The sequence below is a fragment of the uncultured Pseudoteredinibacter sp. genome, from assembly GCF_947502065.1.
GTDB lineage: Bacteria > Pseudomonadota > Gammaproteobacteria > Pseudomonadales > Cellvibrionaceae > Pseudoteredinibacter.
This window is the reverse complement of sequence record NZ_CANMYE010000002.1, coordinates 172,501-403,186: the sequence shown is the minus strand read 5'-3', so window position 1 is coordinate 403,186 and position 230,686 is coordinate 172,501. Positions and strand designations below refer to the sequence as shown.

Sequence of the window (230,686 nt, the reverse complement as noted above, 5' to 3'; positions counted from 1 at the left end):
CTGTGGTTACCTTTGGTGTATTGACCGTTGATTCCATTGAGCAGGCAATTGAGCGCTCTGGTACCAAGGCCGGCAACAAAGGTGAAGAAGCTGCGACCACAGCTCTAGAGATGGTTTCTCTACTGAACAATTTGTAATATGAATAAGCGTGACTGCCAGCTGGTCACGCGCTCTTTTAGATAGGTAATACGATGTCTGTAACTCCCGCAACTCGTCGCAAGGCGAGGCACTATGCAATGCAAGCTTTGTATCAATGGCAAATGGCCGGTGCAAGCTTAAATGTGATCGAAGCTGAATTTCACGCTGACAATGACATGACCCATGTTGATGTTGAGTACTTCCGTGAAATATTGCACAGCGTCCCTCAGCAATATAGTGGTTTAAGAGAAAGCTTTGAACCTCATTTGCAAGATCGCAGCCTAGAAGAGTTGGATCCAATCACCAATGCATTATTGTTGATGGCCTGCTTTGAGCTAAAACATCGTATCGATGTGCCTTATAAAGTAGTTATCAACGAGGCTGTGTCGCTGGCGAAAAAATTTGGCGCCACTGATAGCCACAAATTTATTAATGCGGTGCTGGATAAAATGGCCGAACAAGATCGTGCCGTTGAAGTGAAGGCGAGCGGTAAGCGCAAATAACGAAAATACTTATGAACGAGTTCGATTTAATCAAACGCTATTTCCAAAACGGTGGTTTAACGCCTCCGGTAGCGGATGGTATCGAGCTCGGAATAGGTGATGACTGTGCTTTGCTTTACCCATCAGCTGATCGCCTATTAGCGGTGTCCATGGACACCTTGGTGGCTGATGTGCATTTCCCTGCACAAGCTGATCCCGCCTTAATCGGTGAGCGCGCTCTGCGAGTAAATTTAAGTGATTTAGCAGCTTGTGGGGCAAAGCCTCGCTGGTTTACTCTGGCATTAACCCTGCCTGATATGGACAAGGGTTGGCTCGCTGGGTTTTCACAAGGTCTTTTGCGTGTTGCCCGTGAATATGATGTTCATTTGGTTGGTGGTGATACCACTAAAGGGCCTTTGAGTATCACGGTTCAAGTTCATGGTGAAGTGGAGCCTAAATTGGCTTTACGTCGCGATAGAGCTTCTGCAGCGGAGCTCATTTATGTGAGTGGCACTTTAGGTGATGCCGCTGCGGCTGTGAAAAGCTTTAGCGGTGAGCTCAATACCGATGAGCAGTCCTTGCAGCATTTTTTGAATCGCTACTATCACCCAGTACCTAGGGTTCAAGAGGCTCAAACGTTTGCTCCAATGTTATCTGCCGCGGTCGATATTTCCGATGGTCTGCTGGCTGACCTTGGGCATATTTGTGAGCGCAGTAATATTGGCGCTTTGGTCGATCTGGATAGACTGCCTTTGTCTTCGGCATTGATAAAAAGCTTCGATGAAAAAAGCGCCGTGCAACTGGCCGCCAGCGGTGGCGATGACTATGAGTTATGCATGCTGGTGCCGCAAACCGTACAGCAGCAATTTGAAGATGCTGCGGCAGCTTTAGGCTTGCAAGTTAGTTTGGTCGGCCATACCACTAATCAACATCAAGGCGTAAAGGCACTGTTTCGTGGCGCACCAGCAGAGCTTGAATCAATAGGCTATCAACATTTCTAATGAACACTGTAAATCTGAGTTTTAAAGATCTAGTTCGTGATCCCCGTTTATTACTCGCTTTCGGCTTTGGCTCTGGCTTGTCACCCAAGGCTCCGGGCACTTTTGGCACTATTGCGGCCTTGCCTTTTGTGTTCTTATTACAAGCAAGCCCAATCTATATTTACCTTGCTGTTTTAGTGATTGGTTTTGCGATTGGTGTTTATCTTTGTGAGCACGCTTCCAAGGTTATGGGGGTGCATGATCACGGTGGTATTGTTTGGGACGAATTTATTGGCATGTGGTTAGCTATGCTGGCCGTGCCTCTTGGTTGGCAGTGGTTGCTGGCTGGTTTTATATTATTTCGAATTTTCGATATTGCCAAACCTTGGCCTATTGGCTGGCTGGATAAGAAAGTCAGCGGCGGCTTTGGCATTATGATTGATGATGTTTTAGCAGGCCTCTACGCTCTGCTGATTCTGCAGTTGGCGGCATTTTATTTGCGCTAATTGCCAGGGCTATTGCTGCCCGCTTTAATGAGGAATTGTTGTGACTATCCGCTATATTGAGTCTTGCAAATTACCAACCCCTTGGGGCATTTTCTCCATGCATGGTTTTGAAGACACGGCTAATGATAAAGAGCATGTTGTCTTGAGCATGGGTGATATTGAAGGTGATGAGCCAGTATTGGCTCGAATACACTCTGAATGTCTGACTGGCGATGGGCTTTTTAGTTTGCGCTGCGACTGTGGTGCACAGCTACAAGCCGCAATGCATCGAGTAGCCCAAGAAGGCCGTGGTGTGATTTTCTATTTGCGCCAAGAAGGCCGTGGCATTGGTTTGCTGAATAAAATCAAAGCCTATAATTTGCAAGACAAAGGCGCCGATACTGTCGAGGCCAATGAAGCCTTAGGCTTTGGTGCCGATATGCGCGATTACTCTATTTTGCGCGAAATGCTCGATCATCTAAATATTCACGCTCTAAAACTGATGACCAATAACCCTCGTAAAGTGAAAGCGCTTAATGAGCTAGGGGTAAATGTGGTAGAGCGTATCCCTCACGAAACCGGTCGTAATCCCCATAATGCGAAGTACCTTGAGACTAAGAAGGGTAAGCTGGGGCACTTGCTTGAGGGTGAGGATGAGGCCTAAGTTGCCGCGATAGTTGAGAATAATAGTGGAAGTGATTTATTGAGGATTGCTTTTGAGAAGAATCTTAACTTTTATAAAGTTGGCCAAGGATAAGATTTTGGGCTTTGTATTCTTTACTGTCGTTTTTTCAATTCTGATTGTGGCAATGCTTAATCCGGCTACTTCTCAATACGGCTGCAACTCGAACGGCTGTGCCTCTTTAATGGGAGGGGTAGCCATTTTTCCGCTAACTATGATGGTGATTAGCTTTCTTGCCTTGGTAGAAGATTGGAAGCTGTCCCGGCTGTCTACAGCTTATTATCGTAAAAGGTAACTGCGTAGAGAGAATTTAGATCGTTTGTTTTCTGATATGCTTTATCTCGGTTCGGAGTTTGAGCTAGGACCAGATGGCCCTAGCTCAATCGCCGCTAGCTAGATTTATTTCTTAGGTATCGGAAAACCTCTCAAACGCATTAGCGCTTCAAAATTGGCTTCACGTCCGCGGAACTTCACATAGGCTTCGGCCGGTGGCACAGCATCACGTACGCTGAATAGATGGTCTACTAACTTCTTGGCCATGCCTTTATCATAAAAACCACCGGGTGCATTAGCAAACGCTTCGGCGGCATCGGCGGTAAGTACCTCGGCCCACAAATAGCCATAGTAGCTAGCGGCGTATCCTTCGCTGCTAAAGATGTGGCTAAAGTGTGGGGTGCGGTGACGCATTACGATGGCGCTAGGCATGTTCATCGCTGCCAAGGTTTCACGCTCGAACTTATCCGGATCAATATTGCTTGGATCGGTACTGTGCAGCTTCATATCAATAAGTGCCGATGCCAAGTATTCAGTAGTCGCAAAGCCTTCGTTGAAAGAGGCCGCTTTTTTGATCTTGGCGATTAACTCTGCAGGCATTGGTTTGCCGGTTTTGTGGTGGCGCAGATAGTTATCGATAACTTCGTCTGTGCTCAGCCAGTGTTCCAATAATTGTGATTGGAATTCAGTGTAGTCTCGCACGCCTCGATTTTGAGAGGGGTAGGCAACATTGGAAGACAAAAAGTGTAGCGCATGGCCAAACTCATGGAAGTAAGTTTCGGCATCATCCCAAGAGATCAGTACAGCTTTGCCTGGTTCACCTTTTACGAAGTTTGAGTTATTTGAGGACAGTACATTGGTCTTACCTTCAAAAGTCGTGTGGCTGCGATAGCTAGTGGCCCAAGCACCAGAGCGTTTGCCTTTGCGAGCGAAAGGATCTAGATACCACAGACCAATATGATTGCCAGTAGTTTTGTCGGTCACTTCCCAAACTTTTACATCCGGATGAAATACCGGCACGCTGCCTTCTGCAACTGGGGTGAACTTATAGTTAAACAGTCTTTCGGCAACATAGAACATTGCTTCGCGCAACTTCCCAAGCTGGAGGTATTGTTTAACTTCATCAGAATTTAAATCGTATTTAGCTTTACGTACTTTTTCGGCGTAATAGCGATAATCCCAGGGTTCTATCTTTTCAACACCATCGGCTTTGGCAATTTCTAGCATGTCGGCAATTTCTTGGTCGACACGGGCAATAGCGGCAGGCCAAACGGATTCCATTAGCTTCATGGCGTTTTCAGGCTTTGCGGCCATGCGGGATTCAAGTTGCCAGCTGGCGTAGTTTTTATAGCCTAGAAGGCCCACTCGCTCATGACGTAGCTGAAGAATTTCGGCAATGATGGCATTGTTATCGTGCTCGCCGCCATTGTCGCCACGGCTGTAGTAATTGGTCCACACTTGCTTGCGTAGCTCGCGATCGTCGGCATAAGTTAAAAATGGCGACATAGAAGAGCGAGTATTACTGACTGCGTACTGTCCTTCCTTGCCTTTAGACTTGGCTGCGGCTGCAGCAGCGCCAAGATAAGATTCTGGCAGGCCTGCGCTTTGTGTTTTGCTGAAAAAGGTCACATAGCCTTCTTCATCGGCCAATACATTATTGGAAAACTGGTTTTGTAGTTGTGATAAGCGTTGGTTGATCTCGGCGTAGCGTTTAGCTTCTTTGCCGTTTAACTCTGCACCTGAGCGCTTAAAACCTAAGTAAGTCTTTTCCAATAGGCGCTGCTGATCCGGACGCAAAGTCTTCATTTCTTTGCCTTCATAAACCGCTTTGATGCGGGCAAAGAGCTTTTTGTTCTGGGTGATCTTGCTGTAAAAAGCCGACAGCTTGGGGCTCATTTCAGAGCGGATTTCGCGAAACTCAGGGCTAGACATATTCGCACTCCAGATGCCCCAATAGGCGTAGACTCGATCTAAGTCCTTACCGGCTGCCTCGTAAGCCTCAAGAGTATTGGCAAAGGTAGGCGGCTCTGGATTGTTGGCGATAGCATTGATCTCCGCCAAATTGTTGGCCATGCCTTGTTCTAACGCAGGTTTAAGCTCTTCTAGCTTCACTTTGTCAAAGGCTGGTACACCTTCGTATGGGCCGGTCCACTTAGCGAAAACCTGATTGTTACTCAGAGTGTTGTCTTGTTTGGCATGTACCGCTGGCATTAAGCCTAATGCCACACTGGATATGACTAAAGGGAGTACTTTTAAGCCTTTCATAATCGCTCTCATTTGCTTTGTTTATAGAGGGCCAGGTATGACTGAAGCTAACAGTCTTAGCAAGGTATATACATAACGAAAAAGTCCCTCTATGGCTCAATTCTCAAGCGGGCGGTACAGGGCTATCTAACGTATAATTCACCCAGATTAACTCTAAGGGGCTCTTAGTGCAGGCTTTACTATGGATGCTGGCGTCACTGGCATCATTTTGTCTTTTGGCGCTTGGTGCGCGTGAATTAAGCGGTGAGGTGCCGGTCTTTCAGACCCTGTTCTTTAGAAGTTTAATCGGCGCCATTTTGCTGTTTGCTCTGTTGGCATTTAAAAGGCAGCTTGCTGCCTTAAAGACCGAGCGGATTGCCTTGCATGGTGTTCGCAGTATTTTTCACTTTGCGGCCCAGTATGGTTGGTTTGTTGGTATAGCCTTGTTACCGTTGGCTGAGGTATTTGCTTTAGAATTTACTGCGCCACTTTGGACGGCTTTGTTGGCCGCATTGTTTTTAGGTGAAAAGTTAACGCTGCAACGTATTCTGGCCTTGTTGGCGGGTTTGCTTGGCGTGTTTATTATCGTGAGACCGGGCTCAGAGATTTATAATCCAGCAGCTCTAGTAGTGTTGGCGGCGGCAATTGGCTTTGCGGTATCCTTTGTGAGCACAAAGGCCTTAACCAAAACCGATTCGCCACTGCTCATCTTGTTTTATATGTGCCTAATGCAAATGCCATTGGGCTTGCTGCTTGCTTGGCCACAATGGCAGCCGATTAGTTTAGAACAGGGGCTGATTATATTTCTAATCAGTATTGCTGCTCTTAGTGCTCATTACTGTTTGAATCAAGCACTAAAGCTGGCCGATGTCACCTTGATCGTTACTTTGGATTTTCTAAGATTGCCCTTGATTGCGTTAGCGGGCGTGTATTTTTACCAAGAACCGGTTACTTTGGCGCTCTTGCTTGGTGCTTTATGTATGTTGGTTGGAAATGTTATCAATGTATATCGTTTTAAAAAATAAGTGGTTTTGAGCTCTTCAGCGGCTACGTATTAAGGATATAAATTTATGCCTTATTTGATTACTCTAATCATCTTTTTAGCCTTTTTCTTTTTTATGCTGAGGGGCATACAACGGGCTGAATCTTCCTTTGGTGCAAATACTGCAGAGCTTGATGAGCAGTTGCTTGCACAGACGCGAAGTTATCGCGATGCTTTGGGCGATGTCCCAGAAGCGGCGGTCCATTGTTTGGTTTTTCTAGATGGGACTAAAGGCCTGAATATCGATAACATTGCCCGGCAGATGTCCTTGCAGGATGAGATGTTTCATAACTACCGAGTGGCAAGTGAGGGAGAGCTTAAAAAGCAGATTGTCATCCATGGGGCAAGTCTTTCGCCTCGCATCAAATTAGAGATTGTGAAAAATCCAGCATTTCAAAATGCAGAACCGGCTAGCCAGTTAGCTAGCTCTAATTACTACTGGCCTCAGGCCAGTGAAGACTTAGCTAATAGTAGGTTGGCGATTTTGTGCTACTGCGAGGAAGCCGGTAGGACTTTAGATCAATCTATCTTTCTGTCTTTTTTACTGCAGACAGTTTTCTCCATGAAAATAAATGCCTCTGGTGCCATATGGAATAGTAGGCAAGCGATATCGGCTCAAACTATGGCAGATGAGTTTAAGGTAGTATCAAAAAGCTTGCCCAGCCACTTTTGGGTGGCTGTTGATACTTATGTCGATGAAGATGACCAAGTTTGCGGCTTTACCGAAGGCTTGGAGGATTATGGTAAAACAGAATTTGAGGCGGTAGCGGCACCAGAAAATCCACTAGAGCTGCGCAGGCGTTTAGAAGGCTATACATCGTATGCTCTAGATGGCTGCGCTGAACTTATGAATGGCGATACGATTGGTGGTGATCGGCAAGAAAAAATAAAACTTCAAAAAACACCCTCTAAACTAGGGTTGCCAGGCTGGGTTTTTCGAATGGATTACCTGAAAGAGTCTGATGATCAGCCTTGAAAGGAATAGTTTGGGTAAGCAAGTGCAGGCATTCTAGGCTTGTATCTAGACCCTAAAGAATACCGCCAGCTTATTGCCGTCTAAATCTCTAAAATAAGCCCCAAAGAAGGCTCCAGGATCGCGCTCGCCCGGTTGACCTTCACAACTGGCGCCCGCGTTTATGGCAAGTTGGTATACCTTGTTTACCGTCCCTACACTATCCGCCTGTAATGCCAGCATGGTGCCATTACCATAATTTGCTGGTTCGCCGTTATAAGGTTTGCTGATTGCTAATTTAGCACCACCGCCGCTAAACTCCCAAAAAATAACTTGTTCAGATTGATAGATCTTCCGGGCGTTCAGCTCAGGTAGCCAACTGCTATAAAATGCATCGGCTTTGGATAGGTTGTTAGCCCCAAGGGTAGTGTGAGAAATCATAGCTTGCGCTTCTAAATGGTGTTTTTACAGATGAGCTACGCATTTTATTTCCAGTTGCAGATCGGGCAGTACTAGCTCTGTCACTCCAATTAGTGTTTGGCAAACCGCAGGCTCGCCACCATAGGCTTTAGCTCGCTCGGCAAAAACGGCTTTTGCTTGAGTCATGGTGTTGTTCATGTCGGTAACATACATGGTTTCGTCAACAATATTGTCCATACTGGCTCCAAATTCGGAGAGCACGGCGGCAATATTTTCATAGGCTAATCGAGTTTGTTCTACAATGTCAGCGCCGGCTTTGCCTTGCTGGTCGACACCTACTTGCCCTGAAAGATACAAGATGTTGTCGACTTTAATGGCTTGGGCATAAATGTTTTTGTAGGGGCCTGAGCGCAGTTGTTGCTTTTCTATAGTCAAAATAATGCCTTTTAATTTATTGTGATTATTTAGTTGTCTATTTATCTATTTATTTATGGTCGATGCTTTTTTTGGAAATTAGCCGGTGATTCTCCCGTCCAACGAATAAAGGCGCGACGAAAATTGGAGATATCGTTGAAGCCTACCAAGCTGGCAATGGTATCAATCGAGAAGTTTGAATTTCTCAAATAGTCTTCGGCGAGCTGGCGCTTAACTTCATCGGATATTTTTTGGAATGAGCTGCCTTCTTCTTGTAAGCGTCGTCGGAAGGTTCGTGGGCTCATATGAAACTTTTCGGCCATGGCCTCTAGTTTAGGAAATCCACTGTTTTCAGCGACTAGCATGCGCCTGACGCTGCTGCTTAAATCGGCATTATCATCCAACCTTGCTAGCAATTTATCGCACTGCTGTTGATAAATTTTAAGCATAGATGGGTTGGCGAATTCGGGTTTTTCCTGCAGCAAGCTATTAGGTAGCTTGATGGCATTGCGGTTCTGATCAAAGTTAATTGAGCAGTTAAATATCTTGCGGTATTCGTCACCATGCGCCGGCTCTGGATAAGCAAAATACAACTCCATGGGCAAGCTGTCGCGGTGCAGTAACTGTTTTACTGCGGTAACAATACCTGCTGAAAAAATCTCTTCATCAAAATTGGGGTTCATTAGATCTGGCCCCAGGTTTTTGTGCTCAATCACGATGTGATCGTCGACTTCTTCTAAGGTCAGCATGGCGGAGCTCATTAGCAAGCGGTAGTACTTCATCAGCAGATCAAGTGCCGAGATTAGATCGTTGCAGCTCATCAGGGCGTAGCCTAAAACGCCATGCGACGTCAGGGTTAGCCGTCGACCGAAGTTTAAACCCAGTGCTGGGTCGTCACTCAGTCTTGAGGCTAGTTGCAGTAATTGGCGCAGTTGTTGATCACTAATGCTGGCGTCGGGTTGGTCAAGGTATTCGCTACTTAAGCCTACAGTGGCCAATACCGAGTCGGCCGGCTGCCCGTAGTCCTTGAGCATCTCGCTCAATATCGCAACATAACTGGCTGGAAATCGTGGGTTTGCCATATGGCCTAGGTCCTTATTGATTTTCGGTTGGCCTCTTATGACCAAAAATATGGCATAAGATCACCTTGAGAAGCAAGTGTTTCAGTACGAGACTATAAAAAGAACAGAATAAAAATCAAAAGGAGCCCGTGATGGCGGTGGAATTTACAGAAGATACCCCGAATGAAGTGCGATTTTTCGAAGCGGCCAAGGATCTGCCTGGTGCTTGCGACGATATCGATCTCACACCTGAATCAGTGGATGATATTGCTGAGATATTTCAGACGCCATTAACTGGGGCCTATAACTGGGATTACAAAATCCAGGAAAATCGTATTCGTCAGTTGTATGAGTTGGGCAAAAAGCTTAACTGGAATGCTGAAACCGACATTGACTGGACAAAACCCATGGTGGGCATGGATGACGAGTTGCGTGCCATGCAAAATGGCTTTGCTGGCTGGGGACCTTTTGAGGCGCTAAGTGAGCGACAGAAGCTAGAGTTTTATGACCACAGTGACGCCTGGACCCTCTCGCAGTTTTTACACGGTGAGCAGGGCGCGCTATTGGTTGCATCGCAGCTGGTATCTTGTGCGCCAACCTATGCCGCCAAGCTCTATGCTGGCTCCCAGACCTTCGATGAAGCCCGTCATGTAGAAGTGTTTAATAAGTACATCCAGAAGAAATTCGGCCTGATGTATCCGGTAAACAGCTCACTGAAAAGCATCTTGGATAAAATTCTTACTGACCACCGCTGGGATTTGAAATTTATCGGTATGCAGGTTGTGATTGAGGGCTTGGCTTTGTCGGCCTTTAACACCATGCATGAGCTGGCCACCGAAGACAGTTTGATCAAAGATATTCTGGGTTACGTAATCCGTGACGAAGCTCGCCATGTGGCCTTTGGTATTCACTACCTTGAAGAGTTTGTGAAGTCTTTGAGTGAAGAAGAACGTGAAGAGCGTGCGGAGTTTGCCTATCAAGCTTGCGTGGTTAGCCGCGAGCGCCTAGTGCCTACCGATGTGTTTGAGTTTTATGGCTGGGATGTAGAAGAGGCCCGACAGATCTTCTTAGAATCTTCGGGGACAGCCAAATTCCGTAATCATTTATTTTCACGAGTTGTTCCAAATCTTCGCCGAATCGGCTTGCTGACCGATAAGATTCGCCCGAAGTTTGAAGCTCTCGGTGTATTGGAGTATGAAAACCTAGTGGATGATGGTGAGATTGATTGGGCGGAAATGAGTAAGCCTTTGAAGGCTGGCTAGATTTTAATAATGGGTCAGAACCTATCGGTTCTGACCCTGCTTGTAGCTGATATCCAGAAGTTCTTCCGAAATTATTTTTTTGCTTTCAACATTGGCTTTAAGTAGCGGCCAGTGTGAGAAGCCTTCACCTTGCTAACCTCTTCAGGTGTGCCGGTTGCTATAATTTGTCCGCCACCGCTACCACCTTCAGGCCCTAAATCGATAAGCCAATCCGCTGTTTTGATAACATCTAGGTTGTGCTCAATCACAACGACAGTATTTCCGTGATCACGTAGGCGGTGCAATACGGTTAGTAGTTGCTGGATATCGTGAAAGTGCAAACCTGTGGTTGGTTCATCTAGAATATACAGCGTTCTGCCGGTGTCGCGTTTTGAAAGCTCTCGCGATAATTTTACCCGCTGGGCTTCACCACCAGATAGGGTGGTGGCGGCTTGCCCTAAGCAAATATAGGTAAGGCCAACATCCATTAAAGTTTGTAGTTTCTTTGCTACCGCGGGAATCGCGTCGAAAAACTCACGTGCATCTTCAACGGTCATTTCCAATACTTCGTGGATGTTTTTCCCTTTGTATTTAACCTCTAAGGTTTCACGGTTGTAGCGTTTGCCTTTACAGCTATCGCAAGGCACATAAACATCCGGCAGGAAGTGCATTTCCACCTTTACAACGCCATCGCCCTGACAAGCTTCACAGCGACCGCCTTTTACATTAAAGCTAAATCGGCCGGGTTTGTAACCGCGCGATCGAGCTTCTTGGGTGCCGGCAAACAATTCACGAATGGGGGTGAAGATACCTGTGTAAGTCGCAGGGTTAGAGCGTGGTGTACGGCCGATGGGGCTTTGGTCTATGTCGACGCACTTATCGAAAAGGTCCAAGCCTTCAACGCGATCATGAGAAGCTGCTTTTAATGTTGTTGCTCCATTAAGCTCTGTTGCGGCTAGTGGATAAAGTGTGGCGTTGATCAGAGTGGATTTTCCTGAACCTGAAACACCGGTTACACAGGTCATCAAGCCAAAGGGAATTTCTAAGTCAACATCTTGTAGGTTATTGCTATTGGCGCCAAACAGCTTAAGCCATTTATCGTCTTGAGTGGGCGTGCGCTCAGTAGGTATGGCAATCGATTTTTTACCGGATAAATACTGCCCGGTTAAAGAGGCCTTGCTGCGCATGATTTTTTTCATGTCGCCTTGGGCAATTACTTCACCACCGTGCACGCCGGCGCCAGGGCCAATATCGATAACATGATCGGCTTGGCGAATAGCATCCTCATCATGCTCTACAACAATAACGGTGTTACCGATATCGCGCAGGTGAGTAAGGGTGGCCAAGAGGCGATCATTGTCCCGTTGGTGCAAGCCAATAGAGGGCTCGTCAAGAATATACATAACACCAACGAGGCCGGCACCAATTTGGCTGGCTAGGCGAATGCGTTGTGCCTCGCCACCCGATAAGGTTTCCGCACTACGGTTAAGGCTTAAATAGTTTAACCCTACATCAACCAGAAAGCGGAAGCGATCCTGCAGCTCTTTTAATATCTTCTCTGCGATCTCAGCTTTAGACCCTTTAAATTTTAACTGATTGAAATAGTCAAAGGCTTCACCGACAGGAAGGGTTGTGAGTTCTGGTAGGGTTTTGTTATCCACAAATACATGGCGAGCATCACGGCGTAAACGGGTGCCGTCACATTCGGGGCAATGCTGGGTGGATAAGTATTTTGCTAGCTCTTCGCGCACCGAATTCGATTCGGTATCGCGATAGCGGCGTTCCATATTGGGTAATACGCCCTCGAAAGCATGGCGGCGCTGGTGAAGGTCGCCGCGATCGTTTACGTAGCTAAAGTCAATTTCCGTTCGGCCAGAGCCGTTAAGAATAACTTGGCGGTCTTTCTTGCGGAGCTTTTTCCAGGGAGTGTCAACATCAAATCCATAATGCTCAGCCAATGAGTTAAGCATGTGGAAGTAGTAGACATTACGTTTGTCCCAGCCTCGAATGGCACCGGTTGATAAAGAGGCGTCATCAAACTGAACGACTTTTTCTTCATCAAAATACTGTTTAACTCCCAAACCGTCGCAGCTAGGGCAAGCGCCGGCAGGGTTGTTAAAAGAAAATAGGCGCGGCTCTAATTCGGTTAAGGAGTAATCACACACTGGGCAAGCATGTTTCGCGGAGAATGTACGATCCTCTTTGTCACCGTCCATATAATTTAATAGCAATAAACCTTCACTTAGATTTAGTGCCGTTTCAATAGACTCCGAAATACGTAGCTGTAAATCATCACGCACTTTAAAACGATCGACAACCACTTCAATAGTGTGCTTCTTTTTCTTGTCGAGCTTTGGGGTATCATCAAGATCGACGACTAAGCCATCGATACGTGCTCGTACATAACCCTCGCGGCGCAGTTGCTCGAATGTGTGTAGGTGCTCACCCTTGCGGTCTCTTACCACTGGCGCAAGCAGCATCAGTTTTGTGCCTTCTTTATGGTCTAGCACCTGGTCAACCATCTCGCTGATGGTTTGAGCGGCCAGAGGCTCATCGTGAATTGGGCAGCGAGGCTCGCCAACGCGAGCGTATAGCAGTCTTAGGTAATCGTAGATCTCGGTAATGGTGCCCACAGTTGATCGTGGGTTGTGAGAGGTCGATTTCTGCTCGATCGAGATGGCGGGGCTGAGCCCTTCGACATGATCGACATCGGGCTTTTCCATCATCGATAGGAACTGGCGGGCGTAAGTAGAGAGTGACTCTACATAGCGCCGCTGCCCTTCGGCATAGAGGGTGTCAAAGGCCAGTGAAGATTTGCCTGAACCGGATAAACCGGTAATAACAATAAGTTTATCGCGAGGAATATCTAAATCGATATTCTTCAGGTTGTGGGTGCGTGCGCCCCTAACATGTATGGTATCCAATGCCTTTTACCAGTTCTTAGCTGAGAAAATAGCCGGTAAGTATAATGCGAAAAAGCTGGATAAATAAACAGGTATTTTGAATTGTATAGAGAATGGCATGGTTTGCTGCTGAGGGGGCTCCATGCCGCCCTCGTAAGCAAACACCTAGGAGGAGTTGTATTAGTTCTCTGGGATGTGTACTCGTGCCCAGTTACAGGCTTCCAGGCGGTTCTTAACGCCGATTTTTTTGTACACATTATAGAGATGGCTTTTAACCGTATGCTCACTGACGAACAACATATTGGCAATGTTGGCGTTGGTGGCACCTTCGCGGATCAGAGTGAGAATCTGGCGCTCACGCTTGGTTAGCTTTTCCGCAATAGGGTTGAAAACCGGAGGCCTGCGGCTCTGCAAGAAGTGATGCAGTAGGCGGCGTGGCAGCCAGTATTCACCGCTTAAAAGCTGATTGAGGCCCTGCAGCAGTAACTCTTGGCTGCTAGTGGTATGGAATAGACCATGTACACATGGCCAAGCGAGTAGATCTTCATGTTCGCTATGTGGGGTCACGTTGAATAGCGCAATTATGGGCGCGTCGTCACAATCTTGGCAATCATGCAGCCACTTGGCGAGATCCTCTCGGCGGTGATGTTGGCAATCAACCAGAGCAAAAGTCGTATTGAGTTGGGCAAAAGTGGAAAGCTCCACGATTGGGCACTCTATATTGAGTTCGTGACTGATTAAATGGGCCAGCAGAGACGTTTGCAAGCTGCTTTGATGGGAAACCAAAGCCACTGATGGCTGACTGGTTTCAACGGGGGTATTAGCCTTTGGCTGCATAATGCATTCCTGTGCGATAGATCAAAAGTAACTGTTTACATGAGGTTACGGTTCGCTTTTTATAGATTATGATCTGCCCCTCAAATCCTAAATAGGAGCATTAGGGCTATTCTTGTTATATATCGGGTTCAGTTAGGTCTTTAGAATTGGAAGTAACTAGATATAACAGAAAGTTATCTAATGCTTCGTTTACTACTTCCTAGAGCTTAATACTCTGATCTAAGTCACATTACTGAGATCCGATGGGTCAAGAATAAGTGGCCCTAATGATAGCTGCAATAAAAAGAACCCATGCTTTCCCAAAATTCAGTAATAAGTATGGTTCTGCTTTTGAGAATTCGCCAGAAACCTGGTTTAGTTGATTGGTTTTTTTGATCAGGGCATGTAATTTCGCATGAGTTGGCTTGTGGCGCCTAAAATTTCTTTCATACTTGGCAATCCCGTTGACTATTTCTTCTGTCTGAATGTTATTAGATTCGGCTTAATCCAATAGCTGTAAGGTCAACAATATATTTCATTAGCCGCTGCTGTTAAAATTGGCAATTTGCTCTGGAATTCGCATTTATGGCTGCTGCGACAGAAATGTCTGCGTTTGAACGCCGATCCGTTATATTTCTAACGCTTTTGTATACCTTCCGGATGTTAGGCTTGTTTATGGTGCTGCCTTTGTTGGCGGTAGCAGGCGAGCAGTACTCTGGAGCGACCCCCATGTTAATTGGCTTGGCTTTGGGGGTTTATGGGCTCACTCAGGCCTTGTTTCAAATCCCCTTTGGAATAGGTTCGGACAAGTGGGGTAGAAAACCACTGATTGCCTTTGGGCTCGTGCTTTTTGCTGCTGGTAGTATTCTGGCGGCTTTCAGTGGCTCCATTTGGGGCTTGATTGCAGGGCGAGCACTACAGGGATCGGGTGCTATAGCTGCTGTGATTATGGCTTTGGTGGGCGACGTTACTGCCGAGCGAAATCGCAGTAAGGCTATGGCTTCCATTGGCGCAGCTATTGGAGTGGCTTTTGCAGTCTCGTTGGTATTGGGGCCTGTTTTGGCGGCTATGGGGGGGCTGCAGCTGTTGTTCTTGGTGACCGCCTTATTAGCCCTTATTGGTTTGCTGGTTCTATATTTTGGCATTCCTCAGCCGCCTCGTATGAAAAGCTCTCCTGCGGTGCCTTTGCTTCAATTGCTAAAGAATCCTGCCTTGCTGCGCCTCAGTGCTGCCATCTTCGTACTTCATTTTGCCTTAATGGCTTTATTTGTCATCGTTCCAGGCTTATTGCTGGCTCAGTTAGATCTAGCCGTTATAGATCATTGGAAGGTGTACCTACCCATAATGCTGCTGGCCTTTGTCGCGATGGTGCCAGCGATCATTTGGGCAGAAAGATCCAAAGCGCACTCGAGGGTACTGCGCTTGGCCGCCGGCGCCCTATTATTGGCTGGAGCTTTGTTTCTTGTGGCAGACTCCGGCGTTCTGGCTTTAGGGCTATTGGCTGGTTTACTGTTATTTTTTATCGGTTTTAATGTGTTTGAAGCGAGCTTGCCCTCGCTGCTTACACGTTTATTGAGCATGGAGCAGCGTGGCGCCGCTTCAGGTGTCTATTCCAGCGCTCAGTTTATTGGCACCTTCTTGGGCGGGTTGATGGGCGGGGCTTTGTTGCAATACTTCGGCAGTTCGGCTGTTATCGCATTGCTGCTACTTTTGGCGCTGTTGATAGGGGCTGTTGTATGGCGTTTGCCACCGCTGCCGGAGTTTGAGACCTTATTTGTTGATGTTCACCCTCAGAGGGTAGGCGAGGCGCATAGCCTATTGGTGCAACTGTCTGGTGTTATCGAGGTGGCCTTGAGTGAGGCGGGTGTTGCCAGTATACGCATCGATGATAAGGACTTTGATGAGCAGCAGTTAATTGCCCTTAAATTGGATGCCCCAAATCAAGCTTAAATGGGATAGAATAGTAGTTTGGCCAAGCAAAATGATTAATTGGCCCGTGACGAGAATTTAGGAGAGAAAAATGGCCCGAGGCATAAACAAAGTCATCTATTGTCATATCTAATTTTCTCTATTAAAAACTATACCTTATTTATGAATTGTTCATATCTTAATTACTCTATGGAAACTTAAGCTTGAAAGCCGTGTTTGCTTATGTCCATTCCTCTCTGTGATTTACCCTCAATATTGAATTCGTTCTATGTTGATCAGGATTCAATAGCGTCCATAGTCGAAAAATATTCTTATCTTAAGGGAAGTAATCTGCATAAATCATTTCCCTTGTATAAGCATGATGGCCTGATTTGTGAGCATTGTGGTGATGGCCTTAGTTCCCGGTTTGCTAGGAAGACTGCTGTAGAGACTGGTTGTGACTCGCTGTGCTTTGATCTTAATAGTAGCGTGCTAGAAGAGCTTGGCCCAAAAGATAATGGTGTGATTAATCAGTATGGTTGGCGTAGATCTAACGCTATTTCTCAAGATGTAGTACTTAAAACAAGTGAAGGGTATTTAGTAGAGGAGCCGTATTGCGTATCTTGTCAGCATCGGCCTCAAAAGACATGTTCATGTGATGGCTGTCGGAAGATTAAAGCCAAGAATCATTCGCTAGTATTAGAAGGGCTACTACGTCCAAAGGCTTGTGCTCAAGTTGAAGTCGAGGCGTTGAACTGTCGTGAAGTTTTTTGGGCGTTAATGGCAATCACTTATGCCAATAAAGAAGGGGGGCTCTCAGTAGATGACAGTGGGAGAAGGTTTTTAGTTGATAGTGGGGTTTATAAAGTCGTTGCAAGCTCTTACAGCCAGGCCATAGTTTTCACATCAATTAATGAGTATCGGGTTCGAGAAAATATATTTGAGTATCAATACGATCCTAGCGTCTTAGGTGGCAAAGATGAGGCGGCTTCTCGATTAAAGGCGAGGGCATTTAGGATGGTGCAGCTTGAAGAGTCTCGTTTTGAGGTGCTTGGATTGTGGATGGACCTGGCTCTTTATGAGGCATTGAGGGTAATGGAGTATTACTGTAACGAGTATTCGATTCCTTATGGGGCGGGTGAAAAAACGATATCTTCCGTTCGAAAATCCTTGAGAGTATATGGATTGGCGCAAACTGCCAGATATATATGTAACGCTGTCAGATTCGCAAATCGTTGCCGTATAGAAAAGCACCTCAATGGTCGACAAGCCTTTAATCGTATTTATTCGAGTTTGAATTTCTGGATAGATGATGATCGAGCGAGGGGGTATAACGCGCCGCCTTTTGTCAGAAGGGATGGCGTGCTTTCAGAACCGAAGAGCGTTATTGTGTTTTCGAGCTCCTTTCTAGAGCTGAATGATATAGATTATTTTAAAACCCCTATAACAATGCGTGAGTTGTAACTCAAGTAAGGGTAATTCCAGCCTACTAGGGGCCCTATTTTCCAATATTGCATCTCGAATCATACAATGCATGAGGTGACAGGTGTAGCTCTCTAAATGTCAGCCCGGCCTCTATATTAGCCTTGGTAGTTTGATGGCGTGGACCGCCTACTTATTCGTTCAAATACAGCTCAGCCATACCATCCAGTCGGTGTTTAACTTCTTGCCAGTTCGACATCACGCTAGTCAGCAAGCGCCAGAATTTTTCGCTGTGATTGTGTTCTGCTATATGGCAAAGCTCATGAAGGATCACATAGTCGATACACTCTTTGGGGGCTTTGATTAAATGTGGGTTAAGCATAAGGCTGCCTTTGATCGAGCAGCTGCCCCACTGTTTGGTCATGGCTAGCACCCGGAATTCTGGTTGCTTTTCAACCCATGTGGTTTGGGGTAAAAGCTCGCGTAATCGCTCCTGAAAAACTATTTCGGCGCGAACTTCGTACCATCTTCGCACCATCGTCCGCACTTGTTCAGTCTTGTCTTCCCTGCAGTGGTTTAGTGTAACGAGCAGTTTTCCGCGCGTCAGTTTGACTGTTGGGCGAGTGTCGGCATCTTCGACGATTTTTAAGACATATCGTCGTCCAAGATAGAACAGCATTTCACCGCTAGTGTATTCCTTGGGATGAACGAACTTTAAGTGCTCTCGAAACTCGCTTAGCGCATTATAAATCCATGATGCTCGTTTCATAACAGCTTCATGTATGTCGCAAGGCCGTGCATCCTGAGGTGCGCTAATAACAACATCGCAGTTAGGGTGAGCCTTGATCGTGATTCGGCGTTTCTCCCCTTCTGAGAGAGGTTTCCTGATCACTTCATAAGGGATAGCTTCATCACCATAGACAAAGCAGTATTCTTCCTTGTATCCCTCGGCTGCACACACAGAGGTCATTAATTGAGACCTGCTACGCCAGTTGCGACACCTAGACGCGTAATCTTAATAACGTCTGTAATCATGGTCTGCGTTTTATCCATACCTATGGCTTTAAAAAGAACAGGCATCAGCTGGCGGCGTATTTGGTTTTCAATTTCCTGTGGGTTGATCGAAAACTCAGCCACAGCTGCCGTCACCACTTCATCAATGTGCAGTGCATAGTTAAAGCAATCGTCCTCACTTGGGCTGTCTTCGCTTAGGTGGTGAGGGAATAGGCCGTAGTAGGCTTGAACATGACGTTTGATTTTAGGGTCAAGGCAGGAGAAGCGATCAATCGGTAGCCCTTCGACTTTGCGCTCTTTCACCTGCTCTTCAAAGTCGGCAAACATCAGGTATTGTTTGACTGGTGCATCAAACATCTCTTTGGCGTCTTGTATTGCTTGTTTCAACAGCTTAGAGAAATACTCCTGCGCGTAAGGATCATCGGCCAAATCCTGCTCTATCATTTTGGTCACTCGGCCGGTGATCTTATCTTTTTGGTTGCGGGCTTCATCATCTGTCATTTCAGTGGTCTTGATGTCTTTACCCATATTGCCAACTAGGTACGCGCCTTCAGGTTCTTTGATCTCTACGCCGGCGATGTGCTTGTTCAGCATGGTGCGAATGCTTTCAGCGTATTCATCATAATCAATGGTCTCTTCAGCATCTTCACGCACCTGCTTACGCAGCTCAGACATAGATTTTAAGGTCTGTTTATACAGATCCCGCCGGTTTAAACCAGTTTTGGGGTCAACCGCATCAAAGCTCTTGTCTTCAAAGTAAGTCGCTGATTGCAGAGCCACTTTCAGGCAGTTGGCGAAGGCGGTCAGGCGAGAATAAAAGTCTTCACGTTGCTTCAAGTTGGTATCTGTAAGTTGGCTATCAATAGTGTCAATTTTTGGAGCAAGCACTTGACGCAAAGCTGGTCCATCCTGCTTATTGGCAACTTTATCAAAGATCGCCCAGAGGTCACTGTATAAGCCCGGCAGCTTTTTATATTCGGTTTCCATGCGGTTATAGAGACCCTTGAGATCATCAATATCAAAGCCGCCCTGGGTGCGTTCAGCGAGGTCTTGATAGTCTGCGATTGTGGCGTCCAGCTCTTTCAGAATGCCTCGGTAGTCAATCAAATAGCCAAAGTCTTTCTTCTGGTGTAGACGGTTTACTCGTGCGATGGCCTGTATCAGGTTGTGCTGCTTGAGCGGTTTGTCGATATACAGTACGGTGTTCTTGGGCTCATCGAAACCGGTGAGTAGCTTGTCCACCACAATCATGATATCCGGCCCGCCATCCTTACCAAACTGTTTAATGATGTGCTTGGTATAGGCTTTCTCATCTTGACCAAATTCAGAGCTGAGAACATTCTCTTTCCACCAGTTCTGAACAATATCAGTGCTTTCGCCATCGACGGTATCGTGCCCCTCGCGGGTGTCAGGTGGCGACATGGCTACAACCGAGGTGACCTTGCCAATTCGATCCAGAAGCTTCTTATATTGGATAGCAGAGGCCTTTGAGTCGCAAGCCAGCTGGCCTTTCAAGCCCTCACGTTTAAAGTTTTGAAAGTGATCGGAAATATCGTGGGCAATCAGCTCTAAGCGGCCCTCGGTTTGGTAAACCTGCCCCTTCTGGGCGAATTTCTTCTTTAGATCGGTGCGCTGCTTGTCTGATAGCGTATCAGTGATTCGGTCAAACCATGCATCCAAGGCTCGGTCATTGGTACTCAGCTCAGGCACTCGTTCTTCATACAGCAGCGGCGTTACGGTTTTGTCCTCTACTGCCTGCTGCATGGTGTAAGAGTGAATAATTTTGCCGAACTTGTTTTCTGTTTTGTCATCTTGCAGCAGAGGAGTGCCGGTAAAGCCGATATAAGCTGCCTTAGGCAATGCTTGTTGCATGCGAATGCTGTTCTCACCGTTTTGGCTGCGGTGCCCTTCATCCACCAGCACGATAATATCTGGGCTGTCGTTGTAGCACTCTGGCAGCTCAATAGCGGTGCCAAATTTATTGATGATTGAGAAAATAATTCGCTCTTTGCCCTGGCCAATTTGCTCGGCAAGACGACGGCCCGTCGTGGCCATGGCCATCTTTCGGTCTTTTTCAGACAGTGCACCACCTGAGGCAAAGGTGCTTGCTAGCTGGTCTTCCAAATCCACCCGATCCGTCACCACAACAACGCGGCACTTAGCCAACTCTTTAATCCAAATTAGCGCTTTGGATAAAAATACCATGGTAAATGATTTACCTGAGCCTGTGGTATGCCAGATGACACCACCGTTGCGGGCACCTTTTCTGGCTCCGGGTAGGGAATTATCAAAAGAGGTCACCCGGTTAATTAGTGCCTTAATTCCAAACACCTGCTGGTAGCGAGCAACGATCTTCCCTGCCTGCTTATCAAACAGGGTAAATAGTTGGGTTATCTCCAGTAGGCGATCATGGCGTAGCAGTGACATCAGCAAACGATCTTGATCGGTAACAACCAAGTCCCCGCCTTCAATAAGAGATTGGTATTCGTCACGTACCTTTTGCGAGCGGTGCCCAAACAGCCTGTTCAGCTGTGCCTCTGTCAAAGGGGTGTTCTTCAGCTGGGAAAAGGTTGTATCGGATATCTCTTCCTCTTTCCATTTTGCCCAGAACTTAGAGGGGGTGCCGCAGGTTCCATAGAGCCCTTCGTGGCCATTGATGGACAGCAGTAGCTGACTGTAGGCAAACAGGTGGGGTGTTTCGTCCACCTTCTGATTGCGAATATTTTGCGAGATGCCCTCAGCCACTGTAGGTTTGCCTTCATGGGAGGAGTCAGGTCGCTTAGCCTCAATTACGACCCAGGGTAGGCCGTTCACAAAACAGACGATGTCGGGAATGCGCTTGCCTGTACCTTGTGCATTTTCCACTTCCAACTCTTCAGTAAAGTGGAACTGATTGTTGTTCGGTGTTTCCCAGTCAATTATATGGATGGTGAGGCTGGCTTTTTTACCGTCCACAAATTCAGTGACTCCAATGCCGTAAGTGAGAGCGTTATAGATCTTCTCGTTAGCCACCTTCAGCCCCTCATTAATTGCCGGGTTGGCTAGCTCATGCACAACTTTGTCTATTGCTGCATCAGAGAGAAGGCGTTCCTTGCCTAGGAATACATAGGTTTTCTGACTCAGCACCTCGCGCAATACATTAGGAAGAATCACCGTGGAAAGGTTGCCGCGCTGGGTAATACACTCAGCAGGTGGTATAAACTCATACCCTAGGGTGGTGAGTAGAGTTAGAGCTGGTATCTTGGCACTGAATTCTTCGCTAAAGTTGGCAATAGTTTGGCTCATTAGCAGTACCCCTTGTTCTTGGCGAATTCAAAAATCAGTTCCAACAGTGCGCTATAATTAAAAATAGCAATCACTAGTGCAACACAGATGGTTGCCCAGAGTGTTAAAGGCACTTGGTCTCTAAAAAACTTAAAGGGGCGGTACACCTGAATCCAGTTGGTTTGTTGCTCCCAAAAGAATTTATAGTGTGCAAACCAAGTAGCGAACATGATGTGGTCGGAAGCACAGCTATTGCTGTACCTTGATTCAATATCTTTAAGCTTATCTTTAATGTCTTCGTCATTGCCGCTTGGAGCTTCAGCCTCAGACATTAGGTGTTTCAATTCATTGAATAAGTTGGTTAGTTGGATACCTTTGGATTCATAATCGGACTTATTCCCATTTCTCATGGTGATATATAAGCCGGTTAAGCCCAGTATAAGTAAAGTACATGACATAAACTTGGTTGAGAGTTGAGAAAACGCTAGTGCGTAGATGCCAAACGCCATTGATATAAAGCTAATAATACCTGGAAGCTTCTCGATTATTTCAAATGTCGAAAAATGGAGCTTTGCGGAATAACCTACGTTATAGGCTGTCTCGGCAATGTGCTTCTTCAAATTAGTGTTGTCCATTTCAGATCCTATTGAATGGGGACTAGAATTTTGTCACGTGCTACAACTACATTGTTCTGAATGGCATAGCACTCAACAATATGCTCACCATTGAAGTTGGTTGTTTCATCTTTTTTCTCATGGCCAGAGTCAGGAACTATCTGGCCACGAATGCAGTCACGGCTTTCGGCAACAGGTCCGCGATTTAGTACTTTCCACTTGAGTTCATAGCCTTCAGGGACATTGATATTGGAGATATAGAATTTCAGTTTTTTCTTAGCCTGTAACCTCATGCGTTTAGCTAAAAGGGTACCTAGGAGCGCTTCCCTGAAGCCATTCTGGGATACTTCGCATTCCAGAGATAAATTGTACTTAATATCAATGGGGTGAAGGTCTTCAATAAACTCTTCTGTGTCACGAAATGCATGAGCTGACGATTTGGATTTTTGTGTGGCTGCTGCTGGAAATGATCGTCCAAACACTTTCTTCCACTTCTTGTGGGCGGATGAAGAATCCCCGGCGTCAATGGCCTCGACACAGTTGTTGTAAGCTTTTTTGGCTTTTCGTTGAAATTTACTTTTTACATTAACTCTTTGGTTACTGCCCAAAGCCAAGTAATAGTCTTTGTTGGGTTCGTTTGAAAGATATTCAAAGAAATCTCTACACATATAGCCATAATATGCGACTGATCGGTTGTCATAGTCGGTGCTCGACTTCAAAAAGTTGTATGCCAGAGTGTCGATTAAAAGTCCGCCAATACCAACGCCACAACGGTTCTTCCATGCTCTAGCCATTTTGCTGAGTTTTCGAAGGTTTTTGTTCTTCTGATCTACAAACTCCTTCATGGCTGTGATTTCTTCGCGGGGTTTGGTAACTTTCCAGCTGCCGCCGTCGTAGGTGTCTGGGTACTTAAAGCTCCCGTCTTCTAGTTCGAATACAGGTTGAACCTCAACCATGAAGTCACTGTATATGGCTTGAACAACCAGCCGGTCTTTTTTTACGGTTGTAGTTGGGTATCGAGATTTTATCGCGTCTTTGGTGTCGTCAAGCAGCTGAGACTGCCTGCCGTCCTTGTAGTCATCCCATTTTGAGCTAGGCATGATGTAGAGCATGTCGAGGTCAGAAATGCCATTAATACCTGTCCAGCGCCCATAAGACCCAACTTGCAAACTATTGGCTGTTTTTGAGTCTGTATCTCTGAACTGCCTATTGAGAGCTGAAGTTATTGCTTCGTATTTCGATGTAATAGAAGCACCGTTGGCTATCGCCAAGTTACTTAAAAATTCAGTAAACATTTCAGAGGTGGTCATTTATAATCCTTTATAGTGTAATTCGGCGTTTTCCAGTTAGTAGCTGTTGCATTAGTGCTTTCTTCTCTTTCTGGAGATATGAAATCTTGGCTTCTAGCACTTTAATTTCTTTGTCCGTAGCCGTTAATATTGAGGCGATTTTTTGTTGTTCGGGTTTTTGCGGAAGCCTCCAGTGGATCTTCTTGAAGTGATTAAACTTTAGGTTCCATGTGTCAGAAACCAGCCCTTGTGAATGCCTATAAAACATGTGCACTAATTGAGGGAGCTTGAAAAGGTAACTTGCGAAAATAGGGCAGACGGCGTCGCTTGGTGTAACAATAGTGTATGCAGGACTTACAATTCCCTCTTTATCAGAAAGGCTTGATCGGCCTTGCCACATTCTCATTGTGTTGTATCCAATATCGTTAATGCATATCCTTCTGTATTTAGATTTATCCTCATTTGAGGTGTTCTTTCTTCCTGTGCTCTCTTGATGAACAACTCCGTCATTTGATGTTATTGAAAGAAGTGGAAGGTCTTCCCGTCCAGTTTCTACACGTTCTTTAAAAATATTGCCAAATGCCGAAGATTGCCAATTCCTCTCGAAAGCTTTTCCTGTTTCGGGGTTTGTCAGCCTCTTCTTGCTCGTCAAAAGCTGCTGCATCAGGGCTTTTTTCTGTTGCTTGCTGGTTTTAATCAGATTTTCTGTGGTGGTGATTGCCTGGTCCCATGTTGAGAGGATTTTGGCGATTTTTTGTTGTTCTTGGAGTGGGGGGATTGGTACGTGTATATTCTTGATAATACCCGCGCTCAGATTTTGCTGGCCTCCACTGTTGGATAGATCTCGTATGTTTTCATACTGACTTGCCAGAAATTGGTAGTAATAATCAACATCGTACCCTGTATAGAGCTGAAGTGCAGCGCATGCTTGGTTTGTCGAAGCTTCGATAGCAAGCTTTGCTACTTGTCCTCTGGTTTTTCCTTGACCATACATCGCTATCAAGATAGTGCCTTTAGGGAATATCTTGGCAGATGAGTGTTTTAAACCTTTAGAAGTTATTTTTTGCTCAGTATCAGAAATTATTCCGAATCTAACTTCAGATGTTGTTACCCAAGGGATGTCTCCACCCCAATAAAGATCATTACCCCTACTAGGGGTGCCGCCAGATGCCACTTTAGCAATGTCCTCAATAGTGCCCTTCTTCCAATTATTGGGCAGCATAGCCAAGCTCCTTTAGATATTCTTCCATTTCGGTTTCCAGAACGGCTAACTGCTTTTGCAGGGCTAAACGCTCGGTGCGAACTGCAGCTAGATCGATTTCCTCTTCTTCTTCAAAGGTATCCACATAGCGGGGGATATTGAGATTGTAATCGTTGTCACTAATCTCTTTGAGGGTGGCTAGGTAGGAGTATTTATCCGTCGTTTCGCGAGTTTTATAGGTGTCGACAACCTTCTGGATGTTCTCTGGGGTGAGCTGATTCTGGTTTTTGCCAGATTGAAACTCACGCGAGGCATCAATAAACAAGACGTTCTTGTCGGTTTTCTGCTTCTTAAAAATCAGAATGGCGGCAGGAATTCCTGTGCCGAAAAACAGTTTTTCAGGCAGACCAATCACTGTATCCAGAAGGTTTTCCTCGATTAATTTGGTGCGAATTTTCCCTTCGGTAGAGGCACGGAAAAGAACGCCGTGAGGTACCACTACACCCATGCGGCCAGTGCGAGGGTTCATGGTCTCGATCATGTGTGAGATAAAGGCGTAATCGCCCTTGGTTTTTGGTGGAATGCCTCGTCCGAAGCGGCCAAACTGATCATGTGCTGCATCTTCGTGGCCCCATTTGTCGAGTGAGAATGGCGGGTTGGCGGTTACTACATCAAAGTGCAGAAGACCACCGCTATTATCTTGAAGCTTGGGGTTGCGGATGGTGTCGCCCCACTCGATGCGGTGGTTATCTTCGCCGTGCAGGAACATATTCATCTTGGCCAGTGACCAAGTGGAACCAATGGCCTCCTGGCCAAATAGCTCATACTGCTTAGAGCCGTCAAAGTTTTTCTGTATCTGCTTACCGCACTTCATTAATAGCGAGCCTGAGCCACAAGCGGGATCGCAAATACTATCACCCTGTTGTGGCTCAAGAATGATGGATAGCAGATCAGAGACCTCGGGAGGGGTATAGAATTCGCCCGCTGATTTCCCGCTGCTTGCAGCGAAATGTTTGATTAGATATTCGTAAGCATTGCCAATCACATCAAGCGAGCCGACTTGGCTTGGGCGTAGGTTTAAGGTTTCTTTGCCGAAGTCTTCCAATAAGTGACGGAGAATGTCGTTCTTTTGTTTTTCATCTCCCAGCTTGTCTGTGTTGAAGCTGATGTCTTGAAAGACATTTTTCAGCTTGTTGCCGTTGGCTTCTTCAATGGCGTGGAGGGCTTGGTCGATGCGCGTGCCGTTGCCTGCTTCATGGCGGGATTCGTATAAGTCCCAGAATGTTGCGTTGGTAGGGATTATGAAAGACTGGCTTCCCATCATGGCGGCAATCAGCTCTGGTTCATCGCTATACTCGGCGCTTAACTCATCTAGCTTGTCTTGGTGTACATCGGAGATGTACTTTAAAAACAGCATTGTCAGGATAAAGTCTTTGTAGATGGATGGGTCTACGGTGCCTCGAAATGTATCACAGGCGGCCCAAACGGCTTTGTTGATTTCGTCTTGATTGATTTGGTTGTCTGGCATGACCTTTCCTTTCTTAATGTCAAAATTCGTCTTATGCGACCAAGCCGTTGCATTATGTTTGTTCGGATGTTTTTAAAGTACCGGCTAGCAGTTCTCTGGCAATAGCTTGCATTTGCTGCGCTCGATTATTTATTAGTGCGTTTAATACCCGCTTTTCCTGTTTGGCTTTACGGTCTAAGGCAACAATGGCCTGCTGTTCCTGGATGGTGGGTATGAATAGCGGAGTACTCTCAAGTACAGTTCTTCTGATACTGACTTGAGAGCTCCCTTCGGCCGACTGCGCAAAGTATCGCTTAGCTTTTTCTTGATTCAGTTGCCAAGCCAAAAATTGAGGCAGTATGGTTGATGGCTGCTGTACCTGAATTAGGAAGTAATGCGCTGCGCATATTGTTGGAGTATCGACCTTGTCTATACAAGCGGCAATGTTACGTTGCCCTCTGGCGGCAAAGAGCACATCACCTGTCTTTAGCCAATCTGGGCATTTCCTTCCGGTTATCATTGTTTGGATCAGTTGGTCCCAGAGAATAAAGCCATCGTTATCAATATCCCTGATCTGCACTACATGGGCATTGCCCTCCGTATGCTTCGGTATTGTCCCTCTAAATGGGTGGCCAGCTTTAACAATGGCTATATCTGAGAGAATTGCTTGCATTTTATTGCACCATTTGAAAGATGCGTGGATTTTGGTTGACTTGGGGCGAGAAGTCAATCAGAATGCAGCTTAAATTGCACCATTTAAATGGTGCTTTAAATCTCGATCGGCACAGAGTGCATGTGTTTGCTCTGGGATCGATGATCGCAGCTAGAAACGGGAGAAACCGATTAGTTGTTAATGCTGTTGATGTGGCAGTTTAACTTTGGGATTTGCTTGGATGCCGATATTAAAAAAAACTACAGCTGCTAATTTTCATGGTGTGCCAGTATCCGGTTTTCCGTTGATTCTAGATGACGATTTTAGTGTTGATTGGTTATCTCTCAATTGGTTCTTGGAGATTTATGCCGAGGGCGCTGCACTTACCACTCTGGGCACCTATGCTCAACATTTGACAGATTTCTTATCGCAGCTATCTGTTGACGGCATGTCGTTTCAAGATGTCCATGATGCTTGGATTGCTGTCTATCGAAATTGCCTCATTGAGCGAGGCAATACACAGAGCTACGCATCTCAAGTATTGCGAACTGTTTTGTCGTATCTCTATTGGCTTGAAACTGAGGGTTATGTTTACAACCTGGTTGGGCAAGGTCGTGCATTTAGGGTGCGGGTAAAGCTGAGTGATGCTGGGGTAATGAGTCATCCCGCAATGAAAGTCTCCTCCAGTGTTAAGGCTAATAGGCCCACGCCTCGTATAGAATGGATCGATAAGATAAAACTTTTTGGCCCTAAGAGTGAGCATCTGGCCGCTAGGTTTGAATTGATGGTCGATTGGGGGAGTGCTATGGGATTACGAGCCCACGAGATTACCAACCTCAAGATCAATAGTCTCCCATCCCTTGATACAGCCCTAAATGCCATTGATGGATCGTATGATCTAGCCATCACGTTAAAGGTTACTAAGGGTTCTAAACCGAGGACAATTCCAGTGTCTCCCTTGCTCATTAAGAATACCTGGGAGTTTATATTCACTGAGAGAGAGCAGGTTGTTTCTAAATGGAAGAGGAGGGCCGTAAAGAAGCGTGAAGTTTATAAGGATAGTGGCTTTGTCTTTTTGTCAGATACGACAGGCGAGAGCTTGTGTCCACGCTCGCTTTCTAATCAGGTGAGGTCAGCTTGGAAAGAGGCGGTTGCTGCAGAGATGCTTACGAGCGATGAGCCTGTTTGGACGCACGGCTTACGTCATTGTTCTCTTAAAACTACGCACGACCACCTATTTTTAGCGGGTGTTGAGCGTGCAGAGTCGGTTGTGCGTCAAGTTGCAGGCCATAGCTCCGAGGGCGCGATAGATACATATATCGGGGTTGATGTTTATAGTCGGGGTTGGGATGGCTAAGCGGATTACTAGGAAGCCACTTGAGGTTGCCCCTTCAGCTGAGGTCCATCACGTTTCGCCATCTCGCGAGTATCTTTTAGATATGAGTGAGGGCGAGCCAATTGAGGTTAGTTACCTTCGCAATCTGGATGATGATGAGTTTATTGTGCGTGAGCTCAGGCTCCATTTGAGGGGTCAAGCGGCTAGCCGCTCCGTAGCCAATACGATATTACCTTACCTTAGGTATGTTGTTTCTGTGCAAGGTGCTATCAGTTCACAATCTCTCCGTGACTATCGTGTTGAGCTTGATAGGGATGCTTCGATTGTTCTAAACACTAAAGCGCAAAAATTTGGAGCTGCCCTTAGTTTTGTTCGTCATTTAATGGCTGCTGGAATTATACCAAGTCAGACGTTACCTAAGAATTTCTCCATGGAGGATGTGGTTCATAAAAAGACGTTTATAGATCATTGCCGCTATCGTCTCGATGAGGTGACCGAGTCAATTTCCAGTGATGTCTCATACTGGATGAGTGAGTTGAATCTTAAGCCTGCTGAAGCGCAGTCCTTAGCGTTTGGGATGGGCTGTATGGATGCTCTCAAACGATTCGCAAAAGACGAAATCGAGCTGTACCAGCAAGACTGTAGCTTTGTTGATGAGATTATTGGTTCTCTCACTGAGGGGGAGATTCAAGAGTATGCGGCGCTGCACCCAAAGCAGGTCATAAAATCACCACAGCATGTTGTTAAATGGCTCTACGCTAATTATGGCCGTGCTATACCAGCTTCAGACTCTGTGAGGCAGGTTATGGAATCTTGGCGTAAGAAGCCTGATGGCTGGTCACTCACAAGAGTCAGAGGAGCGTTCTTTCCGACCACAATTAGCTTACAGCCGTACTTTCTGCTTGGGCTTGCTGACGAGAGGTTGTGCCCAAATGTCGATGGGCTAAGGTCATATATGTATTTAGACTGCTGTGCCCCGGCTCTGGAAAAAGGCTATGTTGATGTGTTTGTTGGGAAGAGGCGTGGTGGAGCCAAACCGGTCGCCCTACCTAAGTCTGACTTTACTGTTAGAGCATTTTCTAGTTTAGCTAATCGCATTGGTGAGCTCCTGCCTCTTGTCCCAGGTGGCAAGGAGCATCTTAAGAAAGAGTGTCCTGAACTCTTTGTGTCATACACCCCGGCATCAGGACCGGCTTGTATTGTTCGTAAATTTGACCCCTCTACTTCAGCGCGTCTAGTTCGTCGTGCTATCAAGAAAGCTGCGGAGCGTTACGCAATATTGAACCCTCTTGTGGAGCTTGTGACAGGAGAAAATTTTCGCCCTACTCACGCATATTTGAAGAAGTTGTCGGGCAAGAGTATCTACCAGATACAGCACGACCTGCATCATAAAAACAGTTCAACAACGCGAGGTTATGTAGAGGGTGTTGAGACGCAGGCTGTACAGTTGCGACGACAGCAAGAGTTTCAGCGTTTCCTGCTTGATGAGCGATCAGACGGTGAGATGAAGCGGACAGGGAGTGGTTATTTCTGCGCCAGTGAGAATGAAGCTCAGCGTGACTGCTCCAGCTTGCTCAGTTGCATTGACTGTGATGCCAAACGAGTCATATTTAGCTCACCAGATTTAGTTGCTGAGTGGTTAGCTTGGGAGCGTTATTTGATTCAAGAAAGGCCGAGGTTGATATACGAAAATAACGAGCGCTGGCAATCATATTGGGAGCCGAAACTAATGGAGTTTCAGGCGTTGATATCACAAACCAAATCGCGGCTTTTACATGTTGCATCTAAAAAAATAGATGAGGTGGTGCTGCCATGGATAAGCTAGTAATAAAACAGTCACTACAAAATACTGAAGGGCCCAACGAAAAGACTTGGTATCAGGGGCTGGCTCAGCCGAAATGGCTGTTAAGTGCGCTTGAGGATGATGTGTGGCGTCTGGAGCCGCAAGTAGAAGGAATTTCTCTTTCGCAGTACACGGTGAATTGGTCGCATAGCGCTGCTGACAGTGACCTGCTGGGGCGTCACTTATATTGGATAGATAAGGCTAAGCAGATTTCATATCACTACATGGAATCGGACGCCACGGAATGCTCTCGTACAACATCGCTAGGAGTCGCTGCTCGTGAGATATTGAGTTTATTCATGTGGTTCGCATATGAACGTAATTGTTGCACGTTGGAGTCGGTCACTCTCGCTGATGTTCGTGCCTATGAAGAGTATCTATTAACACTTAACCTCTCCCAGAGTAGCGTTAGCACTAAGCTGATTGTGCTGCGTTTACCTTGGGTTTTGGCAAGTGAGATATCGGGAGGCTTTTCTTTTGATCCATATATGAAATCAGGGTCTATGGGTAAAGCTGTTAAGCGCATAGGAGGGACAGGAGGGCACACTCCAACGATTAAACCTCGTGATCTTTTTGTACTAGTGGATGAAGCATTGAGGGCCACTGGCGATACGGCTGCTTTTTTCTCAAAGCTTGATATCTACTTAGATCTTTTGAAAACACATAACCGATATGTAGCAAGAGCCTATAAAAAGGAGGTTGGGGAATCTTCAAAGCAGTTATTTGAAGAAGCTAGATATATTTATGGGGCTTCAATCTTCCTTATTCTACTTCTGTTAGGGGAGCGAAAACATGAGCTGGCCGCTACCAGGTTGGATGATGTGGACGCCTTATTGTCATCTGGTGAGGGTGAGCTTGTTGGCAGGGTTAGGAAAACTGCACGCACAGTAGCGGGAAAGGAGACGAGAAGGTCGGTTGTGCCGGAGCTAGTAACGGCTCTTAGGGTGGTTAAGCGGTTAACTGCGTTTAAGCGTCAGTCGTATGATGGTGAGCTGTTCTTTATTCGACATCCATTCCAGCATTCCGCAGGAGGTGTACCGGCTCTGGAGCTGCCAACAGTTGTTATATATGGTCTGCTTGATACGTTTGTGCAGAGATCAAATACTGAAGTTGATAGGCTTAGGCCGCACATGCTGCGTCGAGCTTTTAGCATGATGTGGGCTTGGCGGTTTGAGGTTGGAGATCTGCATCACTTATCAAAGATGCTATATCACAATAACGAAACCTTCACGAAGGCCTACACGGAGGATGAGAATGTTTTTTCTTTCCTGACAGAAGAAATGAAAAGGTATATGTATGAAGCGATGGAGGAAACCCTGGTAGGCACGAAAGTCATGGGTGGGGGCTTTGGTCGCGCAATGAGGCGTTATAAACGCGTGCTACAGTCGGTGGCGAATGTAATTACCCCTGATTCAGCGCATGCTTTTGTGAAGGGGCTTATCGAGCGTCATAACTATCGAATAATCCCGCAGATTGACGGTGTTTGCGTTATGTCGGATACGCGAGGGAAGTACGCAAAGTGCTCGACAGATGGTATGAACCCAGACTATGTGAATCGTGACGATTCTCACTGTGTGGTGTGTACAAACTTCGGTGTGCCCAGCAATAGGCGTGAGGTGTGGGAAAGACGTCTGAAAATGCACAGGGTAGTTTCAGAATCTACAGATATCCCCGCATTGCAGCAGGCATCTCAGGATTCGATAGATAGGGCAGAGACTGTCCTGAAATGGGTTGGTAGAGGTTCAGATGAATAAGCGGCAAGCGAATAAGAAGCGAATCAATGATGCTGTTATGGGGGCGCTAGAAGCTCTCGTGAGATCGGGTGAAAAAATTACAGCTGCGGCTGTGATAGCCAATGCTACGTTCGATAATGGAGCAAAGCTTGGTGCGAATACGATTTACGCCAAAAATGCCAGAACCAAAGAGTTCATACATAAAGACCTTCTGGATGCGATAGATCTCGCTAAGGAAGGGCAAAAAAGGGGAAGTGGGAAGTCTACTAAGGCTGAAACTCTAGTGGGGTACAGGAGAAGGATTAAAGAGTTGAAAGAACAAAATGCGCGGCTTATAGATGAGGTGGTGACGCAGCAAGAGAAAATGAGAGTAATAACACAGTCGGATAGAGGGGACTTGAATCAATTACAGCGCCTTGAAGATCAGTTATTTGTGCTGAGTCGTGTGCTGGATGAGGAGACAAAAGGAGCAATTCCAGGGCTGAAGAAACAGGTGGCTAAATTCATGGATTTACATGCAGGATCTGAGCGCCTGCAGCTAGCATCTCAAGGGGTAAATCTGTATCGTGCAGCTATAAAAGACTCTACCATTGCGATGGGGTCTGTGCACAAATTTCGAGCAAATGACGATTGAATTGCAACAATAGAGTGTTAAATGCACTTTATTGTCATAACTTACTGAATTTTAAAGATAAAGGTGGAAATATGAGTAACAGAGGGGTGAACAAAGTCATCATTGTAGGTAATTGTGGTCAAGACCCTGAAACCAAATACCTGCCATCGGGTAGTGCGGTAACTAACATCAGCGTAGCGACAAGTGACTCTTGGACAGATAAGCAGAGCGGCCAGAAGCAAGAGCGCACAGAATGGCACCGCATTGTGTTTTTCAACCGTTTGGCAGAAATTGCTGGCGAGTACCTGCGTAAGGGCTCTCAGGTTTATGTTGAAGGCCGCTTACAAACCCGTAAGTGGCAGGACCAGTCCGGTCAAGATCGCTACACCACCGAGATCGTTGCTAATGAAATGCAAATGCTAGGTGGCCGCCAAGGCGGTATGGATCAAGGTTACGCGCCACAAGGCGGTGGTATGCCTCAGCAGCAACCACAGCAAGCTTATCAACAGCAAGGTGGCTATCAGCAGCAAGCGCCACAAGCAGCCGCCCCTCAACAGCAGGCGCCAATGTCAGCACCTCCTGCACAGCAGCAACAGGCTGCCCCAGCACCACAGCCGGCGCCTCAGCCTCAAGGTTTTGATAATAGCTTTGATGATGATATTCCATTTTGATGACCACATAAATAGAAAGTGTTGACTAAAACTTATAAAGGCCTGTTTTTACAGGCCTTTTTTGTTTTTATTGAAAAGTAGAGTTGATAAAAAGGCCTCTAGGTTCTATACATTTATAAAATGTAGATTAAGGGGCGTTAAATGTCGCAAATAAAAAATCTGATTTTTAGTAATGGTGAGCGCTACCCAATCATGTTGGGAGTAGATGGGTTACCTAACTATTGGGTCACGCTATACGTCACAGAAAGGTTGAGGTCATCACATACGCAATCAGCAATAACAAACTCACTTGGTCATTTGGTTCATTTGCAGGCCACTATATCTAGTTAAAGTAAATTTCGTCGAGGTTCCAATAATTGATTATTAGCTAAAGATGGGCAGCGCGCAGGCTTGAAGAATCAGCAATTCTAATTTTGTAAGCCTTTGATGTGGGTGCCGCCGTGTTTAAAGTTCTATTTAAACTCTATACATTTCATTCCTTGGTCAAAAAAATACTTAGCTTTCATGGCGCAAATCATGCACAAAACTATTGCAACGATAGAGGCAGCCCAGAACCCTATGTTCCATATGATGATTTCAATGCCTCGAGTATTGTTTTGCCACCAAATGTCCATAGTACCAGCTACAAAAAAGTTTTGAATTATCTCCAGGCGAGGAAGAACAAACTGATTGATTGCATGTGCGCAAGCGCATGAAACTCCAATGAATGCTAGGTAGGCAATCGTGTTTAGTAGTAGGTTTTTAAAGTTGTCAGTTGAAATTTGCATTTTTGTAAGCTCCGATAGTAATTTTTAATCGGATTTAGCTTATAAGGGCTTGCGATTGCTTTCAATAAAGAAATTCTGTAGATCCTAACAGGTGGCAATGTGAGAGCTAGTATGCATTTGTGGAGTGATACAGTGATAATAATTGAAAAAATCTAATAAAAATCTATTTTTTGCGTGCTGTCTTCGATGTGCAGCGCTGCATGCTAGCACGTTAGTGCCATTTGCAATTAAATTATCGCAACTAGAATAAATACATGGTTTATTAGTTTGATTCTATTTTAGTGTAACAACTATGTGAGGCTTGAATGGTTTTTTAATGTAATTGTGTAAAAGTGAAGCATTTTCTAATGCGCGGATCAATTTGGCTCGTAGTATGGAGGCGTTACAGGTGGTGGGTGAATGAAAGTGTCGAAGATGCGAATTTAGGTGCCTATATATAAGTTAGATTAAAACCCTGTTGACTATGCAGGTATATCCCTGTAATTTTAAAAAAGTAATACAGATATGGAGATCTAGCACATGCGAAAACTGTTTCTAACCCCGCTTTTAATTCTAGCTTTTTTTTCTTTCGAAGCTCATTCAGAGATAATTTTAACCACTGAAATAAACGAAAAGCCAGTAACACCTTTGATTACGAAAAAGGAAGGAAAGTATACGATAGACTTTAAGAATAATATGGTCGTCACAGTTTATACTAACGTTGTTGATGGCAAGCAGATGTATTATTTCAAGGCGACAGGAATGCCAATGATGGATGTGGAAAATAAACCAGGTGGTCCTGGAACCTATATCTTTGACACAAAAGAAATGGATATGTATAAAATAACAGCTCAGGTTAAATAAATTTAATTATAAACTAATACCGAAATGGATTTAGGTTCTGAAAATGGATTTTCAACCAGCCAAGAAATTCTCTGAAGTTAAAAAAATTCAAGTGATCATAAAGCTTGCGTCGAATTGTAATTTGAGGTGCAAGTACTGTTATTGGTTCTTCAAGGGTGATGGGACTTGGAAGAATACGTTTAAAGTTATATCAGAAGCCTCAAGCACTTCAAGGGGCTAATTTTTCATGTTTTAGCACTAAGCTTATGCATATAAATCTCTGCAATTCTGCTGCCATATATATTAAAGTGGGGAGTGGATAACTCGGTCACTAGTGTGGAGGCTGCAGTTTATGTGGCAATTTCATTCGCAGTGTTTTCGTTTTTAGGTAGCGCTTCTAGCGTTATACGGTCGAGATTGGCATCATCCCTTTCAAATAGCATTAATATCGAGTATGGAAGTCGTGTAGTGTCACATTTGCTTTCTCTTCCTGTAAAGTTCTTTAAGGCGCGTAGCGATGGTGTCATAACGTCTAGATTGGACTCGGTTGATGGCATTCGCAACCTTATCACCAATGATTTATTGGCAATATTTGTTGATTCTGCTTTCATTTTCACCTCTCTTATAATGATGTGTTTGTTTAGTTGGAAGCTAACAATAGTGGCGACGATTTCAAGCATGGCTATGTTGCTTCTCTACAGGTCAATGCTGGCTGACTATGCAAATAAGAAGTCTAGTCACTTAATTGCGGAAGCGAAACGATCCGCTTCTATATTGGAAACGCTAGGTTCAATCGAGCAGATTAAATCCACCAATACCAGTGCTGCGCACCTCAACCACTGGGTGGGACTAACAAAAAATGCCGGGTCCATAGAGGTTGACTTGATAGGGACTGTTGAGTTCGCGAAATTCGTTCGAGGATTAATTCTGTCCGCTGAAGTGTTTCTAGTCTTGTATTTCTCAATGAAGATGGTTGGTAGCGGAGTAATGACAAATGGCGATATGGTAGGCTTCATCATGCTGCGACTCTCCTTTTTTGGAAAGCTAGAACAAATACTAGAACAGTTCAAATCTATCAGCACCCTCAAAGTACATTTTCAGCGCTTAGATGATATAATGAACGAGGTTCCTGAACCTGAAAGTCAAGTGAGGCCTGATGGTTTTGACATTGAGTTTAGGGATGTTAGCTTTTCATACGAGAATAACAACATACTAGAGGGTGTAAGCCTTAAAGTTTCTGCCGGCAGTAATATCGCAATCAGTGGGAAGTCAGGTTGTGGTAAAACTACAATTCTAAAGTTGATACAAGGCATTGAATTACCCACATCTGGCGAAGTGCTGATAGGGGGAGTATCTACTAAGGATATTGGATCAAACACGTTGAGGCAGTCGATATCGGTTTGTATGCAAGGCGATCAATGCTTATTTGAAGGTAAATTTTCAGATAACATAAGTATGTTTGATCCAATTACCTCAATAGAACGGCTTCATACTGTAGTTTTTCAATCTTGTTTGGAATCATATGTAGATTCACTGTCGAATCACTTTGAATCGTTTATGGCTGGCGGGGAAACGCTTTCTGGAGGGCAGATGCAAAGAATTGTTTTGGCTCGGGCCCTTTATAGGGGAACTCCTGTCCTCTTGCTAGATGAAGCTACCAGCCATCTTGATAGCGCCACAGAAGCTGAGTTAATGTCTCGCATCAAAAATTCTGCATCGATTATAATATCGGTTGCTCATAGAGAAGAAACATTGAAGTTGTCAGATACACTTCTGACCCTTGAAGGAAAAAAGGTAGTACAGCGTGGATGAAACAATCGAAGATACAAGTGGCAAAAAGGCTACCGTCTATCGGGTTGGCGCAGCCCTCACGGCTTTAATTTCCCTCCTATACATTCTGATTATAAACGAAGATAGTGTCGTTGAATTCGAGAGTTTAGATGTCGAAGAAAAAAGGGTTGTTATTCGCAGTAGTGGAAAGCTAATTCCTGCCACTTATCTCGATATCTATTCTCAGTCATCAGGTGTAATTATTAAGAACATGGTTCAACCAGGGGACGAAGTAATAACCGGTCAGCCTGTGATTCTCATTAAAAATAAAGATCTAGAGAGTAGGCTAGCGAAGGAAAGAGAGTCTTTCAATAAGTTAGAGTTTGAAAATTTTCAGTCGCATGTAGAGTTGGAGCAGGCTCTTTCAAACTTAGAGGTTCAGGCTACTAAATCAAAACTAACTTTTGATCGTATTTCTGAAGAAGTTCGCCTTACGAAACCTCTCTACGAGAAAGGAGTAATTGCTAAGTTCGCCTATAGCAAAACTAAGTCGGAGATGATAATCGCTGAAAATGAAGCTCTTAGATATGAAAACTCTCTCAAGACACAGCGTATCCGAATAGCAAAGCATAGTGAAGCGTCAAGGCGTATTTTAAATGATAGAAAGCTGTCAATTAGTAGGTTGGAAGGTGAACTTAAAAACCTCACAGTCACATCAGAACTGACTGGAACGCTTGAAACACTTAGTGATAACTCAAAAGTCGGTAACTCAGTGAAGACGGGGGATCTAATAGGGCGAGTTTCTAGCTATTCTTCTTGGATTGTAGAAATGGAAGTCCCTGTATCTGAAGCAAGAAAAATTAGCATTGGGAATCAAGCTGGATTCGATATTTTTGGGACTATTTATAAGGGGGCAGTTACGAAAATATCTTCGGAATCAAGGAATCAGATGGTGGAGTTGACGGTGGAACTTGGAAACCTACCAAGTACAGTTAAGTCCAATCAGCTTGTCGAAGGCACAATTGTTACTGACACTGTTGAAATTCGGCACTACATAAAAATCCCTTCTGCAATATCTAGCGTTGAGAAAGTAGAAATTTATAGTCAGTCCGATGTTGTGGTGCTAAAAAGGTCTGGCTATAACCTAGCTGATAATGGGAGGCTTTATATTTCTTCGCCTGGAGATGATTTTACTAAGATATCTGTATTCCATTAGTGTCATCAGGGACAAAAATGCTGGCTAAAAATCTAACCAAATAAATGCCAATCAACGGAAATGAATAAGTAGGTACCTTATGTCTGATTTAATTTCTCTTGTAGACGTTAGTAAATCATTCACTTTCAAGAATACAAAGACTACGGCATTAAAAAATATTAATTTCTCGATAAAGCCTGGAGATTATATTTCTATAGTGGGGCCCTCGGGCTCTGGGAAGTCAACTTTACTAAATGTTCTTTCACTACTCGCTAAGCCTACGTCTGGATGTGTACTCTTCAATGGTAAAGACTCGTCGAAATTTAGCAATAGAGAACTTTCGGAAGTTAGGGCCAGTGACATCGGTTTCGTCTTTCAAGAATTTAATCTCTTGGGAGATTTGACTATCTTTGAGAACGTAATGTTGCCGACTAAATATGGAGGCATGGGGGCCATTGAGGGTAAGGAGAGAGTATTAACCCTTCTTAATCAGCTAGAAATTGATCATCGTATTAATCATTATCCCCATCAACTTTCCGGTGGCCAGCAGCAACGAGTGGCAATTGCTCGAGCCTTGGTAAATCGTCCGGCTATATTATTTGCAGATGAGCCAACTGGGAACTTAGATGACAAATCATCTAAGGAAGTTGTAAAGCTTTTAGATAAGATAAACGATGAAGGGGCCGCTGTTTGTGTTGTAACACACGATACTGATGTGGCCAATATTGCGAACATAAAAGTATCGCTGCATAGCGGGGATATCAGTCATGTTAAGTAGGCAGGCTTTGCATGATAGGGTCTTAGCCTCGACTATAGCCCTTCTTCTAGTCCCGTTTTTGACCGTTAGCACTATAGCATTCGCTGTATTAGCGGGTAGTCAATCGTATACACCCGCCGGTATTGCTGGGAATTTTAACACCGTGGTTAACGCTTCCGGCACAGAGTTTCGTCGAATTAGTCTCCAAGACATTAAGAGATTTTCAGAGCAAAATGAGCTAGCGGTTGCTTCAGCCTCCATTGTAGAAGATAACTCAATAGGAAACATTGGACTAACCTCCGACAATTTTTTTTCCTTTCTTGGCGTATTCGATGAAAATGGATCAACTCCGAGGCTCACTGGGCCGCGATCAATAGTTATTAACGGAAAGCAGAATCGTTTAAGAGAAAAACCGTTAGCCGTTGGTGACTCTGTGCGATTACAGAACAATATGGATTACACGGTTTCATCGATCGTTAGTGCAGAATTTAATGGATTATCTTTTGAGGGGGAGTTTGGTTGGGTTTCTGCAGAAGGTAATCATTCGTTGTTCACCATGTATGAAAGTGTTCCTTCGTACCAGCGAGAAAAGTTCTTTCGTTTGGCCCCAGTTTATATTGGGATAATTGAATCGAGAAATCACCCTGTTGACTTTGTTGGGCATACTCCTTTAAATCTTTATGATATAAGTTCTACCAAGTCCATAAAGTTCAATTTGGAGGGTTTTAGAGCGACCCCCCTTAAAGGCTTGTCTTATGACTTTAAGTCATTGAAAACTCTGTCTAAACTAGCGCTCTGGAGTGCTATGTTTGTATTGCTGCTCTTTGTTTTCCTACTGGTGGCCATTTCAGTTCTAGTGAAAATGCTCACTAACAAAAACGCATCAAAGTTATCTCTACATGAAAAGCTCGGTGCTCCAATTACTACAGTTTTTTTGATGTTGGGAAAGCTCACGATACTGCCTGTACTGATTGCTGTTTTCGTTTCGGGAATATTGTTGTGGGTGTTGCTGAGTTCATCAGCAACACCATTGCAGCCAATTATTCAATTGATGGAATTGGATGGCTTGATCGTAGTTTTTTCTGTAATAGCATTTCTTTATGTTGCAGTTGTTTCGTTGGTTTCATATGTCAGCTTTTCATATTCAAAGGAAGAATCACTTGGTTTGAGGCACACGGAGAGCAAATCCAGTCTTAGGGTTCGAAGCGTACTTTTATATGTTCAGGTTTTCATTGTTTCCGTCTCTATTTGTTTGATCCCTTACTTCAGTGAAGTGGTAGAAAACTACACAAGAGAAGAGTTTGGGTTCGCGTCTGGCGGTTATAGCTATCTGTCTGTTGATAGAAGATCGAATTCAGCACCTGTGAATACGTTTAGCCACTTGAAGAATTCGATAGATAGTCATAGCTCTACAGCCAAGATTTACTCGTTAGTTGGCGCGCTAGGTTTCGGGCAGCCTTGGGAGACACACCTGTCAACCTTAGGAGGGAAAGCGAAACCTAGAGCTAATATTCATTTTCTATCACCTGACTTTTTTAAAACAGCGCAATTTGGGTTGATGTTTGGCAGTACATTCACTTCAAGTGTAGATAGGGGGGTGGTTCTTAACAGCGTTGCTGCTGAACGATTGAGCTCTCAGCCATCTTCCTTAGTAGGAAGAACAGTATATTTAGACACATATGGTGTTAGACTTCCTAAAGCTGTACTTGGAATAATTGATGATGGAAAAACCAACAGTGCAACTGTGTACTACAATATGGAGGATGATGAGAATATTAAGGTTAGCAGCGATGAATTTTTGTTCTATGGGGCAAGTTCAAAAAAACTTGTGCAAGAATTGAATCAAACGCTCTCCCCTCTTGGCTATTATGTATCAGAGTTTGTCGATTTAGATACAAAGTTGATATCTTTTCGAAAGGAATTTACTTTTATAAAAAACGGCTTCTCTGTTTTTCTAGTGTGTGTAGTTACGCTCTTTATTTTTACAATGATTGTTAATATTTCATATACTGTCGCTAGAAGAAGGAGGGAGCTGAAGTTAAAAATGATTCTAGGCGCAAAAATTACCTCTCTCCTTGTAGAGGCCGCCAAATCATATTTATACACTTACATGCTAATCTTTGCACTTTCTACTTTTATCTTTCTGGGTTGTGCGCAGTTCTTTGGAATTCAAATCTTAGGTCATACGCTTTCCTCGCATATTTCGGCTGCTATTTATGCTTTTTGGGTCAATGCGCTATTTTCCGTTTTTACATTAGGGTATATCTATTTCGAGCTATCAAAATTGGTTTTACAAGAAGGCGCGTTAAATGACCCTTAGTGTAGTTCGAGTTCCTCTTTCGATTCCACTTTGACCACCTTTTCGTTTGTGTCTAGAGACTGTGGTGAAAAGCCCCTTTTACTACTAACAGCAACCGTTGCTGTGCAATTTTCGCCAGCAGCCCACACTCTATTTCCTGTGGGTGTAGACCATTGAACGATGCTCTTTTCGAGAAATGACCAGCGGCTGTTCAAAAAAGCATCGTTTTTGTATAAGGTCTCTTTGATTTCCTTGTCGACTTTGTATGACAGGGTAGGAAATAACCTTCCTGGTAGTAGCCTCATCAGATCTCCTTATCAGCTAGTGTGCTTTCGGTGGGGATTACCAGTTCACTAAAATTCAAATTAGGGTATAAAATATTTCGCAAGTTTTCTAATTTCTATCGGATTGTTTAAATCCGATGCGGTTGTATAAAGGTCATTCTGAATATAAATAAGAGAAGCTCTTGGTTAACCATGTAGTGGTGCCAAAACAAGATCTTTTACTGCAGTAATAAACTCAGGTTTAACCCTTTGCTAGTTGTAGCTCTATTGGCAGCGCAGCTTTTGCTGCTGTGTATTGATTATGGGCGCGTGAACTATCTTATACATGGTGGCGTAGTCTATCACTTTGATTTATAACGATAATTTATGTCAAGTCTCTTGATGAAGTCGTTAAGTGAGGCTAGGATGTACTTCAATAGCAGACCTTTATATTGTTGTAAGTGAGCTCTCGTCCAGTCTAGCTGGGCGACACAGTTAATCTATGCCAGATCCTAAAATGTTGATTATAGCCCCTATTTAAGCTTTTTAAGGGGTTTGATCTACATTTTTTGATTGGGATGTAGAGTTAGCTTGTGTTGTTGGTTTTATGTGTTTGTTTTTAAACAAAAAATTCCAATACTCACTCACCCATGTTCATTTTATGTGTGCATTACCATTTTAGTTTGTACTTAATGAACGCTAAAAATGAAGGCTCGCAATGCGGGCCTTTTTTATTTCTGATATTTTCTTATGGAATTTAGTTTTCGCCTGCCATTACGAGTTCGGCTAATTAGTGTTCCTGCACTGAGCTTGCTATGATCCATTACGTTGTGAGTATGTTTGTGTAGGTAGTTATCCCCGTGGCCCAAAAAATTATCCTTAGTTGCGATCAGTCGATATTCGCTCAGCACTTAATTGAAGCGCTTCAGCTTGAGCCTTTCTCTTTGAAATGCCTGCCGCAAGATGTTCTTGCTGCTGAGGACTCAGAGCAAAAGCTGCTAGAGTTCTTGCGCGAGGAGGGGGCTGATTTACTTATCAATACGCTGGCCTATTCTGTTGGGGACGATCCTGAGCGCAGGGCTTTGCTGATAAGCGCCAGTGAAGATATGGCTTCGGCCGCCAAGAGCCTGAACATTCCTATTGTTCAGCTATCGACCCATGAAGTCTTTGGTGGAGAAAATTTAACCGTATATCGTGAAGATGATCACCCGTCTCCTTTAACAGCTTTGGGGCAGGCTCTTTGGGATGCCGAGCGCAAGGTCGAGTTGCAGTGTGAGCAGTACATTGTTTATCGTTTAAGTTGGCTGATATGCCACCATGGCGATAGTGTCTTTACCCGTTTGTTGGATCTAATACTGGATAAAGATAAGGTTGCCGTTAGCGCAGAGCGTCGAGCCTCGCCGACATTTATTGATGATGCCTGCCGTGTTTTGGTAGCTATGATCAAACAAATATTCTCTGGTGCGCAAAACTGGGGAATTTATCACTATGCCAGTTCAGATCCTTGCGATGAAAAGGAGTTTGCTGAGTACCTAAGTGACATCGTAAGCTCTTTAGGGCATCAAACTGGGCAGCTCGCCGATGATTCAAGTGATGTGCAGTATCCTAGCGCCGTATTGGGCTGCATAAGTACTCGTGATGATTTTGGTGTTCAGCAGCGATCTTGGCGTTTACGCCTTGAATCAAGAGTAAAAGCTTATATCGACAGTCGCGAAATCAGTTGATGTGGGCCGCTAATGTCGCTTGATATATCACGTCTAGCGATTTGGCGAATTGTGCACTTGCCTTAAATACCCAGCCCTTATTATGCTTGGGGCACTCTAAGAATAAGCAACAATAATTCAAGGTGCACTATGCTCACATTTTCAAACACTTTGCAGCGTGTGGTTCAGCAGCGCGCGGAAAAAATTGCCACCATCGACGGTGATCGTCGCCATAGCTGGAAAGAATTTCACCAGCGTGTCAGCCAGTTTGCAGGCGCTCTTCAAAAATTAGGTGTAAAGCAAGGTTCGCGCGTAGCCATCTTATCGCTCAATAGTGATCGCTATTTAGAAGCGATGTTTGCCATTCCTTGGGCTGGTGCAGCCTACGTCCCAATTAATACCCGCTTAGCAGCGCCAGAAGTTGAATACTGGATGCAAAACAGTGAGAGTGAAGTGCTGTTGGTCGATCGCAACTTCTTACCAATGCTTGATCACTTGCAAGCAACTTTGCCGAAGCTGAAACACATTATCTTTATGGATAATGGCGAGCCTGCAGAAGGCTTACCGCATTATGAAGATTTGCTGGCGGATGCCGAAGCGATCGATGCGGCTTCTGTGCAGCCGAATGATCTTGTTGCTTTGTATTATACCGGTGGTACTACCGGTCGTTCGAAAGGGGTTATGCTTAGTCACCACAATATGCTGTTTAACGCTATGCAGGGTATGGTGGTGCAATCTTATAGTGGCGATGAAATTTATCTTCACGCGGCACCAATGTTCCATGCTGCCGATGCCTACAATGCCATTTGTTTTTGTTTATTAGGTGGCACCCACGTCTTTACGCCTGGTTTTGATCCTAAACGGGTTTTGGAGTTGATTGGGGAAGAAAAAGTTACTCGAATTCTGCTGGTGCCCACGATGGTGGGCATGGTGATGAGTTACCCTGCCCTGGATGATTATGACATATCTTCCTTGAAATCTATTTTTTATGGCGCTTCGCCCATGCCTGAGGCCGTGTTAAAAGCAGCGATGGAAAAATACCCTGCGATGGAGTTTATGCAGGCCTATGGGCAGACCGAAGCGGCCCCAGTGCTGACCATTTTAATGCCGGAAGATCATGTGCCAGAAGGCGAACGTTCACGTTTGTTAAAGTCTGCCGGTAAAGCTGCGCCAGGTGTTACTTTGGCAATTCTCGATGATAATGACATAGAGTTACCGCGCGGAGAAATCGGGCAGGTTTGCGCAAAGGGTGACAATGTTATGTTGGGCTATCTTGGCATGGAAGAGACCACAGCAGAGACTTTAAAAAACGGTTGGCTGCACACCGGTGATGGCGCTTACATGGATGACGAAGGATATATTTTTATCGTCGATCGTGTGAAAGACATGATCATCAGTGGTGGCGAGAATGTATATTCGGTTGAGGTGGAAAATGCCTTGTACCGTCATCCAGCTGTCGAGTCTTGCGCTGTGATCGGAATTCCAAGTGAGCAATGGGGCGAGCAGGTGCATGCGGTTATTCAAACCAAAGCGGGCGCAGAAAGTTCCGAGCAAGAAATCATTGCACACTGTAAAGAGCTGATTGCGGGTTTTAAATGTCCACGCAGTGTCACCCTGCAGGCTGAGCCTTTGCCATTGAGTGGTGCGGGTAAGATCTTAAAGACGGAATTGAGAAAGCCGTTTTGGGGTGATAAGGCTAAGGCGGTGAATTAATTATCGAGTCATAATAATGGGGTCAGATCCCTAAACCAAAAAACGCAGCCACTGGCTGCGTTTTTTGGTTTAGGGATCTGACCCCGTATGGCCCGTTGGGGCTGCCCCGTCTACGTTAGCAATTAGCCTTCGTACTTTTCCATCACCAAGCAGGCATTGGTGCCGCCAAAGCCAAAGCTGTTTGAGAGTGCGCGTTTAATTTCAACACCTTCTTTTGCTTCGGTTACGACTGGCATGCCGTCGGCGGCTTCATCAAGATCTTCGACATTGGCCGAGGCCGCGATGAAATTATTATTCATCATAATCAATGAGTAGATGGCTTCTTGAACACCAGCAGCGCCTAAGGAGTGACCAGATAGCGATTTGGTTGAAGCTAGCGGTGGAATGTTATCGCCGAATACTTCACGGATAGCTTTAAGTTCGGCAACATCGCCAACTGGCGTGCTGGTGCCGTGGGTATTGATGTAATCAATATCGCCATCCACTGTAGACATAGCTAACTGCATGCATCGCACCGCGCCTTCACCTGAAGGTGCAACCATATCGTGGCCATCAGAAGTCGCGCCATAGCCAACAACTTCAGCATAAATTTTTGCGCCGCGAGCCTTAGCGTGCTCAAGCTCTTCCAATACTAAACAGCCGCCGCCACCAGCGATAACAAATCCGTCGCGGTTAGCATCGTAGGTACGAGATGCTTTTTCTGGGGTGTCATTGTACTTGGTTGATAGTGCGCCCATGGCGTCAAATAGAGCCGTTAAGGTCCAGTGCTCTTCTTCACCACCGCCAGCAAAAACAACGTCTTGCTTACCAAGCTGAATTTGCTCCATGGCTACACCAATACAGTGTGCGCTAGTGGAGCATGCAGAAGAAATGGAGTAGTTCACGCCTTTAATCTTGAAAGGTGTGGCCAAACAAGCCGATGTTGTGCTGCCCATGGTTTGGGTGACGCGGTAAGGACCTACACGCTTGAGGCCTCGCTCACGCAAGGTGTCAGCAGCTTGCACTAGGTTTTCAGATGATGCGCCACCAGAGCCCATGATCAAACCGGTGCGAATATTAGAAACTTGTTCTTCGCTCAAGCCCGCATCGTCAATGGCTTGCTGCATGGAAATATAAGAGTAACCGGCAGCGTTGCCCATAAAGCGCAATGTTTTACGATCGATGTGCTCTTTAAGGTCAATATCTACCTGGCCGGCAATGTGGCTGCGAAAGCCCATTTCTTCGTATTCCGGCTGGCGACTGATGCCAGAGCGACCAGCGCGTAGGGATTCGGTTACCGCTGAAATATTGTTTCCTAGGCAGGACACAATACCCATACCGGTGACAACCACACGTTTCATTGTATTTTCCTCATCGGGCCATTAGCCATGTTGGCCGCTTATTATTGCACAAATAAAACGGGGGTGCCTTACTTGGCACCCCCGTGTATTTTCGACTTTACTCTGTTTAGAAAGAGTCGGTATTTTGGAATAGGCCGACTTTTAGGTCTTTGGCAAAGTAAATCTCTTTGCCATCTACAGAAACTTTACCGTCCGCAAGGCCCATGATCAGTTTACGCTCGATAACGCGCTTAAGGTCAATCTCATAGGTAACCTTTTTGGCGGTTGGCAGGATCTGACCGGTGAACTTCACTTCGCCAGAGCCCAAGGCGCGGCCTTTACCGCTATTGCCTTTCCACGCTAGGAAAAAGCCAACCAATTGCCACATGGCATCTAGGCCTAGGCAGCCAGGCATTACAGGGTCGCCAGGGAAGTGGCAATCGAAAAACCAGAGGTCAGGAGTAATATCGAGTTCTGCGACAATTTTACCTTTACCGTATTCGCCACCATCTAGGTTGATCTCAGTAATGCGATCCAGCATTAGCATGTTAGGTACAGGTAGCTGAGCATTGCCTGGGCCAAATAGGTTTCCGTGGCCGCACTCAAGCAGTTCATCGCGGTTGTAAGCGTTTTTAGGCTGGAATTCCATAATTTACTCTGGTTGATTAATCTTTGTGCAGCTTGTCTGCTGCAAGCCCAATGGCCTGTCTGTTGCAGCCTGATTGGGAGCGCACATTCTACCTTCTAGCCAAGCTATGTCTAGGGCTCAGGGGGACAGGCTATGTCACACTTAAGACGTATGGCTGTGGTATATTGGCCGCTTCGGTACGAGACACTTACTAATACAGACAAAATAAAGGAGTTTTAGGGTGAGCACATTAACGTGTTTTAAGGCCTATGATATTCGTGGTCGGGTTCCAGATCAGTTGAATGAGGCTATCGCCTACCGCATAGGATGTGCATTTGTGGAGTTTCTAGGGGCAAAATCTGTGGTGGTTGGCCACGATGTGCGTTTAACCAGCACATCCCTTAGCGATGCTCTTATTGACGGCATCACTGATATGGGGGCAGAGGTTATTCATATAGGGCAGTGTGGCACTGAAGAGGTGTATTTTGCGGCTTTTGATCAGCCTGTCGATGGTGGCATCTGTGTAACCGCGAGCCACAACCCTATGGACTACAACGGTATGAAGTTTGTGCGTGAAGGCGCAAAGCCTATCAGCGGCGATACTGGTTTGAAGCAGATTCAAGCATTGGCTGAGGCGGATAACTTCACTAAAGCTGCGCAAAAAGGTGCGGTGAAAAAACTAGATTCACGCCCAGCTTATATTGAGCATCTGCTCTCCTATGTTGATGTTGCTGCGCTGAAACCGTTGAAGATTGTGGTCAATGCCGGTAATGGTGGCGCTGGTGAGGTGATTGATGCTTTGGAGTCACACTTGCCGTTCGAATTTATCAAGGTGCATCACAATCCAGATGGCAACTTCCCAAATGGAATTCCCAACCCTCTTTTAGTGGAAAATCGTGCGCCTACCGCCGAAGCTGTTATCGCCCATAATGCTGATTTGGGTATTGCTTGGGATGGTGATTTCGACCGCTGCTTTTTCTTCGATGCGAAGGGGCATTTTATTGAAGGCTATTACGTAGTGGGTTTATTGGCCGATGCATTTTTGGCAAAAAATGCCGGCGCCAAAGTTGTCCATGATCCTCGTTTGATCTGGAACACTCAGGCGATTTGTGAGGCTGCTGCCGGTCTGGCCGTTCAAAGTAAAACCGGTCACGCTTTTATTAAAGAGCGCATGCGCAAAGAAGATGCGGTTTATGGTGGCGAGATGAGCGCCCATCATTATTTTAAAGATTTTGCTTACTGTGATAGCGGCATGATCCCTTGGCTATTGGTCAGCGAATTAATGAGTCGTAAGCAACAATCTTTGGAATCCATGGTAGTGGAGCGCATGCAGGCGTTTCCTTGTAGTGGAGAAATTAACAGCAAGGTAAAAGACACGGATGCCTTATTGAGTGCTATCGCAGAACGTTATTCAGCTGATGCTATCCAGTTGGATGAAACCGATGGATTATCTTTTGATATGGGCCAATGGCGATTTAATTTACGTCGTTCAAATACAGAGCCTGTCGTGCGTCTCAATGTAGAAACCAAAGCCGATATTGCTTTAATGGAAAGTAAGTGCGATGAATTGTTAGAGCTGATTCAACAGTTTTAATAATCTTTGAGCAATAAAAAAAACCGGCTTTCAGCCGGTTTTTTTATGCCTTTTTTTACGCATGGAATTATCGTGCGTGTTTAGGCCATGATGCTTCTGCGGCGCCATGCGATTAGCATAAGACCGCTTAGCATTAGTGCAATGCCCCAAGGTCCAAGCGTTGGTACATTTTTTGGTGGGCTCCAAATGCGATTGTTGACATCAATGGTGCCGCAAATGTTGCTGTTGTTGCTTGCGTCGGGATCGGTTCCCGCCGTTGTCGCAGCAGCACAGTTTTGCATTTGAGCGCTACTAAATGCCATGACTTTAACCGGTACAGTAACAGTAGCGGTTTGGCTGTTCGCTAAGGTGCCTAGCTCACAGCGCAGGTCTTGGCCGGTAATGGTACAGTCGCCGCTGGCGCCGCCGTTGATAGACCAGCGTGCGTTGCCATCAAGTTCCATATCGGCTGGCAGTGTATCGCTAACAACTGTGTCGTCGCTGTCTAGCGGGCCATCATTGCGCAGATTGATAATCCAGCGGAACGGCTGTTCAAGATCGGCTTCGCTGATATCGGCTTGCTTTTCCACAACAACAAGATCGGTATGGGCGCGTAAACTGGTCGGCTCATCTTCCGAGTTGTTACTGACTGCGGTTTCCGCTTCATTGGCGTTGATGCGGGCTTCATGTCGATGGGTGTCACCACCGCTATCGGGTTTGCTCAGATAGCGGAAAGTTAAGTAGCGGTGCCCACCAACGGCTGCATCAACATCCATTTCGTCAGTTTTTCCGGCAACGGTGTTGGCCAAGCAGCGTAAGGTTAATGTCGCAGGCCCAATAATTGGATTACTACCAGATTGCACGGTGCAAGTATCAGCGGTGCTGCCGCAGCTGTCTCCAGCATTGGCCTCATCGCACATAAACTGTACGCTTTTGCCATCTTTTGGAGTGATGTCATATTCATAGTAAACACCGGTAGCGTAAGAAGGCCCACGGTTTTTATAGTTCACATCGTACACAACATCATTGTTGGTATTGTCGCCGTTATTGCTGGCGTCCCAGAAAAAACCATCCTTGTTATCGACAACGTCGATTAATAAATCAACTTGATCTTTAGTGATGGTGAGATCGACTGGGCCAAAGCTGTTATTACTTTGATTACTGGCGTCTTCAAAGGTGTCGGTGCTTACGCTGGCGCTGTTTTGAAAAATGCGACTGCCACTTTGTCCTGCTAAAAAGTTTGGACGAATCGTCAGGGTGATGGCGCGTGTTGCCCCGGCACCCATACTGCCTAAGTTACAAAGCAATGACGGGTTGTCGGCTGCGGTGTAACTATTGCCTGCCGTTAAGCCGGTACAGCTTGCCCCTGTACTTGCAATAAAAGTAAAGCCTGGGTCGCCAGCAGGAAGAACAAAAGTATCGGTGAGTTCAACATTATTGGCGGTAGAGGCGCCGCGATTGCGAACAGATATTGTGTAAACTGCGTTTGCGCCAGCGGGGGTAGATGTTGGACTAACAACTTTATTGCTGAGCTCAATGTCGACGGCTGCCGCTACATTTAAACTGCTACTACCACTGTTGTCGCTGCGATCGCTATCGCCAAAATTAGCTGAGAAAGCATCGGCTGTGTTAGTAAAGTTGCCATCGCGGATTGGGCGATCCATTTTAATCACAATGGTATCTACCGCACCCTGGCTAAGACTGCCAGAGTTTTGCGTACAGCGAACTAAGCTTCCGGTAGTGCAGTTGTAGTTAGCGGGTGCACTGTGAATGCTAACGCCACTGGTATAGCCACCGATTGAATAAAAGGCCGGAACATAATCTGTCATCACAATGCCGGTCGCCGCTGTGGTTGAGCTATTGCGAATTTCGATACGGTAATAAACACTTTCTTCATTCTGATCCAGCGTGTTATCGCCACCGCTTGGACTGCCAGTCGATGTGGACTTAACAACATTTAGATTAACCGACGAATTAGTGGCCGTTACACTTGCCGAAGAGCTGTTATTGCTGCTGTTAAAATCACCCGGTACTCCCGAGTAATTTACTGTCGCGGTATTGCTGAGTGTTCCAGCTGCGTCGGCGCGAGTTCGAATGATTAAGGTAGTGCTATTGTTCTGTGCGCTTAGGCTGTTGTTGTAAGTACACACAACAGGGCTGCCCGCCGCACAAGACCAATTAGTACCGGTGAAGCCGACGTAGCTTTCATTGGCGGCCAGCTGATCGCTAACGGTTATGGTGCCGCTGTTGGCTGTTCGCGGGCCATCATTACGTACGGAAATAAAACTGTACATCAGCTCGCCAACAGCAACAGGGTTATTGCTTGCCCCATTGCTTGCCACACTTTTGGTTTTCGTAAGGGATAAATCTAAGCCATCCGGGGTAACGCTGATATTGGTTTGATGGCTGTTATTGGCGAGTCGCTCTGTCGCTTCGGCACTTGTTGTACTGATGCTAGTGCGGTGCTCGTAGCTGCTTAAGGTGCTAGGTGAGGCTGCGATCACGGGCACGGTAATATTGTCAGTCGCGCCGACAATATAAGTACTGCGCGTACAGCTCGCTGTTGTCGGGCTGTTGATGGCGCAGCTCCAGCCTGAACCCGTTGGGGTGCTGGCAATGCTAAAACCACTATCTACTTCGTAAGTGACTTCAACGTTGTTCGCATCTAATGGCCCTAAATTGCGCGGGCGCAAAGTAAAGTTGAGAGCTTCACCGCCCACGGCGCTAGCTTGTGGGCGCACGATGGTAACAGCAACGTCGGTGCCTGCTGTCACTGTGGTATCAGCGTTGCTGTTATTGTTGCTTAGCTCTGGGTCGCCTGTGTCGGATTCAACGCGACCAAGGCTGATTAGGTTGCCCAGTTGGGAGCCAGTAACTTGGGTCCTGAATCCTAAGTTGCTACTGGCGCCATTACTTAAGCTGCCGCTGTAGTTACAGCTGAGCTGTTGCCCACTCAAGCCGCAGTTCCAGCCGCTGCCGGATACTGAGCCCGCAACAAATGTGACATCGACAGATAGATCGAATATGGCGCGAATACCATTTGATGTATTTGGGCCTAAGTTTTCGATGGTGGCTGAGTACTGGATGTCCCCACCGGCGATAACGCTGCCAGGGTTGGCATTCAAACTTAAGGCCAAGTCGGCACCGTCATTAATCGTGGTGTTCTGATTTACGCTATTGTTGCTGTTGTTGCTGTCACTGCTGCTGGTGGCAATATTGGCGCTGATGGCAATGGTGCTGCCAGTGCTAGCGCTAGTGCGAATTACGATATTGACATCTTGCTGGCTGTTTGCCGCCAATGTGCCAAGCGCGCAGTTAACTTCGCCGGGTGTGGCTCCATTATGTAGGCAGCTGGGGTTGTTGGCGTTTACAAACTCGGTGGTGGCCGGCAGCGGGAAATTTAACACGACATCATCGGCTGCATCACCGGCGGCATTCTGCGCGGTAATGGAGTAGGTGATGTTGCCTCCTCGGCTAGCTGGGTCTGGGGTGTCGATGATTTGCGGAATTAACACGTCCGCAGCAAAAAGCTGTGCGGATATCAGTGATGCGGGTAAAGCAATTAGTGCAGGTGACCAGCGCTTCTTCTGGGCGCGACGGACACTCTTTTCAAACTGTGGCATGCAACCTCCTTACTACTTAAATACATACCGTTGAAAAACTGAACTTAATAGCTAATCAGGATCCTCTCCAATTAAGTAAAAAGTACCAATAAAGATTTAGGCGCCGGAAGTGTAGGCTAAAAAACTGAAGGCACAATGAATATTTTTAAATTGGTAGAAAATGTAGGTGTAAATCAAAAAAATGAACAATATCAATATCTTGTGGTTATTTTAGATATTACTTATGAGAATTTAAGTGACAAAGTTGGGGTGCTAAAAAGCCTGTTGGGGCTAGAGTTGCGGCTGGGTTTACATGAGGTGGAGAGGGGAAGCTAGGCACCGCGAAAGGTGCCTGGGTAGGCCGATGATTAGTGGTCGCGACCTACCGCGAAATCTGCCAGTTGTTCCATGGCGGTTTTAAATTTTGACGGTGGAAGATCTGCTAACGTCGCTTTGGCTTGCTCGGCGTGGTCGATGGCAGCTTGCTTGGTATCTTCTAAGGCGCCTGTTTTACGAACAATTTCGACAATGTTATTGAGTTGCTCTACGGCGCCTTCGCGGATGGCATTGGCGATTAGCTCGCGATCCATTGCATCTCCCTTAGCCATTGCGCGAATTAACGGCAAGGTTGGCTTGCCCTCGGCTAGGTCATCGCCGACATTTTTGCCAAGTGCTTCGGCGTCACCTTCATAGTCGAGGGCGTCATCAATAAGCTGGAATGCGAGCCCTAGGTGGTAACCGTAAGCTTTTAAACTCTCTCTTGTGGTTTCAGGCGCCTGGAACAGTACCGCGGCTGTTTCACAAGCGGCTTCAAACAAGGCGCCGGTTTTCTTGTGAATCACCGTATAGTAATTAGCTTCATCAACCTCTGGGTCTTTGGCATTTACCAGTTGTTGCACCTCGCCTTCAGAGATGGTGTTGGTGGTATCAGACATGATTGCCATGATATCCATGCTGCCGATTGCCACTAACATTTGGAAAGCGCGGGAATAAAGGAAGTCACCAACCAGAACACTAGGGGCGTTGCCCCACTGAGCATTGGCAGTTGGGCGGCCTCTGCGCAGTTCGCTAACATCAACAACATCATCGTGCAGCAGTGTTGCGGTGTGAATAAACTCGATGATGGCTGCCAGATCGATGTGCTGCCTGTGTTGGTAGCCTAAAGCGTTTGCGCACAGCAAAACCAGCAGTGGGCGCAAGCGCTTACCACCGGCATCGACTATATAATGCCCAATATTCTCTACCAGCCCGACATCGGAATGCAGTTGATCAATGATTAGCTGGTTGACGGCGGCAAAGTCGTCTTCGACCGCTTGGTGGAAGGGCAGCATAGTGTGGGCCTTAACAGGGTTGATACATCAAAGGCGCGATCCTAGCAGTCAGCTTGGGCAAGCTCAATAGTTGTGGGGGTTTTCGCTGTATTTCAGCTGTGGGTATTTTGAGCAATTTGTCTGCTCAAAGGCTTGTTGTAAGGGCTCTGATGAAGTAGAATGCCCGCCCTTTATACGACGCAAGCCCTGTGAAGCATGGGAGTCAACCGGTGCTTTTAAAAGCAAAAGTTGTTAAATATTAATAGCTTAGCTGCTTCGTGTCGTCCAAAAGCAATCGGGCCAAAAGCCTGAGCGCAACAACTGGAGCATACAATGTACGCTGTAATTAAGAGCGGTGGTAAGCAGCACCGTGTAGTGGAAGGCGAAACCCTGAAGCTGGAAAAAATTGAAGTAGCCACTGGCGAAACTATCGACTTCGACGAAGTATTGATGGTTGCCAATGGTGACGACATCAAGATTGGTGAGCCAACTGTTGCTGGCGCCAAGGTAACTGCTGAAGTAGTTAGCCACGGCCGCGGCGAAAAGGTAACGATCATCAAGTTCCGTCGTCGTAAGCATCACATGAAGCGCCAAGGTCACCGTCAGTGGTACACCGAGGTTAAAATTACCGGTATTAAAGGCTAATCGCTTTTAATAGTATTCGATCAATTCGCTTTGCTTTAGGCCCCGTGAGCACTGGGCATATAAATCTAAAGTGAGGCCCAACAGAGGAAGATTATCATGGCTCACAAAAAAGCTGGTGGTAGTACTCGTAACGGTCGCGATTCGGAAAGTAAACGCCTTGGTGTTAAGCGTTTCGGTGGCCAACAAGTTTTAGCTGGTAACATTTTGGTTCGTCAGCGTGGCACTAAGTTCCACGCTGGTGAGAACGTAGGTATGGGTAAAGACCACACCTTGTTCGCCAAAGCGACTGGCGAAGTTAAGTTTGAAGTTAAAGGTCCTAAGAACCGCAAGTACATCAGCATCGTTGCTGCCTAATTGCGAGACCTGTCGCTAAGCGACACTTCAGCTTTGCATAAAAGCTTAAAGAGAGCCCCGTTCAGTTTCTGGATGGGGCTTCTTTTTACCTACTGGCACATTCAAAACTCCTGTTTTGAATGTGCCGTCGCCAAAGCTAGACTGGCGCCGTTTGTGAAACGGCTTGTCTAGCTTTGGCTCGCACAAGTGTGAACGCTTAGGCGTTCTCACTTGTGCCACACTCCTGTGTGGGTGTTTTTAATTGCTGGCGCACTCAAAACTCCTGTTTTGAGTGCGCCGTCGCCAGCTCTAGACTGGCGCCGTTTGTGAAACGGCTTGTCTAGAGCTGGCTCGCACTAATGTGAACGCTTAGGCGTTCTCACTAGTGCCACACTCCTGTGTGGGTGTTTTTAATTACTGCCATGTTCAATCCTTCTGAATTGAACATGGCGTCGCCACGCTAGGGCTGGCGTAGCTTGTGAAGCTGCTTGCCCTAACGTGGCTCGCACTAGTGTGAACGCTTAGGCGTTCTCACTTGTGGCCACACTCCTGTGTGGCGGGGAGGCTTCGATTTAGTTTGGGTAGTGGTATTGCCTTTATCTTTTAAGTCGGCTGGCTTCTTGGCTGTCTTGGAAGAGAGCTTTCTTTTTCTAATTGTCTTTCTCGGGTTACACTGTTTTTAAGTCAATCAAAAGCCTTCGGGCGTGGAGTGATTGTGAAGTTTGTAGATGAAGCGCCGATTTTTGTCGCCGCTGGTAATGGCGGCAATGGCTGCCTGAGTTTCTGGCGTGAAAAGTTTGTTGCCAAAGGTGGCCCTGATGGGGGTGACGGTGGCGATGGCGGTAGCGTGTACCTGGAAGCTGATGACAACCTCAACACTCTGGTTGATTACCGTTACCAACCTAAATATCGTGCCGAGCATGGTGCCTCTGGTCGTGGCGGTAACTGTACGGGTGCTAAAGGCGCCGATATGGTTTTGAAGGTGCCAGTAGGTACTACTGCGATCGATATGGATACCGAAGAGGTGCTTGGTGATCTGCGTAAAGCAGGCGATCGTTTATTGGTCGCTAAAGGCGGCTGGCATGGTTTAGGGAATACCCGTTTTAAGTCCAGTGTAAACCGCGCGCCGCGCCAAACTTCTCCGGGTAAGCCCGGTGAGCAGCGCAATTTAAAGCTTGAGCTGAAAGTGTTGGCCGATGTTGGTTTATTGGGTTTGCCAAACGCTGGTAAATCGACCTTGATTCGCGCCGTATCTTCAGCAAAACCCAAAGTAGCTAACTACCCTTTTACTACCCTGGTGCCAAACTTGGGTGTTGTGAAAGTACATGATCACCGCAGCTTTGTAGTGGCGGATATTCCAGGTTTAATCGAGGGCGCCAGTGAAGGTGCCGGTCTAGGTATTCGCTTCCTAAAGCACTTAACACGCTGTCGTGTATTGCTGCACCTAGTAGATATGTGCCCATACGATGGCACGACGCCGGCTGAAAATGCCCTGGCGATTGTGAACGAGTTAGAGCAATTTAGTCCGACTTTGGCGCAGCGTGAGCGCTGGCTGGTTTTAAACAAGCTGGATATGTTGCCAGAAGATGAAGCTGAAGCTGCTTGCCAAGAGGTAATTGATAAACTGAATTGGCAGGGCCCTGTTTTTAAAGTGGCCGCAATTAATAAAACCGGCACCAATGAAATGTGTAACGAGATTTTAGAATATCTCGAAGAAACTTGGGAAGCCGAAAAAGCCAACTCTGAGTTGGTTGAGCAAGAGTTGGAAACTCAGCAGCAAATGCAAGACGAGGCCCGCGAGAGAATCGAAAGCTTGCGTGATCAGCATCGTGCTGAGCGCAAAGCCGCAAAAGAACAATCAAGTAGTGACGACGATTGGGATGATGATGACTACGACGTTGAAGTGGAGTATGTGCCCTAAGGTCGGCCAATAGTTATCTAATTCTGCGACGCACACCATAGCAAACAAAAGCATAGCAAAAACAATGAGTCGCAAAAGTTTACAAACAAGCCGCCGCTGGGTGGTGAAAATTGGCAGTGCCTTGCTGACCAATGATGGCCAAGGTTTGGATGAGGCCGCTATTGATGCCTGGGTCTCCGAATTGGCGCATTTGCGCCAAGCGGGCTTGGAAATTATCTTGGTTTCCTCTGGTGCCGTAGCTGCCGGAATGACCCAGCTGGGCTGGAGCAAACGACCGAAAAGCTTGCATGAATTGCAGGCGGCCGCTGCTGTTGGTCAGGCTGGTTTAGTGCAGACTTACCAGCAAAAATTCCAACGCTTTGGGTTGCAAACAGCTCAAGTGTTATTAGATCATGACGACTTTTCCAGTCGTCAGCGATACCTTAATGCCCGCTCTACCTTAAACACCTTGCTTGATCTTGGTGTTATCCCGATTGTTAATGAAAACGATACGGTGGTTACCGATGAAATTCGCTTCGGGGACAATGATACTCTGGCGGCTTTGGTGGCCAATCTGCTAGATGCTGAGCAGCTCGTTATTCTGACGGATCAGCAGGGTATGTTTGATGCTGATCCACGCAGCAATCCCGATGCAAAACTTATTAGTGAGGCCAGCGCTCGCGATAGCAGCTTAGAGGAAAAAGCCGGCGGTGGCGGTAAATTGGGACGCGGTGGTATGCGAACCAAAGTAAGGGCGGCAAGAGTGGCTGCTCGTTCTGGTGCCCATACAGTAATCGTCGGTGGTCGTATCGAGAATGTACTGAGTCGCCTACGCAAAGCTGAAGACTTGGGTACTTTATTGTTGGCCGATCGCCAGCCTGAAGCAGCTCGAAAGCAGTGGCTGGCGGGTCATCTACAGGCCAAGGGTAAGCTTATCCTTGATGCTGGTGCTACCAGGGTGCTGAGCGGTCAGGGCAAGAGTTTACTGCCTGTTGGGGTTACCCAAGTTGTTGGTGATTTTACTCGTGGCGAGTTGGTTTTATGTTGCAATGAGCAGGGTCTAGAAATTGCTCGAGGCCTAGTAAATTACAACAGTGATGAAGCGCGCCGTATTATCGGATTATCCAGTGAAAAAATTAGCACCGCTTTAGGCTATGGCGGCGATGATGAATTGATACATCGAGATAACCTTGTGCTGAGTGAATAATAAACGGTTTTAGCAAGCGCTTGCTGGAGAAAGAAAGTGGGAATATTTAAAGATCATATTGAGGCAATGGCTGCATACGCTCCGCCACTAGAAGGGCGCAATCCAGATGATTTTACGCTACTGGATTTTAATGAGCGCACTATTCCAGTGAGTGATGCCATTAAGCAGGCCTTGGTGGATTATGTTCAAGGTAATCGCCTGCAGCAGTACCCACACTATGGCGATATATGTGAGCGCCTAGCGGATTATTGTGCGGTTGAGGCTGGTCAGGTCATGGTGACTAATGGCTCTGATCAGGGAATCGATTTGATCATTCGGGCTTGTTGTCGCGGGGGTGACGAGATCATAATTCCTGCACCGAGCTTTGCGATGTATGAGCAGGTGGCAAAGGTAGAGAATTTAAACATCATTAAGCCACTTTATCAGCGCGACAGTGGATATCCTTTGGCGCAAGTGAAGGCCGCAATAACGTCGAAGACTAAGTTGATCGTTATATCTAACCCTAACAATCCATGCGGTACGATTGTTGAGCCGGCGGCGATTATTGAACTGGCAAAATCGGCAAAAGACGTCGCGATATTAGTGGACGAGTGTTATTTCGAATATAGCCAGTGCACTGTGGCGGCGGCGATCAAGGAATGCCCTAATTTGCTGATTACGCGCACCTTCTCAAAAACATGGGGAATCCCTTCTTTACGCTTTGGCTATGTATTGGCCGCTGAGCAGAACATTCAAGCCTTGTTAAATGTCCGTGGACCTTACGATATCAATCAGTTGGCGATTGTTGCTGCGACAGCGGCATTGGAAAACCCAGAGTATACCGAGCGCTATGTGGCCGAGGTGATGCAGCAGGCTAAGCCTCGGCTGGAAGAGTTCTGTGATGCAAGAGGCTTGTTGTACTGGCCATCTGCGGCTAATTATTTATGGATCTTCCCTGATGATCCTGAGGCTCTTAATAAAAAGCTGCAAGAGGCCGCTATATTAGTTCGTCCTAAAGCAGATGCGGAAGGTCGTACCGGCTTGCGTATAACCATTGGTACGCTTGAACAAACTGAATTTTTGATCAAGGTTTTGGATCAGAACCTGTAGTTGTATTCGAGTTGGGGTCAGACCCTTATGGGGTCTGACCCCGGTGCTTCCGGGTCTACCGCAACTGATAAGCAACCCTTCTTTCTACCTAAAGCCAAGCCGACTGAGCCCGTCTATACTTCAATAAATGCTTGGCTTCTGGCCTAGGCTGTTCGGCCACTCTTCAGCATTGCCGCCGTTGTTTAACGAGAATTTCACTCGTTTTAACTTACGTTGCAACCTTTTATTTCTGAGTCTCGTCTAATGCTACAACTAAGGCTCCTATAGTGGAGTTTTAACCCGCATTTAGCCTATCAAGAAAATGATAAGGAAGGCCAAAATAATGAAACGCCTGTTTAAGTTCCTAGCCCCCGTTGCTGTTATTGCCGCTGGTGTCGCCGTTTGGGTTGTACTCGATGCAACTAAGCCAGAGCCAGAGAAAAAGGATGAGGTGAGTCAAGCGCCTTCGCTATTCGCGGAGCCGGTTTCTCGCGAAGAGATTACCTTGAAAATTCGCACCCAAGCTGAAGTTAAAGCTAACACCGAGGTGAATGTTATTAGCCAGGTGAGCGGTATGGTGGAGTGGGTGTCTCCTGAGTATATCGAAGGTGGTCAGTTTAAAGCGGGCGAAGCCATTTTAAGAATTGATGACGCTGATTATAAATTGGCCTTAAAGCGTGCCGAGGCGCGTGTCGCCGAAGCAAAAACTCGAGTAGAGCAAGTGGAGGCGGATGCCGAAGTTGCGCGTCGTCAGTTGCGCGGTGTGAAAAATCCATCAGCACTGGCTCTTAAGAAACCACAGCTGGCTGAAGCCAAGGCGAACCTGAAGGCGGCCGATGCGGATCTTGCTCAAGCGCAGCTTAATTTGAAGCGCACCAAAATTTCTCTCCCCTTTGATGGTCGTCTAAAGTCAATCGCCGCAAACATTGGCCAATATATTTCTCAAGGCAGCAACGTTGGGCGCGCCTTTGCAACGGACAAGGTTAAGCTTCGTTTGCCCCTAACCGATCGTCAACTGGCTTCTTTGAATTTGCCGATTGGTTTTGTTGCTACAGAAGAGCGTACTCCACTTGTTAAACTCAAAACTCGTTTTGCAGGTAAAGAGCTAGAGTGGGATGCGCAGCTAACTCGTGTTGATGCGGCCTTTGATCAGAGTACTCGTTTGGTTTATGCCATAGCTGAGGTAAAAAACCCTTATCAGCAAACCAATCCTCTCGCGGTGGGTATGTATGTTCGCGCTGAAGTTTATGGTGATACGATTAATCAGGCTTTAGTTGTTCCTCGTGCGGCTTTGCGAGCCAATGACCGCATTTATGTAGTAGATAAAGAAAACCGCCTGGATGTGCGTGAAGTACATGTTATCGATAAAAGCCCGGAGCGAGTGCTGATTGAAGGCGCTGTGCAAGAGGGCGAGATGGTTATTGTTTCTCCGCTACGTAACCCAACTCAGGGTATGGCCATCAACATTATGGAGCGCAATGAACAAAGTGAAGTGCAGACCGCGACTGTAGCTGAGGGTTCTGCAAATGGATAAGTTGATTGCATGGTTTGCCAAAAACTCTGTGGCGGCAAACCTGTTAATGTTTGGCTTGTTGGTGGCGGGCGTTATCGGCTATCTCAATGTTGAGCGTGAAGTATTCCCTATTTTTGAAGCGAACCAGGTTGAGATTAATGTTCCTTGGCCGGGCGCTGCTCCCCAAGAAGTAGAAGAGCAGGTCGTTATTCGCATCGAGGAAGCCTTAAAAGATCTTGATAATATCGATCGAGTAAACTCATTTGCGGCGGAAGGCTTTGGTCGTATTGTGGTTCGAGCGCTTGGCCAAGTTGATATGGCGGAGTTTGTGAATGACGTAAAGCTTCGCGTTGATAGTGTTAACTCTTTGCCGAGGGATATTGAACCGCCAGTCGTGCGCCAGTCGGTATTTCGCAACGAAATGATGCGTTTGGCTGTGCATGGTAATGTCGGCGAAAAGCGCCTTACCGATATGGCGGAGAATATTCGCGATGAAGTGGCCGCTTTGCCGAATATTTCTATTGTGGAGCTGTTTGGTGCCCGCTCGGAAGAAGTTGCCATTGAACTTTCTGAAGAGGCGATGCGCCGCTATGGTTTGAGCTTTGATCAGGTTTCGGCGGTTATTCGTGCTAATTCTTTAAATTTATCATCGGGCAGTGTTCGCACGGCCACGGGTGATGTGCAGTTGCGTGCACGCAATATGGCCAACAATCAGCAGGATTTTGACAGCATTATTCTTCGTCAGAGCGAAGATGGTGGTGTTGTTTTGCTAGGTGATGTGGCCAAAGTAATCGATGGTTACGAAGAAAATGAGATTCTAGCGACATTGAATGGTGAGCCTGCGGTATTGGTGCAGGTGATGACAACTGATTCGATGGATATTGTTGCAGCCAGTCATTCCATGAATGAGTGGTTGGCTAAGCGCCAAGAGAGTATGCCCGAGGGGATGAGTCTAACCCTGTGGTGGGATTCAGCGGATGTTTATAACAATCGCATGGATACCATTGTTTCTGCAGCGCTATCGGGTTTGTTATTAGTATTTTTAGTTTTGATTCTAACTCTGCGTCCACAAGTTGCGCTGTGGGTGACAGTGGGAATCGGTGTGGCTTTCGTGGGCACCTTGGCCTTCTTGCCAGCCTATGATGTTTCCATGAATGTAATGTCGACCTTCGCGTTCTTGCTGGTGCTCGGGATCGTGGTGGATGATGCCATTGTGGTGGGTGAAAGTATCCACCACCATGGTGCGGATCACGGTGGCGGTGTGGAATCCGCTGTTGAGGGCACTAAGGCGGTAGCAAAGCCCGTTATCTTTGCGGTATTAACAACCATCGTTGCTTTTATGCCGTGGATGTTCCTCAGTGGTGAAAGTGTGCAAATTACTCGTATGTTGTCGATTGTTATCACAGCAGCGCTGGTAATCTCTCTAATCGAAGCATTTTTAATTCTTCCTGCGCATTTGAGAAAGCTGCGTCCACGTAAAGACTTGCACGGTTTGGCTCGCACTCAACAAAAGATTGCGCATTCTTTGGTGAGATTTGCTGATACGACTTATCGCGGTTGGTTGGAAAAGGCGATTAAGTATCGTGGTTTGACCATTTCGATTTTTATCTCTTTCTTTATCATTAGTTTGGGTGTTTTCAGTACCGGCTGGGTGCGTTTTTCCTTCAACCCAGAAATCGAAAGTGATCAGGTTATTATCAACGTAGAGATGCCCTCTGGCTCACCTTATAGTCGAGCTTTAGAGGTTCTTGATCAGCTACAAACGGCCGAAAAGCAGTTGGAAGCTGAGGTGAATCAAAATGCTGAAGGCGGTAGCGGCGAGCTAATTGAGAATTGGTATACCCGCTCACGTCGTGACAGCGTGATTGCCATTGTAAAACTTGCCCCACCTGAAGTGCGTGAGCTTTCAGCGAAAGAAACCGCTAAACGATTAAGTGAGTTGGTGGGTGAAGTGCCTGACGCCGAAAGTGTTTCGGTAGAGTACACCATGAACGATGGTGGTCAGCGCATTAATTACTCCTTGCAGCATAAAGATCTGGATACCTTGCGCGAGGCCGTGGCAGAACTAGAGATGCAATTGCAATCTTATGATTCCATTTTCTTTGTTCGCAATAATATGCAGGGCAGCGCCGATGAACTGCGCTTAAGCTTGCTGCCAGGTGCTGAGAAGCTAGGTGTTGATTTGGCTTCGGTTTCTCGCCAGGTACGTCAAGCCTACTACGGTGAGGAAGTACAACGCTTACCTCGTGCTAATGGTGATGTGCGTGTGATGTTGCGCTACCCGAAATCCGCGCGACACAGCTTGGATAGTCTGGATGATTTTCGAATCCGCACGGCGGACGGTCGCGAAGTGCCGTTGTTCTCAGTGGCTGAGGTGGAATATGCACCTGGTATCAAGAGCATTAATCGTCGCAACGGTAATCGCAGCGCCTATATTGATGCCGAGCTAAGCGGCGATGTGCGCAAAGACATTATGGATGATATGGAGAAAAACTTCCTAGAAGACTGGAAAGCGCGCTACCCTGGTTTGTCGGTGAACAAAGCCGGCCAGGCGGAAGGTGAAGCGCAATTTATGAAAGAAATCGCTTCGCTATATTTCCTAGCTCTATTTGGAATGTATGCCTTACTTGCGGTTGCCTTTAAGTCTTACTTTAAGCCAATCATTATTATGACCGCGATCCCCTTCGGCTTTATGGGGGCGGTTTATGGCCACTTGATTTTTGATACATCAATGGCGCTGTTCTCTTACTTTGGTATCGGTGCAGCCGCGGGTGTTGTGGTAAACGATAACTTGGTATTGATGGATTATATTGGTAAGCAGCGTCAAAAGGGCATGTCCGTACGCGATGCGGTAATTGCTGGCGGTGTGAATCGTTTCCGTCCGATTTTGCTGACTTCAATTACTACCTTTATTGGCTTGATGCCGATGTTGGCCGAGCGCTCGGCGCAGGCGCAGTTCTTACATCCGGCGGTAATTGCTTTGGCCTTTGGTGTTTTGTTTGCACTGTTTGTTTCGCTACTGTTGGTGCCAGCTTTGTACTCGCTAGGCGCTAGTATTAAATCTGGCGTACTGTCTTGGTTTGGCATTCATTACAGTATTAATGGTGAAGAAGATAAGCCGGCTGATGAAAGTGAGCAAGCGTTGATTAATAATTGATTTCTTAGCAATGGGGTTAGAGTTAAGATTGTTGGCTCTAACCCCATGTTTGTATTTTCAGTCTTTTGTTTCTATGCAGTCCGTTGTCTATAGTGATGGGCTGTCCTCCTATAGTGTTCAGCTTAATCGATTTGGCTGATTTTCAAGTGTTATCAATTCAATAATATTTACCTCGCCGGTGCGCGTTGAGGTGTTTCGGAATGTTTGTTAATTAATTTTAGTAGCCATTTCAAAGATGCGTGTGCGGTTGTAATTTATTCTAGAGTTAATGGTGGGCTCACGCTTGATCAAGGAACAGCCCTTATTGGTGGCTTGGTCTTAGTTGCGTCGGTAGTAGCAGCTCCTGCTGCTGTAGCCTTTGGCGTTGGTGTGTTGGCTGCCATTGCTATTGGGCGGGCATTTTCTAGTCATTAACTAGAAAGCAAGTGGCCCTTGGGGGCGCTTGCCTTGATGAACATCTTTAGGTTGCAAGGATGGGTGATGAGTAACAATTTGACTATACGTATATTCAACCTTGTCTGGCTTGTAGGAGTCATTTGCTTAGCTTGTTACGTTTACCTGAGTTGGCCAATTGGCTCTGAAGTATACAAAGGCCATGAAATTCCGGTGCAATTTTTTATATATTTTTTGTTTATTTCGGGATTGGGAGTGGCGTTTAGGAACTATCACAAGTACAAGACTAAAAGTCTTTTTAGTCTGACGATATTGGGTGGTCTTTACATCGCCGTTATGCTTGCTGTGAAGCTTGGCTTGATAGGGCTGGATGTGCAATATACGGCGACTTGGATTTACCCCCTGTTAGCAGTTGCTGTATTGTTTGACAAATAGCTAGGGCAACACTGGGTGGCATCGGTCAAGCAAAGAGCGTCTGGTAACTGTTATACTGCGCCTACTCCAAATGCTGTCTCCTACCGTTCGAGGTTTTCTTATTTTCCACATAGCCCAACATTTCATAGTGCCGCTTGCTGTAGCGGTTTTGTTTTTCCCAAAACAGTGGCGTAAAGCCTATCTGATCATGATGCTAACGATGCTGGTGGATGTGGATCATCTATTGGCAGATCCTATTTATGATCCAAATCGCTGCAGTATTGGATTTCACCCGCTGCACCGCTTGCCGATGATTATTGGCTATTTAGTTCTTTGTATTTTCAGTAAAACCCGATGGATTGGCTTGGGTTTGGTGATTCATATGGCGCTGGACAGTATCGATTGCCAAGTAAATACTGGCAGTTGGATAAACTAAAGGAGAATATATTTCTATTCTCCTTTAGTTTGGCCGAGCAGGGTTGGGACTGGCTTAAAGGCTGGCCAGTTGGGTAGAAAGCAATTCAGGGTTGCGCAGCATAGGGTCGTTTTGCAGGAGCTTTTTCCAGCTTGGAAGTAAACTGTGGCTGCGCTTATCTTCACTCAGTTTAGGAATCCAGAGCCCTTCACGATTAAAGCGGTAGATGCTTTGCAAATCGCTGCGTTGGGAAAGTGGGCTTAAGCTATCGCTAAGGCTGTCTAGGACGAGCTGACGCCCGTTTTCTAAGCGAACTGACAATACCATATGCCCTGCTTTAATAGGGCGAGAATAGACATAGTGCAGGTGTAGCTGCTGTTCTTTGAAGCCTAGAGCTAATAGGGTGGTGAATTTGGCAATGCTGAGATCTTCGCAATCCCCTTGGCGATTACGAATGGTGTCGAAGCTGCTGGACCAGTGATCGTCTGACTGCCAGCGTTGGCGGTCGCTGCGCCATGAAAAGCGGTTGAAGTACTGGTTGACCGCCTGTAGCTGCTGCTCCTGGCTAAAGCCTTGGTGGCGTAGGTTGCTTACGGTTGAGGCCCAGTTCTGCAGTGCGGCAACTCCTTGAATGGTTACTTCTTGTGCATATAAAAGCGGAGTGTGCAGCAATGCAAAGCATAATAGGCAGATCCGTATGGCTATTGGGGCAGTCTTTGTTGGCATGATTAGTCACTCAAGTGAGAACGGTTTCTCTTTTGTTTTGTGAACTATGTCACGCTACTTGCGTGTGGTCGCTACCGGTCGGTGAAAATGAGAAGATCTGACTATGGATTAATTTTTAAAATTAGTTCTTTTATTTGAGGTGTTTGCTTGAGTGGTACTGGAATTTGCCACTTGGGGATGAGGGGCCTTTTTTGGCTTGATTTCAGGCTTGTTGTCGCCTGCGCTGATAGCTGAGGGGTGTAAATTTCAGATACAAAAAAACCGGCTAAAGCCGGCTTTTTTGATAGTTGAGGCAGCGGTGCAATTAAGCAGCCAAAGCCTTAACTTGCGCGTTCAGACGGCTCTTATGGCGAGCAGCTTTATTCTTGTGAATAATGCCTTTGTCTGCAATGCGGTCAATAACAGGTACTGCAGCGGCGTAAGCGGCTTTAGCAGCGTCTGCATCGCCAGCGTCGATCGCGGCGTTAACTTTTTTAATGTAAGTACGCACCATGGAGCGTAGGCTGGCGTTGTGCTGGCGAGCCTTTTCGTTCTGGCGGGCACGTTTTTTAGCTTGAGGTGAATTTGCCACCGTAATGCTCCTATAACGTTTGGTCTAAATTAAGGACGCGGTATTATGCCGTTTTGGTTTTTTAAGTCAAGACCCTTTCAGTGATAATCTGCCTATTTTGTTGAAAGAGGCGGCTCATCGGGCCTGCGCCTATTTGGCAGTTCTAAACTAAACACCACTCCACCTAAATCTGCCCGGTTCTGGGCCTTTACATTTGCGTGGTGGAACTCGGCGATTAGCTGCACGATGCGAAGCCCTAGGCCTAAGTGCGGGCGTTCGCTGTCGCTCTTATCTCTAACCGAGACAAGGGAGTCGAATAGCTGTTCACTGACGAGGTCAGGCAGTAGTGGGCCGTCATTATCGACCGATAAAGTAAGCCCTCTGTCGTGTGCGGCCAGAGATAGGGTGATTGTGCCGGCTTGGGGGCAGAAATCTACGGCATTCTCAACCAGTTTATCCAGGGCCTGAGCCAACAATTCTGGTGCTCCCCAGTAGCTAATTTGACCTTCGATACTTAAATCTAGCTTTATGTGGCACTGCTTAGCAAAGGTGTCGCCATAAGCGAGGCTGAGATCTTTGAGCAGTTGATCTAAGGCGAAGTGCTCTTTTTCGGCGCTGGCAATAGCCGCTTCCACCTGGCTGGCCGCTCCCATGGCGTTCAATATCGCCGACAATCTCTCGCTGCCCTGTAAGGCGCGCTGGCTGTAACTTTGTTGTTCTTGATTGAGTTCACATTGCTGCAGGTTATCCAGGGAGGTTTTAACCACCGCTAGAGGGGTTCTGAGTTCATGGGACAGCTTACTTGAAAGGCTGCCCAAATAGTCGCTGTAGGCTCGTAGGCGACGCAATAGTTGATGGTAGTTGCGGCTCAAGTCACCAAGCTCATCTTTGGCATCGCTGGCCGGCAGTAGCCCCTGTTCAGGCTTGGGGCGACCATACTCGTCGAGTGCCTGCTCGGCCGCCTGGCTAAGCTTTTTGATGCGCCAGCCCAGCCAGCTGGCATAGGCGAGTAGTGCGGCCCCAAGTAGGAGGCTGCCCAGGCTGGAGTAGAGCAGCAAGTTAAGCAGTGCAGAATTTAATAAGGCCGCCTGGGTGTCATTGCTTTGTTCTGCAATCACTGCGCCTAAAACCTGCCCGTTTGGGCTTCGGATCGGTGCGCTGGCACGAACTTTAAGTTGCCCAGAGCCTTGGTACCAGCGTTCACTCGCACTCCCTGCCAGCGCTTGGCTTAGCTCATCGCCAAAATACCAACCAATATTCTGCCATTCTTCGATCACTTCTAGTTGCTGACTTTGCAACAAGCGTTGATAGATCCAGGCTTTAAATGGGTGTAATTTATTGGCCTCTGGAAAATAGCGAGCGCTGTTAGCCACGTCACTGTGCAAATCAGCCAGTAATTCACCCTGTGTACCGCTGAGGCTTAGGCGTAAACCCTCTTGCTGAAAATGGCTTAGCTCTTCATCTAAACCTTCTAACTGCTGCACTAATCTTGGTGCTTGGGAGTCGCTAGGCCAGAGATTCAAAGTTTCGCCAGTATCAGAGACCACCGATAGATTAAAGCGGCCGGACAAAAACGACAGTGGCATTTGCAGCTCAACTTGGTAGCCGTTGCTGTTCTCACGCCACCAACCTTGAATGCGATGCTCAGTGCTGATCTTTTCGCCGTTTTGAAAACGTGCGATGACTTTGCCGGGTGAGCTGGTGCTTAAGGCAAAACTTGTGGATGCGCTTTGCAGGATTAAATGATCGCCATTAGCTAAGCCATTCTTACCTGGGTGGTAATAGCCGAGCTCGGGCTTTTGTACTTCTACAAAGACAAAAATACGATTGTGGGGGCTGCGTAAGCGTTTACGGTTGGCGAAGGTTTCTTGCTCTGCACGTTGCAGCATGAGTCGCCAGCGGGCGCGAAAGGGCGCCTCTCCAACTTGGTATACAGGCCCAGATCGCCAACTGGGCCAATCACCACCGTAACCATCTAAGACCGTTTGTCCCTTTTGCAGGGGGGCAAAGAAGCCGGCTTCGCCACTTAGCGCATTGTGTGCTGGAAAAAGCTCCAGGTTTTTGTCCTTACCCAATACTGTGGCTACAGCCTTGGCCTGGGCTAGCAGGGCTCGGCTTTGCCCGTCGCGCAAAAGTTGATCCATTTCCTGGAGGTGTTGATAGCCTGCCCAAGGAATTACCAAGGTTAGTAAACTTAGCAGAAATAGTTGCCGGCTAAGCTTCATTCAGAGTTTTCCTGCCAGCGATAACCCATGCCATAGGCTGTGGCTATGCAGCGAAATTCAGGGTCAATTTGCTGGAACTTTTTACGAATGCGTTTGATGTGGGAAGTAATGGTGTTGTCGTCCAATACAACATTGGCGGCATCCATCAACTGTTGGCGGTTTTTCACATGGCCTGGGTGTTTGGCCAAGGCGTGCACAATCCATAGCTCAGTTACTGTCAATTCAAGCAGTTGTTCTTGCCAGCGGGCATGCATTCGATCTAGGTTAATATCGAGGTCACCCCTTTGTAAGCAGTTCTCTTGTTCTTCTTGCTCTGGGCCTTGGAGGGCATCCATGCGGCGAAACAGGGCGACTATTCGAGCGAGCATATGGGCCTGGCTGATATCTTTGGTGAGATAGTCGTCAGCTCCAAGCCGCAGGCCGCTGATCATGTCCAGCTCACTATCGCGAGCGGTAAGAAAGATTATCGGCAGTAAAGGGGCTTGGGCGCGAAGCTGACGACAAAGGTCAAAGCCGCCTTCAATTTCTTCCCCAAGCCCAACGTCGATGATTGCTAAGTCTGGTAAGGCACTGGCGAAGGCCTGTAAGGCGCTAGGGCGATCGATGTAGTGGCTCACTTGAAAGCCCTGGCGTTGCAGAGCTTCTTGGTAATTGGCGGCGATGGCTATTTCATCTTCAACAATGGCAATGTGCCTGGGCATATCAAATCCTTGTGCTGGCCTTAGCTTATGGCCTGTTATGTAGGGGTATAGTTTATCGCCAAAGCGCAGAAAATAAATCCCTGCCACAATTGATCATAATTGAGCCTCAACTTGCCACCATTTGGGCACTGGCCTGCCATAGAGCCTTGTTTAAATACCCCTAAACGGATTAACAGGGTATGCCGCATGAAACTAACCACACCTTTACCAATGCCGGCTATGTGCCGTCAGCGCAGTCGACGCAAAATCCCCAAGCACTTATTGCTAGAGAGCGAGGGCAAAAAACGCAGCTGGCCGAAGTATGTAATGCTGCTGCTAAGTTTGCCATTGCTGTTACTGTTGTTCGCTCTGGCTGATCTCGCTAACGCAGAAGAAGATTATCGCTGGCAAAATGACTTTAATGAGCGTGGTGGCGAACTATTTTTCAAAGATGCAGCGGGTCGTAAAGCCGCCGCTTTGCATTTAGGCAGCGATTTTAATGTGCTAGTCAATGGCATGGTTGCTGAAATTACCTTGCAACAGCGTTTCAAAAATCAAGGTAATGAATGGCTAGAAGCTGTTTATGTTTTTCCTTTAGATGAGCAGGCTGCGATAAGTGCCATGCAAATGCGAATTGGCGAGCGTCTTATCAAGGGCAAGATCGCTGAGAAGCAGGCTGCTAGAAAACAATATCAGCTTGCTAAAAAGCAGGGTAAGAAAGCCGCTTTAAGTGAACAGCAGCGTGCCAATTTATTTACCCAGCGTGTCGCTAATATTGCGCCGGGTGAGACGATTGAAATTGAGCTCAAAGTTGTTCAAGCGGTCAATCTTAAGGATAAAGCTGAGTTTGGCGGTTTGCAATTTAGCCTGCGTATCCCTACTACGCTAACGCCGCGCTTTATTCCTGGTTCGCAAGTACAAGATCATCCGCAAGAGCAGCAAGTTAAACTGGATAATCACGGTTGGGCACAAGCAACGGCTCAGGTTGCTGATGCTGGTGAAATTACTCCGCCTATGATAACAGACGCTGGCGATAACGATATTGTTAATCCGATGAGCTTAGAGCTCACCCTAGATGCTGGTTTGCCATTGGCTAGTGTGAGCAGTCCAAGTCATCGTTTATCAGTTAACAAATCAGCCGAGCAACATCACATTACCTTGGCCGATGGTGTGGCGGCCATGAATCGTGATTTTATTTTAGAGTGGTCACCTAACCCTTCTGTACAGCCTCGTGCAGCCTTGTTTCGTCAAAGCAAAGAGCAAAGCGATTACGCCATGTTAATGCTGTTGCCGCCGCAGACTTTAAGCGCCACGTTGCCAAGAGAGGTTATTTATATCATTGATACATCAGGCTCTATGGATGGTGAATCTATCGTTCAGGCGAAGGCTGCATTAAAAACTGCGATTCAGCAAATGAGCGATGGTGAACGATTTAATATTATTGAATTCAACTCTAACTATAGTTTGTTTGCCAGTCAGCCTTTGCAGATGAATATGCATAATAGAATGCAGGCCTTAGATTTTGTGGCGGGCTTACAATCAGGTGGTGGCACGCAGATGTTGCCGGCGCTTAGAGAAGCTCTGCAAGCTGAGGCCCAAGAGGGGTTTTTAAAACAAGTGGTCTTTATTACCGATGGCAGTGTAGGCAACGAAACGGAATTGTTTCGCGAGATTCACAAACTGCTTGGAGATAGTCGCCTGTTTACCGTAGGAATAGGCTCTGCTCCTAACGGTTTTTTTATGCGCAAAGCAGCAGAGTTTGGTCGTGGTAGCCATCGATATATTTCTCGCTTAAATCAAGTGGAAGAGGAGATGGCCTTACTGTTCAAACAATTGTCCGCACCCGTACTACGTGATATCGAAGTGCAGTGGCCAGAGCATTTAACAGTGAGTGCATTGCCAGAGCGAATTGCTGACCTCTACATGGGAGAGGCGTTACAGTTGCATGCCAAGTTAACAGAAATGAATGCAGCAGCTGTAATGGATGGCAATGTGGTCATTAAAGGTCAGTTAGCCACAGGTCCCTGGCAGCAGAGTATTCCCCTTGCGGCTTTAGCGGATAAGGAGCATAGCGGCCTATCTAATCTATGGGGGCGTAAAAAGATTGCCGCTTTGGAAGACGAAAAAACCTTAGGACGCGATCCCAAGCTGGTTAGAGCCGAAGTTCTTAAAATCGCGCTAGCTGAGCAACTGCTATCACCCTATACCAGCTTTATTGCCGTCGAAGAAAAAATATCGCGACCAATCAACGCCGCCTCAGATAGCGTTGCGGTACCTAATCAAATGCCCAATCAAAAACCAAGGGGCAGTGCCAAGCCTGTTGCTGCTGTAAAGCAACAGCTTGCCATGGCCTACCCAAAGACGGCCTCGGGGTGGCAGGCTAAGCTTTCTCAAAGTATATCGATGCTATTGATGTTATTAGTTGCCTTCAGTCTCTATCGAGTAGTGCTAGGAGGTGCTACTCGCCCAGATCACGCGAATGTGGCGGCTTAACGATGACAGTTGCAGTAGTCAGTGTGAGCCGCCCAGTGCCAAAAAGCCTTATCAAAAAAGGCGCCAAGGTTACTTTTATCTTGGCCCTTGTTTTTGCCTTACTTCCCGCAGCCGATGGCTTATGGATGTATGGTAAAGCGCAGCTTGCTCAACAACTGCTGCAAAACGCCTGGCAGAAAACCTTGATTAATACCGGTGAAGAAAGCAAAAAAGTACGCCCTTGGCCCTGGGCTGATCACTGGCCAGTGGCGAGATTACGATGGCAGGCCGGCGATCAGGATTTACTGGTCTTGCATGGCGCCCACGGTGCTAGTCTCGCCTTCGCTCCAGGAATGACAGTGGCAGCGAATGGCGGTCGCCTAATATCCGCCCACCGAGATACTCACTTTCAATTTCTAAAAGATTTAAAAATCGGTGATCAGATTCAAATACAAAACAACAATGGGCAATGGCAAAGCTGGCAAGCCCAAGTTATTGAAATTCACAATATCAATGAACATCAACTCTGGGTTGCTGAAGAAGAACTGGTACTTATTAGCTGCTATCCCTTCGATCAAATCGAAGCGGGCGGGCCTTTAAGATATGTATTGCGGCTGAGGAAGGTAACCTAAGTTCATTCTCTCTGCCGCAAGTTATTTATCTAGTTAGCTTGTAGCTCAAACACAGCCTACAACCAATCCCCCATCGCTAAAATCGGACTGGGGTCTCTGCCTTTACTTAGCCAAAGTGCTATCGCCTGTTTACTGGAATTAAATTTGCTGGTATCTGGTAGATCCAGGTCAGCGGTGCCGTCGGACGCTAAGCGCGCTTTTTTATAGCCTAAAACGACAAAGTCATGTTGCAAGGTTTTACGGCGGTTTTCGCCGGCTTTGATTTTGTGTTTTAGATCAAAGCCTAAAATAGCGACGTTGACGGTATAGGGTTTTTGCTCGTCGGCGGTTTTAGCTTGGAAGTTCACGCTAAGTTCGTCACCGTTAATATTCGCAGACAGGGTGCCAGGTGAAACGAGCTCACTCTTTGGAATCGAACGGCGATAAAACCAACCGTTCCACTGTTCACCATTCGTCATAAAACCGGGTGTCGCAACATTGCGACTGTGGCCAAGCTTTTTGTAGAGACGCTGGCGCTGACTGAATTGCGATTGTGCAAATGGGTCTTTCCAGCCTAGGTAATCCCAGTAATCTACATGAAAGTTAATTGGGATTAATTTTGTCCAAAGATCAGCTGATTCCTTTAGCGAAGTAAACCACCGTTCAGCCGGTGGGCAGCTGCTGCAACCCTGTGAGGTATAGAGCTCTAATAACATAGGGGGTTGAGCTTGCGATTGCAGAGTTTTTGTCGACGCCTTAGTGTTAGCGCTTACCGCGAATACGGAAACCAGTGCAAAGGCGAAGAGCAGTTTACGAGCAAAAGGGTAATTGGGAGCTATATTCATAATGGCGTTCTCGAGTAAAACACGGTGATAGCGAATGCTTAAGATTGTTACTCTAAGCAGGGCGAGAAGCCTCACAAAACTCTAACAGCCAAATATTAATACTCTATTAGCGACGTAAACCCAGCTTATCCAATTCAAAGCAAACAGAATCCACCCTGTCATGGCCGAAATACGGTTCGCCGTTCAGGCTGAAGGTTGGTACTCCCCAGTGACCACAAATCTCTAAGTTGGTTTGATTCATTTCTACTTCATTGGCGTAGCTTTTGGGGTTTGCGGAAATTGCGCTAACCATAGCGGTCAGATCTATGCCTGCACGCTCGGCTGCGCGGGCTAGATGATCCCCTTGATCCCAGTTTTCAGTGCCACCAAAAATAAGGCGAGAAACTTCAGCCGCATATTCGATGCCACGACCTTGGCGATTTGCCTCAACACCCAGGTGAGTTAATCGATAGATATAAGGCTGTTCTTCGGTGGCCTGAAAGGTTTCCATGTCAGTAACGATAGGGTCTGGTCTAGGCCAAGCATGTGGCATGCCCATCATCTCGGCGCGGCGGGGCCAGTCTCTCAATATATAAGCGCCGCGCTTTAAGTTTTCGGGGCTAAAAAAGTCAGGTTGTCGAACCGCAAGGGGCAATACAGGGCGCAGTTGTATCTCAGCGAAATACTGTTCTTTAATTTTTAGCGCGCCTGGAGTACTAAGATAGGAGTACGGGCTTCTAAATGAAAAGAATAAATCAATAACAACGCTCATAAGCAGTCCCTGTTTGTAGTTTTTTAAAGTACTACTGGCTTAACGCTATATGAGCAATTGGGATATTGCAAGATGGTTGTATTCAATGGTTCAAATGGTTGGTGTATAAATTGTTAGCCACCGTCTATTTTCTACCTAGAAACGCGCTAATCAATTCTGCATTGGCTTGAATTCGTAAATCTAGGTTTTGCATCCCGGGAGTTTCACTGCAGCAGGCCAACGTGATTCCGCTAGAAACCAAAAACGATTCAAACGATGAATCGAATTGATTGAAGATTATTCCGTCATTTACCCTGCAGCCATCAACTTCTCCATCCGCTACTATTGGAAAATGACAGGCTAGTGTATCTCTCAAAGCCTTACTGAAGGTGCCTGGTTCGTGCTGGTTTTCATAGGTGTACACATAACCGTTAGCGCTACATACATCCTCGTGGCAGGTTAAGAATCCATCTTTGCTCGCTGCCTTCAATAAGTCTAAATTCTCTAATAAGACAAGGCCTTCAAGCGAAGCTTGTTCGGCTGTACTTTCTATCATGCTTGGATGAGGGAAGCCTCGATTAGGGTTTTCTCCCCAGTTGTTTAAACGACGGCCTTTGGCAAAACCTGTGGGGTTGACCAAAGGTAGTATGTTTAAATTAATGTGCGTTAGGTTGGTGGGCTCTAGGCAAGATAGAAAATGCAAAATCCCCCAAGGTCCAGCCGGCTCTTCACCATGGAAGCCTGCGCTTATTAGTCGCTGTTTTTCCTTTGTTGCTGAGTTTTTAGACTTAATAAAATACAAAGGATAGCCGCCGATCGTTGTTAACACCTTTGAGTCAAGGTTTAGGCGACGAATTTCTGCTGACAATAGTTCATAATATCGATCGATATCATTACTGTAGCAGGCAAATACATTGCTATACCAAATGTAAGCTTCTAAATTGTCGGAACACATATGAGCTCTATAAAAACCTTAAAAATTTTGAGGGTTCGAGTAAATTAAAAATCGATTCCTGATTTATTTTTGGTTATAATTCGTTTAATACACACTTTGTGCCCCCAAGCATGAAGCACACTTTTTATGCCGCATATTTATGCGGCTTTTTTTATTCTATTTCAAGTGTGATGCTATTAGTATGCAGCTTTTGTAGTGGCATAAAAAAGCCGCTCAATGTGCAAGCGGCTAGATTGCTCTTCCTAAGCGAGGCCTTCCGGGCCTCTTCTCCTCGATACGCACAGTATAACTTTTTATAAAAAAGCTACGCAGCTACTACTCCGGATCTCTTATAAATCTTGACGCTACCTTGATTTCCTGAGCGAATGCAGCTCATCAAGTAATCTAATACCGGGGAGTTACTTTTCGGGCTGTCAAGAAACTCAGGAAAGAATTTTGGTGAATTAATTAGCTGTCGATCAACCATCTCATTGATGATGGGCAGGTAGGCAAAACCGGTCTTTCCTACGTAAAGATTTTTAATATCTTGTGTTTTTATTGTCTCTAGTGCCAAGCCAACACCATTAAGATATAAATAATCTTTGGTAAAACCGCCCCCACGGTGCACTCTAACAGCCAGTTTAAAGGCTTCATTTTCTGAAAGCTTGTGCTCCTCGTGCAAAAAAGCATAGGTGTGTCTGAAATCACCATATTTCAGCATTTCTTTTACAGCCAGCACCCTCAGGGCAAGGCCTCGAAGGCGTTTAAGGTTCATGTTTCCAGATTGATACTCGTTAAGAATTGCCAATCCTTCTTGAGTCAGTGTATTGCCAGGCAAGCCCAAAGAGAAAACTTTCAATCGTTGTGAAGCTGCATTCAATGTCGTGGCCATATGCACTCCCAGCTCGTGGTGCAATAGGCTTTGGGCCTCGCTATTGTTTAACTCCAAGTTCTTAGCAATAAGCACAGCCTTGCGGCTATTCGATACCATTGCGGAAGCGACTAATTTTGCACTGCTTTCTACCTTACAGGCCATTCCCCATTGATTTGCTGCTTCTTTAAAGTGGCTAATAAGTTGCTCGGTTGTTACTCGCGCTTCATCTTCAGGGCCTATTCCATTTGCATGAAGTAAAAAGCGAGCATTCTGCTCATCACTAAGGCTTGGTTCTCCATAGTATTTGAGAGATTCATATAGGAAGTCAGCTTGGCCTGCTTTTACCAGTAAATCAATTTTTTCACTCAAACCATCTATCACATCACGATAAAGTGACTGAATGCTAGGGTCTCGAATAGTATCTACAGGCAATCGGTAAAGCTTCTCACGAAACAGGTACGGATCAATATTTAGTGGGCGATACTGAAAGTCAGGCTGGTATTTCCCCTTACCCTTAAAGAAACGTTTGCTTTCGGAGGGAATATTAATCGGGTTTATGTAATATAGTGTTTCTAGGCCTTTGGCTAAGCGGTATAGAGCTCGATCGACTTTTAGAATCGATGGATCCATTTTCTCGGTCAGCATGTCCGACTTTTTTACACGACGTTTCGAGGTAAATCGACGCGAGAAAAAAGCCGAAATATCCACTAGGCAGTTTTTAAACTGTTGGCTCAATGCCTGCATTACCAGAGGGTATAGCTCACCGCTCACCTCATCCATAAAGACCTTTTTTACCTCTAGAGGCAAGACAAGGCTATTTTGGAAACGACTATTGATATGTGCAATCAAATACCCTCGCCCATGAAATACCGCGTTTTCCTTTGAGCCTACAGGAAGATTTGGAATTTCTATCTTAGATAACTTGGACAGGCTTAGGTCAACTACACTCTGCCATCGTTCCTTGTCAATTTGTTCTGTACCAAGATTAAAAGTAGGGCTGTCTTCAGCTTGACGTAAATAATTGTAGGAGTGCACATCAAAGATTAACGCAGCTCCAAATCGTTGTTCGATAAAACTCACCAAGGCATCTAGCACTCGATAAAACGCCTGGTGTTTTTTGATGCTGGCATTTCGCTCTTTTAAAGATAGCTTTTTCGCCCAAACCTCTTTACCCCAGGCCGTCTTGTATAAGCAGTTAGCAATAGGGCGGTTTAAATCATACTCATAACGAGAATCTTGGGCGACCAGAGTAATCGGCATAGCTTGGATAAGTTGGTCGGTATAAGGGTCTTCTTCATACTGGCGCTCATCTTCATTAAGCAAACAAATACCTTCCAGCTTTGGCCGAAACTTATGCCCCGCATGTATTGCGGTGCAAATGGCAGGAGTATGGGATTCTATTTTGAGTAGAAAACCCCCATCGTTAATTTCACACTCAAACAGCTCGCCAGCCTTGATCCGTTCAATGATCTCCGCTTCAGATAACTTCAGCATCTTCAATAACCTTACGGAAGTTGTTTTTCCTTTCAATCACCATTTCACGTGTAGACACTACATTTTCAACGAAATCGATAATCGTCTTTTGCAGTTTCACACGGTTCAATTTATTGATTCTGGTGATACCGCCTGGGCTTAGCACATTCACCTCGATCAGCTTGCCATTGATAACGTCTAGGCCAACAAGATATAAACCATCGCGGACGAGTTGTGGTCCCAAAGCCTTGCAGAGCGCTTTTTCTTCTTTTGTGAGTACGTGCTTAACTTCTTTGCCTCCGGCATGGATATTTGAGCGAATATCTTTATCTGATGGCACGCGCTTCATGGCACCAATGGGTTCGCCGTTGAGCATTAATATACGTACATCACCCTCAGAAGCGCCTTCTACATACTCCTGCAAAATTACATAATTCCCCTGATCTCGGCCAACATAGAAATCTAAAAGGGAACGAAAGTTACGTGAGGCACTTTTTTCTACAACGATGACGCCCTGTCCACCATAACCGGCCAATGGCTTCATAATCATTTGATCAGCCGCTGACTCTTCAAGTACTTGCTCTAGGTACTCCTGACTCTTCGATACATGAGTTACAGGGATGAAGCGTGCAGCCTCGCCACTGAATGATGCAGGATATAGCTTGTTATTCGCGATGCGAAGACCATCGATATCATTCATGATAAAGACGTCGTTACGCACGGAATCGAGGAAGTTTAGTGCTGTAGTATCTAGCGGTGGATTGGCCCGCATAATGATGGCGTCAAAGCCAGCTAAGGGCAGCTTACAGCGCTTGAAATCGGTATTTTTATAAAAAGAAGGAATGCTAGTACTTACTTTGGTCGACTTCTTCAATACATTACAATATGCATAGGCCACGCTATCGCGAATAGTCAGGCTGTTGGGCGTTGTTATTGCAACGGTGATACGCCTCGAGGCAGCCTCATGTATTAACCTTAGTGTACTGTCGGTTTCGGGTTCTATTCGATCCCACGGATACATCAAAAAGCAAATCTTCACAGTAGTTCTCCCAAAAGCCCTTTATAGGTCTTCATCAAATACTGAATCTGAGTCACTTGCCTCAGGAACTGAAGGGTCTGCTTTGCTTGGCGAAGAGACCGTTGACTGACCTTGGGTTTTTTCGCAAAACCGTAACCAAGCCTTCTCATGAGAGCTATTAGCTTCCTTTTCACCCCGACAAACCAAGATAAAGTCCCTTTCTTCTTCTGTGCTGGCTTCTCGACTGCCATCCCACAAAGCTTGATATGCGTGGCCATGGTTTTCTAATAGAGAAACTTGTTCTCGGGTGAACTCTCCACTGCGACTTAAGCCGTAAGGAAAGTACTCCTGTGCATAAAATTTGCTATTACACGCAAAAGATGAAGTTTTCATATCAATAGACATCTTTAATAGAGGAATTCGACTAGGCGCGATTATTTACTTGTGTCTATAGACTGTAAAATGATAGATTTTTCTAGTTATCGATAAATTATTTTGATCGAGCTGGTGCATTGATGAATACAGACTTATTGCGGACATTTCTTGAGGTGGCCAAAACCCGTCATTTCGGGCATGCCGCTGAGAACCTATACCTTACTCAATCAGCAGTAAGTTCTCGTATCAAGCAGTTAGAAGACACCATGGGAGTTAAGGTATTTACTCGCCAGCGTAATAATATTCTGCTAACGCCGGCTGGCGAGAGGCTTATTTCCCATGCTGAAAACCTGTTGGCTATCTGGCAATTGGCCGTGCAAGAGGTGGGGGCCCCTAAGCAGCAAAACCTCCAGCTTTCTATTGGCGGTACGTCTAACCTTTGGGACACTTTTTTACAGTCGGTTTTGCCCAAACTAGCCTTCGAGTTTCCAAATCTCTATATGCGTACAGAGATCAATCAATCACAGCACCTTATCCGCTCATTACTTGGTGGCAGATTAGATATCGCTGTGGTATTTGACGCCCCCACTAATATAGACCTTGAGTCCAGAAAGATAGGCCACCTAGAATTGATAATGGTATGTAATGTTGCCAGCATTCAGCTTTCGGACGTTCCACGTATTGGTCATGTATTTGTAGACTGGGGTACGGCATTTAATCTACAGCAGGCACGCTTATTTACGGAGCCCGTCGCCCCCGTGCTCCATACTGCTCAGAGTCACATTGCCCTGGAGTTCGTTTTAAGCCATCAGGGTGCGGCCTACCTACCAAGAGCACTTGTGCAACCGCACCTAGAACAAGGACACCTGTATCAGGTTGAAGAAGCGTTCGAGATGCAGCAGGACGTTCATATGGTGTATGCCAAGGATGCCGATAAGACCATGCCATTAGGGCCCACCATACGGTTTATCGAGGAGCTAGATATCAAGCCGGAGCCGCCGCTTCCCTAAATTATGCTTGAATATAAATGGGAAGCATTTCTACTGCCGGCCTTGCAATTATTTTAAGGGTTAACTGGAAGGGTAGAAGTGCGGATCGAAGCTGCTTTTGGGGCAAAGTTAGATGCATTGAAAAAATGCCGCGATTTTAAGTCGCGGCAAAAGCGTACAGCGAGTACAAAGGAAAAAACTAAAAAAAGAAGGGGTATCAGCTTAAAACAAAAACAGCGCCTCAAACCCCATGGAGCAAATTAAAACTTAACGGCTAGCGGTCATTTCGGCTTTTGTATCAGCCTTAAACAATTCAATACTTACCCGGCGATCTTGAGCAAACTGCTTAGGGTCTTGCCCCTGCGCATATTTAGAGCCATGACTAAACTCCTCAATGCGCGAAGCCTCAACGCCCATCTTCTCTAGAGTCAGACGCACATTCTTCGCCCTATACATCGAAAGCACATTATTATATTCATCAGTACCACGAGGATCCGCATAACCATCTAAGCGCACCTTCAACTGCGGATTGAGTTGTAAGAACTCCGCCAATCTCGCCAAGCGGCGATGACCATTATCGCTTAACTCATCAGAACCTGTATGGAACAGCAGCTGGAACTCAAGATTATGCCAAGCCAACTGCTCAAGTTGCTCCATTTGTAGCTGACTGCTAGCTAATTGTTGGCGTAAATCATAAAGCTCGGCTTGCGCTTGACTGAGTGACATGGCCGTCTCCTGTGCAGTGTCTGCTTTCTCTATGGTTTCACCAATGAAAGCGCCGCTAATAGCGCCAATCATCATGCCAATAGGGCCGCCAGCAGCAGCTCCAGCAATAGTGGCCCCAACAAAACTCATGCCTTGCTTGGCCTCAGTGCTCACTTCAGCTTGGCTAAGTGGACTGGCTAAGGCGCCACTAATTGCAATGATGGTGGTGATTTTCTTAATAGGGTTGGAAGTATTCATCTTATCTCCTTAACCGATCCTGTCTGGGTGGCTATCTGTTTCGCTTGTTAAGTATTAAAACGAACTAATCTGGCCACTAGCGGGCGAGAAAAAGGCGGTTTGCGATAAAAAATGGCCAATTATGGCAACGTGACGGTGTAGCAATGGAAAACTAGTCGCTTAGGTGCAACATATGTGACAGGTGAAAAGGGTGACTTAGAGGTAAGCTCTTGTTAGTGAAAGAAAAAGCAAAAATAACAGGCGAAAACAATGATAAAAAAGAACATCAAAGCAAGCAAAGCGCTAAACGGTCTTTTGGGCACAATAGGTTTGGCTGCTGCACTTGGTAATGGCCAGGCGATGGCAGAAGAAAAGCAGGTTTATTGGGGAGATACCCATCTACACAGCAGCTATTCCTTCGATGCTTATTTGTTTCGCAATCACACTGCCGATCCTGACACGGCCTATCGCTATGCCAAAGGCTATCCAGTGGTACACCCCTTTCATCGTGGACGGGTGCAAATAGAAACGCCTTTAGATTTTTTAGTGGTCTCAGATCATGCCGAGATGATGGGGGTGGTGCGCGGTCTTGGGCGCGGAGAAAAAGTACTTGCTGATATTCCCATCGCGCAAAAATACATGGGCTGGATGAAAGAAGGGCGAGCTCGTGACGTGTTTTCTGAGTTGGTTGCTGGCGCTAACAGTGGTGAGCGACCTGAAGGAATTACAGCGTTAAGCGCCGATAATGTTCGTAAAACCATGTGGGGTGAAATTGTTGATGCCACAGAACGCCATAATGAGCCTGGGAAATTCACAACATTAGTCGGTTGGGAATGGTCAGCGATGAATAAAGGCGCCAACTTGCACCGTATCGTATTAACCTCCGCAGGCGCAGATAAGGCCAAGCAGTTTTTGCCATACAGCTCGATTGATAGTTGGAAAGCTGAGGATCTTTGGCAATGGATGGCCGATACTTCAAAAGATCTATCTATCGACATGATTTCTATTCCTCACAACCCAAATATTTCAAAAGGAGAGATGTTTAATAATGTCGATTCCGACGGCCGTCCGCTTACGGCTGAATACGCTCGTACAAGAATGCGATTCGAGCCGGTTATAGAAATGACCCAAATTAAAGGTGATTCGGAAACCCACCCGCTGTTATCGCCCAATGATGAGTTTGCTGACTACGAAACCTATCGTTTTTTGATTGATACTCGTCCTGATGTTGATAAAACAGCGCCAGTAAATGCGGGCTCCTATATGCGTTCAGCCTTGCAGCGTGGAATGAAGACTGAAAGTGAAATTGGCGTTAATCCTTATAAGTTTGGCGTGATTGGTTCCACCGATGCCCATACTGGTTTGGCTTCGGCCGAGGAGAATAACTTTCACGGCAAGATGGCTTTAGATGGTACGCCAAGTGGCAAGAATGCTATGCGAGTCGGAAAAAAAGGCGCCAGTGGCTGGGACATGGCGGCGCAAGGATTGGCCGCGGTGTGGGCTCCAGAAAATACTCGTGACGCCATCATGGCGGCTTTTCAGCGTCGCGAAGTTTATGCTACGACAGGCCCAAGAATAAAGTTGCAGCTCTTTGCCGGTTGGAACTTCAAAAAACGTGATGCCGAGAGTAAAGCTTTCGCCAAGATTGGTCAGCGCAAAGGCGTGCCAATGGGGGGTGATTTAAGTGCAGCACCTAAGCGCAAGGCGCCAAGCTTTATTGTTCGCGCCGTAAAAGACCCTAAAAGTGCGAATTTAGATCGTGTGCAAATGGTGAAATCCTATATAGATGCGAAGGGTAATAGCCAAGAAGAGATTTACAATATAGCCCTCAGCAATGGTCGGAATCTAAAAGATCCCAAAGCACTAACAAACACGGTGGATGCTAAAAGCGCTAGTTACCGCAATACAGTTGGCGAAAAAGAATTTGCCGTTTATTGGAAAGACCCTGATTTTGATCCCAAACAACGCGCTGTGTATTACGTACGAGTATTAGAGATCGCGACTCCGCGCCATACTACCTTTGATAAAGTCGCTCTGGGTGAAAAAATTGATGTGGCAAAAGCGAGTATTCAAGAACGAGCTTACAGTTCGCCGGTTTGGTATACCCCATGAGTGAGAAAATAATGACAAAGCAAAACAGGCAATTACTGACAACACTTATCGGCGCAGCTGTTAGCTCGATCGCTTGTGGCGTGGCTATGGCAGAAAGTACGCCCCAGTTATTGTGGGGGGATACCCATTTACACACCTCCTTTTCACCGGATGCTTATTTTCTTGGTAATCGCAGTGTTGATCCCCATGGCGCCTATCGTTATGCCAAGGGCTTGCCTATTGTGAATGCTGCGACGGGGGCTCGTGTGCAAATTGATCGGCCTCTCGATTTTTTATTGATTGCTGATCATGCTGAGATGATGGGGGTTCCCTATCGTCTCTTTCGTGGCGATCCAGAGCTGGCAGGCACCGAGACTGGCCAGCGCTTTATCAAAATGGTGAAGGAAGGTCGTGGTGCTGATGTCTTTGCAGAGTTTTTGGGCAATATAAACGCTAAGCGCGCCACTCCTGAATTTAATAGTGAAAAAATTAGACGCTCCATATGGCAGGAAACCACAGCCTTGGCTGATCAATATAATCAGCCAGGAAAATTTACCACCCTTGTAGGTTGGGAGTGGACATCAACACCCGGCGGCAAAAACTTACATCGCGTGGTGATGTCTTCCTCGACTGGAAAAAAGGCCAGCCAATACATTCCATTTAGTGCTTTAGATAATGAAACCCCAGAGGGCTTGTGGAACTGGTTAGGTGAAACCAGCAAGAAATATAAAACTGATTTTATCTCCATTCCCCATAACTCAAACATCAGTGGTGGCTTGATGTTTGATGTGGTCGATAGTGACGGCCGACCCATTACTGCTGATTATGCTCGCAGCCGTATGCGCTGGGAGCCAGTGGTCGAAGCGACTCAGATTAAAGGCGATTCTGAAACGCATCCATTGTTATCACCTTCTGATGAGTTTGCCGATTTTGAAAGCTATCGTCATTTGCTCAGCGTTAAAGATGACGGTAAGGCACCTGTTACCGAAGCGGATTATATTCGCTCTGCACTACTGCGTGGTTTAGGGTTTGACCAAGCTCTGGGGGTGAATCCCTATAAGTTTGCTTTAATCGGCTCCAGCGATGCCCATACCGGGCAGGGAGCAGCCGATGAGCACAACTTTGCTGGCAAAGTAAGTATCTACGGTAAGCCAGAAAGCTATGATCAAAGACCGAGTAGCAGCAACGCAACAAACGTTAGTGGCTGGGATTTCTCCGCTTCGGGTTTAGCCGCAGTGTGGGCAAAGGAAAATACTCGTGATGAAATCTTTGCCGCTTTTAAGCGCAAAGAGGTTTATGCAACCACGGGCACTCGCATTGCATTACGAGTATTTGCGGGTTGGGACTTTAAGCAGCACGATACTAAAAATCGAAATCTGGCTGCTGTTGGCTATCGTAAGGGTGTGCCTATGGGAGGTGATTTAAGTAGCGCTCCCAAAGGTAAAAATCCTGGTTTATTGATTCAAGCGGTGCGTGATGCCAAAGGCGCCAAATTAGATCGTTTACAAGTGGTGAAGGGCTACATTGATGAGGCGGGGCAGCCACAGGAGAAAATTTATAATGTGGCGGTTTCTTCTGAGCGCGAGCTGAAAGACGGTAAAACCACAGCTGTGCAAGATACTGTCGATACTCAAACGGCCAGCTACCAAAATACTATTGGTGCCGATGAGTTCGTAGTATTGTGGCAAGATCCTGACTTCAAGCCCAAGCAGCGAGCTTTTTACTATGTGCGCGTATTGGAAATTCCAACCCCTAGGCATACCTTATTAGATGCGGTTGCGATGAATAAAGCGCACCCCAAAACACAAGCTAGCAGTATCCAAGAAAGGGCATATAGCTCACCGATTTGGTACACTCCATAAGATTCAATACAGGGGCAATGTGTTTTGCCCCTATTCCAACCTATCAAGCAGACTATAAGAATTTCAATATGCGTTTATTTAAAGAGCCCCTGTTGTACTTTTTGTTGGCGGGCTTCGCGTTGTTTGTGCTGTATTACAGTATTAATCCCGAAGTAGAAGATCAGTCTATCGCTGTGGATGAGAATAGCATCCTCACCTTTATCCAGTATCGCAGTAAAGCATTCTCACCAGAGCTGGCCAAGCAGCGTTGGCAGGCCATGAACCAAGAAGAACGTAAGCAACTGCTGTTGGATTACTATGAAGAAGAGCTGCTATTCCGTGAGGCTGATGGCTTAGGTTTGATGGAAGATGATTACATCATTAAGCGGCGCTTAGTGCAGAAAATGGAATTTATTATTCAATCTGAAGCCGCTGAAGAAAAACGTCCTAGCGAAGCTGAACTATTAGCCTTTATGGAAGAGCACAAAGCTGATTATAAAGTACAGCCCTATATTAGTTTTACCCATATTTACTTTCCCGTTGGGGTAGCTGTGGATCAGGGCTTATTACAGACCCTGAATCAACAAGCTGTTGCTTTTGCCGATGCTGGTAAATTTGGTGAGCGTTTTTTGTATCATCGTAATTATATTGAACGCACTCGCGACTATGTGCTAGCCCACTTTGGTGAAGCCTTTGCCCAAAAGCTATTTGCATGGCCACAAGAAGAGCTAGACGCGAAGCAGTGGATTGGCCCTATTAGCTCAGAGCATGGGCAGCATTTTTTGCTAGTTACCCAACGTAAAGCGGCCTATCAACCTAAGTTAGCTGAGGTGTATAGCCGTGTGGAGCAAGATTATTTGCGACAACAGCAACGTTTGCAGCGCAAAGTTGCAGTAAAAAAACTCAGTGAGAAATACCCGGCAAGGGGAGATGAAGCTCTGATTAAGTTATTGCAGGAGTCTTAATATGCCTGCTGTAATGACTTTTAAAGCTATCTTGCTTTCTGGCCTGCTGGCACTTGTGGCCCTTATTAGCTGGCAAGTGCAGGCCCACGAAAGCCGCCCTTTTTATATCGATATCCGTGAGAGTGAGCCGGGGCAATTTGAGCTGCGTGCCCGAGTGCCTGCATCGGTGCCTAGCTTTAATCGCCCTCGTATTGAGCTGCCAAGCTTTTGTCAGTATCAGCAAGCAAAGACGGCTCTGCGAAAGCCTTTTAGTTGTAGTGAAGGGATTGAAGGGGCTGAACTCAACATTGTCTACCCTTTGGCAAACCCGTCGATTTCCAGCCTAATTCGCTTAGAGCGCAGTAACGGCCAAGTACATAATGCTCGGCTTGGGCCAAAACAAATATCCTGGCAGGTTCCGGCCTTAGAGGAGCGCTGGCTGCTAGCTAAGGATTACACCATACTGGGCATTGAGCATATCCTAATTGGATTGGATCATTTATTGTTTCTGGCTTGCCTTGTTTTTATTGCGGGTGGTTGGCGCCGTATTTTGATTACGGTAACCGGCTTTACAATTGCGCATTCAATCACCTTAGCAGCTGCGGCCTTGGGTATTGTGAGCTTGCCGGTGCCAGCTATTGAGGCGGTTATCGCCTTAAGCATCATCTTTTTAGCGAGAGAATTGGTGCTAAATCGCCGTGATACCTTAACTTGGCGCCAGCCAGTATTTGTTGCCAGTAGCTTCGGTTTATTGCATGGTTTTGGCTTTGCCGCAGTGCTAGCTGATATAGGCCTGCCGCAAACCGAGTTGCCAGTGGCGCTGTTGTTTTTTAATATCGGCGTCGAACTCGGGCAGCTCTTCTTTGTCTGTATTGCAGCTTTCGCCTTTGCACTATTGCGAAGGGTATTTACCGATATGGCCCTTTTGCACCAGAAGGGGCAGTATTTTAGCGCCTGTGCAGTCGGCGTATTGGCGAGTTTTTGGTTTTTTGAACGTATTGCAGGCTTTTGATTTTCGGGGTGATTAGGCCCTCGGGCCTGCCCCATAATCACTTTAAGCGAGGTTCCTGCAATGATGTTTTCCACGAGCTGTCGGGGCTTTTCTTGCTTGGCGCATGGGGTGTTAGCTCGCTTACTACTTCTCCTATCTTTTCGTCTGGTGTCTCGCCAGCTTTCCCCTTTTGTGCTTACTGTTTCTTTTGTACTGTCATTTAGCTCGAGCTTGCTCTTTGCGCAGGGGCCAGCACTGTCCATCGATTCCCATAGTGAATTACGGGCCAAGACTATGAATTTTGATGCCGATATCATTGTTGTTGGCGCTGGTGCTGCCGGCCTTGGTGCAGCCAGCGAGCTTCAATCACTGGGTTATAAGGTTGCTATGTTAGAAGCGCGTGAGCGTATCGGGGGGCGTGTTCATACGCTTTATGACGGTGAGCAAGCTATTGAGATAGGCGCCAATTGGCTGCATGGCCAAAGCGATAATCCCTTAGTCGCATTAGCGAAACAGCAAGGGCATCGTTTAAGCAAGCCTACGGACTGGGGAGATAGCCTTAGCTACGACGAATACGGTGAGGAGATTGAAGATACCGAAGACCTCTCGGATCGCTGGTATGAGGTGGTGGCGAAGTACATTGAGCAATACTTAGAGCGTGAACCAAATGCCAGCATGCAGATGCTGATGGACGACGCCCAAAAGTCGGGCGATCTGGGTTTTGTCAGTGATGATTTGCATAATCTGTTCATTAATTTTATGTATGAACAAGATTGGGCCGCCGATGCTGCAGAGTTATCTGTTCAGTCGGAGATGGATGGCGAGGACTATCGTGGCGGTGATCCTATTCCATTGGGCGGCTTTCAAGCCATTCTTGATCCATTGAGTAAAAATGTGGATGTGCAGTTAGCCCGACAGGTTAATGCTGTGCAGCAGCTGGAAGACTCTGTAGAGATTAGTTACAGCTATCAGGGCCAAACTCAACTCATGCGAGCTAAACGTGTTTTGATAACTGTGCCAGTATCTATTTTGCAGGCTGGCAAGATTCGTTTTAGTCCAGAGCTTAGCGCCCGCAAGCGCGACGCCATTACTCTTTTGGGGATGGGGCATCTCAATAAAGTATGGTTAAAGTTCCCAGAAGTTTTTTGGGATGATGAGCAAGCTTTTCTTCGGGTAAGCCCAGAAAAAGATCGTTTTAGCCTTTGGCTTAATGTCCATCACGTCAGCCAGCAGCCTTATCTTTTGGCTTTAAGTACGGCCACTCAGTTGGAAGCGGGCAGTGATGCGGAAATTGTCGAGGAAGCGATGTTGGCTTTGCGGGGGATGTATGGCGATGAGATTCCTGATCCTGTTAAAAGCTATATCAGCCGTTGGCAAAATGATCCTTTCTCTTTAGGAGCATACAGTTATCTTCGTCAAGGTGGGCGCCCAGAGCACCGTCAGATATTGGCGGAAAATGAAGGTTTAATTTATTTTGCTGGTGAGGCTAGCCACAGTGAGTTTCCATCGACTGTGCATGGTGCTTATTTATCGGGCTTACGTGAAGCGGCGAAAATTCATAAAAATTTAAACCCAGGCGTCAAGCCATTGCCTGCTAAGACTTTACCAGAGTTTAAAGAGCAAGGTGATTTAAGTGAGCCTTTCGCTGAGGATACCCCTAAAAAAATAAGCGATCATGAGGCGAAGATTAATCTAGAGCAGGGTGAAAAGACTCCAGTTCTAGAAGCAAAACAAGAACAAGAAAAACCTCCAAAAGCGGAAGACTTTGAAGCAATAGCGCTGGACAAAGAAGGCGAGCTTCAATAGCAGCGATCCCCAATAACAGCGACCATGAAAAAACGTACCCACCGGGGGAGGTGGGTACTAAAACAGCAACAAGTACTTGAATAGCACCCGAGGAGCCAAAAGGCCGCAGGGGAAAGCCGGGCGCTAGTTCAAGAGTTAAGCTTGTGCCGTTAGAGGTGTTACGTTGTCTTCCTGAGCCGGCTCTTCTAGCAGTACATCAGGTTTGCCCTTACAGGCTTTAGCAAGGGCATCGCGACGCTCGGCAAGCAGTAAGCCTATGGCCTCGCTGGTATTTTCATCTAGACCGTCGATATGGTTTTCTAGCAGCGTAGTAATGTTCGCTGCCAACTCCAACATTTTGTCGTGTTCTTCCGCATCTTTTTTGTTTTCAAACATCTTTCCGTCTCGGTCACACTTCCAAACAGCTACTACAGCCATGAGCCAATCTCCTGTATCAATTACTGGTTAAATATACAGTATATTTGGCTGGTTGCAAGTGTTGATGTTGGGACTTTGGTTTTTAGTTTGATTTGCAAGGTGGCTTCGAACGGCCTTGATGGTGGGAACCGTATCCAAAACTCGCCGTAAACCCATGGATTCGCACCATCCAGGTGCTCAGCCTTCGGCCAAGCCCAAATTCGCTCCAAGCGAATTGGTCATGGGGGCTCTCCAAAAACATCCTTGTTTTTGAAGGTTTTGACCTTGTATACCCCTACCAATACTTCGGAGGCTGTAGCTTGGAGTCTTGTATGCTCGGTAACTTTAAGTTTTTGGAGTTTAAGAATGCTTTTACACAAATGCTCTCGTCGGCTCGAGGTTACCATCAAAAATACTAAACGCTGTTTTGATGTTCTTTAACCAACGGATTCCCATAAAACCCCATGCCTAAAATAACCGCCGCCATCATAAAGTGCAGCATGTCACCCCGGCTCATTACGGTTAAGGCTTGCCCACCTTGGCTGGCGATATCGATGTACTCCAAATAGCGTAGTAACACACCGTAAAGCAGCAAAAAAATGTTTAAAGCACTTTCACCTAAGGCAAAGAGGGCTCGCATGGTGGGGCGTTTAAGTAAGAGGCTGGGTACTACAAAACAGGCCGCTAAGTACAAATAGTGCAGGCTAGGGCTGGCGCCGGGGATATTGATGCGAATATCTGAGCCCCACAGCGCGAAGCTGATAAGAAAAAGCGGGCTTAGCCAGTAGTAAATTTTAATCGTTGTTTGAGAATTCATATGGCTATTCTACGGATATCTGTCACGGCTTGCATGCCTCGCCGTCATTTGTCAGGATGATCAGCTCACACATCAAACCAAGAAAAAATAATGAACACAGCAATAGCCCGTATCTCACTGCCGCGCTTGATAGAACTAGGCGGTGATAGTCTAAATAAACTACCTGAAGTTTTGCGCAGTTTAGGTAGCCAGCGCCCCTATATGATTTGCGATAGATTAATGCGCGATATCGGCGTGCAGGCAAAAGTGCAGCAGGCCTGTACTAATGCCGGGGTGGAGCTTACTGATAGTGATGTGTTTAGCGATGTGATGCCTGAGCCGACCGAGGATTCTTTGCAGCCAGCCATAAGGGCAATGGCAGAGGGTAGCTATGATGGAGTTATTGCCTTAGGTGGCGGCAGTGCAATTGATAGTGCTAAAGCCATTGCCTATCTCGCGGCAAAAGGTGGGCGTATGAGCGATTACAAAGTGCCCGCCATTTGTGATCAGCCTGGTTTGCCTCTTGTGGCTATTCCAACGACGGCAGGTACGGGCTCTGAAGCCACTCAATTTACTATCATTACCGATGCCGATAGTGACGAGAAGATGCTTTGCAAAGGCTTGGCGTTTTTGCCCCAAGCGGCAATCGTCGATTACAAACTTAGCCTCACCGTACCGGCGCGAGTAACGGCGGATACCGGTATTGATGCCTTAACTCATGCTATTGAGGCTTATGTTTCAAAGCGCGCCAACGACTTTAGTGATCAACAAGCCTTGGCTGCAATGAAGCTAATAGCACCTAACTTGCGCAGCGCATTTCATGATGGCAATAATGAGAAAGCGCGTGAAGAATTAATGCTAGGCTCACATCTAGCGGGCATAGCTTTTTCCAATGCTTCGGTGGCTTTGGTGCACGGTATGAGTCGGCCAATAGGTGCCCACTTTCATGTGCCCCACGGTATGAGCAATGCCATGTTGTTACCGGCCGTGACTAAATATTCTATTCCAGCCGCCGTCGAGCGCTATGCCCATTGCGCAAAGGCAATGGCGATCGTTAGTGAAGAAACTGACGAACAAAGTGCTTGTGATGCATTGCTGTTGTGGTTAGAAGCTTTAAACAAAGAACTGTTAGTGCCAAGCCCTGCAGAATTTGGTATCAACAAAGACCAGTTTATGAATAAGCTGGATATCATGGCTGAGCAGGCTTTGGCTTCGGGCTCTCCGGGTAATAATCCTCGTGTTCCAAGCGAAGGCGAAATGAAAGAAATCTATTTAGAGCTTTGGTGAAGCCAATTGCTGCGATGCCTGATTATTGTTTTTTCGAACGTTGCTCAGGTATTTCAGTCATGGCTGGATGGCTTTGCTGTGACCAAAACTCCCCTTGTGTAATGACCGGGGTTAAGGTCTAAACTCCTCAAAACTCTCAATAACAAAATCCTTAAAAGCCTGAATTCGAGCAGCCGAGTTTTTCTGCTTTACGTAAATCAAGTAAAGCGGTGTGGCCACTAAACGCCAGTCTTGAAGTAAAGGGATAAGCTTGCCTTCTTTGACTTCCTTTTGGCAATACAGCTCAGGCACACGAATAATGCCATTGCCAGCAATGGCCGAAGTTAACATGACACGTCCGTTTTTGCATTGCAGTTGTCCGTCAATGTTAAAGCCTTCTGTCTTATTGCTAGCTGGGTTTTTGAAAGACCATTGCTGAACACTGCCGGTAATACAGCGATGCTGTGAAAGTTCATCCGGCGTTTGCGGCTGGCCATACTGCTGGGCATAACTGGGGCTGCAATAAAGCGATATATTTAAATCGCAGAGCTTACGAGCAATCAGTGAAGAATCTTCCAGCTCGCCCATACGAAAAACAAAATCATATTGCTCCTGAATTAAGTCAACTCTTGGGCTGCTAAAATCTAGCTCGATTTTAATTTCTGGGTGCTGCCCTAGGAATTGATTAACCATGGGGGCGATAATATCTTCTCCGATGGGGCCACCCACGGAGTTGATATGAAGATGGCCATGCAGCTTATCGCGTGAATCCTGTAGTTTTTCGATGACTTGCTCTATATCCAGCAATGCTTGTTGGCATTGTTGGTAAAATAGCTGCCCCTGTTCGGTAAGCTGTTGGCTGCGAGTGGTGCGAATCAATAAACTCAAGCCCAGGCTGTCTTCTAATTGCGCCAGCTGTTTCGATATTTGAGGGCGGCCACAGCCAAGCTGTTCAGCCGCTTTGGTAAAACTGCCGGCCTCTGCCAAAACTACAAATGTGCGTATATCGCTTAGGCTTATATCTTTAGGGATCATCGCTGCTGTGCTCTAAACCGGTGGTGGCTTGGCTAGTCTGTTTATTTCTTCCTTCCAGCGCATTGTTTCTTGTTTGGAAATAATGCTGTTCCAGGCGCTATATATATCCCAAGGCCCAGCTTATTTACAGTTAGCCCCATGTTGAATAAAGCAAACAAGTAATTCAAGAGGGCAAGAAAATGACAGATAAGCTAAGTAATAGTGTAACAGCAGCGGATCAAAAAGGCTTAGTGGTGATTACAGGCGCTAGCTCCGGCATTGGGGCGGCCTTGGCCAAAAAGATAAGCGCAGCAGGGCACCCCCTGTTGTTACTGGCGCGCCGAGTGGAGCGTTTGGAGGCTCTGGGCTTAAAAAACTGCCTATGTGCCAAGGTAGATGTTACTGATCAGTCGGGGCTGCAAGCGGCCATCGCCAAAGCTGTGGAAAAATTTGGCCCGGTAGATCTGCTTGTTAACAATGCGGGTGTTATGTTGCTTGGCGATGTGGCGAACCAGCAGGCCAGTGAGTGGCAGCAGATGTTTGAGGTGAATGTTTTAGGTTTGCTCAATGGTATGCAGGCCGTGCTTACAGATATGAAGGCTAATAATCGCGGTACTATTGTGAATATTAGCTCAATTGCAGGGCGTAAAACCTTTGCTAATCATGCGGCTTATTGCGGTACAAAGTTTGCCGTACATGGGCTCACTGAGAATATTCGAGAAGAAGTAGCCGATAGCAATGTGCGAGTCATTACTATCGCTCCGGGCGCCGTTGAAACTGAGCTGCTATCGCATACCAGTTCCCAAGAGATTATTGATGGCTATAAAGCTTGGAAAACACAAATGGGTAATGTACTAAGCGCAGAAGATGTTGCAAACAGTATTTTGTTTGCTTATCACATGCCACAAAATGTATGTGTTCGTGAGATCGTCTTAGCGGCAACAGCGCAGCAGCCTTAATTCAGCGCTTGCTTGTGGCAATCAACGCCTAAGCCGGCAGGCCTATTCGCTATATACTCGAAGAGGCCTAGCTGGCATGCGTGTTAACAGCTCATAGCCAATAGTGCCTGCGGCATCTGCAATACGATTAACGCAAAGATTTTGCCCCCACATTTCGGCTGTGCAGCCTATGGCAATATCTTTAAGTTCGGTGATATCTACCGTGATCATGTCCATAGAGACACGGCCAACTAGCGGTGCTTCTTGTCCGTCAATTAATACAGGCGTGCCGCTGGGGGCGTGACGTGGGTATCCGTCGCCGTAACCGCAGGCGATGGTGGCAATTAGGCTATCGCGCTCTGCTTGCCACTTGCCACCGTAACCAACGCGTTCCCCTGCCTTAATTGGACGAACCGAAATCACTTCGCTCACTAGGCTCATGACAGGTTTTAGTTTATCGGCATTTGTATGGGGCACCGTAAAAGGTGAAGCACCATATAACATAAAGCCAGGGCGAAGCCATTGGCGATGAGCTTGAGGGTGGCCGAGTACGCAAGCTGAATTAGCAAGGCTTTGGGCAAGGCCTTTGGTTTGTTCACTTTGAGCAATTAAATGATCAAAACATTCGAGCTGAGCTTGATTGCTTGGGTTATCCAATTCATCGGCGCTGGCAAAGTGGCTGGCAATAATAATATCGCTGTGTACATTATCGCTGGCTTTTAAAATGCTTAGGGCGCCGTCGGCTTGTTCCGGCAGTAATCCCAAACGATGCATGCCGGTATCGACTTTTAACCAACAATGCAGTGGCTGGCTAACATTGGCTTGAATGATAGCTTGAACCTGCTCAAGGTTTTCTACCATCAAATAGAAGTTTTGCTCGCTGGCAATGCTAACTTCATCGGCGCTGAAAATACCCTCTAATAGAAGAATCGGTTTTTTAATGCCTGCATCACGAAGCTCTAAAGCCTCTTCTATGCACGCTACCCCAAGCACAGGTGCCAAGGGCTCAAGTGCTTTGGCAGCAGCTATAGCACCGTGACCATAGGCATTGGCTTTGACAACGGCGACAGCTTGGGCGGCCGGCGCAAGATCGCAGGCCAGCTGATAGTTGTGGCGCAGCGCTGCTAGATCGATACGGGCGTGACAGGGGCGACTCATAATAAATCCGAGTATTCTTTATTTCTTTCTGTGTGTTTCTATTTCGTTCCATTAGTGCTTTAACGGTTAGCCGCTAAAGCACATTCAACACTAACTATATTAATAGTCGTGCTTGTGGGCACTATATAGCGCTTGGGCAGCTTCCCAAACCGGGCCGACTTTACCATCGCCAACGGCTTTGCCGTCCACTTCAACAACAGCCGCAACTTCTTTGCTGGAGCTACTGATCCATACTTCATCGGCGTTGGCTACTTCGTCCATTGTGATAATACGTTCTTCAACGGTAATATCGCTGTGTTTGCGTAAAATATCCAAGAGCATTAAGCGGGTAATGCCAGGTAAGATTTGATTATCCAGCGGTGGTGTCGCAATAACCCCGTCTTTAACGATGTAGGCATTACAGGCACTGGCTTCAGTTAGCTCGCCCTTGGCGTTGTACAGCAAGGTTTCATTTTGCCCGCTGCTAAAGCCATGTTGAAAGTGCATTACATTGCCCAGCAAAGCGGTAGATTTAATGTGACAGCGCTGCCAGCGTAAATCTTCGGTGGTAGCCACTTTATAGCCATTGGCTTGCTCACGATTGGCGACAGGTGGCGGGGCAATCTCAAAGGCAAAGCCAAAAACAGTAGGGGCTACATCGTCTGGGTATGCGTGAAAGCGCTTAACATCGGCGCCACGGCTAACGTGTAAATAAATACCCAAATTTCCAGATCCGTTCTTTTCGATAAGGCCTTCACAAATCTCGCGCCATTTTTCATGGTTAAGATCGTGCTTGATATCGATAAAGCCCATACCCTGGTGCATGCGATCAATATGAGGGCCAAAGCCAACTAACTTGCCATCATAAGAGGGAATCACCTCATAAATGCCGTCGCCAAATAAGAAGCCACGATCCATAGGTGATATACGGGCCTCTTCCAGGGGCAGAAATTCTCCATTCAAATAGGCTGTGGTCATAATATCCTCGATAAATATAAGCAGATGGAACCCGGCTATAGCGCCAACAGTAGTCGTCAGTGGGCGTACTAAAGCCCAATGCTGTTGCGCTTATTGTAGTGCAGATTAAGAGTAAGCGTGGGGTGAACGCTAATCCGGCCGGGTGGGCTGGGTAGGCCGAGCGGGGTCACTTTTGGCGACAGGGCAGGGCTTGCTGCGAAGCAGTGCTTCCAATTGCCGCTATTTTAGCAAAGCTTTGCAGAGGATTATTCGGAAAACGGGTTTTATATAGTGGATTATTCTGATTTGGTTAAATAGCGGCCTGTCTTTGTGTCGGTTTATGTAGATCCCCTCTAACAAAGTAGCGCTTTGAAAGCTTTGTCACACACTTGGCTTGCCGAGCACCTAGGTGTTAAGTCGCCTATGTTGATTAGGACGCCTCCGGCAGTCGTGATGGGCTCATGTGTAAAAGTCATGTGTAGGAGCAATATTTAGGAACAATGTTATGATTGATTGCTCTAATCTATGTCAGAATCACTAGTTGTTTTAAAGCCATACACGGACCAAGAATGCGCCCATTATTAATATCGATTGCCGTACTTAGCAGTAGCCTTGCCATCAACTTGGAGGCCAAAACCCAAAGTTACCAGTGTCCTGATGGTCGGGTTGTAGAAACAAAGGTAAAAGGCTCACGTGAGCAGCGAAAAAAAACAGCCAATCTACAGATTAATGAAGTAAAGCAGCAATTTAATGAACTGCCTGGCTGGTTAGATAAGCCAGAGCCAGAATCCTTATTGCAGGTTATCGAGAACAATTGCAAAACCAGTAAACTGCCAAAGGGCTGGGCGAAGATATGCCAAGAGGCGGAAGGTTTAAATTCGGCTAATGTCTACGACTATATCGAAAATAACTTTATTCCTTATCAGCTAGTGGTGGATACAAAAACAGCGCGCAATGATAAAGGAAAGTTCACGTCTTACTATGCGTCTTACGTTAATGTCAGTAAAAGCAAAACTGAAAAGTATCAGCACCCTATTTATAAGTTTTCAAAGAAAGCGAAAACTTTATCCCGCAAACAAATTGAAGCTGGCGGGCTAGCAGAATCAGAGGTGCTGTTCTGGTCCGATAATGCCTTTGATAATTTTGTTCTGCATGTTCAAGGTAGTGGCGTAGGCAAACTGCCTGATGGCAGTAAAGTTAAAGTACTTTATGCAGGCAAAAATAAAGAAAACTATATCAGTTTGGGCAAGGTGTTACGCGAATGCGGTGAAATACCCCCCGCAAAAATCTCTTTGCCCTCTATACGAGCTTGGGTTGATGCGGCCACGCCCATCGAATACCAACGTTTGATCGGCAATAATCAAAGCTATGTGTTCTTTAGAGAAGAGGCCTACAATCAAGAAGCACCCTTGGGTGCTTTGGGTGTTCCCCTAACCACTATGCGTTCGCTGGCAGTGGATACCCGATATATTCCCTTGGGGACCATGGCCTATGTAGCCGTACCTCATCCATTAAACGACAGCAAAATAGAGCAGGTTTTTATCGCACAAGATAAAGGTGGCGCCATCAATGGCGGTATTCGCGCTGATATCTTTGCGGGCGAAGGAGAGCAAGCAGGTGAATTTGCCGGGCGTATGGCCCATAAAGGAAAGTTCTGGCTGATTAAACCAAAATAAAAAGCTCTTTGTTTCTGTCCATATGTGAAATATCGATGCTTAAGGTAAGTAAGCGCATAAAATAATAATGTAAATGTTGTATAGGGATAACAATGAAGCCTTCTATTACTGATTGGATTCAAGCTTTAGCGGTTACCATGGGGGTGGCTTACGCAGCTTGGGAATTCATTCTGCATGACCGAGCCCAAGAGAAACTTAAAAAAGAAGCCGTTTTACAGTTGATGCTAAGCGGACAAAACGAATCGATTTCCAAGTCTGCCCATGAAATACAGAAAGTATTTAGCGAGCTAAAAAATAACGATGACGCAAGTATAGAAGATTGGGTAAGGCTACAAACCATCTATTTTCCAATACAAGCTCACTTAAGTGCCTGGGGCTTTTGTTATCACAATAATATGTGTGACAAGAAGCTAACCGAAGCCTATATCTGCGAAAACTTACTAGATTTTGATAAGTTTAGAGCTTTGGTCAATGAAAAGGTGAATAGACCAGATTTTCAGCGTGAAGAGGGTTATGGGGCTTTGTTAGAACGTTGCTCTGAAAGATAGATCACGCTTTCCCGAAATTTAAACAGATGCCCATTAATTGGAATTCTAGTGCTGATAAAACGAGGTGAGCCATGGATGTAGTCAACTACTATCAGGTGAGTAAAAATATTGCTTCATCCGGCCAGCCAGCTGCTGATCAGTTTGAAAGCATCGCAAATGCTGGATATGACGTGGTTTTTAATCTCGCTATGCCAGACCATGAGAAATCGATTGCAAACGAAGGCAGCATAGTAACTTCTTTAGGGATGAGCTATATCCATATTCCGGTTCCCTTCGATGCTCCAAATGAAGATCACTTCACTTGCTTTGCAGCCTATATGGATTCTCTCAAGTATAAAAAAGTATGGCTACATTGTATTGTCAATGCTCGAGTATCGGCCTTTCTTTTTCGCTACTTGCAAGAGCAGGGATGTTCAGCGCTTGAGGCCAAAACACCAATTTTAGAATACTGGCTACCAACGATGGACGATAAGTGGAAAGCTTTTATTAGCCATGCGAAAGAAGCGCCTTAGTAAAATCAGTCTGTTCTTCTCATCGATTGTGCTAACAGCTTCGTTGCTTTAAGTTGGTCGATCTTCCTATGAAAGTCTAGCCAGGCAAAGGGCTTTAGTTACAAAGTGCTAGCTCAACTGCTCAAATCCCTCTCTGTCCTTCATTCTAACTTTGCAAACCACTTCGCCAAACGGCTGCTTATTTCAAGCTTTGGGCTGATTGTCTTGAGCCGCTTTGTCATTAAAATCTTCCACTCAATAAGAGGATAGTTACAAGGAAGTCGCCTCTAAGTTTTCATCTGTTTGTACCGTAACTAGCCCTTCTTGATTGGATTTCTTAATTGGATATCTGAATAAGATCTTCAAATGGTGGTTGTCTCGGGCAGCCCATACTTTAACGCAGGGAAGTGGCTAGCATATGCCTTTAAAATCCTCCACTCGATCGTCAGTCGCGAGTATTTCTGTCGCCCTGGTATGTTGCTTAAACACAGCGCTGTCTGCAGCGAATAATGTCGTGCCCGATGGCAGCACCGCGACCAGTGTTGCTCAGGTGGGTGGGCGCACTGAGGTACAGATCGCCCCAGCCAATGAAGATCGAACAAGTTACAACCGTTACCAGAAATTTGATGTCAGTGCTGAAGGTGTAGCTCTAAACAACCGCGAGGTTGCAGCGCGGACCATTGTTAATGAAGTTACCGGCGGAGAGCTATCAACGCTGGCCGGGCAAATTGAGGTGCTCGGCACCAAGGCGCATATTGTTATCGCAAATACCAATGGTATTTCGGTCGATGGCCTAAACTTTATAAATACTGCCGATACCCTATTAACTACGGGCAGTGTTTCTACAGTAGAGCGAACCCTTGGACCGGGTGTGCAGCAACTCAACACCTTGCTGGATACCCAGGTAGGCACCATTGTTGTTGGAGAGGGCGGTATCTCCGGGGCGATGAGCAGTCTTGATCTAATCGCTAATGCCATTGAAGTAAACGGCCCAATTCTTAATAGTGAGATAGGCCGCCGCAATCAAGTTAGATTACTGCCAGGTAAAAGCATCACTGAGCTAGACAGCTCGCTATCTCCTTCAAACCCCACACGAAACGTAGCAATCAATCAGCAAAGTGAGGATGGCAATCAAAGTGTGCTGGTACGCATGAGCCAAAATGCCTCGATCGAAGCGGGCAGTATTCTTATTGCTGTTACCGCCAAAGGGGCTGGCGTAAAGCTTGATGGTGAGCTGATTGCAAACAGTGGCAACTTTGTTCTAAGCACAGATGGTGAAATTAGTTCGGCGGCAAGCATTCGTGCGGCAGGGCATCTGGCGATACGCAGCTCAGGTAACGTGACCTTAAGCAGTGATATTGAGCGCGAGCAGACGGAGGTGGCCGCTGGAAACGGCATAAGCGTGCAAAGCGAAGGCAGGTTCTCATCAGAAGGTGTATTACTCAGTGCGGCGGTAGATGTGCCCAGCGAGGGTGAAGATGCTATCGCAGCTATTGATATAGAAGCGGAAAAAGGCATCGAGCAAAGTTCGCTTAATGGCGATCACTTGGGCATCTTGTTTGCCGCCAGCGGCGATATTTCACTGCGCTCAGCGGGCGATATCACCAATTACAATGGCCGCATGATAAGCAATGGGGCATTGGCAATTGAAACCCCTGGGGCATTTAAAAATCTTTTATCGTTTAACGATTTTGAAGGTCGAGGTGAAATACAGCAAAGTGAAACCATTGGCTCTAGGCGTTGGTACACCTTATTTCTAAAGCGTGAAAAACGCCGCGAACTGTGGGCCGACTTCGGCAGGATGGATATTGACGGAGAGCTACCCACCTTAGTTGCTGATGGAGATTTAGACATTGTCGCAGACCATATTTCAAATGTTGGTGGAAACTTTATTTCCAATGGTGGTGATATTCTTCTTGATGCAAAAACGGTTCACAATGAAGCTGTAGCGCTAGGTGAACTCCGTTTTAGCAGCCATTGCGTAATTTCATGCGATCAGTTTGGCCAATCGACTGTGCAGCTATTTGGCGGCAGTATTCAAGCCGCAAACGATACAGAACTGCAGGCTAGCGAATCGTTTTACAACTTAGGTGGAACCGTCTTTAGCGTTGCTAACACGCGCATTACTACGCCCTTAATTACCAATGAAGCCATTACCATTCCCAATGTTTTCCAACGCCGCAAGGGCTTGGCAGGCTTTTTCAACCATCGCACAGGCCATGTATTTCGACAAGATCAAGGCGGCGCCTTAATAGCTAATATGGGTAGGCTGGTCATCAATAGTGATGCTGAGATCTACCAAATAGGTGGTTTTTTTCAAAGTGGTGAAGATGAAGATATCCCTGTTGATATAAATATAGTGCGTGAAAGAATCAATCAAAGCCCAGTAAATGGCGAGGCCATTGGCTTGTTTGGGAGCGCGCTATGAGCCTCGCAAGCTACCCATTTAGGCTCGCATCGGCAGCTTTGTTGCTGGCAGCGATGCTTCTATCGGCTGAGCGGAGTATGGCGCAAAGTGCTTCGCAGCTGGAGACTGAAGCTGATCGCTTTTTAAAGCAACAGCAAATGCAGCGTGAGCGCGAAGAGCTTCAACGGCAAAAAGCAATCATGATCGAGCCCGAAATTGAAGAGCAAGAAAGCTTCAGCGATAAAATTTGCTTCACCATTGAGAGTGTGTCGTTTGAAGGTGTGAGTGTTGTGCAGCTAAGCGATCTTCAAACGCTTAGCGAGGATATGATTGGTCAGTGTGTTGGGCAGAGCCGTATCGGTAATTTACTGCAATTAATTAACACGCTCTATATGGAGCGCGGTTACATCACCACAAGGGCCTATCTTCCTGAGCAAAATTTAAGTCGTGGAAAGTTGCTTATTAAAGTGATGGAGGGTCGAGTTGAGCAGGTAAAACTCAACGAAAACTCCAATGCTGATCGCCGTCGTTTATGGACAGCTCTGCCAGGCACCCGCGAGGGTAGTGTGCTAAATATGCGCAATTTGGAGCAGGCTGTGGATCAGCTAGATTTACCAGCTTCTGTTAAATCGCAAGTAAAACTCTGGCCAGGTGACGAAGTTGGTACATCGATTGTAGAGATTAGCACCCAAGAAAAAGATCGCTTACGTCTAAACGTAAGTACTGACAATGACGGTCAAGAAGGGACGGGTAAACAACGTTTAACCTTGGGTATGGGACTTGATAATCTGCTGTCCTTAAATGAAACCATTAATGTGAACTACATAGGAAGTCGCGATACCAATGCGTTGATCTTCCAAATGTCTATGCCGTTTAGGCGTTTTAACTTGTCATATACGCGCAGCTACTCAGAGTACCTCAGTGTGTTGTCAGAGTTTAGTGAATTGTTTGGCCAGTCCGATTCCACCTACCTAAATTTGGACTATATGGCCTTTCGAAACGCCAAGCATAAGCTTAGTGTTAAAACGGGTTTATCGTTAAGGGAATCGCTACGTTACATTAATGACGTTGAGCTTAGCCCCCAAAAACTGTCGGTGGCCAGTTTAGGCTTAGAGCATCGCTATGTCGGAGAGCGTTCTCGTTGGCTAAGCAGCTTGCATTATCGCCGGGGCTTGGATGCCTTTGATGCCAGTAAAGATGTGCCTGATCTACTAGAAATAGCACCTCACGCACAATTCAGTAAATTCGACGCCACTGTTCATTTTAGTCGTTCCCTAGGCGAAAGTTTCTTTTTGCAGTCCTTGCTATCGGCTCAATATTCAATGGATTCACTATACGGTTCTGAGCAGGTTCATCTAGGCGGCTTAGGCACCATTCGTGGCTTTGTTGGGCAACCCTTTAGTGGTGATCACGGTGCTTATCTTCGTAACGATATTTCCTGGCCGGTGGGGAGTCGAAAGCTCAGCGATTGGATTCCATTAGTTGATTTCTCCTTGGCAGGGTTTATTGATTTAGGTTACAGCAAATCAAAGGCCGAAAACATCTACGGGCGTCACGAAGAGAGCTTATCTGGGGCGGGTATTTCAATCAATGCGTTTTACGGTGATAGCCGCCTCGCCCTAACCTTGGCTGCGCCTATTCATGCGAGTCAACGCCGAGTAAAAGACGATTATCAAATGTCGGTTTCGGTAAACTTGAACTTTTAAAAGCACAAATGAGGTGTTTTATGTTAGTTAAAAAAATTGCAGTTAAGAATGTATCAGTAAAGAAAACAGCAGTGAAAACCTTGGGGCTTGTGGCGCTATCGGCCTGTATGTTGATTGCGCCTGGTTTTGCGCTGGCCAAATCTAAAGCGACCGATGCCGCTTTAAAGCAATTGGAGTCGCAGAAATTTGAGGAAGCCGCTAAGGCATTGTCAGCCAGTTTTGATGCAGGTGATGGTGATGCAGCGTTTTACCTTGGTCGCATGTTCGAGTTGGGTCTGGGTACCCGTGCTGACATCAAAAGGGCGGCGGGTTTGTATCAGTTGGCAGCTGATAAAAACAGCGCATTAGGTCAAAACCGATTAGCGCTTGTTTATATTCGAGGTGAAGCCGGTGTGTTGCAGGATTATAGCCAGGCTTTAGATATTCTTAAAAAAGCGGCGGCTACCGGCAATGCCGACGCACAGTTTAACTACGCCACTATGTTTGAAAAAGGTTGGGGCGTTTCTATTAATATGAAAGAAGCGGTTAATTGGTTCACCAAAGCCGCAAAGCAAGATCATATTGGTGCGCAGAATAAGTTAGCACTTGCTTATAGAGATGGTACTGGAGTTAAGAAAAATCAGAAGGAGGCGCTGCGTTGGTTTGCTATGGCGGCATCGCAAAATAATCCACTAGCGCTTTATGAAATGGCAAACGCCTTTGAGGAAGGCAAGCTGCGCCCAGCCAAGCAAGGTACTGCCTACATGCTATTCAATCTTGCTGCTGCTGCAGGCTTGCAGCAGGCAGCAGTACGTCGCGACAATATACTGCGCCAATTGAGTAGCGATGATGTGAACAAATATCAAAAGCTAGCGCGTAATTGGGTAGAGCAAAGCAGCAAGGATCGTCTAAAAACTCTCAATAAAGGCGCCTAGCTACAACAGCGCGCTACGCGAGAAAGTAATAGGGTTTAAACGCTGGCATATCGTCAGCTTCACGCAGGGCAAGGAGGCCCTGCAATAATATCGGTAGATCGTACTATGACACATGCTTTAACTTCACCTTCGATGAATTGGTCGGCAAAAGTAATTAGCTATTGCTGTTGCCTAAGTTTGTTGTGTCAGATGTTTTTCACTACAGCTGTGATGGCTGGTCCGATTGTAGATCCTAAAGCGCCTATAGAATTTAAACCTACCGTTCACAAGGCCGAGAATGGCACTTCTGTTGTCAATATTACGACGCCCAGTGAAGCTGGGGTGTCGTTGAATCAATATGAAGAATTTTCAGTAAGCGCCCAGGGCTTAGTTTTAAACAATAGCTTGCAAGATGGGCAAAGCAGTTTGGCAGGCTTTCTTGCCGCCAACCCCAATCTTAGTAGTCGCTCAGCTAGCTTAATCGTCAATGAAGTTACCGGTAGCAGTAGTTCGGCCCTGCTAGGGCAGATCGAAGTGTTCGGTGATAAAGCATCCCTTATTATCGCCAACCCCTATGGCATAGCCTGTAACGGCTGTGGCTTTATTAATACCGATAGCATTGCCTTAACGACTGGCCGGCCAATCATTACTGGTGGTCAGTTAGATTTAGATATTAGCAGCGATGCGGCCATTAGTTTGGCTGGAAATGGTTTAAGCACTGATGCATCGGCGCTCAGCTTAATTGCCGGAAAAATCAATCTAAATGGCAATACAGTCGTTGCAGGGGAGTTGAATCTTATTGCGGGTGACATGCTTTATGATTATAGCGCCAACAGAATAAAGCAAAGTCGTAGTACGAATAGCCAGACCTTATATGCCATAGATGCAAGCCAGTTAGGGGCAATGCGCGCAGGCAGCATTAATATTATTGTGGATGGCAGCAATGCCGGTGTGCGCCTGATGGGCTATGCCAATGCCGAACGTGGTAATTTTAATATCGATGCCGATGGTAATGTTTCTCTGCGGGGTACGGCGGCAGCCGGAGCAATTACCATCAATAGTCAGGGCGATGTGGAGCAGCAGAAGGATTTTTCCGCTGGACGCGATATTAGCATTAGCGCTAATAGTCTCAATGTGCTCTCCGGTGGCGCAATTCAAACCGCGGAAGCGCTTAATATCGATGTTCTTAATCAAGCGGTCATCTATGGTGATACGCAGGTTCGAGGCAAGGCTACGATAAATTCAGGTGGCGGCATCACTATTGGTGAAGAGTTTTTGGCAGGTTCCGGCATCGCGCTTAGTGCAGATGGAACGGTAAAGTTCGCTGAAGGTATTTTTTCAGCGCCAACGCTTGCTGTTGATGCAGCAGCGACTCAAACCGAATCTGGCGCTACGGTGCGTGTTGATGAATCGCTACTGATTGAAGGGGGGAGTGTTGATCTTGCTGTAGGCAGTTTTCTAGTGGCCGATGGAGCCAGCATAGAGTTCAGTAATAACAGATTATTTGATAGTGGCGCTCAAATACTGGCTAGAGTTATCTCGGCAACGGGAGACATTGGCTCGAATGAAGAAGGCGGTATTATTCAGGCCGAGCAACTGGGCTTAGATTTCAGCGAGCGTTTCAGCAATGCTGGAAGCATTAATGTGACCGGTTTTGACTTTATCAATGCCCCAGTATTTGAAAACCTATCGACCGGACGAATATCGGCACCAGCAATCAATGTAAACGGCAGCTTGGTGAACCAAGGTCTGCTATCCCATGAAGGTAATCTTAGCTTAAATGCTACAGGCAGCTTAACAACTACCGGTACTATTGTAAGCACAGGTGTATTGGATATTGATTCGAGTGGCGCCTTAGCGCTTGGTGGGACGATACAAGCAACCGAAAATATCAGTGCGAGCAGCCTTGCTGGCGGCATTGATATTAATGCGCTCAACTTGCTTAGCGGTGGCAGCTGGAATCTAGACAGTCATGGCGAGGCGTTAACTGTTAATGGTTTGTTGGCCCAGGCTGGCGAAGTTAACTGGCAAGTTTCTGATGTGGAATTGGCGGGTGAGGTGCGAATCCTTACTGAAGATTTACAGCTGGATTTAAGTGGTGCCTTTGTTAACAGCGGAAATTTCAGCGGCTTTGAAAAGCTACAGCTAAACTCCAGCAGCTTTTTAAACAGTGGCACGCTCATCGCCGCTGGTTTGCTGAATGTAAACAGCGCCAGCTTTATTAATGAAGGACTTGTTGCAGCGCCTGAGTTGCAACTAGCTGTAGAAAGCTTTCAAAATCTGGGCGAGCTAAATGCCAATAGCTTAGATATTACTATGCAGGGGGTGCTTGATAACAGCTCTGGCGTTTTGCAAGTTATTGATCGCTTTACCCTTAACAGTGGCGGTTTAAATAATGAAGATGGCGTAATTGCTACAGGAAGCTTTATTGCCAATATAGCAGGTGCTATTAATAATCGTTCTGGGCTTATCGATACTCAGCAAATCACCCTCGCGGCTAGTTCTTTAGATAATCAACTTGGTCAAATCCGCTTAGACGAAGGCAGCATAAGCCTTGAAGAAGGGCTTAATAATAGTGGTGGCCAGTTTCTTAGTAATAATCTGACTCTAAATGCAGGCAGCTACACAAGTGATGCCGATAGTTTAATCTATGCCCTTGACGGTTTAGAGATCAATATTGCTTCTGAGTTAAGCAACACGGGCCTTATTTATGGCCGCAATAGCCTAGCAATTAGTGCGGGTGATTTGCTCAATAATTCATTGATATACAGTGAAAACAATAGCATTACAGTGCAAGGCCTGCTTAACAATCAAGGCCAAATTCATGCGGATATTCTAACGCTAACGGCGGGTGAATTATCGAATGCCAGTCTAACGAATGGCAGTGCTGCCAGTATCTTCGCAAAACAAAGTGCGGATATTAGCGCAACAGTTCTGAACAATGATGGCTGGTTATCAGCCTTAGATTCCTTAAATATTACTGCCGACACGATCTATAACAATGCCACTATTGGAGGCATACAGCTGCCATTAACGGTAGGCAATGAAGAGTTTACCGGCAGTGGTGTGTTACTGGTTGATACGCTTAGCATTAATGCCGGTACCGTAGTCAATGGCAGTGCGGCAAATCAAAATGGCGCCATTCTGGCGCAAGACACGGCAACCATAAGTATCGAAAACTTATTCAATAATTATGGTGAACTCTACGCCGATGATCTAACGGTGCAAGGTGCTAAGCTTACAAACTATGGTCGTACATTGGCCGCTAAGCTAACACTGGATCTGGCTGATGTGGTCAATCACGGCTTAATTCAAGCTGATGGCATCGATGAGCTTAGTGCCCAAAGTTTTGTCAACGCTGAAGATGCTCGCTTGATAGCCTTAGAGGCTAATTTGGCCATAGATGGCGCCCTAGAAAATCAATCACTCATCTATGTGAAAAATAACTTAAATGCCACAGCAGGCAGTTTAGCAAATAGCGGCTTGCTTAATGCAGGTACTTTGGATCTATCAGTTGCAGCTCTCTTGCAAAACAGTGGCGATATTATTGCAGCAAGTGAGACTGCGTTGCACAGTATATCGGCCGCAGCACTGGCGAATGAAAGTGATGCCTCGCTGCGCGCGGCAGGAAATTTGAGCTTGCTCTTTAGCGGTAATGGTATCAGTAACCAGGCCGCCTTATCGAATAAGGGCCTTATTGTTAGCGATAAAAACCTACAACTAAGCGGCGCTGATATCGATAATGCAGAAGGCGCTATGTTGATCGCGCTTGCTAATATCGACGGCAGTGCAATTACTGGCAATATTCGTAATGCCGGTCGCATAGCCGCCGGTGATGTAGATACAAAAACCGGTGATTTGCAGCTTAGTGCAAATAATATAACGAATCTAAACACTGGGCTTATTTATAGCGCAGGTGATGCTGCTCTAGAGCTGAGTGGCGAACTGCTTAACCAGGCATCTGACAATCTCTTTGGTACAGTGTTCGCTGAAAATTCACTGCAAATCAGCGCAGGAAGTGTAGATAATCAATCACAGATCAGCGCTAGTGATCTGTCAATTCAAAGCCGCGGCGAGCTCGCTAATGGCGGAGCAATCGTAGCAAACAATTTACAGCTAAGTGCAGAGCAATTACTAAATAGCCACAGTGGTTTAATATCGTCGTCAGCTGATATTGGCGCTACCATAGACCAAGCCGGCGAGAATCTTGGGCAAATAGTAGCTGGCGAAACACTTAATTTAGTAGGCGCTTCGTTTAATAACGCAGGCACTTTATCGGCTTCGGATATCAGCCTGCGCATCAGCAATGAGCTTCAAAACAGTGGTGATATTCTCGCGGCCAATACCTTTTCGATTGATGCCCAGGCCATAGCGAATCAACGTACAGGCCGAATTCATGCAGCCAACCAATTAGGAAGTACTGAAAATACCATAAAGCTAAGCGGCTTGTTGTCGAATACGGGTGAAGTATTTGCTGCCGACGCCTTAAGTATAAATGCCGGTGCTGCAAATAATAGTGGCGCAATTCGCGCAGGCGAGATGAATTGGCAGTTAGGAAATAACAGTGCAATTACCTTAAACAATAGTGGCACAATTGCTGCCCAGAGCGCTTGGTATAGCGCGGGCCTAGGTAATGGCCAATTAAGCATTAATACTGTAGGCGAAATAGAAAACAGCGGTATTATAGCGGCCGAGCAAGCTGCTTTCGAAGCTATGGCTCTGCGCAATATCGATGGCTTGATTTCTTCCTCGGGCGATTTGAGCCTCAAATTACAGCAGCGTCTATTCAATCAATCCAGCGCGGCAGATGGACTTATACAAGCTGGGGGCAAGTTTAATCTAGAGACACAAGCTATTGAAAACCACGGCCTACTGCTGGCGCTGGCGGGCTTAGATATTAAGGCTGATAGCCTGCTCAATACCTTGAGTATTAACAGCAGGGCAAGCATAAACCTTAATTTAACGGCAGAGTTGAACAACCAAGGCGCTTTAATTGCTTCCGATAAGGCCACCATCAATGCTCAGTCTGTCAATATTGATACGGCGACAGCGGCAGTAGCGTTTTTACAGGCCGGCAGTATCGAATTGAATGTACCTACAATCAGTATTGGTGAAAAGGGCGTTTTATTAAGTGAGGCCGATCTGGCGCTCAACAATTTCACTCAGCTGAGCAATGCCGGTTTTATTCAAGCCCTTAGCAGTGAGTGGGCTGCGAGCGGCGCCGGTAGTGAGTTTCTGAATAATGGCATTGTGCTACTAGACAGCTTGCAAGTCGATAATCTACAGCGCTACCAAAGTGTAGCGGGTGTGCTCGATGTGCAACAAGACGCCACGCTGGATATTAGTGCATTGAGTAATTCTCTCATTGCTATTTCGCAAGGGGCGCAACTGGTGTCTAGGGCGGGCCATTTAAGCTTGGCCGCGCACACGATCAGCAACGACAGTAGCTTAATTGATGGTGTTGCTGCGCTTACTCTCAAAACGGACACCTATGAAAACCTTGGCGCTGCCGTGCTTAATGGCGGCGATGTTCATTTAGACATTCGTCGTCTAGTAAATTCCGGTTTGCTGGGCGGCAATCTACTGGGTGGCACTGGCCTAGAAGAAGTGGTGAATAATGGCGGAGTTATCAGTGCCGATGGTATTAACTGGAACTTAAAATCTCTGCAAAATATTAATGGACAAATTGATAGTACCGGCGATATCAATATCGTTACCGATGTATTTGATAATAGCGGCGGTAACCTGTACGCCAATAGCGGTAGTATCGACTTAAATGTTAATAACAGCTTTTCAAATTCAGGAAATATCGTTGCCAGTGATAATCTAACGGTAGATGCCAGCAGCCTTGCTAACACAGGCTTGATGGCTGCGGGGACTATGCAGCTATCTGGCCGCAGTATTCAGCAGGCCGGTAATTTTCAATCTAGCGGGCAGCTAAGCTTATTGGCCAATAACGATTTAATCTTTAGCGCTGGCAGTGTTACGCGAGCAGGCTCGTTAACGGCCACCGCAAGCTCTATTAGTAACCAAGGCACCATTACCGGCGCGGGTTCCGCCAACTTTAATGCCAACGCGGGCGATTTTAGCAACGCCGCTGATATTTTATTTTCGGGCATTCGCGTGAATGCTCGTAACATTGTGAATACGGGTTTATTAAGCTCCAATGGCAGCGATAGCTTTAACGCGCAAACACTCAGTAATTCCGGGTCTATTTACGGTGGCAGTAGTCGTTTTCAAATCAGCGATACTCTGCGTAATTTGGGGGTTATCAGCAGCCTGCGAGATATTGATGTAACGGCTCCTACGGTACTAAACCGTGGTGGTTACCTTGCTGGTGCTAATGTCAGTATTGATGCGGCAGATATTATCGATAACAGTGGTGGGGTTTTGTATTCCACCGCAGGCAGTCTCTCGCTTGATACCGCCCAGCTAGTCTTAGCGAATTTGCAAACTGCAAAAAACGTAAGTGAATCGGAAACTGTAGATCTAGTTACGGCCAGTGACAGTGATAAAGCCACTGCTGTGGCAGATATCGCCAATCAGCTAGAGCAAGATTTGCAAGGTGTAACCGATCAAGCACAAAAAGATGCCCTAATAGCCGCTGCTAGCGCAGCGATTCAAGGTGAATTACCCGGTATTAGCGAGGCCGAGCAAAGCGCCTTAAGTATGTTGCTATCTCAGCAGGGTGATAACCCTGACAACACTGTTGAAATCGTGCAGCAGTCTCTTGTATACGCCAGTGGACAATTAGATATTAATGTTGGCAGTGATTTAAAAGTAGAAGGTGACGTTTCAGGTTTGGCGGGCGCCCATATTGTGGTGGCCGGTGGTATAGAGCAGCAAGGCCGAATCGCCACGGTAGATAATTTAAGCCTAGAATTTGATGGTGAATTTATCAGTGATCGCTCAGCGTTAAGTACATTAAATAGCGGCGGTGAAGTGTTTGTTGGCCCTAATGGTGAGCAATTAAATGATCAGGTTTACACAGCCAGTCGCGGCAATATTAGCTTAAGCGGCGCTGAAAATATTCGTTTAATTAATGCCAGCTTACAAGCGGGCAATGTGCTTAGCATACAAGATAGTGAAGAAGCTGAGCTAAGCCTTAGCGGTGAAAAATCGCGTATCTTTGCCGCCAATCATCTGGATATCTCTTCCGGAATTAAATCCATCAGAATTGATACCGTTAACGAAAATAATAATATTGAAGTACGCAATGCCAATATTAAGCTCTCAGAGAATTTTACCAACAGCGGCAATGTGCGCAGTTCCGGGTTTATTCACATTGATGTGGGAGGAAAACTCAATTTAGAAGCCGGCAGTATGTTGCACGGCGATACGGTAGAGCTGAAACTGAATGAGCAGCCAGATCTAAGCCAAGAAGCTATCAAAGCCGATAGCCGATTACTATTAGATTTGCCTGAATTTAATTTGGCCAGTGGTGAAACCCTGCGTATCGACGGGACGATTGACATTCGGGCCGATGGTGCCATTAGAAATAGCGGGCGCATTATCTCCCGAGCCCATGGCATTAACCTAGAAGGCCGTAGCATTACAAACAATAGTGGTGCCACCTTGCTGGCTACCGGATCTATCAATGCTAATAGCTCCGGCACTTTTAGTAACTCTGGCTACATTGCTTCTTTTAGCTCTATTGGGCTTTCTGGTGATCAAGGTGCCTTTAATAACGGCTCTGGCACTATTGCCAGTAAAGGCAGTGTTCTATTGGCCGGTAACAGAGCTGCTAACGATGGCATTATTCTCGCTGAGCATAATGTGACCTTAAGGGCTAGTACTATAGCCGCCAACTTTGGCGGTATTGAAGCGAGCTCTATGGTTTTCGAGGGCAGTAGCGGTGGCAATTTCGGTATTCTAAATTTAGATTCGGTCGAGGGCTTAACCTTCGTTGGCTTTTCTCAAGACGATATTGATAATAGTGATCCGCCTAGTGACGATGGTGCGCCAACGGTAAGCCCTGGCGCAACTGGCACAACGCCAGCAGGATTAAACGATGTAGGCGAAGACGATTTTGAATTCGCAAGCGCCAACAATAATAATCGCAGCGCGGCCGGTGCAAGCGGTGTTGTAAACACTGGTAGTGGCGCGAATATCGCGGGTGCTGCAAATACTCAACGTCGTAATTTAAACCCACTGGATACGCTGCGACAGCAAGCACTGGGCGGTGATATTGACGATGCCTTGGCCAGCGAGCTGCTAGCTGGCCCGGTATCAGGATCCCTGGCGAGCAATACTCAACGCCCCACGGCGCCATCGGCTTTAGATTTAGACAGCTTATTTGCAGGCATCAGTGTAAATCCACAGGCGGCCCCAGACCCTGATGGTAACCCAGATACCTTGCCAAACCAGCCCAATCCGCTGGCTGACCCTGCCAACTTAAGTGATGAAGAGCGCGTAGCGGCGACACAAGTTAAAGTGACGGTTTCCGATGAGGAATTCGAAGAAGCGCTAGCCGCTGCTTCACCAGAAGGTGCGCGTCCAGGTAGTTTTTGGGATACCAGCGCCCTAGCAAATAGCGTGGCTGAGCTAAACAGCCGCAAGCTGGCGGCTATTAGCAAACCCGATACGCAATTAAACCCAGCCTTTAACGATATTGCCAGTTTAGTTGGCGGCGGTTTCACTTTGCCCGATTTAGGTAATTTATTACGCGAGTTTGGGGATCTAGATTACTTAGCCGATTACACCGGCGATTTAACGGGTAGTGAAGAGGCGAAAGGTTTTGCCAAACTGCTTGGAGCGAGCGACGGTCTTGCCAGTATCGATGCCAGCAAACTGACTTTTGATGAATTACTGAATTCAGATTCCGGCGAGCTATTAGCAGATGGAAGATTCGTTAACGCCGGTGAAATCAACACACGCGCCCACACGCGCTTTGTACTGGATGATCAAGAGCTATTAGGTGAAGTCGCTGAAGAAACTCTGGCCTTTTTGGCCGGCTTGCCAGCAACAGCCGCCGGCCCTGAATCAACTGGCCCAGCCAATGATTCTTTTAGTGGCCCAAACCAGCAAGAAAACGCTTTGGCAAGCGACACCTTGGCACAGTTGGGCTTAGAGTTTAAACCTGATGAAAACGGCAAAATGGATTTATCCGGCCACAGCATTGCTGGCCGCGCTCTTGATAATGTAGAAGTGCGCCAAGACGAAAACGGAAACCTTAGCTTAGCCGTGGCCGATCAACGTCGTGCAATTTCCTTAGGGCATATGGCAGGCGCCTTCTCAGCCAATGCCGATGGCAGCTACAGCGATGAAAACGGCAATAGCATCAGCCAAGCCGAGTTCCAAGCACAAGTGGCGGCCAATAACCCACAGCTCTTTGCGAATAACAGCGCATCAGATACCGCTGCGCAAAATCGTAGCGATTACTTTAATAGCATTTTAACGCGTACCGATGCTAACTCATTGAGCAATGTAGCCGCAGGCGGCGTAACCATTGTAGGCCGCCCAGATGCCGATGGTAATTACACCCGCTTAGCCGGCGAGTTTACTAATACCGGGATGATTAATACTGGAAACCTTACGGTGATGGCCCAAGGCATGAACCTAGGTGAGCACAGCCAGATTAATACCCGTGGCGATTTGTACGTCGATGTTAAAAACGATATCGATTTAGGCCAGGGGCGTAATTTAAATATTGGTAATAATTTTATTGCTCGTGCGGGTGGGGATATTAAATTACAGGCTCAAAGTAATGAGAGCAGCACAACAAGCGGAAACATCACTACAACACAGGTGAATCACGATCTTGCCAGCTTAGTGGTTGCAGGCAATTTACTATGGGATGCTGGCAACGATGTAATCTTACGCGGCGCGAGCCTCAATGTTGGTGGTGCCGCACAAATACGTGCGGGGCAAGATGTATTGATTGAGGCCGTGGCCAATAGCCATAGCCAAACAGAGCAACGCAAAAACTTCGAAGAAACCTTTTCCTCTGTAACGCATCATGGCTCGGCCATTAATAGCGTGGGCGACCTTTCTATTTTGGCCGGCAATAATTTAGATATTATTGGCTCTAGTATTGCGGCGGGCAATGATGACTTTCAGTCGAATATCTCATTGGCAGCCGGTGGCGATATGACGATTGCCTCGGTAACGGATGAGGAGTATCACTATCGTTATCATCGTAAGAAGAAGAGTTTTGGGCGGAGTAAAACTTACACTCAGGAAAGTCTAGATTCTGCGAATATCGCAAGTAGCGTGGTAGCCACCGGTAGCGTTTTGATCAATACGATCATAGATGAGGGCGGCGCAGTAGGAATCACTAATAGCGATAGTGTGTCTATTGTGGGTAGTAATATTGTTGCTGGCGATAGAGCAATTGTCGCTGCTCAAAATAATGTGGAAATATTATCTGCAGTTGAGGAATTTGGAGCCTATAACCAAAGCAGAAAATCCGGCTTCTTAGGCTTATCAAAGTCGAATAATTCACAGCTTGAAACCCAGGCTCGTCATGTTGGGAGTAATGTTGCTGCTGGGGTAGATGCGCAGGTATTGGCCGGCAATGATCTAAACCTAAGGGCCAGTAATGTAGCGGCGAGTAATGATGTGGAGTTAAGAGCTGGTATATTAAATGAGGCTGGATCCCTTACTTTAAACGCCGGAACTGATACTCAATACAATAGAGAAGTCAGCTTTAAAAAACGCACCGGACTTATCGTCACGGGTAATGGTATTGCTGTTTCCGCCGCCAAGGAAAAAGGCCAAGAAACCCTGTCTAACACATCGGTTGGCTCGACTGTAGCTGGCGGTGGCGATGGCACCTTGGTGGCTGCTGAAGATGTCAATTTGATAGGCAGCTTAGTCGATGTCGGTGGAAAGCTAAGGATCAATGCCGGTCGAGATGTAAATATTCTTGATAAAGATCAAACATTAAATACCACTACTTGGAACAATGAAAAAACAACTGGCATTAGCTTTTCTGCTGATAGAAATAGTGTCAGTGCTTTTGCTGGAAAAATAACTGAAAAAGAAAAGATAACAAACAGCAATACAAACAATGCTCCTAGTGTATTAAATTCGGGTGACGATCTAATTGTTCAGGCGGGGCGCGATATCAACCAAGTAGGGAGCATCGTAAACTCTGGGAAAGATGCAATCTATATTGCGGAAAACAATATTAATATTAGCGCAGGTATTAACCAAAGCTCGCAAGAGAGAAATTTTGAGAGCTCGCGCAGTGGGTTGGGTGTCAGTATCCAGCATAACGTGGGTAACACTCTTGATTCATTGCAGAATATCGGTGGTGGGAATGGTGTAAGCCAAGCAAGTTCGGTATTAGCAGCTGTAGATGCTGTAAGCTCGTTTACTCAAGGGCCTACGGCGAGTATACATTTGGGTAATAGCAGCTCTTCTACAAATTCCACCTCAATCCAGCAATTAGCGAACAATAGTCAAATCAATGCAGTAGGCAATGTTCTCTTAAAAGCTGGCAATGATGCGACTTTGGCAGGCGCCAATGTAGATGCAGGAAAAACCATAGCGGTAGCTGCCAACAATATTAATATTCTTGCTGTTGATCAGCTGTTTCAAAATACCAATGAAAGTGAATCCGCTAGCTCTGGCGTAGTCATTCGAGGTGGGGGAAACCAGGCAAGTATTGGCGTAGCGCACAGTCAAGGTAATAGTGATTCTAGCCAATCGGGTAGCCAAGCAGCTATATCAACACTCAATGCGAATAACATATCTTTAGTCGCTAAGAATGATTTACTCATAGAAGGTGCCAATATTGATGCGCTGAATGATATCGAGTTAAGCGCGGCTAATGATATAAGCATTACCAGTGCGCAAAGTAATAGTGATAGCAGCTTCAACAGTGACAGCATGAACGCCGGTGCTGGTCTTGGCGTAACCGTTGGACAAGGAGGAGCATCGGTTGGCTACTATGTAGAGGGTGGCTTTAGTAAAGAGGATTTAGAACGCCAGAGCAATACTCATCAAAATGCCAACATTAATGCAGGTGGAAATTTGGTGATCAATAGTGGCCGTGATACCACTGTTAGCGGTGCCCATATTGAAGGTGAAGATGTGGATATTGATGTGGCAGGCGATCTTAGTGTCGCTTCACTTCAAGATACGGCCAGTGCCGACGGTCAACGTAGTGATGCTAACCTTAGTGTGACGGTAGGTTATGGCGTAAGCGTAAGTGGATCAGCTGGCTATGGCGAAACTCAAGGGAATAAAGCCTGGGTTGAGAATCAAACCAGCATTGTAGGGCTTAATAGCGTAGATATTGATGTAGAAGGGCATACGCAGATAGATGGCGCCTTAATTGCGAATATCGATGAAAATGGAGAGGATCAAGGGAATTTAGAGCTAACTACAGGCAGTATTGGCTTTAGCGATATTGAAGGTGTCGATGAAGAAAGCAGCCGTTATGTAAATATCAGTGGTGGCTTTACTAGTGAAGCTAATAGTTCCAATTCCAGTGCTGGTACGGGCCCTGGGCAGCGGAATCGTGGCGGTGTTGATCAAAATGGGGTTACCAGCTGGGGAGTTAATGGCTACAACAATGAACGAAATCGTGAGCAAACTACACGCGCTACTGTGGGTGAGGGCAATATCACAGTTACTGGGGGAGAAGGCAATGGTGAGGAGCAGCTAGCGGGGCTGAATAGGGATATTAATAACGCCCAAGAGGTTACTAGGGATGAGAAGAGTGAAACTAATTTGTATGTGACTAGTAGTAGTGTTGATTCCGCACTTAGCCCAGGTCAAACACTTGCACAGTGGCAACAAGGGCTAGCCAACTATGGGGCTAATACGCTTGAAGCTATAAAAAGCTTAGAGCGTGGCAAAGAGCTCGGCGACTTAGTAATAGATGCATTCACAGAGCACGGTGTTGGAGGAGGTTTCGAAAAAACCTTAGCAACATCTGCACACCTAGCAGCAAGCTGGCAGCTTAGTAAGTATCACCCAGAGCTTCTAGCTAAAATTGTTGATAAAACCGCTACCGCTGAAGAGGTAGAAGAGGCCTATCAAGCATACGTGGATATATACGGTGACATTACCAACTCTGATGATTTGGATGTGGCTGTAATTATCTCGGAGATAGATGCCAAAGGCGCCACTGATGGCCAAGGTGATGTTTATATAAACCACGGTGAAGAAGGAACATCTCGCAGCGACGGTTCTGAAGCGATAGGCGTACTGGCTCATGAGACGGCCCACAATAGTAATGACAGTTCTGAGGCTAATGCGGACTATCTAGGTGAAAAAGCGCAAGAGATCTTTAGAAATGAAGCGGATCGTGCCGGTGTCGAAGTAGGTGAGCACAGCGATTCTGATCAGCGTCAATGGGTTGAGGATAATCGTGATTCGGCTTTGGTTGTGGCGAATAATGAGCAGTTTTACAATGAAGATCCTGCAACATTGCGTTTTTATAATGAGGCGGGGCATTACTACACGACATTCTTTGTTGGCCTATCTCATGGTATTGATCCTGAGGTTATAGCTGTAGTCGCTCAGTTCTCTCAGTTACCGGATGAAGTAAATGGGTTAGATGCTATGTCAAGTCGAGCGAGAGCTGCGGTTGTTGATGTGGCTAGCTTTTTTGGGGCAGAGATCGGTTCTGGGAGTACGAGGGATCAAATGTTAGTAATCTATAACAGATTACACAGCCTTACTGGAGGTGATGCTGTGGCAATGCGGGAAGAAGTAAGCCGGCGAATTATTGCGGCAGATACTCCAGAAGAAAAAGGCGTGTTAATTCATCTTCTGGCAGACTCCTATGCACATACGCGATTGGATGACCCAAGTAAATTATATGGTGGTGAGAGTGATGAACTCGACTTGGGCCATGGTTTGCATGGCACAGCGCCAGATGAAATCCATCGTCGTCCTGATTTATATAAGGCCTATGTGAGAAATCTGGTTGAAGTCTTAACCGCGGGCAGTACAAACCAGCCGTCAGCCGAGGATATTCGGAAAACACAGGGGCGACTGATTGGGGCTGTTAATAGAGCTGTGGAAAATTCTTACATTGATGTGGAATCGGATAGTTTTGATATTGGTCCTGAAGGAGAAGATGGAGACTATCGTTTGGTGCATGGGGCAGCGGCGCTAGGTACAACTCAAAATATTCGTGAACTGGTATTGGGAACCATTGAGAAAGATAAGTTAGACCTAGTTGATGCACCTGAACGAAATACACTAGATCACTATCGGGAAAACAGCAATGATTCTTTAACAGATATAGGTAGCTACATCGAAAACTCAACTAATACCAAAGAGGAAAATCAAGAGAGTAGAAGCATACAGATTAACAATAGTTTAAGTGAGGCGGTGAATAAGGTGATTAACGGAAGAGAAGGTGCAGAGGTCTCTTCACCGAATACTGTTGAAGAAAAGGCTGATGATGTAAACGGAGATTTGAATGAATAATGTCAAGATAACAAAAGTAATGCTCTATTTAAGTCTTACGATTTTCTTCAGTTTTTTGGTTTCATGTGAGAGCTTTCATGAAAGAACGGAGGTGGCTGGTCAGTTTTACGAAAAAACATTTTATTCGACTGGGGCTAAATATAAGGTGCCAGATATGTTGGGGCGTAAGTTCAGTAGGGAAGTTTGCTCTAAAGCCCAAGATAAATGTTGGGACGGTGCGAAGTTATCCCCCGTATGGAGGGACCCAGATCTTAGATACACCGAAGTAAACTTCGGTTTAACCTATTTTGTAGATACAAAGACTGGTTTTGAAGTAAATTGTAAGGATTGTTTAAATGAAAAAAATAAAAATGCTGAATGGGCTTTTAGAGTAGCAGGCAGATCCCACTGGAATAGTAGCGCGACCAAGGTGCTAATTACTGAAGTGAATAAGCAAACAGAAAAGAAAGAAATACTGTTGTTGGAGTTCAATGACGGGATTGGAAAAAAAACAAAAATATCGCCCCCTGCATACACCGATTACATAGAGCCAAAGAAAGTTGAGTTTTCACCAGACGGTAATGGTGTGGCTTGGTTGGTTTGCTCACCTACTTGTTCATTGATTAGTTATAATATTACCTCTGCTACGCATAAAGAGACCCCAACGCCGTGTGTCTTAAAACAACACCTAAGTGTTAAATGGGTTGATGGTAAGGCGGAGCCGTCTCATACGGCTGGCGCCAAAAATCTAAGAAAAGAGCACCTTTGTACTGATGCAGAAGGTATTCTGCTATATGGCTTTAACAAAGATCGATACTCTCCTAAGTAGATTTCCGAATACCTATAAGGGTAGTGTAAACCCCTAACCTTAAACGAGCTCGGGAGTGTCCATATATGTCCTATTTGTCGTGATAATGGGCTTACCTGGAGTTGGTGGCGATCCATTGCCTAAGTTTGATGATAATGGGCATCAAACTAACAATGTATCCTCTCATACTTTATATTTCTGTCATCCGATGAGTTGTGGCAGCGCTGCTATAAACATGAATATGCTTATCTCACCAATATAAAGGACACCCACTTTCATTGGCCCAGCATCGCAACCTGAGATCTAGGCCAATTCCCTGATTTTTTCGTCTAGAATCAAGAAAAATTTAAAGTACACCCACTTTCAATGGCCTAGCCCCGCAGCCTTAGAGCTAGGCCAATCCACTGATTTTCTCGTCGAGTTTTAGAAAATATAAAGGACACCCACTTTCATTGGCCTAGCCCCGCAACCTTAGAGCTAGGCCAATCCACTGATTTTCTCGTTCAGCTTTAAATAAAGCTAAGCAATCGTCGAAAGCTGTAGTAATTTATCAGCATGACGTTAGCCAGAAGCCAGCAAGTATCTTTAGCCGATACACCTTATTATCACTGCGTAAGCCGCTGTGTGCGTCGAGCATTTTTGTGCGGCAAAGATCATTACAGCGGTAAAAACTATGAGCATCGCAGAGCCTGGATTGAGGAAAGAGTTCTGGCTATGCAGTCTGTCTTTTGCATCGATGTTTGTGCTTATGCCGTAATGAGTAATCACTATCATGTCGTGCTGCATGTCGATCATCAGGAAGCCAAAGAATTGAGCGCAAAAGAGGTGGTTAGTCGTTGGTTGAGTCTTTTTAAAGGCAGTGATCTAATGCAGCGTTACCAGCAGAGTGGCGATTTGAGTCAGGCGGAGTTAGATGCAGTAGGCCTTGTTGTTAAGGAGTGGCGCAGCCGTTTAAGTGATATCAGTTGGTTTATGCGCTGTTGTAATGAGTGGTTGGCACGTGAATCAAATAAAGAGGACAACTGCACAGGGCGCTTTTGGGAGGGGCGGTTTAAAAGCCAGGCCTTACTAGATGAAAAGGCACTCGCTGCCTGTATGGCGTATGTAGATCTAAATCCTGTGCGGGCAAGAATGGCTAAGTTTCCTGAAGATTCCGATTTTACTTCTGTAAAAAAGCGAGCGGCTAGAGCGAAGACATCAGGAAAACAAGGCAAAAACCCAGAGCTGATTAATCAACAAGCTACTAATTTATATCCATTTTCAGGTAATCCCTGTAACAAGCAGCCCAAAGGCCTACCTTTTAGATTGCTAGACTATTTAGAGCTGGTTGATTGGACAAGTCGTATAATCCGCAACAGTAAAAGAGGGTTCGTTGGCAGAGATGCCCCGGCGATGTTACAACGCCTAGGTATAGAGCCTGATGAATTCATAGTAGCTGCAACTCAGTTTGAGTCTCGCTTTAAAACACTGGCCGGTGCTTTATCCGTTCTGAAGAGGAAATCTCCCAACTTTGGTTTGCTAAGGCTAGCAGTTAGTGGAGTATTTTAATTGTCGAGCCAATGTAGCCCCTACCGCTATCATCATCGAATGAGTTTAACCCTCAAATAAACCGACCTATGGTTATAAATTAGGTAATTTGACTGTGCCTTATAGAAAGTTGCTTGTGTTAGTGTTGGTTGGTGGTTATGGGTGGGTGTCCTGTTTGTTTTTTAGTGTTGGGTGGTGGTTATGGGTGGGTGTCCTGTTTGTTGCGGGTGCTCTATCCGTTATCAAGAAAAAATCTCCCAACTTTGGTTTGCTTAAACTATCTGTTAGCGGCGTATTTTAATTGTCGTGCCAATGCAGTTGGTTTTTCCCTGTAGAGTCAAATGAGTTTAACCCTCAAGTAATCCGATCTGTGGTTTGAAATTAGGTAATTTGTCTGTGCCTCATAGCAAGTTGCTTGTGTTAGTGTTGGTTGGTGGTTATGGGTGGGTGTCCTGTTTGTTTGAGTTGTGGCAGCGCTGCTATAAACATGAATATGCTTACCTCACAGCAGTCTAATAGTCCAAAAAATAAAAAAACAGTACCAGTAAAGGGGGGGCGCAGTAATGAATAGAGGTTCTGCATTTTTTGTATTAGTTTGTATATGCGTAACACTACAAAGTTGTCTCGGCCCGCGGCAGACTATTGATCTAAATGCAGGAAAGAACTGGGTTCAGTTTGAATACAACACTCCTGTTTACATAAATAATAATGGGGTTAGATATTCGTTAAAAAAATTTGATAATCGATTTATTTATAAGGACTCAAGTAGATCATCTGGGGTGTTTAGGCTGGGCGGTAAAACCGGAGCCAATGATATATCTGTTAGCGTCAATATAAAACTAGGTATAACTGATAGCGACCCAAATAAAAGACATAATTTATGGTCCGGCCCTCGAGGTTTATACGAAGGGCTTAAATATGCCCTGGGAACTGGGAACTGGGAACTGGGAACTGGGAACTGGGAACTGGGAACTGGGAACTGGGAACTGGGGACTATTATGGTGGCATGATGCTAGAACGAAGGGGCATTTATAACCAAGGTGCCGATTTTAAGATGTATATGGTCGATACGATTGAGCGTTTGGTTAGAATAAACGATTGGGTGTGTTGGAAAATTGATCTGTGGCGTCTTCAAGGTGTAAATAGTGATAATAGCGCGCTATTTTACCGAAACCCGCCAGATACTGAGCTTCGTTGTCCGTTGAAAATCGATGGAGAAATTGGTTACTTGATTGTAATTTATGGGATGAGAGGGGGTTACTCTCTAAAGCCGGGGGAATTGTTTCCAGTCCGAGATTTTAATGCAATCATGCCTGAGCTTGAAAAAACTGTATCACATGCGATCAAGACCATTGAATATGGCGATCATACCATCTCTCAACCACAACCTTTAAATAACGGCCATCACGAAAACATTGATACATTTGGTGAAAACATCAAAGTCACCCATTATCCGACTGCGCATTTAAGAGTGACGGGCTATAGTAGCAGTGGCGTGAAGGAATGTGTTAAAAACCCTTGTGTATATCGACATCTAGATTTGCGAAAGAGCAATGGTGACCCTAGTGGTCTCTATTACGATGAGAGTATGTATTCCACTATCAAAATTAAAAATCGCCCATGGTCCTTGAAGTTACGTATAAAGGGCCTCGAATTGCAATCAGTAGAGGTGCGAGAGGGTGTTGTTTATCAAAGTCTAAAAGCGCACCAGCCTTATGACTCATCCCCGACATACATAAATATCACCGTATCAGAAAATTTCTGTGAAGATGAGGGCGCATCGAGTGATATAGATCAGCAGACACAATGCATCATTAATACCATTCCTCTAAAAGAGGGGCAACGACTCAAATATCCGCCGAAATTTAAAGAGTCAACACTAAGTAGAAGCAATGAGCCAGCCAATAAAATATACTTCGTAAAACAAGAGTTGAGCCCCAATGGTAGCTATAAAGATTGGGCCCTCATAAAGGGGGTTATATTTAGAAAGGGTGATGATTGGGTTTGGTTGAGAGGGTATACACGGCCAAAGGGTAGTCGCCTTGATTTTGCAAATTTAGATCTTATGAACAAATATTTGTCGATAATAGATCATAGTACTCAGGAATAGAAACAAATATCGAAGAATATAAAGGACACTCACCTTCATTGGCCTAGCCCCGCAGCCAGAGAGCTAGGCCAGCCCCTGATTTTTCCTTCCTACTTTAAATAAGACCAAAACAATCCGATTCGTGGTTAGACCTAGTAATTTGGCTTTGCTTGATGGAGGGCTGCATGTGTTAGTGATGGGTGGTAATTATAGGTGGGTGTCCTGTTTGTAATCAAAACTATAGCGATGTTAATAGCTGCGCAAATAGTATTCATACTCTCGGTTAGTAAATTGATCGACCAGAGCTTTTCTTGATCATTCGTTTGCCCGATATCTAATGGCGATAATCTATTGCAGAATTCGTGCTGCAACTTAGTAGCAGCCATATTTGATGTAGGCAAACTTGTGCTTCTTTTTAGTTGTGATCTTAAGAGTCTTTTAAACACCCGACCAATACTGCATCACGCTTGTTGTTTCAAGGGAATGGAGAAATAAATGAATGGACAAACAGTCAATAAACTAACCTGGTTTTTCTTAGTAATTTTTATCGCAAGTAATTCGTATTCACAGTCGTCGTTAGAAAGTCCTGGAAACAGGGTTTTCGAAAGTGGAGTAGGTGTTATTCGTGGTTGGACTTGTGAAAGCGTGTCAGAAGTTCTTGTTACCATCGGTGATCTCGAGATCCCGCTAGGGGTTGGTAGTGAAAGGCCTGATACGGCTGAAAGATGCGGCAACGATGGAGACAACGGTTTTGGTACCGTAGTATTTTGGCAGAATTTTGGTGTGGGTGTGCACACTGCTACTTTAACTATCGATGGTGAGATTGTTGATACACACACCTTTAGGGTCAGTGGAGCAGATAGCGCATTTTTAAAGGGGCGTGAGTTTGCCCAGGATTTAATAAAATTCCCTAGTCAGCAAAGCGATGTCAGCCTCGCATGGTCAGAGGCTCATCAGAATTTTGTGGTAACTTCAGCTTTTATTCCTGAGCCCAGTGAACTGCCTAAGGCAGCGGCCGGCTCGATTACTCATTTATCGATTTTAAAACAGGGTGAAAAAACCAGCATGTACAGTTTTACTACTCCTGTCGGTGCTGGCTCGTATTTTCAATCCGTTCAAGCCTTTAATCAACGAGCCGAGCAGGTAACTATATGTGGGGATTTTGCTAACGGAACAGGAATTAGTAACGCAAATGCTTGTGTCGGAGGGCGGTTTTTAACAGTAGTCGCCGGTGGGGTCCCTCGAACGTACAACTTCTACCTGCAGGATAACCAAGTTGCAAGTGAAGATATTCGTATTCGTATTGAATTAACGCCGCGCTAATTTTAAAGGGATATTATTATGAACGTGTATAAATATATGTTAATGCTCGCCTTATTAATGGGAAATGGGGTTGTGGCACAAAGCTCACTTGAAAGCCCTGGAAATAACTCCATTGAGGGAGGGGTCGGCTTGCTTCGAGGCTGGACCTGCGAAGACGCGAAAGAAGTTCAAGTCGTTATTGATGACTTTGAGCCAATTAGAATGATAACTGGCGGTGCAAGGAGCGATACCTCGCAAGTATGTAAGAATGAAGGGAATAATGGTTTTGGTAGCATCATTTTTTGGGGGAATTATGGCTTAGGGGAGCATCAAGCGAGATTGTTCATAGACGGAAATCTTGTTTCAACTCATAACTTCACTATTGCTGGCGCTTCGGCTGAATTTCTGACGGGAGTGAGTCGAGTAGCTTATGTCAATGATTTCCCTGATGCAGCCTCCAAGACATTAGTTCAGTGGTCACAAGCTAATCAGAATTTTGTTATCCGCGATGTGGTCGAAAAGAAACTCACTCACAATATTGGATTTTTAGATAAACGAGATGGATTTATTACGGTAGCTGATTATTTGGTTGAAGAGAAAGAAGACGGAAGTCGAACAATAAACGTTAATTCAATCTATGGGGAAATACTTAGAATCCGAGCTTGTACTCAACGCAGAATTTGTTCTGAAGGTGATTCAATATTCATTGATGAGAAAATTGGTAGCGATGTTGTAATAGATGTATCTTCGGTTGGCGATGATAGAGCCTATTTGTTATTCGAAATGCTTGATGAGAATGGTGATACTGTCACCCCAAGTATTGATGTAGAGTTTCAAGCGGTTTACGAGCCACAATAAATTCCTTTGTAAAACTTAAAAGAATATCTGCCTTTATTGGCCTAGCCTTTTTATCTAAAAGCTAGGCCAATCCCTCGTGTCCACGTCCCGTCCTAAAAAACTAGGCAATTGTTTCAACTACTAGTTGCTAGAAAACATAGAATTAGCCAGAAGACAGCTAAATATATTTAACGGTTATACATTATTTCCGCCGAGCAAGCCTTTTTGTGCTGAGCTTCTCTACGTTTAAAAGGACATCACAGCGGTAAAAGCTATGGGTATCGTAGAGGGCGGTTTGAGGTAAGAATATAAAGGATTCCCACTTTCATTGGCTCAGCATCGCAAGCTGCGAGCTGAGCCAATTACCTAATTATTACAACTTCTTAAAATAAAGCAAAGCTATAGGTAAAAGCTGCTTTAATTAGATGGTATTCGTTATAGAAGAGTATCCGGCTTTTTTATTGCTAATTAATCCACGGAATCTTCAAGATATTCAATATACTCTTCAGCATAATCCTTCACTTTGCTGTCACTACTTAAATCCATAAGCTGTTGAAGAACTTTGCGATAGCGAATATCTTTGCAGCGCGCTAAGGCTTTAGCTAAGAGAAGTTGAAATTTTCGGTCATACTTGTCAAATTTGTTGGATTTTACCGATGAGATCAGTACGTCACTTATGTGGTCTAGCATTGGCTTGTCATAATACTCGTTCCGTATTATCGAGCTGGCACCTTTGATTCGCCAATGAGGGCTGCTGCTGGCTATCATATTGGCGCTATGTTGCTGCTGCCAATCCCACTCTTCGTTTAAGTAAGAATCGCTGTGAATATCTCTAGATAATAGAGTGCGTTCATTAAGTACGTTTAAATATTTAAGTGCTTGTTGTGAACGCTTTGCCGATCCTGACATTTGCTGGATGGCCTCAAAAGTAGATCTATACTTCTGTAGCCCTGAAGAGGCTAGCGCACGGAATGCCCAATGTGCTTCGCCTTTGTTTGTGTCAGTGTCTTCGTAGCGTTTTGCGTAGTCTAGAGCGTGTTTTTCGATAGCGTCAAAGAGTTGAGGATCGTTTAACCAAAGGTTATAAATTTCTTTATAGGTTTTGATTCGGTCCTTGTCCTTGCTTAGCCGTTCAATATATTGCTTGCTCAGATGGTGATGCTTTCTTGATTCCGCTTCAAGGTTTACATGCTTACTGAGTTTTTTCTCGAGATTAAGGCGTTTAGTCTTTAAACGCTCTGGTTCAATACCTTGAAGAATCTCTTGCATTTCAGGATCTGGTTGCTGAACTGTGAATAGCCGTGTTGTTACTTTTGTTTCTAGGTTTGGGAAGTGCTGCTTCAAAAAAGCTTTCATTTCAAGTTGTTTGTCACTGGTATTGAAATTGGGATAGAGTTTTATATCAACAGCAGTGCCATAGGTTTGAATATCTCCAAGGTAGACTACTTCGCCTTCCTGTAAATTTATACTTCCATATTGTGGGTTACCCTCTTCATCGAGAGCGCTACCTTTTATGTAATTAAAGGTGTTGTGCCCGACAGTCCTATTAGCGACGATAATGGGCATTCCGGCGGCCACTCTAGCTAGGTAGTACTGTCCGGCAGGAACTTGATAAACGTGATACTCGGGGCCAGCGGCAACAAATTCTATATCGGGTTCGTTGATGTTGCTAAACAATAGTGCTGAGGTTCGATAGATCTCGCCTTTAGGGATAGGAATGCCGTTGAGTCGGATATAGTCTCGCCCGAAAGAAAACACCTTAGTAATAACAACGGCCTTTTTAGGGTCGATGGATATGTCATTGAATAGCTCGTCAGTCTTGATGTCTTCTTGCAAAAGCTCAAGTGCAGTGGATTGTTCTTTTGCAATAATCTGATTGTGGTTGAGCGTGGTGGTTGAGCATGCGCCCAGTGTTAAGACTAAAAAAGCCGATAAAAAAGCAGAAAAGTGTCCTTTCAGCATGAATCTTCCCTATACCAATATTTGTTCGGGTACGAGTTGAGGCCAAGATTGAACTTAGCCGTGGTTAAATTGCCCTGCGGCGAGTTAGTCATTATAACGGAGTGTTAGTGTTTTACGTGGCCAGTTATCTTGAACTCAAGTATTAAGGTTAGGATGGTACAAGCTTATGAGAGTCGACCGCTAGAATGCTACGAGGTTTTTACTAGATAAATAAAGAGTTATCAAAAGAATAGGGCGGCCATTTCAATATCTTACGTTTGGATAGTCAAAATTAGGTCTAAGTTGGGTGTGATGGATGCTCGCATTCTTTGCTTTAGTCCTTAAGTCATCTTTTTCGTTCTTTATTCCATTCTAAGACATGGCTAGTCAATCGTATAAAACACTCTCAAATTTTCAGCGCAATAATAGTCAGAAGCTAGCAAGTATTTGCAATGGATAGGCGCTTTAAGTAGCTTTTTAGCGGGTTTCTACAATTAAATAGCTGGCTGGTCAGTCAAACAGCAGAGTGTTTTACAAGACGAGCTTGTTAGGCTTAAGTTGCAAGGCTAGCTGTTCAGACGGCCCATTTTATCCGGCCTTTCCACCTGATTTTTTTCATAGAAATATCCGTATTATTCTGTAGTTGGGCTTCCATTAAGTACTACCTTAGTGCCAGTCTAGCCCTAAAGGACTAATGGTGCGCAGTAAATAACCATGTTTATGGCTTATTCAAGTTGCATGCATAATCAGCTTTTATAGAGGATTGCAGGTCTATTAATAACAGTTAAATCATTCTATTGGTCTAGTGAGTCTCTATATCTGAACGCTCAATGTAGTTGGGCCTTGGGTCGCAGGAAAATATAAATTTTAAAACCTCTCTATGGATAGCTGGTGGGAAGTGTGAACAGAAAAATAGGAATTTTCAGTATCTGCTTCTATCTTATACTGCCGCTCTTAGTCGGATTAAAGAAGGTTGAAGCAAGCGCTTTTGAGCTAGATGTTTACGATCTTGGCCTATCTGAGTTTTCTCGTGTTAACTTAATCCACGCGGTTATTAAAGACGAAAAAGGTTTGTATTGGATCGGTACTGAAACGGGGCTCTATCGTTACGATGGTAGGCAAGTCATCAGTGTTCACTCTGATAAATCTATGCCCCTTTATAATCTTCCGGTTTCACGTTTGCTGCTTGCGGGCGACAAAATATGGGTCGGAACTCTAAGTGGCTTGTACTATATTAGTTTAGATAGCTATCAAATATCTGAGGTTCAAGCTTTAGCGTCCTTGTACGTTTGGAATATCTCTGTCTCGGGCGATGATATTGTTGTTCTTAGCAATAAACAGGGTGCTTTCAGGTTAACACATAAAGAAGGTGGCTTTGTTCTAGATGAAGGACTTTTGCAAGCGCAGAAATCAAAGGGAATCCTATTTAATAAAGATGCCGTTATAACTGATGATAGAAAAGTTTGGTTTTCATCTAAAAGCGGGCTTTACCGGTACGATCCGGTATCTAAATTGCTTTCCACGCCTAAGGATGCTGCGATCAGTTACCCTGGCGATTTAAAAGTTGTCGCTGGCCAGAGTGTTGCCTCAGTTGAAAAGACCGCTAATAAATTTTTGCTAGTAAGCGATCGCCACTATTATGCCTTTGATAAAAATTACAAATTACTAACTAAAATAGAGCTGCCATGTGATGTTGGCGAGCGTTGCTCATTTTTAAAATTAAGTGGAGATCGTTATGGGGTTGTATGGGGGCGGCTTAATTTAAGTTCAGTTGCGAAGGTTGATGATAACTTGGGGCGCATCCAGGTCGCATCGAATACCAAGTCTGTTTACCTAAGTGATTTGTTCCTGGGGCAGGATGGTGAATTATTATTTTATGGCCTTAACACCTTAAAAGCGGCAAGAGTAGGGGAAGGGATATACAATACCTTTAATCTCTCAGAATCAAATTCCGCTCTGAGCGATTTCGTGGCGACGAGTTTCTATCAAGATGGTTTGGGAAATATTTGGCTGAGCAGGGATAAGCTATTCATTGAATTCAACCCCTACAACGGGGAACTAAAGCAATACTTTCTGCATCATTCACCCTATTCATTTCAAGTCGATGAAGAAAAGAGGATTTGGCTACACGATTCAGAGTCACTTAACGTTATTGAGTTTGATTCTAAAAATACACAAACGCGCATAATCTCAGATGTCGACGTCAATTCCATTGTGAGTAGCCCTATTGATGGACTTTGGATTATTGATACCCAGTACAATATTCATCGCTTAGATAAAAAGTCGAACTCATTGTTCTCTTACCCAAGTTCTTTTTGCTCAAACATGATCAAAAGAGTGTACCCAAGAATTGTCGATAATGGTTTGCTGGCATGGTCTGGCGAAGGGTTTCTATGTCGGTACAATAGGTCTCTCGACAGTTTCGAGAAGATCAATATTGAAAATAGAGGGAAGGCTGACTTCCCACAAAAAGTATTTTACTCAAATGGAAAATACTGGGTGTTAAGCCCGGCTATCGAATTTTATGAGTTCCTCCCGGGTGCTAATACTCTGTTCGCAAATGCGATAGAGGATCTGGATGGCGTTCAACTTGATCAGGAGAGTCAAGTCCTCAGTGATGGCTACATTTGGTCGTTAAACCAAGCAAAAACTAGACTTTACCGAATAAATACTAACAGCCACAAAGTTAGTTTTTATAATATAAGTGAAGGGGTTCCCAGAAAACATGGCTCTACCTTACTTGGTGTGATTGAAGGCGATCAGCTCGTTTTTTCTGAGCCAGGAAAAATCGTGATTCTGGATGCAGCAAAGCTTGAACAATTGCAGCTTGATCACAGCCTTAAAATTCATCAGTTGGTTGTTTTTGCTAAGGATGGCGGCGAAAAGGCAATACTAAACGTAAAAGACTCAATCGCTCTTCTTTATACTGATGATGCTTTAGAAGTTTCATTTGGCACAACAAGGCCAAAGGCCAATGTTAGCGAGACGATTTATTATCGTTTGACAGGGTTTAATGATAATTGGATTAAAACTCATCGAGGGTTTGCACGCTTTTCTGATCTTAGCCCGGGAGAATACAGTTTCGAGATTAAGGACGGTTTTAGCTCCGAGAATAGAACGAGCATTAATATCACTGTTGAGGCACCACCTTGGATGCGTTGGTGGGCCTATCTCATATATACCATCGTTCTCGGTTCGATCTTGTTGTCGTTTATTATTCAGCGGCTTAGGTATCACCGGGAACTAAAATATCTGGCCAGTGTTGATAGTTTAACTTCATTGCCAAATCGCCATAAGATAGTAGAGCATATGAAGTCTTTTGCTCGGCGCAAGGAGGCTTTCAGTGTTTTGTTTATCGACTTGGATCGCTTCAAACATGTCAACGACTCTTTGGGGCACCAAGTCGGAGATAAGCTACTTATCTTGTTGGCAACAAGGTTGAAGGCAACACTCAATCCTGAAAGCTTGATATCTAGGTTAGGTGGTGATGAATTCCTGGTTGTCTGTAAATGCTCTGGCGATAGATTAAACGCAGAGAAATGCGCAAAAAAGCTGATTGATACCATTAATGAACCATTGTTTTTAGAAAAGAAACTGCTTCATGTATCCCTCAGTATCGGTTTAGCTCAGTATCCATCTGATGCCGATTCAATCCCTTTGCTGATGTCTAGAGCAGATGCGGCTATGTATGAGGCAAAGTCCCATGGCGGTAACGCTTGGTGTTGGCATTCTAAGCAAATGGGGCAGACGTCCTTAAACGCCTTAATCCTTGAATCAAAATTGCACAAAGCTGTTCAGAATAAAGAATTTAGGCCTCACTATCAGGCCAAATATGACATGGATAGCCAACGCTTTGTTGGCTACGAAGCGCTGGCGCGTTGGCACTGCCCAGCTGATGGCATAGTCTCACCTTCGCGTTTTATTGATCTTGCTGAAAAGACAGGGAATATTATCGATATAAGTTGGGATATTTTACATCAGGTGTGCAGGCAGCTTGAAGATCTATCGATCAGTGATCAAGCCTTACCCATAGCGGTAAATGTATCTGCCAAGCAATTGGCGATTGATAATTTTTCTGAAAAATTTCGAGACCTTATTAGCCGGTATAACTTTGAGCCAAGCTTGCTTGAGCTGGAAGTTACCGAAAGTATGCTTCTTGATAACAGTCGAAACGCCATTAAACAGCTTAAGCTTTTGAAGTTGCAAGGACACAAAATTTACATTGATGATTTTGGTACGGGTTATTCCTCACTCGCTTACCTTAAGCAGCTGCCCGTTCATTCGGTTAAGATTGATATGGTGTTTGTTAAAGATATCTCGGTAAATGAGAGTAGTAGAGATATTGTCAGCGCCATTATATATCTTGCCCAAAAAATGAAGTTGGAAGTCATTGCGGAGGGGGTTGAAACCCTTGAAGTGGCATTGATTTTGAGGGATTTAGGTTGTGATGTTGTTCAAGGGTATTATTTTAGTAAGCCATCGAGTGCAATTGCAATTTTTGATTCAGGCGCTGATATTGATGATGAATGTATCCTTGAACCTGTATAGGCAGCACATCTTAGCACTTGGCGTATCTTTTTAGCTTTAGATCGAGGTGTTCAGCTTGCCGCGCCCAATAATGCAGACAGCTGCGTATTAGTCTGAATCTTCATATGACTTTCTTGCATCTACAGCAATATATACTACTTTATAGTAATAATAGTTGGAGAGTAGTTATATGCCAAAAGATGAGTTACAACTCGGTGAGTTCGAACAGTATGTATTGTTAGCGGTATTGTCGCTAAAAAAGGGCGCCTATGGTGCAAGCATCCGTCAACAATTACACGAGGCCATATCTCGCGATGTGAGCTTGGGAGCGTTGTATGCCACGATAGAGCGCTTAGAAAAAAGGGGGTTAGTCTCAAGTAATCTCGATGGGGCCACTGCTAAACGTGGTGGTAAGGCTAAGCGAATGATTGAAGTGACGGCTATCGGTAAAAAAGCTCTGCAGCGAAGTCGTCAACAATTAACCACTATGTGGGGCTTGGCGCAGTTGCGAGGTATTACTTATGTCTAGTTGGCTTTTAAAACTCTGTTCTGGCCTGTTGCGATTGTGTTTGCCTCTTCATGTCGCCGATGCTTTGATAGGTGATCTGTACGAGGAATACAATACCAAGCGACTTGATGGCGGTGTTAATAAGGCCCAAATGTGGCTGCTAAGCCAAACAGCGCGAAGCATATGGCCGTTTTTGCTTAGTACATCATATACGCTAAGGGCCATTATGATGCTTCAAGGACTATTTGTTTTTATGGTCTTGGCTATTGCGATTATGTATCTTAGTAATATGGATGATGCATCTCGCTTGAGTGTTGAATTTTGGCCGCAGTGGATGGCAGGCAAGCCCCACCAGTTGTTTCTAGAGCAAGATTTTTGGCAGTTTGCTTTTGCACGTGAACTTCATGAAAGTAATATTCAAATGTGGTTAAACCCCTTGTCGATGGCCTATGCTGGCTTAGCTTGGATGCTAATCAAACGTTTTGAAAAGCAAATAAAGCCATCGCTTATTGTGCACCTTTTCTTTGTCGCGGGGCTTATGGCTCTACCGTATCTATGGGGCGTGCTCATTTTTATTTTGTTTCAACCGGAAATACGTTTAACTGGGCCAATTGTGGTGAGTATGTGGTTTCCTATTTTGTATTTGGTTTTGCCGCTAAGTTGGTCCCTGGCGAATAGTGTAAGCTATCGTCTAGGTCTTAGCTGATAGGATCAATATTGGGGAGTGCCGCACGCTATTCAAGCTATTCCCTTTATTCAAACTGCTCTTGGGCAACTATTTCTAAAGCAATCTGCGCCAATAGTGGCGCTAAGTGGCGCTCGTCGTCGGCTCGCCAGCAACTGATAAAGGGAAGGGGGGCTGGGCTCGGTTTTACATCCAGTTTTTCTAACTTGCCATTTTGTACGGCTTTGCTGGCGGCCGCTTCAGGTATTAAAGCGCTGCCAAGGCCCTGTTCTGCCAGTGGCAGCAGATTCGCCAATGAACTGCAGCTGTGTAGGCGCACCTCGTCTAGCTCGGCTTCGGCTAGCATTCGTTGCAATTGGCTACCCGGTAAGCTATTGCGCGGAAAGCTCAACAGAGGGTGCTTGCTTAGTTCGGCCAGGCTTATTTGGCCATGCCAATTGCTAGTAAGGCTTGGGCTGCTTACCCAACATAGTGGGTATTCAATAAGTGGCTCACTGCACAACTCATCGCTCTGCCTTGGGCCAACGACGAAGGCAAGATCGAGTTGGTGTTTTAAAAGCTGCTGATTCAGGTTGTTACTGACATCCACGCAGATCTCAAATTCCATCAAGGGTAAGCGCTCTTGCCAGCGACTTAGCATGCTGGTTAGCCATAGATGGGCTAAGGTATCGGATACCCCTATGCGCGCAATGCCTCGCTCGGGAAGTACATCACGTAGCTGCTCTTTCATATCTTGCTGGAGCGAGCACATCTTCTGAGCTAGTGGCAGCAGCTGCTGGCCTCGGCTGGTAAGGCGGGTGCCGCTGGCATCTCTTTCAAAGAGTTGTACACCCAGCTCGTTCTCAAGTGAGTTAATTCGGGCTGATATGGCCGGTTGCGAGCTATGTAGCTGTTTGGCGGCGGCGTGAAAACTGCCCAATTGGGCCACCTTTACAAAGCTAATGAGGTTCTTAATTTGCATAATAAATCATTCGACTTGCCAGATCGCCCAGCTGTCACTTTTTGCTAAGAAAGCTGTCACTTTAACATAAAGATGTTTGTGTTTATTCGCTCTACACTAGAACGTGAAAGATAAATGGATTACTGAGGCGATGATGCCCAGTGAGCACCGGTCGTAGAACAACAATGAGGACAGCAAGGTGGATATCAACTTTAGCGAAGCGGAACTTGCTTTTCGCGATGAAGTACGTGCCTTTTTGAAGGACGCTTGGAACGAAGAATTGGCCAGCCAAGCGAAACAGCCTGGTAGCTATAAAGATGTACAGGTTGCTTGGGAGCGTAAGCTCAATTCGAAGGGCTGGGCTGCACCACTGTGGCCAGTAGAACACGGTGGCGCTGGTTGGACTCCCACCCAAAGCTATATTTTTGAAAATGAGCGCGCCGCAGTAGGTGCACCTGACGTATCGCCGTTTGGTCTAAAAATGGTAGGCCCGGTAATTTACAGCTTTGGTAACGATGCTCAGAAAGAGCGCTTTTTACCGCGAATTCTGAACGCTGATGATTGGTGGTGCCAAGGTTATTCTGAGCCGGGTGCTGGTTCGGATTTGGCTTCTCTGAAAACCAAGGCCGAGCGTGATGGCGATCATTATGTCATTAACGGCGCGAAGATTTGGACAACATTAGCTCAGCATGCCAACTGGATGTTCTGCTTGGTGCGTACCAGTAGCGAAGGCAAGCCTCAGCAGGGCATCAGTTTTATCCTTATCGATATGACAAGCCCAGGTATTACCGTGCGTCCAATCGTAACGATTGACGGCGAGCACCACTTGAATGAGGTCATTTTTGAAGAGGTACGCGTACCTGTTGAAAACTTGATCGGAGAAGAAAACAAAGGTTGGACATACGCTAAGAGCCTGTTAGCCCATGAGCGTACCGCGATTGCCGGTGTGGCTGACTCTAAGCGTAACTTGGCTGAGGTGAAGAAACTGGCTGCCGCCGAAGTTAATGGTGGTCGCGCCATGATTGAAGATCCTATCTTCCGTCAGCGTATCTGTGACATAGAAATCGACCTAATGGCTCTGGAGTTTACCGAACTGCGAGTATTGGCATCAATGTCTAAGGGCAATGGTCCGGGGGTTGAATCATCATTATTGAAACTAAAAGGTACCGAGATTCAACAGTCTATTCAGGAGTTGAAGTTAGACCTTGCCGGTTACTTCGGTACGGTTGTACAAGATGGTGCTAGCAATGAGCAGGTTGGCCATGACTTTGGTGATGTTGCGCGCCGTGGCTTTATGATGAGCCGTGCTGCCACCATTTATGGTGGTTCTGATGAAGTTCAGAAGAACATTACTGCTAAATTTGTACTGGGCCTTTAAGCCAGCGACCTAAAAGGATAAAAGCAATGAATTTTGATTTCTCTGAAGAGCAGCAAATGCTCAAAGACAGCGTCGCTCGCTTTGTACAAGATGAGTACGATTTTGAAGCGCGCAATAAAGTAGTAGCTAATGAAGCAGGTTTTAGTGATGAAAATTGGCAGAAATTTGCCGAGCTGGGCTGGTTGTCCATTCCATTCGCAGAAGACCTTGGCGGCTTTGGTGGTGGAGCTACCGATACCATGGCGGTAATGGAAGAAATGGGCAAGGGCTTAGTTGCAGAGCCATTTGCAGCATCGGTATTAATGTTCGGTGGTTTGTTGCAAGCCAGTGCGCAGAGTGAAGAGCGTGATGCCTTGATCGCTGCCGTAATTGATGGCTCTTTACAGGGGGCCGTTGCTTACGCCGAGCCGCAATCTCGTTACGAGCTAAAAGATGTAAAGTGCGCCGCTAAGGTAGAAGGCGATACTTATCGCTTAAGTGGTGAAAAATCACTCGTTTTGAACGCCGTGTCGGCCAATAAAATTATTGTAAGTGCCCGTGTTAGCGGTGATCAAAATGATGAGCAGGGTATTGCGCTGTTTTTAATCGATGCTGATGCAGAAGGCCTAAGCAAGACGGCACTGCGCACTATGGATGCACAGTTAGTTGCTAACCTGAAGCTTGAAAATGTCCCTGCCCAAGCGATTTGCGGTGCTGATGAAGGTTTGGCGATGTTGCAACAAATGCGCCAACAGCTCATTGTTGCCTTGGCGGCGGAAGCTCTAGGAATTATGGAAAAACTAAACGCGACTACTTTGGAATACTGTAAAACGCGTAAACAGTTTGGCGTTGCTATTGGTTCGTTCCAGGCCTTGCAGCATCGTATGGTTGATACGTTTATGGCCGCCGAGCAATTTAAATCGATTCTGTATCGCGCCGTTTGCTCGATCGAGCAAAATGAGAGTGCTGACTCCATCGAGATTAACGTCGCAGCGCTTAAGGCAATGCTGGGCAAGGCCGCCAAGCATATTGGTGGTGAAGCTGTTCAGTTGCACGGTGGTATGGGAATGACCGATGAGCTAGATGTTGGTCACTACGTACGCCGTTTGCTTAGCATTAATGCGGCGTTTGGTGATGGCGACTATCATCAGCAGCGCTTTGCAAACTTGAGCTTAGCATCATAAAGCGCAATGCCATGGTGTCGTAGGTAGTTACTGCGATCACTACGCTGTATCGAAAGGGCTGCAATTCATTGCGGCCCTTTTTCTTTTAGCAGTTGTGCTATTCCATGAATACCACACTGCAATGTTCAGATTGTCAGCTATGATCAGTACTCTATAATGTCATCGCTCTATAATAAATGGAGCCTTAAAGACGGACTCTGAGATTTTTCATGTCAAAATCTACCATTGCTATTCGCACTTTATTACCGATTCATGTGCCTTTATCGCTTAACCCCGGTATAAATCGTCGAGCGAGTGAATTTGATGAAGGTTTGCGCAAACAACTGGCAAAACATACAGATTTAAGCCTGCCCAAACCTAAGCAAACCCAAGAATATGAAAGTGTCAATGCAGATAGCTGGGAGTCTCGCCTATGTATCTGGCAGCGGCCGGATTTAAACCCAGATCTAAAAGTACATGTATTTGCCAACAGCATCGCTGTAGCTGAGTTAAAGCTCAATGTGCCATATAACAATGATCATGAAGCTTTAGAAAAAGACTGTCAGCGCCTTTCTAAGGAGCTTATGGATGAGCTGTATCCAGAGCTTGTGCTAGCGATAGAGCGTTTTGTCGCGCAGGATGATGAAGATCTTTTCACGTTGCTGCCTGATTGGCAGCAAGATCTAAAAGTCTTTTGGATTTCCAGAACCATTATGCTGAAGCAAGAACAGCTGCAGGAACAAAGCATAAAAGATCTATTGAATAACTGGCTTTCCCACACCCATCGCCCACAAGATGCTGCAGACATTATTGCCACTAAAAAAGATCATTCACTGACCTGGTTGAATTATGTGCTGGTGGATTATCGTGACCCTTGGGACATAGTGGAAGGAGTAGTGGAAGGAGTAGTGGAAGAAATAGTGGAAGAAGGTGAGGGCGGTAACGAAAAGGGGGTTGGAATGGCGCGCCCCGAAGCTAAGCAAAAAGAAGATCCGCGCTTAGATGCTATGATTCTTGCTCAGTATTACTATACCGCGCAAGAGTACTGTAACCAGCGCCTAAGTGCCTCGATCGACTCAGCGTATAACCATGATTCTATTGAGGAGGTGCAAGAGCAGCTATCAGATAGCCGCTTAATATCACGTCTGCATCAGGTTGATTATTATGAGCACTTGAAGTTTCTTACGCGCCCCAAGCGTTTATTATTAGAAGGGATTTTAGATTGTTGGGATTATTCTGCTTTGCAAGATAACTCCCAACGTATGATTGATATTTGCTCCAGTCGAATAGAAGAGGTAGAGAGCCGCAAGCGCGAACGTGCTTCTAGGTTGACGGATTTCTTGCTAGTGGCATTGAGTTTCTTTGCGGTATTTGAGCTTTCTCTTTATTTGATGGAGTTAAGTCGTGAAATGATGTCCCGGCCGGCACTGAGTTATACCGATGAAAACTCTTCGCTATTCCTAGAGGTGATCGCTAATGTCGATACCGACGTAATGTTCGGGACGGGTTTTGCTCTTACCTTGTTATTGGTGCTGGTTTATCAGTTTATTAAATCGCGAGAGTAAGTCTCTATTTGGGCTTGCTAGTATTGCCCATCGATTTTAGCTGCTTTTTACTCGTTTTAGGTTTTGGAGTTTCGAATGATGTGTTTATCGAGAGGAGCGCTGCGTTACGTTGCGGTGCTTGCTGTATTACTTCTAGGGCCTTTATCTGTATTGGCACAAACATCGACGCCAGCTGAAAAAGAGAGAGCCAAGAACGCTGTTGATAAACAGGCAGCTACTAAAGTGCTTGGCGCCGAGCAAACGATTTTGACCAATACCTGGGCGCCTTATATCAATAGCCAGGATGAAGAAATTGGTCAGGCCGCACAGGTATTAGAACTGATTTTTCGCTATAGCGATGTGCAGGCAACATGGCAGTATGTGCCCTATGAGTTGGCCTTTTATGAGGTGAGCGAAGGGCAGCAACTTTTGTCTTACCCCTATTTTAAAACCGTCGAGCGCGCCGAAAAAGTGCTCTATTCGGACGCCATTTTTACAGTAGCCAGTCAGGTATTCTATAACCGTCAGTATTTGAGTCAGCAGCAGGCAAAAGACGCTTTAGATAAGCGTCAGCGTATAGGGCGAGTTGCCGGCTATAGCTATGGTGCCTCATTGGATAAAATGATCACCAAGGCAACAATATATAACAGCGAAAAACGGGCATTGACCGCATTGTTCAACGGCGAGATAGATTTACTGCCCATGACCCAGAGCGTTATGAATCAACTCTTAGAAAATGATTACAAAGAGCGTAAGCAGTTGATACGACCAATCAAGGGTCTGATTGATAATTCGAGCATGTATTTGGTGGCCGCAAAAAATACCCAGGGCAAACTTATTATAGATCGCGTAAATAAGGCTCTAGCTCGCTTAAAAAAGGCCGGTTTAAGTAGCCTGCAAAATGAACCTTTCGAAACCCCCGATTCTATTGATATTGCTAAATTGGTCACTTCAGAAGGCTACCCCTCTATCTTGGGGCAGAGCGCAGAGCCAGGTGGCAGTGTAGAATACTTTACACTACCTTTGGGTACACAAGTGATTGTTCTTTCCTGGAGCGAAAATATGTTGCGCCCAGCAAGCAATGATCGCTTATATCACCATATGATGGATTTGAGTAGGGTACTGGTACTCAATGGCCCCCACGTAGGTAAAGAGTTGTTTGTTCGCAATATGCATATTGAGCTGCAGTAGGGCAGTAGAATGATTGAGCTATTGGGCTGGTTTGGCACCATTTTGTATTTGGCGAATCATGCCTACCTATCTATTTCGAAAGCCCACAGCAAGCCTTTGTATTTCGGTGCCAATGCCTTGGCGGCCGCTTGTTTGGTTTTTAGCTCTTTAGCTCTACTATCCTGGCAGGCGGTCTTTAATAATTTCTTTTGGTTTGTAATCAGTGCCTTGCTATTGCTACAGGTCGATTTAAAGCGTCTGCCTGTTAGCCCAAGAGTGTTTTATGTCCTGTTTAGCCTATTGCTGATTTACTTGTTGGTCGACCTTCTACGTTTTCACGAGTTAAATGCATCGACATTAAGTTGGAGCTCGGTGCTGTGTTTTGGCATGGCTTACCTCTTGATGAGCTCTCAAAAAATATCGGTTTTGCAGTATCTATATTGGAATATATACGCAGCAATTGCTTTTCTTCCCCAGCTATGGCTCGATCAAAATATAGCCGTGTTCGCCCTTGAATTATGCTGGGCGGCTATTTCTATTTTCGGGGTGTGTAGGCGGCACTTGGCCCCAGATGCCCACTAATTGTCCCCAAAGGACAATTCTTAGTTGCGCTTATTTCTTACCATGCTCCCAAGTGAATTTGGAATCATGCTATGAAAATAAACCGACGTAATTTATTACTTGGCGGCGCCGTTGCAACAGCGGCGCCCGGTTTGGCGGGTTTACTCTCAAGCTCTACTGGCATAGAGCTCCCCAAGCGGCGCAGCGGTGGCCCTAGTCTGTGGCAGAATCTTGGTGGCAGGCTACCGGATTTGCCTTCTCTGCAGCAGTCTCATACTGCCGATATTTGCATTGTGGGTGGTGGTTATACTGGGCTTTGTGCAGCTATTTATCTTAAAAAAATGCAAGCCAGTTTGCGAGTGATGGTGTTGGAATCTCATCAGTTGGGGGCGGGTGCTAGCACAAGAAACTCTGGTGCGGTTTATGCTAAGTTCACGGGTATTGATGATCAGAGTTTTGCCGAACAAGGCTTGCAGCACTTTAAAAATTTCCTACAAAGTGAGTCTGTCGACTGTGATTTTCAGCCGGCCAATACGCTCTATCTATACAAAGACGATTCACAGCGCAAAGCGGCCCAAAATAACCAAAAAACAAATGAGCAATGGATAACAGACGACAAGCTCAAGCGTGCCATTGCCAGTGATTTTTACGCAGCGGCAAAAGTGGGGAGGGGCTTCTATAAGCTTAATCCTGCCAAGTTATTAAGTGAATACCGCCGTATTGCGCTGGCGCACGGTGTAGAAATCTATGAAAACACTCCAGTGCTGGGGGTCAATTACCAGGGTTCATCTTTAGATGTGCAAACAGCTTTAGCCCGTGTTTCTTGTGCTAAGGTTTTGTTGGCCACAAATGCCTATACTCCGCGTTTGGGCCAAGGTATTTCCGGTACATCAATATAGTTGTGCAAGCGATAAGTTAAGCCCTAGGCAGATAAGGCAATTTGCGCTTGATAAATGGGATCTGCGTTTTGAGCCTAATACTTTGCCTATCACTTTTGGGCTAAGTACAACGGGCCATTTCTTTTTGCGGATTGTATTGGGTTATGCCAGCAATGATACAACCGAGTGGAAGGATTTATCATATGCCCGTGAGCTGGTGCATAAGTACTTTTATCAGCGTTACCCCAGGTTACGTGGCATAGGACTGCCAAACGAGTGGCATGGTGTTACGGCCCATACGGTTAGTACTCAGTCTATTGCATCACCGGTAGCAGCTGAGCAAGGTGACATGGTCTATTTCTGCGGTGCTTATAATGGCTTGGGCATTATGCCCAGCCACTACAGTGCTTATCTTACGGCTAGAAAAATAGTTGGCATTGCAGATTTGGGCTGGTATTCGCTGAGTCGATTAAATCAGCAGTTATCCTTTCCTCCTGATTATTATCGTAGCCTAATGCTTAAAGGCAGTTTTAACCTCTTAAATAGTTTGTGATCTCATGTTAACTAAGTCTTTCAATTCCTATTGGGCCGTGTCTCTTGATGCCTTGTGTTTGCTATTCTCCGGTGCGCATGCTCTGGCCGTTATAGTGAGCTTTTATCAAGGGCACTATATTATTCCAAGCGTTCTCTGTGTCGGCGCTATCTTGCTATACATTGTGGGGCAAGCGGGCTTTGCCGGGCAGCTATGGGCTAAAAAGATCTTGTTTATCGCAACTGTACTAATATGCTTACACTTATTCTTCGCCTTGTTTCATGCCATAACGCCTAAGCATTATCTCGGTGAGTACTTTTATCCGGTTTATGGCGGCGTACTTGCTATACTGCTGGTCTTATTGCTAGGGTATAAGCGCGGTAACCCGCAGATTAAATTTCTATAAACGCCGGTGCGGCGCCATGACCGAAGCCATAAAACCCAATGTAAATCGTTTTATTGATGCCTGTTATAAACTGGGTTTGAATCCAAAGCCGATTTTGCAAGAGATGGCTTATAGCGTGGCCGATTTGCTTTCAGGGCAGCAAACGCTTTCTACCCGCGACTATCTACAATTTCTCAATGCCATGTCTGATCATTATCAGCGTCGTTTTTTAGCGGTAGAGTTGGCCGAGCTGATGGACGAAAGAGATATTGGCATACTTATCTATATGTTACGAAGCGCCAGTAATATTGGCATGGTGATTCAGTTACTATCGCGCTTTATTAGTTTGGTTTCGCCTTCGGCCGAGGTCTCCTTACATGAAGCCGAAAATAAGCAGCAATATCTTCTGTGCTACAGCTACCCAGGTTTGCCTGCTGATTTATGCGCCCAGGATATTGAAGGCACTTTGGCGCAGTTTGTTATGTTGTTTCGCCAAGTGTTAGAGCAGGAACATTGGCAAGCTAGTCGTATTTGTTTTGAACATCAAGCAAAGACTGATTCTGATCTGCTTAATTACCCCTTTGCGCGTGAAGTGTCTTTTGCTACCACCTGCAACGGTCTATATTTTGATAAGCAGCTATTAACTTATCCCATTAAAAGCCGAGACTTAAAGCTGTTGCAGATCTTAGAGGCCAGCGCGATTGAGAGTCTAGAGGCAATTGTTAGTGATGATATTGTCACTAAGGTTAGCGCTTATATTGCAGCCAGCTCAGATATAGCAAAGCTGAGTGTAGAAAGGCTTGCGAAAGAGCTGGGCTATAGCCGCCGCAATCTTTGTCGCCTATTGGCTCAGCAGGGCAGTAGCTTTAGCAAGCTTAAAGAAGCTGAGTTGATGAAGCTTGCTTGTGACAGCCTTCTCAATAGTCGTGCTTCTATATCTCTTATCGCCCAAAGCTTGGGCTATTCCGATTCCAGTGCCTTTAATAGGGCGTTTAAACGGGTTCACCGCTGTACTCCCCGCCAGTTTCGTGAAAGCGCTCAATAGGCTCTAGTCGCTCCTTAGTTATCCTTTAGTTTTTCTCAAGTCGCAGGCTAAACATCTTCTAACTATGCACTTATTTGATAAAAATATTTGCAATCTCTACACTTGTAGATACTATATCTACAAGTGTAGAGATGAGTGCTCTAGATGTGGCGATAAAACTAGAAAGGTGGCCGAATGGAATTTAGCGATTTTGAGTTAGAGGTAATGCACTGCTTTTGGGGGGCTGAGCATCAAAGTGCGCCGCAAGTGCATAAGAGTATTTGTTCTAAAAGGGATATTAGCTACTCGGCGGTTAAAACGATCATTGATCGTTTAGAAAAGAAGGGCGCTTTAATGCGTGCCGCCCAGGAAGGGCGCACTATCTATTATGCGGCGGCCGTTGAACGCGGCAAGGTTCGATTACCGATGATAAAGCAGTTTATTAATAAAGTGTTCTTGGGTAAGAGCCAGAGTTTAGCCGTACACCTCTTGGAAGAAGAGGATCTGTCGCTGGATGATATTCAGTATCTGGAAAAAATTCTAAAAGAACGTAAAAAGGCCTTAAAAGATGGTTAATTATCTTTTGTACTGCAGTCTTTTTAGCATTTTTAGTTTGCTGCTGTTACGTATGCCTAATATTCACCCCGTGCTTCAGCGATCTCTTTGTGCGGTAGCCATTGGGCTTTGGGTTATACCTTGGCCCTACTTTTCGAGTTTGCTCTCTGCTCCTGCGATTGAGCTTATTTCCTACAGCCAGCTGGAAACTACTGCGGCACCGGCAATTAAGCAAGCTGCTTATGCGCAGGGTGTCGATATTGATCGATTTCTCTTAGGGTCGATAGTATTGCTCTGTGCAGCAGGTCTTGTTGTCCACATTATTAGAGTGAATCGACACTTGGCTTTTTGTAAGTCATTGATCGAAACCGCGAATCCCGACCTTAAACTTCAAGGCCGTTATGGTGGGAACATTTTATTAAGCGAAAAGCTGGAGTCTGCCATATTGGTAGGGGTTTTTCGGCCAAGCATTATCTTGCCTAAGAATGTAAAAAATACTGAAGAGCTTAACTTTATGTTGGATCATGAGTTAAACCATCGTCGGCATTATGATCATTGGAAAGTTGCTTGTTTGGCTTTGCTGGAATCGTTGTTTTTTTGGAATCCTCTATTAAGAGCATTGGTCAATATGCAACGCAATTTGATAGAAGCTAGGTGTGATGCGCAAGTGGCGAGAGGTGCGGCCGAGGCCTACCGCGCTATGCTGGGACGGGTAGCACTTACCGAAAAGGGTTTTAATCAAAGCTGCTCGATGGCGATGGGCAGCATAATCTGGAGACTGAAAGTCATGGAGAGTTCGATGAATGCTAAATTACTAAACTTAAAAAACAGCTTGTTTTCAATACTCATGCTGGCCTTGCTTGGGCTTACAATTCCTAGTTTATTGGGGAGTTCAATTGTGGCTGCATCAAGTTCTAAATCCGAGGGGGCTGCCTTAGAGTTATATGTTGAAACTAAGCGTGTAGGTGCCGAACAAGTACACACAAGCTCGACAAAAACAGAGCTTTGGATACATTACGATAAAGAGATAAAAATGGCCTTCGGTAATGACTTTGAGCTGCGCCTTAAGCTTATCAAGCAAAAAGATAATGCCGTATTTTTGGCAACCACCTTGCTGGATCTAACGCTTGAAGAGCAAGTCATCAGTGAGCCGCAATTGATGGTCGAGCTGGGTAAAACGGCCACAATTGAAGTGGGTGACGAAAATTGGCGCTATATGGCTGTTTTTAAAGTTGATGAAGCACCAGTGCCAGAGGGGCAAGGTGTATCGAATCAAGAGCTAGGCTTTAACTTTATGAAAGACTAGCAAAGGGGCCAAGTTTAAAGATATGGAGTTATCTTTAAACTTGGTTTGCTTGCTATTGAATTACTTTTGGGGGCAAGGCTAGCTCTTAGCCATTTCATTCAAGTAACAGGCCAAACGCACACCGCCTTGCATTAATCGCTTGCGCAAGATTGGGCGGGCCTTATAAATATACTGCCACTTCACGCTCTTTCGGCCAGGATACAAGCCTTCATTTAAATCTCGGCTTTCTCTCGCCCATATCATTGGGTCAGTTACACACCAATCTTTTGCTTGCTGGGCGTTGATTTTAGGTTGTAGCCATGATGCCCATTCGGTATAAGAAAGTTTTTCATGGTCGATCAACTTGGTATCCCAGACACTGTGTAGATTGGTATCTTCGCCGAAAAACTTCAGCTTTACATCGTTGCCTCCACGATCTTTACCATTACCAGCATGAAAAGGTTGATGAAGGTCGGTAATGATATGTACTGCGAAACGTAAGGCTTTTTGGCGCTCTTCCAGCGAGCGGTTTTTGTCTTTTATTATTTCGCTAAAGTCCTTCAAAGCCGAAATAGCATCGCCGTTTTTATTATGCTCGCGCTCATCCTCAGGCAGAGTAACAAAGTGCAGCCACATGGATTGTCGCTGCCAGAAAGTGCTTGGGTTGGAACGCATATAGTCAGGCCAGGTGGAAGCCTCGGCTAAAGTCTCTACTCCTAAAATCGATTTCACTAGTGCTTTCGCGTCTTCACTTAAGTAGTGCTCAGAAATCTGGCTGCTGATGCGATGCCCTTGTTTGCCCCAAGCCGCAGCAAACTGGCTGCCAGCTATCGATACTAGGGTAAAAATTATGACGCTTAGATGGCGCATATGGGTCTCCTGTATTTAGTTCGGAGGCAATTATAAGTCTGAAGTATTACAAAATCACGGATTCCGTAAATCTGCTTACAGGTTAACTGGGGGAGCTTGGTCAATAGCCTTCGATAATCCAACTTTAGTTGTATGGTCTGGTGGCGCGCATCATTCATACTGGCGGGGTGGTTAAAAAAGAGTCTGGTTGTCTTGTTGGCCACTACGTCCTATATGTATTGTTTAAGGTCATGGCTGAGATGCGAACAGTATTTATCACATTTTTAGTTTTTCTTTCGAGTACAGCTTACGGGCAGTTTATGCCCTCTAAAGAGCTTTTCAGTTACCAGAAAGATATCGCATTCATCGATGATTTAATTTATTCGGTCGCCGAAGACAATGACGGGTATTGGTGGATTGGTACCAGTGGAGGCCTAGTCAGATATGATGGCACTAATAGCCAAAGAATCTTATCTAGAGCCGGTGAACCCTTAGCCGGATTAAAGGTAAATCGCCTGCTTATTGATGGTCACTTCTTATGGTTGGGCTTTTTGAGTGGGGGCGTGGCCAAGCTCAACTTACAAAATTACCAACTAAGCTTTTATCGTGAGCAGGGTGAAGACCGATCTTCGCCCGGTTTGTTAGGAACGCTTGTAGTGGATATGGCTATTGATGAAAGTGGTGTGCTTTGGGTTGGCACTGAATCTGGATTGAATAAGTACTTAGCAGAAAGTGATAGCTTTGCGAGTTATAAAATAGATTTACCGTCAGATTCTTCAATATATAGCGTTGGTATTCGAATGGCGATGCAAGATCGCTTCGGACGCATTTGGGTGGCTACTATGAAGCACGGCTTGCGGTTTCTAAGTAGAGAAGGCGATTTTCAAACATCAAAAGGTAAGCTAAAGATTTCAGACGATTTACTTCAACAAGTTAATGCCCCTGGTAATCTGCGTTTCATAAAAGAGGATGCTCACGGTAATGTATTGCTGCTCTTGAAAAATCGATTCCTAAAACTCAGTCAAAGTGGGCGCTTATTAGCAAACATAGAGTTTGCTACAGCTAGTTTTGTCGGCCAAAGGGCTTTAGGGATGGCTTTTGATTCTTTGGGTGATATTTGGGTGAGAACAGAGGCCGGGGGAGTCTTCATGGTAAAGGCCGATTTTTCGAATTACCAATACTATGAAGTGCTAGATCCAGGAGGCAAGCCAAAGTCCTCCCTGCAAACTGACTTGTTTGTAGCAGATAGTGGTAATTTGGTCATCGCTAATCTTAATTTAGGGTTGGATTTTATTAGCTCGGCGTACTTGAATGAATTCAAAATTGTAAAAAACGCCATTACATCAGCTGATAGTAGGGAGACTTCTTCTGGTTACAGTGGTGTTTTTCTTGAGGGTGGTCGAGATTTCACATTCATTTATGATGGTAATGAATACAAGATTTTTAATCACAAGGGAAACTTAGAAAAAACCATAAGAGTGCCAGTTTCCGCTAAGCACACGACAGTAGCCTGGGGAATGTTTTGGCTATGCAATGAAGACGGCCTATTTAGCTTTGATCCAAATAATGGAAAATTAGAGAAATTAGACTCCGGCTACTTTGGATTTACAACCTTTTCTGAAAAAGAAGGGCTATTTATTGTTGGTGAGGATGGCGTATACCTTTTATCTAAGCCAGAGGGAGAGCTTCAGCCAGTTGGGGTTCCAGAAGGTTTTGAACCGATTACAGTTACCTTGTACCCGAGCAGGGATGGATCTTTTTGGTTAAATAGTGGTGGTATTCCTAGTTACTTCGAAAAAACCGCAATGTCGTTCATAAAACCTATGGGCTGGCGGAATATCGATGACTTAGACACTGGTAATGATGGTTTTATTGAGAGTGGCTATTACTACAATATTGGGCATCGTGTTTCTAGGTCCAAATTACAGTGGCAAGGAGACAATTGGTGGTTGATGCCTCCTGAAATTATTCAGGAAGACAATCGTTTAGGGGATGTGGCCAAGGTCTATAGCTCGGATACGGGGCTTTGGTTTATCAGTCAGAAAGGCAGCAAGCTGGGATATCTGGATTACAAATATAACACTGTCAATTACTTTGATGCGCGCCAGGGATTTCCACGAAAAAGCGGCACGGCCCTGATCTCTGTGTCTAGATCCAATCAACTTACATTTCTGGATGGGGCGGATATATATAAGCTGCGTCTTCCGTCAATTGCTAAGCCACGCCAAAATCGAGTGCTTGTAACGGGTATTAGAGTAGGTAATCACAATGAGGAGAGCCAAGCCTACAGCTATAATCCAGGTTCTATCTCTCTCTCGGCGGATGAGCAGTCGCTACATATAGAGTTCAGCAATTTCAAAAGCAGAGAAAATAAAGAGTTCTTTGCCCGCTATCGTCTGATAGGAGTAAACGATAAGTGGGTAGAGACCTTTAGTGATGTGGTCTCTTATGCTGCGTTGGATAGCGGGCACTATCGCTTTGAAGTACAAACTATTGATGGCACTGCTTTGGTAGACGATATCCAAATAGTCATCGCGAGCCCTTGGTGGAGAAGTTGGTGGGCATACGCAGTGTATTTTACAGTTTGCTTCTCTATCGTATTGGCGTTCACTTATCAAAACCTTACTAGATTACGCCTTAAACGTCAGAAAGAAGCTGAAATTTCGATTTATTCACAGGGGTTTGAGAGTATTGACCAAGGTGTATCTATTGTAAGCTCGACGGGTGCCTTGATGTCGAAAAATAGAGCTTTCAATTATCTATTTGGCAATAGTGACTGTGGGGTTTTGACGACGATTAACGATATGGCAAATTCGGTAGCATCACGTGAATTGCTGCTTCGAGGGTGGGAGATTTTATGCAAAGTAGGGCATTGGTCTGGGAAGCTAGAAATGCTCGAAGGAAACAAAGCGCTGTACATAGATGTACGTGGCTTTTCGATCAAAGATAGTGAAGATGGTAAGTTTATGCTGTTGGTTACTGATGTTAGTGACAGCATACGCAATGAAAATAAATTAAAAGCACTATCTACTAGTGATGATTTAACAGGTTTGCCTAATCGACGCTACCTGCTGCAAGAGCTCAAAGCTCGAATCGAGCATATCGCAAGGCACGGGGGTAAATTCTCACTGCATTTTCTAGATGTAGATCGATTTAAGAATATTAATGATAGTTTTGGTCATTTCTTCGGAGATCAATGCTTAAGATTGCTTTCTATTCGATTAAGAAATTCTTTGATGGAAGGGGAGTTTATTGCTCGCTTGGGTGGCGATGAGTTTGTTGTGATTAGTGCTATATCTCCATTTCACAATGCTCATTCTTTAGAAGAAAAAATTCTTGAGCAAGTTGTTGAGCCGTTGACAGTTGACGGCAAACCTTTATATGTATCATTGAGTGTAGGGTATGTTGTTTGTCCTGATCAGGCCGCAAGCAGTAGTGCGCTTATGAGAATGGCTGATTTGGCGATGTACTGCAGTAAGGAGCGAGGTGGTAATCAAGCAACGCACTTCATGGAGGACATGAGCGAGAAGCCACTGCGGAAAGTATCTTTGGAAAATGAGCTTCGCATGGCTGTAAATAGCCAGCAACTTGAAGTTCACTTTCAGCCGAAAGTTGATCTTGCTGCAGGTAGAGTCTGCGGTTTCGAAGCGCTTATTCGCTGGCGCACAGATGAGCGTGGATTAATATATCCGGGTGGGTTTATCGAAGTGGCTGAGGAGACTGGCATTATTGTCGAAATGGGATGGCAGGTTTTGGATTTGGTCTGCATACAGCTCGACACTTGGCGTAAGTCGGGTTTAACTTTGCTGCCTGTTGCTGTAAATGTCTCGGCAAAGCAACTTGCGCAATCAGGCTTTGCTGAGGAGCTTAGCTATCGTTTAAGGCAACGGTGTATAGAAGCCCGATATATCGAGATTGAAGTGACGGAAACAGCATTCGCGTCAGATATTGAATATGTCATCAGGCAGCTAGCTATACTGAGTGAGCGTGGCCATGTGATTTCAATAGATGACTATGGTACCGGTTATTCCTCGCTCTCTTACATCAGTCGTTTACCGGTCGATAGTATTAAGATTGATCAGAGCTTTGTTAGCGGTATAGTTGACGACGAAAATAAATTTAATATCGTAAAAAATACTATAGCGCTAGCCGCAAGTTTGCAGCTTAAAATTGTTGCAGAAGGGGTTGATTCAAATGCAGCGCATGAGAAGTTATTAGATTTGGCTTGCGATATTGGCCAAGGGTTTTATTATTCGCCCGTTTTAACAGGAGGAGATAGAGAGCTTATAAAAATGTTGCTTCAACCAACCATAATAATGGCCAATAAAAATAAGCCTGATATTAATCAGGCTTTGGCGGATTAAAGACCATTATTAGTTTCTTTGCGACTTAAAGGTTTTCCTGATAAGCAATTTGCCCATCAATAATAGTAAACAGCACCTTGGTTTCGAGAATTTTTTCACCTTCGACGGTCATAATGTCATCGGCGAATATCGTTAAATCAGCGAGCTTGCCGACTTCAATGCTGCCCCTCAAATTTTCTTCAAAGGCTGCGTAGGCGGGCCATAGGGTAAACATTTTTAACGCATTTTCGCGGCTAACAGCCAGTTCTGGGTGCCAGCCCTTGCCTTGAAAGCCGCGGGTATCCTTACGCAAACTCGCAGCGTAAAATTCTATTCTTGGATCGCCAATTTCTACTGGGGCATCAGAGCCGCCGGCAATAACCAGCCCCTTATCTAAGAGACTCTGCCATGGGTATGCGTTTTGTAATCGCGCTTTACCTAGGCGATCTGGCGCGAAATGCAGATCGCCAATAGCGTGCGAGGGCTGCATGGAAGGTATGATGCCCAACTGTTTAAAACGGTCTTGATCTTCAGGAGTAATGTTTTGAGAATGCTCGATGCGCCAGCGCGGGTTTGCGATTGCCCATTGGTCTCTGGGTACGCTGTGGAAGGCTTTTTCATACCAGTCGAGAACTAAACGATTGGCCAGATCGCCAATAGCATGAGTTTGTATTTGAATGCCCGTGCGAAGCGCTTTTTGCAAAATCGGCATAATGGTTTGCTCATCGATTAACAGCAAGCCTTTGCCTTTGGCATCATGGTAAGGTTCGATTAATGCGGCACCGCGGGAGCCTAGTGCGCCATCAGAATAGAGCTTAATGCCTCTGGCACTGATCCAGTGGCTTTCATCTATTTGCGCTTTTTCTTCTAAGAGTTTATCGGCGTCGCTACCTTGGCTAAGCGCATAATAAACGCGGTGTGCTAACTTGCCTTCTTTTTGTAGCTCTTTTAATAATTCTAAATCTTGCCAGCTGCCCCCGGCGTTTTGGGTTTGGGTCCAGCCGAGTGCGACATTTCGAGCTAGGCCTTTAGCGAGCGCGCCTTTGTCGTCGGCCCTGGAGTTCTTGGGAATCAGCTGCTCTACCAAAGCCATGGCATTATCAACCAATAAGCCGGTGAGTTCGCCCTTAGCGTTTTTTTCAATGGCGCCACCTTCAGGCGCCGTGGTGCTGGTATCGATGCCGGCCAATTTTAGGGCTAGGCTATTGGCCACCGCTGAATGGCCGTCGGCTCGTTTTATATAAGCGGGGCGATCGCTCACTACGGCATCAAGATCGGCGATGTTTGGGAATCTTTTTTCTGGCCAAAGTTTTTCAATCCAGCCTCTGCCTACTACCCAGTTATTGTTTGGGTTAGCTTTGGCGAAATCGCTAACGGCTTGTAGGGTTTCTGCAAGGCTGTTGATACCCTGCAGGTTTAGGCTTTTTTCCCGATAGCCAATGCCTTTTAAGTGTACATGGGCATCGCTAAAGCCTGGGTAGATGGCGCCGGATTTTAGCTTGAAGTGTCTTGCGCCGTCGCATAGCTGCAGGGGCTCTAAGCTCACTGCGCTGATTTTATTACCCTTGATCGCGAGGTGTTTGGCTTTTGGAAATTTATCGTTGGCGGTGTAAATATTACCACTAAAGGCTAAATCTGCGTCGATACAGTCTTTGGCGGCCCAGCCTTGGTTGCTCACTAGGGCCATGACTAGACTGCTGCTGATAATAATCGATTTATGCACGGGCTTATCCTTTGCTGGCTAAAGGCTGGTTTAGTGGAACGGCTTACAACAATTCCAATTTAACCAAGGGGCGGAATTTGATCAAGTGTTTAGCGGGGGAGGGCCGATCTTGAGGCTTGGCTTGGAGTAAAATATTTGTGCTTCCGACCCGAAAGTTCGGGCCGGGATAGCTGCCGTTAAATCTAGATGAGGCAATAAAGAACCTTATGGCAGTTGTTCCAGTTGGTGCCCATTCGCCTGGAGTTGTTGTAATAGGCCATCTTCGCCTACTAGATGTAGCGCGCCGACCAGCACAAACTCGACATCGGCATCATCATTGTAATCAGCAAGCTCTGTCATCCAATTGTTATTGCGATCGGTAAGCAGGCGCTTAAAGACATTGGGGAATTCGCTTTTCCACTCTTGAATACCAATCGCCACTAACTTAGCGTTGTCGCCTGAGCGCCATGCGTCCTTCATGTCACGAATCATTGCGGGGATTTCTTCTAAGTCGTCTAAAGTTTGACGAATCATCTCATCTTCCTGACCTTCGCCCATATTGGCAATAAAATCCATATGAGCATTAAGCTCCTCTAAGGATTCAAGGCCCTTTTGATCTTGCCTGGCTTTATTCGCAAAGAACATATCAACCCCTTCTTCAGCGAGGCCATTTCTGCGCAGCTCAATCAAAGTGAGCGTCATTACTGTCATGCCGATGCGAAAGCGAGTAATTTGATTGGTGGGGACGCCCCGGGCGGCAAAGAAATTGTCCAGCCGTTGATAGGTTTCAGGGCTGAGCTTTTGACGTAGGTTCTCGCCAGCGGGGTAGAGTAATTTACGCAAAAGCTGGGTTTGATTACCCGAGTCTTTCATCTGTTCTATATCGGTTTCAAAAACCAATGTGCTGGCTTCGCGATAAGCCTGCTCGAAGGCATTGGGTAGGGGATAATCCGATTCAGCTAGTAGGTGGATGGTGCCACCAAGATAGAAGTGATTGTCGCCCTTGCTAATTTTCCAAACCGGGCTGGCAGCGAAGCTACTAAGGCTCAGGCAGAAGCTGCACAGGCCTAAAATCAAATTTTTCATGGCGTCCTTCATTTAGTCGATAAGGCAACGATTTTACACGGCTTTTTCGACTTTGGGGCAGGCCTTATTATTCCGAGCTATCTCAGCTGTAAATAATAAGGCTCAGTGCTAAAAAAGCCCCAATGGTTAGGCAAAGCCGCAATGTTTTCTTAAAGCATAGAGCAGCTTAGTGCCTTCTGCTGAATCTAAGCTGTCTTCAGTGAGGGTGTTTTCGCGGGTAACACCATCTACACTGCCGCGTTCGCTCAAATACTGCAGTACGGCCAGGTTATCAAAGCTGGCCAGAAGATCTTCCTGGCGCAAATAGCCCAGTAGTGCCACTAGAGCATGGCCGCCCCAGTTGGAAACGTCTGCTACAATAAGCTCATCGCAGCTGGTGGCCGCTGGCACAATATTCAGCTTGCTTAAGGCATCTTGCACCTTCCCCATGCCAATTTCATTGCCGCCGTCACCAATAGCTAAAGTGGTGCATTGGCAGGCTTGCATGATTTCATCGAAGCAGGCACTGCGCGGGCTGATGGACTCGCCACGCATATTGTAATAACCACCGTCAGCGGCCTTACCTGGGCGTTCGATAGAAATTACTAGGCCGGGTTTATATTGCTCAAGAATAGCTTGCGCCTCTTGGTGCTGTTGCTGTTCGCAATCTTCGCCAACAGCCAGTTCAATAACTCGAAAATCTTCAACGATTGCTCCAGACAATGGCGCGCCGCAGCAGATGTAAGGAGTGCCGCCACAAGCTTCGATGGCTCGATATAAAGAAATGGCGCCTGGTGGTCCATCGGTCTCAAAGGTATCTACAACCGGAAAGCCTGTACCGATAAAAACCACTTCTTTATTGCTTACCGCCGTCAACATGGCCTTGGCGGCTCGCATGCAGTAGCCCGCAGCTAAATGTGGTTGAATTTGTGCCATTCCACGTAAGTTTTGGGCCACCAATAAATTTTCAATGGTTTGGCTCAGTTGTAATTCGCTGTCGCTAAGGGAAATATTTTCTAATGTCATAATTATAGTGCTTCTAAAACAAGCTGATCGAGTTGGCGCTTGGTTAGTAATAATTCTTGGTGGGCATCATTAATGTCCATTGCTGTAAATTTAATACGGCCACCTGCGCTTAGCTGTGCAAGTTTGGCTAGGTCAGGGCCAAACACTGCTCCAATCTTGGGGTATCCACCAATAGTTTGACGGTCATTCATCAAGACAATTGGTTGGCCGTCAGCTGGGACCTGAATCGCCCCCAAGCAAATACCTTCCGATAGGATACCTTCGATATCGGCATTAACTTTGGGGCCCTCTAAACGGTAACCCATGCGGTCACAAAGATCGCTAACGGTATATTCGCTGCTGAAAAATATGGCTTGTTTTACCGGGCTGAAGTGATCTTGCTGGTAGCCTAGGATCACTCGCAGTTCTACAAGATCAGGGTAGTTGCTATTAAAGTTACTATTACAGTTGCTATTAAAGTTACTTTGCTGTTCCTCGCTGAATCTTAGTAGCTCTAAATCGCGGTGATTCGAGCAGGGCAGCAAATCCGTTTTTTGCAATGGGCCGCCTTGCAGACCACCGATACCTTCGCGGCTCACAGTGGCTTGGCTGCCAAATTGTTTAGCAATATCAAAACCGCCGGCGACTGCTAGGTAGGCTCGACAGCCGCTGTTTTTTTCGCTGGCAAAACCAATATTAATTTTATCCCCTGCTTTAATGGCGTGGCTTTGCCATTGGGTCTTGTTTTGGCCGTTAATTTTTAAACCGAGCTTGGCGCCAGTTAGGGCAATAACACTATCGACAGATGACTCCAGTGTTAAGCCGCCAATGCTAATCTCAATGGCACAAGCGTTATCGTTGTTGTGGCACAATCGGTTGGCGACAGTAAACGCGAAACTGTCTAATGGGCCACCGGTAGTCAGGCCGATCTGCTGTTGTCCAAAGCGGCCAGCGTCTTGCAGTAAGCTTAAAATGCCGGGGGCAATTACCGTTAATCCTTGCATAGTGGCACCTTAAGATTGCACTTCAAATTCAGGCAGCTCGCCGCCCAAATCAAAAAATTCTTCCCGACTGATTGGGCGAAAGCGAATACGATCACCGACCGCGACAGGCATATGGGGTTCATTGTTAGCATCGAACATGGGGGTGGGGCACAAGCCAATTAAATTCCAGCCGCCTGGTGAAACGGCGGGATAAACGGCCGTTTGACGATCGGCGATCGCAACGGCTCCTTTGGGGACTTTTTTACGTGGCGTCGCTAAACGTGGCGCCGCAATCTTTTGATCGACTTGGCCAAGGTAAGCAAAGCCCGGGGCAAAACCAATGGCGTAAACGCGATACTCAGCTTCGCTGTGCAGAGCGATAACTTCTTCAGGGCTTAAACCAGCGTTACTTGCCAGCAAATTTAAATCGGGCCCTGATTCCTCGCTGTAGTAACTGGGTAATTCAACTAGGCGACTCTCGCTTTCTTGTTGGCTTGTTGAGCTATCTAACGTCTCGCGAATCTTTTTTCGTAACCATAAATGGTCACACAGCAAGGGATTAAAGTTAATCAGTAGTGAGGCGTAAGAGGGAACGAGGTCGACAATCTCTTGCCCTTGAAAACTTTGCAGCCCCTGAGCCAGACGTTGCACTTCAGCTGAAATTTCTGGCTGAGTATCTGCGCCTAAGTAGACAATCAATGCATCCGCGCCCGCAATTTCTATGTGCGGATAAAGTGTTGCGGCCATTAGGATATTGCCTCGCGAATAGAGGCGATGGCGGCAACACCTTCGGCATTATCGCCATGAACGCACAGGGTGTCGGCCTGCAATTCCAAAATATGTCCGCTAACGGTGGTGACGGTGCCTTGCTTGGCCAATTGAATAACTTGCGCCAACATTTTTTCTTTGTCGTGCACCGCGCCAGCTTTGCTGCGGGCGAGAAGTTTGCCATCGTCGTCGTAACAGCGATCGGCAAAGGCTTCGAATAAACACTCAATGCCTATCTTTTGCGCTTCGTCTTGGTGGCTTTGCCATTGCGGTGTGGCTTGCAGCATTAATTTAACTGGGCGATGGTGTTCAGCAATGGCTTCCATAATAGCAATGCGATTTTCTGTCTTTGCCATCATGTCGTTATACATAGCGCCATGCGGCTTTAGGTATTCCACCGTTAAACCTTTGCTCGCAGCCATGCCTTCTAGGGCACTTAGTTGGTAGCTGATCATCGCTTTTAATTCGCTCATGCTGATATTCATGCTGCGACGACCGAAGCCAACAAGGTCTGGGTAGGCTGGATGAGCGCCAACACTCACACTGTGAGTTTTGGCCAGCTCGAGTGTATGCTGCATAATCAAAGGATCACCAGCATGAAAGCCGCAGGCGATATTGGCTTGATCGATGTGGGGCATAACGGCGGCATCCATTCCCATAGTCCAGTTGCCGAAGCTTTCCCCTAAATCACAGTTCAATAACAGGCTCATGGTTTCCTCTTTAATTTTTTTGCTATTCGGTATTGGCAATCTTGTTCGCGCTTACATACTGGTTTGAGATTACAAAATAGCAAGGCGGCTATTAGGTAAATCGCTCACTACCATGCAGCCAGGGCTATGGGTGATGCAAAACGGTGGCTTGGCTTGTTCCAGTGCAACTTGTGGGGTCACGCCGCAAGCCCAAAATACGGGTACTTCATCTTCGGCGATAGTTACTGCATCACCGTAGTCGGGGGTGTTGATATCCTTGATGCCTATTAAGCTTGGATCTCCAAAATGCACGGGGGCACCATGTACGCTTGGGAAGCGGCTGCAAATTTGAATGGCACGAATAGCATCGGCCGCTTTAAAGGGGCGCATACTTACAACCATATCGCCGCTGAATCGGCCGGCGGGTTTGCAGGCGATGTTAGTGCGATACATGGGGACATTTTTGGCCTCGCTGATATTGCGAACCTCCAAGCCATCGGCCAGTAGGGCTTCTTCAAAAGAGAATGAACAGCCTAATAGAAAGGTGACCAGGTCGTCTCGCCAGTACTCTTTAATATCGTGAACTTCTTCAGTGAATTGGCCATCTTTGAAAATGCGATAGCTTGGTACGTCACTGCGTATATCAAAACCTTCAGCTATCTCCGGCATATCGATTTGACCGGGCTGGCTGCTCATGGCGACCACTGGGCATGGTTTGGGGTTAAGTTGGCAAAACTGCAAGAATTCATTGGCCCAGTCTGCCGGTAATATGGCCACATTACATTGCACAAAGCCTGTGCACAGCCCCGAAGTATTCGCTTTATGGCGGCCTTCACGGATTGCTTGGCGCAGCTCGGCGGGGCTGATGTTAGCAAGTTGTTCGGCGGTTAGTTGAGATGAAAGGCTCATGGCTGATTTCCTTCAAATTAATACTAAGCTGGGCAGTTTCGCCAGTTGGCTTCGCAAAGTCCAATGCAGGCTCTTTGCTAGGGGTGATAAAAATATTTTATCACCCCTTTGGCCGGCTGTGTGCTTGCCGCTAATCTGTGCGACAATGCCGCTTTTTACTGGGCCTATCTTTGTGATGAAGGAGCGAGGGCCCCGCTTGGGGGAAGCATTCCATTGACTGAGGCAGAGCAGCAGCCTAAGGCCAGTCCTGGCTTATTAAAATCCAGCTTGGTGGTGAGTGCGTTCACCTTTCTCTCTCGTATTCTTGGTTTGATTCGTGATGTCGTTCTAGCCCGTTTTCTCGGGGCGGATGCCAATGCGGATGCCTTTATTGTCGCCTTTAAAATCCCCAATTTTATGCGGCGCCTATTTGCCGAAGGTGCCTTTGCACAGGCTTTTGTTCCGGTGTTGTCGGAATATCGTGAAAAGGGCTCCCAGGCTGCCGTCAGGCAGTTACTCAATGCGGTGGCGGGTTGCTTGGGTTCAAGCTTGCTGTTGTTAACGGCATTGGTGGTGAGTGCGGCTCCTGTTGTGACCATGTTGTTTGCGCCAGGTTTTTATATGGAAGGTGGTGAGCGCTACGAGTTAGCCAGCGATATGATTCGTATCACCTTCCCGTATTTATTGCTTATTTCTCTGACTGGCTTCGCCGGCGCTATTCTCAATAGCTACGATCGCTTTGCGGTGCCTGCCGCCACGCCAGTGCTGCTCAATATCTGCTTAATTAGCGCTGCGATTTGGGCCAGTCCATATTTTGAAAAGCCGGTGATGGCATTGGCTTGGGGGGTGATGGCCGCCGGTGTTGTTCAGTTATTGTTTCAGCTGCCGTTTTTATACCAATTGCGTTTATTACCTTATCCAAAAGCGAATTGGAAAGACCCAGGCGTTCGGCGTATCTTAAAATTAATGGCTCCGGCTATCTTTGGGGTATCGGTTAGCCAGATTAATTTGTTGCTAGATACCGTTTTGGCCTCCCTGCTGCCACTGGGCAGTGTAACTTGGTTGTACTTTTCAGATCGCCTGGCCGAGCTGCCACTAGGTGTGTTTGGTATCGCAGTGGCTACGGTGATTCTACCGAGCCTTTCACGCCAGCATTCAGCGGATAAGCCTCAACAATTCAGTGCCACCATGGATTGGGCATTGCGTCTAGTATTGTTGATCGCGGTGCCAGCCGCATTGGCCCTGATGCTGCTGGCAGAACCCATTCTGACCACGCTGTTTCAATACGGTAAATATGGCGTAGAAGATATTCAGATGGCGGCCTGGAGCTTGCGGGCATATTCCTTCGGTTTGGTAGCCTTTATGCTGATTAAAATATTGGCACCTGGTTACTTCTCTAGGCAGGACACAAAAACACCCGTCAAATACGGCATTATCGCGATGGTTGCCAATATGGTACTCAATATTGCCTTTGTTTGGCCGCTCTATACCTATATGAATCTGGGGCATGTGGGTTTGGCCTTGGCAACATCTTGCTCGGCCTTCCTAAATGCTGGCTTGCTTTTTGTCGGCTTGCGACGGCAACAGGTGTTTCAGGCTGAGCCTGGTTGGTGGGCTTTGGCGCTGCGTATGCTATTCGCTAATGTGGTGATGGCCATGGTCTTGCTTTATTTAAGTAGCCTATGGCAAGACTGGTATCAATGGGATTGGTGGCAACGCAGCTATACTATGTTGGCCTTGGTGGTAGCTGGCCTCTTTAGCTATGCCTTTAGCCTCATGATTTCAGGTATCCGGCCCCATCACATTCGCCAAAAGCGCTATGACAGTTAGCCTTGATTTATTGTGAAAGCCAGCTAATTTCGTGCCAATGAGCTATAGATGTACTATCTTAATTGACTATGAGTGAAGAGATTTCCAACAGCGATTACCAGTTTTCTAGCTATGAGGGTATTGAGTGCCCCGCTGGCGAAAGCTGTCCTTGGCCTGCAGAGGTGCGCAAGCTTGAAGAGCAGTTACTGACTGACCCGCTAACCGGTATCGCTAACTATCGCCATTTCAGCTCTGCCCTTGAGCAAGAAATGGAGCGTACTCGCCGCAGTGGAGCGTCCACCTCTTTGATCATGGTGGATATCGATTACTTTAAAAAGATTAACGATAACTACGGCCATGAAGCCGGCAATATGGCTTTGCAGGCCTTGGCGAATTGCATGTTGGCTAGCTTTCGTAAGCTCGATGTTGTGTGTCGTTATGGTGGCGAAGAGTTCGCTATCATATTGCCGGCCACAGAGGCCTTGGTGGCGGTTCAGGTCGCTGAGCGCCTGCGTAAAAATATCGAAGCTATGGATGTCGAAATCTGTAATCAAAAAGGTGAAACCTTAGAGATTAAAATGACGGCTAGTTTGGGTATTGGCATATACCCTCGCCATAGCACTGTCAGTGCAAAAGAGCTCATTCAAGAGACTGATGACTTTTTGTACAAGGCAAAGAAAAGCGGCCGCAATAAGGTTTGCTACGGTATTCATAAAGTTGAAGCTGAGGCTGAGGTCTCGGCGGCGGAAAAAGATGCTTTAAACAGTATTTTTGGCGGCGATGACGAGTAGTTCTTAACCTTTCCTTCCAGATTTAACTCAAGTTCCCCTTTCCAAACCCTTGCTGGGGCTCTATCCTAGCGCGGTTTTCTAATAGCAATAGCATAGCGTTTGGAGTAACGATGACTCAGATTAAAGTTGTGGGCGTATTGGGCTCAGGTCAAATGGGTGGCGGTATTGCCCAGGTTGCAGCAGCCACAGGTTTGGATGTAAAGCTGGCCGATATTGATTTAGCCACCGCGCAGAATGGTAAAGCTGCCATTGAGAAGCGTTTGATGGGCCAGGTTGCCAGAGGTAAGTTGGTTGAAGCTGAAGCGCAAGCAGTGTTGACTGGTATTGAGCCCGTGAATGGCCTTGCCGATTTGGCCGACTGTGACTTGGTTATCGAGGCGGCCAGTGAAAACCTTGATCTTAAGCTAAAGCTGTTTGCCGAATTGGATAAGGTTTGTAAGCCTTCTGCTATTTTGGCTTCTAATACCAGCTCCATCAGTATTACTTTAATGGCGGGTGCTATTTCTCGTCCTGAGAAGTTTATTGGCCTGCACTTCTTTAATCCTGTGCCTGTGATGAAGCTGGTAGAGGTCATTAAAGGTTTGGCGACCAGCGAAGAAACCTACCTAGCAGTTAAAGCTTTCGCCGAGCAAATGGGCAAAGAGGTCGTTAGCTGTGAAGATAAAGCCGGCTTTGCGGTAAACCGTTTATTGGTACCGTTCCTAAACGAGGCCATCTTTGCTCTAGAGGAAGGTGTTGCCAGCCGTGATGATATTGATCGTGGCGCTCGTCTTGGTCTGAACCACCCAATGGGGCCACTGACCTTGGCTGATTTTGTGGGTTTAGATACCTGCTTGGCCATTATGGAAGTGCTGCATAAAGAGTTGGGTGAAGATAAATACCGCCCGGCACCACTATTGCGAAAATATGTCGCTGCAGGTTGGCTAGGTAAGAAGTCTGGTCGCGGCTTCTACGAATACAGCTAAGTTGTTTTAGCGAGCGGGGGCGAGGTTTATATTGAGCGCTGAAATAAAGGCACAAGATATTATTGCCCAGGTTCAAGCCTGGGTGAAAAGCGTTGTAGTGGGGGAGAACTTTTGTCCCTACGCAGCCCCTGTGCTTGATCATGTGCATTATCAACTGCTGGCCTCAGACCCTCATGAGCAGCTGCAAGACTTTGTTGACAGCTGTTTTCAGCTGCAGGCGGAACCCGCCATTGAAACTGCACTGCTGATTGTACCGGCAGGGCTAGAAGATTTTGATGATTATCTTGACCGTTTGGAATTGCTGCAGGCCTTGTTAGAAGCACAAGGTTTTCTTGGTGAATTTCAGTTGGCGAGTTTTCATCCTGATTATTGCTTTGATGGTATTTCAGCAGATGAGGCTGAAAATTATACCAATCGCAGCCCTTGGCCGATTTTTCACTTGCTGCGTGAGAGTAGCTTAAGCGAAGCGCTAGAGCGGGTGAGCTCACCTGAAAAGATTCCCGAGCGAAATCGACGTCATGCCGAGCGCTTGGGGGTGGTCCATTTAAGAGCGGCCCTGCAGCGTAGTAAGGAGGCAAAAGCCTAATGTTGTATACCTTGTCTCAATGGTGGCCCTTAATACCAGTAGCGATCTTTGCTTGGTATTGGCTAACGGCTGTGAAAGTAAAAGAGCTGGCATTTCAGGCCGCCGCTAGACGTTGCAATATGGAAAATGTGCAACTGCTAGACGATAGTATTGCCCTCAAGGGTATTGAGTTTCAGCGTGCAGGCAATGGTAATATGGGGCTGCGCCGAGAATTTGCCTTCGAGTTTACCTCTACCGGCAATCATCGCTATCAAGGCTGGGTGATCATGCAGGGTTCTCGCAATGTCTCCGTTGAGCTACCTCCCCACCGTTTACAGTAAGCACTCAGCCCTACCAGCCCTAAATAAGGGCAATTTATTCCGGTAATTCCCCCTTCTGCTGTAGGCCAGTACAGGGCTTTTCGGTATACTCGACCTTTTGTGTTTTAAAAGGGCTTAGCAGTCGACCATGCAGCAGGGCGCACAAGAGTTTATTCGCGGTATCGCCAATTTGCGGGCTCATCATCGAGGCAGTGTGGTGACGATTGGCTCCTTTGATGGGGTGCATCTGGGCCATAAAACCATCGTTCGCCAGGTGCGCGATCAGGCCCAGCGCCTGCGTTTGGCCTCGGTAGTGATGACTTTCGAGCCTCAGCCCCATGAATACTTTGCCGGTGAAAAAGCCCCTGCAAGACTAATGCGGGTGCGAGACAAGGCTAAGGCCTTGTTTGAGGCGGGTGTTGATCGCGTTTTTTGCGTCACCTTTAACCGTCGATTCAGCTCCTTATCAGCGGAGGAGTTTGTAAAGCAAATTCTGGTTGATGGTTTGGGGGTGAAGTACCTGGTAATAGGTGATGACTTCCGCTTTGGTTGTGATCGCAGTGGTGACTATCAGTTCCTGTTGGATGCGGGTAAGCGCTATGGCTTTGAGGTGACGGACACCCAAACCTTGATGCTGGACGGTGAACGCATCAGCAGTACCCGTATTCGAGCGGCGCTAGAAGCAAGCGATTTTCGCTTGGCCGAACGTTTATTGGGGCGCCCCTATAAAATTGAAGGCAAGGTTATCCGTGGCCAGCAGTTGGCTCGCCAATGGGATATGCCAACAGCCAATGTGCAACTTCATCGCTATCGCTCACCGCTTAATGGGGTGTTTGCTGTTGAAGTAAGCCTAGCTGATGGACAACTATTGCAAGGCGTTGCCAATGTGGGCGTTAGGCCAACCATTGGTGGAGAAAACACGCCAATTCTCGAAGTGCATTTATTTGACTTCGAGGGCGATATCTACGAGCAAGAAATTGCAGTGGAGTTTAAACATAAACTGCGCGACGAGCAGAAATTTGATTCTCTCGACGAGCTTAAGCAACAGATCTACCGGGATAAGGACGAAGCGCAAGCTTGGTTTGCTGCCCGTTAAAATGCGCACTACTGCGCCCGTATTATTAAGTGACGACAATGAGTGATTACAAAGCCACATTAAATTTGCCAAAAACTGGCTTTGCCATGAAGGCGAACCTGGCTCAGCGCGAGCCGGGCATGTTGAAAAAATGGCAAGATGACAATCTGTATCAGCAGATTCGCGATGCCCGCCAAGGCGCAGAGCAATTCATTTTACACGATGGCCCTCCATACGCTAACGGTGATATTCACCTTGGCCATTCACTTAATAAGATTTTAAAAGATATTATTATCAAGTCGAAAACCTTGAGCGGTTTCGATGCGCCCTATATTCCAGGTTGGGATTGTCATGGCCTACCTATCGAGAATCAGGTAGAAAAGAAAAACGGCAAGGCCGGCGTTAAATTAGATTTCAAAAGCTTTCGCCAGAAGTGTCGCGATTATGCGGCACGCCAGGTAGAGGGCCAAAAGAAAGAATTTATTCGCCTAGGTGTTTTTGGTGAGTGGGAAAATCCTTACCTCACTATGAACTATCAGTTTGAAGCCGATATTATTCGTGCACTTGGCAAAATTGCTGAGAACGGTCACTTGCACCGTGGTTTTAAGCCTGTGTATTGGAGTGTGGTTGGCGGCTCGGCATTGGCTGAAGCTGAAGTGGAATATCAAAACAAAACCTCATTCTCGATTGATGTTAAATATCCGGTAAAAGACGGCTCGAAACTGGCCGAAGCCATGCCAGCGCTCGCGGGTGTAGAGAATGTGTTTGTGGTGATTTGGACGACAACGCCTTGGACCTTGCCGTCGAGTCAGGCTGTCTCTATGCACGCCGAACTGGACTATGTTGCCGTTAAGGCGGGCGAGCAGGTTTTGCTAATGGCCGAAGCTCTGCATGAATCTGTTATGGCTCGCGCGGGCATAGAAAACTTTGAAGTGATTGCGCGCTGTAAAGGTGAAGCCTTAGAGAAGTTGGCTTTATCGCACCCGTTTTACGATCGCGAAATTCCAGTGATTCTGGGTGATCATGTTACCACTGATGCAGGTACAGGTTGTGTACATACCGCTCCTGACCACGGTGTCGATGACTTTAATGTTGGACAGCGTTATGGCTTGGGTACTTTAAATTATTTGAATGATAGCGGTATTTACCGCGATATTGTCGAAGTTTTTGCCGGTCAACATGTTTATAAAGTTGACCCTGCAGTCGTTGAACTGTTGAAAGAAAAAGACGTATTGCTGTGCGAAGAAAAGATCGAGCATAGCTATCCGCATTGCTGGCGCACCAAAACGCCATTGATCTTCCGTGCGACCCCGCAGTGGTTTATTAGCATGAGCCAAAAGGGCTTGCGCGATGATGTTAAAAAAGCCGTCGAAGATGTTGAGTGGATTCCTGGTTGGGGCCGCGCACGTATCGACAGCATGTTGGATTCCAGCCCTGATTGGTGTATCTCCCGTCAGCGTACTTGGGGTGTGCCAATCGCCTTGTTTGTTGATAAAGACAGTCAAGAATTACACCCAGATACCCCGCGCTTAATTGAAGAGGTCGCTAAGCGTGTTGAGCAAGATGGTATGGAAGCGTGGTTCGAATTAGATGCGGCTGAGTTATTGGGTGGTGATGCAGATAAATACAAAAAGGTTACTGATACCTTAGATGTATGGTTCGATTCTGGTGTGACTCATCACGCCGTTCTGCAACGTAGAGATAATTTGCGCTACCCGGCCGATTTATATTTAGAGGGTTCGGATCAGCATCGTGGCTGGTTCCAATCGTCTTTGAAAACGGCAATGGCCATTAATGGCGCCGCACCCTATAAGCAGGTATTAACCCACGGTTTTACCGTTGATACCAATGGTCACAAAATGTCTAAATCTTTAGGCAATGTGATTCCACCTAAAGAAATTATTGCAGATTTGGGCGCTGATGTACTTCGCCTATGGGTTGCTGCAACCGACTTTAGTGGCGATATGACGGTATCCAAGGAGATCTTTAAGCGTACTGCAGATTCCTACCGTCGTATTCGTAATACCGCTCGCTTTCTGTTATCGAACTTGAATGGTTTTGATCCAGCGAGTGACCAACTTGCTATCGAAGATATGCTGTCCCTAGATCGTTGGGCGGTTGAGCGTACCGCGGAACTGCAAAAAGAAATTATTGCGGCCTACGATGCTTATAGCTTCCACCAAATTTATCAAAAGCTGCATAATTTCTGTGTGGTGGATTTGGGTGGTTTCTATTTAGATATCATTAAAGATCGCCAGTACACCTGTAAAGAAGACAGTGTTGCTCGTCGCTCGGCGCAGACAGCTTTGTATCATATTATCGAAGCAATGACGCGTTGGTTGGCGCCCATCACCAGTTTTACCGCAGATGAGTTGTGGCAGCATATTCCTGGTGAGCGTCAAGGTTCTATCTTTGTGCAGCAGTGGTACGCCTTACCAGAAGCGGCCACGGAATCTGCCATGGGGCATAAGTTCTGGCAACAAGTTGCCGCAGTAAAAACTGAGGTCAATAAGACCTTAGAGGCGAAACGTGCTGAGGCTGTTGTTGGTGGTTCCTTGCAGGCTGAGGTGGTGTTGTATTGTGATGATGTGCTGCAAGCTTCTTTGTCTAGCTTGGCAAATGAATTGCGTTTTGTACTAATTACGTCAGCGGCTGAAGTAAAGTCATTGGCCGATGCGCCTGCTGAAGCCGTGGAAACCGAACTTGAAGGCTTAAAGCTTCTGGTTAATAAATCGGCCCATGAAAAATGTGAGCGCTGCTGGCATTTCCGTGAAGATGTTGGGCAGATTGCCGAGCATGAAACAATATGCGGTCGCTGTGTCGAAAATGTTGCCGGTGAAGGGGAAGTGCGTGAATTCGCCTAAACCTACGAGCGAAGCTGCCGGTCTTTTGGCCGGCCCTTGGTATTGGAAAAAAGCCTTGCTTTGGTATGCCTTGGCCGCTTTTGTTATTGCCTTTGATTTACTCACTAAAGCTTGGGCTCTGGCCAGTTTTCAATATGCGCAGCCGGTTGAGGTGACACCGTTTTTCGATTGGTTGCTGTTGTATAACTATGGCGCCGCCTTCAGCTTTTTAAGCGAAGAGGGGGGATGGCAGCGTTGGTTTTTTTCGGCAATTGCTGTAAGTGTTAGCTGCATGCTGGTAGTTTGGTTGGCGCGTATTCGTCCAGAGCAACGATGGGAGCCACTTGCCTTGGCGCTCATTCTTGGTGGGGCTTTGGGTAACCTCTATGATCGACTGACCTTAGGTTATGTGGTCGATTTTATTTCTTTGCATTATCAGCAGCATCGCTGGCCTTCCTTTAATATTGCTGATAGTGCGATATGTGCTGGCGCCATAATGCTGTTGATCGACCTTTGGCGTAGCAAAGACAGTGAAGTGAACGAATAAGGTTTAAAAGTTCGACTTAAAAAAGGTTCAAAGTTGCATCAGTATATTTTTTGGTGCAGCTTGATGGTAAGAAAGTGATTAGCTTTTATGACGGATATGACAGAATTGGCCATTGGCCCAGGAACTCAAGTAACTTTGCACTTTGCCATTAAAATGGCAGATGGTACGTTAGTCGATTCAACGTTTGATGGTTCGCCGGCGACCTTCAGTGTGGGGGATGGCAATTTACTGCCGGGCTTCGAGCAGGTTTTAATGGGCTTGAGTGCGGGTGATGAAAAAGAGTTTCCTATATCGCCGGAGCAAGGCTTTGGTCAGCGCAATCCAAATAATATTCAAGAAATACCCAAAAACTCATTCACAGATGATATTGAGCTGGAAGAAGGTTTGATGGTGTCTTTTGCGGATGCACAACAAGCCGAGTTGCCAGGTGTGGTTGCAGAGGTAAATGATGATGTGGTGAAGGTTGATTTTAACCACCCTCTAGCCGGTCGCGACCTTATCTTTGAGGTGCGCATCATCGCTGTGGCGGTTTGTGATGGAGTGCAAAAGCACTAATGATCAATATTAACCTAGCGAACCCACGTGGCTTTTGTGCCGGTGTAGATCGGGCCATCGATATTGTTAATCGGGCCTTGGATATACACGGTGCGCCCATCTATGTACGTCATGAGGTGGTGCATAATAAGTTTGTGGTGGATAGCTTGCGCGACCGCGGCGCGGTATTTGTTGATGAGCTGCACGAAGTGCCGGATGACGTCATTGTTATTTTTAGTGCTCATGGCGTATCCAAAGCCGTACAGGAAGAAGCCAAGCGACGCCGTCTGAAAGTTTTTGACGCAACTTGTCCTCTAGTGACCAAGGTGCATATTGAGGTTTTAAAATACAGTCGCGAAGGAAGTGAGTGCATACTTATAGGTCATAATGGCCACCCTGAAGTTGAAGGTACCATGGGGCAGTTTGATGGTGGCTTTGGTGGCAGCATCTATTTGGTGGAAGACGAGGCTGATGTTGCTACGCTCACCGTTCGTGATCCCTCTAAATTGGCCTATGTTACGCAGACGACCTTATCCATGGACGATACGGCCAAGGTGATTGATGCCCTGCGTGAGCGTTTTCCCGAGATCCGTGGCCCGCGTAAAAACGATATCTGCTATGCGACCCAAAACCGTCAAGATGCCATCAAGCAGCTGGCCCTAGAAAACGATCTTGTTTTGGTGGTGGGCTCTCCAAACAGCTCTAACTCTAATCGCCTGCGTGAGCTGGCAGAGCGCTGTGGTGCTAAGGCTCATTTAATCGATACCGCACGGGATATAGACGAAACCTGGTTGTCGTCCATATCATCAATCGGCATAAGTGCCGGCGCCTCGGCTCCAGAGGTACTTGTACAGGATGTGATCAAGCGTTTGCAGCTTCTAGGTGCTAAGCCGCCAGCGGAGATGAGCGGTCAAGAAGAGAATGTGAGCTTCTCTTTGCCGAAAGAGCTACGCTAATTATCATCCTGCTAAGAGTGTGCTAAGTTGCTGAAAACTGGCACATTCTCCCTTGCTGAGCTATGCTCAGAACCTCTCCAAAATCGACAGGATGCGGTCAGTTGTCTCAACATCTAGCATTTTATCGCCACATCTCACCGCCGATCTCCCTTAAGATTCTTTGCTTGGGTCACTCTGGTATACATAAGATATGAAAAAGTTCCCTGAAAATGGATTTACCTTAATCGAGCTCCTATTTGTGGTCGCTATTGTGGCTGTAATTATGTCGGTTGCTGTGCCTGGCCTCACCTCTATGAGTGAGCGTGGTCAAATGCGAGCGAATCTCGATAAGTTTAAAACTGCCTTGCAAATGGCCCGCTCTGAAGCGGTAACTCGCCGCGCCTCGGTGGTTATGTGTGCTAAGAAGACGAATTCGTTTGCTTGCCGTAGTGGCAATCAGGCCAAGAATCGCTTTGATGAAGATTGGATCATGTTTCTTGATCGTAACAATAACAATGCCTATAACCCGGGAACTGGTGACTGTGAAGATACTGAAGACTGTCTGTTATCAACACAGCGTTTTGGTAGCGGGCAGCTAACCATGGCTTCTTCCGACAAGTATATTGCATTCAACGCCGATGGCACGCCAGGTGAAGCTGCGGGATATACAATGACTGTTTGTGCCGGCAACGCCGAGGCAACAAACGATGAGCATCGCTCTGTAACTATCACTATTTTGCCAACAGGAGCCTTTTCGATGCGTAAAGGAGCAGACTCATGTGGATAAAATCACCACTTCATAATCGTCAATCTGGAGCGACCATGATTGAGGTGATGGTAGCGCTGTTTCTTTTGGCAGTTGGCTTGCTGGGCACTTTGGCATTGCAAAACTCTAGTCAGCGCAGTAATCAGAGTGCGATGTTTTCTTCTGTTGCGATTGTGTTAGCAAGGGATATGGCTAACCGAATCAATGCGAACAATAATGCTTTTTCAGCGGATGATGACAATCTTTACGATAGTGTGGACACCGATGATATATCTGGAGCAGCGACTGTATGTACCGTAGGCTGTGATCAGGCGGCCATTAAAACAATGGATACAGGTCAGTGGGCCGAAGAGGTTAAAAGCAAGCTGCCGGCTGGACGAGGGACTGTAGATATTAATGATGATGGCGTTCATGAAGTTATTGTGATGTGGGACGATCAATTGACAGGGGCATCTCAAATTGGCTGTGGTGGCAACCCTGATACGGATTTAACTTGTGTGAAGTTGGAGTTTAGATTGTGAGTCCTTTTATATCTTTAAAGCGCCAACGGGGTGTTGGACTGATTGAATTAATGGTGTCTGTCACCATTGGTTTGTTGATTATGGCTGGTGTCGTTCAGCTTTATTTGACTTCGGTAGAAAGTCAAAGAAGTCAAGAAGGCCTTTCGCGTATTCAAGAGAACCTGCGCTTCACTAGTAATCGCCTAAATGATGAAGGATCAAGCTCAGGCTTTTTGGGTTGTTTACCTCGTTTAGATGATGAGACTCGTGTAATTAATTTATTGACCGAAGATATTGGCTTGGATGCTGATGGTACTCCACAAGCTGCCAATTTCGCCTCCTCAATTAGTGGTAGGGATGGCAGTGGTATAAATGGCACTGACGAAGTTTTTTTCCGTTTTGCCCTGCCGCGGTCGATTCCCCTAGCTGAAGATTTTAACCCTCAATCAGACGATGAGCTGACCTTAGATACTAGTCCACATTTTAAGTTTGCTTATGATGCTATTAATAAATGGGATGTTGCGGTACTCACCAATTGTAATTACGCCGTAGTATTTATGGTGACTAACAATCCGAATGATAATGGGGTCGTACGGTTAAAGGTTGGGCCTAAAGCTCCAAATAGTCACCCAAATGCAGGACAAAAGAATACCACCACGAATATAGACTATCCGCTTACTGGCCTAAAAAATACAGATAATAAGGGGCAGATTAGGGCTCGTTTGTTTTTGGCCGGCATGGGCGGGTATAGCTACGAAGTTAAGCTGAGTGAATCCGCTAAGGAAACTAATAATCAAGGGGGGTCAGCTCAGTGTGATGCTGATCACCCGCAATATTGTGGGTTGTTTAGGAACGGGCAAGAAATTATAGATGGTGTTGTGGACTTTCAGGTCGAGTACGGCTGGAGAGAAGGTAATTTGGTAAACTTCGGTAATGCTAGCACCGTTGCCGCATCGGATCGTTGGAATCGAGTTGATCGTGTCAGGATGGACTTAACATTGAGCGCTATTGAGCTTACAGGTACGAATGACAATTCTAGTACTAAGCGAATCCAACGAGAAATGTCTCAGGTTATCATGCTCAAGAACCCGGTGGTGGAGTTATGATGACGTTTCAGAAGCAGTATCGCAGGTGGAGGACTGAGCTTCCGATCAAACAGAAGGGTGTAACCCTTATAGTTGCACTGGTTGTACTCTTGGTCATGTCGGTAGTGGCAATTGCATCAATGTCAGGAAGTACATTGCAAGCTAGGATGGCTTCAAATGAAAAGCAAATGCAAATAGCGCTCCATGCTGCTGAAGCTGGTTCCAGAGCGGCCTTGCTATTTATGCGGGCAAATGACTCAAACCCCTATGTACAGTTTAAGGATGTGAGTCTGGGCTTATACTCCAATACAGCTAATGGTGAGCAGGGATCTTTTGATGCGGTTTCAATCGATGATAATTTTTCTGATTACCATGACCCTAATTCTTGGGTTGATGAAAATAGCATTGAAGTTACTACGCCTGATCTTAAGTTGCCCTCTACAGCAAAAAATCCTCGCTATATAATAGAGTTTTTAGGTGAACAAAAACTTGGTCGGGATGTGGAGGAGTTGAATAAATCCAGCGCTAAACCCAAGCCAGTTTATCACTTCAGGATAATATCAATCGGCTGGGCGCAGGATCCCCAAGTCTACACGATAGTACAAACTACCTACAAAACAGCCGAATCATTTTGACGGCTCGGTCACTAAGAATGGTAATGCATTAATGGAAATTTTATTTAAAAAAGCTACGGTGATCACAGCAGCAATAATGCTGTTACAGGGTGTGGCTCAGGCTGCGCCAGGGCCTATTGCTTCTCAGCCGCTATTTGTAGGTAAAACGCCACAGTCGAATATTATGTTCTTGGTTGATGACTCCGGTAGTATGGATTGGGAGTACCTGATAACCAATTACCCTGCTTATTATGAAGATACCGCAAGGTATCGTTGTACAGCTATCAATGCGATGTGGTACAACGCCAGTTTGTATCGAGAAAAGGCTGCTGATCCTGCCAATGATACTTTGGAAAAGCGTTTGGCTTACACTCCATGGCGAGGTGTAGATGCAAACGGAAATGAATATACCAATAGGACTTTAAATACGGCATCAGATAACCCCTATGCCTCACCAACCTCTTATAGAGATATCAATAATTGGTATTTCTTTGAATGGAATGATGCCATTGTTGCAGATGGTAAGGGTAATGGTCGCTATGACGATGGTGAGTGTGATACTAGCGCACGTGTTTATGCCAAAAACCTGCCTGCGGAGCAGCAAATCGATTTTGCAAACTGGTATACCTATTACCGCAAGCGCGAGTATGTAGCTAAGCGCGCCTTATCTCAAATTATTTTGGACAGTAACGCCCGAGTGGGTTTGGCGACCTTGCATAATAATCAAGGTGTTGGTGTGCCAATTAAAGATATTGACGATCTAAGTACGCCCATTAATTATGGCAGTCGTACAAACAAAAATGACTTGCTGAAGCGTTTGTTTAAGATTGATTCTAGTGGCGGCACGCCTCTGCGTAGAAGCTTAGAGCGGGTCGGTAAGTATTTTCATCAAAGTGAATCGACACCGAGTCAATTGTTTGGTGGCCTAACGCCATCATCTCCAATCTTATCATCCGCCGAAAACGGTGCCTGTCAGCAAAACTTTGCAGTAGTGATGAGTGATGGTTATTGGAATGGTAGCAACCCAAATGTTGGCAATGCCGATAATGATGGAAACTCTGATTACGACGGTGATAAATACGGCGACAGCTATTCCAATACTCTTGCTGATGTAGCCATGCATTATTATGAGGGCGACTTAGCTCCTGGCTTGCCCGATTTGGTTGGCCCAAAGCTTGATCCTAGCGCGCCAGTACCTGATCCGCTATTAAATCGTGCCCAACATTTAGTTAGTTATACCGTAGCATTTGGTGTTAACGGTAGTTTGAGTGAGCCCCCAGCAAATGGAAACTGGCCTGAGCCGGTAAGGAACCAGGCTAGCACGGTAGACGATATGTTGCATGCAGCTTATAACTCACGTGGCGAATTCTTAAGCGCCAAAAATCCGCAGGAATTAATTCAGCGCCTATCTGATGCTATTAACTCCATTAAAAGCAAGGTGGGATCCTCCTCTGGCTTGGCGCTTAATAGTTCTTCAATTAGCTCAGATTCGGCAGTCTTCAAAGCGGTATTCTCACCAGAAAAATCATGGTCGGGCGATCTTATTAGGCAAAAAATTACGACAGTTTCTGTTGGTGGTGTTGAACAAATTCGCTTGCAAGATGAGTGGTCGGCTGCAGAGAAGCTTAAAGCGCGAGATCCAGCTGATCGGCAAATTTTGACATTTAATGGCAGCCGTGGCGTTCCATTCAGGTTTCCTAATAACTATGTCAATCCAGATGCTGATACCGAGATCTCGACAGGGCAAGTGGCTGATCTTTTATTTGATGCGCCACACGAGTCTGCTGCTAACCAAAGTCAGATTAATGATAATAAAACCTACGGAGAGCGTTTGCTAAACTATCTTCGTGGTGAACATACATATGAACGAGGTGTAGCAAATACTGCAACTATTACCAGTAATTTTAATAAAGTATTTCGCGATAGGGTTGGAGAGAGATTGGGCGATATTGCGCACTCAAGTCCTATTTATGTAGCTCGGCCAAGTGAGAATTATCCTGATAAAATTGAAGGTGAAGATGCATCTAAATCCTATGTCGCTTTTGCAAAATCAAAAGCAAATAGACGTGAAATGGTGTACGTCGGAGCTAATGACGGGATGCTTCACGGCTTTGATGCCGATACTGGTGAAGAGCGTTTTGCTTATGTGCCGTCAATAATATTTAATGAAAATGCAGCTTTTGGCTTACATTATCTTTCCTCTACAAATTATTCCCATATCCCTTTTGTAGATGGCGCTATTACAGTTCGTGATGTTTACGTGGACGGAGCTTGGAAATCTTACCTGGTCGGAGCCTTGCGTGGTGGTGGTCGTGGTATTTATGTATTGGATGTTACTAATCCTGATCAAGTTACGGAAACAAATGCCGCATCCAAAGTAGTAAAAGAATTTACCCATAATGACTTGGGTTTTACCTTCAGTGACCCAGTTGTTGTAAGGATGAATGATGGTCGTTGGGCTGCGGTTATGGGTAATGGCTACAATCCTGGCCCTAATAGTGACGGCCATGCAAAGCTATTTATTGTATATCTTGATGATAAAACTCCGTCGTATCGAATCATTGAGACTAAAAACTCAGGTGACGCCGATCTTATTCGATCGGCTAACTGTGAAGATGTAAATAGTGATTGTAATGGAATGTCGACACCACTGGTGTTGGATTTAGATGGAGACTCGATTGCGGACCGCGCGTACGCTGGTGATTTGCACGGGAATTTGTGGACTTTTGATATAAGCGATGAAGATGGTGATGATTGGGACGTTGCACACATGCAAGGGGGTAAAAATCAACCGCTATTTACAGCGTGCTCTCAGGCACCGTGTGAACAAAATGGCAAGGTAGCAAACAGGCAGCCAATCACGAGTATGCCTCGAGTTAAATCTCACCGCTTCCGTTTGGCTGCAGACTACAAGCCCAGCTTATTAATTTATTTTGGGACAGGTCAGTTCATATCCAATGGAGATCAAGCCGACACATCCACACAGTCTGCTTATGGAGTTTGGGATCGAGGTATTGGTGGCTTAACTCGCGGTAATCTTCAAGGCCAAACGGTTGTAAATCAAGCTGATAGTAGGACACTGAGTAATAATGCAGTGGATTACGATGATTTGGCAGCGGAAGCTGGCTGGCGAATAGACCTACCTAATGATCGAGAGCGAATAATTAATTCATTTGTAGTTGGTTCTTCTGTGGTAGTTTTTGGCAGTATTATTCCAGATGCTGCAACTTGCGAAGGCAGTCCTAGTGGTTATTTAATGGCGGTAGATGCCTTTACTGGAGGTCAGCCACCGTTCCAGGTATTTGATAGGGCTAGTATTGGATCAGTGCCAATTTCTGGAATTAAGCTCGACGGTATGCCTGGTGAGATATCGACTTTAGAGGGTAGTGAGGGCACAACTAAGGTTTTGATTCCAACCCAGGATGGTGAACTTATTACACTAGACTTATTAGGCTCAGGTAGCCGGGCGAGACAAACCTCTTGGACAACCTTAAAGTAATAGGGGCTCAACATGAAAAAAATGATTGTATTAGGGTTGTTGTTTGGATTATTTACAGGTCCTGTCACGGCTCAGCAATATGATGAAAATGGTGCGGTTAAGCTGTTAGGGCTATTAAGAGGTACTATCCATTATGTACATCATGAAAAGCAGCAGCTTGTGATTGATGATCGAAACTTTGTCATGCCTCTTAACTTTAAAGTCTTGGCGGCTAGCGGCGCCAAGGCTAATCGGTTTGCCTTGAGAACTGGTCAAGCCGTTGAGTACTTTGTGCGCTATGATGATAAGACTCAAATTTTTTACGTTGATAGCGTACAGCTGCTTAATTAGTTTGCTGTTTAAGATATTTAGTTTACAGGAGTGTACATGAAGCCTACATCAAAGGTGCTTGGTGGCTTTACGTTGATAGAGCTGATGATTGTAATTGCAATTGTTGGCATCATAGCCTCTGTCGCCATACCTTACTTCGGTGAGGCCGCTAAGCGTGGACAACGTATAGAAGCCAAAGACCTGTTATTAAAAGCTGCTTCCAAACAGGAACAGTTCTTTGCGCAGTATGTCTCATATACCAATAAAGTTAGTGGTAGTAGTGGTTGTAGTGATGTTGATTGTGGGATCGGTCTCGCTGATGATCTCAGTGAAAATGAGCATTATAAACTAACTATTGCCGTAGGCCCTGGTGGTTGCGAGGCGGGTTCTGAAACTGCGCCGCTTTGCCGAACCTACACTTTGACCGCTTCGCCAACCGGTAGCTTTACCGATCCAGATTGCGGCCCGTTAACTTATACAAGTGGTGGAGTTCGCGGCTTAAAGAACTCAAATAACCAAGATAAGATCAATAAGTGCTGGCGTTAAAGCCTAGCTGTTTCTAAATAAGGGCTATGAGGGTAATCTCATAGCCCTTATTTTTTGCAAAACTTTTTATGGTGCTCGTGCTTGAATGCTATTCTGGGGCGGCCTGCTCGATTTATTCGAATTTGTCTGTGATTGATTTCTGGGTCTATTGGAGGGCAGTAGGCAAAGGTGCCATTGTGATAATTAGTGCTGCCGTCAGGTCGATATTGAATATAATATTTGGGGTTGCGAAATGCTCTCCATTCGATGTGGGCTCCGCTTTGTAACCCTGATCGAACATAAATAATTTCTTCGTTTTTAGTTCGTTTTCCACTTTTGTCCAAGTCCACAAAAATCATCAGCTGGTCGTCCCATCGCTTGCTACAGGTTTGTGCATTGCTAGTTGGACATAAGCTTACAATCTTTCTTTTATGTACGGCGGCTGCTCGAGTTGCTTGCAGGGCGCTGATAAGTTGTCGCACGCTATGCTCTGCGTTGTTCTTGTGATAAAAGCTGCGCATGTTTGGCAGTGCCAGCGCGCTAATGATGGCTAGGGTGGCGATGCCAAGCATCGTATCAATCAGACTGAATCCTTGTAGGTTTTTACATTCAATAGATAATCTACCCATATTGCACCTCTCGCTAAAGGCTGACGATAAGCTTCTGCAAAGCATAGCGAGTGGTGTTAGATAAGCACTAGGGCAAGGGGAGATGAAAAGACTCGTCTGGTATAGGCCATCGGCCTTAGAGTTTAGGCGTCGTCTAATCCCAGTTTCTTAAGGCGATAGCGAAAAGAGCGGAAAGTGATACCTAGGCTCTCTGCTGCAGCAGTTTTATTCCAGCGGCAATCTTCTAGTGCCCCCAATAAAAACTCTTTTTCAACCTCGATTAAATAGTCGTCTAAGCTGCGGCCTTCGAGGCTATGTTTTGAAGTGCCAGTTTGTTTTTCTGTAATGCTTCTTGGTAACTCATTTATAAATAGATCGGCTTCAGTAATAAGATCATTATCGCAAAGAGTAAAAGCACGCTCTAAGATATTTTCTAGTTCCCGAATATTGCCGGGGAATTGATAGTCGTGCAGCCTGCTTTTGGCTCCTTCATCTAAGCTGGCCGCTTGCAGGCCCATATCGCTGGCAATTCTTTCAAGGAAAAAATCGCATAATACAGAGATATCTTCTCGACGCTCACGAAGGGCTGGTACAGCTATTTCGATAACATTAATACGGTAAAACAAATCACTACGAAAGCGTTGTGCGCTGACTTCAGCGTGTAGATCTTTATGAGTCGCACTTAAAATTCTTACATTGATAGGAATCTCCGACTGCGCCCCAATTTGGCGTATAGCTTTTTCTTGAATAGCACGCAATAGCTTTACTTGCATGTCTAGTGGGAGGTCAGCGACCTCATCGAGAAAAAGAGTACCACCATCGGCTGCTTGGAATAGGCCTATCTTGTCTTGATGCGCGCCAGTAAATGCACCTTTTTGATGGCCAAAAAACTCGCTCTCCATCAGTTCAGCGGGAATAGCACCACAGTTAACCGGAATAAATGGCCCTTCAGCTCTTGGGCCTTGGTAATGTATTGAGCGCGCTACGACTTCTTTACCACTACCCGATTCGCCCGAAATATAAATAGGCGCTTGTGACTGAGCCAGTTTTTTGATTTGCTTTTTTAAGCGCTTAGTTGCTTGTGAGTCACCAACGAAGCTTGGACCTTTTTGCTTACGGCCGCTTTTTGCTTTCTTTTTTACCTCTAGAGCATTGCTTACAAGGGTTCGTAGCTGTTCAAGGTTTACAGGTTTTGATACAAAATCGTAGGCACCGGCTTTCATGGCGTTGATGGCGGTATCGGTATTGCCATGTGCTGTAAACACCGCCACCGGTAGGGCATAGTCCAGCTTTTGAATTTCTTCTACGAGCTCAATACCATCGCCATCGGGTAGCTTTAAATCTGTAAGACATAGATCGAACTCTTGCTCTTGTAGCAAGCTTCTTGCTTGTTTGCAGTCTCCGGCGGCAACCGTATCCAAACCCATGCGGCCTAAAGTGATTTCTAATAATTCGCGAATATCAGGTTCGTCATCGATAACAAGAACTTTGCGCGCCTTGCTCATTGCAATAATGCCTCTGGATCTGGAAAGCGTAGCCTGAAACAATTATGCCCCGGACGGCTTTCTTTAATGATAATTGAAACTTGGTTAGCTTCGCATAATTCTTTTACAAGGTATAAGCCTAAGCCCGAGCCTGCATGGTGGGTGGTATAAAAAGGCTCGAATATTTTACCGCGCTCACTCTCAGAAATGCCTGGGCCGCTATCGATTATATCGATAATAGGGCGCCCGGTCTCCTTGTCGAGATCCAACACCAATTCAATTTTGGCATTGCCGCTGTGCTCTTCACCATAGCGTACGCCGTTGTCCACTAAGTTGCTAAGTACCTGTGACATTTGATGTTGGTCGAAGGCGCTGTTTAGATTTTCTGCCAATGAATGACTGCCGATAAAAGCCCCTTTTTCACTGCTGTATCGCTTGCAAAATTCACTACACCAGAGATTCAGCTCTACAGAACTAATATTGGCGGTTTGCCTTCTAGAAAGTTGCAGAACACTTTCAATGATGCCATTAACTCGCAAGCAGTGGTTGTCGATAATCTCCGTTAGGCGCTTATCGGCCTCGTGAATTTCGGTAGACTCCTGCAGTAGTTGGTTAGCATGGCTAAGTGCCCCCAAGGGGTTACGAATCTCATGTGCGATGGATGCGGTAAGGCGCCCAAGAGAAGCTAGCTTTAGCTGCTGGGCTTGGTTGTGAATTTGCCGGTTATCATCGATAAAGATTAAAATATCTTCCCCTTGCTGGACAAAGCCGATGCGAAGCTCTTGAGGGTTGTTGGCCAACTGAATGATTTGAGCGCTGGCTTGAGGTCTCTCCAGCCATTTTAACAGTAGATCCTGTAATTCCGGCAATACCTCCATAGAAAAAGGCAGTTCAGGCAGATGCTTCTCTATATTTAGTAGGTGTTTGGCAGACTCGTTGATAATTTCGACTTGCTTGTGTTCATTTACAACAACAATACCGGTATATAGGCGTGCCACAATTCTGTGGGTAAGTTGCTCTAAATACCGGGCATGCTCCGCTTGTGTTAATGCGGCAGCCTCACTGAGATGTAGCCGTCGGCTAACATTTTGGAATATTCCAGATACCAGAAACAATAATGCGCCTATGGCGCCTGCAGAAAAAACATTACGTGGGTCGATCGGTATTATTAGTAATTCGCCAGTTAACAAAAAGATGCTGGCAATAGCGGCTAAAGCGTAGTGTATTTGGCCTTGGATAAATAAACTGGCAGTAATAACACTAATAAAAAATAAGTATCCGAGACCGCTGCTGGTTCCTCCACTGCTATAGCACAGTAAACTGATAAAAATTAAGTCAACAACAGTGGTGGCAAAAACCTGTTCGGTTCTGGCTGTTGGTGCTTGTAGCCATAAGCGGAGAAGGCTAAATGAGCTAAGTAGACAGTAGGCGGCGGCTGTATAGAAAAACATCTTTGGCTCATAAGAGCCAAAGATGTCTCGGCTAAAGCCACTGCTAAACATGGCCAGCAGCAGTGCGCTCAAGGCGAAACGATAGTAGCTAAAGACTCGCAGTATACGAAGGCTAGACTCTGGCAGCCGAATTACCTCTGCAGATATTCCCATCGTAGTTAGCCTTCTATATCGTATACCGTAGGAATGGCTTCTCGTTTGTGTTGTGTACGCAGGTAAATTTGGATGAGTTTATCTTCCACATCTGGGTCTTGATTTTTAGCCTCAAGAAAATCATCAATTTGATCATAACTTAGGCCAAGGGCCTGCTCATCAGCCTTTTGTGGCTCTAAGCATTCGAGATCTGCAGTTGGAATCTTGTATACCAGTTGCTCTGGTGCACCAAGGTGTGCGGCTAATTGACGAACTTGTCTTTTGCTTAGACCAAACAGCGGTGCTAGATCGCATGCTCCGTCGCCCCATTTGGTGTAAAAGCCAGTAATGTTCTCTGCTGAGTGATCGGTACCCAGTACCAAGCCGTTATATAAACCAGCAATTTCATATTGCACTAGCATCCGACAGCGCGCTTTTACGTTGCCTTTTACAAAATCCTGTTTGTTAGCACTGCCTTGATCTAGGCCGGCTTTGCTGATTGCGGCTAAAGTCGCGCTGTGAGCACCATCAGCGGCGGCTTGAATATTTACGCTGACAGAGTGGCTCGGCTCAATAAAACCCAAAGACAGTTGAGCTTCATCCTCATCTTGCTGCTCACCATAGGGCAAACGAACAGCAATAAATTGATAGCCTTGCTGGACTTCTTCCTGGTTTAACTGATTGACCGCCAGTTGCGCCAATCGGCCGCAAGTCGTTGAGTCAACTCCCCCCGAGATACCAAGAACGAGGGTTTTACTGTTGGCACGTTGCAGCATGGTTTTGATAAAAGATACGCGACGATTTACCTCTTGCTCTGGGTTGATCTGTGGTAAAACTTTCATTTCAGCAATAATGTCGGCAGCGCGCATAGTTTTATCTCGCTTAGTTGAGCGTTAGAATAATGCAGGTAGGCTTGAAGGCAGCCCCTATCCAAACGGTTTATTTTAAGCCAATTGCTGCTCTGGCGAAATATATGTTGATTATTTAATCTTGGGCGTCAAAGTGCCGTGCCTATGAGGGCTAAATTTGAATAAACAAAATCAAGGCTGGCTGCACCATATTCGAGCATGCCCGTCGCCAAATTTTAATCAGCGCCCAGCGTCTGCTGATATATCTTTGCTCGTAATTCACAATATCAGCTTGCCGCCGGGGCAATTTGGTGGTGATCACATAGAGAAATTTTTTTGCAATCAGCTCGATTGCAGTGCCCATGAGTACTTCGCCACCATCGCTGAGCTACAGGTGTCAGCGCATTTCCTGATTGAGCGCAGCGGGCAAGTCATTCAGTTTGTGGATATCTTTGAGCGAGCGTGGCACGCTGGGCAGTCGATCTACGAGGGGCGCGAAAACTGCAATGATTTCAGTATCGGGGTAGAACTCGAAGGTTGTGATGATCAATGTTATAGCCCTGAGCAGTATCAAGCCTTGGCAGAGCTTAGCTTTCAGCTGATTGAACTTTGCCCTTCTATGCGTGCCAAGCTGCCCAGTTTGGCGTCAAAAGTGGCTGGCTTTCACATCTGTGGCCACAGCGATATAGCACCGGAGCGCAAAACTGATCCTGGCCCGTACTTCGATTGGCTGAGTTATGAAAAACAGTTGCAGCAAATCTTTACACTTCAAGGTGATAGTTAGTCGGCTTAGCCTCGTCTAAAAAGGGGAGAGTGAGACTTAATCGGTAAGATTGTACCGAATGAATACCTATCGAACGAAAGACATCGGGTGAAACTATGCAATTAACTGTTCTATTGATTGCCTTGATCTGTGTGCGTTGGTTTGGAACTCCATCGTGGCTACACTTGGATCAATGGGTAAAGCCTTGGCTAGACGCCATTGCAGGCAAAAGTTTACGAAACAAGCCATGGCTGTATTGGCTAATTGCGGCCCTGGTGCCTTTAGCTATAGCGGCCTATGCGCTGCAGTGGAGCGCCCATCAAAGTGGCTTTTTAGAGTTTATCGTTACCGCCTTTATCTTGTTATACAGCATTGGTCGAGATGACTTTAAAGCCCAAGTGCAAGGCTTTATTGCAGCCGTAAAAGGTGCAGATAACGATGCCATTAAAGCCGCAGCGCGCGAGCTACAGGCAAGCCCCGCAGACGAAGAGCTCGCAGATGATAAAGCAGAGTTATACCATCAAACACTGCTTAATGCAGCGTACCGTGCCATGGAGCGCGTATTTGTGGTGTTCTTTTGGTTTGCCATGTTGGGACCATTGGCGGCTTTGGCTTATCGGATCTTACGCATTTTCTATAGTGAGTATCAGGCGCGCCAAGAAGCGCTAAATGCCCAACAGGCAAGCATAGCTGCAGAGCAAGCCTCTTCTGTCGAAGGGAACAGCGGTGAGCAAAAGCTAGAGGGCTCGGAACAGGAGGCTCAGGAGCTTGAGGCGGCCAGCCAAAGCCAATCTAGCTCGCAGGCCATGGAAGAAACTAAGGATGGCGACTTTATCATCGATGCCAAGCCCCTCAATAAGCTACTTTGGTTGCTGGAATGGCCAGTTGTTAGAGTGTTGGGGTTAAGCTTTGCCATTACCGGTAACTTTATGAGTTGTATGCAGCGCTGGCGTGATAGCCTGCTGTGCTTTAAAACACCATCGAAGAAGGTGTTGGGTAATGCCATCGGTGGCGCCTTAGACATCGACGTTGAAAAACTTGATTGTGAGGCGATCTGCTGTGAAATGGAGACCTTACAGTCCTTGTTCTACCGAACCGGCTTATTCTGGTTATGCGCTTTGGCGGTATATCTCATGTTGGCCTTGTAGACGCTACAATCAACAACTGTGCAAAGATTAAGGGCAGCTTATGGCTGCCCTTTTGCGTCTTAACAGCTCAACAGATTGCCCCTTGGCTGTTATGATGGCGCCTTTTAAGTAGGAATTTCCATGGCCCAGCCATCCTCTAAGCCCAGCAGGGGTGAGCAGACTCGCCAGCAGATATTGGATGCGGCACTAAGAGTTTTGGCCAGTCAGGGCTATCGAGCCCTGACTCATCGAGCCATAGCCAAAGAGGCTGGGGTAAGCCTTTCACTTACCACTTACCACTTTAAAGACCTAGAAGCTTTGCTGCATGATGCCTTCGCCTACTATAAGCAGAATGTGCTGAATGAGTTTGAAGGACGTTGGCAGAGCCTGCATGGGGAGTTTTTACAGCCGGCCATTGTGGAGGCCAAGTGCAGTGGTGATAGAAGAGCTCTGGTCAACCTTTTAGTCAACTATATGACCGACTTTATCGAGGCCGATTTATTGGAGCGCAGCGAGGGTGTGGCCGTGGAAATGACTTTCCACTTTGATCTTCACCTTGAGGAAGAGCAACGCAATTTCGCCTATGAGCTGTGCAACAGGCTCTACCCTAGAATGCATGATTTTTATTTAGAGATGGGCAGTGATGATCCCGCTACGGATGCGCACCTGCTGTTGGATGTTGCTCATTTTTTACGCTTTCGCCGACTGGCTGTTCCTCAAATGCTTAGCCGAGAGGATGTTCATCTTCGCCTCCATAGACTTCTCAGCTCTCAGTTAGTTAGTGGGTAGTTGCTAACCTCTGGCGCTATGAAAACTATGGGGCTTTGGCTTGAGTTCTAGTCTTTGCAAAATAACTTACAGCAGGCCTTGACGGGGCAGGTGGCCAAGACCTATTATGAATACCCTTGCCGGTTTGCCTGTACAAATATACAGCTCCTCGATTCGCATGGACGCCTAGCACTGAAACACTAGCTGCATTTGGGTCGAGCCGGTAAGGGCCTTTTTCCATCTCTCTTCTTGTTTTATTTCTGTTTTAACACGCTCAAAATTCCATCAGTTTAGCCCCCTTCTGTTACGCTCTATAAAATCAATCGAGATAGTTTTTGATGGTGCTGTTATTATGCGGCGCATATTTATGAACTTGTTAGCTGGGGAATTTCATGCCGTCTTTTGACATCGTTTCGGAAGTGGATAAGCACACCTTAACCAATGCCGTTGATCAATCTAATCGTGTGGTAACAACCCGTTTTGATTTTAAAGGCGTGGATGCTGATTTCACTCGCAACGATTTCACCATCACCATTCGTGCAGACGAAGAATTCCAGGTTCAGCAAATGCTCGATATTCTGCAAAGCGATTTGCACAAAAATAAGATCGACATTCAATGTTTGGAATGTAAAGACATTATCTCCTCGGGTAAGCAAAAAAAGCAGGATGTTATTGTTCGCACCGGTATTGATAGCGATTTGGCGAGAAAGATCGTCAAAATGATTAAAGAGAAAAAACTCAAGGTGCAAGCCCAGGTTCAAGGCGATCAAGTTCGGGTAACGGGCAAGAAGCGCGATGACCTGCAAGCTGTTATGGCGATGTTGCGCGCGTCTGAGTTGGATATGCCTTTGCAGTTTAATAACTTTCGCGATTAATAAGAGGCGCTAGCTTCAGATCAATCGGATTGCTCCGAACCAATGGCCAAGCACATACTCTAAACTGAACGATCAGTACTAACGGATTTCTTATGACTGCTTCCCAGCCGAGCCTTAAGGCGGCGATATTTAATCGCCGTATGCTGACCTGTGTCTTTACTGGCATGGCTTCGGGCCTACCTCTTTATGTTCTTATCCAGCTTGTGCCACTTTGGCTGCGCGAAGAAGGCGTGGGTCTTAAAGAAATTGGCTTTTTCACACTGGTGACCTTCCCTTACACCTGGAAGTTTATCTGGGCGCCCTTATTGGATCGCTACAGTCTGTTACCCATGGGGCGTCGTCGAAGTTGGTTGCTGGTCACCCAACTAGGATTGATGGCCAGTATTGCTGCACTCGGCTATTGGCAGCCAGTAACGGATATCAAACTGATTGCCGCAGTTTGTTTTCTAGTTGCTGTACTTAGTGCTACTCAGGATATTGCGATTGATGCCTTTCGCCGGGAGATTCTCCCCGATGAAGAGCTGGGTATGGGCACCAGTATTCATGTCCAAGCTTATCGTATCTCGGGCTTATTGCCTGGTGGCTTATCCTTTATCTTGGCCGATCATATTAGCTGGCAGCAGGTTTTTTGGGTAACTGGAGCTTATATGGTCATCGGTTTATTGATGACATTATTTGTGAAAGAAGCTGTATCCGATGCGGTGCGACCCAAAACCTTGCAAGAGGCGGTGGTTAACCCATTTAAAGATTTTGTGGGTCGTCATGGTAAAACTGGCGCGCTATTAGTGCTGAGTTTTATGTGCCTATATAAGTTTGGTGATAATTTAGCTGTGGCTTTATCAACGCCGTTTTATTACGACTTGGGCTTCACTAAAACCCAAGTGGGCTTGGTCGCTAAAAATGCTGGCTTATGGTCTTCCATAGTGGGGGCACTATTGGGGGGCATTATTATGATCCGCATCGGCATCAATAAGGCGCTTTGGGTATTTGGTGTAGTGCAGTTGGTATCGATTTTGGGTTTTGCGGTATTGGCCTATGTGGGCGCCAATGTGTGGGTTTTGGCTGGAGCCATTATTTTAGAATACCTTGGTGTTGGCTTGGGTACGGCGGCTTTCTCGGCTTATATGGCGCGGATTACTAATCCTCTATTTGCGGCTACTCAGTTTGCGCTACTGTCGGCGCTTGCGTCTTTTCCTCGTACCATCGCCAGTAGCCTTTCCGGAATTTTGGTAGAGCACTTCGGTTGGGTGCAGTTTTTTATTATGTGCTCACTCACTGCTATCCCGGGTATGTTGCTGCTCTTTAAAGTTGCACCTTGGCGTCAACAAGAAGAAGCCGAGTGATTTCAAAATCCAGCAGCAATAAAAACTATATCTGAATATTCTTTTCCTTTAAGGTTGCCAGCGGCAGCCTTTGGCAACTCGTTCTCCAACAAACTCGACCCCTTCGGCCAGCAATAACTCGTGCTGACGTTGATAGGCTGGGCCGGGGGCGAGTGAAATTTTGCCCTGACTATTGAGTACCCGAAACCAAGGTATTTTGCTGCCTTTAGGTAATCGCCCCATCAACTTGCCCACGTGTCGGCTATGATTAGGGTAGCCGGCTAGTTTGGCCACTTGGCCATAGCTGGCCACTTTACCTTTGGGGATGGCAGCCACAATTTGGTACACCGCTTGGGAAAACTCTTCCATCGACATTATTGATTAAAATCTCATTTACTTAAAAGATGATTCGACTAACCACTATATTTCTTACTTACCTGCTAGCCTGCAATCTTAGCCAGGCTGCACGTTTAACTTTATTGAATGGCGATAGCTTACAGGGGGATTTGCTCGGAATCGAGGGCAATACCCTACGCTGGCAGTCACCGATGCTGGGCGAGTTAAAAGTGCCTCTAAATAAAGTGGAAAGCTTTAACAGCGATACCCTAGTGAAAATCCAAGGCCGCGAGGATGCTTGTAGTATTACTTCGGTAACTGATGGTGTGATGCACTACAGTTGCTCAGAAGAGCAGGGCAATAAGGTAGATTTGCTGGCAGTTGATCAAGTAGAGCCCTTTGAGAAATTCTATACCCAAGATATCGATATAAATGGCAGTTTGGCGGTAGCCGGTGTGCTCTCGCGTGGTAATAAGGAAGAAGACGATTGGGACGTGGCGGCTAAGCTTGGTGCTGAACATGGCGATTATCGCCATGAGGCCGATTTTAAATACGATAATACCGATAAGCTTCTGCAGTCAGAGCAAACCGAAGACTATAAGTTGGCTTATCAGTTAGATTGGTTTTTTAAAGAGCGCTGGTTCTTATACAGCGATGTCAGTACTGAGATGCTGGAATCCAAAAATATCGATCAGCGCTATGGCCTGGGTTTGGGGGTAGGTTATCAGTGGTTTAAAAGGCAAGATCTCAGTTTGGCCTTAGAAAGCGGTTTGAATCTGCAAAACGAAGAGCAAACTGGGGCCGCCGAGGCCGAAGAGCGCCTTAATTGGCAATGGGCTCTGCAGCTGGATTATCGCCTGCCGTTTTCGGCAACCTTGTTTCACAAGCATAAACTCAGCTATTCCATGCAGATGGCCGAAGATTGGGAAATTGATAGCGAAACCGGTTTGAAGGTGCCTTTGGGCTACGGTTTATCTTCGGATCTTAAATTCCAATACGATTTCGATAATATGCCCGCTGAGGGAGCAAAACGTAAAGATACTCGTCTAACGGTAGGTGTTGCCTACCAATGGTAGGTTAAGATTGGCTAAGTGCGCTTGTTATTGGATACTTAAGAGCCATATCTAAGATGTAGAGCTTGGAGTTGCTGCAAGCTTGTTCTAATTAGCGAGGTTATCAAGGTGCGTGGTTTATTTTTGTTGTTTGTCGTTATGCCAGTGTTGGAGCTATGGCTACTCATTCAGGTTGGCGGGCAAATTGGCGGCTTAAACACCATTGCGCTGGTTTTTTTAACGGCCATCATCGGCACCTGGCTGCTACGCAGGCAGGGCCTTAAAACCCTTCTACAGGCCCGCACTAAGATGGAAAGCGGTCAAATGCCAGCTAAAGAGATGGCTGAGGGCATCTGTTTGGCCGTGGGCGGTGCTTTGCTCCTTACCCCTGGCTTTATTACTGATGCCATTGGTTTTGCTTGCTTAATTCCTGGCCTTCGTACCGCGTTAATCGCTTTGGTGGTTAAAAACCTACATGTTCAAGCTGTCCACTCCCAGTCCTTCAATGGCCAGGGATATAGTGGCCAGAGCTACCGTCGAGGCCCTACTGGGCAATCTGGCGATATTATCGAAGGTGAATGGGAATCCTCTGCAGATCAGCCTAAAGGGCATATTGACCAAGGAAATTCATCTGATCGCTAGCTAAAGGGCTTCGATTCCGAGCTATGTGTAGGTGAGGGGCTTAGCCTAGGGGGCGCATGAATACGTCCCTGTAGCTCTTCTCCGGCATCCCTGCCTCCAAAGCCCCTAGGCTAAGCCCCTCACCTACACATATCTCTACTTGGTCTGGCGCTGAAATATTCTGTCTCCTAAGCCTGCCCTCTCTATTTTGCTGGGCTTCAATGATTATCCAGTTTTTGAGGGTTGTTTCCTAACTGAGAGTCTTAGGTCCGAAAGCAAGCATGAGGGCTTTGGAGGCAGGGATGCCGGAGAAGAGCCCCAGGGATGGGTTTATGCGCCCCTCATGCTTGCTTTCGGACCTAAGACTCTCATCGAAGCCACGTATAATTGTTCTTGTTAGATTTATTGGAGAAAAAATCCCCCCAAACGCTTGAAAACCCAATTTCGACCCCCATCATTCCTAGAGTCGGGATAAACCCGCAAGAATTTCGCCTCCATAGGCTTGAAACCCCTATGAGCGGCACAATATACACATCTAGGCCGGCGCAGAGCTGGACCAGATCAAGTTCAATAGACCTTCAGTAGAAGGTAAACGTTTGGAGAAAGTTGATGAAAATTCGTCCCTTACACGATCGTGTTGTGGTTCGTCGTCAGGAAGAAGAAGCTACTTCCGCTGGCGGTATCGTTCTACCGGGTTCTGCGCAAGAAAAGCCAGCCCAAGGTGTAGTTGTGGCAGTAGGCACAGGCCGCATCGCTGACAATGGCGAAGTTCGCCCATTAGCAGTAAAAGAAGGCGATATCGTAGTATTTGGTAAGTACTCTGGTAGCAACACCGTACAGGTAGACGGCGAAGAGCTGCTTATCCTAAACGAAAGCGAAATTTACGGCGTATTGGAAGGCTAAGGCGAGCCTTGCTTCCAGTAACCCCCTAAGACACAAATTTGAAGGAAATTTGAATCATGGCTAAAGACGTATTGTTTGGTGATGAAGCTCGCCAGAGAATGTTGGTAGGTGTAAACATCCTAGCTGACGCAGTAAAAACTACCCTAGGCCCTAAAGGCCGTAACGTAGTATTAGATAAGTCATTCGGTGCCCCAACCGTAACCAAAGACGGCGTATCTGTAGCAAAAGATATCGAGCTAGCTGACAAGTTCGAAAACATGGGCGCGCAAATGGTTAAGGAAGTTGCTTCCAAAGCCAACGATGACGCTGGTGACGGTACTACTACCGCAACCGTATTGGCTCAGGCTATCGTAAACGAAGGCTTGAAGTCTGTTGCAGCCGGCATGAACCCAATGGATCTTAAGCGCGGTATCGATAAAGCCGTTGTCGCTGCTGTAGAGCACATCAAATCAATCGCTCAGCCTTGTGCCGATAGCAAATCTATTGCACAGGTAGGCACTGTTTCCGCAAACGACGATTCATCTGTTGGTGAAATCATCGCCGAAGCCATGGATAAAGTGGGTAAAGAAGGCGTAATCACCGTAGAAGAAGGTAACGCTCTAGAGAACGAACTAGACGTAGTAGAAGGTATGCAGTTCGATCGCGGCTACCTATCCCCTTACTTCATCACCAATCAAGAGAGCATGGCCGTAGAACACGAAGCGCCATTCCTATTGTTGGTTGATAAGAAAATCTCCAACATCCGCGAATTACTACCAACTTTGGAAGCCGTTGCAAAAGCTGGCAAGCCATTGGTTATCATCGCTGAAGATGTTGAAGGCGAAGCGCTAGCGACTTTGGTTGTAAACAACATGCGTGGCATCGTTAAAGTTGCAGCTTGTAAAGCACCTGGTTTCGGCGATCGTCGTAAAGCCATGTTGCAAGACATCGCTACCCTAACTGGTGCGACTGTTATCTCTGAAGAAGTAGGCTTAGATTTAGAAAGCACTACTCTTGAGCACCTAGGTACCGCTAAGCGCGTAACCATGAGCAAAGAAAACACCACTATCGTTGACGGCTCTGGTGAAGCTTCTGAGATCGAAGCTCGCGTTGCTCAGATCCGTGCTCAAATCGAAGAGACTTCTTCTGATTACGACCGTGAAAAACTACAAGAGCGCGTAGCTAAATTGGCTGGCGGTGTTGCAGTAATTAAAGTTGGTGCAGCTACTGAAGTAGAAATGAAAGAGAAGAAAGCTCGCGTTGAAGATGCATTACACGCAACTCGCGCTGCCGTAGAAGAAGGTGTAGTGCCTGGTGGTGGTACTGCCTTGCTTCGCGCTGTTGCTGCTATCGCTGACTTGGAAGGTGCTAACGAAGACCAGACTGCTGGTGTTGGCATTGCCCGTCGCGCGATGGAAGCTCCACTACGTCAAATCGTAAGCAACGCTGGCGATGAGTCTTCTGTTGTTGCCGATAAGGTGAAGCAAGCTGAAGGTAACCAGGGTTACAACGCTGGTACTGGTGAGTACGGCGACATGTTGGAAATGGGTATCCTAGATCCAGCTAAAGTTACCCGTAGCGCACTACAAGCTGCTGGCTCTATCGCTGGCCTTATGATCACTACCGAAGCAATGGTAGCAGATCAGCCTGCCGAAGCTGGCGCCGGTGGCGGCATGCCAGATATGGGCGGCATGGGCGGAATGGGTGGTATGGGCGGCATGATGTAAGCCACCCGCTTTACCCAAAGCTCTTAAAAAACCCGCAAGTGAAAGCTTGCGGGTTTTTTTATGCTTTCAAGTCTCGTGCTTTTGTCTTATTTCTTTGGGGAGGATTCGAAGCGGGTAGTCGAGTCAGCCTGTTTATGGTTTGATTCTTGAATCAAGCTGAATAAGAGCATATTGATCGTAAAAAGGAAAAACCAAGAGGTAACAGAATGGACTCAAAAATGAGATGGTTAAAGCTATTCCCTCTTAATAGCTTAAAGGAAGTACTTATACTACTGGCGGGTATCATATTGGGAGGAATACTTTCAGTTCTTATCCAAAGCAAGTCGCACAAGGAATTTATAAGTTACAGGGTTGAAGCCAAAGAGGTGTCTAAGATCTTATCTCGCCTTGAAAGCAATGGAATACTGTATTCGTATACGGTCGACCACTTGAAAAGACATCGGATTGCACCACAGGCCTCAAGCGAAGTATATGAGGAGCTGGTGGGCGTATCGAAATAGAGTCCCGGCGGACACTTGTCCATTTTATACGAGATAAACTTAATCGTTATGCATTGTTGTTTGTTGGGCGTTCCTTCGGGTGGGTGGTCTACATGCTAATCTTTTTGGTCGTCACTGAATTTCTAAAGATCGTGCCACTTGTGTTTTGGCTGTGGAACTACCCAATTGCATAGCTTAAGCAATAAGGAGTTATTGTTTTGAATCAACATGATATTGCGAAAATAAGAATTCTGGTGTGCTTTTCCACTATTCTGTATCTAGTCTTTTTCTTCCTTCCGTATATTTACCAATATACATTGTCTGAGGAAGTTAATTATTATATTTCTAGTTCACCAGTTAAACCTTTCTACGATATAACCATGGCCCAATACTGGGTGATTCTAATGGTTCATATGGCGTCTTTTTTTGCTCTATACGCTAGAGTGATTTTTGCTAGGTACCTGTTTTTATTGATAGTGGTTATGGATTTTATTATAGCGTTGATGTCTGGTGTTACTTCATATACTGGACTTGATGTTGTTATTTTCTCATTACTTAATATGACTAGTGGTTTAATACTGTACTTTGAGTTTTTTGTACTAAGAAACTCGCGATAAGGGTAAAGTGAGTAGAGAAGCATTTATGGGGTTAATCCCTATAAAACTTCTCCTTCGTTTCCTGTATTGCCTTTACTTCGGCACAATACTCAGCAGTCGGTCTTAACAGGAGTCTTGGAATACCAATCGGATCGCCAGACTCTAAACAGTACCCGTATTCGCCTTCGCGAATACGTTTTAGGGATTGCTGAATTTTGGGTAACAAGCGCTGATCCCGTTCAAATATTCGCAGTGAAATACTGTTTTGTTCTTCCATAGATGCCCGATCATTTTCATCGTTCAGATCGATGGGGGTTGCCATTTGCTGTTTGGCTTGCTCTATGCGGGCGCTGGTTGAGCCATAAAGATCGAGTAGGAGCTGTTTAAAAAACTCTAATTGCGCCTCGTTCATGTAGTCAGAATCTGGCGCGGCTTTGATTTGATCTTCGCTTAGCATTGATTGCTCCATTAGGGATTCGGTTTTTTAAAGTTATGCTTCTTGTTGCCAAGCAGGAAATGGATCTGGCAGTTGCAACCAGTATGATTTACCTTGCAGAACTTCTTCTTCACTAAGCAAGCAGCTATCCAATGCATCGATCATAGCTTCTTGGTTTAGGCCCTGGCCGATAAAAACCAACTCCTGACGCATATCCCCGAAAGGCTCTGCCCAACTTTTTTCTATAGACTCCAAATACTCCGGGTCTGTAGGCCAGTTCGCTTTGGGAATGGCTTTCCAAAACATGCCGGCAAAGCCGTAGTGAGCGATGCCGCCTGCTTGGCTCCATTGACCTGCAAACTCTGGGCGTGTTGCCAACCAGAAATATCCCTTGGAGCGAATAAGCTTGCCGAAGGCTTCACTGTTGTGAAGAAAACGATAAAACTTTTCGGGGTGAAAGGGGCGGCGGGCGAGATAGCTAAAGCTGGCTATGCCGTATTCTTCAGCTTCTGGTACATGTTCACCACGTAGTTCTTTTAGCCAGCCTGGTGCTTGTTGTGCTCGTTCAAAATCGAATAAGCCAGTATTTAATACTTCGTTAATATCGATTTGGCCGTTGGCAATTGGGATAATTTTTGCGTGGGTATTGAGGGTTTTTAAAATGGCGCTTAGTCGTTTTAAATCTTTTCCTTCGATTAGGTCAGTCTTGCTAATAAGTATAACGTCGGCGAATTCGACTTGATCAACTAGCAAATCAGCGACGCTGCGTTCATCGTCTTCCCCTAATGATTCTCCCACATCTTGCAGATATTTTGCTTCGTCGTAATCCTTTAAAAAATTAACGGCATCTACTACGGTTACCATGGTATCAAGCAAGGCGACATCCGATAGGGATGTGCCGTTTTCATCGGCGAAGGTAAATGTCTCTGCTACCGGTAGAGGCTCTGAAATGCCGGTGGATTCAATTACTAAATAATCGAACCGTCCTTCCTGCGCGAGCTTGCTTACTTCGAGTAGTAAATCTTCCCGCAAGGTGCAACAGATGCAACCATTACTCATCTCTACCAACTTTTCTTCTTGATGGCTAAGTGATACTTCGCTTTGAACGGTGGCGGCATCGATATTGATTTCACTCATATCATTGACGATCACAGCCACTTTTTTGCCTTGGCGATTATTGAGGATATGGCTGAGTACCGTTGTTTTACCGGCGCCGAGGAAGCCGGATAGTACAGTTACGGGTAGTTGATTCATTGTTATATATCTCTACAGGCTAGCCTTTATTGGTATGATATATTATATCTATTTGTGCTAGAAGAGCTTTGTAGGGCTAATGTCTAGTGGAGGTACTTGTTAATTACTTGCAGATGTAATTGATAATCATTGTTATATGTGGGTTTGGGAGATAAAATAACGCCCTTTTAGTTGGGGTTAATCATGTCTTGGCTTAAGCCGTCTATGCGCAAAACTTCTTTTGTGTTGTTACCATTGTCTATATTAGTAAGTGCCTGTTCTGGCACTGCACCAATATCCAAATCGATTGCGATAAAGGGAGAGAAGGTGGAGTCCGTAGCCAGTTTATATGACTACCAACTGCAAAATAGCGCCGATGAGACTATTGAGATAGCACAGTTACTTACCGAGATTGATGATGCGGATGTAGTCATGGTAGGTGAGTGGCATGCACATCCGGCTGTGCATTTGTTTCAAGCAAAATTGATGGCCGCCTTGGCAGCACAAGAGCGCCCGCTCAGTTTAACCATGGAGCATTTTACGCGTGCCGATCAAGCAGAGCTTAATCGCTATCTAGCAGGTGAAATTGGTGAGAGCACTTTACTTAAAAACACCAAGGCTTGGGACAATTATAAAAGTGATTACCGCCCTATGGTGGAAATTGCTCGCCACAACAAGCTACCTGTTATTGCCGCAAATGCTCCAAGAAACCATGTGAAGTGCGTTGGTCGATTTGGGCCAGCATATCTAGATGGTTTGGCAAAGGAAGAGCGAGCTATGGTTGCCGCCAAGGTGGATATCAGTGAATCACCCTACCGCGAAAAGTTCTTGGGCAATATGAAGGGTATGAGCTTAAGTGAAGAGCGCATTGCTAAAATGTTTGGCGCCCAAATGACATGGGATGCCACCATGGCTGAATCTATTGCTTTGCATTTGGATAAAAACCCTAACCGTCGAATATTTCACGTTGCTGGACGTTTCCATACGGAAGGCGGATTGGGTACAGGAGCTGAGCTTCTGAAATTAAAACCAAATTTAAAAATTGCCTATATTACTGCGGTCACTGCGGGTGAAACACTGAGCGGGAATGACTACCGTTTGGTCGTTGAAGAATTGCCGCCAATGTGGGTAAACAAAGAAGAGCGCAATGCGGTGATGGCTGGGCACAAGCGTAGTAAGCTCGATTGTGGTGAGAGTGAATAAGCCGCTATATCCGGGGTGATCCTTAAACAAAAACAGGCGGCCGTTGGCCGCCTGTTTTTGTTTGAGGATCTGACCCCATTAATGACCCCATTAAGGAGAAAAATGCCAAAGCATTCTGCCAATGATATTTTCCGTTTGGCACTGCCCTATATCTTCGCTACTGACACCCGCTGAGTTAAGACTTTTAAGATAAAGGCCTCCGCCTTGCGTTACTTCACCAACTTGTTTGAATATGGGCCCTATCTCGGGATGATCATAAACCAAAAACTGGCCCGGCCTTGGTTTTCGGCGAAGCGTGAATAGTAGAAGGTAGTCCCCGTCATTAAAACGGGGACTCATACTGTTACCAGTAATCTTAAAAATCTTCAGCACGAAAACTTAGGCCAGCTTTGGGTATACCACTTGCTCGGCTGGAGCATAAGGGCAGGTGGCCGTGTAGGTTTCAACACCTTTAGTCGCCCAAAAGTTTTCGGCAAATTCGTTAATTAAATTTAGAAACTCAACGGCCATATCGCGATCGATATGTTGGCGAACTTTGGAGCCTTGCAGCATGATGTTATGGGCAAGCTCGTGGGTGCCAGGAAATTTCTCAAACTGTGGTGCTTTAAAATAGTCGCCCCAGATAATACGAATCTCTTCTTTAGCTTTATTACAGTGGCTTTCTTTTTCCGCAACTAGGCGGCCAAGCTTGGCTTGATCGGCAAGGCTAAGTTCGCCTTTTGCAGCCAGTTCATTAATTTGGTCGATCATGCGAATAGCAGTTAAAGCGGCAATTTGCGCGATAGCTGGATCATAAATACCACAGGGGATATCGCAGTGGGCGCTGGCGCTGGGGATGGTTTTGTCGAACAAAGACAATAGCTTATGCATGGTTATTCCTTTTGTTAGCAGGCTTTTCATTAATCGTGGTTTTTCGCTTTTTGCTTGCGGGCGATATAGAACGCTGTGCCAATAACGGCCGTGATCGCAATGGCGGTAAGAATATGGATAGGCTCTGCGGCCCAGTGCTGGTGGTCATGACCTGGATGGGCTAGGGCAATTTGGCTGGCGCCAAGGCTAGCGGCAAGTAGGTATTTTTTCATGAAGGGGCTCCCCTGTGGTTGAGCGTGATGTTGCATGGATGATTACGCATTGATGCTAATGCGAATGCAAGTGATTTGCAATATTAATTGAGGGTTGCTGCCCCAGATCACCATAGAAAAAATTTATTAGGATTCGGTAAATCAAAAAGCAAAAGGTGCTAAAATTAGCTCCATTACTCGATACTGATAATTCGAGACAAACCCTGATACCGATAACCGATAGCCGCAAGATAAGGAAACGACTATGTCCATTGAATTACCTGCTTTGCCTTACGCCCAGGATGCCCTGGCACCTCATATCTCTGCTGAAACTTTAGAGTTCCACTATGGCAAGCATCATCAAACCTATGTGACCAAGCTAAATGGTTTGATCCCAGGTACTGAGTTCGAAGGCAAGACTCTAGAAGAAATCGTTAAGTCTTCAGATGGCGGTGTGTTCAACAACGCTGCTCAAATCTGGAACCACAGCTTCTACTGGAACTGCTTAAGCCCGAATGGTGGTGGCGAAGCTACTGGTGCTGTAGCCGATAAAATCAACGAAGCTTTTGGTTCTTTCGAAGCCTTTAAAGAAGCTTTCACTACTTCAGCCGTTAACAACTTTGGTTCTTCTTGGACTTGGTTGGTACAGAATGCTGATGGCAGTGTAGCTATTGTAAACACCAGCAATGCAGCCACTCCATTGACTGACGAAGGTGTTACTCCGCTATTGACCGTTGATTTGTGGGAGCACGCTTACTACATCGATTACCGTAATGCGCGTCCTAATTACATGAACGCTTTCTGGGCGCTTGTAAACTGGGAATTCGTTAACGCTAACATGGCGTAATTACGAGTACGGTTTATTTGTACTAAAACCGCCAGCTTTGCTGGCGGTTTTGTTTTTGGTAGCTCACTTATTTTTAGTCTTTTACTATAACTGGAAGATACAGCGTAACTTCCATCTCTCTCGATTCATAATCTCTTAGATTACTCATCAACTCCATAACCTCGGCTTCATAGTCAGCCTCTAAATCTTGTTCAAGCAAGTGACTGTATAGCGCATCCCAAGCAGCGGCATAAGCTGTGCCTGAATCTATCCGTACTTTGGTGCACAGGTAGTGCGAGGCTGGAAGGCTTTTATTGGCGGAGTGAGCAGGGCATTCATAGCCTACGTGAAATGGTTGGGAGACCGGTGAAATTGCAGCGTCCCATTGGTAAATAGATACGCCATGGGAAATATCTTTGGGAGTAATTTGAAACCAGATTTCAAAGATTTTTTCCAGCTTATGACCTTGCTGCTTACTGGTGAAGTAGTGGCGCTCGGGTAGGCTCACAAGTTCAAATTGCATGTTTTTACACATGGCTTTTTCAAGGCTGGTTTCATTTTCTGTGGGCTGCCCTAGCTTCAACATGATTTGATCCCATAGCTCGGCATCTTTTAGTTGATTGCTGCGGCGGATCTCAGAAGCGGATAAGCCCAGATCTCGTTTTAAGGCTTTCGCCAGTGCTTGCGATGAAGAAAATCCCGTTTCCAGTGCGATATCTGTAACGGCTTTTTTCTCTAGGGAAAGGCTATAAACCGCTTGTTTTAAGCGCATTCGGCGCAAATACTTAACTGGTGATTCGCCGAATACCAGCTTAAACATATAGTGAAAATGACTGGGGGATATAGCGCACTCATCGGCAATATCATTCCAATTTAAATTTTCGCTAAAGCGGTCTTGCATGATTTGGGTGGCTTTAACAAAGCGCTTTTTCCAATGCGGCGCAAGATCATCAATTAATTGAGATTCTGGAATTAAAATAGTGGCATCTTTTTTTGTCATAGTGGACTTCCCTATGGCAGCGTTTGGCAAATTCACGTTTTTTAAGTTATATAGGCTTTCAAGCTATATAGCTTTGCAAGTTATTCAGTTCATGGTGGCTGAACAAAAAGAGGCTATGGATAAGCCATAGCCTAGAGGAGAGTCGTTGAAAGGTCGTCTATCGCTTAGAAGTGGAATCTTAAGCCAATGGTGGCGGCATTGGATTCATAGCGACGCTTATCGCTATCATCTTTGCCGTGAATAAGAGCCAAATCTAGAGATACATCTTTGCTAATAGCGATAGGGCTGTTGAGCTTCCAGCTACTCACATCTCCTGCTTTAGTATAGCGGACATTGAGTTCCCAGCCATCGCTAATGGCGGTTTTCCAGGCTACTGACCAAAGTACATCGGTCTCTTTACCAGAACCTCTGAAAGGTTCGATAGCATTGTCGATTTTTAAGCTGCCATGATCTTTGTGATCATTGTGGTTCATGCCTAATTCGAAGTTTAGATGATTGCTTGGATCTAGCTTTGCGATCACACCCAAAGAAACATTCGCATTGGTTTCTTTGTCATCCAGCGATAGGCGTATATTGCCGGAGTTGGCGCTGTCATCCGTACGTGATTGAGTGAGCTCACCGCGTACGTATGTGTATTCATTAATACGCTTGCTTAACTCGGTGCGAAACGCTTTAGTGTCTAACTTAAAGCTGTTGTTGCCAACTTTAATTTTCGATTCCGCCACACCAGCATTGATGTCGACATAATCATATTTCGGCTCAGCGGCATAGCTCAAAGGAGAGTTTAAACTCAAAGCCAATACTGCAAGACTCATGCTAACTGATAATTTCATAGTGATACTCCACGTTCGTTGAATCAATGGCTGTATTTTAGGTCTCAGATTTGGGATAAACGTATCCGCGTTTACGGCGAAGGGCCTAAGAAAAGCCAACAAGCGTTAACTTTCATTAAGCACCCACTAGCTCTTCTTGCTAGATTGCAGATCGCTTGCTTGATGGGGAATCCACCCTTGGGCGGGCTGGTGGTTTTGTGTACAGGTGTCGTGAAGCGGGCTTTGATCGTGTAGAATGCTGGGCTGATTGAGGTACCAGCTAGCCCATCAAATAAGGGCAGTAAAAAGAGGATAGCTAGTCATATGAGTGTTGAACGTCGTGAGCCGACTTTTGGAGAGCCGGGAGCTTCTCGTGCCGCTTCCGAAGCCGAGGTAAATACTGGCTATTCTGTAACATCTGAGCAGGCTAATTATACGCCGCCACCGGTGAAAGTGGCCAAGCCCCAGGGCTCGTCCTTCTCTTGGTTAGCTTTTTTTGCCTTACTATTTGCCTTCGCCGCGAGTGGAGCGGCCGGCTACCTCTATTGGCAGGGTCAGCAAGATAAGCAAGCGGCGGCCGCCGCCATGTCCTCAGCGGAGGATCGAATTGCGGCCTTAGAAGAAAAGCTCGATTTCTCCAATGAAGAATCCAGCCAGTCGGTAGAGGCGATTCGCGCTAAGTTAAAGTGGGCAGATTCTGAGATTCGTAAATTGTGGGGGGTGGCCTATGATCGCAACCGCAAAACTATCGATCAGCACAAAAAGCAGCTGGCGAGCTTAGATAAAAAGCTAAAGAGCACGGCGAGCGAAGCCTCTAAGGCTGCCAAATCTTCTGCGAGCCAAGCGGATAGCTTAAGCAAGTTGGAAACTCTAAGTGCTGATCAGGAAAAACGCCTGGCACAAGCTGAGGCTAGCCTGCAACAGCGCGCCAAGGACTTACAAAGTGCTTTAAGTGATGTAGAAGCTCAGGCTTTGCAATTAGACCAATTGCGTAATGGCATTCTTGAGCGTGTGAAGCAAAATGAGGAGTCTATTGAGTCGATTACGGTTTACCGTAAAACTACCAATAGAGAGCTACTGAATATCAAAAAACGTTTAGATGCAGTGCAAGGTGGCACTAAACCCGCCGCTTAGCTGGGCTATAATTAGAACTTTACAGGAGTTTAAAGGAATCTTTAAGCTCCTCCCAGCTACAGCCGTAAGATAACGTACAGTTTAACCATAGTAGAAATTAGCCTAACTAGATTAGAGAGAACACCATGACTACCGTGATTCGTCCCCAGGATCTGATCGACAGTGTCGCAGATGCCCTTCAGTTTATCTCCTACTACCACCCGGTAGACTTTATTCAGGCCGTTCACCGTGCCTATGAAAAGGAAGCTAACCCAGCGGCAAAAGACGCCATGGCTCAGATCCTAATTAACTCTCGTATGTGTGCCGAAGGCCATCGTCCGATCTGTCAGGATACCGGTATTGTTTCTGTATTCCTGAAAGTGGGTATGAACGTGCAGTGGGAAGGCGATATGAGCCTAGAGGATATGGTGAACGAAGGTGTTCGTCAGGCTTATAACCATCCAGATAACAAACTACGCGCTTCGGTTTTGGCCGACCCAGACGGTGCGCGTAAAAACACCGGCGATAACACCCCAGCAATGATCACCTACAAGATTGTTCCTGGTGATAAAGTTGATGTGCATGTAGTCGCTAAAGGCGGCGGTAGTGAAGCCAAAACCAAGTTTGCCATGCTAAACCCTTCTGACAATGTTGTCGATTGGGTATTGAAGATGGTGCCGACTATGGGCGCTGGTTGGTGTCCACCAGGAATTCTAGGTATTGGTATTGGTGGTACTGCAGATAAAGCTTTGGCAATGGCGAAAGAGTCATTACTAGACCCTATTGATATTCACGATTTACAAGAAGCCGGTGCGAGCAATCGTGCTGAAGAGCTTCGCTTAGAGTTGTTCGATAAAGTGAACAAGCTAGGCATTGGTGCCCAGGGCTTAGGTGGTTTAACCACGGTTCTGGACATCAAAGTAAAAGATTGTCCAACCCATGCGGCCAACAAGCCAGTGGCGATTATTCCAAACTGTGCGGCGACTCGTTTGGCTAAGTTTACCTTAGATGGCTCTGGCCCATCTTTGCAAACGCCTCCTAGTTTAGACGATTGGCCTGAAATTACTTGGGAAGTGGGTGATGCTCGTCGTGTGAATTTGGATGAGCTTACTAAAGAAGATATTCAAGAGTGGAAAACCGGTGAAACTGTTTTGCTATCTGGCAAAATGTACACGGGCCGCGATGCTGCCCATAAACGTATGGTTGATATGATCGCCAAGGGTGAGAAGCTACCTGTTGATTTCACCAATAAATTTATCTACTACGTTGGTCCGGTTGACCCTGTACGTGAAGAAGTTGTTGGCCCTGCTGGTCCTACTACGGCTACTCGCATGGATAAGTTTACGCGTAATATGTTGGAAGAAACTGGCCTAATTGGTATGGTCGGTAAAGCTGAGCGTGGTGAGCTTGCTATCGAGGCCATTAAAGATAATAAAGCCGTTTATCTAATGGCCGTAGGTGGTTCGGCTTACTTGGTATCTAAGGCCATTAAAGCCTCTAAAGTTGCGGGTTTTGAAGATCTTGGTATGGAAGCGATTTATGAGTTCGATATCAAAGATATGCCGGTAACCGTAGCGGTAGACAGTACCGGTGAATCTGCTCACCAAACTGGCCCGCAAATCTGGCAAGCTAAAATTGAAGAAGGCGTTATTGAAGTTAAATAGCCCTGTCTTCAATTTATCAGCTGTTTACAAGAACAGCTGATAAACAATAGGGCGGCCTAGGTCGCCCAAGTTTTAATTAAGGTAATTCTGTGACTCTAGACCCGGTACAATTTTATAAAGCGATGGCCGACGATACTCGTCTTCGTGCACTGCATTTAATTGTGCAGCAAGAAGAGCTTTGTGTCTGTGAGTTGACGGAAGCTTTAGACCTGAGTCAGCCAAAAGTGTCGAGGCATCTCGCACAATTGCGCAAGCAAGGCGTGCTAAGTGATCGCCGTGCTGGGCAGTGGGTTTTTTATTCTATTAACCCTAATCTGCCTGATTGGGCTAAGCAGTTACTGCAGTTATCCAGCGATGAAAATCGTAACTGGACAAAATCAAATCTTAAGCGCCTAGAAGCCATGGATGACCGTCCGGCTCGTTGTTGCTAGTTCCGTTTTTTTATTACTTCTTTGTTGTCTGACCGTCAAAAGGTGGGGATAAGCTTAGCCCACGATCGGCGGCCCTCCAGGCTTCCCTCAGTCCTAAAAAAGCCTCACAAAAAGACGTGAGTCTTTTTTACTCGTTCGGCGCTCGCTCTAAATTGTGGTCTAAGCTTATCCCCACCTTTTGACTACAGTAGTGTCTTTATTTAAAAGTGTAAGAATTTAATGCTCGAGTGGTAACAGCCATTGGTGGGTAATAGCCCTTACCCTGAACCGTAAAGTGACATGGATGTCACGACCCGAGCGCCCTGGATGGCTTGAGCGCGTTCTGGGTAAGGGCTATTACCCATCAAGGGCGTATCGAAGCCCGGTTTTAGCTGGCATTGATACATTTTGCTAAGTGCTTTGCTCATCTTCAACATTCCTATCCCTGGCCCAGAACGACATACTCAGGTTTTTATAGCCATTATCGGAGAAAAAATCATGTCTGATACCCTTAAATTTGAAGATCGCGTCGTAGTTGTCACAGGAGCGGGCGCCGGCCTTGGTCGCTCTCATGCCCTAGAGTTTGCGCGTCGTGGCGCCAAAGTCGTAGTGAATGATCTAGGTGGTAGTGCACATGGTGAGGGTAAAGGCAGTGAAGCAGCCGATAAAGTGGTTGCCGAAATTACCGCCATGGGTGGCCAGGCCGTGGCCAACTATGACTCCGTAGAAGATGGCGATGCCATTATTCAAACGGCAATCGATAACTTTGATCGTGTTGACGTCGTTATCAACAACGCCGGTATTCTGCGCGATACTAGCTTTGCCAAAATGAGCGACCAAGATTGGGATCTTATCTATCGCGTACACATTCTAGGTGCCTACAAGGTAGCCAAGGCCGCATGGCCTTACATGATGGAGCAAGAATACGGGCGCATAATCAACACTTCATCGGCTGCGGGCATCTACGGCAACTTCGGTCAGGCCAACTACTCGACGGCGAAGCTTGGTCTATACGGTTTAACGCAAACTTTAGCAATCGAAGGCGCCAAGAAAAACATCAAAGTGAATGCCATCGCACCTGTAGCGGGTTCTCGCATGACAGAAACCATCTTGCCGCCTGAAGTCGTTAAAGCACTGAAGCCAGAGTTCATTACCCCATTAGTGGTGAAGCTTTGTGCTGAACAAAACCAAGACAGCGGTGGCCTCTATGAAGTAGGTGCGGGTTGGATTTCTAAGCTTCAGTGGGAGCGCACCAAAGGCGTTAATTTTAGTCCTGCAGAAGGCTTTAGTGCCGAAGATGTAGAAAATAACTGGGATCAAATTTGCGACTTTAGCGATGCAGATAAACCCAAAACAGCTAACGATTCATTCGTACCCGTATTTACCAATTTGGGTATTAAAATTCCTGGCATGTAATTGGCCAAAGCAAACAAATAAAAACTACGAGGAAAAATTATGAGCAATGCAATTGTTGCTGGCGTAGACATGGTGAAGTTTGCCAAGCCTGGCCAACATGAACCATATCGAATTATGGCATCGCAAGCCATTCAGGGCGCGCTAAAAGACGCTGGCATTGAAGCATCTTCCGTGCAGCAAGCCTATGGTAGTTATATCTATGGTGACTCTACCTGTGCCCAGCACGCCTTGTACGATGCCTTTATGACAGGTATCCCTGTTATTAATGTAAATAATAATTGCTCTTCTGGTTCTACTGCTTTGTACTTGGCTCGCCAAGCGGTAGAAAGTGGTGCGGCCGAGTGTGTATTGGCATTCGGTTTTGAAGAGATGCAGCCTGGCGCCTTAAGTTCTCATTGGGATGATCGTGAATCGCCCTTTGATAATTTTCTAACGGTGTTGGATAAGGCTGAGTATCCAGCCGCGCCTTTGGCCTTGCGTTGTTTTGGTGCAGCTGGTCACCACTATATGGAAAAATATGGCGCCACTCGCGATATTTTCGCCAAGGTATCGGTTAAAACCCGTAATCATGCCTTGAACAATCCACTGTCTTTATTTAACACCCCTTTAACCGAAGAGCAGGTTTTGGGCGATAAAGTGGTCTTTATGGATTACTTAACTCGCACCATGTGCTGCCCTCCTACTTGTGGTGCCGGTGCAGCGATTGTGTGCAGTGAAGAGTTTGCTAAAAAGCACAACATCGATGGCGGTGTGAAGATTTTATCCCAAGCAATGGCCACTGATACGCCACAAACATGGGATAACCCTATCGATTTGATTGGCGCGGATATGACTCGTCGTGCTTCTAAGCAAGTGTTTGAGCAGGCAGGCGTGGATGTAAATGATGTTGACGTGGTTGAGTTGCACGATTGCTTTACCACTAATGAAGTTGTTACCTATGAAGGTTTAGGCTTATGCCCTGAAGGTGAAGCCAGTAAATTTATTGCCGATGGTGATAATACCTATGGTGGTAAATTTGTGGTTAACCCTTCAGGTGGTTTGATGTCAAAAGGGCACCCAATTGGGGCTACCGGGCTAGCACAGTGCTATGAGCTGGTAAACCAATTACGTGGCACGGCCGATCAGCGTCAAGTTACTGATGCCAAGCTTGCCTTGCAGCATAACTTGGGTCTTGGTGGTGCTGTAGTTGTTACCTTGTATCAAGCGAGCTAATGGTCTCGTTGATATCCTAGTAAAGAGTCTAGTAAAAAGGACAGTTGCATGATTGATAAGAAGTTCATCGGCCATGAGTTTAAGCCATTTAGTACCACAATCGAAAAAGGGCGTTTGAAGTTTTTCGCTAAGGCGATTGGTGAAACGAACCCGATTTATTTTAATGAAGAAGCTGCTAAGGCCGAAGGTCATAAATCGGTTTTGGCGCCGCCGACATTTCCATTTACATTATCCCTAGAGAGTGATGACCCATTTCCAGTAGTGACAGCGCTTAAGCTAGAAATAGGTCGTATTCTGCATGGTTCGCAGGACTTTGAGTATTTTGCACCTATTTATGCCGGTGACGAAATTACCGTAAGCTCAAAAATTGTAAACATCTTTGATAAGAAAGGTGGTGCATTAGAATTTGTTGCTCTGCAATATTCTTTCACTAATCAAGATGGCGAGTTAGTGGCAACTTCTACCAATACTTTGGTTTACCGCAACGGATAAGGAGAGAGAAATGACTGATATTCAAATCGGTAGTGAAATACCCGCTTTAGAGTTAGCGCCTATTTCTCGATATACCTTGGCCTTGTTTGCAGGTGCCTCGGGCGATCACAACCCAATTCATATTGACAGTGATTTTGCAAAATCTGCAGGCATGCCGGATGTATTTGCCCATGGGATGTTGTCCATGGCGTATCTCGGCAGAATGCTCACAAATTGGCAGCCACAAGCTAAGTTGAAAAAGTTTAGCAATAAGTTTGCAGCCATTACCCAGCTACAAGATGTGATTACCTGCAGTGGTAAAGTGGTAGAGCTGCTAGAGCAAGAGGGTAAAACTTTAGCTCGTTGTGAGATTCAAGCCGCAAAAGCCAGTGGCGAGCAAACCTTGGTGGGCGAGGCCTTAGTAGAGGTATAACAGGCAAAAGCTATATGCCCTAGGTCCTACTTAGAGCCCTCGGCCCAAGTATTACTTGAGTCGAGGGCTTTTTATTTGTAGTGTTTTCACTTTCAGACAGCTAAAGATGGCTTCAATGCTAACAATCGACGTTCACTTTATTCGAGCTCCGCTCCGGCAGGCGGCCGAGCTTGGAATTGATACTGAAGAATTACTCAGTGAGCTGGATATATCGGCCGATATATTTGCGCAGGACAATGCGGTAGTACATGCCGAGCAGTATGTTCGCTTGGTGCAAAAGCTTAGGGAGCTTTCGGGCGATGAGTATTGGGGCTTAACAGGGCAGCGCTGTAAGTTAGGGTACTTTGCCTTAATGGCTCGCTACCTACTTCAGTTTGATAGCCTAAAGGGTATGCTCAGCGAGTGTTGTCGTTTTCAAAATACCACTCGGGTAGAATGGCAGTTCAGCCTAGTGCAAGAGGAAGGACGAGTAGGATTCCTACTTAAGCGTGCACAAGGTTACGAGAAGGTCAGCGCGTTTTTAATGGAATTTATTACGGTGTGTATACACCGGATGATGTGCTGGCTAACGGATACGCGCATTCCAATCTTAGAAAATCACTTTGCCTACGCTGCACCTGAAAGCCTCCGTGCCTATGAGCTTTTGTTCCCTGAAAAAAGAGTGTTTGATAGCGAGTACAATGGTTTTTATATTGACGCCCAGTATCTATCTTTACCGCGTGTTAGAGATTGGACTGAAACTCGAGAGTTTCTTAAAGATGCCCCAGCGGGCTTAATGGTCACCCCCGGCAGTGACAATAGTTATACGGCGCAAATTAAATCTATTCTGATTAAAACTATTGGTAAAGAAGGGCCGGTACCAGATTTTGAGCGTGTGGCTGAATATCTTAATGTTTCCACGGCGACGCTTCGACGCAAATTGCGAGCTGAAAATACCAGCTATCAGCAGCTCAAAGACAGCATGCGCCGCGACATCGCGATTGATAAGCTTGTGCGTGAAAGCACTTCTATTTCTGAAATCGGTTTACAACTCGGCTTTGTGGAGTCTTCCTCGTTCACCCGTGCTTTTAAGCAATGGACTGGCCTGAGTCCTCAAGAATACCGCCGAGACAAAGAATAACACTGCCAAAAGGCGGGGTCAGAACCCAAGGGTTCTGACCCCTAATCGAAGTCGAGATCTTAAAGCCTAGAAAATCACAGTAACCTGCATCAAACCCAATTCTCGATACCCACAAGACATCGTGCCCAAACCTGGGGTCAGAACCCACAGGTTCTGACCCCTAATCGAAGCCGAGATCTTAAAACCTAGAAAGCAACATCAACCCGCAGCAAACCCAACTCTCGATACTCAAAAGGCATCGTGCCCAAACACGGGGTCAGAACCCATGGGTTCTGCCCCCAATCGACGCCTCGCTTTTTCGTTCAGCAGCAGCCGTAAAGGAACGCCACATTTCAATTGCCAGCAGCAAAAACTCCTTTGCGCTCAACCACTTAAGTATTGCCTGTATTTCCGCTTAAAAAATTAACTATTTAGTACGGTTGACATAAATAGTTCATGTGACCTAGACTATTTCCAAAATAACAACATAAGTAAAAGGTATCTCAATGGCTCGCGTAGATTCTCTCCGCTCGTTTTTTGCTTGGCCGCTGATGCTGGCCGCCTGTTCTCTGCAAGCGGAAATACAACCTGAACCTCTGCCGGTGTACGAAACACTGCCAAAACAATTACCCGATTCTGTTTTATTTGCTCACGATGCGAACTTCGAGGCTTTGGTGGCGGGACGTGTGGTCGCAATAGATTTGGCAAAACAAAGCCGCCGATATCTTGGTGCAATGGATGCTGCGCAATTTGCCAGCTTTATTCAATCGACTCGAAAGCCAGAGCTTTATATAGCCGAAACTCACTATTCACGAACCACCCGTGGCGACAGAACCGATGTCATCAGCATCTACGACGCAGAAAGCCTTAAACAGGATGGCGAGATTATTTTACCGGGCAATAAGCGCGGCCAGGTAGTGAGTCATCGCTATACATTACGCCTCGTTGATAACGATCGTTTTCTATTGGTCTTCAACTTTACGCCTGCAGCATCGGTCAGTGTTATCGATATGGATAGCCGAAAAATTGTGGAAGAGGTACAGATGCCGGGCTGTGGTTTGATTTACCCAACAGGCAAGCGCGGTTTCTCTTCATTGTGTAGTAACGGCGCCATGTATAGCGCGCAGCTAGACGCCAGCGGCAAGCTTAGCAAGCAACAGAAATTACCACCGCTATTCAATGTTGACGAAGATCCACTTTTTGATAAGCCGGTTTTCCATAAGGGAGTTGCCTATTTCCCAAGCTATAAAAGTTTAGTTCGAGCTGTCGATTTGAGTGCAGGCAACCCAAAAGATCTTGGTAGTTGGTCATTACTAAGCGAGCAAGAGCAAAAAGAAAATTGGCGTCCAGGCGGCTGGCAAATTGCCACTATGGATGATGCGGGCCACCTCTATGTTCTGATGCACAAAGACGGTAAGGACGGTACGCACAAATCTGGTGGGCCAGAGGTTTGGGTTTACGATGTAAAAACTCAAAAGCGCCTACAAAAAATTGTACTTAAAAACTGGGGTGTATCCATTGAGGTTACTCGAGGCAAAGATCCACTGCTAGCGGTCACTAATGGTGATATGCAGATTGATGTGTATCAGGCTAATAATGGCCAGTGGAAAACCATGGTGGGTGGCGCTGCTGCTATGCCTTTGAGCCTGCATGCGCTGCGTAAGTAATGGGTGATGCTATGGATGTATTACAAAACACCCTTATCTTTCTATTTAGCTTTATGTTTTTAAGCGCGGGCATGTCCAAGTTGCGCCATCAGGCCTATAGCCAACACGCTTTGGAAGCTTATCAGTTAGCTCCGAAGTTCTTAACTGGGTTTTTAAATCGCAGTTTGGCCTCTACGGAATTGCTATTGGTTCCCGCCTTGATATTGCCACTAAGTCAGTCAATGGCTGTATATGTGGCTGCTCTTTTGCTGCTTGTGTACGCATTGGCTATGGCTATTAATCTGTTACGAGGTCGCAAGCGCTTGGATTGCGGTTGCAATGGTCCGGATTCTAAACAGAGCATTTCCTGGTGGATGGTGTTGCGTAACTTGTTTATGGCGATGGTGCTATTGATGCTGCCTATACAGACTGAATTAGCCCCATTAAATGCTTATCTATTAGCGCTACTTTTCAGTGCTGCCCTAATACTGATTCGTCAAGGTGCGCAGCTGCTCTACAAGAATCAACAGTTAATGAGCCGCCAAGGGCAATAAGTGTTTAAAAATATAAGAAGCAAAATGTATAAGTTGATAATAAAGAGAATCAAATTATGACTGAGTTACTACTGATCTCAAATGCCATTCTTTGGCTATGTGTGATAGCGCTACTTGTTGTTGTGGTGGCGTTGGCCCGTCAAATTGGTGTGCTTTATGAGCGGGTTGCACCTGCTGGTGCTTTGATGATGAATCAAACTTTAAAAGTAGGGGATAAAGCTCCGGCTCTAGAAGTTGAAGAGTTGCTAAGCAAAAGGGCGATTAGCATAGGAGCGCAACAAGAAAAATCGCAGCTGCTATTTTTCTTGGCACCTAGCTGCCCTGTCTGTAAAACACTACTGCCAGTACTAAAATCGAGCGCCCAAGCTGAGAAATCTTGGTTAAAGGTAACTTTGGCCAGTGATGGCGACGCCCAAGAACACGCTGATTTTATCGCTGAGTATCAATTACAGAACTTTGATTATGTCCTTTCTGAGCGTCTGGGTAAGCTTTACGGCGTTGCCAAGCTGCCTTATGCAGTTCTGATCGATGAACAGGGTAGTGTGACATCCATGGGCTTGATTAACTCCCGTGAGCACCTAGAAAGTCTGTTCGAATCAAAAGAGCTAGGCATAGATTCTATTCAAAGCTACCTGCAGAAAGATGCGATGGATTCTAGTGCTACTTTGGCAAAAGAAATACGTGTGTAGTTCGTGATAGGAGAATAACAATGAAGTGGTTAGATAAATTAACGATCAAAAGCTCCCGTCGCCTTGCGCAAAACTCCTCGCGACGTAGCTTCATAACTCGATTCGGAACGGCTCTTGTCGGTGGTGCAGCGATTCCTTTATTGCCGGTGGCTCGAGCGAGCGCATCCAGTTCTGGTGGCGGAATGTATCCTGGCGTTGCCGCGCAGGAATCGGGTGTAAAAGGAGATCCAGGTGATCCAAGCCAATGTGATTATTGGCGTTACTGTGCCATTGATGGCTTTTTATGTAGCTGTTGTGGTGGTACTCAGAACAGTTGTCCACCAGGTACTGAGATGTCGCCCATTACTTGGATAGGTACCTGCCTAAACCCCGAGGACGGTAAGAACTATATTATTTCCTATAACGATTGCTGTGGTACCAGTAGTTGTGGTCGCTGCCTTTGTAATCGTAATGAGCGTGATACTCCGATCTATCGTGCACAAACCAATAACGATACTAATTGGTGTCTGGGTGCATCCAGCACGGTATATACCTGCTCGACTGCGATTGTCTTGGGCGTGGCAACCGATTCAGCCAGTTGAGCACTGGTAGTTAAACATTGCTAGCCGAGAAGCGATAAGGTTAAAAATAATGAAAGCAATAATAAGTAAATCCGTATTGGCGTTGAGCTTAATCCTTTCTTCACCGGGCTTGCTTCAGGCCAGTGAGGCGGAACAACATTATGTTCGTTGTGTAGCTTGCCATTTAGCTGATGGGCAAGGCATACCTGGTGCCTTCCCTCCCTTAAAAAATCGCCTCGCAAAAATAGCGAGTTCTGAACTAGGTCGGCAGTATCTGGTGCGAGTTCTCAATGGCGGTTTAATGGGAATGATCAAAGTAAATGGTCAAAGCTACTCTGGCGTAATGCCTGCGCAAACTGGTGATCTAAGCGCCCAACAAATTGCCAATTTGTTGAATTATGCCACTGAGAAACTGGATGCTGAGAATAAATCTAAATCATGGCAACCATTTAGCGAGCAAGAAATTAAGAACCTTAGCAAAAACAAGGGCAATCCTGTAGCCAATGCTAACTTGCGTAAGCAGCTGATAAACAAGCAGCCAGAGTTAAATTGATCAAGTGAGGGCGTTCAAAATGGCCACGGTATTTAGAACATTGGCTTTGTGCTTATTATGTCTACCGGCAGTTAGCGCGGCCGCGATGGAGCCGCGCACCAACTATATGATTAATTGCCAAGGTTGCCACCTTGCCGATGGTCGCGGTAAGGCGGGCAGTGTGCCCAGCATGAAAGGTGAATTACATAAGTTTTTAACGGTACCTGGCGGTAGAGAATTTCTCGTACAGGTACCGGGCTCGGCCAATGCGCCTTTAAATGATGCAGAACTGGCCGAGCTCTTAAACTGGATGCTGGGTAGCATGTCAGGTACTAGTAGTAATAGTTTTTCGCCGTATACCGAGGCCGAGGTTAAAAAGCTAAGGGCCAAAGTGCTAGTGGATGTGATGAAAACACGTGAGCGCCTAGTTCGCCAGTTCGCAGAGAATAAATAAAACGAAATGGCGAACAGGTTTAGGGTTAAAGATTAACGTTTTGGTATGTCTCCATGTTCGACAAGCCAGGTAAAGCTCTGGGTGGCCATTGCCACGATGTTGTCGACCTCTTTAGTCCAAGGTTTGTTGTGGCCAATAAAGACAGTATGGCCCTCAACTGAGGCGCTAATGAAAAGAGATAGTTTTTCAACTTGCTTAGGGCTCAGAGCAGGGTTCATATCGGCGATGATGTCGCCAAGGATGCTGCGATATTTAGCGTACATCTGGTCCATGTGCACGGTGATGTCTTCTTCGTGATTGGAAAGCGACCAAAGTTCAGGGAAAAACTGTGTGGTTTCACGAGAAGTTAGATCTGTAATGACGTGTTTGATCAGATTCTGAAACTGTTCCTCTGGGCTGCCATGGGTTCGAATTTCATCGAAGGTATCGAGATAAACCTGGATGGTTTTATCCAACATGGCAGAAACTAATAAGCTTTTGCTGGGGAAGTAATACTGCAAATTCCCCAATTTGATGCCTGCGGCATCAGCGACTTTGCGCATAGAAAAATTATGGTAGCCCGCGTCGATCAATAATTGATGGGCGGCGTCGAGAATGTCATTAATACGGCTTTTTCCTTTGCTGTATACGCCATTCTTCACTTTATTCGTGCTGCTCAAGTTAACCCCTAATTCGCTGTAAACACACCGGCGAAATTATAACAGAAGCCAAGAAATAGTACGTATTACATAAAAATAATTATAAGCGGATAGCTTTTTATTAAAAATTGTACGGTTGACCTATTAATTGCGGATATAGTACGGTTGACCTACATAACAATAACGATGATAGAAGGTAAGTAAGATGAAGCACTCTCGTTTGGCGATTGCGATCGCCTGTAGCCTACCCATAGCCATGAATAGCTACTCTTCGGTGATTGAGGAGGTGGTTGTTACTGCGCAGAAAAGACAACAAAGCTTGCAAGATGTTGGTATCGCCGTTACGGCATTTAGTGGTGACCAATTGCAGGAGTTGGGTTATGACACGGCTCAGCAGATTACCGCAATGACTCCGGGCGTAACGACGATTCAGCCAAATGGTCCGTCGTCATTTTTTACCAGTATTCGAGGTGTCGGACAAAACGACTTTTCGGGTGATCACCAAGAATCCCCAGTAGCGGTGTATGTTGATGAAGCTTATGTGAGTGCGGCCTCGGGGGCTGGCTTCCAGTTATTTGATATGGAGCGCGCCGAGGTATTGCGAGGCCCACAAGGTACGCTCTTTGGTCGTAATGCTACGGGCGGCCTGGTGCACTACATTACTCGCAAGCCTAGCCAAGAAAACGAGGGCTATATTGACCTTACTCTAGCAGATCACAATCAAGTGAAAGTCGAAGGTGCTGTTGGCGGCGGGCTTAGTGAAACGGTATCCGGCCGTATTTCTTTTTTGCGTAATAAGCATGACCCTTACATTGAAAATCGTATCGGTACAGATTTAAATGACGGCAATGACTGGGCTGTGCGTGCCCAATTACTGTGGGAGTTTGAAAAAGGCCAATGGCTTATAAGTGCCAGAGCGGGTGAGCAAGATATTGATTCAGGCTTTTTCAAACACAGTTCCGCTAGAGTTGATCCAAATACCGGCCTAGGTTTGCCATTTGATGGTGAAGATTTACAGGGCTTGGGCGATTCGCTGGTGCCAGGTTTCCAAGAGAACAACAATAACGTTCACTCAGGAGCCTACAATGTAATCGGCCATAACAAAGTTGAGACTCGTGGCTTTAGCAGTAATATTCAGTGGGAGTTTGAGAATTTTGATTTTGTCAGTATTACTGATTTTCAAACCTTGGAAAAAGATTATCTAGAAGACTCCGATGCCTCGCCCAATGATTTCTTTTCTTTCTTTTTGCAAAGTGACTTAGATCAGTGGTCTCAGGAATTTCGCCTAAGTGGTGACAGCGATAACTTGCGCTGGGTTACCGGCGCCTACTATTTAGAGATCGAAGGTGATTTTGCTAACGGTGGTATCGCGGCGAATTTCTTCCGTGCAGCTTTTCCTGGGGCGGGCTTAGATGATGCCAGCTTGGATACTTTAGGGCTCTATAGCCCTTTCAAAACCGAAACAAAGTCTACGGCATTCTTTGGGCAAATCGAATATGACCTAGGCGAAGCCTTTACTGTACACGCGGGCCTGCGTTGGTCAAACGAAGATAAAACCACAGACTTCAAACAATACGCTTCACTTTTTGCAGCAACAGATTCCAGCCAAGTATCGGCGATTGACGGTTTAGGCTTGGGTGGTCCTTTATTCACCTTTAGTCCAACGGCGGTTACGAATGATCCAGGTGGCACAGGGTTCGGAGAGGCGCTGGTAGTTGGTGATACCAATGATGCCAGTATCGACGAAGATCTAATTACTGCCAAGCTGCAGCTCGATTGGAAGCCAGACGAGAACACCTTAGTTTATGCCAGTTATAACCGAGGCATTAAAGCTGGCGGATTCAATGCTCCATTGGATGCAACCTTGTTTTATAACGGTAGCCGTCCAACTAGTCAGATGAAGTTTGATGAAGAAGTGCTGAATGCCTATGAGCTTGGCTTTAAGTGGAGCTCGGAAGATGGCAGTTGGAGAATCAATGGCGCGAGCTACTACTACGATTATCAAGACTACCAGGCTTTCGCTTTAGAGAGTTTAACGACTTATGTGTTCAATACCGATGCTGAAGTTAAGGGCGCTGAGATTGAAATTTTTGCAGCACCAATGGACGGCTTAGAGTTGATCTTTGGTGCGGGCTATATCGATAACAATGTTGAAGATGCCTACACCCTGCCTGATGGTACCGCGGTTGATCGCACGGCTGTACTAACTCCGAAGTTAAACCTAAATGGCTTGTTGCGCTATCAGTGGGATCTTGGTGATGCCAGAGTCGTTGCGCAATTAGATGCGACTTATATGGATGACCATTACTTCCAGTTGAAAAACTCCCCCGTAGGTAAAGAGTCAGCCTACACCTTGAGTAATGCTCGCTTAAGTTATGCCAGTGCCGATGAAAGCTGGCGAGTAGAATTATTTGTCAACAACCTAACCGATGAAGAATATCGCACTATGGCTTTTGATCTGGCGGGTGAACCTTCAGTTGGTGGATTTGGTTTGGTTGAAAACTACTATGGCTTGCCTCGTTGGTGGGGTGTTTCCTTTAATTACAGTTGGTCCGAGTAAGTAGTGTGCTTGCCTGCCTTAGGCCGCTGCTAAATGATCTAGGGTAGGCACTTTTTAATGAGTAGTGATGACATGAAGAATAATGAACACACATTGCCAGGTGAGGCTTCTATCTCCGTCCACGCTTCTGTGCCAGAGTATTATAACTTTGCCGCCGAAGTGGTTGATAAATTTGCCAGAGAGCAGCCGGAGAAAACCGCTATTGTGTGGGTGGATGATGAAGGCCGTGAAGAAATAATTAGCTTTTCAAAGTTAAGTATTGAGTCTCAGCGTTTGGCCAGTGCCTTGCAAATGCAGGGTTTAAAGCGTGGCGATACTGTAATTATCTTAATGGGGCGTCAATTAGAGTGGTGGTACACCATGACAGCCTGTTTGCGTATGGGCTTGGTGGCATCACCCGGCACCACTCAACTGTCCGAGAAAGATATCGCCTATCGCGTAGATGCGACAGAGGCCGCTTGCTTAATTGCGGATTCCAGTCAAGCAAATAAGCTTAGCTCGATGAAAGAGCAATGCAATTCTCTTCAGCACATTGTGATTGTCGGGGACGCACAAGGGGATATGTTGGCTTATCAGGAGATAATCAACAATGCATCAGCGGATTTTCCTGCGATAAAAACAGAATCTGATGAAGACGCGCTTTGCTATTTTACTTCGGGTACTACTGGTTATCCAAAGATGTGCATCCATAATCATATTTATGCTCGTGCCCACAACAGTACAGGGCAGCATTGGCTGGATCTATCCGACAACGATCTGCACTGGAATTTAAGCGATACTGGTTGGGCTAAGGCGGCATGGAGCAGTTATTTTGCCCCTTGGTTACGAGGTGCGGCAATTTTCGTTCACCACACATCGGGCTTTAGCGCAGAGCAAAGCTTGGCTTTGTTTGCGCGTTACGATATTACAACGTTTTGTGCGGCGCCAACGGTTTATCGCATGTTTGTGCAATGTGATTTAAGTGATACGAACTTTGGCAAGCTGAGGCACTGTGTCGGTGCGGGTGAGCCTTTAAATGCTGAAGTTATCGATGTCTGGAACAGAGCAACGGGGATTACCATTCGCGATGGCTATGGGCAAACCGAGTCAGTCATCCTTTGCGGTAACACACCAAACATGCAGCCAAAACCAGGCTCAATGGGTAAGCCCATTCCAGGCATTGATCTTGCGGTGATCGATAAAGAGGGTAATCGCCTAGGCGTAGGGGAAGAGGGTGATATAGCGGTGTGTGTTAAACCGATCGCGCCCTTAGGCTTGTTTAAAGAGTACAAAGGGTTACCAGAAAAAACCGCGGCCTGTTTTCGGGGCGACTGGTATATCACGGGTGATCGAGCCACTTTGGATGAAGATGGTTATTTTTGGTTTGTCTCGCGCGCTGATGATGTGATTTTGTCTTCAGGTTATCGTATTGGCCCTTTTGAGGTGGAAAGTGCTCTTTTAGAGCATGCTGCTGTGATTGAATCTGCGGTGACTTCAAGCCCAGATGCAGAACGGGGAGAGGTGGTAAAAGCCTTTATCGTTTTGGCTGAGGGTGTAAGTCCCGATGAAGAGTTGAAGCTCAATTTACAAAATCATGTAAAGACTGTAACCGCACCTTATAAATACCCCAGAAAAATTGAATTTGTTGATCAATTACCAAAGACGGTTAGCGGGAAAATCCGCCGAGTAGAGCTGCGTGAAAAGGAGTGGGCCAATGCAAACTAGTCCTTTAACACTTTCTCAGCTAAGTGGCAGCCAAGACGTCGATTTATTAGAGCTGACCATCCCGGATACTTTTGACAGAACCGTTGAGCAATACCCTAATCACAGCGCTATTGTTGTTAGGCATCAGAATATTCGTTGGACTTACCAAGAGTATCAGCAGGAAATCGAAAAGCTAGCCGCGGGCTTATTGGCGTTGGGAATTAAGCCCGGTGATAGGGTGGGCATTTGGTCACCGAATCGTATCGAGTGGTGTTTAACACAGTTCGCTACGGCAAAAATAGGCGCTGTGATGGTCTGTATTAATCCGGCTTATCGCTTGTATGAGTTGGAGTACGCACTGAATAAGGTGCAGTGTAAGGCCATTATTAGTGCGGAATCTTTTAAGAGCAGCCGCTATTTGGATATGCTCGATGAGCTAATGCCTGAACTAAAGAATCATTCTCCTCATGTTGATGACAGTCCCTTGCCAACTAAGGCTTTGCAGTCCAAAAATTTGCCTTCATTAGAATGGGTAATTCGGATGGGCGATACTCCCTCAGCAGGGATGCTGAATTTTTCCGAGTTGCAATCTCTAGCGAGTGATGATCTTCGTAAGCAGGTAAAAGTGGTGCAGCAGTCTTTAGATTGTCACGATGCCATCAATATTCAATTTACCAGTGGCACAACAGGCAACCCTAAGGGGGCCACTTTAAGTCATTATAATATTTTAAATAATGGCAAGGTCGTTGGCGATGGCATGCAACTGGATCAAAATGATCGCCTTTGCATTCCAGTACCTTTGTACCATTGCTTTGGTATGGTAATGGGGAACCTTGCTTGTATTACTCATGGTAGTGCCGCGATATTCCCTGATGAAGCTTTCGATCCTCTAACAACCTTACAGGCCGTTGAAGAAGAAGCTTGCACGGCCCTGCATGGTGTTCCCACCATGTTTATTGCACAGTTGGATCACCCCGAATTTCAGAACTTTAAGCTTAGCAGTTTGCGTACAGGCATTATGGCGGGTGCCCCATGCCCGGCCGAGGTAATGAAGAAAGTGATCAGCCAGATGCATATGAGTAAGGTGCTGATTGCTTATGGGCAAACTGAGTTAAGCCCTGTGAATCACATGACCGCAGTTGACGATCCTTTAGTAAAGCGTGTGGAAACCGTTGGTCGACCTGGACCGCGTCTGGAAGTCAAAATCTGTAACGAAGATGGTGCTGTCGTCGCTATCGGAGAGCGGGGTGAAATTTGTACCCGTGGTTATTCGGTCATGAAAGGTTACTGGGATGAGGTTGAGCGCACGGCGGAAACCATCGATAAAGATGGCTGGCTGCATTCTGGTGATTTAGGCGTGATGGACGACGAAGGATTTGTACAAGTTGTTGGCCGATTAAAAGATATGATCATTCGGGGCGGTGAAAATGTTTACCCACGCGAAGTAGAAGAATTTCTATTTACTCATCCAGACATCCAAGATGTCCAAGTATTTGGTATTCCTGATGAAAAATTTGGTGAGCAGGTTTGTGCTTGGGTTCAGCTTAAATTAGCTGCGAGTATAAACGCGGATACCTTGCAAGCCTTCTGCAAAGACAAGATCACGCATTTTAAGGTTCCAAAATTTATCGAGTTTGTAGAAGAGTTCCCGATGACAGTAACAGGGAAGGTTCAGAAATTCCGTATGCGGGAAATTATGCTTGAGAAATTAGCGAAGTAGCTTGCCGCGTGTCGGGGTCAGATCCCATGGGATCTGACCCCTGGTTCGGTTATTAATATAGAGAGAATGGTGATGACAGAATACAAACTATTGATTGGCGGCAAATTGCGCGAGGGCGCATCAGCAATTGATGTGATAAACCCTGCTGATGAAACGGTAGTGGCTAAATGCCCCGTTGCCGATGAGACAATGCTCAACGAAGCCGTAGAATCCGCTCAAATAGCTTATCAATCTTGGCGACAACTCAGTTTTGCTGAGCGCGGTGCCTACATTAAAAAACTGACAGCCGCTGTCGAGGAAAATGCAGAGGAATTTGCACGTCTCTTGACTCAGGAGCAAGGGAAGCCATTAGCGCAGGCCAGAGATGAGGTAATGTTTGCTCAGATCTTTGCTAATTATTTCTCTGATTGCACGATCGAAGACAAAGTACTTAGTGAGGATGACAATGGCCGCATTGAAGTTCTACGTGAACCTTTAGGTGTCGTGGCGGGTATATGCCCTTGGAATTTCCCCTTGCTTATAAGTCTATACAAAATTGCACCGGCAGTGATGGCGGGCAATAGTATTATCATAAAGCCGGCACCTACAACGCCATTAAGTAGCTTAAGGCTGGCCGAATTGATTGCTGATATCTTCCCGGCGGGAGTGGTAAGTATCCTTTGTGACAACAATGATCTTGGCCCCGCAATCAGCAGTCACCCAGGGATAGCAAAGGTTTCATTTACTGGCTCTACTCCAACAGGTAAGAAGATCATGGCCAGTGCTTCTAGTACCTTAAAACGACTAACGCTAGAACTCGGCGGTAATGATGCGGCAATTGTTTTAGATGATGTTGATCCTAAGCAGGTCGCTGAAGGTATTTTTGGCGCGGCCTTTTTAAATTCGGGCCAGGTTTGTATAGCTTTGAAGCGTTTATACGTTCACGATTCTATATATGAAGGTTTGTGTGAAGAAATTGCAAAACTGGCTTCAGCGGCTGTGGTTGGTAATGGCCTTGAGGATGGAGTGCAGTTTGGCCCAGTGCAAAACCGCATGCAGTTCGATAAGGTTTGTTCTTATATTGAAAGTGCCAAGGTTAATGGCCGTATAATTGCTGGTGGCGATGTTCCTGATGCTCCGGGTTTTATTGTCCCTCTCACTGTCGTGCGTGATATTGAAGATGGTGCAGCGGTAGTAGACGAGGAGCCTTTCGGTCCGATTTTACCAATCGTTCGTTATAGCGATCTTGATGAGGTGATTGCTCGAGCGAATAATTCAGAATACGGCTTGGGTGGTTCGGTCTGGTCTGGCAACTTAGATCGTGCCCGTGAAGTGGCTGGGAAAATTGATTCAGGCACTGTTTGGATTAATCAGCACTGCGCTTTTGGGCCTCATATACCATTTGCGCCAGCCAAAGAATCCGGACTTGGTGTCGAATGGGGTGAAGAGGGCTTTCATGAGTTTACTGCAATGAAAGTGGTAAACATCAGCAAAGCTTATTCTAACCCCGTCCATTAAAGAAAAGGCAGGGGTCAGATCCCTAGGGATCTGACCCCGTCTCAAAGCCGACATGGCTAAGTTCTTAACATATGTTCCGCTGTTATTTGTGCTTGCTCAATGAACCCCTGCAAATAAGGTATCTCAGCATCCTCGATTCGGTGCGCTAAATAAATGTGTTTGTGTATTCCTGCCTTACCTAAACGACTTGAGGCAAGCGGCAAGGTATTCTCATACTGTTCTAACAGCCATGCGGGTAATGCGGTAACGCCGCGTTTAGCGGCAACCATTTGTAGCATAATGTCAGTTGTTTCAATGCACTGATGCTTTTTAACCGATTGTTCCGCAGGTGATAAGAACTGGCTAAAAATATCTAAACGATCTCTTTCGACAGGATAGGTGATTAATGTTTCATTACAAAGATCTTCCGGCAGCACATACTCCTTACCTGCTAAAGGGTGCTCCTCATGTAAGACCAAAACTTGCTCATAGTTGAATACGCTAAGGTACTGCAGGGCCTTATCTTGAATAGGGTCTGGGGTAATTAGCAAATCAATGTCGTGATGTAAGATGGCACCGAGGCCGCCAAACTGGAAGCGTTGTTTTACATCAACATCTACATCGGGCCAATGCTCTAAAAACGGGGATACTGTGCGCAGAAGCCATTGATAGCATGGGTGACATTCCATACCAATGCGCAGCTGCCCTCGACGGCCCTTGGCGTACTCGATGAGCTCCCCCTCACAATGCTTAAGTTGAGGAAGCAGGCGTTGTGCCAGCTTTAATAATCTCAAGCCAGCAGGACTAAGTCTTAATCCACGCCCTTCCTTTAGCCACAGTTCAACTCCTAGTCGGGATTCCAGCTTCTTGATTGAGTGACTAAGCGCCGACTGGCTTAGGAACAGTTGTTCAGCAGCGCGGGTAAGGGTTTTGTGTTCGGCAACAGCCAAGACGATTTCTAAGTGCAGTCGTTCAATCATATATATGAGCAAAATTCATGATATTGTCGAAATATATCAATATTATTCACAATTTGGCCTCTCTACAATACGCGACCTATCCAATTTGCCGTATTTAGGAGAAAAACATGGCACACATCCACAGTTTGGGATTTCCCCGTATCGGCGCACAGCGCGAATTGAAATTTGCTTTAGAAGCTTATTGGGCTGGCGAATTAAGCTCAGTAGAGTTGATGGAAAAAGCCAAGCAAATGCGCAGCTGGATGTGGCAGCAACAAAAGGATTTAGATCTTATTAGCGTGGGTGACTTCTCGCTATACGACCAGGTACTTGATACCAGCTTCGCCCTGGGCAATATCCCCGATCGAGCCCAAGCCGGATGCGCCACTCGCAATCAAGAAGATTTCTTGGCAGCTTATTTTAAAACGGCGCGCGGACGCTCTGTCGTCGATAGTGCTTGTGGCTGCACACAGGCTGCTGAGATGACTAAGTGGTTTGATAGTAATTACCACTATATTGTCCCTGAGATTTCAGCGCAGACGGAATTTTCTGCGAATCCAAATCACTGGCTTGAGTCTTTAAAAGAGTTTTTAGAAGAGGGCTATTCAATAGAACGGGCTAAGCCTGTGATCATTGGGCCGGTAACGTATTTGTATCTGTCAAAAGCAAGAGATAAATTTTCCAAGTTAGATTTACTACCCAATTTGTTGTCGGCGTACAAAGAAATTCTGCAAGCCATTGCCCAGCAAGGAGTGGAATGGGTGCAGATCGATGAGCCGATATTGTCTTTGGAGTTGGACAGAGAGTGGCGTCATGCCATTAACCTGGCCTATCATCAAATAAATGGTGCCGGGCCTAAAATTCTATTGGCTAACTATTTTTGTGCCCTTGCGGATAACTTGCGTTTAGCTTGCGACCTTCCCGTGCAAGGCTTGCATATTGATGCGGTAAACGCCGAAAAAGAAATCAAAGTGGTGGCGGATTGGTTGCCTTCCCACAAAGTGTTGTCCCTAGGAATAATCAACGGTCGAAATATCTGGCGTAATAACTTGGATCATAGCTTAAGTGTTATTAAGCCAATTATTGAGCGAAGAGAAGCTGACATCTGGCTGGCGCCTAGTTGCTCTTTGTTACATGTGCCGGTAGATTTGGATCTCGAAGCTCAAGCTGTAGGTGATGAGACAGATATTCGTTCTGTACTAGCATTCGCAAAACAGAAGCTGCAAGAATTGAAAATTCTCTCATTAGCGTTGAGCGGTGGCGAGGAAAGTGTAGAGCGAGAGCTCTTACAGTCTCGAAAAGCACTCAGTGAATGGGATGCTTACCAAAGGGCGAAAAAAACGGAGGTTCGTCAACGCAGCCAGGCTCTACATGCCGGTATGTATCAACGCCAATCGATATTTAGCAAGCGTCGAAAACTGCAACAGCAAGCTTTGAAGTTGCCTTTGTTGCCAAGCACTACTATTGGATCGTTCCCGCAAACCAGTGATATTCGTCGCTTACGTAGAGCCTTTAAGTCGGGACAAATAGGCGAGGCGCAATATCAACAGCAGATGCGCAGTGAAATTTCAAAATGTATCAAGCAACAAGAAGAAATTGGTTTGGATGTGTTGGTGCATGGAGAGGCCGAGCGTAATGATATGGTCGAGTACTTTGGTGAGCAATTAGATGGCTTCGCATTCAGTCGTTTCGCTTGGGTTCAATCTTATGGCTCGCGCTGTGTTAAACCGCCGATAATTTACGGTGATGTCGAAAGAGCGAAACCTATGACGGTAAGCTGGGCTCGCTTTGCGCAATCGTGTAGTGATAAGCCTGTAAAAGGAATGCTGACAGGTCCGGTGACCATTTTGAATTGGTCTTTTGTACGTGACGATCAACCACGTAAAACGACCTGTGAGCAAATTGCCTTGGCAATACGAGATGAGGTGCTTGATCTAGAGGCTGCGGGAATAAAAGTGATTCAAATAGATGAGGCTGCACTGCGTGAAGGTTTGCCCTTAAAACGTAGTGCTTGGGAAAACTATTTGAAGTGGGCGGTGCGCAACTTTAAATTATCGGCCAATGGTGTTGATGATGCTACGCAAATTCATACCCATATGTGCTATTCCGAGTTTAACGATATTATTGAGCATATTGCCGATATGGACGCCGATGTAATCACCATCGAGAATTCACGTTCTGGTAGTGAGTTGCTACAGGCGTTTGAAGATTTTAATTACCCCAATGATATAGGGCCTGGTGTGTATGATATTCACAGCCCGAATACCCCTAGTACAGAAGCGATGGCAAAGCTTCTGAGAGAAGCCAATAAAAATATTGATGTTAATCAGCTTTGGGTAAATCCCGATTGTGGTTTGAAAACTCGTAAGGCAGAAGAGGTGTGGCCTGCCCTGAAAAACATGGTGGCAGCAACAAAGATTCTACGGGAAGAGTTTTCAACACAGATAGCTTAAACAAAAACGGGGTCAGAACCTAAGGTTCTGACCCCGCTACTTGTATAACGTAAGGGGCCTGATTTATAGGACTTTAGCTACCGAATCTGCAAAGTAGTCTAAGTTGCTATCATTTAGGCCAGCAACATTAATTCGCGAAGAGCTCACCATATAAATACCGTAGTCAGCTTTTAATTTGGCAACCTGCTCTGGGCTAATGCCCAAGAAAGAGAACATGCCAAATTCTTTTTCGATAAAACTAAAATCTACACCATTACAAGCAGCGTTTAATTTAGCTACAGCTTGGCTTCGCAAACCATTGATTCGATCGCGCATTTCTTTCACTTCAGCTTCCCATTGCTTGGTCAGTTCATCGGAACCAAGAATGGTAGCAACGAGTGCAGCGCCATGGGCTGGTGGCATAGACCAAATTCCGCGGGCAATATTGATCAACTGGCTGCTAACGGCTTGTGCGGCATTACTATCTTGAGTGATGGCCATCAATAAGCCAATGCGTTCACGATAAAGGCCGAAGTTTTTCGAGCAAGAAATTGCGACAAACATCTCATCAACGGTGTCGGCCATGGTGCGTACGCCAATGGTATCTTCCACCAATCCCGAGCCAAAACCTTGATAAGCCATATCTAAGAAAGGCACTAAACCTTTGCTTTTGCAAAGCTCAGCCATGGTTTGCCATTGCTCGGCATTCAAGTCTGCGCCGCAAGGGTTATGGCAACAAGCATGTAGTAATACCACATCGCCCGCTTTGGCTTCTTGCTCTAGAGTTTTGTACATTTCGTCAAAACGTACCGAGCAGCTTTCGCGATCGTAATATGGATATTCGGCAATCTCTAGCCCAGCTTCGCCAAATAATGGGACATGGTTAGCCCAAGTTGGGTTGCTCATCCAAATTTTATTGCCAGGCTTGATGCGGTTAATTAACTCAGCTCCTAAGCGCAAGGAACCACAGCCGCCTGGGGCTTGAATAGAAGCAACTCGGCCTTGGGCGAGCACCTTATGATCTTTACCCAACGCGAGTTCGCGCATCAGCTGATTGAAATCCGCATTACCTGGGCCGCCAATATAAGATTTGGTGGCTTCGTTACGCCAACGATATTCCTCGGCTGTTTTGATGCTAGCCAAAATAGGTGTTTCACCAGTGGGGGTTTTATAAACACCTACGCCTAGGTCAACCTTATTGGGGTTGTTGTCACCTTGGAATTCCATCATTAAGCTAAGGATGGGGTCTTGGGGGATAATGTCGAGTTTCTCAAACATGATTTATTCCAGATTATCTAAGTGGGCGAATAAATGTAGGGCCCGTTGCGCTATGGTTGTCGATTGAATTCTGCATAAATGCCAAACTCAAAAGAGGACCCATTGTAGTCTCTTGCAAAGTCTTGGCAAGTTACTGCTAGGGCGATTCATATTAAATTACTAATCAAGGTTTACCGGCAGCTCGCTGGTTAATTTATTTTGCCTCATCGATATCAAGGTGTTTACTGAGCGGATACCTGGTGCTGTTAGTAGTTGGGTTGAAACAAAGGTTTCATAGCTCTCCATATCCTTAGAGACAATTTTGAGCAGGTAATCACATTGCCCGGTTACCGAGTGGCATTCTAATATGCCTGGCTCGTTGGCGATCATTGAAAGAAAATTTTGAATCGTCTCAGGGTGATGGATGTCCAAGCTGACTTCGACAAAGGCGATAATTTGTAAGCCTATTTTTTTATGGTCTACCTGGGCACTGTAGCCACGAATAAAGCCTTCGTCTTCCAAGCGTTTTACACGGCGCCAGCAAGGGGCCGGCGACAGAGCTATGCGCTCGGCCAAATCACGATTAGAGAGACGGCCTTCCAACTGTAGCTCATGCAGTATTTGTGCATCGTATTTATCCATCATCGGCCTCATTTATATGTTAGTTGTTATCGTTATAGTCGCTCGAAGATCTAGCTGGGTATCTCTCCATTGCTTTATTTATATATCATATAGTTAATAAAATGCGATAACAAAGCAATAATGTTTCCTTGTTGGTCTGATTTATTGAAAATTGTTTCTATTGCTTGTTGGGCATGGGCCACATTCGCAACCACATTTCGGCACTCTAAAGCTACAGTACCCCAAGAGTGATAAAGCGGTTTGAGCGTGCTCGCCGCCATGGCTTTAGAGCCGTATAACCATAACGAAAATGTGAAGCGACAATGACAAATTCCACCGATGCAGAAAAGGCGATTGCCGCCTTTGACTGGCCCCATATTGCCCATATTGTTCTAGCCTCCCGGGCTATGGATACCATTGAAGAGCAAGAACTGGTTCCTCAAAAGCTGGTGTTTAACCAGTTTTCAGCTCGTGGTCACGACCTGGCCCAAGTAATGTTGGGCAGCTTGCTTAACCACAAACATGATGGCGCTACCGGGTATTACCGCTCTCGCCCCTTTGTTTTGTCGCTGGGCTTGGATTTTGTGGAGGCTGTTGCCGGGCCACTGGCTCGATCCGGTGGTTATAGTGATGGTCGTGATATCGGGGTGGTGTGCAACTACCCCAATATGCGAAATGGTGAATCAACGGGTACTACGTTGTTTCCAATGTGTGGTGGTGTGGGCTCTCAGTTTTCTCCCATAAGCGGCTGGGCACAATCGGTAGTTTATCATCGCGATGAGTTAAACGATGGTAGCTATGAAGGAGCCATTGGTGTTTCTATGGGTGGGGATTCTTCCATGTCTACCAGTGGTTTTTGGGCAGCATTAAATATCTCCACCACTAATAATTTACCCCACCTGTTTTATATCGAAGACAATGGCTACGGTATTTCGGTGCCACAAGAGGTGCAAACTCCTGGGGGCGATCAGGTCGCAAACCTTGCGGCCTATAAGCAGCTGCATATTGTTGATGGCGACGGCACTGATCCGCTTGAAGCAGCCAGCAAAATTAAAGAAGCGGTTGACTATGTGCGTTCTGGCAAGGGCTGTTGCCTGCTTCGTTTGAAGGTGCCACGTCTATGTGGTCACACTTTCCAAGACACTCAAACCTATAAGCCAGCTGAAATGATCGAAGCTGAGCAGGCCAAAGATCCCTTGCCGAAGCTCAAGCAATTTATGCTGGATAACGGTTTGGTCAGTGAAACGCATTGGTCGCAAATCGAAGAGCGCGCTGAAGCCAAGGTGCGTCATGCATTGGATGAAGCGATGCATAGGCCACAGCCAGACCCGGCTGCGATTAAGCGTTTTGTTTATAGTGAAGAAGACGCTGCCGGCCAGGCGATTTTACAATCTCGCGGTGGCCTGGCTACACAAGATCACCAATTTCCAGCAAGTAATACCGAAGCAAAACCGGAAGGTCGTCGTTTAAATATGTTGGCAGCCATTCGCCAAACCTTAGATGTGGAGATGCAAAGCAATCCTAAGGTGCTGGTATTTGGTGAAGATGTTGGCCCTAAGGGGGGCGTTCATGGTGCAACTTTAGGCTTGCATCAAAAATACGGTCAGCAGCGTGTATTTGATACCAGCTTATCTGAAGAAGGCATTATCGGTCGCTCGGTGGGTATGGCCTTAAGTGGCTTAATGCCGGTGCCGGAAATTCAATTTCGTAAATATGCTGAACCTGCTGCCGAGCAACTAACTGATACTGGCATTATGCGCTGGCGAACGGCGAATAAATTTGCTGCGCCTATGGTAGTTCGTGTACCGGGTGGCTTTGCCCGCCGCGGTGACCCTTGGCATTCCATGTCGGATGAAGTTGAGTGGGCCCACAAGGTGGGTTGGCAGCTAGTTATGCCATCGAATGCTGAAGATGCCGTCGGTTTATTGCGCTCGGCCTTGCGCAGTAATAATCCAACTATTTTCTTTGAGCATCGTGCTCTTATCGACAATGGCTGGGCGCGTCGCCCTTATCCAGGAGATGATTTTGTAGTGCCTTTTGGGAAGGCAAAAACTTTAAGAGAAGGCAATCGTTTAACTGTGGTGACTTGGGGGGCAATGGTTGAGCGTTGCGAATTAGCTGCCGAGCAAATTAACCCTGAAAAAGACGCCATTGAAGTTATTGATTTGCGTAGCATTCAGCCATGGGATAAAGACGCCATATTGGCCTCGGTTCGTAAAACGGCACGCTGTTTAATTGTCCACGAAGATAATAAAACCGCGGGCTTTGGTGCGGAAATTGCTGCGACTTTAGCTGATGAGTGTTTCTTCGATTTAGATGCGCCGCTGCGTCGCTTAACCATGCCGGATATTCCAAGCCCCCATAATATTCACCTGCTCGAAGCTGCAGTGCCTGCGGTGGAAGATATTGTTCGTGAAATAACGGATTTATTGGAGCTGTGATGATGAGTGTACAAGAATTACGTTTGACCGCTGAGCAGTTAGAAGGCACCGAGGCTACTTTGAGCCAGTGGTTGTTTAACATTGGTGATGCTGTAAGCGAAGGCGAGCCTGTGGTGGAGTTAGAGACGGATAAAGTTGCCATAGAGGTCGTGGCACCTTGCAGTGGTGTTTTGACGGAGCACAAGTTTAAACCCGGCGATAAGGTGGAGCCTGATTCTGTAATGGCTTTGATTAATACGGAAGCACAGCAGTCGGTTTCACAAGCTGATAAGGCAAATAAACCTGAAGAGAACGTTTTAACAACTAACGTTGTTGCGCAACAAAGCGCTGTAAACCCTGATCAATCTTGTCGCCATTTAATGGGGCCAGCTGTACGTAAGCTGGTTGCCGAGCATAATCTAGATATCGAACAAATGCAGGGCAGTGGCCGCGGCGGTCGAATTACTCGCGAAGACGCATTGTCTTATATCGCCTCTGGGCAAGCGCAAAAAACGGCATCGAATAATGCCATAAACAGTGCTGTTGCCATGGCGGATATGAATAGCCGCATGGTGCCCCACTCTTCGATGCGTAAAGCGATAGCAAAACATATGGTGGAGAGCTTATTGGAAAAAGCACCCCATGTGACCTCTGTGTTTGAAATGGATATGAGCAATATTATCGAGCACAGAAAATGGCATAAAAAAGAGTTTGCTGAAAAAGGCGTAAATCTAACGTTTACCGCTTATTTCCTTGCGGCCAGCGCTAAAGCGATGGCTGCCGTACCGGATATGAATGCGCAATTTCACGAAGATGCTTTAGAGATATTTCAATCGATAAATATTGGTGTAGGTACAGCGCTTGGTGATAAAGGTTTGGTTGTGCCGGTAGTGAAAAACGTGCAAGCGATGGACCTATTGGGTATTGCTCAGGCCTTGGATGATCAAACCCAAAGAGCGCGCGAGAATAAATTAACGCCATTTGATATGAAAGGCGGCACTTTTACAATATCTAATCATGGTGTGAGCGGCAGCCTAATGGCGGCGCCGATTATTATTAATCAACCGCAGGTGGCCATTTTGGGTATTGGCAAGATGGAAAAACGCGTTGAAGTGATTGAAGTTGATGGTCGTGATGAAATGCGCATTCGTCCTAAGTGCTATGTTTCTTTAAGTATTGACCACCGTGCAGTGGATGCCCATCAAACTAATGCTTGGCTTTCTTGCTTTGTGAATGAAATTGAAACTTGGGGTGGGGTTTAGCATCTCGGCTTCGAAATGGGGTCAGAACTCTTGGGTTCTGACCCCGTTACCTGATGCTGGTTTCAATTGTTAAAAAGCGCAAGCTTTTAGGCTGTGTTTAACTTTTCTCCAAAACAGTCTGTCTCGCAAGGCGAAATCTTCACACTTTGTCCGCTCTCTATGAGCAATAAAGCCGTCGCTGCAATCAGCGTGAATAAATCCTTGAAAATCCATCCCTAAATACTTAAAGGTACCGCTAAACATCTTAATAAAGATATCAGAGGCTTTACTGTGGCTGGAGGTCGTCAATATATAGGTTTTTTTGCTACGTAGCTTTCTCCCATCATCTTTTAGGCTTTCTATTTCCGTGTAGTCACAAAGTCGATCTAGGAAAGCCTTCATGGCTGGTGGAGCCGAGTACCAATAAATGGGGGCGGCAAAAATAATATGCTCGTAGGCTAATACTCGATCCATCAACGGGCGAAAATCATCATCTTGTTGGCGGTGATGATAATCATAGGCTTGAATGTCATGGTCTTCGAGGTAAACAAAATCCATCGGCCAGTAATCCTGTAAAAGTTCTAGAAACTTTGCAGTATTACCATTGCGGCGCGAGCTCGATAAAATAGCGATGGTTTTCTTCTCTGGATTATCTTTGTGATTATTCATTTGGGCACCTCCCGTACTGTACTCTGTTTGGCTGTTTTCAGCCCTCAAATATCGATTCGGGAGGCACTATAAAACCTCAAGTTAACTTGAGGTCAATAGGTTTTTTCGCTATGGTTAAAATAATTTTCGGGCTCTAAATAGCTGGGGCATCAATTTAAAGGTTAAGCTATGGCAAAAGAAAGCGAGAGCCTATCAGTTGGGGAGGTTGCCAAGCGCAGTGGTGTGGCAATCTCTACCTTGCATTTCTATGAAAGTAAGGCCTTGATTCATAGTTGGCGTAATAGCGGTAATCAACGGCGCTTTAATAAAGATGTACTACGCAGGGTGGCGGTGATTAAGTCGGCTCAGCGTATAGGTATTAGTTTGCAGGGCATCCAAGAAGCAATGGCGACTCTGCCTGATAATCGCACGCCAAATAAACAGGATTGGGGGCGCTTATCAAGACATTGGCGCAAGGAGCTGGATGAGCGCATTCGACAATTGAATCAACTGCGTGATGAGCTAGGTGAATGCATTGGTTGTGGTTGCCTAAGCTTAAAAGCTTGCCCGTTAAGGAATCCAGAAGATATCGCCGGTAAAGAACACAGTGGTGCGGTATTTCTGGAAAGTTAGATTGCACAAAAACATTGAGTTTTAATAAGTAAGCACAGAATGAAACAATTATGGCAGATCTCTTTGACCAAATGGCCGATACAAACCGCAATAAGCAAGAGCTTGCCCCAGGGGCGCTGTGCTTGCCGGCATTTGTCTTAGATAGGGCAGCAGAAGTCATTGCTGAGCTAGAGCCTATATTTACACAGGCTCCATTAAGGCATCTTATTACGCCTGGCGGCCATAAAATGTCTGTTGCCATGAGCAATTGCGGTGAGCTGGGCTGGGTGAGCGATCGCAAGGGCTATCGCTATCAAGAGTTGGACCCATTAAGTGGACAAGCTTGGCCTGCTATGCCTAAGTTGTTTTTAGAGTTGGCTCAGCAAGTTGCAGAGGAGGCGGGTTACAAGCGTTTTCAGCCCCAAGCCTGCCTAGTAAACCAATACCTACCGGGCAGTAGGATGTCTTTACATCAAGATAAAGACGAAAATAACGAGAGTGCGCCAATTGTATCGCTATCCTTTGGTATCAATGCTGAGTTTTTATTTGGTGGTTTACAGCGAAATGATCCAACGCAAAGGCTTACTTTGCGACACGGCGATGCTGTTGTTTGGGGTGGGCCATCACGATTTTATTTTCATGGTGTGCAGACTCTTAAAGACAGCGAGCACTCACTGCTGGGGCGCCAGCGTTTAAATATTACCTTTCGACAAGTCTATTAGGTCTCTACTCTTTTAAGCTGGTCCACTCACAGCGGGTCCCCCCAAAGCTGACGTGCTCAAAGTAGCTCTTCACAAAGATCGCCTATTTCAAGCTGACCGTAATTCACAAACGGCTGGCCGCCAAGCACATATCTCCGAGATTAATGCCAAGCGATAATATCAGCAAAAAAGGGCTAATATTATGTCGAGACTTGAAAACAAAGTGGCTGTTGTGACAGGTGGCGCTAGTGGGATTGGGGCTGCTTGCTGTATAGCATTGGCGGAGGCCGGAGCGAAGGTAGTAATTGCCGATATTCAAATGGACAAAGCCAAGTCGCTGCAAAGCCGTATGCACGCATTAGGGAGTCAAGCTGAGATTTTTTCTTGCGATGTAACTGCGCCCGCCCAGTGGCAAGCTTTAATGGCGTATACATTAGAGGTATTTGGTCGTTTAGATATTTTAGTAAACAATGCCGGTATCGCTATTGTTGGTACCATTGAAGATGTAAGTCTAGAGGATTGGAATAAAACCATCGCAGTCAATCAAACGTCGGTATTCCTAGGCACCCAGCAAGCCATTAAGGTGATGAAGGATTCTGGCGGCTCAATTATTAATATCTCATCAATTGAAGGCTTGGTGGGTAACTCCTTGGCAGTCGCCTACAATGCCGCTAAAGGCGCGGTAAGATTATTAACAAAATCTGCCGCACTGCATTGTGGACAGCAAGGCTATAAGATTCGGGTAAATAGCGTGCATCCAGGATTTGTAAAAACTCCCTTGGTTGAACAGGCGTTTTCTGAACTGCCCGGCGATCTTGCCGAGCAAATTGTAGCAGCCCACCCAATTGGTCGAATCGCGGAGCCAGAAGAGATCGCCACTACGGTGGTATTTCTAGCCAGTGAAGAGGCGAGTTTTATGACGGGGTCCGAATTGGTTGTGGATGGGGGGTATACCGCACAATAGCTCTATAACAAAAAGGGCCAGAGCTAAAAGCCCTGGCCCCTTAAGAAAAAGAAGTGTCTAGACGTTAACGAACAACATCCATCTCTTCAATTAGATTGGTAGCACCATCTACTTTTTCCATAACCCACAACATATAACGTGAGTCTACAGAAATAGAACGGTTTAGCTTTTGGTCATAATCCCAATCGCCAATGATGCTCTCATAAACACCATCAAACAGTAGGCCCACTAGCTCAGCTTTGCCATTTAAGGTTGGGGAGCCTGAGTTGCCGCCAGTGATATCTAGGGTGCCTAAGAAGTTAACGGGTACAGAGCCTAGCCATTTTTGACCATAACGACCATAGTCTTTATTGGCAATTGCATCTAACTGCTTCTGAGGCGAATCAAATTCAGCATCGCCTTTAATATATTTGGCCGCTAAGCCTTCTAGAGTAGTAAAAGGTTTTGCGATTAAACCATCCTGTGGGCTATAGCCTTTCACTTTACCGTAGGTAACGCGTAAAGAGCTGTTGGCATCCGCGTAGATTGGCTTATTCAGGCTTTCATTGTAAGCAATGATTGCCGCCATATAAGCAGGGCGCGCTTGCTGTAATTCACCGATGCGGGCTTTCTCCTTAGCTTCTTCGGCCATTTCATAGTCGTATAAAGATACGGCCAGCTTGATGAATGGGTCATCGCTTTTTTCAAAGTCAGCAACTGTTTTATTCATCCATTCTAGGCGGGTTTTCTTATCGCCTAAACCGGTCTTGCTGTGCATCTCTTGTAAAATAGCGGCCACGCTTTCAGCGTTAAAGCCATCGCTCAAGCCAAAAGCTTTGTTCACTTGCGGGATGCGTTGATCAGCAGGTAGCGCAGCGTATTTTTCAAGGAAGTGCAAAATTACCGCAGCATCAACTTTGGCATCATAGCGACGATCAATACGCTCCATGCGCTGAGTAAAGCGGGTCATGTCGCGTTCTTGATAACCCGGCTCGCGCTTGGCATCAGCTTTTTGTTTTTCATGGGCTAAGCGCAATAAGCGTTGCGCTGTTGGGATCATATTAGTGCGTTTGATGTACGCAAATAATAGATCATGCTCTTTACCTTCCTGACCTTCTTTAATCAAACGGTCTAGGTCAGCAATAGCAGCGCCATATTTGTCTTTACGGCTGGCATCAGAATCAATCCACTTTTGTAGGTTAGCTTCCAATGCCTGTTTGCGTTGCAACATATCGCCTTTGTTATAGCTCTTGATCATCGAACCATAGTTTTTGGCATAGTTTGCAAGGCCTGCAATGGTGCTCTCGTATTTGATGCGTGCATCGCTGCCATCCGGTGCTACCGACTTAATAGTATCAATATACTCTTCGCGATAGCCTTTAGCGGTAGGGTAAGCCCAAGTAAAGTTATTCAACACCTCAGCGGAGGTGCGATAGCGATTGGTACGGCCTGGGTAGCCGGCGGCCATAATAAAATCACCATCTTTTACACCTTTGGCCGACACTTTTAAGTGGCTTTTCGGCTTATAAGGGACATTGTCTTTGCTGAAGTCAGCTGGCTTGCCATCTTTACCTACGTAAGCGCGGTAAAATGCCCAGTCGCCAGTGTGACGAGGCCACATCCAGTTATCGGTGTCACCACCGTATTTACCAATGCTGGCTGGTGGCGCATAAACTAAACGTACATCGCGCACGGCTAATTGCTTGATTAGATAATACTCCAGGCCGCCGTGGAAGCTGTATATTTCACAGCGATAACCATCATCCTGTTCGCATTCTGCGACCATGGCTTTTTCTTTATCTTCGATAGCTTGGTAGCGCTCTTTACCATTTAGTTCAGCGCTTAAGCCGCCCAAAATTTGATCAGTAACATTATCAAGGGACTCGGTGATATAAATACGCGAGCCTGGTGCCGCTTGCAGTTCAGCATCTTTGGTCTTGGCTAAAAAACCATCGGCTAAGAGATTCTTCTCAGCCGTAGAGTTGTACTGAATGCTGCCATAAGCGCAGTGGTGGTTAGTAACTGCTAAGCCTTCTGGAGATACAAATGACGCAGTACAACCACCAAGGCTGATAATCGCGTTCATTGGAAAGCTGGTTAGATTGGAAATCTTCTTTGCGGGAATCTTTAAACCGGTACGCTTAAGCTCTTTTTTCAACTGAGGTAGCTGATGGGGCTGCCACATGCCTTCATTGGCGTAGCTTTGAGCACCAAAACCTAGGCTAGCTACTGCCAGCGCCGAGGCCAAAGTCATTTTTTTCATTCTAATATTCCTCAAATTAGTCGAGGCAGAAAGTACCATAGCTGGGCACTTTTCAAAACCACATAGATCAAGCATGGGCTTAGGCGAGTAATTTAAGGGCTGGGGATAATCGAAGGATGAGCTCAGAGTATGAGAAAGGAGTATGGAATATGAATTAGAAGACAGCCTACTTTAGGATGCCTTTAAGATCATTATACCGCGGGCTCGCCATTGGGTTCTTGGCCTCGCCAGCGAATCCAGCTAATCATAGCGATGGCAGGTAGATTCATACCGATACCGTAAAATAGCGCGATCATTGCTAGCGCGGGTTTGCCCATTATGCTGGCGGCCACCATCATAGCGATGCCCGCATTCTGAATGCCGGTTTCGATACCCAAGGTGCGCTGTTGTTGAATAGGGAGGCCAATGAGCTGAGCAATGAAGACTCCGCTGCAATAAGCCAGTGCGCAAAGCGCTAGTAGCAATAGGCTAGAGGTTTCCAGAACCTCCATAAGCTCCAAGCGATTATTCCAAGCCATAATGGCGATTAGCAGCCCAAGGATAATGCCGGTAGATTTTTCAAAGAGTTTTTGTAGCGGCCCAAAGGTGCCCTCAAAACGGTGGCGAATAAACATGCCTAAAGCAATGGGTATCAAGGACACCACGCAAAGCTGGGTAATCGTGGGGAGGATGGGTATATCAAAGGGCTCAGCACCCATGCCCAGAAAGCTATAGTGCCACATCAGCATGATTGGCAAAATGAAGGGTACGACCAATGAGCTGACGATGGTAAGGGAGATCGAAAGCGCAACGTCGCCATCGGCTAAAAAGCTAATGGCATTTGAGGAGGCTCCGCCTGGCGCAAGGCTAATGAGCAATAATCCCGCGGCCAGTTCAGTGGGTAGCCTAAAGCCTAAGATGATTAGCCAAGCTAATAAAGGTAATATAACAAGCTGTAAGGTCACACCTAAGCCAAGTGCTTTGGGGTGTCGGAGTACCTCAATAAAATTAACTCTCTGCAATGAGAGTCCCATGGTGAGCATCATGGATGCTAGCATCACAGGCAAAACAATTTTGTTAATGGTAAGTGCGTCCAAATGTAGGCTCCTGCCATAGATTTAGTGTTGTTATTATGACGTTCGCAAGCTGGCTGGCTGCCATCCGCCCGAAAACTTTAGTTATCTCTTTAGCACCGATATTATTAAGCCAAGTGCTTGTTTTGCAAGAGATTTGTCAAACTTCTCGCCTGGGGCAAGGACTTTTTAACATAAGCCTTGCAGCCCTAATTCTCGCTTGCGGTCTGTGCCTACAGATCGCCGTCAATCTAGCAAACGACTATTACGATTTTAAATCGGGTGTGGATACAGCGAATAGGCTGGGCCCGGATCGGGTGCTTGTAAATGGAGAGCTAAGTGAAGCTGCCATCCATAAGGCATACCTATTATTCCTTGCTGTGGGTATCTTAGCGGGTTTGTTCTTGGTTTTGCACAGTCATGCCTATTTATCATTAATTGGGATAATTTGTGTCCTGGCGGTTATGACATATAGCGCGGGCCCGTTGCCGCTAGCCTATAACGGCCTTGGTGAGCTTGCGGTGTTTGTGGTTTTCGGGCCTATCGCCATTTTAGGTGGCTTTTATGTTCAACTGGGTTATCTCACGACGGATCTTGTTTCTCCCGCTTTGAGTATGGGCTTATTGGCGTCAGCCGTGATGCTGGTGAACAATACTCGAGATATCAGCACAGACCTGAAAGCCAACAAGAAAACACTTGCGGCCTATCTTGGTGCAAGAGGCAGTCGATATTTATATGGTTTATTGCTGTTTATGGCTGTGGTGTTAGGGGCGATGAGCCTCCATCAGCCGCCGAGATTTAGTTATATTTTGCTGCCCGCAGTCTTTCTATTGATGTGGTTTATGCTGCGTAGAGAGGGCGAGGAACTCAACCGGCAGCTGGCACAGACCGCCATGCTGATGCTGTTATTCAGTATTACCTTAAGTATGGATTTGTTGCTTGATTGATTTTTAACTCGCGAGGAAATCACATAATAGTGGCCAAATGCTGGTCAAATAAGGGCGGCTCTTGAATCACAGGCTGCAAAAAACCATAATGTGGCCAGTTTTGCGCCAGGTAATCTGTTGGCAAGCCTGCTCAACAGTCCTCCCTTTTTGACTGATTGACACCCTCAGTGGTGCGGCTTTGCCTGCTAAACCAGCCTTACGATAGCAACCATTAACGATAGTAATAGCACTATGGATTTATTTGATTTCGAACCCGGCCGTGAAGGCTACTATGGGGAGTACGGCGGTTGTTTTCTGCCCGAAATATTGACCACTACAATTGAAGAGCTCAAAGCCGCTTTTCAGGATATCAAGCACGACCCTAGTTTTTGGCAAGAGTTCGAGCAATTAATGCAGAGCTACTCTGGCCGTCCTACCCCGGTGAGCCATTTGGCCAATCTTTCGGCCAAGCTTGGCGGTGCGCAGATTTATGTAAAGCGTGAAGACCTCAATCACACCGGCTCCCACAAGATTAATAATGTGATGGGGCAGGGCTTATTGTGTAAGCGTCTGGGCAAAAAACGTGTTATCGCCGAAACCGGTGCTGGCCAACATGGCTTCGCGACCGCCACTATGGCCGCACGTTTTGGTTTCGACTGTAAAATCTATATGGGAGCCGTGGATGTTGCCCGCCAACGCCCAAACGTCTTTTGGATGGAAAACTTGGGCGCGGAGGTTGTTGCGGTACAAGATGGCCAGCAAACTTTAAAAGATGCCATCAATGAGTGCCTGCGCGATTGGGTAACCAATATGCACGATACTCACTATGTTTTAGGAACGGCCGCGGGTCCGCACCCTTTCCCTGAAATGGTTAGCTACTTTCAGTCGATTATTGGTCGCGAAGCTCGCGGTCAAATACAGAAAGTTGCCGGTAAATTACCAGACCGTGTGTTTGCCTGTGTAGGCGGCGGTTCGAATGCTATGGGTTTATTCCAAGGCTTTTTGGATGACCAGCAGGTAGAATTAATCGGCTGTGAAGCAGGTGGTCTTGGTCCTGGTGAGGGCAACCATGCTTCACGCCTAGCTTATAAAGATGCCAGTGTTGGTGTTGCCCAAGGCTTTAAAACCTATTTCTTGCAAAATAAAGACGGCAATATGTTGCATACTAAATCTGTGGCGGCCGGCTTAGATTATATTGGCGTCAATCCAGCCCTGGTGCATTTATGGGAGCGCGAGCGCGTTCGTTTTGAGGCGGTAACCGATGCTGAAGTTACCGAGGCTTTAAAGCTCTGTATGAAAACTGAGGGCTTAATTCCAGCGCTGGAAAGTTCTCATGCATTTGCTCGTGCTATTGAAGAAGCACCAA

The 230,686-nt window shown here is 46.0% G+C and carries 190 protein-coding genes (2 of these 190 running past the window's edge); 126 read left to right on the top strand and 64 right to left on the bottom strand.

From position 1 onward, the window contains the following. The 5 genes in view from ribE to ribA are tightly spaced (at most 54 nt apart) and all read left to right on the top strand, a layout consistent with a single transcriptional unit that may run on beyond the window. Window positions 1-137, top strand: the end of a protein-coding gene (ribE, locus tag Q1A41_RS08430; RefSeq protein ID WP_299771308.1) for a 6,7-dimethyl-8-ribityllumazine synthase. Its footprint begins 331 nt before the window's first position; only the last 137 of its 468 coding nucleotides appear in the window; the start codon falls outside the window, past its left edge; its stop codon occupies window positions 135-137. Window positions 138-191: 54 nt separating this feature from the next. Then, entirely contained in the window at window positions 192-641 is a 450-nt protein-coding gene (nusB, locus tag Q1A41_RS08425) for a transcription antitermination factor NusB (protein ID WP_299977139.1), read from the top strand. Window positions 642-652: 11 nt separating this feature from the next. Then, entirely contained in the window at window positions 653-1,621 is a 969-nt protein-coding gene (gene thiL / locus Q1A41_RS08420; RefSeq protein ID WP_299977136.1) for a thiamine-phosphate kinase, read from the top strand. Continuing rightward, window positions 1,621-2,106, top strand: coding sequence for a phosphatidylglycerophosphatase A (locus tag Q1A41_RS08415; protein WP_299977133.1), 486 nt, complete (start codon window positions 1,621-1,623; stop codon window positions 2,104-2,106). Before thiL ends, Q1A41_RS08415 begins: the two co-directional genes overlap by 1 nt. Before the next feature lie 40 nt (window positions 2,107-2,146). Further along, on the top strand, window positions 2,147-2,749 hold the full coding sequence (gene ribA / locus Q1A41_RS08410) for a GTP cyclohydrolase II (RefSeq protein ID WP_299977130.1): 603 nt from the start codon (window positions 2,147-2,149) through the stop codon (window positions 2,747-2,749). 417 nt (window positions 2,750-3,166) lie between these two features. Here ribA and Q1A41_RS08405 read toward each other — a convergent pair whose 3' ends face one another. Beyond that, on the bottom strand, window positions 3,167-5,305 hold the full coding sequence (locus Q1A41_RS08405; protein WP_299977128.1) for a M3 family metallopeptidase: 2,139 nt from the start codon (window positions 5,303-5,305) through the stop codon (window positions 3,167-3,169). A gap of 167 nt (window positions 5,306-5,472) precedes the next feature. Between Q1A41_RS08405 and Q1A41_RS08400 the strand changes: the two genes are divergently transcribed. Continuing rightward, window positions 5,473-6,309: a DMT family transporter gene (locus Q1A41_RS08400; protein ID WP_299977125.1), complete on the top strand. Its 837-nt coding sequence runs from the start codon at window positions 5,473-5,475 to the stop codon at window positions 6,307-6,309. 45 nt (window positions 6,310-6,354) lie between these two features. Continuing rightward, complete coding sequence (locus Q1A41_RS08395) at window positions 6,355-7,302, top strand: DUF4261 domain-containing protein (RefSeq protein ID WP_299977122.1); 948 nt, start codon at window positions 6,355-6,357, stop codon at window positions 7,300-7,302. Window positions 7,303-7,347: 45 nt separating this feature from the next. Here Q1A41_RS08395 and Q1A41_RS08390 read toward each other — a convergent pair whose 3' ends face one another. The 3 genes from Q1A41_RS08390 to Q1A41_RS08380 are packed head-to-tail and all read right to left on the bottom strand — an operon-like array spanning window position 7,348 to window position 9,194. After that, window positions 7,348-7,719 carry a VOC family protein gene (locus Q1A41_RS08390; protein WP_299977120.1) on the bottom strand — a complete coding sequence of 124 codons (372 nt, stop codon included), beginning with the start codon at window positions 7,717-7,719 and terminating at the stop codon, window positions 7,348-7,350. 24 nt (window positions 7,720-7,743) lie between these two features. Next, window positions 7,744-8,133 (bottom strand): Rid family hydrolase, encoded by a 390-nt coding sequence (locus Q1A41_RS08385; RefSeq protein WP_299977117.1) that lies wholly within the window; start codon window positions 8,131-8,133, stop codon window positions 7,744-7,746. Between the two features lie 53 nt (window positions 8,134-8,186). Continuing rightward, window positions 8,187-9,194, bottom strand: a complete 1,008-nt coding sequence (locus Q1A41_RS08380) for an AraC family transcriptional regulator (RefSeq protein ID WP_299977114.1) — start codon at window positions 9,192-9,194, stop codon at window positions 8,187-8,189. 131 nt (window positions 9,195-9,325) lie between these two features. On the opposite strand from Q1A41_RS08380, the gene Q1A41_RS08375 reads away from it, so the two are divergent. Beyond that, entirely contained in the window at window positions 9,326-10,435 is a 1,110-nt protein-coding gene (locus Q1A41_RS08375) for a ferritin-like domain-containing protein (RefSeq protein ID WP_299771331.1), read from the top strand. Between the two features lie 71 nt (window positions 10,436-10,506). Here Q1A41_RS08375 and uvrA read toward each other — a convergent pair whose 3' ends face one another. Both uvrA and Q1A41_RS08365 read right to left on the bottom strand, forming a co-directional pair. Next, the gene (gene uvrA / locus Q1A41_RS08370) at window positions 10,507-13,338 is read right to left on the bottom strand and encodes an excinuclease ABC subunit UvrA (RefSeq protein WP_299977111.1); all 2,832 of its coding nucleotides are present in this window, start codon (window positions 13,336-13,338) and stop codon (window positions 10,507-10,509) included. Window positions 13,339-13,497: 159 nt separating this feature from the next. Next, window positions 13,498-14,154, bottom strand: a complete 657-nt coding sequence (locus tag Q1A41_RS08365; protein WP_299771335.1) for a LuxR C-terminal-related transcriptional regulator — start codon at window positions 14,152-14,154, stop codon at window positions 13,498-13,500. Window positions 14,155-14,718: 564 nt separating this feature from the next. On the opposite strand from Q1A41_RS08365, the gene Q1A41_RS08360 reads away from it, so the two are divergent. Continuing rightward, window positions 14,719-16,083 (top strand): MFS transporter, encoded by a 1,365-nt coding sequence (locus tag Q1A41_RS08360; RefSeq protein ID WP_299977108.1) that lies wholly within the window; start codon window positions 14,719-14,721, stop codon window positions 16,081-16,083. 201 nt (window positions 16,084-16,284) lie between these two features. Beyond that, entirely contained in the window at window positions 16,285-17,505 is a 1,221-nt protein-coding gene (locus tag Q1A41_RS08355) for a hypothetical protein (RefSeq protein ID WP_299977105.1), read from the top strand. A gap of 151 nt (window positions 17,506-17,656) precedes the next feature. Here the strand turns inward: Q1A41_RS08355 and Q1A41_RS08350 are convergent, their stop codons facing one another. Genes Q1A41_RS08350 through Q1A41_RS08320 form a run of 7 tightly spaced genes read right to left on the bottom strand, consistent with a single transcriptional unit; the run spans window position 17,657 to window position 27,025 of the window. After that, complete coding sequence (locus Q1A41_RS08350; RefSeq protein ID WP_299977102.1) at window positions 17,657-18,433, bottom strand: SprT family zinc-dependent metalloprotease; 777 nt, start codon at window positions 18,431-18,433, stop codon at window positions 17,657-17,659. Next, window positions 18,433-21,762 (bottom strand): HsdR family type I site-specific deoxyribonuclease, encoded by a 3,330-nt coding sequence (locus Q1A41_RS08345; protein WP_299977099.1) that lies wholly within the window; start codon window positions 21,760-21,762, stop codon window positions 18,433-18,435. The genes Q1A41_RS08350 and Q1A41_RS08345 overlap by 1 nt, the downstream gene beginning before the upstream one ends. Beyond that, window positions 21,762-22,376 carry an SLATT domain-containing protein gene (locus Q1A41_RS08340; protein ID WP_299977096.1) on the bottom strand — a complete coding sequence of 205 codons (615 nt, stop codon included), beginning with the start codon at window positions 22,374-22,376 and terminating at the stop codon, window positions 21,762-21,764. Before Q1A41_RS08340 ends, Q1A41_RS08345 begins: the two co-directional genes overlap by 1 nt. A gap of 8 nt (window positions 22,377-22,384) precedes the next feature. Then, complete coding sequence (locus Q1A41_RS08335; RefSeq protein ID WP_299977093.1) at window positions 22,385-23,665, bottom strand: hypothetical protein; 1,281 nt, start codon at window positions 23,663-23,665, stop codon at window positions 22,385-22,387. A 10-nt stretch (window positions 23,666-23,675) separates the two neighbouring features. Beyond that, complete coding sequence (locus Q1A41_RS08330) at window positions 23,676-24,866, bottom strand: restriction endonuclease subunit S (RefSeq protein ID WP_299977091.1); 1,191 nt, start codon at window positions 24,864-24,866, stop codon at window positions 23,676-23,678. Continuing rightward, on the bottom strand, window positions 24,853-26,373 hold the full coding sequence (locus Q1A41_RS08325; RefSeq protein WP_299977088.1) for a type I restriction-modification system subunit M: 1,521 nt from the start codon (window positions 26,371-26,373) through the stop codon (window positions 24,853-24,855). The genes Q1A41_RS08330 and Q1A41_RS08325 overlap by 14 nt, the downstream gene beginning before the upstream one ends. Window positions 26,374-26,425: 52 nt before the next feature. Then, window positions 26,426-27,025 (bottom strand): restriction endonuclease subunit S, encoded by a 600-nt coding sequence (locus Q1A41_RS08320; protein WP_299977085.1) that lies wholly within the window; start codon window positions 27,023-27,025, stop codon window positions 26,426-26,428. Between the two features lie 220 nt (window positions 27,026-27,245). Between Q1A41_RS08320 and Q1A41_RS08315 the strand changes: the two genes are divergently transcribed. The 5 genes from Q1A41_RS08315 to ssb all read left to right on the top strand — a co-directional run bounded on the left by Q1A41_RS08315 (window position 27,246) and on the right by ssb (window position 33,200). After that, on the top strand, window positions 27,246-28,361 hold the full coding sequence (locus Q1A41_RS08315; protein ID WP_299977082.1) for a site-specific integrase: 1,116 nt from the start codon (window positions 27,246-27,248) through the stop codon (window positions 28,359-28,361). Then, entirely contained in the window at window positions 28,354-30,165 is a 1,812-nt protein-coding gene (locus Q1A41_RS08310) for a hypothetical protein (protein ID WP_299977079.1), read from the top strand. Before Q1A41_RS08315 ends, Q1A41_RS08310 begins: the two co-directional genes overlap by 8 nt. Next, the gene (locus Q1A41_RS08305; protein ID WP_299977076.1) at window positions 30,153-31,937 is read left to right on the top strand and encodes a tyrosine-type recombinase/integrase; all 1,785 of its coding nucleotides are present in this window, start codon (window positions 30,153-30,155) and stop codon (window positions 31,935-31,937) included. The genes Q1A41_RS08310 and Q1A41_RS08305 overlap by 13 nt, the downstream gene beginning before the upstream one ends. Continuing rightward, on the top strand, window positions 31,930-32,550 hold the full coding sequence (locus Q1A41_RS08300) for a hypothetical protein (RefSeq protein ID WP_299977073.1): 621 nt from the start codon (window positions 31,930-31,932) through the stop codon (window positions 32,548-32,550). Before Q1A41_RS08305 ends, Q1A41_RS08300 begins: the two co-directional genes overlap by 8 nt. Window positions 32,551-32,621: 71 nt before the next feature. Then, a complete protein-coding gene (gene ssb / locus Q1A41_RS08295; protein ID WP_299977070.1) occupies window positions 32,622-33,200 on the top strand; it encodes a single-stranded DNA-binding protein in 579 nt (192 codons plus the stop codon). 452 nt (window positions 33,201-33,652) lie between these two features. Here the strand turns inward: ssb and Q1A41_RS08290 are convergent, their stop codons facing one another. Next, window positions 33,653-33,967 (bottom strand): hypothetical protein, encoded by a 315-nt coding sequence (locus Q1A41_RS08290; protein WP_299977068.1) that lies wholly within the window; start codon window positions 33,965-33,967, stop codon window positions 33,653-33,655. Between the two features lie 519 nt (window positions 33,968-34,486). Between Q1A41_RS08290 and Q1A41_RS08285 the strand changes: the two genes are divergently transcribed. From Q1A41_RS08285 to Q1A41_RS08255, 7 genes are all read left to right on the top strand, one after another. Beyond that, window positions 34,487-34,810 carry a hypothetical protein gene (locus Q1A41_RS08285; RefSeq protein WP_299977065.1) on the top strand — a complete coding sequence of 108 codons (324 nt, stop codon included), beginning with the start codon at window positions 34,487-34,489 and terminating at the stop codon, window positions 34,808-34,810. Window positions 34,811-35,065: 255 nt separating this feature from the next. After that, window positions 35,066-36,601, top strand: coding sequence for an ATP-binding cassette domain-containing protein (locus Q1A41_RS08280; RefSeq protein WP_363322347.1), 1,536 nt, complete (start codon window positions 35,066-35,068; stop codon window positions 36,599-36,601). Then, on the top strand, window positions 36,594-37,775 hold the full coding sequence (locus Q1A41_RS08275) for an HlyD family efflux transporter periplasmic adaptor subunit (RefSeq protein WP_299977062.1): 1,182 nt from the start codon (window positions 36,594-36,596) through the stop codon (window positions 37,773-37,775). Before Q1A41_RS08280 ends, Q1A41_RS08275 begins: the two co-directional genes overlap by 8 nt. A gap of 79 nt (window positions 37,776-37,854) precedes the next feature. Continuing rightward, window positions 37,855-38,532 carry an ABC transporter ATP-binding protein gene (locus Q1A41_RS08270; RefSeq protein WP_299977058.1) on the top strand — a complete coding sequence of 226 codons (678 nt, stop codon included), beginning with the start codon at window positions 37,855-37,857 and terminating at the stop codon, window positions 38,530-38,532. A gap of 142 nt (window positions 38,533-38,674) precedes the next feature. Then, window positions 38,675-40,831 carry a hypothetical protein gene (locus Q1A41_RS08265; protein ID WP_299977055.1) on the top strand — a complete coding sequence of 719 codons (2,157 nt, stop codon included), beginning with the start codon at window positions 38,675-38,677 and terminating at the stop codon, window positions 40,829-40,831. A gap of 1,102 nt (window positions 40,832-41,933) precedes the next feature. Then, complete coding sequence (locus tag Q1A41_RS08260) at window positions 41,934-42,797, top strand: sugar nucleotide-binding protein (RefSeq protein WP_299977052.1); 864 nt, start codon at window positions 41,934-41,936, stop codon at window positions 42,795-42,797. Between the two features lie 129 nt (window positions 42,798-42,926). Beyond that, window positions 42,927-44,489 (top strand): long-chain-fatty-acid--CoA ligase, encoded by a 1,563-nt coding sequence (locus tag Q1A41_RS08255; protein ID WP_299977049.1) that lies wholly within the window; start codon window positions 42,927-42,929, stop codon window positions 44,487-44,489. Between the two features lie 122 nt (window positions 44,490-44,611). Here Q1A41_RS08255 and fabB read toward each other — a convergent pair whose 3' ends face one another. Together fabB and fabA are read right to left on the bottom strand one after the other, a co-directional pair. Further along, the gene (gene fabB, locus Q1A41_RS08250; protein WP_299977046.1) at window positions 44,612-45,829 is read right to left on the bottom strand and encodes a beta-ketoacyl-ACP synthase I; all 1,218 of its coding nucleotides are present in this window, start codon (window positions 45,827-45,829) and stop codon (window positions 44,612-44,614) included. Window positions 45,830-45,935: 106 nt separating this feature from the next. Continuing rightward, a complete protein-coding gene (fabA, locus tag Q1A41_RS08245; RefSeq protein ID WP_299977826.1) occupies window positions 45,936-46,460 on the bottom strand; it encodes a 3-hydroxyacyl-[acyl-carrier-protein] dehydratase FabA in 525 nt (174 codons plus the stop codon). A gap of 217 nt (window positions 46,461-46,677) precedes the next feature. Between fabA and Q1A41_RS08240 the strand changes: the two genes are divergently transcribed. Then, window positions 46,678-48,030, top strand: a complete 1,353-nt coding sequence (locus tag Q1A41_RS08240) for a phosphomannomutase (protein WP_299977044.1) — start codon at window positions 46,678-46,680, stop codon at window positions 48,028-48,030. A gap of 80 nt (window positions 48,031-48,110) precedes the next feature. Here the strand turns inward: Q1A41_RS08240 and Q1A41_RS08235 are convergent, their stop codons facing one another. Further along, entirely contained in the window at window positions 48,111-51,632 is a 3,522-nt protein-coding gene (locus Q1A41_RS08235) for a hypothetical protein (RefSeq protein WP_299977042.1), read from the bottom strand. Window positions 51,633-51,767: 135 nt separating this feature from the next. Between Q1A41_RS08235 and Q1A41_RS08230 the strand changes: the two genes are divergently transcribed. Then, entirely contained in the window at window positions 51,768-51,947 is a 180-nt protein-coding gene (locus Q1A41_RS08230) for a hypothetical protein (protein ID WP_299977039.1), read from the top strand. 32 nt (window positions 51,948-51,979) lie between these two features. Here Q1A41_RS08230 and Q1A41_RS08225 read toward each other — a convergent pair whose 3' ends face one another. Continuing rightward, window positions 51,980-52,942 carry a polyprenyl synthetase family protein gene (locus tag Q1A41_RS08225; protein WP_299977036.1) on the bottom strand — a complete coding sequence of 321 codons (963 nt, stop codon included), beginning with the start codon at window positions 52,940-52,942 and terminating at the stop codon, window positions 51,980-51,982. Between the two features lie 312 nt (window positions 52,943-53,254). Here Q1A41_RS08225 and rplU point away from each other — a divergent pair, with 312 nt between their 5' ends. The 10 genes from rplU to Q1A41_RS08175 all read left to right on the top strand — a co-directional run bounded on the left by rplU (window position 53,255) and on the right by Q1A41_RS08175 (window position 63,987). Continuing rightward, window positions 53,255-53,566, top strand: a complete 312-nt coding sequence (gene rplU, locus Q1A41_RS08220) for a 50S ribosomal protein L21 (protein WP_299771354.1) — start codon at window positions 53,255-53,257, stop codon at window positions 53,564-53,566. Between the two features lie 96 nt (window positions 53,567-53,662). After that, entirely contained in the window at window positions 53,663-53,920 is a 258-nt protein-coding gene (gene rpmA / locus Q1A41_RS08215; RefSeq protein ID WP_299771355.1) for a 50S ribosomal protein L27, read from the top strand. A gap of 694 nt (window positions 53,921-54,614) precedes the next feature. Then, the gene (cgtA, locus tag Q1A41_RS08210; RefSeq protein ID WP_299977033.1) at window positions 54,615-55,820 is read left to right on the top strand and encodes an Obg family GTPase CgtA; all 1,206 of its coding nucleotides are present in this window, start codon (window positions 54,615-54,617) and stop codon (window positions 55,818-55,820) included. Window positions 55,821-55,884: 64 nt separating this feature from the next. Further along, the gene (gene proB / locus Q1A41_RS08205) at window positions 55,885-57,006 is read left to right on the top strand and encodes a glutamate 5-kinase (protein ID WP_299977030.1); all 1,122 of its coding nucleotides are present in this window, start codon (window positions 55,885-55,887) and stop codon (window positions 57,004-57,006) included. 36 nt (window positions 57,007-57,042) lie between these two features. Then, window positions 57,043-58,095 (top strand): histidinol-phosphate transaminase, encoded by a 1,053-nt coding sequence (locus Q1A41_RS08200; RefSeq protein WP_299977024.1) that lies wholly within the window; start codon window positions 57,043-57,045, stop codon window positions 58,093-58,095. A 322-nt stretch (window positions 58,096-58,417) separates the two neighbouring features. After that, window positions 58,418-59,608 carry an efflux RND transporter periplasmic adaptor subunit gene (locus Q1A41_RS08195; protein WP_299977021.1) on the top strand — a complete coding sequence of 397 codons (1,191 nt, stop codon included), beginning with the start codon at window positions 58,418-58,420 and terminating at the stop codon, window positions 59,606-59,608. Continuing rightward, on the top strand, window positions 59,601-62,744 hold the full coding sequence (locus Q1A41_RS08190) for an efflux RND transporter permease subunit (RefSeq protein ID WP_299977018.1): 3,144 nt from the start codon (window positions 59,601-59,603) through the stop codon (window positions 62,742-62,744). Before Q1A41_RS08195 ends, Q1A41_RS08190 begins: the two co-directional genes overlap by 8 nt. A gap of 204 nt (window positions 62,745-62,948) precedes the next feature. Next, a complete protein-coding gene (locus Q1A41_RS08185) occupies window positions 62,949-63,158 on the top strand; it encodes a hypothetical protein (protein ID WP_299977015.1) in 210 nt (69 codons plus the stop codon). A 66-nt stretch (window positions 63,159-63,224) separates the two neighbouring features. Then, a complete protein-coding gene (locus tag Q1A41_RS08180) occupies window positions 63,225-63,572 on the top strand; it encodes a hypothetical protein (protein ID WP_299977012.1) in 348 nt (115 codons plus the stop codon). Window positions 63,573-63,642: 70 nt separating this feature from the next. Further along, window positions 63,643-63,987 carry a DUF6122 family protein gene (locus Q1A41_RS08175; RefSeq protein ID WP_299977009.1) on the top strand — a complete coding sequence of 115 codons (345 nt, stop codon included), beginning with the start codon at window positions 63,643-63,645 and terminating at the stop codon, window positions 63,985-63,987. Between the two features lie 54 nt (window positions 63,988-64,041). Here the strand turns inward: Q1A41_RS08175 and Q1A41_RS08170 are convergent, their stop codons facing one another. The 4 genes from Q1A41_RS08170 to pdsR all read right to left on the bottom strand — a co-directional run bounded on the left by Q1A41_RS08170 (window position 64,042) and on the right by pdsR (window position 68,168). Next, window positions 64,042-64,692 (bottom strand): transglutaminase-like cysteine peptidase, encoded by a 651-nt coding sequence (locus Q1A41_RS08170; protein WP_299977006.1) that lies wholly within the window; start codon window positions 64,690-64,692, stop codon window positions 64,042-64,044. A 304-nt stretch (window positions 64,693-64,996) separates the two neighbouring features. Next, window positions 64,997-65,263, bottom strand: a complete 267-nt coding sequence (rpsT, locus tag Q1A41_RS08165) for a 30S ribosomal protein S20 (RefSeq protein ID WP_299977003.1) — start codon at window positions 65,261-65,263, stop codon at window positions 64,997-64,999. Between the two features lie 92 nt (window positions 65,264-65,355). After that, on the bottom strand, window positions 65,356-67,467 hold the full coding sequence (locus Q1A41_RS08160) for an ATP-binding protein (protein ID WP_299977001.1): 2,112 nt from the start codon (window positions 67,465-67,467) through the stop codon (window positions 65,356-65,358). Next, window positions 67,464-68,168: a proteobacterial dedicated sortase system response regulator gene (gene pdsR / locus Q1A41_RS08155; RefSeq protein WP_299976998.1), complete on the bottom strand. Its 705-nt coding sequence runs from the start codon at window positions 68,166-68,168 to the stop codon at window positions 67,464-67,466. The genes Q1A41_RS08160 and pdsR overlap by 4 nt, the downstream gene beginning before the upstream one ends. A 186-nt stretch (window positions 68,169-68,354) precedes the next feature. On the opposite strand from pdsR, the gene Q1A41_RS08150 reads away from it, so the two are divergent. After that, window positions 68,355-70,640 (top strand): marine proteobacterial sortase target protein, encoded by a 2,286-nt coding sequence (locus Q1A41_RS08150; protein WP_299976995.1) that lies wholly within the window; start codon window positions 68,355-68,357, stop codon window positions 70,638-70,640. Window positions 70,641-70,642: 2 nt separating this feature from the next. Then, window positions 70,643-71,251 carry a class GN sortase gene (locus tag Q1A41_RS08145; RefSeq protein ID WP_299976992.1) on the top strand — a complete coding sequence of 203 codons (609 nt, stop codon included), beginning with the start codon at window positions 70,643-70,645 and terminating at the stop codon, window positions 71,249-71,251. Window positions 71,252-71,307: 56 nt separating this feature from the next. On the opposite strand, the gene Q1A41_RS08140 is transcribed toward Q1A41_RS08145, so the two are convergent. From Q1A41_RS08140 to maoP, 6 genes are all read right to left on the bottom strand, one after another. After that, on the bottom strand, window positions 71,308-72,075 hold the full coding sequence (locus Q1A41_RS08140) for a DUF1223 domain-containing protein (RefSeq protein WP_299976990.1): 768 nt from the start codon (window positions 72,073-72,075) through the stop codon (window positions 71,308-71,310). Window positions 72,076-72,181: 106 nt separating this feature from the next. Further along, the gene (locus Q1A41_RS08135; protein WP_299976987.1) at window positions 72,182-72,826 is read right to left on the bottom strand and encodes a DsbA family protein; all 645 of its coding nucleotides are present in this window, start codon (window positions 72,824-72,826) and stop codon (window positions 72,182-72,184) included. Between the two features lie 124 nt (window positions 72,827-72,950). Further along, entirely contained in the window at window positions 72,951-73,760 is an 810-nt protein-coding gene (locus tag Q1A41_RS08130) for a M14 family metallocarboxypeptidase (RefSeq protein WP_299976984.1), read from the bottom strand. A 304-nt stretch (window positions 73,761-74,064) separates the two neighbouring features. Continuing rightward, window positions 74,065-76,107 carry a flavohemoglobin expression-modulating QEGLA motif protein gene (locus Q1A41_RS08125; RefSeq protein ID WP_299976981.1) on the bottom strand — a complete coding sequence of 681 codons (2,043 nt, stop codon included), beginning with the start codon at window positions 76,105-76,107 and terminating at the stop codon, window positions 74,065-74,067. Further along, window positions 76,091-77,125, bottom strand: a complete 1,035-nt coding sequence (gene gshB / locus Q1A41_RS08120) for a glutathione synthase (RefSeq protein WP_299976978.1) — start codon at window positions 77,123-77,125, stop codon at window positions 76,091-76,093. The genes Q1A41_RS08125 and gshB overlap by 17 nt, the downstream gene beginning before the upstream one ends. Before the next feature lie 21 nt (window positions 77,126-77,146). Further along, window positions 77,147-77,497 (bottom strand): DUF413 domain-containing protein, encoded by a 351-nt coding sequence (gene maoP, locus Q1A41_RS08115; RefSeq protein WP_299976975.1) that lies wholly within the window; start codon window positions 77,495-77,497, stop codon window positions 77,147-77,149. A 122-nt stretch (window positions 77,498-77,619) separates the two neighbouring features. Here maoP and Q1A41_RS08110 point away from each other — a divergent pair, with 122 nt between their 5' ends. Then, complete coding sequence (locus tag Q1A41_RS08110) at window positions 77,620-78,489, top strand: LysR family transcriptional regulator (protein ID WP_299976972.1); 870 nt, start codon at window positions 77,620-77,622, stop codon at window positions 78,487-78,489. Between the two features lie 246 nt (window positions 78,490-78,735). Here the strand turns inward: Q1A41_RS08110 and Q1A41_RS08105 are convergent, their stop codons facing one another. Continuing rightward, window positions 78,736-79,431, bottom strand: coding sequence for an OmpA family protein (locus Q1A41_RS08105; RefSeq protein ID WP_299976969.1), 696 nt, complete (start codon window positions 79,429-79,431; stop codon window positions 78,736-78,738). Window positions 79,432-79,680: 249 nt separating this feature from the next. On the opposite strand from Q1A41_RS08105, the gene Q1A41_RS08100 reads away from it, so the two are divergent. From Q1A41_RS08100 to Q1A41_RS08080, 5 genes are all read left to right on the top strand, one after another. Beyond that, the gene (locus tag Q1A41_RS08100) at window positions 79,681-81,522 is read left to right on the top strand and encodes a DUF3604 domain-containing protein (protein WP_299976966.1); all 1,842 of its coding nucleotides are present in this window, start codon (window positions 79,681-79,683) and stop codon (window positions 81,520-81,522) included. Further along, a complete protein-coding gene (locus tag Q1A41_RS08095; protein WP_299976963.1) occupies window positions 81,519-83,363 on the top strand; it encodes a DUF3604 domain-containing protein in 1,845 nt (614 codons plus the stop codon). The genes Q1A41_RS08100 and Q1A41_RS08095 overlap by 4 nt, the downstream gene beginning before the upstream one ends. Window positions 83,364-83,431: 68 nt before the next feature. Beyond that, window positions 83,432-84,307, top strand: coding sequence for a peptidylprolyl isomerase (locus tag Q1A41_RS08090; protein ID WP_299976960.1), 876 nt, complete (start codon window positions 83,432-83,434; stop codon window positions 84,305-84,307). A 1-nt stretch (window position 84,308) separates the two neighbouring features. Next, on the top strand, window positions 84,309-85,298 hold the full coding sequence (locus Q1A41_RS08085) for a HupE/UreJ family protein (RefSeq protein WP_299976957.1): 990 nt from the start codon (window positions 84,309-84,311) through the stop codon (window positions 85,296-85,298). Window positions 85,299-85,358: 60 nt separating this feature from the next. Continuing rightward, a complete protein-coding gene (locus Q1A41_RS08080) occupies window positions 85,359-87,083 on the top strand; it encodes an NAD(P)/FAD-dependent oxidoreductase (protein WP_299976954.1) in 1,725 nt (574 codons plus the stop codon). A 135-nt stretch (window positions 87,084-87,218) separates the two neighbouring features. Here the strand turns inward: Q1A41_RS08080 and Q1A41_RS08075 are convergent, their stop codons facing one another. Continuing rightward, window positions 87,219-87,500, bottom strand: a complete 282-nt coding sequence (locus Q1A41_RS08075; protein ID WP_299771399.1) for a YebG family protein — start codon at window positions 87,498-87,500, stop codon at window positions 87,219-87,221. A gap of 394 nt (window positions 87,501-87,894) precedes the next feature. Continuing rightward, window positions 87,895-88,296 carry a hypothetical protein gene (locus tag Q1A41_RS08070; protein ID WP_299976951.1) on the bottom strand — a complete coding sequence of 134 codons (402 nt, stop codon included), beginning with the start codon at window positions 88,294-88,296 and terminating at the stop codon, window positions 87,895-87,897. A gap of 90 nt (window positions 88,297-88,386) precedes the next feature. Between Q1A41_RS08070 and Q1A41_RS08065 the strand changes: the two genes are divergently transcribed. Further along, window positions 88,387-89,562: an iron-containing alcohol dehydrogenase gene (locus Q1A41_RS08065; RefSeq protein WP_299976948.1), complete on the top strand. Its 1,176-nt coding sequence runs from the start codon at window positions 88,387-88,389 to the stop codon at window positions 89,560-89,562. Window positions 89,563-89,673: 111 nt separating this feature from the next. Here the strand turns inward: Q1A41_RS08065 and Q1A41_RS08060 are convergent, their stop codons facing one another. Then, on the bottom strand, window positions 89,674-90,576 hold the full coding sequence (locus Q1A41_RS08060; RefSeq protein ID WP_299976946.1) for a LysR family transcriptional regulator: 903 nt from the start codon (window positions 90,574-90,576) through the stop codon (window positions 89,674-89,676). 179 nt (window positions 90,577-90,755) lie between these two features. On the opposite strand from Q1A41_RS08060, the gene Q1A41_RS08055 reads away from it, so the two are divergent. Further along, window positions 90,756-91,514 carry an SDR family oxidoreductase gene (locus tag Q1A41_RS08055; protein ID WP_299976943.1) on the top strand — a complete coding sequence of 253 codons (759 nt, stop codon included), beginning with the start codon at window positions 90,756-90,758 and terminating at the stop codon, window positions 91,512-91,514. Window positions 91,515-91,556: 42 nt separating this feature from the next. Here the strand turns inward: Q1A41_RS08055 and alr are convergent, their stop codons facing one another. Both alr and Q1A41_RS08045 read right to left on the bottom strand, forming a co-directional pair. Further along, window positions 91,557-92,651: an alanine racemase gene (gene alr, locus Q1A41_RS08050; protein ID WP_299976940.1), complete on the bottom strand. Its 1,095-nt coding sequence runs from the start codon at window positions 92,649-92,651 to the stop codon at window positions 91,557-91,559. 99 nt (window positions 92,652-92,750) lie between these two features. Beyond that, window positions 92,751-93,608, bottom strand: a complete 858-nt coding sequence (locus Q1A41_RS08045) for a D-amino acid aminotransferase (RefSeq protein WP_299976937.1) — start codon at window positions 93,606-93,608, stop codon at window positions 92,751-92,753. Window positions 93,609-94,156: 548 nt separating this feature from the next. Here Q1A41_RS08045 and Q1A41_RS08040 point away from each other — a divergent pair. The 13 genes from Q1A41_RS08040 to Q1A41_RS07980 all read left to right on the top strand — a co-directional run bounded on the left by Q1A41_RS08040 (window position 94,157) and on the right by Q1A41_RS07980 (window position 122,265). Next, window positions 94,157-95,263, top strand: a complete 1,107-nt coding sequence (locus Q1A41_RS08040) for an MltA domain-containing protein (protein WP_299976935.1) — start codon at window positions 94,157-94,159, stop codon at window positions 95,261-95,263. Window positions 95,264-95,355: 92 nt separating this feature from the next. Further along, entirely contained in the window at window positions 95,356-95,811 is a 456-nt protein-coding gene (locus Q1A41_RS08035; RefSeq protein WP_299976932.1) for a hypothetical protein, read from the top strand. Window positions 95,812-95,882: 71 nt separating this feature from the next. Next, the gene (locus Q1A41_RS08030; RefSeq protein WP_299976929.1) at window positions 95,883-96,323 is read left to right on the top strand and encodes a protein tyrosine phosphatase family protein; all 441 of its coding nucleotides are present in this window, start codon (window positions 95,883-95,885) and stop codon (window positions 96,321-96,323) included. A gap of 397 nt (window positions 96,324-96,720) precedes the next feature. After that, window positions 96,721-98,730, top strand: a complete 2,010-nt coding sequence (locus Q1A41_RS08025; protein ID WP_299976926.1) for a filamentous hemagglutinin N-terminal domain-containing protein — start codon at window positions 96,721-96,723, stop codon at window positions 98,728-98,730. Further along, a complete protein-coding gene (locus Q1A41_RS08020; RefSeq protein ID WP_299976923.1) occupies window positions 98,727-100,415 on the top strand; it encodes a ShlB/FhaC/HecB family hemolysin secretion/activation protein in 1,689 nt (562 codons plus the stop codon). Before Q1A41_RS08025 ends, Q1A41_RS08020 begins: the two co-directional genes overlap by 4 nt. 20 nt (window positions 100,416-100,435) lie before the next feature. After that, a complete protein-coding gene (locus tag Q1A41_RS08015) occupies window positions 100,436-101,329 on the top strand; it encodes a tetratricopeptide repeat protein (RefSeq protein ID WP_299976920.1) in 894 nt (297 codons plus the stop codon). Window positions 101,330-101,434: 105 nt separating this feature from the next. Next, window positions 101,435-115,702, top strand: a complete 14,268-nt coding sequence (locus Q1A41_RS08010; protein WP_299976917.1) for a hemagglutinin repeat-containing protein — start codon at window positions 101,435-101,437, stop codon at window positions 115,700-115,702. Continuing rightward, entirely contained in the window at window positions 115,695-116,510 is an 816-nt protein-coding gene (locus Q1A41_RS08005; protein ID WP_299976914.1) for a hypothetical protein, read from the top strand. The genes Q1A41_RS08010 and Q1A41_RS08005 overlap by 8 nt, the downstream gene beginning before the upstream one ends. A 534-nt stretch (window positions 116,511-117,044) precedes the next feature. Next, window positions 117,045-118,037 (top strand): transposase, encoded by a 993-nt coding sequence (locus Q1A41_RS08000; protein WP_299976912.1) that lies wholly within the window; start codon window positions 117,045-117,047, stop codon window positions 118,035-118,037. A gap of 542 nt (window positions 118,038-118,579) precedes the next feature. Next, the gene (locus tag Q1A41_RS07995; RefSeq protein ID WP_299976909.1) at window positions 118,580-119,026 is read left to right on the top strand and encodes a hypothetical protein; all 447 of its coding nucleotides are present in this window, start codon (window positions 118,580-118,582) and stop codon (window positions 119,024-119,026) included. Continuing rightward, entirely contained in the window at window positions 119,023-120,126 is a 1,104-nt protein-coding gene (locus Q1A41_RS07990; RefSeq protein ID WP_299976907.1) for a hypothetical protein, read from the top strand. Before Q1A41_RS07995 ends, Q1A41_RS07990 begins: the two co-directional genes overlap by 4 nt. Window positions 120,127-120,600: 474 nt before the next feature. Continuing rightward, window positions 120,601-121,428: a hypothetical protein gene (locus Q1A41_RS07985; protein WP_299976904.1), complete on the top strand. Its 828-nt coding sequence runs from the start codon at window positions 120,601-120,603 to the stop codon at window positions 121,426-121,428. 18 nt (window positions 121,429-121,446) lie between these two features. Then, on the top strand, window positions 121,447-122,265 hold the full coding sequence (locus Q1A41_RS07980; RefSeq protein WP_299976902.1) for a hypothetical protein: 819 nt from the start codon (window positions 121,447-121,449) through the stop codon (window positions 122,263-122,265). 447 nt (window positions 122,266-122,712) lie between these two features. On the opposite strand, the gene Q1A41_RS07975 is transcribed toward Q1A41_RS07980, so the two are convergent. Continuing rightward, window positions 122,713-124,206 (bottom strand): hypothetical protein, encoded by a 1,494-nt coding sequence (locus Q1A41_RS07975; protein WP_299976900.1) that lies wholly within the window; start codon window positions 124,204-124,206, stop codon window positions 122,713-122,715. An 879-nt stretch (window positions 124,207-125,085) separates the two neighbouring features. On the opposite strand from Q1A41_RS07975, the gene Q1A41_RS07970 reads away from it, so the two are divergent. The 3 genes from Q1A41_RS07970 (at window position 125,086) to Q1A41_RS07960 (ending at window position 129,926) form a co-directional block, all read left to right on the top strand. Continuing rightward, a complete protein-coding gene (locus Q1A41_RS07970) occupies window positions 125,086-128,733 on the top strand; it encodes an EAL domain-containing protein (protein WP_299976897.1) in 3,648 nt (1,215 codons plus the stop codon). A gap of 169 nt (window positions 128,734-128,902) precedes the next feature. Then, window positions 128,903-129,241 (top strand): PadR family transcriptional regulator, encoded by a 339-nt coding sequence (locus tag Q1A41_RS07965; RefSeq protein WP_299976894.1) that lies wholly within the window; start codon window positions 128,903-128,905, stop codon window positions 129,239-129,241. Next, entirely contained in the window at window positions 129,234-129,926 is a 693-nt protein-coding gene (locus Q1A41_RS07960) for a hypothetical protein (RefSeq protein WP_299976890.1), read from the top strand. Before Q1A41_RS07965 ends, Q1A41_RS07960 begins: the two co-directional genes overlap by 8 nt. Before the next feature lie 46 nt (window positions 129,927-129,972). On the opposite strand, the gene Q1A41_RS07955 is transcribed toward Q1A41_RS07960, so the two are convergent. Next, window positions 129,973-130,866: a LysR family transcriptional regulator gene (locus tag Q1A41_RS07955; protein ID WP_299976887.1), complete on the bottom strand. Its 894-nt coding sequence runs from the start codon at window positions 130,864-130,866 to the stop codon at window positions 129,973-129,975. A 178-nt stretch (window positions 130,867-131,044) separates the two neighbouring features. Here Q1A41_RS07955 and Q1A41_RS07950 point away from each other — a divergent pair, with 178 nt between their 5' ends. The 11 genes from Q1A41_RS07950 to Q1A41_RS07900 all read left to right on the top strand — a co-directional run bounded on the left by Q1A41_RS07950 (window position 131,045) and on the right by Q1A41_RS07900 (window position 141,320). Beyond that, a complete protein-coding gene (locus tag Q1A41_RS07950) occupies window positions 131,045-132,223 on the top strand; it encodes an acyl-CoA dehydrogenase family protein (RefSeq protein ID WP_299976884.1) in 1,179 nt (392 codons plus the stop codon). 26 nt (window positions 132,224-132,249) lie between these two features. After that, window positions 132,250-133,386, top strand: coding sequence for an acyl-CoA dehydrogenase family protein (locus Q1A41_RS07945; protein WP_299976881.1), 1,137 nt, complete (start codon window positions 132,250-132,252; stop codon window positions 133,384-133,386). Window positions 133,387-133,595: 209 nt separating this feature from the next. After that, window positions 133,596-134,930 carry a hypothetical protein gene (locus Q1A41_RS07940; RefSeq protein ID WP_299976878.1) on the top strand — a complete coding sequence of 445 codons (1,335 nt, stop codon included), beginning with the start codon at window positions 133,596-133,598 and terminating at the stop codon, window positions 134,928-134,930. A gap of 75 nt (window positions 134,931-135,005) precedes the next feature. After that, entirely contained in the window at window positions 135,006-136,100 is a 1,095-nt protein-coding gene (locus tag Q1A41_RS07935; protein WP_299976875.1) for a transporter substrate-binding domain-containing protein, read from the top strand. A gap of 9 nt (window positions 136,101-136,109) precedes the next feature. Then, on the top strand, window positions 136,110-136,661 hold the full coding sequence (locus Q1A41_RS07930) for a hypothetical protein (protein ID WP_299976872.1): 552 nt from the start codon (window positions 136,110-136,112) through the stop codon (window positions 136,659-136,661). 71 nt (window positions 136,662-136,732) lie between these two features. After that, a complete protein-coding gene (locus Q1A41_RS07925; RefSeq protein ID WP_299976869.1) occupies window positions 136,733-137,539 on the top strand; it encodes an FAD-binding oxidoreductase in 807 nt (268 codons plus the stop codon). After that, entirely contained in the window at window positions 137,490-138,071 is a 582-nt protein-coding gene (locus Q1A41_RS07920) for a hypothetical protein (RefSeq protein WP_299976866.1), read from the top strand. The genes Q1A41_RS07925 and Q1A41_RS07920 overlap by 50 nt, the downstream gene beginning before the upstream one ends. A 4-nt stretch (window positions 138,072-138,075) precedes the next feature. Continuing rightward, the gene (locus Q1A41_RS07915) at window positions 138,076-138,456 is read left to right on the top strand and encodes a hypothetical protein (RefSeq protein WP_299976863.1); all 381 of its coding nucleotides are present in this window, start codon (window positions 138,076-138,078) and stop codon (window positions 138,454-138,456) included. Between the two features lie 16 nt (window positions 138,457-138,472). Further along, a complete protein-coding gene (locus Q1A41_RS07910) occupies window positions 138,473-139,480 on the top strand; it encodes an AraC family transcriptional regulator (protein ID WP_299976861.1) in 1,008 nt (335 codons plus the stop codon). Between the two features lie 174 nt (window positions 139,481-139,654). After that, entirely contained in the window at window positions 139,655-140,035 is a 381-nt protein-coding gene (locus tag Q1A41_RS07905; RefSeq protein ID WP_299976858.1) for a BlaI/MecI/CopY family transcriptional regulator, read from the top strand. Between the two features lie 52 nt (window positions 140,036-140,087). Beyond that, window positions 140,088-141,320 carry a M56 family metallopeptidase gene (locus tag Q1A41_RS07900; protein WP_299976855.1) on the top strand — a complete coding sequence of 411 codons (1,233 nt, stop codon included), beginning with the start codon at window positions 140,088-140,090 and terminating at the stop codon, window positions 141,318-141,320. A gap of 78 nt (window positions 141,321-141,398) precedes the next feature. Here Q1A41_RS07900 and Q1A41_RS07895 read toward each other — a convergent pair whose 3' ends face one another. Next, window positions 141,399-142,169, bottom strand: coding sequence for a S1/P1 nuclease (locus Q1A41_RS07895; RefSeq protein ID WP_299976852.1), 771 nt, complete (start codon window positions 142,167-142,169; stop codon window positions 141,399-141,401). Between the two features lie 140 nt (window positions 142,170-142,309). Here Q1A41_RS07895 and Q1A41_RS07890 point away from each other — a divergent pair, with 140 nt between their 5' ends. Further along, entirely contained in the window at window positions 142,310-146,512 is a 4,203-nt protein-coding gene (locus Q1A41_RS07890; RefSeq protein ID WP_299976849.1) for an EAL domain-containing protein, read from the top strand. A 25-nt stretch (window positions 146,513-146,537) separates the two neighbouring features. Here Q1A41_RS07890 and Q1A41_RS07885 read toward each other — a convergent pair whose 3' ends face one another. The 7 genes from Q1A41_RS07885 to Q1A41_RS07855 all read right to left on the bottom strand — a co-directional run bounded on the left by Q1A41_RS07885 (window position 146,538) and on the right by Q1A41_RS07855 (window position 153,612). Next, entirely contained in the window at window positions 146,538-148,214 is a 1,677-nt protein-coding gene (locus tag Q1A41_RS07885; protein WP_299976846.1) for an amidohydrolase, read from the bottom strand. A 204-nt stretch (window positions 148,215-148,418) separates the two neighbouring features. After that, window positions 148,419-149,279 (bottom strand): TraB/GumN family protein, encoded by an 861-nt coding sequence (locus Q1A41_RS07880; RefSeq protein WP_299976843.1) that lies wholly within the window; start codon window positions 149,277-149,279, stop codon window positions 148,419-148,421. A gap of 126 nt (window positions 149,280-149,405) precedes the next feature. After that, on the bottom strand, window positions 149,406-150,284 hold the full coding sequence (locus tag Q1A41_RS07875; RefSeq protein ID WP_299976840.1) for a glutamate cyclase domain-containing protein: 879 nt from the start codon (window positions 150,282-150,284) through the stop codon (window positions 149,406-149,408). Between the two features lie 2 nt (window positions 150,285-150,286). Next, window positions 150,287-151,267, bottom strand: coding sequence for a biotin-dependent carboxyltransferase family protein (locus Q1A41_RS07870; protein WP_299976837.1), 981 nt, complete (start codon window positions 151,265-151,267; stop codon window positions 150,287-150,289). A 9-nt stretch (window positions 151,268-151,276) separates the two neighbouring features. Then, window positions 151,277-151,993 (bottom strand): 5-oxoprolinase subunit PxpB, encoded by a 717-nt coding sequence (pxpB, locus tag Q1A41_RS07865; RefSeq protein ID WP_299976834.1) that lies wholly within the window; start codon window positions 151,991-151,993, stop codon window positions 151,277-151,279. Then, a complete protein-coding gene (locus Q1A41_RS07860; protein ID WP_299771467.1) occupies window positions 151,993-152,724 on the bottom strand; it encodes a 5-oxoprolinase subunit PxpA in 732 nt (243 codons plus the stop codon). The genes pxpB and Q1A41_RS07860 overlap by 1 nt, the downstream gene beginning before the upstream one ends. A gap of 69 nt (window positions 152,725-152,793) precedes the next feature. Further along, window positions 152,794-153,612, bottom strand: a complete 819-nt coding sequence (locus Q1A41_RS07855) for a putative hydro-lyase (RefSeq protein WP_299976831.1) — start codon at window positions 153,610-153,612, stop codon at window positions 152,794-152,796. A gap of 213 nt (window positions 153,613-153,825) precedes the next feature. Here Q1A41_RS07855 and murJ point away from each other — a divergent pair, with 213 nt between their 5' ends. The 17 genes from murJ (at window position 153,826) to Q1A41_RS07770 (ending at window position 171,294) form a co-directional block, all read left to right on the top strand. Beyond that, window positions 153,826-155,421 carry a murein biosynthesis integral membrane protein MurJ gene (gene murJ / locus Q1A41_RS07850; protein WP_299976827.1) on the top strand — a complete coding sequence of 532 codons (1,596 nt, stop codon included), beginning with the start codon at window positions 153,826-153,828 and terminating at the stop codon, window positions 155,419-155,421. Window positions 155,422-155,489: 68 nt separating this feature from the next. Further along, window positions 155,490-156,191, top strand: a complete 702-nt coding sequence (locus Q1A41_RS07845) for a GGDEF domain-containing protein (protein WP_299976824.1) — start codon at window positions 155,490-155,492, stop codon at window positions 156,189-156,191. Window positions 156,192-156,301: 110 nt separating this feature from the next. Continuing rightward, the gene (locus tag Q1A41_RS07840; RefSeq protein WP_299771475.1) at window positions 156,302-157,156 is read left to right on the top strand and encodes a 3-hydroxybutyryl-CoA dehydrogenase; all 855 of its coding nucleotides are present in this window, start codon (window positions 156,302-156,304) and stop codon (window positions 157,154-157,156) included. 31 nt (window positions 157,157-157,187) lie between these two features. After that, window positions 157,188-157,742 carry a DUF1415 domain-containing protein gene (locus Q1A41_RS07835; RefSeq protein ID WP_299976821.1) on the top strand — a complete coding sequence of 185 codons (555 nt, stop codon included), beginning with the start codon at window positions 157,188-157,190 and terminating at the stop codon, window positions 157,740-157,742. Next, window positions 157,742-158,062 (top strand): DUF3301 domain-containing protein, encoded by a 321-nt coding sequence (locus tag Q1A41_RS07830; protein WP_299976818.1) that lies wholly within the window; start codon window positions 157,742-157,744, stop codon window positions 158,060-158,062. The genes Q1A41_RS07835 and Q1A41_RS07830 overlap by 1 nt, the downstream gene beginning before the upstream one ends. Window positions 158,063-158,189: 127 nt before the next feature. Next, complete coding sequence (gene ribF / locus Q1A41_RS07825) at window positions 158,190-159,137, top strand: bifunctional riboflavin kinase/FAD synthetase (RefSeq protein ID WP_299976815.1); 948 nt, start codon at window positions 158,190-158,192, stop codon at window positions 159,135-159,137. Window positions 159,138-159,175: 38 nt separating this feature from the next. Next, window positions 159,176-161,980: an isoleucine--tRNA ligase gene (ileS, locus tag Q1A41_RS07820; protein ID WP_299976812.1), complete on the top strand. Its 2,805-nt coding sequence runs from the start codon at window positions 159,176-159,178 to the stop codon at window positions 161,978-161,980. Window positions 161,981-162,005: 25 nt separating this feature from the next. Then, window positions 162,006-162,506, top strand: coding sequence for a signal peptidase II (gene lspA, locus Q1A41_RS07815; protein ID WP_299977823.1), 501 nt, complete (start codon window positions 162,006-162,008; stop codon window positions 162,504-162,506). Between the two features lie 96 nt (window positions 162,507-162,602). After that, window positions 162,603-163,061 carry a peptidylprolyl isomerase gene (locus Q1A41_RS07810; RefSeq protein ID WP_299977820.1) on the top strand — a complete coding sequence of 153 codons (459 nt, stop codon included), beginning with the start codon at window positions 162,603-162,605 and terminating at the stop codon, window positions 163,059-163,061. Between the two features lie 2 nt (window positions 163,062-163,063). Then, window positions 163,064-163,996 (top strand): 4-hydroxy-3-methylbut-2-enyl diphosphate reductase, encoded by a 933-nt coding sequence (gene ispH, locus Q1A41_RS07805; protein WP_299977817.1) that lies wholly within the window; start codon window positions 163,064-163,066, stop codon window positions 163,994-163,996. Between the two features lie 190 nt (window positions 163,997-164,186). Then, window positions 164,187-164,762, top strand: coding sequence for a GspH/FimT family pseudopilin (locus tag Q1A41_RS07800; RefSeq protein ID WP_299976809.1), 576 nt, complete (start codon window positions 164,187-164,189; stop codon window positions 164,760-164,762). Beyond that, window positions 164,753-165,262 carry a type IV pilus modification protein PilV gene (gene pilV, locus Q1A41_RS07795; protein WP_299976806.1) on the top strand — a complete coding sequence of 170 codons (510 nt, stop codon included), beginning with the start codon at window positions 164,753-164,755 and terminating at the stop codon, window positions 165,260-165,262. The genes Q1A41_RS07800 and pilV overlap by 10 nt, the downstream gene beginning before the upstream one ends. Then, window positions 165,259-166,347 (top strand): PilW family protein, encoded by a 1,089-nt coding sequence (locus Q1A41_RS07790; protein ID WP_299976803.1) that lies wholly within the window; start codon window positions 165,259-165,261, stop codon window positions 166,345-166,347. Before pilV ends, Q1A41_RS07790 begins: the two co-directional genes overlap by 4 nt. After that, window positions 166,344-166,961 carry a pilus assembly protein gene (locus tag Q1A41_RS07785; RefSeq protein ID WP_299976800.1) on the top strand — a complete coding sequence of 206 codons (618 nt, stop codon included), beginning with the start codon at window positions 166,344-166,346 and terminating at the stop codon, window positions 166,959-166,961. Before Q1A41_RS07790 ends, Q1A41_RS07785 begins: the two co-directional genes overlap by 4 nt. Before the next feature lie 31 nt (window positions 166,962-166,992). Next, window positions 166,993-170,439, top strand: a complete 3,447-nt coding sequence (locus Q1A41_RS07780) for a PilC/PilY family type IV pilus protein (protein WP_299976797.1) — start codon at window positions 166,993-166,995, stop codon at window positions 170,437-170,439. Between the two features lie 12 nt (window positions 170,440-170,451). Then, entirely contained in the window at window positions 170,452-170,769 is a 318-nt protein-coding gene (locus Q1A41_RS07775) for a hypothetical protein (RefSeq protein ID WP_299976794.1), read from the top strand. 36 nt (window positions 170,770-170,805) lie between these two features. Then, window positions 170,806-171,294 carry a type IV pilin protein gene (locus Q1A41_RS07770; RefSeq protein ID WP_299976791.1) on the top strand — a complete coding sequence of 163 codons (489 nt, stop codon included), beginning with the start codon at window positions 170,806-170,808 and terminating at the stop codon, window positions 171,292-171,294. A 47-nt stretch (window positions 171,295-171,341) separates the two neighbouring features. Here the strand turns inward: Q1A41_RS07770 and Q1A41_RS07765 are convergent, their stop codons facing one another. From Q1A41_RS07765 to nadE, 4 genes are all read right to left on the bottom strand, one after another. Beyond that, window positions 171,342-171,902: a GspH/FimT family pseudopilin gene (locus Q1A41_RS07765; protein WP_299976788.1), complete on the bottom strand. Its 561-nt coding sequence runs from the start codon at window positions 171,900-171,902 to the stop codon at window positions 171,342-171,344. Window positions 171,903-172,024: 122 nt separating this feature from the next. Then, a complete protein-coding gene (locus tag Q1A41_RS07760) occupies window positions 172,025-173,386 on the bottom strand; it encodes a sigma-54 dependent transcriptional regulator (protein WP_299976785.1) in 1,362 nt (453 codons plus the stop codon). Further along, a complete protein-coding gene (locus Q1A41_RS07755) occupies window positions 173,383-174,969 on the bottom strand; it encodes an ATP-binding protein (RefSeq protein ID WP_299976782.1) in 1,587 nt (528 codons plus the stop codon). Before Q1A41_RS07755 ends, Q1A41_RS07760 begins: the two co-directional genes overlap by 4 nt. A gap of 5 nt (window positions 174,970-174,974) precedes the next feature. After that, on the bottom strand, window positions 174,975-175,817 hold the full coding sequence (gene nadE / locus Q1A41_RS07750) for an ammonia-dependent NAD(+) synthetase (RefSeq protein WP_299976779.1): 843 nt from the start codon (window positions 175,815-175,817) through the stop codon (window positions 174,975-174,977). Window positions 175,818-175,974: 157 nt separating this feature from the next. Here nadE and ampD point away from each other — a divergent pair, with 157 nt between their 5' ends. The 5 genes from ampD (at window position 175,975) to Q1A41_RS07725 (ending at window position 180,672) form a co-directional block, all read left to right on the top strand. After that, a complete protein-coding gene (gene ampD / locus Q1A41_RS07745) occupies window positions 175,975-176,580 on the top strand; it encodes a 1,6-anhydro-N-acetylmuramyl-L-alanine amidase AmpD (protein ID WP_299976776.1) in 606 nt (201 codons plus the stop codon). A 95-nt stretch (window positions 176,581-176,675) separates the two neighbouring features. Next, the gene (gene ampE, locus Q1A41_RS07740) at window positions 176,676-177,707 is read left to right on the top strand and encodes a regulatory signaling modulator protein AmpE (RefSeq protein WP_299976773.1); all 1,032 of its coding nucleotides are present in this window, start codon (window positions 176,676-176,678) and stop codon (window positions 177,705-177,707) included. A gap of 120 nt (window positions 177,708-177,827) precedes the next feature. After that, the gene (locus Q1A41_RS07735) at window positions 177,828-178,475 is read left to right on the top strand and encodes a TetR family transcriptional regulator (RefSeq protein ID WP_299976770.1); all 648 of its coding nucleotides are present in this window, start codon (window positions 177,828-177,830) and stop codon (window positions 178,473-178,475) included. A gap of 371 nt (window positions 178,476-178,846) precedes the next feature. Continuing rightward, a complete protein-coding gene (locus tag Q1A41_RS07730) occupies window positions 178,847-179,329 on the top strand; it encodes a YajQ family cyclic di-GMP-binding protein (RefSeq protein ID WP_299771509.1) in 483 nt (160 codons plus the stop codon). Between the two features lie 92 nt (window positions 179,330-179,421). Beyond that, on the top strand, window positions 179,422-180,672 hold the full coding sequence (locus tag Q1A41_RS07725; protein ID WP_299976767.1) for an AmpG family muropeptide MFS transporter: 1,251 nt from the start codon (window positions 179,422-179,424) through the stop codon (window positions 180,670-180,672). 48 nt (window positions 180,673-180,720) lie between these two features. On the opposite strand, the gene Q1A41_RS07720 is transcribed toward Q1A41_RS07725, so the two are convergent. Next, complete coding sequence (locus Q1A41_RS07720) at window positions 180,721-181,020, bottom strand: MGMT family protein (RefSeq protein WP_299976763.1); 300 nt, start codon at window positions 181,018-181,020, stop codon at window positions 180,721-180,723. Window positions 181,021-181,055: 35 nt separating this feature from the next. Between Q1A41_RS07720 and Q1A41_RS07715 the strand changes: the two genes are divergently transcribed. The 4 genes from Q1A41_RS07715 to groL all read left to right on the top strand — a co-directional run bounded on the left by Q1A41_RS07715 (window position 181,056) and on the right by groL (window position 185,269). Continuing rightward, window positions 181,056-182,063: a DUF481 domain-containing protein gene (locus tag Q1A41_RS07715; RefSeq protein WP_299976759.1), complete on the top strand. Its 1,008-nt coding sequence runs from the start codon at window positions 181,056-181,058 to the stop codon at window positions 182,061-182,063. 105 nt (window positions 182,064-182,168) lie between these two features. After that, window positions 182,169-182,681 (top strand): FxsA family protein, encoded by a 513-nt coding sequence (locus tag Q1A41_RS07710; RefSeq protein WP_299976756.1) that lies wholly within the window; start codon window positions 182,169-182,171, stop codon window positions 182,679-182,681. A 588-nt stretch (window positions 182,682-183,269) separates the two neighbouring features. Further along, window positions 183,270-183,563: a co-chaperone GroES gene (locus Q1A41_RS07705; protein ID WP_299976753.1), complete on the top strand. Its 294-nt coding sequence runs from the start codon at window positions 183,270-183,272 to the stop codon at window positions 183,561-183,563. A 53-nt stretch (window positions 183,564-183,616) separates the two neighbouring features. Then, a complete protein-coding gene (groL, locus tag Q1A41_RS07700; RefSeq protein WP_299977814.1) occupies window positions 183,617-185,269 on the top strand; it encodes a chaperonin GroEL in 1,653 nt (550 codons plus the stop codon). Window positions 185,270-186,396: 1,127 nt separating this feature from the next. Here groL and Q1A41_RS07695 read toward each other — a convergent pair. Beyond that, window positions 186,397-186,801, bottom strand: coding sequence for a TraR/DksA C4-type zinc finger protein (locus tag Q1A41_RS07695; RefSeq protein ID WP_299976750.1), 405 nt, complete (start codon window positions 186,799-186,801; stop codon window positions 186,397-186,399). Between the two features lie 33 nt (window positions 186,802-186,834). Beyond that, window positions 186,835-188,034, bottom strand: a complete 1,200-nt coding sequence (gene zigA, locus Q1A41_RS07690) for a zinc metallochaperone GTPase ZigA (protein WP_299976748.1) — start codon at window positions 188,032-188,034, stop codon at window positions 186,835-186,837. 183 nt (window positions 188,035-188,217) lie between these two features. On the opposite strand from zigA, the gene Q1A41_RS07685 reads away from it, so the two are divergent. Continuing rightward, the gene (locus Q1A41_RS07685) at window positions 188,218-189,216 is read left to right on the top strand and encodes a ChaN family lipoprotein (RefSeq protein WP_299976745.1); all 999 of its coding nucleotides are present in this window, start codon (window positions 188,218-188,220) and stop codon (window positions 189,214-189,216) included. Between the two features lie 90 nt (window positions 189,217-189,306). On the opposite strand, the gene Q1A41_RS20375 is transcribed toward Q1A41_RS07685, so the two are convergent. Genes Q1A41_RS20375 through Q1A41_RS07675 form a run of 3 tightly spaced genes read right to left on the bottom strand, consistent with a single transcriptional unit; the run spans window position 189,307 to window position 190,298 of the window. Further along, window positions 189,307-189,588 (bottom strand): S24/S26 family peptidase, encoded by a 282-nt coding sequence (locus tag Q1A41_RS20375; RefSeq protein ID WP_363322346.1) that lies wholly within the window; start codon window positions 189,586-189,588, stop codon window positions 189,307-189,309. A gap of 6 nt (window positions 189,589-189,594) precedes the next feature. Further along, window positions 189,595-190,086, bottom strand: coding sequence for a superoxide dismutase, Ni (sodN, locus tag Q1A41_RS07680; protein WP_299976742.1), 492 nt, complete (start codon window positions 190,084-190,086; stop codon window positions 189,595-189,597). A 29-nt stretch (window positions 190,087-190,115) separates the two neighbouring features. Further along, window positions 190,116-190,298 (bottom strand): hypothetical protein, encoded by a 183-nt coding sequence (locus Q1A41_RS07675; RefSeq protein WP_299771532.1) that lies wholly within the window; start codon window positions 190,296-190,298, stop codon window positions 190,116-190,118. Between the two features lie 244 nt (window positions 190,299-190,542). Between Q1A41_RS07675 and sodB the strand changes: the two genes are divergently transcribed. Next, window positions 190,543-191,124: a superoxide dismutase [Fe] gene (gene sodB, locus Q1A41_RS07670; protein WP_299976739.1), complete on the top strand. Its 582-nt coding sequence runs from the start codon at window positions 190,543-190,545 to the stop codon at window positions 191,122-191,124. Window positions 191,125-191,197: 73 nt separating this feature from the next. Here sodB and Q1A41_RS07665 read toward each other — a convergent pair whose 3' ends face one another. Then, the gene (locus Q1A41_RS07665) at window positions 191,198-192,103 is read right to left on the bottom strand and encodes an AraC family transcriptional regulator (RefSeq protein WP_299976736.1); all 906 of its coding nucleotides are present in this window, start codon (window positions 192,101-192,103) and stop codon (window positions 191,198-191,200) included. A 164-nt stretch (window positions 192,104-192,267) separates the two neighbouring features. Continuing rightward, complete coding sequence (locus Q1A41_RS07660; protein ID WP_299976733.1) at window positions 192,268-192,936, bottom strand: outer membrane beta-barrel protein; 669 nt, start codon at window positions 192,934-192,936, stop codon at window positions 192,268-192,270. A gap of 303 nt (window positions 192,937-193,239) precedes the next feature. Here Q1A41_RS07660 and Q1A41_RS07655 point away from each other — a divergent pair, with 303 nt between their 5' ends. From Q1A41_RS07655 to Q1A41_RS07645, 3 genes are all read left to right on the top strand, one after another. After that, complete coding sequence (locus tag Q1A41_RS07655; protein ID WP_299976730.1) at window positions 193,240-194,049, top strand: hypothetical protein; 810 nt, start codon at window positions 193,240-193,242, stop codon at window positions 194,047-194,049. A gap of 125 nt (window positions 194,050-194,174) precedes the next feature. Further along, complete coding sequence (locus Q1A41_RS07650) at window positions 194,175-195,692, top strand: fumarate hydratase (RefSeq protein ID WP_299976727.1); 1,518 nt, start codon at window positions 194,175-194,177, stop codon at window positions 195,690-195,692. 89 nt (window positions 195,693-195,781) lie between these two features. Next, on the top strand, window positions 195,782-196,123 hold the full coding sequence (locus Q1A41_RS07645; RefSeq protein ID WP_299976724.1) for a metalloregulator ArsR/SmtB family transcription factor: 342 nt from the start codon (window positions 195,782-195,784) through the stop codon (window positions 196,121-196,123). A 257-nt stretch (window positions 196,124-196,380) separates the two neighbouring features. Here the strand turns inward: Q1A41_RS07645 and Q1A41_RS07640 are convergent, their stop codons facing one another. Further along, window positions 196,381-196,530, bottom strand: coding sequence for a hypothetical protein (locus tag Q1A41_RS07640; protein ID WP_299976721.1), 150 nt, complete (start codon window positions 196,528-196,530; stop codon window positions 196,381-196,383). A gap of 70 nt (window positions 196,531-196,600) precedes the next feature. Here Q1A41_RS07640 and Q1A41_RS07635 point away from each other — a divergent pair, with 70 nt between their 5' ends. The 11 genes from Q1A41_RS07635 to Q1A41_RS07585 all read left to right on the top strand — a co-directional run bounded on the left by Q1A41_RS07635 (window position 196,601) and on the right by Q1A41_RS07585 (window position 205,168). Further along, window positions 196,601-197,518: an SDR family oxidoreductase gene (locus Q1A41_RS07635; protein WP_299771545.1), complete on the top strand. Its 918-nt coding sequence runs from the start codon at window positions 196,601-196,603 to the stop codon at window positions 197,516-197,518. A 39-nt stretch (window positions 197,519-197,557) separates the two neighbouring features. Next, complete coding sequence (locus Q1A41_RS07630) at window positions 197,558-198,730, top strand: lipid-transfer protein (protein ID WP_299976718.1); 1,173 nt, start codon at window positions 197,558-197,560, stop codon at window positions 198,728-198,730. A gap of 48 nt (window positions 198,731-198,778) precedes the next feature. Continuing rightward, window positions 198,779-199,222, top strand: coding sequence for a MaoC family dehydratase N-terminal domain-containing protein (locus tag Q1A41_RS07625; protein WP_299976715.1), 444 nt, complete (start codon window positions 198,779-198,781; stop codon window positions 199,220-199,222). Window positions 199,223-199,232: 10 nt separating this feature from the next. Further along, complete coding sequence (locus Q1A41_RS07620) at window positions 199,233-199,634, top strand: MaoC family dehydratase (protein WP_299976712.1); 402 nt, start codon at window positions 199,233-199,235, stop codon at window positions 199,632-199,634. Window positions 199,635-199,749: 115 nt separating this feature from the next. Continuing rightward, window positions 199,750-200,754, top strand: coding sequence for an AraC family transcriptional regulator (locus Q1A41_RS07615; protein ID WP_299976709.1), 1,005 nt, complete (start codon window positions 199,750-199,752; stop codon window positions 200,752-200,754). Between the two features lie 485 nt (window positions 200,755-201,239). Further along, window positions 201,240-202,400 (top strand): amine dehydrogenase large subunit, encoded by a 1,161-nt coding sequence (locus Q1A41_RS07610; protein ID WP_299976706.1) that lies wholly within the window; start codon window positions 201,240-201,242, stop codon window positions 202,398-202,400. 11 nt (window positions 202,401-202,411) lie between these two features. Continuing rightward, window positions 202,412-202,933: a MauE/DoxX family redox-associated membrane protein gene (locus tag Q1A41_RS07605; protein WP_299976651.1), complete on the top strand. Its 522-nt coding sequence runs from the start codon at window positions 202,412-202,414 to the stop codon at window positions 202,931-202,933. A 56-nt stretch (window positions 202,934-202,989) separates the two neighbouring features. Next, on the top strand, window positions 202,990-203,622 hold the full coding sequence (locus Q1A41_RS07600; RefSeq protein WP_299976648.1) for a redoxin domain-containing protein: 633 nt from the start codon (window positions 202,990-202,992) through the stop codon (window positions 203,620-203,622). A gap of 20 nt (window positions 203,623-203,642) precedes the next feature. Beyond that, a complete protein-coding gene (locus tag Q1A41_RS07595) occupies window positions 203,643-204,203 on the top strand; it encodes a methylamine dehydrogenase light chain (RefSeq protein WP_299976645.1) in 561 nt (186 codons plus the stop codon). Window positions 204,204-204,252: 49 nt separating this feature from the next. Beyond that, window positions 204,253-204,735 carry a cytochrome c gene (locus Q1A41_RS07590; RefSeq protein ID WP_299976642.1) on the top strand — a complete coding sequence of 161 codons (483 nt, stop codon included), beginning with the start codon at window positions 204,253-204,255 and terminating at the stop codon, window positions 204,733-204,735. A gap of 19 nt (window positions 204,736-204,754) precedes the next feature. Next, window positions 204,755-205,168, top strand: a complete 414-nt coding sequence (locus Q1A41_RS07585; RefSeq protein WP_299976639.1) for a cytochrome c, class I — start codon at window positions 204,755-204,757, stop codon at window positions 205,166-205,168. Window positions 205,169-205,200: 32 nt separating this feature from the next. On the opposite strand, the gene Q1A41_RS07580 is transcribed toward Q1A41_RS07585, so the two are convergent. Further along, on the bottom strand, window positions 205,201-205,827 hold the full coding sequence (locus Q1A41_RS07580) for a TetR/AcrR family transcriptional regulator (protein WP_299771566.1): 627 nt from the start codon (window positions 205,825-205,827) through the stop codon (window positions 205,201-205,203). Window positions 205,828-206,011: 184 nt separating this feature from the next. Between Q1A41_RS07580 and Q1A41_RS07575 the strand changes: the two genes are divergently transcribed. From Q1A41_RS07575 to Q1A41_RS07560, 4 genes are all read left to right on the top strand, one after another. Then, window positions 206,012-208,366 carry a TonB-dependent receptor gene (locus tag Q1A41_RS07575; protein ID WP_299976636.1) on the top strand — a complete coding sequence of 785 codons (2,355 nt, stop codon included), beginning with the start codon at window positions 206,012-206,014 and terminating at the stop codon, window positions 208,364-208,366. A gap of 57 nt (window positions 208,367-208,423) precedes the next feature. Then, on the top strand, window positions 208,424-210,070 hold the full coding sequence (locus Q1A41_RS07570; RefSeq protein WP_299976633.1) for an AMP-binding protein: 1,647 nt from the start codon (window positions 208,424-208,426) through the stop codon (window positions 210,068-210,070). After that, window positions 210,060-211,769: an AMP-binding protein gene (locus Q1A41_RS07565; protein WP_299976631.1), complete on the top strand. Its 1,710-nt coding sequence runs from the start codon at window positions 210,060-210,062 to the stop codon at window positions 211,767-211,769. The genes Q1A41_RS07570 and Q1A41_RS07565 overlap by 11 nt, the downstream gene beginning before the upstream one ends. 72 nt (window positions 211,770-211,841) lie before the next feature. After that, window positions 211,842-213,266: an aldehyde dehydrogenase family protein gene (locus tag Q1A41_RS07560; RefSeq protein ID WP_299976628.1), complete on the top strand. Its 1,425-nt coding sequence runs from the start codon at window positions 211,842-211,844 to the stop codon at window positions 213,264-213,266. A 56-nt stretch (window positions 213,267-213,322) separates the two neighbouring features. On the opposite strand, the gene Q1A41_RS07555 is transcribed toward Q1A41_RS07560, so the two are convergent. Beyond that, window positions 213,323-214,225: a LysR family transcriptional regulator gene (locus Q1A41_RS07555; protein ID WP_299976626.1), complete on the bottom strand. Its 903-nt coding sequence runs from the start codon at window positions 214,223-214,225 to the stop codon at window positions 213,323-213,325. 107 nt (window positions 214,226-214,332) lie between these two features. Between Q1A41_RS07555 and metE the strand changes: the two genes are divergently transcribed. Beyond that, window positions 214,333-216,657: a 5-methyltetrahydropteroyltriglutamate--homocysteine S-methyltransferase gene (gene metE / locus Q1A41_RS07550; protein WP_299976624.1), complete on the top strand. Its 2,325-nt coding sequence runs from the start codon at window positions 214,333-214,335 to the stop codon at window positions 216,655-216,657. A 63-nt stretch (window positions 216,658-216,720) separates the two neighbouring features. On the opposite strand, the gene Q1A41_RS07545 is transcribed toward metE, so the two are convergent. Both Q1A41_RS07545 and Q1A41_RS07540 read right to left on the bottom strand, forming a co-directional pair. Continuing rightward, window positions 216,721-217,914: an amino acid aminotransferase gene (locus Q1A41_RS07545; RefSeq protein ID WP_299976621.1), complete on the bottom strand. Its 1,194-nt coding sequence runs from the start codon at window positions 217,912-217,914 to the stop codon at window positions 216,721-216,723. A gap of 159 nt (window positions 217,915-218,073) precedes the next feature. Next, window positions 218,074-218,538, bottom strand: a complete 465-nt coding sequence (locus Q1A41_RS07540; RefSeq protein ID WP_299976618.1) for an Lrp/AsnC family transcriptional regulator — start codon at window positions 218,536-218,538, stop codon at window positions 218,074-218,076. Between the two features lie 299 nt (window positions 218,539-218,837). Between Q1A41_RS07540 and Q1A41_RS07535 the strand changes: the two genes are divergently transcribed. Then, window positions 218,838-220,955 (top strand): transketolase C-terminal domain-containing protein, encoded by a 2,118-nt coding sequence (locus Q1A41_RS07535; protein ID WP_299976615.1) that lies wholly within the window; start codon window positions 218,838-218,840, stop codon window positions 220,953-220,955. Continuing rightward, entirely contained in the window at window positions 220,955-222,196 is a 1,242-nt protein-coding gene (locus Q1A41_RS07530) for a 2-oxo acid dehydrogenase subunit E2 (protein ID WP_299976612.1), read from the top strand. The genes Q1A41_RS07535 and Q1A41_RS07530 overlap by 1 nt, the downstream gene beginning before the upstream one ends. A 69-nt stretch (window positions 222,197-222,265) precedes the next feature. Here the strand turns inward: Q1A41_RS07530 and Q1A41_RS07525 are convergent, their stop codons facing one another. Further along, complete coding sequence (locus Q1A41_RS07525) at window positions 222,266-222,844, bottom strand: NAD(P)H-dependent oxidoreductase (RefSeq protein ID WP_299976609.1); 579 nt, start codon at window positions 222,842-222,844, stop codon at window positions 222,266-222,268. Window positions 222,845-223,012: 168 nt separating this feature from the next. On the opposite strand from Q1A41_RS07525, the gene soxR reads away from it, so the two are divergent. From soxR to Q1A41_RS07510, 3 genes are all read left to right on the top strand, one after another. Continuing rightward, a complete protein-coding gene (gene soxR, locus Q1A41_RS07520) occupies window positions 223,013-223,456 on the top strand; it encodes a redox-sensitive transcriptional activator SoxR (protein ID WP_299976605.1) in 444 nt (147 codons plus the stop codon). A gap of 50 nt (window positions 223,457-223,506) precedes the next feature. Then, on the top strand, window positions 223,507-224,157 hold the full coding sequence (alkB, locus tag Q1A41_RS07515) for a DNA oxidative demethylase AlkB (protein ID WP_299976602.1): 651 nt from the start codon (window positions 223,507-223,509) through the stop codon (window positions 224,155-224,157). Between the two features lie 181 nt (window positions 224,158-224,338). Next, a complete protein-coding gene (locus tag Q1A41_RS07510; RefSeq protein WP_299976599.1) occupies window positions 224,339-225,100 on the top strand; it encodes a glucose 1-dehydrogenase in 762 nt (253 codons plus the stop codon). Between the two features lie 64 nt (window positions 225,101-225,164). Here Q1A41_RS07510 and Q1A41_RS07505 read toward each other — a convergent pair whose 3' ends face one another. Together Q1A41_RS07505 and Q1A41_RS07500 are read right to left on the bottom strand one after the other, a co-directional pair. Further along, window positions 225,165-227,342 (bottom strand): S46 family peptidase, encoded by a 2,178-nt coding sequence (locus Q1A41_RS07505; protein WP_299976596.1) that lies wholly within the window; start codon window positions 227,340-227,342, stop codon window positions 225,165-225,167. Window positions 227,343-227,533: 191 nt separating this feature from the next. Beyond that, window positions 227,534-228,418 carry a bile acid:sodium symporter family protein gene (locus tag Q1A41_RS07500; protein ID WP_299976594.1) on the bottom strand — a complete coding sequence of 295 codons (885 nt, stop codon included), beginning with the start codon at window positions 228,416-228,418 and terminating at the stop codon, window positions 227,534-227,536. A 35-nt stretch (window positions 228,419-228,453) separates the two neighbouring features. Between Q1A41_RS07500 and menA the strand changes: the two genes are divergently transcribed. Next, a complete protein-coding gene (gene menA / locus Q1A41_RS07495; RefSeq protein ID WP_299976591.1) occupies window positions 228,454-229,341 on the top strand; it encodes a 1,4-dihydroxy-2-naphthoate octaprenyltransferase in 888 nt (295 codons plus the stop codon). A 231-nt stretch (window positions 229,342-229,572) separates the two neighbouring features. Then, window positions 229,573-230,686, top strand: partial view of a tryptophan synthase subunit beta gene (gene trpB / locus Q1A41_RS07490; protein ID WP_299976588.1) — the 5' portion only. Its footprint extends 140 nt past the window's final position; 1,114 of the gene's 1,254 nt are visible here — the first part of the coding sequence; its start codon is at window positions 229,573-229,575; its stop codon lies off the right edge, out of view.

Bases quoted from the DNA above. Each gene is read 5' to 3' on its own strand.
- menA (WP_299976591.1), top strand. From the start codon at position 228,454: ATGACGTTCGCAAGCTGGCTGGCTGCCATCCGCCCGAAAACTTTAGTT.
- Q1A41_RS07855 (WP_299976831.1), bottom strand. From the start codon at position 153,612: ATGAGCCTTTCATCTCAACTAACCGCCGAACAACTTGCTAACATCAGC.
- Q1A41_RS07980 (WP_299976902.1), top strand. From the start codon at position 121,447: ATGAACGTGTATAAATATATGTTAATGCTCGCCTTATTAATGGGAAAT.
- Q1A41_RS07665 (WP_299976736.1), bottom strand. From the start codon at position 192,103: ATGACAAAAAAAGATGCCACTATTTTAATTCCAGAATCTCAATTAATT.
- Q1A41_RS08065 (WP_299976948.1), top strand. From the start codon at position 88,387: ATGAACACAGCAATAGCCCGTATCTCACTGCCGCGCTTGATAGAACTA.
- ribF (WP_299976815.1), top strand. From the start codon at position 158,190: ATGCAGCAGGGCGCACAAGAGTTTATTCGCGGTATCGCCAATTTGCGG.
- ssb (WP_299977070.1), top strand. From the start codon at position 32,622: ATGAGTAACAGAGGGGTGAACAAAGTCATCATTGTAGGTAATTGTGGT.
- Q1A41_RS08020 (WP_299976923.1), top strand. From the start codon at position 98,727: ATGAGCCTCGCAAGCTACCCATTTAGGCTCGCATCGGCAGCTTTGTTG.
- Q1A41_RS07755 (WP_299976782.1), bottom strand. From the start codon at position 174,969: ATGGGAATATCTGCAGAGGTAATTCGGCTGCCAGAGTCTAGCCTTCGT.
- Q1A41_RS08180 (WP_299977012.1), top strand. From the start codon at position 63,225: ATGAGTAACAATTTGACTATACGTATATTCAACCTTGTCTGGCTTGTA.
- Q1A41_RS07720 (WP_299976763.1), bottom strand. From the start codon at position 181,020: ATGGAAGAGTTTTCCCAAGCGGTGTACCAAATTGTGGCTGCCATCCCC.
- Q1A41_RS07760 (WP_299976785.1), bottom strand. From the start codon at position 173,386: ATGAGCAAGGCGCGCAAAGTTCTTGTTATCGATGACGAACCTGATATT.
- Q1A41_RS08010 (WP_299976917.1), top strand. From the start codon at position 101,435: ATGACACATGCTTTAACTTCACCTTCGATGAATTGGTCGGCAAAAGTA.
- zigA (WP_299976748.1), bottom strand. From the start codon at position 188,034: ATGAATCAACTACCCGTAACTGTACTATCCGGCTTCCTCGGCGCCGGT.
- Q1A41_RS07960 (WP_299976890.1), top strand. From the start codon at position 129,234: ATGTCTAGTTGGCTTTTAAAACTCTGTTCTGGCCTGTTGCGATTGTGT.
- nusB (WP_299977139.1), top strand. From the start codon at position 192: ATGTCTGTAACTCCCGCAACTCGTCGCAAGGCGAGGCACTATGCAATG.
- Q1A41_RS08170 (WP_299977006.1), bottom strand. From the start codon at position 64,692: ATGCCAACAAAGACTGCCCCAATAGCCATACGGATCTGCCTATTATGC.
- Q1A41_RS07565 (WP_299976631.1), top strand. From the start codon at position 210,060: ATGCAAACTAGTCCTTTAACACTTTCTCAGCTAAGTGGCAGCCAAGAC.
- Q1A41_RS07780 (WP_299976797.1), top strand. From the start codon at position 166,993: ATGGAAATTTTATTTAAAAAAGCTACGGTGATCACAGCAGCAATAATG.
- Q1A41_RS07535 (WP_299976615.1), top strand. From the start codon at position 218,838: ATGACAAATTCCACCGATGCAGAAAAGGCGATTGCCGCCTTTGACTGG.
- Q1A41_RS08350 (WP_299977102.1), bottom strand. From the start codon at position 18,433: ATGACCTCTGTGTGTGCAGCCGAGGGATACAAGGAAGAATACTGCTTT.
- Q1A41_RS08025 (WP_299976926.1), top strand. From the start codon at position 96,721: ATGCCTTTAAAATCCTCCACTCGATCGTCAGTCGCGAGTATTTCTGTC.
- Q1A41_RS08030 (WP_299976929.1), top strand. From the start codon at position 95,883: ATGGATGTAGTCAACTACTATCAGGTGAGTAAAAATATTGCTTCATCC.
- Q1A41_RS07900 (WP_299976855.1), top strand. From the start codon at position 140,088: ATGCCTAATATTCACCCCGTGCTTCAGCGATCTCTTTGTGCGGTAGCC.
- Q1A41_RS07675 (WP_299771532.1), bottom strand. From the start codon at position 190,298: ATGAAAAAATACCTACTTGCCGCTAGCCTTGGCGCCAGCCAAATTGCC.
- Q1A41_RS08345 (WP_299977099.1), bottom strand. From the start codon at position 21,762: ATGAGCCAAACTATTGCCAACTTTAGCGAAGAATTCAGTGCCAAGATA.
- Q1A41_RS08340 (WP_299977096.1), bottom strand. From the start codon at position 22,376: ATGGACAACACTAATTTGAAGAAGCACATTGCCGAGACAGCCTATAAC.
- Q1A41_RS07530 (WP_299976612.1), top strand. From the start codon at position 220,955: ATGATGAGTGTACAAGAATTACGTTTGACCGCTGAGCAGTTAGAAGGC.
- Q1A41_RS08225 (WP_299977036.1), bottom strand. From the start codon at position 52,942: ATGCTGCCCTTCCACCAAGCGGTCGAAGACGACTTTGCCGCCGTCAAC.
- Q1A41_RS07605 (WP_299976651.1), top strand. From the start codon at position 202,412: ATGGATGTATTACAAAACACCCTTATCTTTCTATTTAGCTTTATGTTT.
- Q1A41_RS08045 (WP_299976937.1), bottom strand. From the start codon at position 93,608: ATGACCACAGCCTATTTGAATGGAGAATTTCTGCCCCTGGAAGAGGCC.
- Q1A41_RS07965 (WP_299976894.1), top strand. From the start codon at position 128,903: ATGCCAAAAGATGAGTTACAACTCGGTGAGTTCGAACAGTATGTATTG.
- pilV (WP_299976806.1), top strand. From the start codon at position 164,753: ATGTGGATAAAATCACCACTTCATAATCGTCAATCTGGAGCGACCATG.
- Q1A41_RS08230 (WP_299977039.1), top strand. From the start codon at position 51,768: ATGAATATTTTTAAATTGGTAGAAAATGTAGGTGTAAATCAAAAAAAT.
- Q1A41_RS08335 (WP_299977093.1), bottom strand. From the start codon at position 23,665: ATGACCACCTCTGAAATGTTTACTGAATTTTTAAGTAACTTGGCGATA.
- Q1A41_RS08355 (WP_299977105.1), top strand. From the start codon at position 16,285: ATGTCCATTCCTCTCTGTGATTTACCCTCAATATTGAATTCGTTCTAT.
- Q1A41_RS08390 (WP_299977120.1), bottom strand. From the start codon at position 7,719: ATGATTTCTCACACTACCCTTGGGGCTAACAACCTATCCAAAGCCGAT.
- Q1A41_RS08085 (WP_299976957.1), top strand. From the start codon at position 84,309: ATGCCTGCTGTAATGACTTTTAAAGCTATCTTGCTTTCTGGCCTGCTG.
- Q1A41_RS07990 (WP_299976907.1), top strand. From the start codon at position 119,023: ATGATGCTAGAACGAAGGGGCATTTATAACCAAGGTGCCGATTTTAAG.
- Q1A41_RS08315 (WP_299977082.1), top strand. From the start codon at position 27,246: ATGCCGATATTAAAAAAAACTACAGCTGCTAATTTTCATGGTGTGCCA.
- Q1A41_RS08080 (WP_299976954.1), top strand. From the start codon at position 85,359: ATGATGTTTTCCACGAGCTGTCGGGGCTTTTCTTGCTTGGCGCATGGG.
- Q1A41_RS07765 (WP_299976788.1), bottom strand. From the start codon at position 171,902: ATGGGTAGATTATCTATTGAATGTAAAAACCTACAAGGATTCAGTCTG.
- thiL (WP_299977136.1), top strand. From the start codon at position 653: ATGAACGAGTTCGATTTAATCAAACGCTATTTCCAAAACGGTGGTTTA.
- Q1A41_RS07640 (WP_299976721.1), bottom strand. From the start codon at position 196,530: ATGAGCAAAGCACTTAGCAAAATGTATCAATGCCAGCTAAAACCGGGC.
- Q1A41_RS08300 (WP_299977073.1), top strand. From the start codon at position 31,930: ATGAATAAGCGGCAAGCGAATAAGAAGCGAATCAATGATGCTGTTATG.
- Q1A41_RS07995 (WP_299976909.1), top strand. From the start codon at position 118,580: ATGAATAGAGGTTCTGCATTTTTTGTATTAGTTTGTATATGCGTAACA.
- Q1A41_RS07920 (WP_299976866.1), top strand. From the start codon at position 137,490: ATGCCTATACTCCGCGTTTGGGCCAAGGTATTTCCGGTACATCAATAT.
- Q1A41_RS07735 (WP_299976770.1), top strand. From the start codon at position 177,828: ATGGCCCAGCCATCCTCTAAGCCCAGCAGGGGTGAGCAGACTCGCCAG.
- Q1A41_RS07610 (WP_299976706.1), top strand. From the start codon at position 201,240: ATGGCTCGCGTAGATTCTCTCCGCTCGTTTTTTGCTTGGCCGCTGATG.
- proB (WP_299977030.1), top strand. From the start codon at position 55,885: ATGAGTCGCAAAAGTTTACAAACAAGCCGCCGCTGGGTGGTGAAAATT.
- Q1A41_RS08040 (WP_299976935.1), top strand. From the start codon at position 94,157: ATGCGCCCATTATTAATATCGATTGCCGTACTTAGCAGTAGCCTTGCC.
- Q1A41_RS08095 (WP_299976963.1), top strand. From the start codon at position 81,519: ATGAGTGAGAAAATAATGACAAAGCAAAACAGGCAATTACTGACAACA.
- Q1A41_RS08285 (WP_299977065.1), top strand. From the start codon at position 34,487: ATGCGAAAACTGTTTCTAACCCCGCTTTTAATTCTAGCTTTTTTTTCT.
- Q1A41_RS08375 (WP_299771331.1), top strand. From the start codon at position 9,326: ATGGCGGTGGAATTTACAGAAGATACCCCGAATGAAGTGCGATTTTTC.
- Q1A41_RS08175 (WP_299977009.1), top strand. From the start codon at position 63,643: ATGCTGTCTCCTACCGTTCGAGGTTTTCTTATTTTCCACATAGCCCAA.
- Q1A41_RS08405 (WP_299977128.1), bottom strand. From the start codon at position 5,305: ATGAAAGGCTTAAAAGTACTCCCTTTAGTCATATCCAGTGTGGCATTA.
- Q1A41_RS08325 (WP_299977088.1), bottom strand. From the start codon at position 26,373: ATGCCAGACAACCAAATCAATCAAGACGAAATCAACAAAGCCGTTTGG.
- Q1A41_RS08235 (WP_299977042.1), bottom strand. From the start codon at position 51,632: ATGCCACAGTTTGAAAAGAGTGTCCGTCGCGCCCAGAAGAAGCGCTGG.
- Q1A41_RS08060 (WP_299976946.1), bottom strand. From the start codon at position 90,576: ATGATCCCTAAAGATATAAGCCTAAGCGATATACGCACATTTGTAGTT.
- Q1A41_RS07705 (WP_299976753.1), top strand. From the start codon at position 183,270: ATGAAAATTCGTCCCTTACACGATCGTGTTGTGGTTCGTCGTCAGGAA.
- Q1A41_RS07775 (WP_299976794.1), top strand. From the start codon at position 170,452: ATGAAAAAAATGATTGTATTAGGGTTGTTGTTTGGATTATTTACAGGT.
- Q1A41_RS07785 (WP_299976800.1), top strand. From the start codon at position 166,344: ATGATGACGTTTCAGAAGCAGTATCGCAGGTGGAGGACTGAGCTTCCG.
- Q1A41_RS07625 (WP_299976715.1), top strand. From the start codon at position 198,779: ATGATTGATAAGAAGTTCATCGGCCATGAGTTTAAGCCATTTAGTACC.
- Q1A41_RS08075 (WP_299771399.1), bottom strand. From the start codon at position 87,500: ATGGCTGTAGTAGCTGTTTGGAAGTGTGACCGAGACGGAAAGATGTTT.
- Q1A41_RS07660 (WP_299976733.1), bottom strand. From the start codon at position 192,936: ATGAAATTATCAGTTAGCATGAGTCTTGCAGTATTGGCTTTGAGTTTA.
- Q1A41_RS08140 (WP_299976990.1), bottom strand. From the start codon at position 72,075: ATGAATATAGCTCCCAATTACCCTTTTGCTCGTAAACTGCTCTTCGCC.
- Q1A41_RS08395 (WP_299977122.1), top strand. From the start codon at position 6,355: ATGCCTTATTTGATTACTCTAATCATCTTTTTAGCCTTTTTCTTTTTT.
- Q1A41_RS07600 (WP_299976648.1), top strand. From the start codon at position 202,990: ATGACTGAGTTACTACTGATCTCAAATGCCATTCTTTGGCTATGTGTG.
- Q1A41_RS07925 (WP_299976869.1), top strand. From the start codon at position 136,733: ATGAAAATAAACCGACGTAATTTATTACTTGGCGGCGCCGTTGCAACA.
- Q1A41_RS08380 (WP_299977114.1), bottom strand. From the start codon at position 9,194: ATGGCAAACCCACGATTTCCAGCCAGTTATGTTGCGATATTGAGCGAG.
- Q1A41_RS07575 (WP_299976636.1), top strand. From the start codon at position 206,012: ATGAAGCACTCTCGTTTGGCGATTGCGATCGCCTGTAGCCTACCCATA.
- Q1A41_RS07955 (WP_299976887.1), bottom strand. From the start codon at position 130,866: ATGCAAATTAAGAACCTCATTAGCTTTGTAAAGGTGGCCCAATTGGGC.
- Q1A41_RS07685 (WP_299976745.1), top strand. From the start codon at position 188,218: ATGTCTTGGCTTAAGCCGTCTATGCGCAAAACTTCTTTTGTGTTGTTA.
- Q1A41_RS08070 (WP_299976951.1), bottom strand. From the start codon at position 88,296: ATGAATTCTCAAACAACGATTAAAATTTACTACTGGCTAAGCCCGCTT.
- Q1A41_RS07695 (WP_299976750.1), bottom strand. From the start codon at position 186,801: ATGCTAAGCGAAGATCAAATCAAAGCCGCGCCAGATTCTGACTACATG.
- Q1A41_RS07910 (WP_299976861.1), top strand. From the start codon at position 138,473: ATGACCGAAGCCATAAAACCCAATGTAAATCGTTTTATTGATGCCTGT.
- Q1A41_RS08305 (WP_299977076.1), top strand. From the start codon at position 30,153: ATGGATAAGCTAGTAATAAAACAGTCACTACAAAATACTGAAGGGCCC.
- Q1A41_RS07630 (WP_299976718.1), top strand. From the start codon at position 197,558: ATGAGCAATGCAATTGTTGCTGGCGTAGACATGGTGAAGTTTGCCAAG.
- Q1A41_RS07985 (WP_299976904.1), top strand. From the start codon at position 120,601: ATGAATGGACAAACAGTCAATAAACTAACCTGGTTTTTCTTAGTAATT.
- Q1A41_RS07560 (WP_299976628.1), top strand. From the start codon at position 211,842: ATGACAGAATACAAACTATTGATTGGCGGCAAATTGCGCGAGGGCGCA.
- pxpB (WP_299976834.1), bottom strand. From the start codon at position 151,993: ATGGCCGCAACACTTTATCCGCACATAGAAATTGCGGGCGCGGATGCA.
- Q1A41_RS08090 (WP_299976960.1), top strand. From the start codon at position 83,432: ATGCGTTTATTTAAAGAGCCCCTGTTGTACTTTTTGTTGGCGGGCTTC.
- Q1A41_RS07545 (WP_299976621.1), bottom strand. From the start codon at position 217,914: ATGTTTGAGAAACTCGACATTATCCCCCAAGACCCCATCCTTAGCTTA.
- Q1A41_RS07830 (WP_299976818.1), top strand. From the start codon at position 157,742: ATGTTGTATACCTTGTCTCAATGGTGGCCCTTAATACCAGTAGCGATC.
- rplU (WP_299771354.1), top strand. From the start codon at position 53,255: ATGTACGCTGTAATTAAGAGCGGTGGTAAGCAGCACCGTGTAGTGGAA.
- Q1A41_RS08015 (WP_299976920.1), top strand. From the start codon at position 100,436: ATGTTAGTTAAAAAAATTGCAGTTAAGAATGTATCAGTAAAGAAAACA.
- Q1A41_RS07880 (WP_299976843.1), bottom strand. From the start codon at position 149,279: ATGAAAAATTTGATTTTAGGCCTGTGCAGCTTCTGCCTGAGCCTTAGT.
- metE (WP_299976624.1), top strand. From the start codon at position 214,333: ATGGCACACATCCACAGTTTGGGATTTCCCCGTATCGGCGCACAGCGC.
- Q1A41_RS08320 (WP_299977085.1), bottom strand. From the start codon at position 27,025: ATGCAAGCAATTCTCTCAGATATAGCCATTGTTAAAGCTGGCCACCCA.
- Q1A41_RS07860 (WP_299771467.1), bottom strand. From the start codon at position 152,724: ATGAGCCTGTTATTGAACTGTGATTTAGGGGAAAGCTTCGGCAACTGG.
- Q1A41_RS08005 (WP_299976914.1), top strand. From the start codon at position 115,695: ATGAATAATGTCAAGATAACAAAAGTAATGCTCTATTTAAGTCTTACG.
- Q1A41_RS08105 (WP_299976969.1), bottom strand. From the start codon at position 79,431: ATGAATACTTCCAACCCTATTAAGAAAATCACCACCATCATTGCAATT.
- Q1A41_RS08415 (WP_299977133.1), top strand. From the start codon at position 1,621: ATGAACACTGTAAATCTGAGTTTTAAAGATCTAGTTCGTGATCCCCGT.
- rpmA (WP_299771355.1), top strand. From the start codon at position 53,663: ATGGCTCACAAAAAAGCTGGTGGTAGTACTCGTAACGGTCGCGATTCG.
- Q1A41_RS08160 (WP_299977001.1), bottom strand. From the start codon at position 67,467: ATGAAGCTTAGCCGGCAACTATTTCTGCTAAGTTTACTAACCTTGGTA.
- Q1A41_RS08365 (WP_299771335.1), bottom strand. From the start codon at position 14,154: ATGCAGCCAAAGGCTAATACCCCCGTTGAAACCAGTCAGCCATCAGTG.
- Q1A41_RS08310 (WP_299977079.1), top strand. From the start codon at position 28,354: ATGGCTAAGCGGATTACTAGGAAGCCACTTGAGGTTGCCCCTTCAGCT.
- Q1A41_RS07940 (WP_299976878.1), top strand. From the start codon at position 133,596: ATGTCAAAATCTACCATTGCTATTCGCACTTTATTACCGATTCATGTG.
- Q1A41_RS07810 (WP_299977820.1), top strand. From the start codon at position 162,603: ATGACAGAATTGGCCATTGGCCCAGGAACTCAAGTAACTTTGCACTTT.
- Q1A41_RS07895 (WP_299976852.1), bottom strand. From the start codon at position 142,169: ATGCGCCATCTAAGCGTCATAATTTTTACCCTAGTATCGATAGCTGGC.
- nadE (WP_299976779.1), bottom strand. From the start codon at position 175,817: ATGCGCGCTGCCGACATTATTGCTGAAATGAAAGTTTTACCACAGATC.
- Q1A41_RS07615 (WP_299976709.1), top strand. From the start codon at position 199,750: ATGCTAACAATCGACGTTCACTTTATTCGAGCTCCGCTCCGGCAGGCG.
- Q1A41_RS07620 (WP_299976712.1), top strand. From the start codon at position 199,233: ATGACTGATATTCAAATCGGTAGTGAAATACCCGCTTTAGAGTTAGCG.
- Q1A41_RS07590 (WP_299976642.1), top strand. From the start codon at position 204,253: ATGAAAGCAATAATAAGTAAATCCGTATTGGCGTTGAGCTTAATCCTT.
- Q1A41_RS07875 (WP_299976840.1), bottom strand. From the start codon at position 150,284: ATGACATTAGAAAATATTTCCCTTAGCGACAGCGAATTACAACTGAGC.
- Q1A41_RS07650 (WP_299976727.1), top strand. From the start codon at position 194,175: ATGACTACCGTGATTCGTCCCCAGGATCTGATCGACAGTGTCGCAGAT.
- Q1A41_RS07525 (WP_299976609.1), bottom strand. From the start codon at position 222,844: ATGAATAATCACAAAGATAATCCAGAGAAGAAAACCATCGCTATTTTA.
- maoP (WP_299976975.1), bottom strand. From the start codon at position 77,497: ATGAAAACTTCATCTTTTGCGTGTAATAGCAAATTTTATGCACAGGAG.
- Q1A41_RS08055 (WP_299976943.1), top strand. From the start codon at position 90,756: ATGACAGATAAGCTAAGTAATAGTGTAACAGCAGCGGATCAAAAAGGC.
- Q1A41_RS07975 (WP_299976900.1), bottom strand. From the start codon at position 124,206: ATGCTGAAAGGACACTTTTCTGCTTTTTTATCGGCTTTTTTAGTCTTA.
- Q1A41_RS07570 (WP_299976633.1), top strand. From the start codon at position 208,424: ATGAGTAGTGATGACATGAAGAATAATGAACACACATTGCCAGGTGAG.
- Q1A41_RS07725 (WP_299976767.1), top strand. From the start codon at position 179,422: ATGACTGCTTCCCAGCCGAGCCTTAAGGCGGCGATATTTAATCGCCGT.
- Q1A41_RS08125 (WP_299976981.1), bottom strand. From the start codon at position 76,107: ATGCTGAAGTTATCTGAAGCGGAGATCATTGAACGGATCAAGGCTGGC.
- Q1A41_RS07935 (WP_299976875.1), top strand. From the start codon at position 135,006: ATGATGTGTTTATCGAGAGGAGCGCTGCGTTACGTTGCGGTGCTTGCT.
- Q1A41_RS08150 (WP_299976995.1), top strand. From the start codon at position 68,355: ATGAAACTAACCACACCTTTACCAATGCCGGCTATGTGCCGTCAGCGC.
- Q1A41_RS08145 (WP_299976992.1), top strand. From the start codon at position 70,643: ATGACAGTTGCAGTAGTCAGTGTGAGCCGCCCAGTGCCAAAAAGCCTT.
- fabB (WP_299977046.1), bottom strand. From the start codon at position 45,829: ATGAAACGTGTGGTTGTCACCGGTATGGGTATTGTGTCCTGCCTAGGA.
- Q1A41_RS07635 (WP_299771545.1), top strand. From the start codon at position 196,601: ATGTCTGATACCCTTAAATTTGAAGATCGCGTCGTAGTTGTCACAGGA.
- Q1A41_RS08290 (WP_299977068.1), bottom strand. From the start codon at position 33,967: ATGCAAATTTCAACTGACAACTTTAAAAACCTACTACTAAACACGATT.
- Q1A41_RS07800 (WP_299976809.1), top strand. From the start codon at position 164,187: ATGAAAAAGTTCCCTGAAAATGGATTTACCTTAATCGAGCTCCTATTT.
- Q1A41_RS07915 (WP_299976863.1), top strand. From the start codon at position 138,076: ATGTTAACTAAGTCTTTCAATTCCTATTGGGCCGTGTCTCTTGATGCC.
- sodN (WP_299976742.1), bottom strand. From the start codon at position 190,086: ATGCATAAGCTATTGTCTTTGTTCGACAAAACCATCCCCAGCGCCAGC.
- Q1A41_RS07905 (WP_299976858.1), top strand. From the start codon at position 139,655: ATGGAATTTAGCGATTTTGAGTTAGAGGTAATGCACTGCTTTTGGGGG.
- Q1A41_RS08130 (WP_299976984.1), bottom strand. From the start codon at position 73,760: ATGTGTTCCGACAATTTAGAAGCTTACATTTGGTATAGCAATGTATTT.
- Q1A41_RS07505 (WP_299976596.1), bottom strand. From the start codon at position 227,342: ATGAAAAAAATGACTTTGGCCTCGGCGCTGGCAGTAGCTAGCCTAGGT.
- sodB (WP_299976739.1), top strand. From the start codon at position 190,543: ATGTCCATTGAATTACCTGCTTTGCCTTACGCCCAGGATGCCCTGGCA.
- Q1A41_RS07945 (WP_299976881.1), top strand. From the start codon at position 132,250: ATGAATTTTGATTTCTCTGAAGAGCAGCAAATGCTCAAAGACAGCGTC.
- Q1A41_RS08000 (WP_299976912.1), top strand. From the start codon at position 117,045: ATGACGTTAGCCAGAAGCCAGCAAGTATCTTTAGCCGATACACCTTAT.
- alkB (WP_299976602.1), top strand. From the start codon at position 223,507: ATGGCAGATCTCTTTGACCAAATGGCCGATACAAACCGCAATAAGCAA.
- Q1A41_RS07655 (WP_299976730.1), top strand. From the start codon at position 193,240: ATGAGTGTTGAACGTCGTGAGCCGACTTTTGGAGAGCCGGGAGCTTCT.
- Q1A41_RS07715 (WP_299976759.1), top strand. From the start codon at position 181,056: ATGATTCGACTAACCACTATATTTCTTACTTACCTGCTAGCCTGCAAT.
- Q1A41_RS08360 (WP_299977108.1), top strand. From the start codon at position 14,719: ATGGCTGCTGCGACAGAAATGTCTGCGTTTGAACGCCGATCCGTTATA.
- Q1A41_RS07770 (WP_299976791.1), top strand. From the start codon at position 170,806: ATGAAGCCTACATCAAAGGTGCTTGGTGGCTTTACGTTGATAGAGCTG.
- Q1A41_RS07730 (WP_299771509.1), top strand. From the start codon at position 178,847: ATGCCGTCTTTTGACATCGTTTCGGAAGTGGATAAGCACACCTTAACC.
- Q1A41_RS08190 (WP_299977018.1), top strand. From the start codon at position 59,601: ATGGATAAGTTGATTGCATGGTTTGCCAAAAACTCTGTGGCGGCAAAC.
- Q1A41_RS07845 (WP_299976824.1), top strand. From the start codon at position 155,490: ATGAGTGAAGAGATTTCCAACAGCGATTACCAGTTTTCTAGCTATGAG.
- pdsR (WP_299976998.1), bottom strand. From the start codon at position 68,168: ATGCCCAGGCACATTGCCATTGTTGAAGATGAAATAGCCATCGCCGCC.
- Q1A41_RS07930 (WP_299976872.1), top strand. From the start codon at position 136,110: ATGATTGAGCTATTGGGCTGGTTTGGCACCATTTTGTATTTGGCGAAT.
- soxR (WP_299976605.1), top strand. From the start codon at position 223,013: ATGGCAAAAGAAAGCGAGAGCCTATCAGTTGGGGAGGTTGCCAAGCGC.
- Q1A41_RS07870 (WP_299976837.1), bottom strand. From the start codon at position 151,267: ATGCAAGGATTAACGGTAATTGCCCCCGGCATTTTAAGCTTACTGCAA.
- Q1A41_RS08100 (WP_299976966.1), top strand. From the start codon at position 79,681: ATGATAAAAAAGAACATCAAAGCAAGCAAAGCGCTAAACGGTCTTTTG.
- Q1A41_RS07540 (WP_299976618.1), bottom strand. From the start codon at position 218,538: ATGATGGATAAATACGATGCACAAATACTGCATGAGCTACAGTTGGAA.
- Q1A41_RS08255 (WP_299977049.1), top strand. From the start codon at position 42,927: ATGCTCACATTTTCAAACACTTTGCAGCGTGTGGTTCAGCAGCGCGCG.
- ileS (WP_299976812.1), top strand. From the start codon at position 159,176: ATGAGTGATTACAAAGCCACATTAAATTTGCCAAAAACTGGCTTTGCC.
- Q1A41_RS08110 (WP_299976972.1), top strand. From the start codon at position 77,620: ATGAATACAGACTTATTGCGGACATTTCTTGAGGTGGCCAAAACCCGT.
- Q1A41_RS08135 (WP_299976987.1), bottom strand. From the start codon at position 72,826: ATGAGCGTTGTTATTGATTTATTCTTTTCATTTAGAAGCCCGTACTCC.
- Q1A41_RS07510 (WP_299976599.1), top strand. From the start codon at position 224,339: ATGTCGAGACTTGAAAACAAAGTGGCTGTTGTGACAGGTGGCGCTAGT.
- Q1A41_RS08330 (WP_299977091.1), bottom strand. From the start codon at position 24,866: ATGCTGCCCAATAATTGGAAGAAGGGCACTATTGAGGACATTGCTAAA.
- Q1A41_RS08270 (WP_299977058.1), top strand. From the start codon at position 37,855: ATGTCTGATTTAATTTCTCTTGTAGACGTTAGTAAATCATTCACTTTC.
- Q1A41_RS07585 (WP_299976639.1), top strand. From the start codon at position 204,755: ATGGCCACGGTATTTAGAACATTGGCTTTGTGCTTATTATGTCTACCG.
- alr (WP_299976940.1), bottom strand. From the start codon at position 92,651: ATGAGTCGCCCCTGTCACGCCCGTATCGATCTAGCAGCGCTGCGCCAC.
- ampE (WP_299976773.1), top strand. From the start codon at position 176,676: ATGCAATTAACTGTTCTATTGATTGCCTTGATCTGTGTGCGTTGGTTT.
- Q1A41_RS08035 (WP_299976932.1), top strand. From the start codon at position 95,356: ATGAAGCCTTCTATTACTGATTGGATTCAAGCTTTAGCGGTTACCATG.
- Q1A41_RS07555 (WP_299976626.1), bottom strand. From the start codon at position 214,225: ATGATTGAACGACTGCACTTAGAAATCGTCTTGGCTGTTGCCGAACAC.
- Q1A41_RS07595 (WP_299976645.1), top strand. From the start codon at position 203,643: ATGAAGTGGTTAGATAAATTAACGATCAAAAGCTCCCGTCGCCTTGCG.
- Q1A41_RS08195 (WP_299977021.1), top strand. From the start codon at position 58,418: ATGAAACGCCTGTTTAAGTTCCTAGCCCCCGTTGCTGTTATTGCCGCT.
- Q1A41_RS07840 (WP_299771475.1), top strand. From the start codon at position 156,302: ATGACTCAGATTAAAGTTGTGGGCGTATTGGGCTCAGGTCAAATGGGT.